This window comes from Fundidesulfovibrio terrae (assembly GCF_022808915.1).
GTDB lineage: Bacteria > Desulfobacterota > Desulfovibrionia > Desulfovibrionales > Desulfovibrionaceae > Fundidesulfovibrio > Fundidesulfovibrio terrae.
The window spans coordinates 1,040,649-1,267,038 of record NZ_JAKZFS010000001.1 but is presented as its reverse complement, the minus strand read 5'-3'; the positions used below and the strand labels follow the sequence as shown (position 1 = coordinate 1,267,038).

Annotated in this window: 223 protein-coding genes and 8 tRNA genes (2 of these 231 only partly in view); 101 read left to right on the top strand and 130 right to left on the bottom strand. The window is 65.1% G+C overall.

The window, feature by feature from the left end; genetic code table 11:
- The 3 genes in view from ML540_RS05920 to ML540_RS05910 are tightly spaced (at most 55 nt apart) and all read left to right on the top strand, a layout consistent with a single transcriptional unit that may run on beyond the window.
- Positions 1–665 carry the 3' portion of a sensor histidine kinase gene (locus ML540_RS05920; RefSeq protein WP_243359264.1) on the top strand. It extends 232 nt beyond the left edge of the window, so the window shows 665 of its 897 coding nt (coding positions 233–897); the start codon falls outside the window, past its left edge; its stop codon occupies positions 663–665.
- Entirely contained in the window at positions 662–1,051 is a 390-nt protein-coding gene (locus ML540_RS05915; protein ID WP_243359261.1) for a response regulator, read from the top strand. The genes ML540_RS05920 and ML540_RS05915 overlap by 4 nt, the downstream gene beginning before the upstream one ends.
- Positions 1,052–1,106: 55 nt before the next feature.
- Positions 1,107–2,225, top strand: coding sequence for a CapA family protein (locus ML540_RS05910; protein ID WP_243359259.1), 1,119 nt, complete (start codon positions 1,107–1,109; stop codon positions 2,223–2,225).
- 66 nt (positions 2,226–2,291) lie between these two features.
- On the opposite strand, the gene ML540_RS05905 is transcribed toward ML540_RS05910, so the two are convergent.
- Together ML540_RS05905 and ML540_RS05900 are read right to left on the bottom strand one after the other, a co-directional pair.
- Positions 2,292–4,946, bottom strand: coding sequence for a PEP/pyruvate-binding domain-containing protein (locus ML540_RS05905; RefSeq protein ID WP_243359257.1), 2,655 nt, complete (start codon positions 4,944–4,946; stop codon positions 2,292–2,294).
- Between the two features lie 51 nt (positions 4,947–4,997).
- Positions 4,998–7,523, bottom strand: a complete 2,526-nt coding sequence (locus ML540_RS05900; protein WP_243359256.1) for a sigma-54-dependent transcriptional regulator — start codon at positions 7,521–7,523, stop codon at positions 4,998–5,000.
- A gap of 198 nt (positions 7,524–7,721) precedes the next feature.
- Here ML540_RS05900 and ML540_RS05895 point away from each other — a divergent pair, with 198 nt between their 5' ends.
- From ML540_RS05895 to ML540_RS05865, 7 genes are all read left to right on the top strand, one after another.
- Positions 7,722–8,138 carry a universal stress protein gene (locus tag ML540_RS05895; protein WP_243359254.1) on the top strand — a complete coding sequence of 139 codons (417 nt, stop codon included), beginning with the start codon at positions 7,722–7,724 and terminating at the stop codon, positions 8,136–8,138.
- Between the two features lie 25 nt (positions 8,139–8,163).
- Positions 8,164–8,454 (top strand): DVU0150 family protein, encoded by a 291-nt coding sequence (locus ML540_RS05890; protein WP_243359252.1) that lies wholly within the window; start codon positions 8,164–8,166, stop codon positions 8,452–8,454.
- Positions 8,455–8,474: 20 nt separating this feature from the next.
- Positions 8,475–9,527, top strand: a complete 1,053-nt coding sequence (locus tag ML540_RS05885) for a sulfite exporter TauE/SafE family protein (protein ID WP_243359251.1) — start codon at positions 8,475–8,477, stop codon at positions 9,525–9,527.
- A 27-nt stretch (positions 9,528–9,554) separates the two neighbouring features.
- Positions 9,555–10,157 carry a DUF4881 domain-containing protein gene (locus ML540_RS05880; protein ID WP_243359250.1) on the top strand — a complete coding sequence of 201 codons (603 nt, stop codon included), beginning with the start codon at positions 9,555–9,557 and terminating at the stop codon, positions 10,155–10,157.
- Between the two features lie 129 nt (positions 10,158–10,286).
- Complete coding sequence (locus tag ML540_RS05875; RefSeq protein WP_243359249.1) at positions 10,287–10,502, top strand: hypothetical protein; 216 nt, start codon at positions 10,287–10,289, stop codon at positions 10,500–10,502.
- A gap of 5 nt (positions 10,503–10,507) precedes the next feature.
- A complete protein-coding gene (locus ML540_RS05870; RefSeq protein ID WP_243359247.1) occupies positions 10,508–11,338 on the top strand; it encodes a hypothetical protein in 831 nt (276 codons plus the stop codon).
- Positions 11,339–11,367: 29 nt separating this feature from the next.
- On the top strand, positions 11,368–11,787 hold the full coding sequence (locus ML540_RS05865) for a universal stress protein (RefSeq protein WP_243359244.1): 420 nt from the start codon (positions 11,368–11,370) through the stop codon (positions 11,785–11,787).
- A gap of 173 nt (positions 11,788–11,960) precedes the next feature.
- Here the strand turns inward: ML540_RS05865 and ML540_RS05860 are convergent, their stop codons facing one another.
- From ML540_RS05860 to ML540_RS05835, 6 genes are all read right to left on the bottom strand, one after another.
- Positions 11,961–12,371 carry a PaaI family thioesterase gene (locus tag ML540_RS05860; protein ID WP_243359242.1) on the bottom strand — a complete coding sequence of 137 codons (411 nt, stop codon included), beginning with the start codon at positions 12,369–12,371 and terminating at the stop codon, positions 11,961–11,963.
- Positions 12,372–12,375: 4 nt separating this feature from the next.
- Entirely contained in the window at positions 12,376–13,803 is a 1,428-nt protein-coding gene (locus tag ML540_RS05855; protein WP_243359240.1) for a sensor histidine kinase, read from the bottom strand.
- Between the two features lie 86 nt (positions 13,804–13,889).
- Positions 13,890–14,603 carry a molybdopterin-guanine dinucleotide biosynthesis protein MobB gene (locus ML540_RS05850; protein ID WP_243359238.1) on the bottom strand — a complete coding sequence of 238 codons (714 nt, stop codon included), beginning with the start codon at positions 14,601–14,603 and terminating at the stop codon, positions 13,890–13,892.
- Positions 14,600–15,274, bottom strand: coding sequence for an energy-coupling factor ABC transporter ATP-binding protein (locus ML540_RS05845; protein WP_243359236.1), 675 nt, complete (start codon positions 15,272–15,274; stop codon positions 14,600–14,602). The genes ML540_RS05850 and ML540_RS05845 overlap by 4 nt, the downstream gene beginning before the upstream one ends.
- Positions 15,274–15,966 carry an ABC transporter permease gene (locus tag ML540_RS05840; RefSeq protein ID WP_243359233.1) on the bottom strand — a complete coding sequence of 231 codons (693 nt, stop codon included), beginning with the start codon at positions 15,964–15,966 and terminating at the stop codon, positions 15,274–15,276. The genes ML540_RS05845 and ML540_RS05840 overlap by 1 nt, the downstream gene beginning before the upstream one ends.
- A complete protein-coding gene (locus ML540_RS05835) occupies positions 15,966–16,790 on the bottom strand; it encodes an ABC transporter substrate-binding protein (protein WP_243359231.1) in 825 nt (274 codons plus the stop codon). The genes ML540_RS05840 and ML540_RS05835 overlap by 1 nt, the downstream gene beginning before the upstream one ends.
- Before the next feature lie 67 nt (positions 16,791–16,857).
- Between ML540_RS05835 and ML540_RS05830 the strand changes: the two genes are divergently transcribed.
- Entirely contained in the window at positions 16,858–17,565 is a 708-nt protein-coding gene (locus ML540_RS05830) for a formate dehydrogenase accessory sulfurtransferase FdhD (RefSeq protein ID WP_243359230.1), read from the top strand.
- Positions 17,546–18,145, top strand: a complete 600-nt coding sequence (mobA, locus tag ML540_RS05825) for a molybdenum cofactor guanylyltransferase (protein ID WP_243359228.1) — start codon at positions 17,546–17,548, stop codon at positions 18,143–18,145. Before ML540_RS05830 ends, mobA begins: the two co-directional genes overlap by 20 nt.
- Here mobA and ML540_RS05820 read toward each other — a convergent pair.
- From ML540_RS05820 to ML540_RS05500, 64 genes are all read right to left on the bottom strand, one after another.
- A complete protein-coding gene (locus tag ML540_RS05820; protein ID WP_243359226.1) occupies positions 18,142–20,169 on the bottom strand; it encodes a methyl-accepting chemotaxis protein in 2,028 nt (675 codons plus the stop codon). The two genes, mobA and ML540_RS05820, sit on opposite strands and share 4 nt — an antisense overlap.
- Positions 20,170–20,347: 178 nt before the next feature.
- Positions 20,348–22,129 carry a serine hydrolase domain-containing protein gene (locus tag ML540_RS05815; protein WP_243359225.1) on the bottom strand — a complete coding sequence of 594 codons (1,782 nt, stop codon included), beginning with the start codon at positions 22,127–22,129 and terminating at the stop codon, positions 20,348–20,350.
- 73 nt (positions 22,130–22,202) lie between these two features.
- Positions 22,203–22,616 (bottom strand): hypothetical protein, encoded by a 414-nt coding sequence (locus ML540_RS05810; protein ID WP_243359224.1) that lies wholly within the window; start codon positions 22,614–22,616, stop codon positions 22,203–22,205.
- Between the two features lie 106 nt (positions 22,617–22,722).
- Complete coding sequence (gene selD / locus ML540_RS05805; RefSeq protein ID WP_243359651.1) at positions 22,723–23,769, bottom strand: selenide, water dikinase SelD; 1,047 nt, start codon at positions 23,767–23,769, stop codon at positions 22,723–22,725.
- A gap of 10 nt (positions 23,770–23,779) precedes the next feature.
- On the bottom strand, positions 23,780–24,691 hold the full coding sequence (locus ML540_RS05800; protein WP_243359223.1) for a selenium metabolism-associated LysR family transcriptional regulator: 912 nt from the start codon (positions 24,689–24,691) through the stop codon (positions 23,780–23,782).
- 95 nt (positions 24,692–24,786) lie between these two features.
- Positions 24,787–25,194: a 50S ribosomal protein L17 gene (gene rplQ, locus ML540_RS05795; protein WP_243359222.1), complete on the bottom strand. Its 408-nt coding sequence runs from the start codon at positions 25,192–25,194 to the stop codon at positions 24,787–24,789.
- The gene (locus ML540_RS05790) at positions 25,184–26,227 is read right to left on the bottom strand and encodes a DNA-directed RNA polymerase subunit alpha (RefSeq protein WP_243359219.1); all 1,044 of its coding nucleotides are present in this window, start codon (positions 26,225–26,227) and stop codon (positions 25,184–25,186) included. Before ML540_RS05790 ends, rplQ begins: the two co-directional genes overlap by 11 nt.
- Before the next feature lie 9 nt (positions 26,228–26,236).
- Positions 26,237–26,863: a 30S ribosomal protein S4 gene (rpsD, locus tag ML540_RS05785; RefSeq protein ID WP_243359216.1), complete on the bottom strand. Its 627-nt coding sequence runs from the start codon at positions 26,861–26,863 to the stop codon at positions 26,237–26,239.
- Between the two features lie 18 nt (positions 26,864–26,881).
- Positions 26,882–27,271 (bottom strand): 30S ribosomal protein S11, encoded by a 390-nt coding sequence (gene rpsK / locus ML540_RS05780; protein WP_027190532.1) that lies wholly within the window; start codon positions 27,269–27,271, stop codon positions 26,882–26,884.
- Between the two features lie 32 nt (positions 27,272–27,303).
- A complete protein-coding gene (gene rpsM / locus ML540_RS05775; RefSeq protein WP_243359213.1) occupies positions 27,304–27,675 on the bottom strand; it encodes a 30S ribosomal protein S13 in 372 nt (123 codons plus the stop codon).
- 15 nt (positions 27,676–27,690) lie between these two features.
- Positions 27,691–27,804 (bottom strand): 50S ribosomal protein L36, encoded by a 114-nt coding sequence (rpmJ, locus tag ML540_RS05770; RefSeq protein ID WP_084502162.1) that lies wholly within the window; start codon positions 27,802–27,804, stop codon positions 27,691–27,693.
- A gap of 27 nt (positions 27,805–27,831) precedes the next feature.
- The gene (gene map, locus ML540_RS05765; RefSeq protein ID WP_243359211.1) at positions 27,832–28,605 is read right to left on the bottom strand and encodes a type I methionyl aminopeptidase; all 774 of its coding nucleotides are present in this window, start codon (positions 28,603–28,605) and stop codon (positions 27,832–27,834) included.
- Positions 28,606–29,919 (bottom strand): preprotein translocase subunit SecY, encoded by a 1,314-nt coding sequence (gene secY / locus ML540_RS05760; RefSeq protein WP_243359210.1) that lies wholly within the window; start codon positions 29,917–29,919, stop codon positions 28,606–28,608.
- Position 29,920: 1 nt separating this feature from the next.
- Positions 29,921–30,388 carry a 50S ribosomal protein L15 gene (gene rplO, locus ML540_RS05755; RefSeq protein WP_243359208.1) on the bottom strand — a complete coding sequence of 156 codons (468 nt, stop codon included), beginning with the start codon at positions 30,386–30,388 and terminating at the stop codon, positions 29,921–29,923.
- Positions 30,388–30,564 carry a 50S ribosomal protein L30 gene (gene rpmD, locus ML540_RS05750; protein WP_243359206.1) on the bottom strand — a complete coding sequence of 59 codons (177 nt, stop codon included), beginning with the start codon at positions 30,562–30,564 and terminating at the stop codon, positions 30,388–30,390. Before rpmD ends, rplO begins: the two co-directional genes overlap by 1 nt.
- A gap of 4 nt (positions 30,565–30,568) precedes the next feature.
- Positions 30,569–31,060 carry a 30S ribosomal protein S5 gene (rpsE, locus tag ML540_RS05745; RefSeq protein WP_243359204.1) on the bottom strand — a complete coding sequence of 164 codons (492 nt, stop codon included), beginning with the start codon at positions 31,058–31,060 and terminating at the stop codon, positions 30,569–30,571.
- Positions 31,061–31,071: 11 nt separating this feature from the next.
- Positions 31,072–31,431, bottom strand: a complete 360-nt coding sequence (gene rplR, locus ML540_RS05740) for a 50S ribosomal protein L18 (protein ID WP_243359203.1) — start codon at positions 31,429–31,431, stop codon at positions 31,072–31,074.
- A gap of 10 nt (positions 31,432–31,441) precedes the next feature.
- Positions 31,442–31,981: a 50S ribosomal protein L6 gene (gene rplF, locus ML540_RS05735; protein ID WP_243359202.1), complete on the bottom strand. Its 540-nt coding sequence runs from the start codon at positions 31,979–31,981 to the stop codon at positions 31,442–31,444.
- A 12-nt stretch (positions 31,982–31,993) separates the two neighbouring features.
- Positions 31,994–32,377: a 30S ribosomal protein S8 gene (gene rpsH / locus ML540_RS05730; RefSeq protein ID WP_243359201.1), complete on the bottom strand. Its 384-nt coding sequence runs from the start codon at positions 32,375–32,377 to the stop codon at positions 31,994–31,996.
- 9 nt (positions 32,378–32,386) lie between these two features.
- Entirely contained in the window at positions 32,387–32,572 is a 186-nt protein-coding gene (locus ML540_RS05725; RefSeq protein WP_243359200.1) for a type Z 30S ribosomal protein S14, read from the bottom strand.
- Between the two features lie 12 nt (positions 32,573–32,584).
- Complete coding sequence (gene rplE, locus ML540_RS05720) at positions 32,585–33,124, bottom strand: 50S ribosomal protein L5 (RefSeq protein WP_243359199.1); 540 nt, start codon at positions 33,122–33,124, stop codon at positions 32,585–32,587.
- Positions 33,125–33,138: 14 nt separating this feature from the next.
- On the bottom strand, positions 33,139–33,462 hold the full coding sequence (gene rplX, locus ML540_RS05715; protein WP_243359198.1) for a 50S ribosomal protein L24: 324 nt from the start codon (positions 33,460–33,462) through the stop codon (positions 33,139–33,141).
- Positions 33,463–33,484: 22 nt separating this feature from the next.
- A complete protein-coding gene (gene rplN, locus ML540_RS05710; RefSeq protein ID WP_173086784.1) occupies positions 33,485–33,853 on the bottom strand; it encodes a 50S ribosomal protein L14 in 369 nt (122 codons plus the stop codon).
- Positions 33,850–34,110 carry a 30S ribosomal protein S17 gene (rpsQ, locus tag ML540_RS05705; protein ID WP_027190519.1) on the bottom strand — a complete coding sequence of 87 codons (261 nt, stop codon included), beginning with the start codon at positions 34,108–34,110 and terminating at the stop codon, positions 33,850–33,852. Before rpsQ ends, rplN begins: the two co-directional genes overlap by 4 nt.
- A 6-nt stretch (positions 34,111–34,116) precedes the next feature.
- Positions 34,117–34,311, bottom strand: coding sequence for a 50S ribosomal protein L29 (gene rpmC, locus ML540_RS05700; protein WP_243359650.1), 195 nt, complete (start codon positions 34,309–34,311; stop codon positions 34,117–34,119).
- A gap of 5 nt (positions 34,312–34,316) precedes the next feature.
- The gene (gene rplP / locus ML540_RS05695) at positions 34,317–34,730 is read right to left on the bottom strand and encodes a 50S ribosomal protein L16 (protein WP_243359197.1); all 414 of its coding nucleotides are present in this window, start codon (positions 34,728–34,730) and stop codon (positions 34,317–34,319) included.
- Positions 34,730–35,371 (bottom strand): 30S ribosomal protein S3, encoded by a 642-nt coding sequence (gene rpsC, locus ML540_RS05690; RefSeq protein ID WP_243359196.1) that lies wholly within the window; start codon positions 35,369–35,371, stop codon positions 34,730–34,732. Before rpsC ends, rplP begins: the two co-directional genes overlap by 1 nt.
- Before the next feature lie 5 nt (positions 35,372–35,376).
- Complete coding sequence (gene rplV, locus ML540_RS05685; RefSeq protein ID WP_243359194.1) at positions 35,377–35,712, bottom strand: 50S ribosomal protein L22; 336 nt, start codon at positions 35,710–35,712, stop codon at positions 35,377–35,379.
- Between the two features lie 13 nt (positions 35,713–35,725).
- Complete coding sequence (gene rpsS / locus ML540_RS05680) at positions 35,726–36,010, bottom strand: 30S ribosomal protein S19 (protein WP_243359190.1); 285 nt, start codon at positions 36,008–36,010, stop codon at positions 35,726–35,728.
- Between the two features lie 10 nt (positions 36,011–36,020).
- The gene (gene rplB / locus ML540_RS05675) at positions 36,021–36,851 is read right to left on the bottom strand and encodes a 50S ribosomal protein L2 (protein ID WP_243359189.1); all 831 of its coding nucleotides are present in this window, start codon (positions 36,849–36,851) and stop codon (positions 36,021–36,023) included.
- A 3-nt stretch (positions 36,852–36,854) separates the two neighbouring features.
- Positions 36,855–37,145 (bottom strand): 50S ribosomal protein L23, encoded by a 291-nt coding sequence (gene rplW / locus ML540_RS05670; RefSeq protein WP_243359188.1) that lies wholly within the window; start codon positions 37,143–37,145, stop codon positions 36,855–36,857.
- A 2-nt stretch (positions 37,146–37,147) separates the two neighbouring features.
- Positions 37,148–37,768, bottom strand: a complete 621-nt coding sequence (gene rplD, locus ML540_RS05665; protein WP_243359186.1) for a 50S ribosomal protein L4 — start codon at positions 37,766–37,768, stop codon at positions 37,148–37,150.
- Positions 37,769–37,772: 4 nt separating this feature from the next.
- Positions 37,773–38,408 carry a 50S ribosomal protein L3 gene (gene rplC / locus ML540_RS05660; protein ID WP_243359185.1) on the bottom strand — a complete coding sequence of 212 codons (636 nt, stop codon included), beginning with the start codon at positions 38,406–38,408 and terminating at the stop codon, positions 37,773–37,775.
- Positions 38,409–38,426: 18 nt separating this feature from the next.
- Entirely contained in the window at positions 38,427–38,735 is a 309-nt protein-coding gene (rpsJ, locus tag ML540_RS05655; protein ID WP_173086773.1) for a 30S ribosomal protein S10, read from the bottom strand.
- 6 nt (positions 38,736–38,741) lie between these two features.
- The gene (gene tuf / locus ML540_RS05650) at positions 38,742–39,935 is read right to left on the bottom strand and encodes an elongation factor Tu (protein WP_243359184.1); all 1,194 of its coding nucleotides are present in this window, start codon (positions 39,933–39,935) and stop codon (positions 38,742–38,744) included.
- Positions 39,936–39,944: 9 nt separating this feature from the next.
- Entirely contained in the window at positions 39,945–42,017 is a 2,073-nt protein-coding gene (gene fusA, locus ML540_RS05645) for an elongation factor G (protein WP_243359183.1), read from the bottom strand.
- A gap of 17 nt (positions 42,018–42,034) precedes the next feature.
- Positions 42,035–42,505: a 30S ribosomal protein S7 gene (rpsG, locus tag ML540_RS05640; RefSeq protein WP_243359182.1), complete on the bottom strand. Its 471-nt coding sequence runs from the start codon at positions 42,503–42,505 to the stop codon at positions 42,035–42,037.
- Positions 42,506–42,528: 23 nt separating this feature from the next.
- Positions 42,529–42,900 carry a 30S ribosomal protein S12 gene (rpsL, locus tag ML540_RS05635; RefSeq protein WP_243359181.1) on the bottom strand — a complete coding sequence of 124 codons (372 nt, stop codon included), beginning with the start codon at positions 42,898–42,900 and terminating at the stop codon, positions 42,529–42,531.
- 257 nt (positions 42,901–43,157) lie between these two features.
- Positions 43,158–43,886 carry a methyltransferase domain-containing protein gene (locus tag ML540_RS05630; RefSeq protein WP_243359180.1) on the bottom strand — a complete coding sequence of 243 codons (729 nt, stop codon included), beginning with the start codon at positions 43,884–43,886 and terminating at the stop codon, positions 43,158–43,160.
- Between the two features lie 283 nt (positions 43,887–44,169).
- On the bottom strand, positions 44,170–48,324 hold the full coding sequence (gene rpoC / locus ML540_RS05625) for a DNA-directed RNA polymerase subunit beta' (protein WP_243359179.1): 4,155 nt from the start codon (positions 48,322–48,324) through the stop codon (positions 44,170–44,172).
- 56 nt (positions 48,325–48,380) lie between these two features.
- Positions 48,381–52,484, bottom strand: coding sequence for a DNA-directed RNA polymerase subunit beta (gene rpoB, locus ML540_RS05620; RefSeq protein ID WP_243359178.1), 4,104 nt, complete (start codon positions 52,482–52,484; stop codon positions 48,381–48,383).
- A gap of 227 nt (positions 52,485–52,711) precedes the next feature.
- Entirely contained in the window at positions 52,712–53,101 is a 390-nt protein-coding gene (gene rplL, locus ML540_RS05615; protein ID WP_243359176.1) for a 50S ribosomal protein L7/L12, read from the bottom strand.
- Positions 53,102–53,129: 28 nt separating this feature from the next.
- The gene (gene rplJ, locus ML540_RS05610) at positions 53,130–53,654 is read right to left on the bottom strand and encodes a 50S ribosomal protein L10 (RefSeq protein ID WP_243359174.1); all 525 of its coding nucleotides are present in this window, start codon (positions 53,652–53,654) and stop codon (positions 53,130–53,132) included.
- Between the two features lie 124 nt (positions 53,655–53,778).
- Positions 53,779–54,486 (bottom strand): 50S ribosomal protein L1, encoded by a 708-nt coding sequence (gene rplA / locus ML540_RS05605; RefSeq protein ID WP_243359169.1) that lies wholly within the window; start codon positions 54,484–54,486, stop codon positions 53,779–53,781.
- Positions 54,487–54,499: 13 nt separating this feature from the next.
- Entirely contained in the window at positions 54,500–54,925 is a 426-nt protein-coding gene (gene rplK, locus ML540_RS05600) for a 50S ribosomal protein L11 (RefSeq protein ID WP_243359167.1), read from the bottom strand.
- 42 nt (positions 54,926–54,967) lie between these two features.
- Positions 54,968–55,537, bottom strand: coding sequence for a transcription termination/antitermination protein NusG (nusG, locus tag ML540_RS05595; RefSeq protein WP_243359165.1), 570 nt, complete (start codon positions 55,535–55,537; stop codon positions 54,968–54,970).
- Positions 55,534–55,791 (bottom strand): preprotein translocase subunit SecE, encoded by a 258-nt coding sequence (gene secE, locus ML540_RS05590; protein WP_243359163.1) that lies wholly within the window; start codon positions 55,789–55,791, stop codon positions 55,534–55,536. The genes nusG and secE overlap by 4 nt, the downstream gene beginning before the upstream one ends.
- Positions 55,792–55,811: 20 nt before the next feature.
- Positions 55,812–55,887 (bottom strand) — tRNA-Trp (locus ML540_RS05585).
- 16 nt (positions 55,888–55,903) lie between these two features.
- On the bottom strand, positions 55,904–56,053 hold the full coding sequence (gene rpmG, locus ML540_RS05580; protein WP_173087255.1) for a 50S ribosomal protein L33: 150 nt from the start codon (positions 56,051–56,053) through the stop codon (positions 55,904–55,906).
- A 3-nt stretch (positions 56,054–56,056) separates the two neighbouring features.
- Entirely contained in the window at positions 56,057–57,250 is a 1,194-nt protein-coding gene (gene tuf / locus ML540_RS05575; RefSeq protein WP_243359159.1) for an elongation factor Tu, read from the bottom strand.
- A 65-nt stretch (positions 57,251–57,315) separates the two neighbouring features.
- Positions 57,316–57,391: transfer RNA gene (locus tag ML540_RS05570), tRNA-Thr, on the bottom strand.
- A gap of 34 nt (positions 57,392–57,425) precedes the next feature.
- A tRNA-Gly gene (locus ML540_RS05565) sits at positions 57,426–57,502 on the bottom strand.
- A gap of 59 nt (positions 57,503–57,561) precedes the next feature.
- Positions 57,562–57,647, bottom strand: a tRNA-Tyr gene (locus ML540_RS05560).
- 10 nt (positions 57,648–57,657) lie between these two features.
- Positions 57,658–57,733, bottom strand: a tRNA-Thr gene (locus tag ML540_RS05555).
- Between the two features lie 146 nt (positions 57,734–57,879).
- Positions 57,880–58,794, bottom strand: coding sequence for a hypothetical protein (locus ML540_RS05550; RefSeq protein ID WP_243359157.1), 915 nt, complete (start codon positions 58,792–58,794; stop codon positions 57,880–57,882).
- A complete protein-coding gene (locus tag ML540_RS05545; RefSeq protein WP_243359156.1) occupies positions 58,791–59,441 on the bottom strand; it encodes a 4Fe-4S dicluster domain-containing protein in 651 nt (216 codons plus the stop codon). Before ML540_RS05545 ends, ML540_RS05550 begins: the two co-directional genes overlap by 4 nt.
- Before the next feature lie 67 nt (positions 59,442–59,508).
- The gene (locus tag ML540_RS17760; protein WP_279343229.1) at positions 59,509–61,824 is read right to left on the bottom strand and encodes a molybdopterin-dependent oxidoreductase; all 2,316 of its coding nucleotides are present in this window, start codon (positions 61,822–61,824) and stop codon (positions 59,509–59,511) included.
- A 4-nt stretch (positions 61,825–61,828) separates the two neighbouring features.
- Positions 61,829–62,368, bottom strand: a complete 540-nt coding sequence (locus ML540_RS05530; RefSeq protein WP_243359151.1) for a cytochrome c3 family protein — start codon at positions 62,366–62,368, stop codon at positions 61,829–61,831.
- Between the two features lie 27 nt (positions 62,369–62,395).
- Complete coding sequence (locus tag ML540_RS05525; RefSeq protein WP_243359149.1) at positions 62,396–63,838, bottom strand: mannose-1-phosphate guanylyltransferase/mannose-6-phosphate isomerase; 1,443 nt, start codon at positions 63,836–63,838, stop codon at positions 62,396–62,398.
- Between the two features lie 21 nt (positions 63,839–63,859).
- On the bottom strand, positions 63,860–64,465 hold the full coding sequence (gene rfbC, locus ML540_RS05520; RefSeq protein ID WP_243359147.1) for a dTDP-4-dehydrorhamnose 3,5-epimerase: 606 nt from the start codon (positions 64,463–64,465) through the stop codon (positions 63,860–63,862).
- Between the two features lie 8 nt (positions 64,466–64,473).
- Positions 64,474–65,412 (bottom strand): lipoyl synthase, encoded by a 939-nt coding sequence (gene lipA / locus ML540_RS05515; protein ID WP_243359146.1) that lies wholly within the window; start codon positions 65,410–65,412, stop codon positions 64,474–64,476.
- Positions 65,372–66,013: a lipoyl(octanoyl) transferase LipB gene (lipB, locus tag ML540_RS05510; protein WP_243359143.1), complete on the bottom strand. Its 642-nt coding sequence runs from the start codon at positions 66,011–66,013 to the stop codon at positions 65,372–65,374. The genes lipA and lipB overlap by 41 nt, the downstream gene beginning before the upstream one ends.
- Positions 66,010–67,182 (bottom strand): small ribosomal subunit Rsm22 family protein, encoded by a 1,173-nt coding sequence (locus ML540_RS05505; protein WP_243359141.1) that lies wholly within the window; start codon positions 67,180–67,182, stop codon positions 66,010–66,012. The genes lipB and ML540_RS05505 overlap by 4 nt, the downstream gene beginning before the upstream one ends.
- A complete protein-coding gene (locus ML540_RS05500; protein WP_243359140.1) occupies positions 67,172–68,800 on the bottom strand; it encodes an ASKHA domain-containing protein in 1,629 nt (542 codons plus the stop codon). The genes ML540_RS05505 and ML540_RS05500 overlap by 11 nt, the downstream gene beginning before the upstream one ends.
- Positions 68,801–69,229: 429 nt before the next feature.
- Between ML540_RS05500 and ML540_RS05495 the strand changes: the two genes are divergently transcribed.
- The 7 genes from ML540_RS05495 to ML540_RS05465 all read left to right on the top strand — a co-directional run bounded on the left by ML540_RS05495 (position 69,230) and on the right by ML540_RS05465 (position 78,480).
- On the top strand, positions 69,230–69,871 hold the full coding sequence (locus ML540_RS05495) for a C40 family peptidase (RefSeq protein WP_243359133.1): 642 nt from the start codon (positions 69,230–69,232) through the stop codon (positions 69,869–69,871).
- A gap of 107 nt (positions 69,872–69,978) precedes the next feature.
- Complete coding sequence (locus ML540_RS05490; protein WP_243359132.1) at positions 69,979–70,986, top strand: hypothetical protein; 1,008 nt, start codon at positions 69,979–69,981, stop codon at positions 70,984–70,986.
- Positions 70,983–72,173, top strand: a complete 1,191-nt coding sequence (locus ML540_RS05485) for a sensor histidine kinase (protein WP_243359131.1) — start codon at positions 70,983–70,985, stop codon at positions 72,171–72,173. Before ML540_RS05490 ends, ML540_RS05485 begins: the two co-directional genes overlap by 4 nt.
- Before the next feature lie 53 nt (positions 72,174–72,226).
- Positions 72,227–73,774: a sialidase family protein gene (locus ML540_RS05480; RefSeq protein WP_243359130.1), complete on the top strand. Its 1,548-nt coding sequence runs from the start codon at positions 72,227–72,229 to the stop codon at positions 73,772–73,774.
- Between the two features lie 6 nt (positions 73,775–73,780).
- Positions 73,781–74,908 (top strand): acyltransferase family protein, encoded by a 1,128-nt coding sequence (locus tag ML540_RS05475; RefSeq protein WP_243359129.1) that lies wholly within the window; start codon positions 73,781–73,783, stop codon positions 74,906–74,908.
- Between the two features lie 573 nt (positions 74,909–75,481).
- On the top strand, positions 75,482–77,662 hold the full coding sequence (locus tag ML540_RS05470; protein WP_243359127.1) for a glutamine synthetase III family protein: 2,181 nt from the start codon (positions 75,482–75,484) through the stop codon (positions 77,660–77,662).
- Positions 77,663–78,063: 401 nt separating this feature from the next.
- Positions 78,064–78,480 (top strand): secondary thiamine-phosphate synthase enzyme YjbQ, encoded by a 417-nt coding sequence (locus ML540_RS05465; protein WP_243359126.1) that lies wholly within the window; start codon positions 78,064–78,066, stop codon positions 78,478–78,480.
- 92 nt (positions 78,481–78,572) lie between these two features.
- Here the strand turns inward: ML540_RS05465 and ML540_RS05460 are convergent, their stop codons facing one another.
- The 3 genes from ML540_RS05460 to ML540_RS05450 form a co-directional block, all read right to left on the bottom strand.
- Positions 78,573–79,133 carry a tetratricopeptide repeat protein gene (locus tag ML540_RS05460; protein WP_243359124.1) on the bottom strand — a complete coding sequence of 187 codons (561 nt, stop codon included), beginning with the start codon at positions 79,131–79,133 and terminating at the stop codon, positions 78,573–78,575.
- Positions 79,134–79,562: 429 nt separating this feature from the next.
- Positions 79,563–80,408 carry a glycosyltransferase family 2 protein gene (locus tag ML540_RS05455; RefSeq protein ID WP_243359121.1) on the bottom strand — a complete coding sequence of 282 codons (846 nt, stop codon included), beginning with the start codon at positions 80,406–80,408 and terminating at the stop codon, positions 79,563–79,565.
- 11 nt (positions 80,409–80,419) lie between these two features.
- Positions 80,420–82,501 carry an ArnT family glycosyltransferase gene (locus tag ML540_RS05450; protein ID WP_243359119.1) on the bottom strand — a complete coding sequence of 694 codons (2,082 nt, stop codon included), beginning with the start codon at positions 82,499–82,501 and terminating at the stop codon, positions 80,420–80,422.
- Between the two features lie 128 nt (positions 82,502–82,629).
- Between ML540_RS05450 and ML540_RS05445 the strand changes: the two genes are divergently transcribed.
- From ML540_RS05445 to ML540_RS05420, 6 genes are all read left to right on the top strand, one after another.
- Complete coding sequence (locus ML540_RS05445; protein WP_243359114.1) at positions 82,630–83,757, top strand: ABC transporter permease; 1,128 nt, start codon at positions 82,630–82,632, stop codon at positions 83,755–83,757.
- Positions 83,757–84,503, top strand: a complete 747-nt coding sequence (locus ML540_RS05440; protein ID WP_243359112.1) for an ABC transporter ATP-binding protein — start codon at positions 83,757–83,759, stop codon at positions 84,501–84,503. The genes ML540_RS05445 and ML540_RS05440 overlap by 1 nt, the downstream gene beginning before the upstream one ends.
- Before the next feature lie 9 nt (positions 84,504–84,512).
- On the top strand, positions 84,513–85,505 hold the full coding sequence (locus ML540_RS05435; RefSeq protein ID WP_243359108.1) for an MlaD family protein: 993 nt from the start codon (positions 84,513–84,515) through the stop codon (positions 85,503–85,505).
- Positions 85,502–86,185 carry an ABC-type transport auxiliary lipoprotein family protein gene (locus tag ML540_RS05430; RefSeq protein ID WP_243359105.1) on the top strand — a complete coding sequence of 228 codons (684 nt, stop codon included), beginning with the start codon at positions 85,502–85,504 and terminating at the stop codon, positions 86,183–86,185. Before ML540_RS05435 ends, ML540_RS05430 begins: the two co-directional genes overlap by 4 nt.
- Entirely contained in the window at positions 86,182–86,937 is a 756-nt protein-coding gene (locus ML540_RS05425) for a substrate-binding periplasmic protein (RefSeq protein WP_243359103.1), read from the top strand. Before ML540_RS05430 ends, ML540_RS05425 begins: the two co-directional genes overlap by 4 nt.
- Positions 86,938–87,115: 178 nt before the next feature.
- On the top strand, positions 87,116–88,090 hold the full coding sequence (locus tag ML540_RS05420) for a chemotaxis protein (RefSeq protein WP_243359102.1): 975 nt from the start codon (positions 87,116–87,118) through the stop codon (positions 88,088–88,090).
- Positions 88,091–88,109: 19 nt separating this feature from the next.
- Here the strand turns inward: ML540_RS05420 and ML540_RS05415 are convergent, their stop codons facing one another.
- The 5 genes from ML540_RS05415 to ML540_RS05395 form a co-directional block, all read right to left on the bottom strand.
- Positions 88,110–90,749 (bottom strand): AMP-binding protein, encoded by a 2,640-nt coding sequence (locus ML540_RS05415; protein ID WP_243359097.1) that lies wholly within the window; start codon positions 90,747–90,749, stop codon positions 88,110–88,112.
- 44 nt (positions 90,750–90,793) lie between these two features.
- On the bottom strand, positions 90,794–92,068 hold the full coding sequence (locus ML540_RS05410) for a type III PLP-dependent enzyme domain-containing protein (RefSeq protein ID WP_243359095.1): 1,275 nt from the start codon (positions 92,066–92,068) through the stop codon (positions 90,794–90,796).
- Between the two features lie 2 nt (positions 92,069–92,070).
- Positions 92,071–93,420, bottom strand: coding sequence for an HD domain-containing phosphohydrolase (locus tag ML540_RS05405; protein ID WP_243359093.1), 1,350 nt, complete (start codon positions 93,418–93,420; stop codon positions 92,071–92,073).
- Positions 93,421–93,513: 93 nt separating this feature from the next.
- On the bottom strand, positions 93,514–94,461 hold the full coding sequence (locus ML540_RS05400) for a TIGR01777 family oxidoreductase (protein ID WP_243359091.1): 948 nt from the start codon (positions 94,459–94,461) through the stop codon (positions 93,514–93,516).
- A gap of 35 nt (positions 94,462–94,496) precedes the next feature.
- On the bottom strand, positions 94,497–95,057 hold the full coding sequence (locus ML540_RS05395) for a DUF4390 domain-containing protein (RefSeq protein ID WP_243359088.1): 561 nt from the start codon (positions 95,055–95,057) through the stop codon (positions 94,497–94,499).
- A gap of 91 nt (positions 95,058–95,148) precedes the next feature.
- Between ML540_RS05395 and ML540_RS05390 the strand changes: the two genes are divergently transcribed.
- The 3 genes from ML540_RS05390 to ML540_RS05380 all read left to right on the top strand — a co-directional run bounded on the left by ML540_RS05390 (position 95,149) and on the right by ML540_RS05380 (position 97,094).
- Positions 95,149–95,619, top strand: a complete 471-nt coding sequence (locus ML540_RS05390; RefSeq protein WP_243359086.1) for a 23S rRNA (pseudouridine(1915)-N(3))-methyltransferase RlmH — start codon at positions 95,149–95,151, stop codon at positions 95,617–95,619.
- 127 nt (positions 95,620–95,746) lie between these two features.
- Positions 95,747–96,838: an NAD(P)H-dependent flavin oxidoreductase gene (locus tag ML540_RS05385; RefSeq protein WP_243359078.1), complete on the top strand. Its 1,092-nt coding sequence runs from the start codon at positions 95,747–95,749 to the stop codon at positions 96,836–96,838.
- 34 nt (positions 96,839–96,872) lie between these two features.
- Positions 96,873–97,094 carry a hypothetical protein gene (locus tag ML540_RS05380; protein ID WP_423747880.1) on the top strand — a complete coding sequence of 74 codons (222 nt, stop codon included), beginning with the start codon at positions 96,873–96,875 and terminating at the stop codon, positions 97,092–97,094.
- Here the strand turns inward: ML540_RS05380 and ML540_RS05375 are convergent.
- Positions 97,064–97,729, bottom strand: a complete 666-nt coding sequence (locus ML540_RS05375) for a 16S rRNA (guanine(527)-N(7))-methyltransferase RsmG (RefSeq protein ID WP_243359075.1) — start codon at positions 97,727–97,729, stop codon at positions 97,064–97,066. The genes ML540_RS05380 and ML540_RS05375 overlap by 31 nt on opposite strands.
- A gap of 99 nt (positions 97,730–97,828) precedes the next feature.
- Here ML540_RS05375 and ML540_RS05370 point away from each other — a divergent pair, with 99 nt between their 5' ends.
- The 9 genes from ML540_RS05370 to ML540_RS05330 all read left to right on the top strand — a co-directional run bounded on the left by ML540_RS05370 (position 97,829) and on the right by ML540_RS05330 (position 106,491).
- Positions 97,829–98,770, top strand: coding sequence for an ACP S-malonyltransferase (locus tag ML540_RS05370; protein ID WP_341482624.1), 942 nt, complete (start codon positions 97,829–97,831; stop codon positions 98,768–98,770).
- Positions 98,771–98,910: 140 nt separating this feature from the next.
- Complete coding sequence (gene argS / locus ML540_RS05365; RefSeq protein ID WP_243359072.1) at positions 98,911–100,566, top strand: arginine--tRNA ligase; 1,656 nt, start codon at positions 98,911–98,913, stop codon at positions 100,564–100,566.
- A 109-nt stretch (positions 100,567–100,675) separates the two neighbouring features.
- Positions 100,676–101,461: an SPOR domain-containing protein gene (locus ML540_RS05360; RefSeq protein WP_243359070.1), complete on the top strand. Its 786-nt coding sequence runs from the start codon at positions 100,676–100,678 to the stop codon at positions 101,459–101,461.
- 47 nt (positions 101,462–101,508) lie between these two features.
- A complete protein-coding gene (locus ML540_RS05355) occupies positions 101,509–102,063 on the top strand; it encodes a pyruvoyl-dependent arginine decarboxylase (protein ID WP_243359068.1) in 555 nt (184 codons plus the stop codon).
- Between the two features lie 66 nt (positions 102,064–102,129).
- Positions 102,130–103,197, top strand: a complete 1,068-nt coding sequence (locus ML540_RS05350) for an MBL fold metallo-hydrolase (protein ID WP_243359067.1) — start codon at positions 102,130–102,132, stop codon at positions 103,195–103,197.
- A gap of 149 nt (positions 103,198–103,346) precedes the next feature.
- Positions 103,347–103,988, top strand: coding sequence for an endonuclease III (gene nth, locus ML540_RS05345; protein ID WP_243359066.1), 642 nt, complete (start codon positions 103,347–103,349; stop codon positions 103,986–103,988).
- Between the two features lie 3 nt (positions 103,989–103,991).
- Positions 103,992–105,119, top strand: a complete 1,128-nt coding sequence (gene tgt, locus ML540_RS05340) for a tRNA guanosine(34) transglycosylase Tgt (RefSeq protein ID WP_243359065.1) — start codon at positions 103,992–103,994, stop codon at positions 105,117–105,119.
- Between the two features lie 3 nt (positions 105,120–105,122).
- Positions 105,123–105,767: a YdcF family protein gene (locus ML540_RS05335; RefSeq protein WP_243359063.1), complete on the top strand. Its 645-nt coding sequence runs from the start codon at positions 105,123–105,125 to the stop codon at positions 105,765–105,767.
- Positions 105,768–105,792: 25 nt separating this feature from the next.
- Positions 105,793–106,491 carry an SDR family NAD(P)-dependent oxidoreductase gene (locus ML540_RS05330; RefSeq protein ID WP_243359061.1) on the top strand — a complete coding sequence of 233 codons (699 nt, stop codon included), beginning with the start codon at positions 105,793–105,795 and terminating at the stop codon, positions 106,489–106,491.
- Positions 106,492–106,551: 60 nt separating this feature from the next.
- Here ML540_RS05330 and ML540_RS05325 read toward each other — a convergent pair whose 3' ends face one another.
- Entirely contained in the window at positions 106,552–108,585 is a 2,034-nt protein-coding gene (locus ML540_RS05325; RefSeq protein ID WP_243359059.1) for a diguanylate cyclase domain-containing protein, read from the bottom strand.
- 122 nt (positions 108,586–108,707) lie between these two features.
- Between ML540_RS05325 and ML540_RS05320 the strand changes: the two genes are divergently transcribed.
- The 10 genes from ML540_RS05320 to panB all read left to right on the top strand — a co-directional run bounded on the left by ML540_RS05320 (position 108,708) and on the right by panB (position 121,644).
- Positions 108,708–110,759 carry a thioredoxin domain-containing protein gene (locus tag ML540_RS05320; RefSeq protein WP_243359056.1) on the top strand — a complete coding sequence of 684 codons (2,052 nt, stop codon included), beginning with the start codon at positions 108,708–108,710 and terminating at the stop codon, positions 110,757–110,759.
- 141 nt (positions 110,760–110,900) lie between these two features.
- Positions 110,901–111,314, top strand: coding sequence for a LexA family protein (locus ML540_RS05315; RefSeq protein ID WP_243359053.1), 414 nt, complete (start codon positions 110,901–110,903; stop codon positions 111,312–111,314).
- Positions 111,315–111,319: 5 nt separating this feature from the next.
- A complete protein-coding gene (locus ML540_RS05310) occupies positions 111,320–112,579 on the top strand; it encodes a Y-family DNA polymerase (RefSeq protein ID WP_243359052.1) in 1,260 nt (419 codons plus the stop codon).
- 352 nt (positions 112,580–112,931) lie between these two features.
- Entirely contained in the window at positions 112,932–114,704 is a 1,773-nt protein-coding gene (ilvB, locus tag ML540_RS05305; protein ID WP_243359051.1) for a biosynthetic-type acetolactate synthase large subunit, read from the top strand.
- 33 nt (positions 114,705–114,737) lie between these two features.
- The gene (locus ML540_RS05300; protein ID WP_243359050.1) at positions 114,738–115,277 is read left to right on the top strand and encodes a type 1 glutamine amidotransferase domain-containing protein; all 540 of its coding nucleotides are present in this window, start codon (positions 114,738–114,740) and stop codon (positions 115,275–115,277) included.
- Between the two features lie 27 nt (positions 115,278–115,304).
- Positions 115,305–116,225: a DUF362 domain-containing protein gene (locus tag ML540_RS05295; protein ID WP_243359046.1), complete on the top strand. Its 921-nt coding sequence runs from the start codon at positions 115,305–115,307 to the stop codon at positions 116,223–116,225.
- A gap of 114 nt (positions 116,226–116,339) precedes the next feature.
- Entirely contained in the window at positions 116,340–118,676 is a 2,337-nt protein-coding gene (gene hypF, locus ML540_RS05290; RefSeq protein ID WP_243359043.1) for a carbamoyltransferase HypF, read from the top strand.
- A gap of 507 nt (positions 118,677–119,183) precedes the next feature.
- Entirely contained in the window at positions 119,184–119,861 is a 678-nt protein-coding gene (locus tag ML540_RS05285; protein ID WP_243359041.1) for a LexA family transcriptional regulator, read from the top strand.
- Between the two features lie 232 nt (positions 119,862–120,093).
- A complete protein-coding gene (locus ML540_RS05280; RefSeq protein ID WP_243359039.1) occupies positions 120,094–120,720 on the top strand; it encodes a helix-turn-helix domain-containing protein in 627 nt (208 codons plus the stop codon).
- 72 nt (positions 120,721–120,792) lie between these two features.
- Positions 120,793–121,644 (top strand): 3-methyl-2-oxobutanoate hydroxymethyltransferase, encoded by an 852-nt coding sequence (gene panB / locus ML540_RS05275; RefSeq protein ID WP_243359037.1) that lies wholly within the window; start codon positions 120,793–120,795, stop codon positions 121,642–121,644.
- On the opposite strand, the gene ML540_RS05270 is transcribed toward panB, so the two are convergent.
- Complete coding sequence (locus tag ML540_RS05270; protein ID WP_243359034.1) at positions 121,624–122,010, bottom strand: TraR/DksA family transcriptional regulator; 387 nt, start codon at positions 122,008–122,010, stop codon at positions 121,624–121,626. The genes panB and ML540_RS05270 overlap by 21 nt on opposite strands.
- A 279-nt stretch (positions 122,011–122,289) precedes the next feature.
- Between ML540_RS05270 and ML540_RS05265 the strand changes: the two genes are divergently transcribed.
- Both ML540_RS05265 and lgt read left to right on the top strand, forming a co-directional pair.
- Positions 122,290–123,618 (top strand): tetratricopeptide repeat protein, encoded by a 1,329-nt coding sequence (locus tag ML540_RS05265; protein ID WP_243359032.1) that lies wholly within the window; start codon positions 122,290–122,292, stop codon positions 123,616–123,618.
- Between the two features lie 99 nt (positions 123,619–123,717).
- Positions 123,718–124,515: a prolipoprotein diacylglyceryl transferase gene (gene lgt / locus ML540_RS05260; RefSeq protein ID WP_243359030.1), complete on the top strand. Its 798-nt coding sequence runs from the start codon at positions 123,718–123,720 to the stop codon at positions 124,513–124,515.
- A 4-nt stretch (positions 124,516–124,519) separates the two neighbouring features.
- On the opposite strand, the gene ML540_RS05255 is transcribed toward lgt, so the two are convergent.
- Entirely contained in the window at positions 124,520–124,762 is a 243-nt protein-coding gene (locus ML540_RS05255; RefSeq protein WP_243359027.1) for a hypothetical protein, read from the bottom strand.
- Complete coding sequence (locus tag ML540_RS05250; protein ID WP_243359026.1) at positions 124,759–125,505, bottom strand: glutaminyl-peptide cyclotransferase; 747 nt, start codon at positions 125,503–125,505, stop codon at positions 124,759–124,761. Before ML540_RS05250 ends, ML540_RS05255 begins: the two co-directional genes overlap by 4 nt.
- Before the next feature lie 430 nt (positions 125,506–125,935).
- Here ML540_RS05250 and ML540_RS05245 point away from each other — a divergent pair, with 430 nt between their 5' ends.
- The 3 genes from ML540_RS05245 (at position 125,936) to ML540_RS05235 (ending at position 129,490) form a co-directional block, all read left to right on the top strand.
- Positions 125,936–126,529, top strand: coding sequence for a porin family protein (locus ML540_RS05245; protein WP_243359024.1), 594 nt, complete (start codon positions 125,936–125,938; stop codon positions 126,527–126,529).
- Between the two features lie 125 nt (positions 126,530–126,654).
- A complete protein-coding gene (locus ML540_RS05240) occupies positions 126,655–128,718 on the top strand; it encodes a DEAD/DEAH box helicase (protein WP_243359022.1) in 2,064 nt (687 codons plus the stop codon).
- 1 nt (position 128,719) lies between these two features.
- Positions 128,720–129,490: a L,D-transpeptidase family protein gene (locus ML540_RS05235; RefSeq protein ID WP_243359019.1), complete on the top strand. Its 771-nt coding sequence runs from the start codon at positions 128,720–128,722 to the stop codon at positions 129,488–129,490.
- A 34-nt stretch (positions 129,491–129,524) separates the two neighbouring features.
- Here ML540_RS05235 and ML540_RS05230 read toward each other — a convergent pair whose 3' ends face one another.
- The 4 genes from ML540_RS05230 to ML540_RS05215 form a co-directional block, all read right to left on the bottom strand.
- Positions 129,525–131,294 carry a methyl-accepting chemotaxis protein gene (locus ML540_RS05230; protein ID WP_243359018.1) on the bottom strand — a complete coding sequence of 590 codons (1,770 nt, stop codon included), beginning with the start codon at positions 131,292–131,294 and terminating at the stop codon, positions 129,525–129,527.
- Positions 131,295–131,377: 83 nt separating this feature from the next.
- Positions 131,378–131,830, bottom strand: a complete 453-nt coding sequence (locus ML540_RS05225; protein WP_243359017.1) for a cache domain-containing protein — start codon at positions 131,828–131,830, stop codon at positions 131,378–131,380.
- A gap of 213 nt (positions 131,831–132,043) precedes the next feature.
- A complete protein-coding gene (locus tag ML540_RS05220; RefSeq protein ID WP_243359016.1) occupies positions 132,044–134,602 on the bottom strand; it encodes a hypothetical protein in 2,559 nt (852 codons plus the stop codon).
- A gap of 3 nt (positions 134,603–134,605) precedes the next feature.
- Complete coding sequence (locus tag ML540_RS05215; protein ID WP_243359013.1) at positions 134,606–135,661, bottom strand: hypothetical protein; 1,056 nt, start codon at positions 135,659–135,661, stop codon at positions 134,606–134,608.
- A 128-nt stretch (positions 135,662–135,789) separates the two neighbouring features.
- Between ML540_RS05215 and ML540_RS05210 the strand changes: the two genes are divergently transcribed.
- From ML540_RS05210 to ML540_RS05180, 7 genes are all read left to right on the top strand, one after another.
- Positions 135,790–136,587 (top strand): type III pantothenate kinase, encoded by a 798-nt coding sequence (locus ML540_RS05210; protein ID WP_243359012.1) that lies wholly within the window; start codon positions 135,790–135,792, stop codon positions 136,585–136,587.
- A 37-nt stretch (positions 136,588–136,624) separates the two neighbouring features.
- The gene (gene eno / locus ML540_RS05205) at positions 136,625–137,920 is read left to right on the top strand and encodes a phosphopyruvate hydratase (protein WP_243359011.1); all 1,296 of its coding nucleotides are present in this window, start codon (positions 136,625–136,627) and stop codon (positions 137,918–137,920) included.
- Positions 137,921–138,125: 205 nt separating this feature from the next.
- A complete protein-coding gene (locus ML540_RS05200; protein ID WP_243359010.1) occupies positions 138,126–139,235 on the top strand; it encodes an HD domain-containing phosphohydrolase in 1,110 nt (369 codons plus the stop codon).
- 22 nt (positions 139,236–139,257) lie between these two features.
- Positions 139,258–139,497 (top strand): hypothetical protein, encoded by a 240-nt coding sequence (locus tag ML540_RS05195; protein ID WP_243359009.1) that lies wholly within the window; start codon positions 139,258–139,260, stop codon positions 139,495–139,497.
- A gap of 53 nt (positions 139,498–139,550) precedes the next feature.
- The gene (locus ML540_RS05190) at positions 139,551–140,819 is read left to right on the top strand and encodes an Nramp family divalent metal transporter (protein WP_243359008.1); all 1,269 of its coding nucleotides are present in this window, start codon (positions 139,551–139,553) and stop codon (positions 140,817–140,819) included.
- 64 nt (positions 140,820–140,883) lie between these two features.
- Positions 140,884–143,637, top strand: coding sequence for an excinuclease ABC subunit UvrA (gene uvrA / locus ML540_RS05185; RefSeq protein WP_243359004.1), 2,754 nt, complete (start codon positions 140,884–140,886; stop codon positions 143,635–143,637).
- 88 nt (positions 143,638–143,725) lie between these two features.
- Complete coding sequence (locus tag ML540_RS05180; protein ID WP_243359001.1) at positions 143,726–144,460, top strand: tetratricopeptide repeat protein; 735 nt, start codon at positions 143,726–143,728, stop codon at positions 144,458–144,460.
- Between the two features lie 160 nt (positions 144,461–144,620).
- Here the strand turns inward: ML540_RS05180 and ML540_RS05175 are convergent, their stop codons facing one another.
- The 6 genes from ML540_RS05175 to ML540_RS05150 all read right to left on the bottom strand — a co-directional run bounded on the left by ML540_RS05175 (position 144,621) and on the right by ML540_RS05150 (position 150,079).
- On the bottom strand, positions 144,621–144,971 hold the full coding sequence (locus ML540_RS05175; RefSeq protein WP_243359000.1) for an iron-sulfur cluster assembly scaffold protein: 351 nt from the start codon (positions 144,969–144,971) through the stop codon (positions 144,621–144,623).
- Positions 144,972–145,250: 279 nt separating this feature from the next.
- Entirely contained in the window at positions 145,251–145,643 is a 393-nt protein-coding gene (locus ML540_RS05170) for a CBS domain-containing protein (RefSeq protein WP_243358999.1), read from the bottom strand.
- Between the two features lie 322 nt (positions 145,644–145,965).
- Positions 145,966–146,814, bottom strand: coding sequence for a glycosyltransferase family 2 protein (locus ML540_RS05165; RefSeq protein WP_243358997.1), 849 nt, complete (start codon positions 146,812–146,814; stop codon positions 145,966–145,968).
- Positions 146,815–146,978: 164 nt separating this feature from the next.
- On the bottom strand, positions 146,979–147,527 hold the full coding sequence (locus ML540_RS05160) for a chemotaxis protein CheW (protein WP_243358996.1): 549 nt from the start codon (positions 147,525–147,527) through the stop codon (positions 146,979–146,981).
- A 30-nt stretch (positions 147,528–147,557) separates the two neighbouring features.
- Positions 147,558–149,606: a methyl-accepting chemotaxis protein gene (locus ML540_RS05155; RefSeq protein WP_243358995.1), complete on the bottom strand. Its 2,049-nt coding sequence runs from the start codon at positions 149,604–149,606 to the stop codon at positions 147,558–147,560.
- Between the two features lie 396 nt (positions 149,607–150,002).
- Positions 150,003–150,079: transfer RNA gene (locus ML540_RS05150), tRNA-Arg, on the bottom strand.
- 252 nt (positions 150,080–150,331) lie between these two features.
- Between ML540_RS05150 and ML540_RS05145 the strand changes: the two genes are divergently transcribed.
- From ML540_RS05145 to ML540_RS05105, 9 genes are all read left to right on the top strand, one after another.
- Positions 150,332–151,759 (top strand): DegQ family serine endoprotease, encoded by a 1,428-nt coding sequence (locus ML540_RS05145; protein WP_243358994.1) that lies wholly within the window; start codon positions 150,332–150,334, stop codon positions 151,757–151,759.
- Entirely contained in the window at positions 151,759–152,631 is an 873-nt protein-coding gene (gene ispE / locus ML540_RS05140) for a 4-(cytidine 5'-diphospho)-2-C-methyl-D-erythritol kinase (protein ID WP_243358988.1), read from the top strand. The genes ML540_RS05145 and ispE overlap by 1 nt, the downstream gene beginning before the upstream one ends.
- Positions 152,632–152,644: 13 nt before the next feature.
- Positions 152,645–152,719 (top strand) — tRNA-Gln (locus ML540_RS05135).
- Between the two features lie 21 nt (positions 152,720–152,740).
- Positions 152,741–153,697, top strand: a complete 957-nt coding sequence (locus tag ML540_RS05130; protein ID WP_243358978.1) for a ribose-phosphate diphosphokinase — start codon at positions 152,741–152,743, stop codon at positions 153,695–153,697.
- A gap of 32 nt (positions 153,698–153,729) precedes the next feature.
- Positions 153,730–154,323 (top strand): 50S ribosomal protein L25/general stress protein Ctc, encoded by a 594-nt coding sequence (locus tag ML540_RS05125; RefSeq protein ID WP_243358976.1) that lies wholly within the window; start codon positions 153,730–153,732, stop codon positions 154,321–154,323.
- Positions 154,324–154,396: 73 nt separating this feature from the next.
- Entirely contained in the window at positions 154,397–155,005 is a 609-nt protein-coding gene (gene pth, locus ML540_RS05120; RefSeq protein ID WP_243358975.1) for an aminoacyl-tRNA hydrolase, read from the top strand.
- Between the two features lie 164 nt (positions 155,006–155,169).
- A complete protein-coding gene (locus tag ML540_RS05115; RefSeq protein WP_243358970.1) occupies positions 155,170–155,682 on the top strand; it encodes a CarD family transcriptional regulator in 513 nt (170 codons plus the stop codon).
- A gap of 434 nt (positions 155,683–156,116) precedes the next feature.
- Complete coding sequence (gene rho / locus ML540_RS05110) at positions 156,117–157,364, top strand: transcription termination factor Rho (protein WP_243358969.1); 1,248 nt, start codon at positions 156,117–156,119, stop codon at positions 157,362–157,364.
- Positions 157,365–157,519: 155 nt separating this feature from the next.
- Complete coding sequence (locus ML540_RS05105) at positions 157,520–158,983, top strand: beta-barrel assembly-enhancing protease (protein WP_243358967.1); 1,464 nt, start codon at positions 157,520–157,522, stop codon at positions 158,981–158,983.
- 50 nt (positions 158,984–159,033) lie between these two features.
- On the opposite strand, the gene ML540_RS05100 is transcribed toward ML540_RS05105, so the two are convergent.
- Genes ML540_RS05100 through ML540_RS05090 form a run of 3 tightly spaced genes read right to left on the bottom strand, consistent with a single transcriptional unit; the run spans position 159,034 to position 161,624 of the window.
- Complete coding sequence (locus tag ML540_RS05100) at positions 159,034–159,537, bottom strand: DUF4279 domain-containing protein (RefSeq protein WP_243358964.1); 504 nt, start codon at positions 159,535–159,537, stop codon at positions 159,034–159,036.
- A gap of 19 nt (positions 159,538–159,556) precedes the next feature.
- Positions 159,557–160,969 carry a sensor histidine kinase gene (locus ML540_RS05095; RefSeq protein WP_243358962.1) on the bottom strand — a complete coding sequence of 471 codons (1,413 nt, stop codon included), beginning with the start codon at positions 160,967–160,969 and terminating at the stop codon, positions 159,557–159,559.
- A complete protein-coding gene (locus ML540_RS05090) occupies positions 160,941–161,624 on the bottom strand; it encodes a response regulator (protein WP_243358961.1) in 684 nt (227 codons plus the stop codon). Before ML540_RS05090 ends, ML540_RS05095 begins: the two co-directional genes overlap by 29 nt.
- A gap of 196 nt (positions 161,625–161,820) precedes the next feature.
- On the opposite strand from ML540_RS05090, the gene ML540_RS05085 reads away from it, so the two are divergent.
- A complete protein-coding gene (locus tag ML540_RS05085; RefSeq protein WP_243358960.1) occupies positions 161,821–161,979 on the top strand; it encodes a hypothetical protein in 159 nt (52 codons plus the stop codon).
- A gap of 82 nt (positions 161,980–162,061) precedes the next feature.
- Here the strand turns inward: ML540_RS05085 and ML540_RS05080 are convergent, their stop codons facing one another.
- From ML540_RS05080 to ML540_RS05065, 4 genes are all read right to left on the bottom strand, one after another.
- Entirely contained in the window at positions 162,062–163,246 is a 1,185-nt protein-coding gene (locus tag ML540_RS05080; protein WP_279343228.1) for a cobalamin-independent methionine synthase II family protein, read from the bottom strand.
- A 64-nt stretch (positions 163,247–163,310) separates the two neighbouring features.
- Positions 163,311–164,078 (bottom strand): sulfurtransferase TusA family protein, encoded by a 768-nt coding sequence (locus ML540_RS05075; RefSeq protein ID WP_243358958.1) that lies wholly within the window; start codon positions 164,076–164,078, stop codon positions 163,311–163,313.
- Positions 164,079–164,088: 10 nt separating this feature from the next.
- A complete protein-coding gene (locus ML540_RS05070) occupies positions 164,089–164,454 on the bottom strand; it encodes a DsrE family protein (RefSeq protein WP_243358956.1) in 366 nt (121 codons plus the stop codon).
- Entirely contained in the window at positions 164,447–164,713 is a 267-nt protein-coding gene (locus ML540_RS05065) for a sulfurtransferase TusA family protein (RefSeq protein ID WP_243358952.1), read from the bottom strand. Before ML540_RS05065 ends, ML540_RS05070 begins: the two co-directional genes overlap by 8 nt.
- Positions 164,714–164,943: 230 nt before the next feature.
- Here ML540_RS05065 and ML540_RS05060 point away from each other — a divergent pair, with 230 nt between their 5' ends.
- Complete coding sequence (locus tag ML540_RS05060) at positions 164,944–167,487, top strand: PAS domain-containing sensor histidine kinase (RefSeq protein WP_243358949.1); 2,544 nt, start codon at positions 164,944–164,946, stop codon at positions 167,485–167,487.
- Between the two features lie 36 nt (positions 167,488–167,523).
- Here ML540_RS05060 and ML540_RS05055 read toward each other — a convergent pair whose 3' ends face one another.
- The 6 genes from ML540_RS05055 to ML540_RS05030 form a co-directional block, all read right to left on the bottom strand.
- Complete coding sequence (locus ML540_RS05055) at positions 167,524–169,044, bottom strand: sensor domain-containing diguanylate cyclase (RefSeq protein WP_243358947.1); 1,521 nt, start codon at positions 169,042–169,044, stop codon at positions 167,524–167,526.
- Between the two features lie 324 nt (positions 169,045–169,368).
- Positions 169,369–169,710 carry a DHCW motif cupin fold protein gene (locus tag ML540_RS05050; protein ID WP_243358944.1) on the bottom strand — a complete coding sequence of 114 codons (342 nt, stop codon included), beginning with the start codon at positions 169,708–169,710 and terminating at the stop codon, positions 169,369–169,371.
- A gap of 71 nt (positions 169,711–169,781) precedes the next feature.
- A complete protein-coding gene (locus ML540_RS05045; protein ID WP_243358943.1) occupies positions 169,782–170,330 on the bottom strand; it encodes a hypothetical protein in 549 nt (182 codons plus the stop codon).
- 148 nt (positions 170,331–170,478) lie between these two features.
- Positions 170,479–171,198 (bottom strand): hypothetical protein, encoded by a 720-nt coding sequence (locus tag ML540_RS05040; protein ID WP_243358942.1) that lies wholly within the window; start codon positions 171,196–171,198, stop codon positions 170,479–170,481.
- A 3-nt stretch (positions 171,199–171,201) separates the two neighbouring features.
- Entirely contained in the window at positions 171,202–171,489 is a 288-nt protein-coding gene (locus tag ML540_RS05035) for a hypothetical protein (protein WP_243358941.1), read from the bottom strand.
- Positions 171,490–171,499: 10 nt separating this feature from the next.
- Positions 171,500–171,949 (bottom strand): hypothetical protein, encoded by a 450-nt coding sequence (locus ML540_RS05030; RefSeq protein ID WP_243358939.1) that lies wholly within the window; start codon positions 171,947–171,949, stop codon positions 171,500–171,502.
- Between the two features lie 158 nt (positions 171,950–172,107).
- Between ML540_RS05030 and ML540_RS05025 the strand changes: the two genes are divergently transcribed.
- The gene (locus ML540_RS05025) at positions 172,108–172,521 is read left to right on the top strand and encodes a carboxymuconolactone decarboxylase family protein (RefSeq protein WP_243358937.1); all 414 of its coding nucleotides are present in this window, start codon (positions 172,108–172,110) and stop codon (positions 172,519–172,521) included.
- A 124-nt stretch (positions 172,522–172,645) separates the two neighbouring features.
- Here ML540_RS05025 and typA read toward each other — a convergent pair whose 3' ends face one another.
- From typA to ML540_RS04995, 6 genes are all read right to left on the bottom strand, one after another.
- Positions 172,646–174,478, bottom strand: coding sequence for a translational GTPase TypA (gene typA / locus ML540_RS05020; RefSeq protein ID WP_243359647.1), 1,833 nt, complete (start codon positions 174,476–174,478; stop codon positions 172,646–172,648).
- A 323-nt stretch (positions 174,479–174,801) separates the two neighbouring features.
- Positions 174,802–175,278 carry a phospholipase A2 family protein gene (locus ML540_RS05015; protein ID WP_243358935.1) on the bottom strand — a complete coding sequence of 159 codons (477 nt, stop codon included), beginning with the start codon at positions 175,276–175,278 and terminating at the stop codon, positions 174,802–174,804.
- A gap of 108 nt (positions 175,279–175,386) precedes the next feature.
- Complete coding sequence (locus ML540_RS05010; protein WP_243358933.1) at positions 175,387–176,346, bottom strand: PEP-CTERM sorting domain-containing protein; 960 nt, start codon at positions 176,344–176,346, stop codon at positions 175,387–175,389.
- 211 nt (positions 176,347–176,557) lie between these two features.
- Positions 176,558–177,568, bottom strand: a complete 1,011-nt coding sequence (locus ML540_RS05005) for an SPFH domain-containing protein (protein ID WP_243358930.1) — start codon at positions 177,566–177,568, stop codon at positions 176,558–176,560.
- A gap of 186 nt (positions 177,569–177,754) precedes the next feature.
- On the bottom strand, positions 177,755–178,483 hold the full coding sequence (locus ML540_RS05000; protein WP_243358927.1) for a purine nucleoside phosphorylase YfiH/LACC1 family protein: 729 nt from the start codon (positions 178,481–178,483) through the stop codon (positions 177,755–177,757).
- 15 nt (positions 178,484–178,498) lie between these two features.
- Entirely contained in the window at positions 178,499–179,122 is a 624-nt protein-coding gene (locus ML540_RS04995; RefSeq protein ID WP_243358925.1) for a 5-formyltetrahydrofolate cyclo-ligase, read from the bottom strand.
- A gap of 57 nt (positions 179,123–179,179) precedes the next feature.
- Between ML540_RS04995 and ML540_RS04990 the strand changes: the two genes are divergently transcribed.
- The 6 genes from ML540_RS04990 to ML540_RS04965 all read left to right on the top strand — a co-directional run bounded on the left by ML540_RS04990 (position 179,180) and on the right by ML540_RS04965 (position 184,522).
- Positions 179,180–179,851 carry a metallophosphoesterase family protein gene (locus tag ML540_RS04990; protein ID WP_243358924.1) on the top strand — a complete coding sequence of 224 codons (672 nt, stop codon included), beginning with the start codon at positions 179,180–179,182 and terminating at the stop codon, positions 179,849–179,851.
- 9 nt (positions 179,852–179,860) lie between these two features.
- Positions 179,861–180,622 carry an exodeoxyribonuclease III gene (locus tag ML540_RS04985; RefSeq protein WP_243358922.1) on the top strand — a complete coding sequence of 254 codons (762 nt, stop codon included), beginning with the start codon at positions 179,861–179,863 and terminating at the stop codon, positions 180,620–180,622.
- A 37-nt stretch (positions 180,623–180,659) separates the two neighbouring features.
- A complete protein-coding gene (locus ML540_RS04980) occupies positions 180,660–181,643 on the top strand; it encodes a C40 family peptidase (RefSeq protein WP_243358917.1) in 984 nt (327 codons plus the stop codon).
- Between the two features lie 151 nt (positions 181,644–181,794).
- Entirely contained in the window at positions 181,795–182,970 is a 1,176-nt protein-coding gene (locus ML540_RS04975) for a BaiN/RdsA family NAD(P)/FAD-dependent oxidoreductase (protein WP_243358916.1), read from the top strand.
- A 52-nt stretch (positions 182,971–183,022) separates the two neighbouring features.
- Entirely contained in the window at positions 183,023–184,207 is a 1,185-nt protein-coding gene (locus tag ML540_RS04970; protein WP_243358911.1) for an ATP-binding protein, read from the top strand.
- A 63-nt stretch (positions 184,208–184,270) separates the two neighbouring features.
- Positions 184,271–184,522, top strand: coding sequence for a hypothetical protein (locus ML540_RS04965; RefSeq protein WP_243358908.1), 252 nt, complete (start codon positions 184,271–184,273; stop codon positions 184,520–184,522).
- Positions 184,523–184,591: 69 nt separating this feature from the next.
- Here the strand turns inward: ML540_RS04965 and ML540_RS04960 are convergent, their stop codons facing one another.
- Positions 184,592–185,761, bottom strand: coding sequence for a two-component system sensor histidine kinase NtrB (locus ML540_RS04960; RefSeq protein ID WP_243358906.1), 1,170 nt, complete (start codon positions 185,759–185,761; stop codon positions 184,592–184,594).
- Between the two features lie 147 nt (positions 185,762–185,908).
- On the opposite strand from ML540_RS04960, the gene ML540_RS04955 reads away from it, so the two are divergent.
- From ML540_RS04955 to ML540_RS04940, 4 genes are all read left to right on the top strand, one after another.
- A complete protein-coding gene (locus ML540_RS04955) occupies positions 185,909–187,000 on the top strand; it encodes a BMP family ABC transporter substrate-binding protein (RefSeq protein ID WP_243358904.1) in 1,092 nt (363 codons plus the stop codon).
- 65 nt (positions 187,001–187,065) lie between these two features.
- Positions 187,066–187,716 (top strand): type I phosphoribosyltransferase, encoded by a 651-nt coding sequence (locus ML540_RS04950; protein WP_243358903.1) that lies wholly within the window; start codon positions 187,066–187,068, stop codon positions 187,714–187,716.
- Entirely contained in the window at positions 187,713–189,212 is a 1,500-nt protein-coding gene (locus tag ML540_RS04945; protein WP_243358902.1) for an ABC transporter ATP-binding protein, read from the top strand. The genes ML540_RS04950 and ML540_RS04945 overlap by 4 nt, the downstream gene beginning before the upstream one ends.
- A gap of 43 nt (positions 189,213–189,255) precedes the next feature.
- Complete coding sequence (locus tag ML540_RS04940) at positions 189,256–190,272, top strand: ABC transporter permease (RefSeq protein WP_243358901.1); 1,017 nt, start codon at positions 189,256–189,258, stop codon at positions 190,270–190,272.
- 6 nt (positions 190,273–190,278) lie between these two features.
- Here the strand turns inward: ML540_RS04940 and ML540_RS04935 are convergent, their stop codons facing one another.
- Positions 190,279–190,512 (bottom strand): hypothetical protein, encoded by a 234-nt coding sequence (locus tag ML540_RS04935; protein WP_243358900.1) that lies wholly within the window; start codon positions 190,510–190,512, stop codon positions 190,279–190,281.
- 144 nt (positions 190,513–190,656) lie between these two features.
- Between ML540_RS04935 and ML540_RS04930 the strand changes: the two genes are divergently transcribed.
- The 8 genes from ML540_RS04930 (at position 190,657) to ML540_RS04895 (ending at position 198,749) form a co-directional block, all read left to right on the top strand.
- Complete coding sequence (locus ML540_RS04930) at positions 190,657–191,529, top strand: class I SAM-dependent methyltransferase (RefSeq protein WP_243358899.1); 873 nt, start codon at positions 190,657–190,659, stop codon at positions 191,527–191,529.
- A gap of 67 nt (positions 191,530–191,596) precedes the next feature.
- On the top strand, positions 191,597–192,517 hold the full coding sequence (locus ML540_RS04925) for an ABC transporter permease (RefSeq protein WP_243358898.1): 921 nt from the start codon (positions 191,597–191,599) through the stop codon (positions 192,515–192,517).
- On the top strand, positions 192,514–193,782 hold the full coding sequence (locus tag ML540_RS04920) for a M16 family metallopeptidase (protein WP_243358896.1): 1,269 nt from the start codon (positions 192,514–192,516) through the stop codon (positions 193,780–193,782). The genes ML540_RS04925 and ML540_RS04920 overlap by 4 nt, the downstream gene beginning before the upstream one ends.
- Positions 193,779–194,321, top strand: coding sequence for a macro domain-containing protein (locus ML540_RS04915; protein ID WP_243358894.1), 543 nt, complete (start codon positions 193,779–193,781; stop codon positions 194,319–194,321). The genes ML540_RS04920 and ML540_RS04915 overlap by 4 nt, the downstream gene beginning before the upstream one ends.
- A 9-nt stretch (positions 194,322–194,330) precedes the next feature.
- On the top strand, positions 194,331–194,873 hold the full coding sequence (hslV, locus tag ML540_RS04910; protein WP_243358892.1) for an ATP-dependent protease subunit HslV: 543 nt from the start codon (positions 194,331–194,333) through the stop codon (positions 194,871–194,873).
- Positions 194,870–196,237 carry an ATP-dependent protease ATPase subunit HslU gene (gene hslU, locus ML540_RS04905; RefSeq protein WP_243358891.1) on the top strand — a complete coding sequence of 456 codons (1,368 nt, stop codon included), beginning with the start codon at positions 194,870–194,872 and terminating at the stop codon, positions 196,235–196,237. The genes hslV and hslU overlap by 4 nt, the downstream gene beginning before the upstream one ends.
- Positions 196,238–196,248: 11 nt before the next feature.
- Positions 196,249–197,136, top strand: a complete 888-nt coding sequence (argB, locus tag ML540_RS04900) for an acetylglutamate kinase (RefSeq protein WP_243358890.1) — start codon at positions 196,249–196,251, stop codon at positions 197,134–197,136.
- Between the two features lie 14 nt (positions 197,137–197,150).
- Complete coding sequence (locus ML540_RS04895; RefSeq protein WP_243358889.1) at positions 197,151–198,749, top strand: tetratricopeptide repeat protein; 1,599 nt, start codon at positions 197,151–197,153, stop codon at positions 198,747–198,749.
- 61 nt (positions 198,750–198,810) lie between these two features.
- Here ML540_RS04895 and ML540_RS04890 read toward each other — a convergent pair whose 3' ends face one another.
- Both ML540_RS04890 and pyrR read right to left on the bottom strand, forming a co-directional pair.
- Positions 198,811–199,167, bottom strand: coding sequence for a hypothetical protein (locus ML540_RS04890; protein ID WP_243358888.1), 357 nt, complete (start codon positions 199,165–199,167; stop codon positions 198,811–198,813).
- The gene (gene pyrR / locus ML540_RS04885; RefSeq protein ID WP_243358887.1) at positions 199,164–199,712 is read right to left on the bottom strand and encodes a bifunctional pyr operon transcriptional regulator/uracil phosphoribosyltransferase PyrR; all 549 of its coding nucleotides are present in this window, start codon (positions 199,710–199,712) and stop codon (positions 199,164–199,166) included. The genes ML540_RS04890 and pyrR overlap by 4 nt, the downstream gene beginning before the upstream one ends.
- A gap of 144 nt (positions 199,713–199,856) precedes the next feature.
- Here pyrR and ML540_RS04880 point away from each other — a divergent pair, with 144 nt between their 5' ends.
- From ML540_RS04880 to ML540_RS04860, 5 genes are all read left to right on the top strand, one after another.
- The gene (locus ML540_RS04880) at positions 199,857–200,174 is read left to right on the top strand and encodes an IscA/HesB family protein (RefSeq protein ID WP_243358886.1); all 318 of its coding nucleotides are present in this window, start codon (positions 199,857–199,859) and stop codon (positions 200,172–200,174) included.
- A gap of 213 nt (positions 200,175–200,387) precedes the next feature.
- Positions 200,388–200,708, top strand: coding sequence for an IscA/HesB family protein (locus tag ML540_RS04875; RefSeq protein WP_243358884.1), 321 nt, complete (start codon positions 200,388–200,390; stop codon positions 200,706–200,708).
- A 133-nt stretch (positions 200,709–200,841) separates the two neighbouring features.
- Entirely contained in the window at positions 200,842–201,231 is a 390-nt protein-coding gene (locus ML540_RS04870) for a response regulator transcription factor (RefSeq protein WP_243358882.1), read from the top strand.
- A 29-nt stretch (positions 201,232–201,260) separates the two neighbouring features.
- Positions 201,261–203,003, top strand: a complete 1,743-nt coding sequence (locus tag ML540_RS04865) for an HD-GYP domain-containing protein (RefSeq protein WP_243358880.1) — start codon at positions 201,261–201,263, stop codon at positions 203,001–203,003.
- 100 nt (positions 203,004–203,103) lie between these two features.
- Entirely contained in the window at positions 203,104–204,135 is a 1,032-nt protein-coding gene (locus ML540_RS04860; RefSeq protein ID WP_243358879.1) for a threonine aldolase family protein, read from the top strand.
- A gap of 166 nt (positions 204,136–204,301) precedes the next feature.
- On the opposite strand, the gene fabZ is transcribed toward ML540_RS04860, so the two are convergent.
- The 6 genes from fabZ to lysS form a co-directional block, all read right to left on the bottom strand.
- On the bottom strand, positions 204,302–204,754 hold the full coding sequence (gene fabZ / locus ML540_RS04855; protein WP_243358877.1) for a 3-hydroxyacyl-ACP dehydratase FabZ: 453 nt from the start codon (positions 204,752–204,754) through the stop codon (positions 204,302–204,304).
- Between the two features lie 69 nt (positions 204,755–204,823).
- Entirely contained in the window at positions 204,824–205,345 is a 522-nt protein-coding gene (locus ML540_RS04850) for an OmpH/Skp family outer membrane protein (protein WP_243358876.1), read from the bottom strand.
- Between the two features lie 109 nt (positions 205,346–205,454).
- Positions 205,455–208,136, bottom strand: coding sequence for an outer membrane protein assembly factor BamA (bamA, locus tag ML540_RS04845; RefSeq protein ID WP_243358873.1), 2,682 nt, complete (start codon positions 208,134–208,136; stop codon positions 205,455–205,457).
- Complete coding sequence (locus ML540_RS04840; protein ID WP_243358871.1) at positions 208,123–208,806, bottom strand: ABC transporter ATP-binding protein; 684 nt, start codon at positions 208,804–208,806, stop codon at positions 208,123–208,125. Before ML540_RS04840 ends, bamA begins: the two co-directional genes overlap by 14 nt.
- Positions 208,799–210,028 carry an ABC transporter permease gene (locus ML540_RS04835; RefSeq protein WP_243358870.1) on the bottom strand — a complete coding sequence of 410 codons (1,230 nt, stop codon included), beginning with the start codon at positions 210,026–210,028 and terminating at the stop codon, positions 208,799–208,801. Before ML540_RS04835 ends, ML540_RS04840 begins: the two co-directional genes overlap by 8 nt.
- Entirely contained in the window at positions 210,025–211,620 is a 1,596-nt protein-coding gene (gene lysS, locus ML540_RS04830) for a lysine--tRNA ligase (RefSeq protein WP_243358868.1), read from the bottom strand. Before lysS ends, ML540_RS04835 begins: the two co-directional genes overlap by 4 nt.
- Before the next feature lie 171 nt (positions 211,621–211,791).
- Between lysS and ML540_RS04825 the strand changes: the two genes are divergently transcribed.
- A tRNA-Asn gene (locus ML540_RS04825) sits at positions 211,792–211,867 on the top strand.
- A 94-nt stretch (positions 211,868–211,961) separates the two neighbouring features.
- Here ML540_RS04825 and ML540_RS04820 read toward each other — a convergent pair.
- The 3 genes from ML540_RS04820 to ML540_RS04810 form a co-directional block, all read right to left on the bottom strand.
- Complete coding sequence (locus tag ML540_RS04820) at positions 211,962–212,177, bottom strand: hypothetical protein (RefSeq protein ID WP_243358866.1); 216 nt, start codon at positions 212,175–212,177, stop codon at positions 211,962–211,964.
- A 189-nt stretch (positions 212,178–212,366) separates the two neighbouring features.
- Positions 212,367–212,921: a YkgJ family cysteine cluster protein gene (locus tag ML540_RS04815; protein ID WP_243358864.1), complete on the bottom strand. Its 555-nt coding sequence runs from the start codon at positions 212,919–212,921 to the stop codon at positions 212,367–212,369.
- Between the two features lie 278 nt (positions 212,922–213,199).
- Entirely contained in the window at positions 213,200–214,369 is a 1,170-nt protein-coding gene (locus tag ML540_RS04810; protein WP_243358862.1) for an ABC transporter substrate-binding protein, read from the bottom strand.
- 149 nt (positions 214,370–214,518) lie between these two features.
- On the opposite strand from ML540_RS04810, the gene ML540_RS04805 reads away from it, so the two are divergent.
- From ML540_RS04805 to ML540_RS04785, 5 genes are all read left to right on the top strand, one after another.
- Positions 214,519–215,202 carry a cobalamin B12-binding domain-containing protein gene (locus tag ML540_RS04805; protein WP_243358861.1) on the top strand — a complete coding sequence of 228 codons (684 nt, stop codon included), beginning with the start codon at positions 214,519–214,521 and terminating at the stop codon, positions 215,200–215,202.
- The gene (locus ML540_RS04800; protein WP_243358860.1) at positions 215,199–216,221 is read left to right on the top strand and encodes a uroporphyrinogen decarboxylase family protein; all 1,023 of its coding nucleotides are present in this window, start codon (positions 215,199–215,201) and stop codon (positions 216,219–216,221) included. The genes ML540_RS04805 and ML540_RS04800 overlap by 4 nt, the downstream gene beginning before the upstream one ends.
- Positions 216,218–216,820: a DUF1638 domain-containing protein gene (locus ML540_RS04795; RefSeq protein WP_243358858.1), complete on the top strand. Its 603-nt coding sequence runs from the start codon at positions 216,218–216,220 to the stop codon at positions 216,818–216,820. The genes ML540_RS04800 and ML540_RS04795 overlap by 4 nt, the downstream gene beginning before the upstream one ends.
- Complete coding sequence (locus ML540_RS04790) at positions 216,817–218,610, top strand: two-component system sensor histidine kinase NtrB (RefSeq protein ID WP_243358857.1); 1,794 nt, start codon at positions 216,817–216,819, stop codon at positions 218,608–218,610. The genes ML540_RS04795 and ML540_RS04790 overlap by 4 nt, the downstream gene beginning before the upstream one ends.
- A 75-nt stretch (positions 218,611–218,685) precedes the next feature.
- Positions 218,686–219,054: a molybdenum cofactor biosynthesis protein MoaE gene (locus ML540_RS04785; RefSeq protein WP_243358856.1), complete on the top strand. Its 369-nt coding sequence runs from the start codon at positions 218,686–218,688 to the stop codon at positions 219,052–219,054.
- A gap of 41 nt (positions 219,055–219,095) precedes the next feature.
- Here ML540_RS04785 and ML540_RS04780 read toward each other — a convergent pair whose 3' ends face one another.
- Positions 219,096–219,758, bottom strand: coding sequence for a LysE family translocator (locus ML540_RS04780; RefSeq protein ID WP_243358855.1), 663 nt, complete (start codon positions 219,756–219,758; stop codon positions 219,096–219,098).
- 168 nt (positions 219,759–219,926) lie between these two features.
- On the opposite strand from ML540_RS04780, the gene ML540_RS04775 reads away from it, so the two are divergent.
- Positions 219,927–223,028 carry a hypothetical protein gene (locus tag ML540_RS04775; protein ID WP_243358854.1) on the top strand — a complete coding sequence of 1,034 codons (3,102 nt, stop codon included), beginning with the start codon at positions 219,927–219,929 and terminating at the stop codon, positions 223,026–223,028.
- 75 nt (positions 223,029–223,103) lie between these two features.
- Here the strand turns inward: ML540_RS04775 and ML540_RS04770 are convergent, their stop codons facing one another.
- Complete coding sequence (locus ML540_RS04770; RefSeq protein ID WP_243358853.1) at positions 223,104–224,531, bottom strand: sigma-54-dependent transcriptional regulator; 1,428 nt, start codon at positions 224,529–224,531, stop codon at positions 223,104–223,106.
- Positions 224,524–226,390, bottom strand: partial view of a c-type heme family protein gene (locus ML540_RS04765; protein ID WP_243358852.1) — the 3' portion only. It continues 548 nt past the right edge of the window; 1,867 of the gene's 2,415 nt are visible here — the last part of the coding sequence; the start codon falls outside the window, past its right edge; its stop codon occupies positions 224,524–224,526. The genes ML540_RS04770 and ML540_RS04765 overlap by 8 nt, the downstream gene beginning before the upstream one ends.

Below are 226,390 nucleotides of genomic sequence, written 5' to 3'. Positions count from 1 at the left end.
TCGCCCACGAGATCAACAACCCCCTGGCGGTCATCACCCAGGAATCCGAATGGCTGGCCCACCTGCTCGACCAGCCCGGGCCTCCCGTGAACGAGGCGCGCGAAAGCCTGGCCACCATCCGCTCCCAGGTGAACCGCTGCGCGGACATCACCCACAACCTGCTGAACCTGGCCCGCACCTGGAAACCCATCCGCCAGCCAGCCGACCTGAACCGTTGCGTGGAGGACATGGCCCGGCTGGCCGAGCGCGACGCCAAACCCCGGAACATCGCCCTGGTCCGCAACTACGACGAGGGCCTGCCCAAGGTGCCGCTGGACCCGCCGCTCATGCGCCAGGCGGTCCTCAACCTGCTGGTCAATGCCGTGCAGGCCGTGGGCAAGGATGGCATGGTCACGGTGTCCACGGGCAGGGCTCCGGAGGGCAGGGTCTTCGTGCGCGTGGCCGACAACGGGCCGGGCATCCCGCACGAGCACCTGGGCCGCGTGTTCGACCCCTTCTTCACCACCAAGGCCCCCGGAAAGGGCACCGGGCTCGGCCTGTCCATCACCCAGCGCATCGTGGACCGGCTGGGCGGATTCATCAGCGCCGCCAACCAGCCTCCAGCAGGCGCAGCGTTCACCATCACCCTGCCCCTTCGCAACGACAAACCGGAGGACGCATCATGACCGCCCCCGTGAAGCTGCTCTGCGTGGACGACGAAGAACGCTTCGTGACCACCCTGGCCCGGCTGCTTTCGCTTAAGAACATGGCCGTGACCACGGCGCTCTCGGGTGAAGAGGCCCTGGAGGGCTTCTCGCCCGGCAAGTTCGACGTGGCCCTGGTGGACGTGAAGATGCCCGGGATATCCGGGGTGGACCTGCTCACGGAACTCAAGAAGCGCGACCCCCAGCTTGAGGTGATCATCCTCACCGGGCACGCCTCGGTGGACATCGCGGCGGAGATCATGAGCAGGGGCGGCGCGGACTACCTGCTCAAGCCCTGCCCCACCAGTGAAGTCGAGGCGAAGATTCTCTCGGCCATGGAGCGCCGGGCGGCCCGATCGGGGGGCTGAGCGGCAATCCGGGAAAGGCGCTCCGGCACCCGCGCATGCGGGAAGGAGGCGGCGCATGGACCACAGGGCAACGCTTCGCCTGTTTCTGTGCGGCGACGTCATGACCGGCAGGGGCATCGACCAGATCCTGCCCCATCCGGGCGATCCCACCCTGTACGAAGACTACGTCAAGGACGCCCGGGAATACGTGCGCCTGGCCGAACTGGCCAACGGGCGCATCGAGCGGCCTGTGGATTTTTCCTCCATATGGGGCGACGCCCTGGCCGAACTGGAAACGGCCACGCCGGACTTCAGGATCATCAACCTGGAGACCAGCATCACGACCAGCGGCCGGTATTGGCCCGGGAAGGCCGTCCACTACCGCATGCATCCCCGCAACATAGGCTCCCTGAGCGCGGCGCGCATCGATTGCTGCTGCCTGGCCAACAACCACGTGCTTGACTGGGGTCGCGAGGGCCTGCGGGAGACGCTTGAAACACTCGACGCAGCAGGATTAGGCCATGCCGGTGCAGGCCTGGACGATGCCGGAGCATCCGCGCCAGCGGTGCTGGACGGCGGCCCCAAGGGGCGCGTGCTGGTCTACGCGCTGGGATCCGCCACCAGCGGCATTCCGGACGGCTGGGCGGCCACGCCGCGCGCCTCCGGAGTGAACCTGCTGCCGGACATCTCCGAAAAAACCGCCCACGCGTTCACTGAGCGCATCGGGCGGGACAGGCGTCCCGGCGATGCGGTGGTGGCATCCATCCATTGGGGCGGAAACTGGGGCTTTGCCATCGCCCCCGCGCAGGTCCGCTTTGCCCGGGCCTTGGTGGACGGCGGCGTGGACGTGGTACACGGCCACTCCTCGCACCATGCGCGGGGGCTGGAACTCTACCGGGGCCGGCTCGTCATCTACGGTTGCGGGGATTTCCTGACCGACTACGAAGGCATCGGGGGCTACGAGGAATTCCGGGCGGACCTTGCGCTCATGTACTTCGCCGATGTCACCCTCGGAGGCTCTGAACCGGTCCGGACGCGGCTGATCCCCATGCGCATGCGGCAGCTGCGCCTGGAGCGAGCGAGCGCCGACGAGGCGCGCTGGCTGAGCATGATCCTCAACCGTGCGGGAGAGCCCTTCGGGACCGCCGTCACGCTGCACGACGACGGCGCCATGACCGTCGGTTCGGGAGGCTAGCGTTGCGCCCATGAACGCGAAGCCCACTGAAAGTTTTTGAAAGAGAGTCCAGAGAGGAAACTTTTTTCAAAAAATTTCCTCTCTGGCCGCCGGAGGCTCTTCCTGCATTCCTCCGCCTGTTCCAAAGACCGTCTCCCCTCGCATGAAACTCTCCGCCATGGCCGTGACAGCCTCCTCGCTGGTCATGAGCATGTCGGTCTGGCGGGTGTACTGCAGAAGCCTGCCCAGTTGCACGAGCCGGGCCTCGATCAGCTCGGCCGGGTATTTCTGGAAGCGCCCCTCCACCCGGTCCGCGCTCACGGCCACCGTGAAGCCGAGCCGCTCCAGAATGAGCGCGATGGCCCGGGCGCGCCGCTCGCGGCGATCCTCCCCCGCGGCCCCGCCCTTGAAGGCAAAAGTGATGTAGTTCTTGTTCACGGTGTTGCCGCAATAGCTGTCCAGCACCCCGTAATGATAGCCCACGCGGGAGCTGAAATTCAGGTACTTGTCCGAGACGATGGCGTAGCTCTTGTCCCCGAAGCGCTCGGCGCTCATGCTGGCCCCGTCAACCATCTGCCGGCCCATAACCGACAGGAATCCGCGCAGGTGCACCGGCCGGGGGCCCTTGGCAACGAACGCCTCGTCCGCCAGGCCGCGCATGAGGGCCTGGAGCGGCCTGGAGGCCACCTGGGCCAGGCAGGCCGAGCCCGCGCAGGGCTCATTGCCCGAAAGCCCCCCGCCCAGGTCGATCACGTGCAGGTCGAGGCCAATGCCCGCATCCAGGCGCACGGCCATGCCCCCTTCGCCCGAGGCATTGTCCCCGAGCGTGAACATGGCGGAGTAGGACTTCTCATGCAGGTAGCGGGTGATGTCGTGCAAGGTCCGGCAGTGACGGGGGGAGAACTCGGGCGCCTTTGGGTCGATCAGGTTGAGCGGCCCCACCAGGGAATGCACCGCGCGCAGAAGCCCGTGCACCGGAGTGCCCAGCATGGGCGCGCGGGCTTCCTCCCTGGCCGACAGCACCTCCTCGACCCGGCCGGAGTAGACTCGGCGGTTGTCAGCGTCCACAGTGACCACTTCCCCCTTCTTAAGCGTCCCGGATGCCCCCTCCAGTCCGAGGATGGCCGGAACGCCGAACTCCCTGGCCAAGGAGGCCATGTGCCCGGTGACGCTGCCGTGGTCGGTGATGATGGCCCGGGCCCGGGCCATGACCACCATGAACTTCGGGGAGGAATGCGCGGCCACCAGCACCGCGCCGTCGGGGAATTCCGCCAGGTCGTCGTCACGGAGGACATGGAAGACCTCTCCGCATCCGGCTCCGGGCGAGGCGGCCTCTCCTCCTTCCAGAAGGACCTCGCGGCCCGGCACCGGCGCCGACGCCTTGCGCTTCGCCTTAGCGTCCAAGGGCGGGGCCAGGGGCCGGGACTGCAAGAGGATCAGCCTGTCCGCGTGGTCCAGGGCCCATTCCACGTCCTGGGGGGCGCCGTAGTGGGCTTCCAGCCGGACGCCCCATCCGGCCAGCTCCCGTATCAGCGCGGGGTTCAGGCAGGGCTGCGCGGCCAGGGGAGCCTCCACCTCGGAGCGGACGACGCCTCCGCCGGGGCTGCACGCGAGCTGGACTGGCTTGCGGGCCACGTCCACGGCGAGGATTTCCAGCCCGGGCTTGGCGACCACGTAGCGGTCAGGCGAGACCACCCCGTCCACGGCGTAGGGCCCCAGGCCCCAGACCGCGTTGATGAGGATGTTCGCGTCTTCCGGATCGAAGGGATGGCGCGTGTACATCACCCCGCTGGCCTTGGATTGCACCATGGCCAGACAGGCCACGCCCATGGCCGCTGCCTCGTCGGGAACGCCTTTCTGTAGCCGGTAAGCCATGGCCCGGGGCGTATAGAGGCTGGCCGCCACGTAGCGGTAGCTCTCGCTCAGCTTGGTTGACGCCACGCCCAGCACCGAGAGGTATTGCCCGGCGAAGGAGAGGTCGCCGTCCTCCCCCAAGGCGCTTGAGCGCATGGCCACCTTGATCTCTTCGGAAGGAACGCCGAGCCTTTCGGCCAGGGTGGCGTGGCGGTGGTGGAGTTCGTCCTCGAACCCCGTCGGGAAGGGCGCAAGGAGCATGAGGCGCTGGATGTCCTCGCTGGCCTCCTGAATGGAGGCGGCATCGGAGGGGTCCAGGGACATGGTCCTCTTGGCGATCTCGGAGGCCAGGTCCGACTCGCGTAAAAACGCGCGGAACGCGGCCGTGGTTATCGCGAACCCCTCGGGAACGGGAAGACTTGCGCGATTGCGCGATTCACCGAGACGCGAACATTTCCCGCCGACAAGATCGTCGTCAGCCAGGCTGATTTCACTGAAATCCTTGAACCATGGACCGTTGTCGCTCGCACCCACCGACAGGGCAGCCTTGATCTCCTCCCGGATCGCCTCGACTTTCTCACGCAAAACCGGTTGGGGGGTTTCGGAAAGATTTTCATACCCGCGAATCATGCGCAGGCAGTGGAACACCCCCTGGCTGGCTGCGGCGTGGAGAAAGGCCATGCCGAAGACGTCCCTGCCCGGCAGCTTCTCCTCCATGGAGGCGATCACGCGCAGGAGCTCCGCGTTGGACTCGAGCAGTTCCTGGAAATTGACGTACTTGAAGCGGAAAAGGGCTTGGGTGTCCTTACGCCCGGCCGGGGACTTCCCGAAAAGCGGCCTGAAGAATCGCTTCAGGTTTTCCAGGATGGGACTCTCCAGGTTGGCCATGGCTGCTCCCGTTTTCCAGCGCCCGAAGGCACGGATGTTCCGGCACGTCCGCTATCGGGCGTGAGAATGCCCTCCGGCCAGCACGTACTTCGTGGCCGGGCCCTTGCCCTTCACGGTGAGCAAACCTCGTTCCACCAGATCGCGCAAGTCGTATTGCGCGGTCCGGGGAGGCACGTTCTCCCCGACGATGGCCTGGTATTTCGCCCGGGACATGCTCCCATGCTCCTGGAGATACGCGATCCCCGTCCGTTGGCGTTCGCTCAGTCCGTCGAGGGAAGGCGGCTCCGCCCGCTGGGCCGGCTGCGGCTGGGCGCGCGGGATTTCGTCCGAGGACGCTGCGTCCTCCCGGCCCGGCTCGCTCGGCGCCTTCCACTGGGTGATCGGAGTCTGGGCATCGAACCGCAGGTCCTCCACGAGGATGGTGTCCGAATCGGCCATGGCCACGGCCCGCATGAGGCAGTGCTTGAGCTCGCGCACGTTGCCGGGCCAGTTGTGGGCGGTCATGCGTTCCCAGGCCCCCCGGGACAGGGTCATGGATGGCTTGTTCATGACCCTGGCGGATTCCTTCAGGAACGCGTCCACCAGCAGGGGGATGTCCTCCATCCTCTCGCGCAGGGGCGGGACGTTCAGGGTGATGACCTTCAGCCGGTAATAAAGGTCCTCCCTGAATGTGCCCTCCTTGACGCACTCCAGCAGGTCCACGTTGGTGGCGGCCATGACCCGAGCGTCGAAGGGAATTTCCTCGTCGCTGCCCAGGGGGATGATGGTCCTGGCGGCCAGGGCGCGCAACAGCGCCTGCTGCACCTTCGGGGAGGCGTTGCCGATCTCGTCGAGAAGGATCGTGCCGCCCTGCGCTGCCAGGAACGCGCCCTTGCGCTCCCCCTTGGCTTCGGAAAAGGCCCCCTTCACATGCCCGAACAGGGCGTCCAGGAGGAGGTTTTCGTCCAAGGCGCCGCAGTTGATGGAGATGAACGGCCCCTTGGCCCTGTGGGAAAGCTTGTGGATGGCCTGGGCGGACACCTCCTTGCCGGTGCCGGTCTCGCCGATGATGAGCACGTCCGGATCCACCGAGGCGGCCTTGCGGATGAGCCACTTGAGGCCGCGCATGGCCTGGCTGGTCCCGATGATGCCTTCGATGGGATCCGGGTCCGGGGACGCGGAGAGCTTTTCGCCCAGGTCCAGCGGCTGGCGCAGGAAGTTGTCCTTGATGTGGGCGTCCTTGAGCCGCAGTTCCTCCCTTTGGAAGAGCAGGGCCTCCAGAAGATGGTTCACCGAATCCTTGACCGAGGTGGTCTCGCGGTCGCGATCGGGCAGCTTGATGGGTTCGAGCACCCCGTCCTGGGACATCGCCCGCACGGCACTGGACAAATCCAGCATGGGCCGGGTGATGACGCGCGATACCACACAGATCATGCCCACCGTCAGGGCCAGGGCCACGATGAATATCACCAGCAGCACGTCGTAGATGCGGTAGTCCGCCGCAAGGAGCAGGCGCGACTTGTCCATGAAGGCAACCCCGCCAAGGACTTCCGGAGCCTTGTCCGGATAGGTCTTGAACAGCACCGGGGCGAAGCCCAGGGAATAGCTGTCGTGTCCGCCGGCGTTCAGGTCCAGGACCGGACTGACGTTTTCAATGTCCGTGCGCCCGGCCTGCACGTCCACCACCATGCGCCAGTACGCCTCGTTGGCGGCGGTGGGCCTGAACGCCCCCGGGAAACCGGGCATTCCGTGGTCGCCGGTGAGTCCGGACCGGGCCAAGTCGGTGGAGAGGGGCTGTTCGCGCTCCTCGATGTTGCCGGACTGGAAGAGAATCCATCCGTTGCGGTCGAAAAAGAAGCTGTAGCGTTTCTCTGCGGTGCGGGGAAAGGCGGCCAGGGGGGATTTCGGAGAGTTGTAGAGCGAGAGTATGTCCCTGGTGGCCCTGCCGTCCACCGAGAGGACCCAGAAACCGGCGATCTTGCCCTGCTGGTCGGCCACGGGCGTCACCAGCCGGAAGACGGAGAAGGTGGCCCCCGCCCCCGCGTCGGGGAGTACCCCTGGCGGATAGATCACCTCTGCCATGTCCAGGAGCGCCACCACTCCCAGCCGGGGTTCCGCCATCCTGGACGGGGCGAGCACGGCGGAATTGATCACCCTCCCAACGTAATCCTTGCCCACCCGGCATATTTCGCGGCCGCCGTCCACGAAGTATTCCTGGGTTTCCCCGCCCACGGAGATGTAGGACACCTCGCGGTAGATTCCGGACTTGATGTGCGACTGGACGGAGAGGAAGCGATGCCCGGCCTCGCCGGTCCTCTCGCCCCGGGCCAGCAGGAGGATGTCCTGCCGGGCCTGTTCGAAGAGATCCCCCACGGCGTCGGCCTGCCCCATGGTGAGCACCTTGGTGGTGCGCTCCAGGGCCATGCTCAGATAGCGGCCCGCCACCCATTTGGTGGCGTAGCCCACGCTCAGGAGGATGAGGGTGATGAGCGGCAGGATGGCGGCCAGGAGCCTCCTGCGGATGCTCCAGCCCGACGGGCTCCCCAAGCTCGACACGAGGCTGCCCCGGATGGGGCGCTGTGGAACGAAAAACCCCATGATTCCGCTCCTTTTTTGCGCGATGGCCGCGCAAAAACGCGCAACACGATCAAGCAAACGCCTACAGCTAGCCAGCACTCTCTTGCGCGGTAATAGGTTTCGCCAATCATTCCGTCAAGTTCAATCTACTGGCACAGCGGTTGCTCTTTTCTGAACAAAACCGCGCACAATCGCAACATCGCGAAGGAGGAAGGCAACATGAACATTCTGGCGGCACTGGATCTCTCGGAAGCGGCGAAAAACGTTCTCGCGACAGCCGTGGCCACGGCCAAGGAAAAAGGGGCGCAACTGACCCTCTTCAGCGTGGCCGAGGATTTCAAGGACATTGGGGATTTCATGGATTCGGCCAGCGTGAGCGAAAAATTCCTGGCCGCAGCCCGAAAGGCGCAAGAAGAGGCCCTGAAGGCGGCGAAGGATCAAGGCGTGGACGCCAAGGCCGTGACCGAACAGGGAGTGTCCCCAGCAGACATCATCGTACGCTACGCCGCCGACAACGCCATGGACCTGATCATCATGGGCAGCAAGAGCAAGAGCGCTCTCGACCGGTTCCTGATCGGCAGCGTGACATCCAAGGTCGTGGCCCACGCCCCATGCTCCGTGCTGGTGCTGCGCTAAACCGGAATTCCCAAGGAGAGAGACCATGAAAAGGATCAAGCAACTGTTCATCTCCCTGTTCCTGGCCCTGACCGTCCCGGGCCTGGCCCTGGCGGCGGGCGGCGGCGGCGCGCCCATCGTCCTGGTGGCGGACACCCGCAAGCTCGACGGCATCATGGGTTGGTGGGCCAGCCTCTACAACGAGAGCCACCTGTACTTCACGCTCCTGACAGTGGCCCTGATTCCGACCATCGGCATGATCTTCGGCGTCCTGGCGGACATCATCATGCACTGGATCGGGCTGGACCTGAAGAACCGCGACCTCGCTGAACACTAAGCCGGGGGAGGAGAAACACCATGGAATGGCTCTATATCCTGATGCCCATTGCGGGCGTGAAAATCTTCTGGCCCGGCCTGGTCATCCTGGGCGTGGGCGTCGGCATCATCGGCGGCTTCTTCGGCATGGGCGGCGCGTGGATGGTCACGCCCGGCCTGAACATCCTGGGCTTCCCCATGGCCTTCGCCATCGGCACGGACATCGCCCACATGGCGGGCAAGTCCCTCATCGCCACCCTGCGCCACGGCAAGTTCGGCAACGTGGACTACAAGCTGGGCTTCATCATGATCGTGGGCACGGTGGGCGGCTTCGAGGTCGGCGCGCAAATGGTCATGTGGCTTGAACGCATCGGCAGCGTGGAAAAGGTCGTGCGCTACATTTATCTGGTGCTGCTGTTCCTCATCGCCTGGATGGTCTTCCACGACGTCAACAAGCGCCTGCAGAAGGAAAAGGCCGCCAGGGCCGCCGGGCAGGAAGTGGACAAGCTGGCCACCGGCATCGAGTGGCACAAGACCCTGCACAAGATCAAGATTCCCCCCATGGTGCACCTGCAGGCCGCAGGCATCACCTGTTCCGCCTGGCTGCCCATCGGCGTGAGCTTCCTCACCGGTTGGCTGGCCGGCATCCTGGGCATCGGCGGCGGCCTCATCCGCATGCCCGCCCTGATCTACCTGGTGGGCTGTCCCACCCACGTGGCCGTGGGCACCGACCTGTTCGAGGTCATGATTTCCGGCTTATACGGCGCGGCTTCCTACACCTTCAAGGGCCGCACCGAGCTGGTGGCCGCCATCGTCATGCTCTGCGGAGCGTCCATCGGCGCCCAGGTCGGCACCGTGGCTACCAAGTACATCAAGGGCTACGGCATCCGCGTGGCCTTCGGCCTGGCCGTCGTCGGCTGCGCCGTGTCCATCGCCATGAAGATGCTCGGCTCCGCCTACAAGGAACTCTACAAGGCCATGGACGTAGCCTCAACGGTGCTCATCCTGGGTCTGGTGTTCGGCATGAGCGCCTACATCTTCGTGAAGATGATCCAGGGAGCCAAGCAGGAACTGGCCAACAAGAAGGCCGCTTAACCCGCACAGAGCCTAGGAGAATACGAAATGAAGCGCATATCCCTTCTCGTGGCCGCCCTGGCGCTGGCATTCCTCTTCGGGTGCAGCGACTTCGGCAAGGTGGACCAGGGCCGCGTGGTGGCCTACGACAAGCAGTCCGGCAAGGTGACGTTCATCCGGGACAAGAAGGCCGAGCCCTTGACCCCCGACTACTCGGGCCTGCCTCCCGTGACCTACACCCTCCCGGCCAACCCCGAAGAGATGGGTCCCGCCCCCAAAGCCGGGCTCAGGATGAAGCTCGACACCCAGAAGAGCCAGGTCGTGATCTACGATCCCCAGGCCCAGGCCTTCAAGACCATCGCCTTCAAGATCCACGACATCCAGGAGAACGTGGACAAGGACCACCCCCTGGTCTTCGACAAGGATTCCGGCAAGGCCAAGGTGTTCCCCATGGTGGACAAGGCCAAGAAGACCATCACCGTCTACTCGGGACGCCAGAAGCTGCTGGTGACCTTCAGCGTGCCCGACGAGTACATGTCCTGGCCCGACTCCACATGGGACGCCGGGGACGAGGTCCGGGTGTACTACAAGGAAGAGGGCAAGGCCCTGCGGTTCATGAACATCAGCAAGACCGACATCTTCAAGAAGTAACGGCGCGCCCTGGGCCGGGGCTTTCGCCCCGGCCCGGTTTGCCATACCGTCCGCGAGGCGGAGGGCCACGGCATCCGGCCCCCCACCACCAGGGCCCTCCCCTCCGGACGCGAGACAGGAGACGGATTCATGAACTCACGGCAAATACTGACGGTCATTGCGGTGGACGTCTGCATCCTGGCCGAGTTGTGCATAGGCATGCACGCCGCATCGCTTGATCCCGAAAACTTCTCGGCCGCGTTCTGCAAGAGCTTCTTCACCCTGCTCCTGCCCACCCTGGCCGCCGGACTGATCCTGTCGCGCCTTGTGCGCGACAAGAACCGCCCCCAGGGCGAAACGGCCTGATCTTCATGAACTTTTCCCAAGCCAGGAAGGCGCAGACCGCTTTCGGATGGATCGCTGCGGCCCTGCTGCTCGCATCGCTGGCCTGCCTGGCCGATGGCTTGGCTGCCGGTTTCAAGGACCAGGGACGGAGCTTCCAGGCCGTGCCGGGCGACCAGGTGCCGGTCACGGCCGTCCTGCCGCCCGGGGCCTCCACGCTTGCCGAGATGCGCGTGCTGGGAGGGGACGCCTCCGTGGTGCTCGTCCCGGAGGAGCTCTACACGGGCTTTTGGCTGGGCGGGACCATGTGGAGGGGCTCCATCTCCGTGGACGTCTCCGCCGCCCCCGGCTCCCGGACCTTCACCCTGGAAGGCCCTCCCCTGCCCCCCGGCACCCGGGAAATCCCACCCCAGACGTACACCGTCACCGTGTACGCCGACCCCCTGGCCATGCGGAGGGCGTCACCCTCCTTCCTCACCCGCTTCACGGGCCTGAATCCCTTCACGTCCAGCCTCTGCCTGTTCTTGCTCGCGCTCCCGGCCGGAGCGGCCGGATTTCTCGCCAGCAGGCGCATGGAACAGCTGTTGACACTTGAAGGGAAGGGGGTAGTTTACAGGACGAAGGAAACCGAAGACGGCCTGGTGATCGCCTTTTCACTCGGCTCCCGCCAGGGACTCGCGCCGGGGATGGCCGTGCGCATCCTCGATTCCGCCGGCCGCGCCACGGGTGAAGCCTCGGTGACGGCCAGTATGCCCGAAGACGCCACCGCCAGGCTTCTCTCCGGCTCCTGTGACGTTGGGGACATGGTCGTTCTCTCTTCCGGCGCGACGGCTCAAGACGAGGCCGCCGCCAAACCGTGAGCCGGTCAACTACCGGCAGGAGGCTCGTCATGAAAATCCTAGCCTGTCTCGATCTCTCGTCCCAAGCCCGCCCCGTCCTGGAAAAGACCTTGGAAATCGCCTCGCTGCAGAAACAGAAGGCCGAGGTGCTGCTCTACTCCGTGGCCGAGGACATGATCGATTTCGGCGAGGGCATCGCCCTAAACCTCTCCGACCAGATCAGGCAACAAGCCCAGAAGAACCTCTCCGAAGCGGCGCGCGAAGCCGAGAAGCGCGGCATTGCCGCCCGGACGGTGCTGGACTCGGGCTCCTCTCCGGCGGACTCCATCCTGACGTTCGCGGAAAATGAGGGCGTGGACCTCATCGTGGTGGGAAGCAGGGCCAAGACCGGCCTGGACCGCTTCCTCATCGGCAGCGTGGCCAGCAAGGTGGTGGCCCATTCCAAGTGTTCGGTGCTGGTGCTGCGCTGAGTTGAGCTGATTTGGCGAGTGAGGGAAGAAACAAGCCCCCGAAGCAGTATGCTTTGGGGGCTGAGTGCATTCGGGGGAAGTGGTGAGGGGATTGGGGATTGCGGGGTGAGAAGCCTCCGGCGGCCAAAGGGCTACGCCCTCTGGACTCCCAGTCGGCTTCGCGTTCAAGGCGGTTATTCCAGGACGAAAAATGATCCCCCGGCCTTGGCCACCTGCCGGTTCTTGGCGTCCGTGACCAGGGCCTCGGCTGAGATGATGCGCCGCCCCTTGTTCACCAGCACGGCCACGGCCGTGAGCCCGCTTTCCAGCACCGGGCGGAAGTAACGCACAGTCATCTCCACCGTGGCCGTCTTCTGGCCCGCCGCGAGGTTGGCCAGCACCACGTGGGCCATGGCCTCGTCCGCCAGGGCGGCCACGACGCCCCCGGCCACCGCACCCGCCCCCTGGATGAATTCGGGCCTGAAGGGCAGTTCCAGCACGGCCCGGTCCGGGCCTGCCTCCTTGAGCTCCACCCCCAGAAAGGCGAACAGGGGATTCACGGTCTGCCCCGGCTGGCGGACGGCATCCAGATATTTCAAGGGCATGTTCTCAAGCCTCCGGGTCGTCCTGACGCTCCTGGGATTCGTAGGGCAGGATGATAAAGAAGTTGTTGCCAAGCTGCGTAGGCTCGTAGCCGACCTCCCCGCCGTGGAGCAGCACCACCTCGCGGATGAAGTACAGCCCGTGCCCCGTGCCGTATTCGCCCTGGGAGTTCTCGGCCCGGTAGCCCTCGCTGAACAGGCGCGAGCGCTGCTCCGCGCCGAGGGCCGGGCCGGAGCTGAAGACGTTCAGCTTGATGCCGTCCAGGCCCGGACCGAAATATCCCTCGAGAATGTCCCATCCGTAGGACATGAACTTGCGCTTGTGCCCGCCCCCCTCGTCCACCTCGCGGGTGTACTTCACCGCGTTGGAGAACAGGTTCGAGTACACCTGGGAGATGAGTCCCACGTCCACCACCACCTCGATTTCCCTGTCGGGCACGCCGCCCATGGACGTGTCGATCTCGATGCCCCTGTCCGCGAAACGGGAGCGGTAGCGCTCCACCTGCGGGTCGATGACCTGGCTCTTGAAGTTGCACTTGCGCTTTTCAAGGACGTAGCGGCCTTCCTCGAAATGGCTGGTGCGCAGGAGCGTCTCCAGGAACAGGCTCGTGTTCTGGTAGTGGCTGAATATTTCCTTGTACTGATCATTTATCGCATTATAGAAATAGTCGACATCCTGATCCAGCTTCCTCCACTCGCCCTCTGAATCCGGATTGCACTTCGCGCACTCCTGCATCATCCGGTTGAATTTGGAATGGAACATCTTGATGAGGCCGATGCGGGCCTCGAGACGTTTGTAGAAAAGCTTGAAGTACATGTTCGGCACAATGACGTTGTGGCCGATGTCCTTGACGAGATTACGGATGAACTGGACGTGTTCCTTGTTCTTGAGGCTGATGAACCGGTTGTGCAGCTGATAGCCGATACGGTTGGCGTAGCGGCCCCAGAAGAGCTTGTCGTGTTCGGTGAGACTGTCGGCGGGAAAGAGTTCCAGCATGCCTATGAGGTCCCCATGGGGAGTGAACGGCAGCTGCGAGATGAGCTCCCGGTTGCCCTTGATGGGGATGAGCAGGTGCCCGTCCTTGACCACCGGTTCGTCCTCGAAACGGACCGCCGTTTCGGACCTGGGGCAGTGCGAGGCGCAGCAACTGAGGATGTCGCGCTGGCCGTCGATGACGTAGAGGGTGCAATCAAGGTTGAAGAGCGAGCGGGGAATCATGACGCACACGGCGTACACATCCTCGACGGCGGTGAATTCCTGGGCCAGGTCGAAGAATATGTTCAGCGCCACGCTCTGCAACTGCGTGAAATTGTAGGATCGATAGTTGCCGAGCTTATCCTGGATGCGTTTGGTGACCAGCTCCAGACGGGCCTGGTGCTCGTCGTGGGAGACTGGCCCGACGGCATGGAACAGGGCGCTGTCTGGGGTATCCATGTCCGGCTCCTTGGTATCCGCCTGGAAAAGCGATACTTCAGTCCACTACACGCAAGCCGCGGCGAAGACAAGACGAACCGGAAAAACTATCGTTTCAGCCGGATGACCGTATCCCCGGGCGCGTACCCCTTGAGCTCGCCCAGCATGGCCGCGATCCCCGCCTGGAGGATGCGCGCCACGAAGGGGTTAAGGCCCAGGGGCGCGCCGTTCACCGTGACCGAAATCTCCCCGCCCATGGCCACGCAGGCGTCCGGCCGCGCCTGCCCGGCCACGATCTCCACGGCCAGGGCGCGGCAGTCCTCCCGGCCGCAGCCGCCGCAGTCGAGGCCAGGCAGCAGGAAGGCGCGTTCGGAGGCCAGGCGCGCCAGCGCCGTGATGTCCGTTACCGCAGGGACGCCGTCCACGCCCTCGGGCCCGTACACGGCCATGGCCAGCCCGCCCTCGCCCGCGCCCAGCTCGCGCGCTTCGGCGGCGGTGCGGGCGATGACGATTCGCGGCATCACCGTAAGCGGCTTGCCGCCTTCCACCACCAGCATGTCCCCCCCCAGCATGGGCAGCATGCCGAGGAGCGTCCGCTTGCCCTTCCAGAACATGGCGGACTCGGCTTCGCCCACGGCCCCCACCGTGTCGCAGACCGTAAGCAGCTTGGCCGTGTCCGTCCCCGGCTTGTCCAGGCCAGCCTGGTGGGTGAACTTGAGCGCCGAGCAGGCTGTCCCCATGGCCGACAGCTCCCTCAGGAGCTCCACGCACAGGGTGGTCTTGCCGGTGTCCTTGAATCCGACGATGTTCACGGCCTTCATGATTCGTTCTCCCCGGTCCGCTGCGCGCTGTCGACGCAGGGCTCCAGGCTATGGGTTTCGTCGCAGGCCAGGTCCAGCCACTCCCGGTCGTGGCTGACCACCACCGATGTCAGGCCGTCCCGGTCCCTGGCCGCGGCCAGCGCCTTGAGCACCATTTCGGCGCTGGCAGGATCCAGGCTGGCCGTGGGTTCGTCCAGGAGGAGCACCTGGGGCTTGAGGGCCAGACGGGCGGCCAGGGCCACGCGGCGCGCCTCGCCGCCGGAGAGCTCGTTCCACCAGCGTTTGAGGTAACCGGCGGGTTCGAGCCCCACCAGTTCCAGGGCCCTGTGCGCCGCGCCGTCGGCGGGCAGGCCCCGGACCTTGAGCCCGTAGAGCACGTTGGCTTCCACGCTGCGGCGCAGTAGCGCCGGGTCCTGGGGCATGAGCACCGCGCGCCTGCGAAGCGAGACGTCGCCGTAGCGGGCGGGCTCGCCCATGAAAAGCACCTCGCCCCCAGTGGGGGCCAGCAGGAAGGACATGATCTGAAGCAGCGTGCTCTTGCCCGCGCCGTTGGGCCCCCGGATGCCCGCTATGCGCCCGGGTTCGATGATGAGCGACGGGCAGCGCATGGCCAGGCGCCGCCCGTAACGGTGCTCGAGGTCCTTGATCCGGTACACCGGGGGCACGCCCATCAGCCCTCCCTGCGCCTGAGCACGGCCAGGACGGTGTTCACCACCATGGAAATGCCCATGAGCACCAGCCCCAGGGCGATGCCCTGGGCGAACTCGCCCTTGCCGGTCTCCAGAGCGATGGCCGTGGTGATGGTGCGGGTGTGCCATTTGATGTTGCCGCCCACCATCATGGCGATACCCACCTCGGACACCACCCGGCCGAACGTGGCCACGCCACCCGCCAGAACGCCGTAACGGGCCTCCCAGAGCACGCCCAGGAGCTGCTGGCGGGAGTCGGCCCCCAGGGTGAGCAGGGTCAGGCGCAGGCGCAGATCCATCTGCTCCACGGCCGAAGCCGTAAGGCTCACGATCATGGGCAGCGCCAGAAGCGCCAGGCCGATGGACATGCCGGGCACGGTGAACAGAAGCCCAAGCTCGCCCAGGGGCCCCCGGCGCGAGAGCATGGCGTACACCAGCAGGCCGATGACCACCGTGGGAAAGGCCATAAGGGCGTCCGAGAGGGTGCGCAGGGCGCGCTTGCCCGGAAAGGAGAAGTAACCCAGGCAGAACCCGGCGGGCAGCCCCAGGGCCAGGCCGACGGCCATGGAAAGGGCCGTGGCCTGGAGCGTGGCGGAGACGGCCGAGAAGGTCTCGGCGTCTCCGCTCGCCAGAAGGTCCACGGCCCGCTGCAGGCCGTCCAGCAGGTAATCCATTACTTCCCGGCGTTGGGGAAAAAGAGCGGCTTGTTCATGACCTTGAATCCGGCGATCACGTCCTGCCCTTCGGGGGAGGCGATCCACTTGGCGAAGGCGTCGGCGGCCTCGAGCTTGACCTTGGAGCACTTCTCGGGGTTCAGGGTGATGACGCTGTACTGGTTGCGCAGGGAGGCGTCACCCTCCACCAGGATGGCCATGCTCCCCGCCTCGGGGGTGTCCTCGAACTTGATCCAGGTGCCCCGGTCGGCCAGCACGTAGCCGCCCTTCTCCGCGGCCATGCGCATACACTGGAGCATGCCCTGGCCGCTGGAGATGTACCAGGATTCCTTGTCCGGGGTTTCCATGCCCGCGCCCTTCCACAGGGCCAGTTCGGCCATGTGGGTGCCGGACTTGTCTCCGCGGCTCACGAACACCGCCTTGGACGTGGACAAGGCCTTGAGGGCCTCGGCCGTGCTCTTGCCCTTCACCTTGGCCGGATCGGCCTTGGGACCGACCAGGACGAAGTCGTTGTACATGATCTGGGTCCTGGCCTTGCCGGCGCCCTCGTCCATGAACTTCTTCTCGGCCGAGGGGGCGTGCACCATGAGGACGTCCGCATCGCAGTTTTTGCCGATCTCAAGGGCCTTGCCCGTGCCCACGGCCACCCAGCGCAGCTCGATGCCGGACTTCTTCTTGAACGCCTCGGCCAGGACGGGTAGAAGACCCGTGTCCTCGGTGCTTGTCGTTGTGGCCATCATCAACACCTGCCCCTGGGCCAACGCGGCTGTGGAAAATCCTGCAAGCAGCACGAGCGCTGCAGCGAGCACCAAACCCTTTCTCATGGCGGCCTCCACGGTCATTATTTCCGGCAACTTGCCAGCCGGGGGGGAGTCATGTCAATTCTGGCAGATGAAACAACACACCGATTTGGCGCACCTGCCCTGCAGGCAGTTCAAGGATGGGGCCTGGCGGGACTTCGAAGACGAAGCCGCTCCTGAAATTCCCGTCACCCTCCATGTGGAGGGAATGGGGACCAAACAGCTTTGGGCCTTTCCCGACGGCCTTGGCGAGCTGGCCCTGGGCCACGCCCTCCTGGACCTGCGTCCGGACGCGTCGCTGATTCCCTCGATGGAAGAGCTCGGCCCCCGGGAATTTCGGGTGCGCTTCGTAGCGGGAGCGCTGCCCGCGCCCTCCCCCTGGCCCGGTCCTCTCGGCCCGGAGGAAATCCTCAGGGGGGCAGCCCTGTTCATGGACATGGCCGGACGCTGGGACGCCACGGGCTGTTTCCACCGCGCGGCGGTGTACGATCCCGCGTCCAAGGGCTTCATCCACCACGTGGAGGATATCGGCCGCCACAACTGCCTGGACCGCGTGGCCGGATGGGCCCTCTCCAGGGGGTTGCCCCTGGGCGGGAAGGTGCTCTTCGTCACGGCTCGGGCTACCGCGACCTTGGCGGGCAAGGCGGCCCGGTCCGGCTACTTCGCCATGATCAGCCGGTCCGCCGTGACCACGGCCGGAGTGGAAGTCGCCCGCGAGGCGGGCATGACCCTCGCCGGATTCTCACGCGAGAACCGTTTCAGCGTCTTCACGGACCAGCATGGCCGCATCGCCCGGTAATTTGCCCGTTCCCGGGGTCGCCGTGGTGCTGGCCGGCGGCAAGAGCAGCCGCCTGGGCCGGGACAAGGCCGCTCTCCGCGTGGATGGCAAGCCCATGCTCTCCCGGATGATCGAGCTGGCGGGCCGGTTCTGCCCCGTGGTGGCGGTTTCCGGCCGCGACCCCTCCGCCATCGCCCCGGGCATCCCCTGGTTCCTGGACGAAGACCCCGGGCACGGCCCCATCGGCGGCATCCTCACCGCGCTTACGCGGTTCCGCGTCTCCTGCCTGGTGCTTTCCTGCGATCTGCCGCGCCTGGACGAGGCCACCCTGGAGACCTTGCTTTCGGCCTGGCGCGCCCGCCCGCTCCATGCGGTCATGACCACCTTCGAGCAGGCCGAGACCGGCTTCATCGAGGCCCTGGTGGCGGTGTACGAGCCCGAAGCCGCACCGCTTCTGCGCGCGGCCAAAGAAGAAGGCTGCCGGAAGCTCTCGCGAGCGATCCCGGCAGCCTTGCGTCACTGCGTGGTCTATTCGGTGGACGACGGCCAGGCGTTCTTCAACGTCAACACCCCAGCCGAGCTGGCGCAGATTCTTCCTTAACCGTTCCTGAACGAGCCTATGAGGGACTCCAGCTCCTTGGAGCGCCCGGCCAACTCGGCCACGCCCTCGGCCGAACCGCGCATGCCCGTAGCCGTGGACGAGGTGATCCGGCTGACCTCCTCGACGATGCGGTTGATCTCTTCGCTGGAGGCGGACTGCTCCTCCGAGGCGGCGGCGATGGACTGCACCTGGGCCGTGGTCTCGTCCACCAGGGAGACGATCTCCTGCAGGGCATGCCCCGATTCCTCGGCCAGCCCGGAGGCGTTCTTGGCCGCCTCGGCCGCCGACTTCACCCGGTCCACGTTGCGGGTTGTCCCGTCCTGGATGGAGCGGATGGAATCGCCCACTTCCTTTGTGGCGGTCATGGTCTTTTCCGCGAGCTTGCGCACCTCGTCGGCGACCACCGCGAACCCACGCCCGGCTTCGCCCGCACGGGCAGCCTCGATGGCGGCGTTCAGGGCCAGTAGGTTCGTCTGGTCCGCGATGTCGGAGATGACGCCCATGATGCCGCTGATGGCCCGGGCCTGCTCGCCCAGGGTGGTCATGTCCTGTTCCAGCTCATTGGCCATGCGGTTCACCTGGCCGATGGCCGAAACGGAACGGCTCACCACGCCCTGGCCGTCCTGGGCCTTGCTCCTGGCCTGGGCGGCCTGCTGGGCGGCGTTGGAGGCGCTGCGCGCCACTTCGAGCACCGTGGCGTTCATCTGCTCCATGGCCGTGGCCGCTTCGGCGGTACGGCGCTCCTGCAGGGACATGTCCTCGGTGGTCAGGTCGATCTGGCGGGAAAGCTGGGTGCTGACCACGCTTATGCCCTGCACCACCCCCTCGAGTTGCACGGCGGCCGAGAGCATGCCGTCGCAACGGGCGGCCTCGGCCCTGTTGTGGGCCTCCTCGGCCTTGCACTTGGCCAGCTCGGCCAATTCGGCCTGCCGGCCGGCTTCCTGGCTTTTATCCTCGGCTTCGGCGATCTTGGACTTGATGGCCCGCACCATGGAACGAAGCGCTTCGGCCAGGTCGCCGATTTCGTCCTTGCGCGTCACGACGAGCTCTTCATCGAGCCTTCCGGCAGCCACGGCCTTGGCGAAGTCGATGGTGGTGGAGATGGGCTTGGTCATGCGTCTGGCCAGGAACAGGCCCAACCCGAGCATGATCAGGCCGACCACTCCGGCCGACCCCATGACGCTGAGCGCGATGCCGCGCTGGGTGGTGTCGATGCTCTGGCGGTCTTTGCCGATGAAGAACATGCCGCCGATCTTCCCGTCGGCGGTGGTCATGGGCCAGTAGACCGTGTCATAGGCCAGGCCCAGGATCGTGTTGCGGGCCTTGAAGACGCCTCCCTTCTGCAACACCGTCTCAAGCACCTTGGGGTTGTCCATCTTGGTGCCCACGGCGCGCTTGCCCTCGCGCATGAGTGAGGTGCTCACGCGGGTTTCAGCGTTGAAGATGGTGCACTCCACGCCCATGTCGCGCTTGACCTGATCCACGAATTCGTGGGTGCCCAGGTTCTCGCCCACGGAAACCGCGCCCACGACCTTGCCGTCGAGCTTCACCGGGGCTCCGCCGCGCACCGAAAGCTTGACCACCGTTCCCTCTTCCAGGCCCACGCTCTCGATGCCCTTGAGGCCCTTCTGGATGGCCAGCTGGCTCAGGGCCGAGTCGCCCGCCTGGTCGGAGTGGCCGCGCGCCAGGACCTTGCCGGTGGCGTCGGTGATGGTCAGAAAGTCGATCTTGGTCCGGTCGAGAATTTCCTTGGCGTGCTTTTTCAGGAAGCCGGCGTCGCCATTCTCGATGGCCTGGGCCACCGCGAGATCCGCGGCGATGAGATAGGTCTCGGCCAGCGTGCTTTCCTTGAGGGCGTCCAACTTGGATTGCACGGCTTTCTGCCGGGCCTCAAGCTCGTTCACTGCCTGGGTGTCGAAACCGTCGGAGATGAAGTAGTACGTTGTGACAAAAATTCCCGCACTCACCACCAGGATGCACACCACGAGGAGTATCGCGATCCTCAAGGAAAACGAAATACGCATATAAGCCCCTTGGTAGATTCATTCCCTCCTACCCTTCTGGGGCAATATGACAACGTCATCAAATTGTAAACCATCTTGAGCCCATGGACAGGTTCCTTGCCAAAAATGCAAACAGGGGGACGCAAGCCGCAGCCTGCATCCCCCCTTCGCGTTCATCCGGGAACCTGACGCCCAGGCGTCAGCCCTGCTTCTTCTTGAAGACGTAGCCCGCGTAATGCAGACGCTCCCCGTCGGGAGTCTGGTCGAAGTAGAACTCGTCGCCCATGGCCTGGCTGAAGCTGCCCATTCCGGCAAGCTTGCCCGAATTCTCGCCAAGCGGCATCACCGGCAGGCACTGCTTGAAGTCCATGATGGTGGGGAGCCTCGATTCGTAGAGGATCAGGCCGTCTTCCAGGCGCAGGGACAATTCCTTCACCAGCGGCAGGTCTTCGCCCTGGTTGTCCAGGACCCACTTGCCCAGTCGGGCTTGCCAGACCGGGGTCAGCTCGTAGGGGGCGACCTTCACCCCGAAGAGCTCGCGCTCCCCCGCCTGGTGCAACACCAGGAGCGTCTTGCCCTGGGCCTCGTCGAAGGAGAACTTGAGGCCGCTCTGGTTCTTGGTCACGTCGTAGAGGGTGATGCCGAGCATCTGGTACTTCACGCCGTAAACCCCTTCCGCGCACGGATCGAGGTCCAGGTTCTTGCCGTCCAGGCGCACCACCGGCTTGCCGTTTTCCACCGTGACCCGCACCACCCCGATGATGGTGGCGTACTGCCCCGCCACCTGGTCCAGCGGCAGGAAGCGGCAGGAGGAAGGAGCGGCGGGCTTCGCCGGAGGGACGCCCTTGGCGGCCATGGCCTGGCGCAGGGTTTCCTCGGCGGTGCGGTCGAGCATGCAGTTGCGTGGCTCCTCGGCCGAGCTGGAGTTGGCCAGCACCACCACGCCGAGCTTGGACCCGGGCGCGGCCATGACCAGCGAACGGAAGCCGCCGCTACGCCCGAAGTTCCAGGCCACTGTTCCGGCCGGACCGAAGGCGGGGCGGTTCAGGTTCCAGCCCAGGCCCACGCGCATGTCCATGTCCAAGGGGATGTCGGCGTTGTGCGGGTCCATCATGTCCGAAAGGGTCTTGGGCGTGACTCCGGGGGGAAGCGCCCCCTGGTCAGCCCCGAAGAGCACATTCAGGAAACGGGCCTGGTCAAGGGCGGTGGTGAACAGGGACACGGCCTGGGGCTGGTTGGATCCGAGCGGAGGATACGCCCCGGTATTCCCGTAGCTCACCGACATGCGTCCCTCCCACTGGGGCTTCGCCTCGTAGGAGGTGTCCGCCATGCCAAGCGGCGCGAACACGGCCTTGTCCATCCAGGGGGAGAACGGCTCACCTGCGGCCTTCTCCACCATCATGCCCAGCACAGCCGTGCCCAGGTTGGAATGGGAGAAGACCGTCCCGGGGGCGAAGGCCATGTGGATATCGGACAATTTGTCCAGGGTGAGCGGCTCGGGGTGCTGCTTCTTGGACTGGAGCCCCTTGAGGTAGTTGGCCGGGAAACCCGCGTGGTGGGTCATGATGCGCCGGGCGGTGACGCCGGGATCACCGGAGCCCGCGAGCTTGAGCCCGGGGAGCATCCCGGAGACGGGCGCGTCCAGCGCAAGCTTGCCCTGCCCGGCCAGGGCCATGGCCCCAAGGCTGGTGAACAGCTTGGCCCCGGAACCCAGGTTGACGATGGTGCCCGGTTCCATGGGGATGTTGCGGGCTTCGTCCGCCAGGCCGAAGCCCTTGGCCCAGACGATTTTTCCACCGTCCACCACGGCCACGGCCATGCCCTTCACCTTATGCTTGGCCATCTCCTTTTCATAGAACTTGGAGAGTGATTCGGCCATCTGGGCGTATGCCGGGTCTGGGGCGGCAGGCGGCTCGAGCGCGAAAGAATTGCCGGGAGCGGCTAGCAGCAGCGACAGGAGAATAATGAAGCGAGGCAGCAAGAGGTTCCTCCAAAACAAAGGCCCAGCGCCGCGTTCTGCGGCGCTGGGCTCATCGGATTCTCAATGAGAACAGTTATTCAGGCTTGGCCTGCTGCAGAAGCTCCATGGCTTGCAGAAGCTTGGCGGCCTGTTCGGGGTCGTCGACCTGGGTGGACAGATAGGAAGCCTTCTGGGCCATTTCCATGATCATGGTGCCCATGACCATGCGCTTGGACTTGGCAGGCAGGTTCTCGAGTTCAGCCATGCGGGCGTCCATGGTGCCCACCTTGGCGTTGATACCGGAAACGTCCTTGGACAGGACGTTGAGATTCTGATTGGCCTTGAAGAAGAGCACCCCGGCAAGAAGAACGGCCAAAAGGGCCAGCAGCAGGGCCATACGGCTGATATCCTGGGACGTTTTGGCATTGAGCTCGTTCATCGAGGGCACGTCACTCTCCTTGGGTTTGCGGTATTCATCCATGGAAACGACCTTCTCCTCAGGCTTCATATCGATCCTCCTTGGGCTTAATGCACGGATTCCGGACGGCCATAAACAGGCCGGAAAAGTTTTTCTGGCACTTTTCAGGGCGACTGTCCAGACGGTCTGGAGACCGTCAACGGATGCGCAGCAGGCCGCCGGGGGCGGGATCGGACAGCACGCGCCCGACCACGGCGGCAAGGTCGCCGGCGTCCTCGAGCCTGCGCACAACCCCAGGGAGGTCTTTCCCCGGCACGGCCAGAAGCAGTCCGCCCGAGGTCTGAGCATCAAAGATAAGATCGAGCGCCACCGTGTCAACGCCGGGAGCGACGTCCACCCGCCCGGCGAAATAGCGCCGGTTGGCATGGCTGCCGCCCGGAACGTATCCCTGCCGCACGAGATTCGGGGCTTCGGGGATCAAAGGCACTGCCCGGGCCTCGATCTCGATGGCCAGCCGGGACGCCTGGGACATTTCCAGGGCGTGCCCGCCCAGGCCGAAGCCGGTGACGTCCGTGGCCGCCCTGAGGCCGAACTCGCGGATGAGAGCGCCGGGGACGGCATTCAGCCGTGACGCGATCCGCCAGACAGTCTCCTCCAGAAGCGACGCGCCAGGCGCGTTGGCCTTCACCGCCGTGGCCAGGACGCCCGTGCCCAGCGGCTTGGTCAACACCAGCGCGTCACCCGGGGCGAGCCCCCTGTTGGAGGCGAAGCGGCCCGGTTCGACAAACCCGGAGACTGAGAGGCCGTACTTGATCTCGGCGTCCTCCACGCTGTGTCCGCCGGCCATGGCCGCCCCTGCTTCGAGAATCTTGGAGAGGCCGCCGCGCAGGACCTCCTTGAGGATGCCAAGGGGCATCCCTTTGGCGGGGAAGCAGACGATGTTCATGGCCGAAAACGGCTCTCCGCCCATGGCGTAAACGTCGGAAAGGGCGTTGGCGGCCGCGATCTGGCCGAAGCGAAAGGGATCGTTCACCACGGGGGTGAAGAAATCCACCGTCTGGATGAGGGCCTTCCCCTGGGGAAAGGTCAAAACGGCCGCGTCCTCGTTGTCACCGGTTCCGGTGAGCAGCCGGGGATCATCTGGCACGGAAAGTTCCTGCAAGACCGCCGCCAGGTCCCCTGGGGCCAGCTTTGCGGCTCAACCGGCGGATCTGACGGTATCGACAAGTCTCAGGCTGTTCAACATGGGTGGGTCATTCCTGGGGGTTTTTAAGAAATTCGATGAAGAAACGCATGGCCGGAAAGATGTGACGTTTGGCATGCCAGACGATCTGGAAAGCGCGCTGCATCCGGAGCCCAGGCACCTCGACAGGGACCAGATCGCCCTTGGACAAGCATGTCCCCACCGCCAGCCGGGAGGTGACGCACAACCCCAGGCCGTGCAGGGCGCACTGCACCACAGCCTCGTGGCTGCGCGCCTCGATGGCCGGATTCAGCATGCGTATGTCGCGCCCAATGGCAGCCAGGGCGCTCTCCAGGGCCTTGCGCGTGCCGGAGCCTTGTTCACGCAACACCCAGGGCCACGCCTGCAGTTGGTCCGGGGGGATGATCAGGCCGCCGCTGTCGAGCATGGAGGCGATACCCGGAAGCTTCCGGGAAGCCACGATCACAAGTTCGTCGTCCAGCAGCCGGGAAAAAACGAGATCCGGGTCGTTGACCGTTGCGCCAACCACCCCCAGGGAGAGCCGGCCGTCCTGCACGGCGGAAATGATGTCCTGCGAGTCGCCCACGGTGAGGCGCACCTTGACCTCGGGGTAGCGCCGGGTGAACTCGGCCAGGCGCTGCGGCAGGAGGTAGGTGGCCGGAATGGTGCTGCCGCCGATGGTGATCTCTCCGGCCACGCGCTGCTGCAGGAGGCTTATTTCGGCGGTGGCGCTCTCCAGGGCGGCGAAGACGCCGAGCACGTGCCGGTAGAGGATCTCCCCGGCCTGGGTGGGCAGGATGGTGCGCCCGAGCCTGTCGAAGAGCTGCGTACCGAGCTCCTGCTCCAGGGACAGGACATGGGCGCTGATGGTGGGCTGGGAGAGGAAGAGCTCCTGCCCTGCCTTGGAGAAGCTGCCCAGTTCGTACACCTTCCGAAAGGCTTCGAGACGTCTGATATCCATGGGTGAAATCCCTACAATCAAGATCGTCTATGGTAAAGCACAAAAAAGGCGGAGCAGCACGCTGCTCCGCCTCGAAGGGACAGTATTCGCCGAAACTAGGCCTTGGCGGCCTCTTCGGCAGGGGCGGAAGCCTGGACGGCTTCCTCGCGGCGGGTCAGCTCGATGACCGCCATGGGAGCGCAGTCGCCCACGCGGGGCAGGCCGAGCTTGTAGACGCGGGTGTAGCCGCCGTTCACGCCGGCAAAACGCGGGGCGATCTCGTCGAACAGCTTCTGCACCAGCTGGTGGTTTTCCAGAACCTTGTAAGCCAGGCGGCGGGCATGCAGATCGTTGCGAAGCCCCAGGGTCACGAGGTTGTCGGCGTCCTTGCGGAGCACCATGGCCTTGGTCTCGGTGGTCTTGATCTGACCATAGGTGAGAAGCGACCGCACCATGTTGCGGAACATGGCCTTGCGGTGGGAGTGGGTTCTCCCGAGCTTCTTCCCGGCTTTGCTATGCCTCATTGGTCTGCTTCCTCTTCAGCCATTCCTGGTATTTCAGTTCGAAGTTATCGATGCGCATGCCGAAATCGAGGCCCAGGTCCTCAAGAACACGGCGGATTTCCTCGAGGGACTTCTTGCCAAAGTTCTTGGTCTTGAGCATCTCGTTCTCGGACTTCTGCATGAGCTCGCCCACAAGGGAGATGTTGGCGCTCTTCAGGCAGTTGGTGGCGCGCACCGAAAGCTCCAATTCATCGATGGATTTGAACAGATTGGGGTTCAAATCGTGGTCGTCGCCGCTACGGGAGCCCTCGGTCTCGGATTCCTTCTCGTCGAAGTTGATGAACACCGAGAGCTGATCCTTGAGGATCTTGGCGCTGTAGGCGATGGCGTCCTCGGGCGTCACGGACCCGTCGGTCCAGACGTCGATGATGAGCTTGTCGTAGTTGGTCATCTGGCCGACGCGGGCCTGGTCGATGGTGTAAGCCACCTTCTTCACCGGAGTGAAGCTGGAGTCCAGGGTGATGAGCCCGATCTCCTGGCTGAGGCCATCGTGCATGTCGGCGGGCACGTACCCCTTGCCCATGCGGATCTCGAACTCCATCTTGAGGTCACGCGCCTCGGACAGAGTGCAGATGTGCTGGGTGGGGTCGAGCACGGTGACGTGCTGGTTGACGCTGATGTCCCCGGCAGTGACGGCTCCCTGCTTGTTCACCGAGAGGGTGAGGCGCTGCGGTTCGTCGGTGGTCATGGCCAGACGGATCAGCTTGAGGTTCAAGACGATGTCCGTCACGTCCTCGATGACCCCGGGGATGGTGGTGAACTCGTGCTGAATGCCCTCGATGTTCACCGACACGATGGCCGCGCCTTGCAGCGAGGACAGCAGCACGCGCCGCAGGGCGTTGCCCAGGGTGGTGCCGAAGCCGCGCTCCAGGGGCTCGCAGGTGAACCGTCCGTAGGTGTTGGTGGACTTGGAGTCGCGCGCCAACTTCTCGGGACGGACCAGCTCCGACCAATTGCGGGTGTTGATGAGCCTGTCGCCTGTACGGATGAGCATTGTGTCCTCTTACTTGGAGTACAGTTCGACGATGAGCTGCTCGTTCACTGCCAGCTGGATGTCTTCACGGGTGGGCACGGCGTTGACCTTGCCCTTGAAGGCCGCGGCGTCGACTTCGAGCCAGGTGGGGCAGCCGCGGCGGGCGATAACCTGCTGGGCTTCCTGGATCACGGGGGACTGGCGGTTCTTCTCGCGCACTTCGACCACGTCGCCCACACGCACCTGGATGGAGGGGATGGTGACGCGACGGCCGTTCAGGATGAACAGGCCGTGGCGGACCAGCTGGCGGGCCTGGTCGCGCGAATTGGCGAAGCCCATGCGGTAGACCACGTTGTCCAGCCTGCGCTCGAGGTTGATGAGCAGGTTGGCGCCGGTGACGCCCTTCTGGCGGTCGGCCTCGGCGAAATAGCTGCGGAACTGCTCCTCGAGGATGCCGTACACGCGGCGGGCCTTCTGCTTCTCACGAAGCTGCACGGCGTAGTCGCTCATCTTCTTGCGGATGCGGCCGTGCTGGCCGGGGGCGTAGGGACGGCGCTCGTAGGCGCACTTGTCGGTAAAGCAACGGTCGCCCTTGAGGAACAGCTTGGCGCCCTCACGACGACAGAGACGGCATTTGGGTCCGGTATAGCGAGCCACTGTAATGATCCTCCTGAACTAGACCCGGCGCCGCTTAGGCGGACGGCAGCCGTTGTGGGGGATGGGGGTGACATCGCGGATGAAGCTCACCTTGAAGCCGGCGGCGTTGATGGCGCGCATGGCGGCCTCGCGCCCCGAACCGGGACCCTTCACGAAGATGCCGACGGTGCGCATGCCGTTGTCCTGGGCCTTGCGGGCGGCGGTTTCGGCGGCCACCTGGGCGGCGAAGGGGGTGGACTTGCGCGAACCCTTGAAACCGGCGCCGCCGGAGGTCGCCCAGCTCACCACGTTGCCCCTGGGGTCGGTGAAGGTGATGATGGTGTTGTTGAAGGTCGCCTGAATATGGGCAACCCCCACCGGGATGTTCTTCTTCTCTTTCTTGCCGGTACGGCGCGGTCTAGCAGCCATGGTAATCCTCTAATGAATAACGCGCGAAGCGGTTATTTCTTTTTCTTCGCCATCACGGCGCGACGCGGACCCTTGCGGGTACGGGCGTTGGTGTGGGTGCGCTGTCCGTGGACGGGCAGACCCTTGCGGTGCCTGAGACCCCGGTAGCAGCCGATTTCCATCAGCCGCTTGATGTTGGCCGTGACCTCGCGCCGAAGATCGCCTTCAACCTTGTGGTTGGCTTCGATCTCCTTGCGGATGGTGTTCACTTCCTCGGAGGAGAGGTCGTCGGTCTTCTTGGTCCAGTTCACGCCGGTGGCGTCCAGGATCTGCAAAGCGGTGGTGCGCCCGATACCAAAGATGTAGGTCAGGGCGATATCCATGCGCTTGTTCCTGGGCAGGTCAACTCCAGCAATACGTGCCACGTTTCGTTACCTCACTTATCCCTGGCGCTGTTTATGCCGGGGATTTTCACAGACCACCCGCAGGACGCCGTGGCGACGGATGATCTTGCATTTCGGACAAAGCTTCTTCACCGAGGGCCGCACTTTCATTTTCTCTCTCCCATAAATGGGTATGGCCTACGCCTCAAGGCGCTGGCTCAGAATTTTTGGTCCGTCGCTGGTGATCACCACCGAATGCTCAAAGTGTGCGGCCAGGCTGCGGTCTTTCGTGACCGCCGTCCATTTGTCCGAGAGTATCTCGACCTCGGGACCGCCTACGGTGACCATCGGCTCTATCGCCAGGGTCATCCCCGGCTTGAGCACCACGGGAGCTGCCCCCTTGGGGACAAAATTAGGCACCTCCGGCTTTTCATGGAGATGCCGTCCAATCCCGTGGCCAACGAACCGTCTTACAACAGAGTACCCCTGGTCTTCAACATGTTTTTGAACAGCCAGGGAAATATCATACAAATTCGCCTCTGCCTTGGCCTGCTCGATACCGGCGTACAATGATTCCTCGGTCACCCGCAGAAGTTTTTTCACTTCCTCGGAGACTTCGCCCACAGGCACGGTCCTTGCGGAATCACCAAAGAATCCGCGGTGGATGACGCCCATGTCGAAGCTCACAATGTCCCCGTCCTCAAGCAGCCGCTGGGAGGGAAACCCGTGCACCACTTCCTCATTCACCGAACAGCACAGCGCGAAGGGATATCCGAGATAGCCCTTGAAAGCGGGCTTCACGTCGAATTCCCTGCACAACTGCAAGGCCATCTCTTCAAAGAGCATGGTTGTGACGCCGGGGCGAACAGCCTTTTCCAGCTCGTCCAGGATGGCGGCTACAATGCCGCCAGCCTGGCGCATGATGTTCACTTCGGCGTCGTTCTTGATGAAAATGCCGCGATACTTCTTCAACTAAGCCCTGCCCTTGATGCGGCCCTTGGCGAGCAGGCCCTCGTACTGACGGCTGATCATGTAGGACTCGATCTGGCCCATGAAGTCCATGGCCACGCCAACCACGATCAGGATGCTCGTACCGCCGAAGTAGAACGGCACGTTGAACTGCGCAATCAGGACCATGGGCAGCACGCACACTGCGGAGATGTACATCGATCCCCACAGGGTAAGACGCGCCAGCACGCGGTCAAGGTATTCCTTGGTCTTCTGGCCGGGCCGGATGCCCGGCACGAAACCGCCCTGCTTCCGGATGTTCTCGGCTATCTGTTTGGGATCGAAGATGATCGCCGTGTAGAAGTAGCAGAAGAACACGATCATGCTGATGAACAGGACGTTGTAGACGATGGAGCTGGGGCTGAACCAGTGCGAGATGGTCTGAACCCAGTCGTTATGGTAGAAGTTGGCGATGGTCGCGGGAAAAAGCAAGATCGACGAGGCGAAGATCGGAGGGATCACGCCTGCGGTGTTGATCTTGAGAGGCAGATGGGTGGTCTGCCCGCCGTACATCTTCCTGCCGACCATGCGCTTAGCGTACTGGATGGGGATGCGCCGCTGGCCGCGTTCCATGAACACGATGGCGGCAATGACCCCGGCCATGACGGCCAGGAGCAGAAGCAGCACCAGAAGGCTCATTTCCCCCTGGCCCACCAGCTTGAAGGTGTTGATGAGCGCACGGGGAAGACCGGCCACGATGCCCGCGAAGATGATCAGCGAGATACCGTTGCCGATGCCCTTTTCCGTGATCTGCTCGCCCAGCCACATGAGGAACACGGTGCCGGCGGTGAGCGTCATCACGGTCATGAACTTGAAGCCGATGCCCGGGTGCAGCACCAGGGGCGCGCCCGTGGGGCTGGTCATGTTCTCCAGACCCACGGCGATGCCCAGACCCTGAATAAGGGTGATGAGCACCGTCCCGTAGCGGGTGTACTGGGTGATCTTCTTGCGTCCCTGGGCGCCCTCCTCCTTCTGCAACCGGGCCAGCTCGGGGCTGACCACAGTGAGCAGCTGCATCACGATGGAGGCGGAGATGTAGGGCATGATGCCCAGGGTGAAGATGGAGAGCTTGTTCAGGCCGCCGCCGGAGAACATGTCGAAGAGCCCGAACAGGGTGTTCTTCGCGCTGTGGAAGAAGTCCTGCAAGGCGAGGGTGTCCACGCCCGGAACAGGAACATGTATGCCCACCCGGTAGACGGCCAGAAGCACGAAGGTCCAGATGATCTTCTTCTTCAGTTCCGGCAGACGAGCCAGATTCTCCACGCCTTGCAGTGCCACGCTAGCCTTCCGTCACTTCCGGAGCGGTTTCCAGGGACTTGGCGGTGCCGCCGGCCTTGGAGATCTTCTCCAGGGCGGAAGCGCTGAACTTGTGCGCCTCGATGGTGACTGCCTTGGCGAGTTCGCCGTTGCCGAGCACCTTCACCAGGGAACCGCGAGAGACCAGGCCGCGCTCGTAGATGGCGTCCAGGGTGATCTCGGTGGTCTCGGGGAAGGCCTCCACCAGACGGTCCAGGTTCACCGGAGCGTAGGAAACCTTGAAGGGGTTCTTGAACCCGCGCTTGGGCAGACGGCGGGCCAGAGGCATCTGGCCGCCTTCGAACCAAGGCCTGGAGCTCACTCCAGAGCGCGCGTTCTGGCCCTTGTTGCCCTTGCCGGCGGTGCAACCCTGACCCGATCCGCGGCCGCGGCCGATGCGCTTGCGGTCCTTCTGATCTTCGGGGAAGGGATAAAGCTCATGCAGTAACATTATTTCACCTCGATCAGGTGAGAAACCTTGAAAATCATGCCCCTCACAGCGGGAGTGTCCGGCAGGGTCTTCTCCTGACGGATCCTCTTGAGGCCGAGGGCCTCAAGAGTCGCGCGCTGCCTGGGGTTGCAGCCGATCTTGCTCTTGACGAGCTTGACGGTGACCTGAGCGCTCATGGTCTTACTTCCTCGGGGTTTCCAGGGTCTTGCCGCGAAGATCGGAGACCTGGTCCGCGCTACGCAGAGAGGCCAGACCGGCGACGGCGGCCCTCAGCACGTTGTGCGGGTTGTTGGTGCCGATGGCCTTGGTCAGGATGTCGTGCACCCCGGCGGCTTCCATGACGGCGCGAACGGGGCCGCCCGCGATGATGCCCGTGCCCTTGGAGGCAGGGATCAGCACCACGCGTCCGGCTCCGAAGCGGCCCATGACCTGGTACGGCAGGGTGCCGTCCAGCAGGGGCACCTTGATCATGGACTTCTTGGCCTGGTCGGTGGCCTTGCGGATAGCCTCGGGGACCTCGTTGGCCTTACCCAGGCCGAAGCCCACCGAGCCCTTGCCGTCGCCCACCACTACCAGGGCGCTGAAGCTGAACCGGCGGCCGCCCTTGACGACTTTGGCCACGCGGTTGAGCGAGACGATCTTTTCGATTTGTGTCAGTTCAGACTGTTCCATGATGAGCCCCGTTAGAATTGCAGTCCGCCCTCACGAGCGCCGTCGGCCAAAGCCTTGACGCAACCGTGATAGAGGTAGCCGTTGCGGTCGAAGACCACGCTTTCGATGGCCTTTTCCTTGGCCTTGGCGGCCACATCCCGGCCCACCTTGGCGGCGGTATCCTTGTTGGGCTTGAGCGCCTCCCCGGCCTTGGAAAGAACCAGGGAGGAGGAAGCAACCAGGGTCTGGCCGGTCTCGTCATTCACGATCTGGGCGTACACGTGCAGGTTGGAGCGGTACACCACCAGCCTGGGACGCGAAGCCGTGCCGCTGATTTTCTTCCGGATGCGGACCTTGCGGCTCATCCTTGCGGCTTGTTTGGTCTTTTTCATGGCCAGCCCCTTACTTCTTGCCGCCAGACTTGCCGGCTTTGCGGCGAATCTGCTCGTTTTCGTACTTGATGCCCTTGCCCTTGAACGGTTCGGGCGGACGCACGCGGCGGATGGTGGCCGCGACTTCTCCCACGAGCTGCTTGTCGATACCCGACAGAGTCAGCTTGCTTCCCTCGGCCTTGGCTTCGACGCCGGCGGGCAGGGGGAACTCCACGGGGTGCGAGAACCCGACCGTGAGGACCACGGCCTTACCGGCCACCTGGACCTTGTAGCCCACGCCCACGACCTCCAGGGTCTTGGAGAAGCCCTTGGTCACGCCGTCGATGCAGTTGGCCAGCAGCGTGCGGCGCAGACCATGCTGGGCCCTGGCGATGCGGCTGTCGTCGGCGCGGGTGACGCGCAGGATGTTGCCCTCGACCTCGTAGGAGATCTTGGGATGGGTGGGCGTGGAAAGGGCGCCCTTGGGACCCTTGACGTTCACCTCGTCAGCGGAGACCTTGACTTCCACTCCGGACGGGATGGCGATTTCTTTCTTGCCGATGCGGGACATGGCTTGATCCTCTTACCAGACTTCGCAGAGCAGCTCGCCGCCCACATTGGCGCTCCGGGCGGCGATGCCGTCCATGATGCCATGGGAGGTGGAGAGGATGCAGATGCCAAGTCCGTTCTGCACGCGGGGGATGTCGTGGGCCCCAACGTAGATGCGGCGTCCGGGTTTGCTCACACGCTTCAGGCCCGCGATAAGGGGGCGGCCCTTGGCGTATTTGAGCGTGAGCACCAGGTCGCGCCCGTCAACGGCGAATTCCTCAATATAGCCCTGATCCCTAAGAATCCCGGCCATGGACTCCTTCATCTTGGAGTGGGGCATGGCCACCTTCTTGTGCAGCGCGTGATACGCGTTGCGGATGCGGGCCAGCATATCGGCGATTGGATCGGTCACGGACATGTCGGCCTCCTACCAGCTCGATTTCCTGACACCGGGCAATTCGCCGGCCAGGGCCATGTTGCGGAAACAGATTCGGCAGATGCCATATCTGCGCAAGAACGCCCGGGCGCGGCCGCATATGGGGCAGCGATTGTAGGCCCGGGACGAGAATTTGGCGTTGCGCCGGGCTTTCACCCTAAGAGCAGTGCGTGCCACGGTCGTATCCTCCTACTTTCTGAAGGGCATGCCGAGAAGATCGAGAAGGACCTTGCCTTCCTTGTCCGTCTGGGCCGTCGTCACAATGGTGATGTTCATCCCAGTCACACGCTCGACCCGGTCGATGTTGATCTCGGGAAAAATGGTGTGCTCCTTGATGCCCAGGGTGAAATTACCCCGGCCATCGAAGCCCCTGTCCGGAACGCCGCGGAAGTCGCGGACGCGGGGCAGGGCGAAATTGACCAGCTTGTCGTAGAAGTCCCACATGCGGTCATGGCGAAGCGTCACCCGGCAGCCGACAGGCTGATTCTCACGCAGCTTGAAGGCCGCGATGGACTTTTTGGCACGGGTGATGACGCACTTCTGGCCGGCGATGGCGGTCAGCTCGGCCGCTGCAACGTCGATAAGTTTTGAGTTCTGCGAGGCTTCGCCAAGTCCGATGTTCAGGGAAATGAACTTGAACTTGGGAATCTGCATGGGCGACTTGTACCCGAACTCCTTCTGCAAGGCCGGGACGACCTTCTCGGAGTACATTTGTTCGAGGCGAGTCATTGTCTTGATTCCCTTTAGCTGATGACTTCGTTGCACTTCTTGCAGAAGCGGAGCTTCTTGCCGTCCTCGGTGTACTTGTAACCCACGCGAGTGGGTTTGGCGCAAGCGTCGCACACCAGGGCAACGTTGGAGATGGCCAGGGCAGCCTCCTTCTCCTCGATACCTCCGGCCTGGCCCGCATAGGGATTGCCCTTGCGGTGGCGCTTCACCATGTTCACCTTTTCCACCAGGATACGCTCGCTCTTGGGAAGGATCTTCAAGACCTTGCCGATCTTGCCCTTGTCCTTGCCCGCGATGACCATAACCTTGTCGTCCTTGCGGATGCGATACGTTTTCATAATATCCTCGGGCCCGACCGCTCTACAGGACCTCAGGGGCCAGCGAGACGATCTTCATGAAGTTCTTCAGGCGAAGCTCGCGGGCAACGGGGCCGAAGATACGGGTTCCCACCGGCTCGAGCTGAGCGGAGAGAAGAACGGCCGAGTTGTTGTCGAACTTGATGTAGGTGCCGTCGGGGCGTCCGACTTCCTTCTTGGTGCGCACGATGACGGCCTTCATAACCTGCCCCTTCTTCACCTTGGAATGGGGCATGGCTTCCTTGACCGAGACCACGATGATGTCGCCCACGGAGGCGTAGCGGCGGCGCGAACCACCCAGCACCTTGATGCAGGCCACCTTCTTGGCGCCGGAGTTGTCGGCGACATCGAGAACGGATTCAACCTGGATCATTTCGCCTTCTCCATGATCTTAACCAGATGCCAGCGCTTGCGGGCCGACAGCGGGCGGTGCTCAATGATCTGCACCTTGTCGCCCATACCGCACTCGTTCATCGGGTCGTGGGCCATGAACTTCTTGCGGCGGCGGATGTACTTCTTCACCAGGGGGTGCTTGACCAGGGTCTCGACACGCACGACGATGGTCTTGTCGCCCTTGTCGGAGACCACGATGCCGGTCAGCACCCGACGGTTGCTCTTGTGCTCTTCCATGGTTTCCTACCTGCCGCTTTTCTTTTGGGTCATCACCGTTTTGACGCGGGCGATGTCTTTCTTCAGCTCGCGCAGACGGTGGGTCTTTTCCAGTTGCGCGGTGGCGTGCTGAAAGCGCAGCTTGAAGAGCTCTTCCTCGGACTGGGAGAGCTTCTCGCTGAGCTTGGCCTCATCCAGTTCGCGCAGTTCCTTGGAGGTCAACATGGCTAGGCGATCTCCTTGGTCACGATCTTGGTCTTGATCGGCAGCTTGTGCTGAGCGCGCTTCAGGGCCTCGATCATCACTTCCATCTCAACACCCTTGACCTCGTAGAGCACGCGGCCCGGCTTCACCGGAGCGCACCAGCCCACCGGGGAGCCCTTGCCGGAACCCATGCGGACTTCGGCGGGCTTGGCGGTGACGGGGAAGTCCGGGAAGATGCGGATCCAGACTTTGCCGCCGCGCTTGATGTGGCGCATGATGGCGACACGAGCGGCCTCGATCTGCTGGCTGGTCAGCTTTCCGTGCTCCATGGCCTTGATGCCGACTTCGCCGAAGGACACCTCGGCTCCGCCGGTGGCGGGACCGCGCAGGCGGCCCTTCTGACGCTTGCGGAATTTGGTTCTGTTGGGGGCTAGCATTACTGTTCGACCTCGCTATCCAAAATCTCGCCCTTGAAGATCCACACCTTGACGCCGATGACGCCGTAGGTGGTCTTGGCGGTGGCCAAGCCGTAATCGATGTCCGCGCGCAGGGTATGCAGGGGCACGCGGCCGTCGCGGTACCACTCCGAGCGGGCGATTTCGGCTCCGGCCAGGCGGCCGGCGCAGAACACCTTGATGCCCTCGGCGCCGAACTTGCGGGCCAGGCCCACGGTGCGCTTCATGGCGCGGCGGAAGGCCACGCGGCGCTCCAGCTGCAGGGCGATGTTCTCGGCGACCAGCTGGGCGTCGGTCTCGGGGCGGCGGATCTCATTGACCTCGACAGCGAACTCGCGGCCGAAGCGCTTCTTGAGGTCGGCGCGGACCTTCTCGATCTCGGTGCCCTTGCGGCCGATGACGATACCCGGACGCGCGGTGTGGATGATCAGCTTGATCTTTCCGCCGGCGCGCTCGATCTCGATCCGGGAGATTCCCGCGTGGAACAGCGAGGACTTCACGAACTTGCGGATCTTGTTGTCCTCGTAGACGAAGGCAGGATAATCCTTCTTCGCGAACCAGCGAGAGGTCCAGTTCTTGTTGTAGCCCAGGCGGAAGCCGTACGGGTGAACTTTCTGACCCATGGCCCCTACTCCTTCTCTTCCTCGACCACCACGGTGATGTGGCTGGTGCGCTTGAGGATGCGGTTGGCCCGGCCCATGGAGCGCGGCATGATCCGCTTCCAGGTGGGGCCTTGGTTGACGATGACGTCTTTCACCTTGAGCGTGTCCACGTCGGCGGACAGCTGTTCGGCGTTGGACAGGGCCGAGTGAAGCACCTTGCCGATGATCACGGCTGCTTTCTTGGGGGTGAACTTGAGGATGTTCATGGCTTCCTCGACCCCCCGGCCCTTGATGATATCAGCCACCAGGCGGGCCTTTTGCGGCGACACCCGGATATACTTGGCTATAGCTTTGGCTTCCATGGGTCAGGCTCCCTTACTTCTTGCCCTTGGCGGACTTTTTGTCCGCGGCGTGGCCGTGGAAGGTGCGGGTGGGCGAGAACTCACCCAGCTTGTGTCCGACCATGTTTTCGGAAACGAAGACCGGGATGAACTTGCGTCCGTTGTGCACGGCGAAGGTGAGACCCACCATCTCGGGGAGAATGGTGGAGCGGCGCGACCAGGTCTTGATCACCCGGCGGTCCTGGGTCTCGTTGGCCTTCTCCACCTTGGCGACAAGGTGGCCGTCCAGGAAGGGGCCTTTTTTGAGCGAACGGGGCATGTTCTAGCTCCTACTTCTCGTTGCGGCGTTTGACGATGAGCCGCGACGAGGCCTTCTTGCGATTTCTGGTCTTCTGACCCTTGGCCGGCTTGCCCCACGGGGACACGGGATGGCGACCGCCGGAGCTCTTGCCTTCGCCGCCGCCCAACGGGTGGTCGACCGGGTTCATGGCCACGCCGCGCACCTTGGGGCGCTTGCCCAACCAGCGGTTGCGGCCGGCCTTGCCGATGGAGACTTTCTCGTGGGTGACGTTGCCCACCTGGCCCACCGTGGCGATGCAGGCGGCCAGCACGTTGCGCACTTCGCCGGAGGGCAGACGCAGCAGGGCGTACTTGCCTTCCTTGGCCACGAGCTGAGCGTAGGTGCCGGCGGCGCGGCACATCTGGCCGCCGCGGCCCGGGGTCATCTCGATGTTGTGCAGCAGGGTGCCCACGGGCATCTTGGCCATGGGAAGGGCGTTGCCGGGCTTGATGTCCACGGCTTCACCGGCAAAGAGGGTGTCACCGACATTTATGCCAACCGGCGCGAGAATGTAACGCTTTTCGCCATCGGCATAGTGCAGAAGAGCGATACGGGCGGAACGGTTGGGATCGTACTCGATAGTGGCGACCTTGGCCGGGATGTCGAACTTGTCGCGGCGGAAGTCGATGAGACGGTAGCGGTGCTTGTTGCCAGCGCCGCGGCGGCGAGAGGTGATCCGGCCGTTGTTGTTGCGTCCCGACTTCTTGTTCAGGCCTTCGGTCAGCGACTTCTCCGGGGTGGCCGTGGTGATCTCCGCGAAATCGGAGACGGTCTGGAAACGGCGGCCAGCCGAAGTGGGTTTCAGAGTGCGGACAGCCATGGCTTAGACTCCCTCGAAGAATTCGATCTTGTCGCCCTCGGCCAAGGTCACGTAGGCTTTCTTGAAGCCGGGGACATGGCTGGTGGGGCGGCCGTGGCGGGCCCGCTTCAGCGGACGGCGGCGAACCACGTTCACCTCGGTGACCTTCACCTTGAAGGCTTCCTCGACAGCGGCCTTGATCTCGATCTTGTTGGCCATGGGGGCCACGTAGAAGATCACCTGATTGGAGTCTTCCTTGGCCTTGGTGGCCTTTTCGGAGACCAGGGGCTTTAAAAGAATTTTCGCGTAGCTCATGGCTATTTCAACCTTTCCTGAACGGCCTGGGCCGCGCCTTGCACCATCACCAGCTGAGGATGCTTCAGCAAATCGTAAACGTTCAGCATGTCCTGCCGAACGACCTTGATTCCGGGGAGATTCCGGGCGGAGAGCTCGATATTGTTATTCGAATCGTTCAGGACAATCAAGGCTTTTTTCAGGCCGAAGCTGCCCGCCACACCGGCGAAGAGCTTGGTCTTGATCTCGGGCAGCTCGAGCTTGTCCACGACGATGAGCGATTCCTCGGCCACCTTGGAAGACAGGGCCATCTTGAGCGCCAGGGTCTTGATCTTCTTGTTCACCTTGAAGGCATAGCTGCGCGGCTGCGGTCCGTGCGCGATGGCGCCGCCCTTCCAGATGGGAGAGCGCTTGGCGCCGGAGCGGGCGCGGCCGGTGCCCTTCTGCCGCCAGGGCTTGGAGCCCGAGCCGGACACGAAGGAACGGGTCTTGACCTTGTGGGTGCCGGTGCGCTTGGCAGCCAGCTGAGACCTGATGACCAGGTGCATGAGCTCGGGGCGGATAGCCACCTCGAACACCTCGGGGGCCAGGTCGATATTGCCCACTTCCTTGTTCGTCTGATCAAAAACTTTCACGGTGGCCATGGCCCTACCCCTGCTTGCGGATCATCACCAGGCCGTTGCGGTGGCCGGGGACCTGGCCTTTGACCAGGATGATGTTGTTTTCGGGCCGGATGTCGTAGACTTCCAGGTTGATGCAGGTCACGGTGCGAGCACCCATGTGACCAGCCATCTTCTTGCCCTTCATGACCTTGCCGGGTTCGGTGTTGTGACCGATGGAGCCGCCGGAACGGTGGGCCTTCTCGGTGCCGTGGGTCGCTCGCAGGCCGCCGAAGCCGTGACGCTTCATGGGGCCCTGGAAACCCTTACCGATGGAGGTGCCGGTCACCTTGATCTTGTCGCCGGGGGCGAAGATGCCCACGGTGATCTCCTGTCCGGCTTCGTAGCCGTCCACGGAGTCAAGGCGAATCTCGCGCAGCTCCTTATAGAAGCCCTTCCCGGTCTTGGCCTGGTGGCCGCGTTCGGGCTTGTTGAGCTCCTTTTCCTCGCGGGAGTCGAAGCCCAGCTGCAGGGCGGTGTAACCGTCCTTTTCCTGGGTCCTGATCTGCATCACCGGACAGGGGCCGGCGGCGATAACCGTCACCGGAACAACCGAGCCGTCATCGCTGAACACACGGGTCATGCCCAGCTTGCGGCCGATGATGCCAAGGGTTTTCTTGGCCATGATACTGTACCCCTTCCTTTAAAGCTTGATTTCAACATCAACGCCGGCGGGCAGGCTGAGCTTGCCCAGGGCGTCGACGGTCTGCTGAGTCGGCTCGAGAATATCGAGCAGACGCTTATGGACGCGCATCTCGAACTGCTCGCGGGACTTCTTGTCCACGTGGACCGAACGGTTGACCGTGGTCTTGTGGATGTTCGTGGGCAGCGGAATAGGCCCGGCAATGCCCGCGCCGGTGTTGCGGGCGGTATCAACGATCTCGGCCACGGCCTTGTCCAGAATACGGTAGTCGTAGGCCTTGAGCTTGATCCGGATGCGATCGCTGTTCATGTCTCGTTACTCCACAATTTCGGTCACGACGCCCGCGCCGACGGTGCGGCCACCTTCGCGGATGGCGAAGCGCAGACCGATCTCCATGGCGATGGGGGCGATGAGCTCGACGTTGAAGGTGGCGTTGTCGCCGGGCATGACCATCTCAACGCCTTCGTTGAGGGTCACCACGCCGGTGACGTCGGTGGTGCGGAAGTAAAACTGCGGGCGGTACCCGGAGAAGAACGGGGTGTGGCGGCCGCCCTCTTCCTTGTTCAGGACGTACACCTCGGCCTTGTACTTCTTGTGCGGGGTGATGGAACCGGGCTTGGCCAGAACCTGGCCGCGCTCCACGTCCTCGCGCTTGATGCCGCGCAGCAGAACGCCCACGTTGTCGCCGGCCTGACCCTGGTCCAGAAGCTTGCGGAACATTTCGACGCCGGTGCAGGTGGTCTTGGTGGACGCCTTGATGCCCACGATTTCCACTTCCTCGCCGACCTTGATCACGCCGCGCTCCACACGACCGGTCACCACGGTGCCGCGGCCGGAGATGGAGAACACGTCCTCGATGGGCATCAGGAACGGCTTGTCGATGTCGCGCTGCGGCTCGGGGAAGTAGGAGTCGCAGGCGTCGAGCAGGGCGTAAATGGGGGCGGCGTCGGCGCTCTTGGGATCGTCGGACTCCAGGCCCTTCAGAGCGGAACCCTGGATCACCGGGATGTCGTCGCCGGGGTAGCCGTACTTGGTCAGCAGCTCGCGCACTTCAAGCTCCACCAGCTCCAGGAGCTCGGGGTCGTCCACCAGATCGCACTTGTTCATGAACACCACCAGGTGGGGCACGCCGACCTGACGGGCGAGCAGGATGTGCTCACGGGTCTGGGGCATGGGGCCGTCGGTGGCCGCGACCACCAGGATGGCGCCGTCCATCTGCGCAGCGCCGGTGATCATGTTCTTGATGTAGTCGGCGTGGCCGGGGCAGTCCACGTGCGCGTAGTGGCGCGTGGCGGTCTGGTATTCCACGTGAGCGGTGGAGATGGTGATGCCGCGCTCTTTTTCCTCGGGAGCCTTGTCGATCTGGTCGAAGGCCACGTACTCGCCGAAGCCGCGCAGGTGCGACAGCTTGGTGATGGCGGCGGTCAGCGTGGTCTTGCCATGGTCGATGTGACCGATGGTGCCGATGTTGACGTGCGGCTTGGTGCGCTCGAATTTGGCCTTACCCATGGTGTCCCTCTATTTCTTCTTGATGATTTCTTCGGCCAGGCTCGCGGGAACCTGCTCGTAGTGGTCGAACTGCATGGTGAAGGTGGCGCGGCCCTGAGTGCGCGAGCGCAGGTCGGTGGCGTAGCCGAACATGTTCGACAGAGGCACGTGGCACTTGATGACCTGGGAACCGGCCCGGGCCTCCAGGTTGGAGACGCGGCCGCGGCGGCCGTTCAGGTCGCCCATGACGTCGCCCAGGTACTCCTCGGGAGTGACCACTTCGACGCTCATGATGGGCTCGAGCAGCACCGGACCGGCAGCGCGGCAGGCTTCCTTGAAGGCCTGCGAACCACAGATGTAGAATGCCTGCTCGGAGGAGTCCACCTCGTGGTAGGAGCCGAAGGTCAGGTCGACCTTAACGTCCACCACGGGGAACCCGGCCAGCACGCCGGACTTCATGGCGTTCTGGATGCCCTTGTCCACGGCGGGGATGTATTCCTTGGGAATGACGCCGCCCACGATGGAGTTGACGAATTCGTACCCGCCGTCAGACTTGGGACCGACAGTGATGACCACGTGCGCGTACTGGCCGCGGCCGCCGGTCTGCTTGACGTAGCGGTTCTCGTGCTTGATTTCCTTGGTGATGGTCTCGCGGTAGGCCACCTGGGGAGCGCCGACGTTGGCGTTCACGTTGAACTCGCGCATGAGGCGGTCGACGATGATCTCCAGGTGCAGCTCGCCCATGCCGGCGATGAGGGTCTGGTTGGTCTCTTCGTCGGTCTTGACGCGGAAGGACGGGTCTTCCTTGGCGAGCTTCACCAGGGCCTGGGACAGAGTGTCGCGGTCAGCCTTGGTCTTGGGCTCGATGGCCACCTCGATGACCGGCTCGGGGATGTTGAGCGATTCGAGAACCACGGGGTTCTTCTCTTCGCACACGGTCTCGCCGGTGGAGGTGAGCTTCAGGCCCACGGCGGCCACGATGTCGCCGGCCAGGGCTTCCTTGATGTCCTCACGCTTGTTGGCGTGCATCTTGAGCAGGCGGCCGATGCGTTCCTTCTTGCCCGTGGCCGCGTTGTACACGGTCATGCCGGACTCGATCTTGCCGGAGTACAGGCGAAGGAAGGTCAAGTGGCCGATGAACGGGTCGCTCATGAGCTTGAAGGCCAGGGCGGCCAGCGGCTTGCTGGGATCGCAGGGGCACTCGATCTGCTCTTCCTCGTTGTCGGGGTTCATGCCCACGATGGCAGGAACGTCGATGGGGGAAGGCAGGAAGTCGACCACCGCGTCGAGCAGGGGCTGCACGCCCTTGTTCTTGAAGGCGGAGCCGCACAGCACGGGCACGAAGGAGAGGTTGATGACAGCCTTGCGGATGCCGGAGCGGAGCTCCTCCGGGGTCAGCTCTTCGCCGCCCAGGTACTTCTCCATCAGGGCCTCGTCCTCTTCCGCGATGGCTTCGAGCATCTCGAGACGCAGGGTGTCGTAGATGTCCTGAAGATCGGCGGGGATGTCGACCTCGTTGTATTCCTTGCCCTTGGTGGAGTCGTCGAAGATAAAGGCCTTGCCGGTGATCAGGTCAACGACGCCCTTGAATTCGTCCTCGGCTCCAATGGGAATCTGCAGGGGCACGGCCTTGGCGCCGAGGCGATCCCGGACCATGTCCACGCAGCGGAAGAAGTTCGCGCCCACGCGGTCCATCTTGTTGACGAAGCACATGCGGGGGACGCGGTAACGTTCGGCCTGACGCCAGACGGTCTCGGTCTGGGGTTCGACGCCGGCGACGGCGTCGAACACGGCGACGGCCCCGTCGAGCACACGCAGGGAGCGCTCCACTTCGATGGTGAAGTCAACGTGACCGGGAGTGTCGATGATGTTGATGCGGTGATCGCGCCAGAAGCAGGTGGTGGCGGCGGAGGTGATGGTGATGCCGCGCTCCTGCTCCTGGACCATCCAGTCCATGGTGGCCTGGCCGTCATGGACTTCGCCGATCTTGTGCGAGACGCCGGTGTAGTAAAGGATGCGCTCGGTGGTCGTGGTCTTGCCGGCGTCAATATGGGCCATGATGCCGATATTGCGCTGGCGCTCGATGGGGACTATCTTGGACACGTCTGGCTTCCTCTATACTACCAACGGTAATGAGCGAACGCCTTGTTGGCGTCGGCCATGCGATGGGTGTCTTCGCGCTTCTTCACGGCGCCGCCGCGGTTGTTGAAGGCGTCCATGAGCTCGCCGGAGAGCTTGGCGATCATGCCTTTCTCGCCACGAGAGCGGGCGTTGTTGATCAGCCAGCGGATGGCCAGGGTGGTCTGGCGCTCGGGGCGCACTTCCATGGGAACCTGGTAGGTCGCACCACCCACGCGGCGGGGCTTGACTTCCATGTGGGGCTTGACGTTGGCCAGAGCCTTCTCGAAAGCCTTCAGCGGCTCTTCCTGGGTCTTCTCGGCCAGCACGTCCACGGCCTTATAGAAAACGCCCTCGGCGGTGGACTTCTTGCCGTCGAGCATAAGGCGATTGATGAACTTCTTCACGAGCACGCTGCCGAAAACGGGATCCGGCAGAATCGAGCGCTTGGGAACAGGACCTTTGCGGGGCATGGGTCGTACCTCTTGCTAAAACCTTATTTGGGGCGCTTGGCGCCGTACTTGGAGCGGCTCTGACGGCGGTCGGAGACGCCGGCGGTATCCAGGGTGCCGCGGACGATGTGGTAGCGGACGCCGGGAAGGTCCTTCACACGGCCGCCGCGGATCATGACCACAGAGTGTTCCTGCAGGTTGTGGCCCTCGCCGGGAATATAGCTGGTGACCTCGATGCCGTTGGTCAGGCGCACGCGCGCGACCTTGCGCAAGGCCGAGTTGGGCTTCTTGGGGGTGGTGGTGTACACGCGGGTGCACACGCCGCGGCGCTGCGGGCAGGCTTGCAGAGCCGGGGTCTTCTTGCGCTTGGTCTGCTTCACCCGCTCTTTGTTGATGAGCTGGTTAATCGTGGGCATGATTCGCTCCGTTCGCTAAATCTCGTTTAAATTGGCAAAGGCGCACGGCAGTAGACAAAAAACCCGGTCCTGTCAAGCAAGCTCCGGGAAGAATACGCCGATACGGGACCGCGCGGAGAGACCTGCCCTCCCGTTCAGTCACTGATCGCGGAAAACCGTGCGACTCGCTGAAAGCAGGTCTTGATAGCAACACGCAGGATGGTTGGCAAGCTGTAATTTCGAAAAAGCCCCCTTGTCGGGACAATTCCCTCTCCCCTTCAGCTGCTTCCGCCCTGCTCCTCCCATGTTTCCGCGACGTTGGAAGAAAAAACCAACACGGACTTCAGGACGTACCCGTCAACCCTGCCCTCGTGGATGGTGCGCCCCTTCCAGGCATGTCCGAGCGCATGCGCCGCGTAGCGGGCCGCGTGGAATTTTCCGTCGGAAATATGTTTCGCGTATCTTTCGCGCAGCCCGGGCTCCAGGGGCGGGAGGCCTTCAAGCGGATACACCGCACGCATGGTGAGCACGATTTCCCGCCGGGCGAGCCTGGCTACGGTCGCAAGCACTTGGTCGAGGCGTCCCTTGGCTACCACCGCGCGCCCGATGAAGTCGATGGCCAGGACCATGTCCGCCTTGATCGAAGGAGGGGTTTTGAGGAAATCGCACACCTCGAAATCCACGCCGCCCATACCGTGCAGGGCTGCCAGCATGCGCGCCCCAAGCACCGCGTCAGCATCGATGTCCAGGCCAAGCACACGCCGCGCGCCGCGCCGGGCGGCCAGGAAGGAATAGAAGCCCAGGTTCGATCCCAGGTCCACCACGCTTTTCCCCGCGAAGTCGACCCCGGAGATGTACTCCTCCAGGTTATCCGGTAGCGGCCCCCCCCCTTCGGCCAGAACCGTTCCGTCTCGGTCGACCACCGGCCGCCAGACCCGCCCCGGACCCATTCGCTCCAGATGGTCCACCAGTCTTTCGGTTTGTTGTCTGCGCAGGGCGTCCTCCATCCTCACCTCCTTATGTCTTGCACACGGCCGCACGGGCAGGAGACAGCTCCCAGGGAGACGCCGTGCCGGCTGCACGGCGCGGCCTTGCCCGACGTTTCGGCGCCGACTCAGACGGATACCATGAGAAGCAATCTTCTGCCACCGGCGCGTCGCGAATCCGGCCAGGACGTGGCGGTTTCCCACCGACGGCCGGGCCAATGAAAAGCCCCTTCCGGCCGGGCCGGAAGGGGCTTGGATGCGCTACCGCGGTCCGGCTTTGCTGAGAAAGCCGGGCCTCGCAAGGCTACTGGTCCATGTAGGACGAGGTCTCTTCCATGTCCTCCAGGAACCGGTCGGGGCGCTCGGGCTGATCGGGCACGTCGATGTCCGCCTCCATATAGCGGCGGTAGCCGGTGCCGGCCGGGATGAGGCGTCCCACGATGACGTTCTCCTTGAGGCCGCGCAGGTGGTCTTCCTTGCCCATGAGGGAGGCTTCGGTGAGCACCTTGGTGGTCTCCTGGAAGGACGCCGCCGAGATGAAGGAGTCCGTAGAGAGGCTGGACTGGGTGATGCCCAGGACCAGGGGCTCGGCCACTGCGGGCTTCAGGCCCTCGCGGATGACCCGGGCGTTCTCTTCCATGAACTTGGACTTGTCCGCCTGCTCGCCGATGAGGAAGGTGGTATCGCCCGAATCGATGATGGCCACCTTCTTGAGCATCTGGCGAACGATGATCTCGATGTGCTTGTCGTTGATGTTAACGCCCTGGAAGCGGTACACGTCCTGGATTTCTTCCACCAGGTAGCGCGCCAGCACCTTCTCGCCCTTGATCTTGAGGATGTCGTGCAGCTCGGGGTTGCCCTCGGTGAGGGATTCGCCCGCCTCCACGAAGTCGCCCTCCTGGGCGGTGATGTGCTTGCCGCGCGGCACCAGGTATTCCTTGGGGTCGCCGGTCTCGGGGGTGACGATGACCTTGCGCTTGCCCTTGGTCTCGGGGCCGAAGGACACGATGCCGTCGATCTCGGAGACCACGGCCAGGTCCTTGGGCTTGCGCACCTCGAAGAGCTCGGCCACGCGGGGAAGACCGCCCACGATGTCCTTGGTCTTGGAGGATTCGCGGGGCTTACGCGCGATGACGTCGCCCGCTCGCACAGCCTCGCCGTCGCGGATCATGATGATGGCGCCCACGGGCAGCTGGAATATGGCCGCGCTGTTGGTGCCAGGGCGGATCTTGGCCTGCCCGTCGTCGCCCACCACGGTGATGGTGGGGCGATACGGGGTGGTACGGTATTCGATGATGGTCTGGGTGGCCCGCTTGGTGGTGTCGTCCACCTTCTCCTGGTAGGTCTTGCCTTCGATGATGTCGGTGAATTTCACCACGCCTTCGACGTCGGTGACGAAGGGCTCGTTGAAGGGGTCCCATTCGGCCAGGATATGGTCCTTCTTGACCATCTGGCCGTCGGTGACGGCCAGGCGTGCGCCCGAGGGCAGCGAGTACTTCTCGCGCTCACGGCCCTGCTCGTCCACGATGGACACCTGGCCGGACTTGCCGAGAACCAGGAACTGTCCTTCCTGGTTCTTCACCAGCTTGATGCGGTGCAGCACCACGCGGCCGGGGTGCTGGGCCGGAATCGAGGATTTCTCGATTTCGCGCGCCGCGGTGCCGCCGATGTGGAAGGTACGCATGGTCAACTGGGTGCCGGGCTCGCCGATGGACTGGGCGGCGATGATGCCGACCGTCTCGCCGGTGTTGACCAGATGCCCGCGCGCCAGGTCGCGACCGTAGCACATGGCGCACACGCCGTGGCCGGACTGGCAGGTCAGGGTGGAGCGGATGGTCAGGTTGGGCAGGCCCAGCTCCTCGATCTTCATGGCCCAGGTCTCGTCCACCATGGTGTTGGCCGGGATGAGCACCTCGTAGGTCTCGGGGTCGAACACGTCGAACATGGTCACGCGTCCCAGCGCCCGCTCGGCCAGGCGCTGCTTGATCTCGCCCGACTTCTCGAAGTGCTTGATCTCCAGGCCGTCCACGGTGCCGCAGTCGTACTCGGTGATGATCACGTCCTGCACCACGTCGACGAGGCGGCGGGTCAGGTAGCCGGAGTTGGCCGTCTTGAGCGCCGTATCCGCCAGGCCCTTACGAGCGCCGTGGGTGGAGTTGAAGTACTGCGCCACCGAGAGGCCCTCGCGGAAGTTCGAGGTGATGGGCGTCTCGATGATCTCGCCGGAAGGCTTGGCCATAAGGCCGCGCATGCCGGCGAGCTGGCGCATCTGGTCGGGGTTACCGCGCGATCCGGAGTGGGTCATCATGAAGATGGCGTTGAAGGAGGTGTTGCGCTCCTGCTTGCCGGTCACAGGATCAACAACGAGGTCGGTGGAGATGTCGCGCATCATTTCCGAGGCCACGTCGTTGGTGGCCTTGGTCCACACGTCGACGACCTTGTTGTACTTCTCCGTGCGGGTGATGATGCCCTCGGCGTACTGGTGCTCGATCTCCTCCACCTCATTCGAGGAGTTGGTGAGGATCTCGGCTTTCTTGGCCGGGATGGTCAAATCCTGCACGCCGATGGAGATGCCCGCGCGGGTGGCGTATTCGAAGCCCAGGTCCTTCAGGTGGTCGCACAGAAGGACCGTGGCCTTGGTTCCAGCCACGCGGTAGACCTCGCTCACAAGACGGCCGATGGACTTCTTGTTGAGCACGCAGTTGACCAGTTCGTAGGGCACGCCCTCGGGCAGGAGCTCGCCCACCATGATGCGGCCGGGGCTCGTGAGAACGAGCTCGCCGTTCATGCGCACCTTGACCCGGGCGTGCAGGTGCACGGCGCCGGCGTGGTGGGCGGTGATGCACTCCATGGGGTTGGCGAACACCTTGCCCTCGCCGGGCTGGAAGGAACGCTCAACCGTCAGGTAGTACAGGCCCAGGACGATGTCCTGGGAAGGCACGATGATGGGGTTGCCGTTGGCCGGGGACAGGATGTTGTTGGTGCTCATCATGAGCACGCGGCATTCGATCTGGGCCTCGACGGAAAGGGGCACGTGCACGGCCATCTGGTCACCGTCGAAGTCCGCGTTGTACGCGGCGCAGACCAGCGGGTGCAGCTGGATGGCCTTGCCTTCCACCAACTGGGGCTCGAAGGACTGGATGCCCAGGCGGTGCAGCGTGGGAGCGCGGTTGAGCATGATGGGATACTCGCGCACCACGTCTTCCAGGATGTCCCAGACCACCAGCTCTTCGCGTTCCACCATCTTCTTGGCGGTCTTGATGGTGGTGGCCAGGCCCTTCTCTTCGAGTTTCGCGTAGATGAAGGGCTTGAAGAGCTCCAGGGCCATCTTCTTGGGCAGGCCGCACTGGTGCAGCTTGAGCCTCGGGCCCACCACGATGACCGAACGGCCCGAGTAGTCAACGCGCTTGCCCAACAGGTTCTGGCGGAAACGGCCCTGCTTGCCCTTGATCATGTCCGAGAGGGACTTCAGGGGGCGGCCGTTGGTGCCGGTGATGGCCCGGCCGCGCCGTCCGTTGTCGAACAGGGCGTCCACGGCCTCCTGGAGCATGCGCTTTTCGTTGCGGATGATGATGTCCGGCGCGCCCAGCTCAAGAAGCCTCTTCAGGCGGTTGTTGCGGTTGATCACCCGGCGGTACAGGTCGTTCAGGTCCGAGGTGGCGAAACGACCGCCGTCCAGGGGAACCAGGGGGCGAAGCTCCGGCGGGATGACCGGAACGACTTCCATGACCATCCACTCGGGCTTGTTGCCGCTCTCCAGGAACGCCTCGACGATCTTCAGGCGCTTGATGATCTTCTTCTTCTTTGTCTGGGACCGGGTGGTCAGCGACTCCTCGCGCAGCTCGGCCCGCAGCCTGGGCAGGTCCAGCTCCTCGAGGAAGGCGCGCACGGACTCGGCGCCCATGCCCACGGTCACGGCGTCCTCGCCATAATGGTCGATGATCTGCAGGTACTGGTCTTCGGAGATCACCTGAAGCCTGGTCAGGTTGGTCTCCTTGGGGTCGATGACCACATAGGAGTCGAAGTACAGAACCTTTTCAAGATCCACCATGGTCATGTCGAGCAGGGTGCCGATCTTGGAAGGCAGGGTCTTCAGAAACCAGATGTGGGCCACCGGCGCGGCCAGTTCGATATGGCCCATGCGCTCGCGGCGGACCTTGGAGGCGATGACCTCCACGCCGCACTTCTCGCACACGATGCCGCGGTGCTTCATGCGCTTGTACTTGCCGCAGTTGCACTCGTAGTCCTTCACGGGGCCGAAGATCTTGGCGCAGAACAGGCCGTCGCGCTCCGGCTTGAAGGTCCGGTAGTTGATGGTCTCGGGCTTCTTCACCTCGCCGAAGCTCCATTCGCGGATCTTCTCGGGCGAAGCGATCGATATCTTTATGGCCTTCAGCGTGCGGCTGGAAAGCTGCGTGGCCGCCGTGCCTCTCATGCTGAACAGGTCGTCCAAGGACATGGTTACCCTCGTTACGGTTGTGGGTCGTCCGTTTTCTCGTCTTTATGTCGAACCGGCTAGCGCCGGGTGGTGGCTTTGACCTTCTTCTCTTCCTGGATCAGGTCCACGTCCAGGCCGAGGCTCATGAGCTCCTTGACCAGAACGTTGAAGGACTCGGGGAGCCCGGCTTCCAGGAAGTTGTCGCCCTTGACGATCTTCTCGTACATCTTCACGCGTCCGCCCACGTCGTCGGACTTGACCGTGAGGAACTCCTGCAGGAGGTACGAAGCGCCGTAGGCTTCCAGCGCCCACACTTCCATCTCGCCCAGACGCTGGCCGCCGAACTGGGCCTTGCCGCCCAGGGGCTGCTGCGTCACCAGCGAGTAGGGGCCGGTGGAACGGGCGTGTATCTTCTCGTCCACCAGGTGGTGCAGCTTCAGCATGTACATGATGCCCACGGTGACGGTGCGGTGGAAACGCTCGCCGGTGCGGCCGTCGTAGAGCTTGGCCTTGCCGTCCTCGGGGAGTCCGGCCTTGGTGAGCCATCCCCAGATTTCCTCTTCGCTGGCGCCGTCGAACACCGGGGTCTTGCACACGATGCCGCTGCGCAGCTTCTTGACGGCGGTGACGAACTCGTCGTCATCCAACTCGTCCACCAGCTTGTCGGTAAGCGGGGACTCGAAGGTGAGTTTCACCTGCTCGCGCAGGTCCTTGGTGTGCAGGCCCTGGTCCACCATGTTCGACAGCTGCGTGCCGAGCTCCTTGGCGGCCCAGCCCAGGTGGGTCTCCATGATCTGGCCGATGTTCATACGCGAAGGCACGCCCAGGGGGTTCAGCACGATGTCCATGGGGGTGCCGTCCTCGAAGAACGGCATGTCCTCGGCGGGCAGGATGCACGACACGACGCCCTTGTTGCCGTGGCGGCCGGCCATCTTGTCGCCGACCTGGAGCTTGCGCTTCACGGCCACGTACACCTTGACCATCTTGATCACGCCCGGGGGCAGATCGTCGCCTTCCACGGCCTTGCCGCGCTTGGACTCGTAGATGCCGCGCACGAACACCAGCTGGCGCTCGTAGGCTTCCAGGATGTCGGCCACCTTGTCGTTGACGTCCTTGGACGCGAACAAGTTGGCCAGCTTCTTCACCGGCACGGTCTCGAAGATCTCGGCCGTAATGGGGTGCCCGGCCTCGACCAGCACCTCGCCCTTCTTCTTGCCCATGAGCGACTGCCCGATGGACTTGCCCTGGGCGAACTCCCAGATCTTGGCCCGGGTCTGCTCGGCGATGCCGGCAATGTGCAGGGTTTCCTTGACGTCGATCTTGTTGAGCTCGGCGTCCTCGATCTGCTTGGTGCGGTCGTCCTTCTCGCCGGAGCGGCGGTTGAACACCCGCACGTCGATGACCGTGCCCTCGATGCCCGGCGGCACCTTGAGGGACGTGTTTTTCACGTCGCGGGCCTTGTCGCCGAAGATGGCCCTGAGGAGCTTTTCCTCGGGGGTCAGCTGCGTCTCGCCCTTGGGAGTGATCTTGCCGACGAGGATGTCCTCGGGCTTCACCTTGGCGCCGATGCGGATGATACCGCACTCGTCGAGGTTCTTGAGCATCTCCTCGCCGACGTTGGGGATGTCCCGGGTGATTTCCTCGGGTCCGAGCTTGGTGTCCCGGGCCACGACTTCGAACTCCTCGATATGCATGGAGGTGAAGACGTCTTCCTTCACCACGCGCTCGGAGATGAGGATGGAGTCCTCGAAGTTGAAGCCGCACCAGGGCATGAAGGCGACCAGCAGGTTCTTGCCCAGGGCAAGCTCGCCGTCGCGGATGCCCGGGCCGTCGGCCAGGACGTCGCCCTTCTTCACCTTCTGGTTGACCAGCACGCGGGGCTGCTGGCCGAAGCAGGTGTTCTGGTTGGACTTGTGGAACTTGAGCAGTTCGTACGCCTTGACTCCGCCGGACTCGGGCGACACGCCGTTTTCGTAGCGCACGATGATGCGCTCGCCGTCGGCGTAGTGGACCACGCCGTTTTCCTCGGCCAGCAGGCACGAGCCGGAGTCCTGGGCCACCGCGCCTTCCATGCCGGTGCCCACCAGGGGCTGGTCGCAACGGATGAGGGGCACGGCCTGGCGCTGCATGTTGGAGCCCATGAGCGCGCGGTTGGCGTCGTCGTGTTCCAGGAAGGGGATCAGCGCCGCGGACACGGACACGATCTGGCCCGGGGACACGTCCATGAGGGTGACCTGCTCGATGGGAACCGAAAGCTGGTCGCCGCGGATGCGTCCGGACACGAACGGGGTCTTGAAGTTGTTGTTTTCGTCAAGCTCGGTGCTTGCGGCGGCGACAACTTCATCGATCTCGCGCGAGGCGTCCATGTAGACCACTTCGTCGGTGACGTGGTTCCCCTTGACCACCCGGTAGGGCGTCTCGATGAAACCGAAATCGTTCACCTTGGAGTAGGTGGTCAGGGAGACGATGAGGCCGATGTTCGGGCCTTCAGGCGTCTCGATGGGGCAGATGCGGCCGTAGTGCGAGGTGTGCACGTCGCGCACCTCGAAGCCGGCGCGCTCGCGGGTCAGGCCGCCGGGGCCAAGGGCCGAGAGGCGGCGCTTGTGGGTGACTTCCGAGAGCGGGTTGGTCTGGTCCATGAACTGCGACAGCTGGGAGGTTCCGAAGAACTCCTTGAGGACCGCGGCCACGGGCTTGGGGTTGATCAGGTCGTGGGGCATGAGCGTGGCCACTTCCTGCAGGCTCATGCGCTCCTTGATGGCCCGCTCCATGCGCACCAAGCCGATGCGGTACTGGTTCTCCACCAGCTCGCCCACGGGGCGCACGCGGCGGTTGCCCAGGTGGTCGATGTCGTCGGCCGGGCCGTGGGAGTCCTTCAGGAACAGTAGATGCTTCATGGCCTTCAGGATGTCCTCGTTGGAGAGGGTCCTGAAGTCCAGGGGTTCGCTCACGCGAAGGCGCGCGTTCAGCTTGTAGCGTCCCACGGGGGAGAGGTCGTAGTAGTCGGCGCTGCGGAACAGGTTCTCGAAGAAGTTGGCGGCGATCTCCGGGGTCGGAGGGGAGCTCGGGCGCAGGCGACGGTAAATCTCCACCTGAGCGGCGGACTGGTCCAGGGTCTTGTCGAGCATCAGGGTGTCGCGCAGCGAGCTGGACACGTCCATGCCCCGGGTGAACAGGGTGGCGATGGACTCGACGCCCTGCTCGCGCAGGCGTTCCAGAAGCTCCACGGTCAGCTCGTCGCCGGCCTCGGCGATGAGTTCCCCGGTCTCCTTGTCGGCGTAGTCTTGGGAAATGAAGAGTCCGGCCAGGGACGCGGGGTCCACTTCGATCTTGGAGATGCCCGCTTCCTGCATGAGACGCCAGGCGCGCTTGGTGATGGGCTTGTCCACGCCCACGATGAGCTTGCCGTCGGAGCCGGACACGTCGGCCCAGGCCTTTTCCTTGCGGTAGAACTCGGGCTTGATCTCGCGCAGGACCTTGGAGCCTTCCAGGCTGTAGTGCTCGATGTCGTAGAAATAGGAAAGGATATCAGTCTTGGACATCCCCATGGCCTTGAGCAGGATCGTGGCGGGCATTTTCCTGCGGCGGTCGATGCGGACGTAGAGGATGTCCTTGTGGTCGAAGTCGAAGTCGAGCCAGGAGCCGCGCATGGGAATGATGCGGCAGGAGTACAGCACTTTGCGCGAAGTGTGGGTCTTTCCGGAATCGTGCTCGAAGATGATGCCGGGGGAGCGCTGGAGCTGGTTGACGATGACCCGCTCGGTGCCGTTGATGATGAAGGTGCCCTTCTCGGTCATCAGGGGGACGGTGCCGAAATAGATCACCTGTTCCTTGATGTCGCGGATGGTGCGGTTCTCGGTCTCCTCGTCCACGTCGTAGACCACGAGGCGGACCTTGATGCGCAGCGGGGCCTCGAAGGTCAGGCCCTTGGAGATGCATTCGGGAACGTCGTACTTGGGCTCGCCGATCTCGTAGTTGACGTATTCGAGGCTGGCGGTCTTGTTGAAGTCCTCGATGGGAAAGACGGAACGGAACACGCCCTCGAGGCCGGCGTCGGCGCGCGAGGCGGGAGCAATGTCGCGCTGCAGGAAGAGCTCAAAGGAGTCTACCTGCAGGTTGAGAAGATGGGGGATGGTGACGGAATCGTCGACCTTGCCGAAACTCTTGATCAACTGGGCCATTTTTTCCTCGAAGAGAAGAAGTGGTGTTGACCCGCCGGGTGATGCCGGCGGCCTTCACGTTGGTGTCCCGGGGTGGTGCCGGGCTGGCCTGGGCCTCGCCGCCCTATATGTCAACCCGCTGAAATGATTGGATTTCTACGGGATTATAAATGAAAGCACGAAAGAGCGCACTCCCCCCTTGGCGGGGGGTGCGCTCTTTCGGCGTCGATGAAGTACCTTGCAACAAGTTACTTAATTTCGCAAGTGGCGCCGGCTTCCTCGAGCTGCTTCTTGGCATCCTCGGCATCAGCCTTGGCCACGCCTTCCTTGATGACGGAGGGCAGGGCGTCGACCTTGTCCTTGGCTTCCTTGAGGCCCAGGCCGGTGAGAGCGCGCACGACTTTGATCACGTTGATCTTGTTGCCGCCGGCGCCGGTGAGGACCACGTCGAACTCGGTCTTCTCCTCGACTTCGGCAGCGGCTTCGCCAGCGCCGGGCATGGCCATCATGGGCATGGCGGCCATGGGGGCGGCGGCGGAGACGCCGAACTTCTCTTCGAGTTCCTTGATGAACTCTGAGAGCTCAAGCACGGTCATATTGGAAATGAAATCGACAACTTGCTCTTTGGTGATGGACATGTGGTCTTCTCCTTGAGTACGCTTTGGCTTAAGCGGCTTCTTTTTTGTCTTTCAGGGCCGTCAGCACGTTGAGCACGCCACGCATGACGTTGGCCAGGACGGACACGAAGTTGGTGGGAACTGCGTTCATGGTTCCGAGCACCTGGGCCAGCAGCTGAGGCTTGCTGGGCATGGTGGACAGGGCCTTGACGCCGTTCTCGTCGATCACCTTGCCCTGCAGGCTGGCAAAGCGAATGACGAACTTCTTGTTCACCTTGGCGTAGTCCACCAAGGCTTTTGCGGCCGCAACCGGGTCTTCATACCCGAAGGCAACGGCGCATTGCTCTTTGAACTTGTCCTTGATTGAGTCGTGCGGGCCGTCAGTCAACGCGATCCGGGCCAGGGTGTTCTTGACCACCTGGTAATCCACTCCGCTTTCGCGCAGCTTCACACGCAGGCCGGTCACTTCTTCCACCGTCAAGCCCTTGAAATCGGTGACCACGGCAATGCTCGCACGTCCGGCCCGATCTTTGATTCTCTCAATGATCTCGGCTTTCTCTTCGCGAGTTTGCAAGGTCTGCCTCCTCCAACGGTTATAAGGTGGAAGCAAGCCAAAGCGTCATGCCTCGGCGGGAAATTAAGGGCAACATGCCCACCCGCTTTCTTTGACTTACTTCCGGAAAAACGATTTCTAAAAACTAGCCTTCCAGGAACTTCTTCACTTCAGCCGGGTCGATCTTGAAGCCGGGGCCCATGGTGGTGGCCACGGCCAGGGACTTCAGATAGGTCCCCTTGGCGGCGCTGGGCTTAAGCCTGATCACGGCGTCCAGAAGAGCCTTGAAGTTGTCCAGGATCTTCTCGGGACCGAAGCTCTTCTTGCCCAGGGGGGCGTGGAGCACGCCGGCCTTGTCGACCTTGAACTCCACGCGGCCGGCCTTGAGTTCCTTGACCGCGTCGGTGACGTTCATGGTCACGGTGCCGGTCTTGGCGTTGGGCATGAGGCCGCGGGGGCCGAGAACGCGCCCGATCTTGCCGACCAGGGCCATCATGTCCGGGGTGGCCACGGCCTTGTCGAAGTTGAGCATGCCGCCCTGGATCTGTTCGACCAGGTCCTCGGCGCCCACGATGTCGGCACCGGCGGCTGTGGCTTCGGCGGCTTTGTCGCCCTTGCAGAAGACGGCCACGCGGATGGTCTTGCCCAGGCCGTGAGGCAGGGTGACGGCGCCGCGCACCATCTGGTCGGAGTATTTGGGATCGACACCCAGGCACATGGCCACGTCCACGGTCTCGTCGAACTTGGCGGGGCCGGCCTGGATGGCCATCTTCACGGCGTCGGCCAGTTCGAGCTTGGCGGCCTGGTCGATTCCTTCAACAGCGTTGCGGTATTTCTTTCCGTGCTTGGGCATGGTGTGTTTCCTTCTAGCTCACCACGTCCAGACCCATGCTGCGAGCAGTCCCCATGATGGTATTCATGGCGGCGTCCAGGTCTTTGGCGGTCATATCCTGCATCTTGAGCTTGGCGATCTCTTCGATCTGGGCCTTGGTCACCTTGCCCACCTTGTTCTTGTTGGGCTCTCCGGAGCCCTTCTCGACCTTGGCGGCCTTGACGAGCAGCACCGAGGCGGGCGGGGTCTTGGTGATGAAGCTGAAGGAGCGGTCGGCGTACACGGTGATGACCACGGGGATGGTCATTCCGATCTGGTCCTGCGTCTTGGCGTTGTACGCCTTGCAGAACTCCATGATGTTCACGCCGTGCTGGCCCAGGGCCGGGCCCACCGGAGGCGAGGGGTTGGCCTTGCCGGCGGGGAGCTGCAGCTTGATTTTGGCGACTTCCTTCTTAGCCATGGTAGTGTCGTCCTTTCATCGATCAACGGACTTGTCGGTCCGCTAGTTTTTTGTCACCTGAACGAAATCGAGCTCGACGGGGGTCTGGCGGCCGAAGATGGACACGGAGACCTTGAGCTTGCCCTTGTCGTAGTTCACGTCCTCGACCAGGGCGTTGAACCCGCCGAACGGGCCGTCGATGACCCGCACCTCGTCCCCGCGGTCGAAATGGAACTTGGGACGGGGCTGTTCCTGGCGGCTTTCCATCATGGAGAGCACGCGCTCGGCTTCGGAATCGCGCATGGGGGTCGGGCGGTTCTTGCCGCCGACGAACCCCGTGACCCGGGGAATCTCCTGCACCAGGTGCCAGGAGGCGTCGTTCATGACCATCTTGATCATGACGTACCCGGGGTAGAACTTTCTGGTGGAGGTCCTTTTCTCGCCCTTGACCAGTTCGATGACCTTTTCCGTGGGCACGACCACTTCCTCGATGGCTCCGTCGTCCTGACCGGTACGCATCATCTCGCGTATGGTCTGCTCCACCCGGTTCTCGAAACCGGAATAGGTGTGGACGATGAACCAACGGGACTTGGTCTGGCTGTCCGGAAGAGTGTCGTTCGTGTTTTCGGTCATGACAGGACGAACTCGATCAGTTTGGAAAGCCCAAGGTCCACGACGCCCAGGAATATGGTCATCACGACCACCAGGACGACCACGGCCACCGAGGTTACCATGGTCTCCTTGCGGGTGGGCCAGGTGACCTTCTTGATCTCCACCTTGGACAGTTCGAAGAACTCTTTGAGTTCCTCGACCTTGCCCTTGACCGAGGAGGCGGCGGAGACTTCAATCTCCGCCGCTTCGCCGGATTTTCCCTTCTTCGTGGCCATGTGTGTGCCTACCAGAAATATGGCAGGGCAGGAGGGATTCGAACCCACAACCCTCGGATTTGGAGTCCGATGCTCTGCCGTTGGAGCTACTGCCCTGCGTTATACAACCCGGTTATTTCGCTTCGCGGTGAACGGTGTGCTTCTTGTCCCAGGGACAATACTTCTTCACTTCGAGGCGGCCGGTCGTATTCTTCTTGTTCTTCTCGGTCGCGTAGTTCTTGCGCTTGCACTCGGTGCACTGCAAGATGATGTTCAAGCGCATATGTTACTCCACGATTTCGGTCACGACGCCCGCGCCGACGGTGCGGCCGCCTTCGCGGATGGCGAAGCGCAGACCGATTTCCATGGCGATGGGGGCGATGAGCTCGACGTTGAAGGTGGCGTTGTCGCCGGGCATGACCATCTCAACGCCTTCGTTGAGGGTCACCACGCCGGTGACGTCGGTGGTGCGGAAGTAAAACTGCGGGCGGTACCCGGAGAAGAACGGGGTGTGGCGGCCGCCCTCTTCCTTGGTCAGGACGTACACCTCGGCCTTGTACTTCTTGTGCGGGGTGATGGAACCGGGCTTGGCCAGAACCTGGCCGCGCTCCACGTCCTCGCGCTTGATGCCGCGCAGCAGCACGCCCACGTTGTCGCCGGCCTGGCCCTGGTCCAGAAGCTTGCGGAACATTTCGACGCCGGTGCAGGTGGTCTTGGTGGACGCCTTGATGCCCACGATTTCCACTTCCTCGCCGACCTTGATCACGCCGCGCTCCACACGACCGGTCACCACGGTGCCGCGGCCGGAGATGGAGAACACGTCCTCGATGGGCATCAGGAACGGCTTGTCGATGTCGCGCTGCGGCTCGGGGAAGTAGGAGTCGCAGGCGTCGAGCAGCGCGTAGATGGGAGCGGCATCGGCGCTCTTGGGATCGTCGGACTCCAGGCCCTTCAGGGCGGAACCCTGAATCACCGGGATGTCGTCGCCGGGGTAGCCGTACTTGGTCAGCAGCTCGCGCACTTCCAGCTCGACCAGTTCCAGCAGCTCGGGATCGTCCACCAGGTCGACCTTGTTCAAGAACACCACCAGGTGGGGCACGCCGACCTGACGGGCGAGCAGGATGTGCTCACGGGTCTGGGGCATGGGGCCGTCGGTGGCCGCGACCACCAGGATCGCGCCGTCCATCTGGGCAGCGCCGGTGATCATGTTCTTGATGTAGTCGGCGTGGCCGGGGCAGTCCACGTGCGCGTAGTGGCGCGTGGCGGTCTGGTATTCCACGTGAGCGGTGGCGATGGTGATGCCGCGCTCTTTTTCCTCGGGAGCCTTGTCGATCTGGTCGAAGGCCACGTACTCGCCGAAGCCGCGCAGGTGCGACAGCTTGGTGATGGCGGCGGTCAGCGTGGTCTTGCCATGGTCGATGTGACCGATGGTGCCGATGTTGACGTGCGGCTTGGTGCGCTCGAATTTGGCCTTACCCATGGTAATCCCCCTCAAATGGTCGTTCAGTGTGTGGCTGCCGCCAGTTGTTTTATAAGAAAAATTTATGGAGCCCACGACCGGATTCGAACCGGTGACCTCTTCCTTACCAAGGAAGTGCTCTACCTACTGAGCTACGTGGGCCTTCTTCAAGAAGCGAGGCCGGTGGGATGCGACGTGGAGCGGGAAACGGGACTCGAACCCGCAACCCTCAGCTTGGAAGGCTGATGCTCTAGCCAATTGAGCTATTCCCGCGTCTTATCCGCAGTCCGAACGACGGTCTCCCATCTCCTGCGCTTCATTCTCGTATCAAGTGGTGGTGGGGGGTGGATTTGAACCACCGAAGGCTGACGCCGACAGATTTACAGTCTGTTCCCTTTGGCCACTCGGGAACCCCACCAAATTTTCCCTGGAGCTGGCGAAGGGACTTGAACCCGCAACCTGCTGATTACAAATCAGCTGCTCTACCAGTTGAGCTACGCCAGCCGCCAAGACGGGGAGGATTAGCCCAAACTGCAGGGTAACGCAAGGACTTTTTGCCCTTTCGGAAAGTCCCTTCCAAACTCAAAGAGCGACGGGCTAACTGACAGAGGAATGCGTCCTTGTCAAGCGCCGGAAATGAATTCGTCGAATTATTTCGGGTCGTCCGGCGCGGCCTGAGGCGAGCATTTCACGCAACACCTGATCATGGCTGCGAAAAATCCGCATCCCAGGGCGAAGGCCAGGACCAGCCAATCCTGCGCGGTGGGGGCCATAAGGCGTTCGTTGGCCACGGGGAGGTTGATCGCCACCACTCCCAGGCAACAAGCGGCCTCGGCCCAGGGCACGAACCGGGGCTTGTGCTTCCACCCAAGCGCAACAAGAAGCACCACTCCCAAAACTCCCGCACAGACAGCTTTCTGCACCTGGGAGCCTGAGGACATCAAAACCACCAGCGCACCAAGATAGCCCGCCGACCGCAGGAGCTTCCACCTGGCCGCCAGGGGAATAACGCCCCGGCTTGTCAACGCATGGAAGGACACCCCGCCCAGAACAGCCGCCATTGAACCCAGGCCGCCAAGCTGCGACGCCAGAAGCAGAAACGCCAAGCACCCTATTGCGGCCGCCGTGCGGCGAAGGAAGCCTCTCGCCCCGCCCCCCGTAAGAAGAGTCGCAAGACATGCCACGAAAGAGCAACCGATCCATACCAGCGGGTGCGTTGGATTATTTCGGCTCAACTCCAGAAGAAACCAGGATCTGAGCGGCTGACCTGCCATGGCCAGCGCTAGGATCAGGGCTGCCACGTACAACCCCATCCCGAAAGCATGGCTGCGCGGCAAGGCGGACGTGAAAACCGAGTCCTTGTCCAGCGCGACAAGCCCCCTGAGGATGAAGAAGCCTCCCCCTAGTGCCAACGCCATCTTGGCCGCCGCCAGCCACAGGCCGGGCTGTCCGTCGCCGTCCAGGGCGCACAGCCCGAGCCCCTGGGTCCAGACCGGCATCATGGCGAACCAGCCCAGCACGCCAAGGGCCAGGGCGGCCATCCAAGGCAGACCACGGCGGATCATTCCGGCTTCTCCCGCATCCAGGCCCGCCTGGTCACGTAGAACACCTGTGGCGCTGTCGTCTCCCTGGGCAGCAGAACGAACGCGTCCAGCCCCTGGCGCAGCTTCTCCACGTCCCCGAACCTGATGGCCCCCGTGGGGCAGGCCTCGGCGCAGGCCGTCGTATAGCCCTGCGCCCCGAAGAGCAGCAGCCGGTGCGAGCACAAGGTGCACTTCTCCACTACGCCCTTGGGCCGCACCGAGGCATACGGCGTAAGCGCCTCCTCCAGTCCGCGCGGCCAGGACGGATCCGTCCAGGTGAAGCGGCGCACGCCGTAGGGGCAGGCCTTCATGCAGGCCCGGCAGCCGATGCAGCGGGCGTAGTTCTGGCTCACGATGCCCCCCTGCCCGCTCTTCACCGTGGCTCCCACGGGGCAGGCTTTCACGCAAGGCGGCTTGCCGCAGTGCATGCAGGGCTTGGGCAGAAAGACCGCTTCGGATTCCGGAAATGCCCTGGCGTTGTCGCGGGGCTCGACCGTGATCCAGTCGGATGGTCGGCCCTGCGCTGCGGCGGGAGGAATATTGTTCTCCAGACGGCAGGCGCTGACGCAGACCCCGCAGCCGGTGCAGCGGTCCAGGTCGACGACCATGCCCCAGGTCACGGCGTTCATGTCCGCCCTCCCCTGATGCGCAGGCTTGGAAAATACTGGAGGCGGCAGGCGCCCGCCATGGCGGCTCTCATAGGCGCTCCACCGTGACCCGGCATCCCGCCCAAGCCTGCAGGCCGGTCCCCGGCTCGGGCAGCGTGGACAGGGCGCTCCGGACGTTGCCGCCGATTCCCTCACCAAGGCCCAAAAGCATGGCGGCGTGGCCGTCCATGACCGATTCGTCCAGAGCCACCACGGCCTCCAGGTGGCCGAAGGCCCCTGCGAGCTTCACCCTGTCGCCCGGCTTCACCCGCGCCTTGAGGGCGGTTGCGGCGTTGATCCGCGCCACGGAAACTCCCGGCCGGACCGCATTGCCGGAGGCTCCAGCGGGCGCTCCGCCATGTCCGGGGGGGAGCGAGTCCAATATTCCCGTGATCCAGCGCGGAGCGAGGGCGGTCAAGGATTGCACGAGCACCCCGTCCCCCCCACCCGTGGTCCGCTGGCTGGCCTGGGGCGCGAGAACAAGCGGCGCGCCCAGGTCCACGGCCTCAGGGGCCAGGACCTCGGCCAGGAATTTCGCTCCACAGGCGAGCTCGGCCTTTTCGTGCCCGGCGGCCACCCACAGCTGGCCGTCCAGGAGCCCCCGCCACAGGTCGGCCTCGGGCGCGGGGCGCGGCTCCCCTGCCAGGACCTTCCACGGCGGCACCGAGCGCGCCACGTATCCCTTGCCCGCCTCCAGGCGGGCCGAACGCTCGCGCAAGGCTTGACGGAAAGAGGATATCCCGAGCGGCCGCCCCAGACGCTCCGCGATGTCCAGGAGGACGTCCCCGGGATGGCGCGCGTCGGCCAGGGACCGCGCGATGGGCCGGGCCAATCCGTAGCAGGCGAAGGCCAGCCCGTAGGGAGTTGAGACGTCGTCCCAGCGCTCCAGCGGCATGGGTGCGGGCAGAATGAGGTCGCACAGGCGCGCCGAGGCGTTCATGCGCGCGGTGAAAGCGGCCTTGAACCTGGCCTGCCCCACGGCCCGCGCGGCCAGTTGCGCCTCGGGGAGACAGGCAGCCGGATCGGATTCCACCAGCAGGAGCACATCCGGAGCGGAACGCAGCCCCAGGGCGACGTCCTTGAACCGGCCGGAAAGGTCCAGGCTCCGGATCATCGCAGGCGTGAGCCGGGACAGCCAGGGGCCGGGATGGTCCCAGGCGCTCCCGCTCCCGGCGGCCACGGCTTCGGACGGCGACGCCTTGGCCGGGGCGGCTTTCTGAGACGCAACGGTCGGGGCGTCGTGCGGGACCGTCACCTCAAGCGCGGGCGACCACCCTTCCCCGCCGGACTTGTTCAGGTATATGCCGCCGGGCCTGTTCACCCGCCCGGTCATCACCGAGAGGGCCAGCCCGGCCACCATCGGGGCCAGCCCCAGCCCTTCGCCGCAGGGCGAGCCGGGCACGGGCAGCGCTCCCGAGGCGACCTCCGAGGCCGCGCGGCGCATGGTCTCGGGAGCCAGACCGGTCAGGCGGCGGATCTCCTCCGGCCCGAATCGGGCTCGCGCCAGGGCGATGAAATCGACCAGGTCCGGAGCCTTGCCGGTGATACGCCCCAAGTCGGCCAGGTGCCAGGCCAGCCCCATGGCCAGGGCGGCCTCCTGGCCTGCGGGCAGGGGATGCCACTGGCGGCACAGGGACGCCGAGGCGCCGCGCACCGGGCCGAAAAAGGCCGAATAGGCGCCCTCCCGGCCGGACCAGGCTTTGCGGAAGCGGGGGGAGGCGGGCATGGATTCGAAGGCGTCCGCGCCCAGAAGCACCAACCCTGGAGCGTTGTCCAGGTCGTATCCCGGCTGCCCCGATCCGCCCATCAGGGCCACAGCCGCCCGGGCAGCGGCCGCCTCGCTCGGCATGGTGAAATGCCCGTCCGGCCCGAAGCGCTCCATGAAGACGGCCAGCAGGTCCGTGAGCGTGCCTTCCCGGGCCGGTCCCACGGCCAGCACGCTCCCCTGGGCCTGCGAAATCCTCTCGGCCAGCGTGTCCAGGGCTTGGGCCCAGGACACGGGCTCGAACTCCCCCGAAGCGTTTTTCAGAAGCGGTCCCCGGATGCGGGAGGGATCGTGCAGGCGGTAGGCTTCGGCCTGGGCGGGGGGGGTGATCGCGCCCTGACTCAGGGGATGGCCGGGATTGCCCCGCACGAGCATCGGCTTGCCGTCCACGGTGAGCACCGAGACGCCCATGCCTGATGGGCAGGCAAGGCTGACGGTGGTCGTCTGGCGGACCACGGAACGTGAAAGCCCAGGCAGCCCGGGCATGTCCTGGCTCATGCGGGAGAGGTCGCGCGCGGCCTCCCAGGCGGCGGGGCCCGCCGCCGCGCCCACGGCTACGCCCGCCGCCAGCCCGAGGAACTCCCTGCGCTTGAATCCCATGGAGCTACCTGTGGCAGACGACACAGTCGTCCGCGGCCCGGCTCGATTGGTGGCAGGCCCGGCAGCGGGCCATGGGCATGGTCCGGCTCAGGTAGCCGGATATCCTGTTGCGCTTGAGTTCGGGATAGTCCTCGCGGGCCATGTCCGGATGGCAGGAAGCGCACCCGGCCGGTTTCCCCGAGAGGTGCGGGGCGTGGGGGAAATACACGTGGTCGGGCTCGCGGACCATGGACAGCCAGGGCACGTCCTTGTGCTTCTTGACGTACTCGCTCACCAGCTTGTCCGCTTCCTTCTCGTCCTCGCTTCGCCCGCCAGTGGGATCGGGATGGCACCCGGCGCAGACCTCGATCGAAGGAAATCCGTTGAACGCGCCGCCGGGCGCGTTCGCGTGGCAGGCGGTGCAGGCCACGTCCTGCCTGGCGTGGACCGAATGGCTGAAGCGGATGGGTTGGGTGAGCGCCACCCAGGCCAGCCTGGGGTAGCCGAGCCAAGCCGCCGCGAGCCCGGCCGCAAGGCCGGGGAGAACCCACTTCCAAAGCCTCACGGCGACCGTAATCCGACGGAGGCGGCGCTAGACGGCGCAGCCGGGCTTGGCGTTACGGCCGTAGACGTCCTCGAAGCGGACGATATCGTCCTCCTCCAGGTACGGGCCGGTCTGGATCTCGATGATCTCCACGGGCACCTTGCCAGGGTTGGACAGGCGGTGGGTGGAGGTCTTGGGGATGTCCACGGACTGGTTTTCCGTGAGCAGCATCTCCTTGTCGTCGATCTGCACCAGGGCCGTGCCCGCCACGACCACCCAGTGCTCGGAGCGGTGATGGTGCATCTGGAGCGAGAGCTTGCCCCCGGCCGGAACCTCGATGCGCTTGATCTTGTAGTGCGGGCCTTCCTCCAGCACCGTGTAGCTGCCCCAGGGCCGGCGCACGGTGACGTGGGCGTTGACCAGCTGGCTGCCCTGCTCCTTGAGTTCCATGACCACGTCCTTGACGCGCTGGGACTCGCTGCGCGGGCAGACCAGGGTGGCGTCGCGGGTCTGGACCACGATCATGTTCTCGACGCCCACGCAGGCGAGCTTGCCGCCGTGGGAGATGAGCAGGTTGTCCGAACAGCCCTGGGCCATGACGTCGCCCTGCACGGCGTTCCCGCCTGCGTCCTTCTGGCCCATGCGGTAAATGGCTTCCCAATTGCCCAGGTCGTCCCACACGAAGCGGGCCTCCACCACGGCCAGGCGGTCCATTTTCTCCACCACCGCGTAGTCCACGGAGATGTCCGGGATGGTGCCGTAGCCGCAGCCCAGAGGGGATTCCTTGCGCCTTTCCCACCACTCCCAGAACACGGGCTGGAAGCGGCGCACGGCGTCCAGGAAGGCACTCGCCGAGAACACGAACATGCCGCTGTTCCAGTAGTACTCGCCGCTCTTCAGATAGCTTTCCGCCGTGGCCGAGTCGGGCTTCTCCACGAAGGAGCGTACGGCAAAGGCGTTGCCGCCCAGGGCGTCACCCTTGCGGATGTAGCCGTAGCCGGTCTCGGGCTTGGCGGGCTTGATGCCGAAGGTGGCCAGGTAGCCGTCGCGGGCCAGGGGCAGGGCCTCGGCCAGGGTGTCCAGCCAGTCCCCGTTGGACTCGATCATGTGGTCCGAGGGGAAGACGGCCACCAACGCCTCGGGGTCCTGGTCCACGATCTTGTCCAGGGCCAGCATGATGGCGGGCAGGGTGTTGCGCCCCTGGGGTTCGGCCAGGGCGCCCTTCTCCAGGGTGGGGTCGAGCTCGCGCAACTGGCCGCGCACCTCGAAGACGTGCTCCTCGTTGGTGACCACCCATACCTGCTCGGGGGAAAAGGCCTCCAGGGCGCGCGACACGGTGCGCTTGAGAAGCGTCTGGCCGCCGTCCAGGGAGAGCAGCTGCTTGGGCAGGAGCGTGCGCGACAGGGGCCAGAGCCTGGTGCCGGAGCCTCCGGCCAGGATGACGGCGTGGCAGGAGGAGAACTGTTTTTTATGAGCGTCGGGAGCGGTCATGGTGCGTGGCCTCGCGGGAGGTTAGCCTTCGTAGACGAAGGGGGATTTGAAATCCTTGAAGCGGCCAAGCTGGGCGTCCTTGGGCGAGAGGATGGGGTCGTGCGCGCCCCACTCGATGCCCAGGTCCGGATCGTTCCAGATGATTCCGGAGTCGCAGTCCGGGGCGTAGACGTCGTCCACCTTATAGAGGAACTCCACGTCCGGGGTCAGCGTCAGGTAGCCGTGGGCGAATCCCTTGGGCACCAGCAGTTGCAGGAAGTTCTCGCCCGTGAGCACGAAGGACTTCCACTGCCCGTACGTGGGCGAGCCCGCGCGCAGGTCCACCACCACGTCCAGCACCTCGCCGCGCGTCACGCGCACCAGCTTGGTCTGGGCCCTGGGGGGGAACTGGAAATGCAGCCCGCGCAGCACGCCCTTGTTGCGGGAGTATGCGTGGTTGTCCTGCACGAAACGTATGTCGATGCCCCGGGCCTCGAACGCGGCCTGGTTGTAGCTCTCCATGAAAAAGCCCCGTTCGTCCTTGAAGACCTTGGGGGCGTAAAGCCAGAGTCCTGGAATGCCTGTGGCCTGAAAGCCCACGTCGTCACCTCCCTTGGGCGCGGATGAATCCCGCGATGTGTATATCATACGGCCCCTCACGGCAACCGGCCCTCGGCCAGCAGGCTCGAAGCGTCGTGGCTGGAGCGCACCAGGGGGCCACAGTACATCACCGGGATGCCGAGCGTCCGGCCGAGTTCGGCCACCTCGTCGAACTCCTCGGGCGGCACGTAGCGGACCACCGGCAGGTTGCGCCGCGACGGACGCAGGTACTGCCCCACCGTCACCATGTCGCAGCCGATCCCGGCCAGGTCCGACAGCACGCGCGCCAGCTGCTCGCGGGTTTCTCCAAGCCCCAGCATCAGTCCGCTCTTGACCCGCGCCCGGCCCGAAGCCTTGGCCCGGGCCAGCAGTTCCAGGCTGCGGGCGTACACGGCCTGGGGGCGCACCGTGGAATACAGTTCCGGCACGGTCTCCAAGTTGTGGTTGAGCACGGAAGGATTCGCGTCCAGCACCACGGCCAGGGCCTCTGCGCTGCCCTGGAAATCGGGGATGAGCACTTCTACCCCCACTCCCGGCCCGGCTCCCGAAGCCGCTTCGGGTCCGGCAGCGGCTGCGGAAAGCTCACGCCGCACGGCCCGGATGGTGGCCGCGAAATGGGCGGCCCCGCCGTCTGGAAGATCATCGCGGGTCACGGAGGTGATGACCGCGTACCTGAGCCCGAGCTTGTTGGCGGCCAGGGCCACGCGATCGGGCTCTCCGGGATCCACGGGGGAGGGCGAGCCCGGTGTGATGTTGCAGAAGCCGCAGGCGCGCGAACACACTCCGCCCAAAATAAGGAATGTGGCCACTCCCTTGCCGAAGCATTCAGCCATGTTGGGGCAGCGGGCCTGGCGGCAGACGGTGTGCAGCTCCTGCCCGGCCACCACCGAGGCCGTCCCGGCGAAAGCCTGCCCCATGGGGGGCTTCACCTTGAGCCAGGAGGGCAGGCGCGGGCTAGCGGGCCGTGACGGACAGGAAGGCTTGGACGAGGGCATTCTTGACTCTCCCGACGTCCGCCTCATCGGGGGAACGTCCCAGGTGCTCGAGTTCTCGGGCCACGGAGGTCATCTCCACCCCCGGCAGCCCGCAGGCTGTCACCAGCGAAAAAAGCGACAGGTCCGGCCCGGCGTTCAGGGCCAGGCCGTGGTAGCTCACCCAGCGGCGCACGCCCACACCCACGCTCGCGATCTTGCGCGGCCCGGTCCAGACGCCGGGCCGCCCGGGATAGCGCCCCGCCGGAACGCCGAGCATGGCCAGGGCGTCGATCCCGGCCTGCTCCAGGTCGCTAAAGTAGCCCTTGAGTCCGCCGGGCCTGCGCGACAGGCGCATCACCGGATAGATCACCGCCTGTCCCGGGAAGTGACAGGTGACGTTGCCGCCCCGGCTGGCCTGCTCCACGTCGATGCCCGCGGCGCGAAGCTCCTCGGCCGGACGGCTCAGGAAGGCCTCGCCGCCGTGGCGGCCCAGGGTGATCACCGGATGGTGCTCCAGCACGAACAGCCGCTCCTCGCCTCCGGCCAGCACGTCCTCCACGGCGGCCACCTGCAGGGCCAGGGCCTCGGCGTAGGAGATCAGTCCAAGATCGACGACCTTCACCGGCCTTGCCCCTCGGGCTCGGGCGCAACCGGGGTCAGCCACGCGCCGCTCTTGGAGTCGCGCTTGTCCGGCGCGGGGAACTTCGCATCCAGGAGCGCCCCGGGCACCAGCCCGCGAGGAGCCCTGGGGAAGCTCATCAGGCGAAGGCCCTCGGCCCCGCAGGCGTAGGCCCCAAGCCCCGTGGGCAGGGCGAAGCGGTGCGACACTGTGCGGTAGCGGGCCGGATCGTAGACGGGCTCGCCCGCGCTCATGTGCAGAAAGCTCAGGCTGGCCCGGTCCTTGTCCAGCTCGGCCTGCTTGGTGATGCTCGCCAGCCAGTCCGGCACGCCCTCGGCCGGAAACACGAAATGGCACCAGGAGCGCCAGCGCGGGGCCAGCATGGGGCAGGGCTCGGCGTGGGTGCAGGGGGCCAGGGGAGACACCCCCTCCTCGATGATGAGGTCGCGCAGCCGGGAAAGAAGCTTGCCGCCCAGGCGGGTGCCGGGTTCCACCAGCATGAGCCTGCCCTCGCGATCCAGACGCGACAAGAGCATTTCGCAGATGCGCTCCAGGGCCTCGTGGCCCTCCTCGCCCCTGCCCCTGGACAGCTCGTTCAAAGCGTTGGCGGCCATGACCACGTCGCAGGGCTCCTGGGGGGCCTTGTGGGCCGGGGCCTGGATCAGCTCAATGGTCCAGGCCCTGCCCTCCTCGCCTGTAAGGGCTTCGAAGAGGTCGCGGCCGGCACGCAGGGCCTGTCCGGTCTGGTCCACGCAGAGAAAACGCAGCTTGCGGGTGCGCAGCCGGGGGCGGGAAATCCACAGGGCCTGGGCCAGGGTGAGGGGGCCTGAGCCCAGGTCCAGCACGGTGGCCCCGTCCGGGATATCGAAGTCCAGCCCGGTGAACAGGCGCGAGAGGCGGTAGAGGTTCCAGGGCAGGAAGTAATAAAGGTATGCGGACAGGTTGGCCGGGCTCGCCAGGTAGTTGGCCTGGGGGCCGGGGCCGCGCTCGGCCGTGAGCGCAAGCGACAGGCGCTTCACATCGCCCGGCAGGCCCGCACGGTGCTTGGGCTTCAAAGGGTGCACGGCCTCGAGGGCCTTGCGGTATCCTGCCAGGGCCGCGACAAGGGGCCCGGAGGGCCTGGGGAAGAGCGGCGCGGCGCGGAGAATCTGCCCGGCTTGATCACCTGACATGGGAGAACCTCATGGAATCCATATAGATCTGTTGAAAATCCGGCCGGGACACGACGTCCACCAGCCGCGTCCGTCCGGGCAATTCCGCCAGCCAGCGCCGGACGTCCTCGCGCGCGGCCGCCAGGCAGGCCCCCTCCAGGGAGGTGTTGCCCACGGCCCGGACCCTGGCCGCTCCGCCCGGCGGGAAGAAGCCAAGGGCCTCCAGATCGGCCGCCTGGACGTGCTCTCCCAGGGCTCCAGCCAGGAGCACCCCGGTGAGCGAGGAAAAATCAAGCCCGGCCTCGTCCAGCAGGATGGCCACGGCCGAGGCGTAGGCCGCCTTCACCTTGAGCAGGGCCTCCACGTCCGTGGCGTAGAGCCTGAGGCCGCCTCCCAAATCCAGCGACGGTTGGCCCTGGCCGCGCGCAAGCCCGGAGAGCACCCGCGCCGCGAGCGGCGATGCGGCCTCGGGCGCAAACCGACCGGACGCGTCCACCACGCCGAGCGCCAGAAGCCTGGCCAGCAGGCTCACGTAGCCCGTGCCGCACACGCCCCGTATGGGCGCGCGGGGCGAGGAGCCCAGGACGGCCGCGTCGAGCCCGCCCTGGCCGCCCTTGCCAAGGGCGCGCGGCGGCTCCCCATCCTTATATGCACCTACGTACGGCACCGGGGCAAGCCCGGCCGGAGACACCCCGTAGGCCACCGTAGCGCCGGGACCGGCCATCATGCCGTTCGCCATGCCCACGCCTTCCAAGGCCGGGCCCATGGGGACGCTGGCCACCAGCACCCGTCCGTCCGGGAGCGCCAGGGCGAATTCGCCGTTGGTGCCCAGGTCCGCCAGCAGGTAAGGGGGCACGGGGGGCCGGGCGGAAAATTCCAGGGCAGCAATCCCGGCGCTCACGTCCCCGCCCACGAAAGGCGCGAGGAGCGGCGGGATGTAGACCTCGGGGAGCCCCCCGTCAAGGCGGGCCTTGCCGCCTCCGGGCCAGTCCAGCCGGTAGGGAGCGCGGGCAAGCCCCGAGACGTCAAGCCCCAAGGCCAGATAGGTCATGCAGGTGTTGCCCGCCAGACAGATTGAACCCGGGACGGCCCCGGTTTCGGCCAGCACCCCGCGCACCATCCGAACCACGGCCTCGCGCAGCCGCGCCGCGCCGAGGGGAACCCGCGCCAGGGCCAGGCGCGACATGACCTCGGACCCGGCCCCCAGCTGCTCATTGAGGAACGAGCCCGAAAGCCGCCCGGTCCGGCTCAGGCAGCGCCAGTGCACGGACGTGGTGCCCAGGTCTATCCCGAGGAAGGTCCCGGCAGGGGCGTCCGGGAGCGCCCCCGGTTGGTCCGGCGTTCCCGGTCCGCGGGAGACTTCCACCTTTGAGCCCGGTTGCGGGGGCCGCCTGCAGGACAGACGCCCTCCCTCGTCCAGGCGTGCGGAGGAAAGGATCTCCCGCTCCTCGGGGAGCGGCTCCGGAGCCTGGGCGAGGAACCGGACCCGGCACAACCCGCAGCGCCCGGCGCCAGAACAGAGCGGCCGTCCCTGGAAGGCCCCGGCCATGTACAGATGCTGGGCCAGGGTGAGTCCGGGTTCGATAGATGCTTCGGTCTCGGCTCCGCTGTTTTTCCAAGTGATTCTGAACGTGTTCATCGTATTGCGCGAGGATGCTTTCGGGTGTTTAAAATCGCAAGCCCTTTTCCCGACGAGGCAAAAGACAAACATTAAAAGATACACTTTTAGTTTTATTTCGCAACAATCATTTATCCTTTCATTTACGCATGTTATGTTTTTTTGTCCACAATCCCTGGAAAAACCCTGGACAATTTATTTTCAGCCGACTAGAGACGACCTCAAGGCAAGATCACTAAGCGAGGCTCCCGGCTGGGGTTTTTCCCGAACGACGCCGCCCCCGCACGACCGCCCAATCGAAGCGGACACAGATTCCGCAGGGCGTTACCACCGAGAATCTTGCCCATAGTCCCGAGTCCAAGACCTGCTCAAAACGACGCCTCACGGCGCTGTCTGGACTCGCTACCAGCAACCTCAGCAACTGACTGAACATAAGGAGACGAGGAAGAGATGCTACGCACCACACCCCTTGCCCCCTGGATGACCATGCGTGTCCTGATCGTATGTGCTCTCCTGATGGCCACGACCGCATGCGGATCCAAACAGTATTCCTCTCGCCAAAACATCGCCGACAGCCAACAGCCTTCCGAAAATCTCGCCGCCTCCTTCGAACCTGCCTCCCCCTTCCTGCACTTCAGCGGCAATAATTACTGCGCGCTGCCCGTGCCCGGAGTGGTGGCCGGCTCCAAGAACCCCTTCGAGCTCTCCGGCCTGACCGGAACCGCCACACACCAGCGCCTGGTGGCCCTGGCCTTCAGCCAGATCGGCACGCTGTACCGCGCCGGCGGAACCGAACCCGGCACCGGCTTCGACTGCTCCGGATTCACCACATGGGTCTACAGCAAGCTCGGCGTCAACCTGCCCCGCAGTTCCCGTGAGCAGTTCATGGAGGGCAAGGTCATCGCCAAAAGCCAGCTCAAGAAAGGCGACCTGGTCTTCTTCGGCAGCAAGAAACGCATCACCCACGTCGGCATCTATCTCGAAGACAACAAGTTCATCCACAGCTCCAGTTCCGGAGACACCGTCAAGATATCAAGCCTGGACGAGCCCACCTGGGAACGCAAGTTCACTGGCGCGCGTCGGGTCTTCTAGCATTCTTCCGGCATAAGCTGAAAAGGGCGGTGGCGTGATGCTTCCGCCCTTTCCTTTTGCGGGGCCTTGAGCTAAATGAGATCAAATCCCATGCATTGGTAAGCGGCATGGCCAGCTCGAAAAAGAAAAAGAAATCATCCTATCCCCGCAACATCCTGGCTTTTTTGGCAGGAATCGCCCTTCCGGCGTGCCTCGCCCTCGGGTGGCACTCGGCATACGGCCAGCAGGACTCCTCACGTCCCCCGGTCAGGCATGCCTCCCTTGACCAGAAGACCTCCGCTCCCGTCCAGCAGGCGGCCGAATCTCCCGGCGAGGAGGCGGCCGAGATGCGCCACGTGTTCGCCACGGCGGTCCACAAGCCCACCCTGGACAGGCTCGACCAGCTCAAGAAGATGTGGCGCAATTCGCCCAAGGTCTCGCAGATCATCGACGAGCGCCGCCAGCGCCTGCTCTCCCTGGATCAAGCCTACAGCGATTTCATCCGCAAGGACGTCCTCGCCCAGATGTCCCGGGCGGGCGTTTCCTTCGAGGATTCGCAATACTTCGTCTACGCCGACCGCAACCCTTCGGCCCAATTCATCTCGGTGGGATTCTACGACGCCGGAAGCGGCCGGATAGAAATCCTGGGCGTGGACCTCATCTCCTCGGGCAACATCGAGAAGGGCGGAGACTATTTTGAAACGCCCATCGGCGTGTTCGAGAACATGGTGGAGAACTTCTCCTACCGGGCCCTGGGCACGCCCAACCAGGACGGCTGGCGCGGGCTCGGCGCCAAGGACAGCCGCGTATGGGACTTCGGGGACCAGAAAGGCATCAAGAAATACAAGAACGGCAACACGGTCAGCCAGATGCGCCTGCTCATGCACTCCACCGACCCTGACAAGGGCGAGGCGAGGCTTGGCCGCACCGACTCCAAGGGATGCGTGCGCATTTCCCAGGGGCTCAACCGCTTCCTGGACACCTACGCCATCCTTGACCGCAACTACGAGGAATGGGCCAGAACCAGGCCGGACTCCTGGTTGCTCAAGAAAGACCGCAAGCCCGTTGCCTATCCGGGGAAGTTCCTCATCATCGGCGACTCCTCACGCGGCGCGCAGGCCCAGGCCGCGCCATGAGCCTCCTTCCGGGATCGATGGTCAAACTCGACTCGGACGGCTGCCCCGCGCACCCCATGCGCATTCTTTGCGTCGATGACGAACCGGCCTTGCGCCTGACGGTTCAGGCTTTCCTGCAGGACATGGGGCATAGCGTCGCCACGGCCCAGGACGGCATGCAGGGGCTCGAACTGATCCAGGCCGAGACTTTCGACGCCGTGCTCCTGGACCTGGCCATGCCCGGGATGTCCGGCCTTGCGGTGCTCGAGAGGGCCGCCGCCCTCAAGCCCAACCTGCCAGTGGTGGTTGTCTCCGGCACCGGCAACATCCACGACGTCATCGCGGCACTTCGCCTGGGCGCCTGGGATTTCCTCACCAAGCCCATCGAGGACATGGCCATCCTGGTCTATTCACTGGAGAAGGTCATCGAGCGGGCCAGCCTGATCCGGGAGAACCAGCTCCACCGCGAGCGCCTGGAAGTGCTGGTGCGCAAGCGCACCCAGAAACTCCGAAAGGAGATCGCCGAGCGCAGATCCGTGGAGAAAGCCCTGCGGATTTCCCTGGCCGAGAAGGAAGTGCTCCTCAAGGAAGTGCACCACCGGGTCAAGAACAACCTCCAGATCGTTTCAAGCCTGCTCTCGCTTCAGTCCCTCAAATATGACGAGAGCCTCGCCGCGGCCTTTCTCGACAGCCAGGCCCGGGTGCGGGCCATGGCCCTGGTCCACGAGAAGCTCTACCGCTCGGGCGACCTGAGCCGCATCGATTTTCCCGACTACCTGCGCCAGCTCTCGACCTTTCTGCTGCAGGCGTACCGCCCCAAGGACAAGTCTGTCACCTCGGACATCGAGTGCCGCGACCTATGCCTGCCGGTGGACTTTGCCATCCCTTGTGGGCTCATTGTCAACGAGCTGTTCACCAACAGCCTCAAGCACGCCTTCACCGGACGAACGAGCGGCGTCATCCGTCTGCGCGCCTCGCAGGAAGGGTCCGAAGCCCGGCTCGTGGTTGAGGACAACGGCGTCGGCTTTCCGCCTGATATCTCCGTGGACGCGGCCGACTCCCTCGGCTTGCAGCTGGTGACCAACCTCACCCATCAACTCCGGGGAACGATGGATGTGGTCTCGGACGCTTCGGGTTCACGGTTCACCTTGCGCTTTCCCATCCCTGCGCCCCGCTCGGTTTTGTCCACCACCCGCGAAACGCCCTGAATTTTGACATTGCCGGTGATTGCGGGCACATGCACTCACTGGAGGGATTTTCCATGCCAAGCTTAAGCGGCGACCGGTCCCGGCACGTGGCCATCGACGCCCGCCCCGGGCACTACCTGTGCTTTCCGGATGTCCGTACGGTAGGCGGCGGGCGCCTGCTCTGCGTCTACCGCCAGTCGGACAAGCACGTGGCCGACCGGGCCGACCTGCTCTTCACGGTGAGCGACGACCTGGGGCGCACCTGGTCCTCCCCGCAGTACCTGAACGCCGCCGTGGGGCACTGCCCGAGGGTCACCCACCTGGAGGATGGCCGGATACTGGTCATCGATGACCACTCCCAATGCCAGTTCTGGAGCATCGACAACGCGCGCTCCTTCCACCGCGCCCCCTACACCGGTGCGTACATGCCCCTGCCGGACCGTGTGGTCCCCCTCTCCCCAGGGCACTTCATCACCACGGCCCACACCCATCGGGGCGAGCAGGCCATGCCCAAGATCCGCCAGGCCCCCTCGGAACAGCTGGTCTACGCTTCGAGCAACCAGGGTGCCTCCTGGCGGCCGTATTCCGTCCTGGCCTACGACCCCAACCTGGTGCTGTGCGAGGCGTCCATGACCCGGCTGCCCGACGGGCGATTGCTGGCGCTCCTGCGCGAGAACTCCTTCGTGTTCGAGCCCATGTACTTCTGTATAAGCCATGACCAGGGCGCGACTTGGACCGACCCCAAACCTACGCCCGTGGCCGGCCACAGGCCCACGGTGGGAGTCACCCCGTCGGGCAGGCTCCTGGTCACCTACCGCAACGTGGGCCCGGACGGCGGCACGGCCGCCTGGATGGGCACCCTCGACGAACTGGACCACGACTATGAGGTTCACGGCCTGCACCCGTCGCCGGGCAATCCTCTCCTCACCCCGGAGGGCCTGCTCATCGAGAACGATCCCGGCCTCTCTCATGCCGTGCGCTATGCCCTGCGCCCCATGAGCGACCCCGAGCGCGCCCGGGCCGAACTCACCGCCGAGCTTCTGGTGGCCGAGGCCCAGGAGAAAGCCTGCGCCATCCATTTCGCGGGCTGGTGGCGCTTCTTCCCTGACCGCATCATGCCCCCGGGCAAGGATACCCCGCCCATCCCCGTGGAGCCGGGCCAGCCCGTGCGCATCACCCTGCGCTACGCCCCCGGGCAGGTGGAAGCCTCGGTGAACGGCCACGCCGCCGGGACCTACCCGGCCGATGCCCGCGCCGCCGAAACCCGGGCCGTCATCTTCGGCAACGCCGCGACCCAGGAGCAAAACGGCGGGAGGCACCTGTGGAAGAGCGTCTCGCTGTCCATCAGCGAGCCCCGCTACGACCGGGAATACTCCTGGCGCTGGGCCCCCTCCCAGGGGCTCCCCGACGCCTACGTCCTGGCCCGCGTGCTGGAACTGGCCAACGACCGCCAGGCCAACCCCGGGGACTACGGCTACTCGGGCTGGGACGTTCTTCCCGACGGACGTTACTTCTGCGCCTTCCACCACGGCGGAGGCGACCTGCCCGGCTACGAGCCCGGCCGGTCCAGCCACGTTCGCGGAGCATGGTTCGAGGATTCCGACTTCACCCCAACCCCGTGAGGCCACATGAGCAGCCAAGCCCCCGCCAAGCGAAAAACCCTGGGACAGATCGAGGTCATGCGCGTCGTGGCCGTGACCGGCATCTTCCTCTACCATCTCTGGTCCGACGTGCCCCTGGCAGGAACGCAGAACCCCATGGGACCAGCCTTCGGAGCCATCCTGGCCCAGGGCTGGATGGGCGTCATCCTCTTCAACATCGTCACCGGGTTCGTGCTGACCCTGCCCTTCGCCGGTCCCGGCGGCAGGCCCATGCCCGGCTACTTCACCTTCCTCAGGCACCGCTTCCTGCGCATCTGTCCCAACTACTACATCGGGCTCGTCTTCTGGACGCTGGTGGCCATAGCCGCAGGCAAGGCCGGGGCCAACCTGCTCGGCTCGTTCACCCAGCACCTCTTGTTCGTGCACACCCTCAACCCGTCGGTGTTCTTCGACATCGTCCCGGCCTACTGGTGGATGGGGCTTCTGGCCCAGTTCTACTTGGCCTATCCTCTGCTCTGGGGAGTGTTCGAGAAGCTCGGCACGCGCAAGGCGGGCATGGTGCTGGTGGGCGGCTGCTTCGGGCTGTGGGCTCTGCTTGAGGTGCTGGCCAAGCTCTTCCCGGGTTCGGCTTTCGCCATGTGCAACTACCTCTTCTACTTCAACCTGCCCTACCGCCTGGGCGAGTTCGCCCTGGGCATGTACCTGGCCAGGCTCTGGCGCGATCCGGCTGCCAACCCGGTGCTGGGCCAGGGGCTTTCCCTGGGCCAGGCCTTCGGCGGCAAACGCCTGGCGGCCTGGATCGTCCTGGCCGTCCTCACTGCCTGGGGCCTGGCGTTCGGGGTGCCGTCCTTCGTGCTCCTGGCCACGCACCTGTACTGGCTGGCCTGCGTGACCTGCGTGGGGCTTCTGTTCTTCTTCTCCGACACCATGGACTCCCTCGGCACCTGGGGGCCCATCTCCAAGTTCGCGGCCGCGTCCTACAGCATCTACCTCATGCACCAGCCCATCCTGGACTACGCCTCGCGCCTGGTGGCCCCGGCCATGGACCCCTTTCCTGCCTTCATCTTCCTGACCGGCGCGTGCGGGCTCCTCTCGATCCTGGCGGCCAGGATCACGGACTCTCTGGTGGCCAAAATCAACGAAAAGATCGGCTGAGGTCCTCCTTCCGCGTTTGAAGGCGGCCGCCCTCCGGGGCGGCCGTTTTTATTGGATCCCCCCTCAGGCGGGCCTGTCCGGCGCGGCGCGCCTTGGGGTCTGTTCGCCCCGGATGGTTTCTTTTTCGAAAAACAGGTAAAATCGCCGGTTTTGGCATCCTGTGTAAAAAATGCGTAAAAAGGGTGGAACAGGGCCTGAATTCGGGCTATTACCACCCCGGTGAGCCGTCGCGGAAGCCCCGCAAAGGGGTCCGGAGGGGATAATTCAGCCGGAAAATCAATTTTAGGTTTTTTACTCCCTTTACATTGCCCGGCGACTAATTTACATTATTGAAAATGACGACGGAAAGAAGCGGGAAGAAAATATCGACAGGTCCTGCTTGGCGGAGCAATCCACAATTTTGCACCTGTCGCAGCGAACCTTCCCGCGATGCGGCCCTCTCCCGCTGTCGAGCGCCCCTTGCGTCCCATCCGGTCGCCTGGCCAAGCCTCGCGCGCCCGGGAACGCGCTCTTTCCGGCAGGCCATCTCATTCGGAGCATTTCGTACCACTTAACCCCCATGGAGAGCATCCTATGAGTGGAATCCAGGCTCGTTTGAACGCCATCTCGGCTATCATCAATTACAAACCGGGGCACGCCCCCCTCAACTTCCACGACACCAAGCCCACCGACGTGTTCGGCTGCAACGTCTTCAACGACAAGGTCATGGCCGAGCGCCTGCCCAAGGCCGTCTACAAGTCGGTCAAGAAGACCATCAAGCTGGGCGAGAAGCTCGACCCCTCCGTCGCCGACGTCGTGGCCAACGCCATGAAGGACTGGGCCATCGAGAAGGGCGCCACCCACTTCACCCACGTCTTCTACCCCCTGACCGGCCTCACCGCCGAGAAGCATGACGCCTTCCTGGTGCCCGACGGCGAGGGCGGCGCCATGGCCGAGTTCTCCGGCAAGATGCTCATCCAGGGCGAGCCCGACGCCTCCAGCTTCCCCTCCGGCGGCCTGCGCGCCACCTTCGAAGCCCGCGGCTACACCGCCTGGGACGTCACCAGCCCGGCCTATATCCTGGAGAACCCCAACGGCACCTTCCTGTGCATCCCCACCGCGTTCGTCTCCTGGACCGGCGAGGCCCTGGACAAGAAGACCCCTCTGCTGCGCTCGCTGCAGTCGCTCAACAAGCAGGCCAAGCGCGTGCTGAAGCTGTTCGGCGTCAACACCAAGCTGCCCGTCACCAGCTTCGCCGGCCCCGAGCAGGAATACTTCCTCATCGACCGCAACTTCGTGTTCTCCCGCCCCGACCTGCTCATCGCGGGCCGTTCGCTCTTCGGCGCTCCGTCCGCCAAGGGCCAGGAGTTCGAGGACCAGTACTTCGGCGTGATCCCGCGGCGCGTGCTGTCCTTCATGATGGAAGTGGAGCGCGAGCTCTTCAAGCTGGGCGTGCCGGTCAAGACCCGCCACAACGAAGTGGCCCCCAGCCAGTTCGAAATCGCCCCCATCTATGAGCAGGGCAACCTGGCCACCGACCACAACCAGCTGGTCATGACCACCCTGCGCACCGTGGCCAAGCGCTACGGCATGATCTGCCTGCTGCACGAGAAGCCCTTCGCGGGCATCAACGGCTCGGGCAAGCACCTCAACTACTCCCTGGGCAACGCCGAGCTCGGCAGCCTCTTCGATCCGGGCGACACCCCCCACTCCAACGCCCAGTTCCTGGTGTTCTGCGCCGCCGCCATCCGCGCCCTGCACAAGTACGGCGCCCTGCTGCGCGCAACCGTGGCGAGCGCCTCCAACGACCACCGCCTGGGCGCCAACGAGGCTCCCCCGGCCATCATGAGCGCCTACCTGGGCGAGCAGCTGGCCGACGTGTTCGAGCAGATCAAGAAGGGCGAAGTGAAGGGCTCCAAGCAGAAGGGCACCATGCACATCGGCGTGGACACCCTGCCCCCGCTGCCCATGGATCCGGGCGACCGCAACCGCACCAGCCCCTTCGCCTTCACCGGCAACCGCTTCGAGTTCCGCGCCGTGGGCTCCTCCCACTCCATCGCCGGAGCCCAGGTGGCCCTGAACGCCATGATGACCGAGTCCCTGGACTACATCGCCACGGAGCTTGAGAAGCTGGGCAAGGTCAACAAGACCCAGTTCAACGAGGGCGTGCAGAAGCTGCTGCAGAAGATCATGAAGGAGCACGACGCAGTCATCTTCAACGGCGACGGCTACTCCGACGCCTGGCACAAGGAAGCGGCCAAGCGCGGCCTGCCCAACCTGAAGACCACCCCCGAGGCCCTGCCGGTGCTCACCAGCAAGGAAGTCATCGAGCTCTTCACCAAGTACGGCATTTTCTCCGAGGCCGAGGTCAAGAGCCGCCAGGAGATCTACCTGGAGCAGTACGTCAAGACCATCCTCACCGAGGCCAACCTGGTGATCCGCATGGCCCGCACCGTGATCTTCCCGGCCGCCATGCGCTATCAGGGACAGCTCGCCGACACCTGCGCCAGCCTGAAGGCCATCGGACACGACTTCAAGATGGCCTCCCTGGAGGATGTCACCGCCAAGCTGCGCTCCATGCAGGGCGAGGTGGACAAGCTGGAGAAGCTCGTGGCCCACGAGGGCGGCGACACCCTGGCCCACGCCAAGTTCATGTGCGAGAAGGTGCTGCCCGCGATGCTTGCCGTGCGCGGCTACGCCGACTCCCTGGAGGCCGTGGTTGCCGACGACCTGTGGCCCCTGCCCTCCTACCAGGAGATGCTGTTCATCCGCTAACCCGGAGAACGGTCCAACGCGAAATGAAGGCCGCTCCCGCAAGGGGGCGGCCTTTTCGTTTCACGCCCTTCCCCGGGCTGCCCCTCCGGCGCGGGAAGAGCTGGGGCCGTGCGCGGCTTCGTCCAGCGCGTGCGTGCACGCCGCCAGGAGTCACGCCAGATCCTGCCAGTGTAAAGATTTCCGGCATCACGTCTGGCGTCCCTTACACGCCCCTCCTCACATCGCCACGTAACAATCTGTAATTTAACCAATAATCTAAAGGCGCGATCCTTGCTCGCCTCTTCGCCAAACACGGCGGAGGGCCCTGGTGAACCATTCTATCGCCTTTCTCATCATTGTGGCGATCATCCTCGTGATCTGGAAACTGGACGGATTCATCCCGTGACGATAAGCGCCAGGGCATGAAAAGCTACCGCAAGGAACTCTGGTTCAACGTCCCGGGCAGGCGCGGCTTCGTGAACATCACCTCCCAGGTGCGCGAGGCCCTGCGCGAATCGGGCGTGCGCGAAGGCCTCGTGCTGGTCAACGCCATGCACATCACGGCCAGCGTCTTCATCAACGACGACGAATCCGGCCTGCACCACGACTACGAGGTGTGGCTGGAAAAGCTGGCCCCCCATGACCCCGTCTCCGGCTACCGGCACAACGTGGGCGAGGACAACGCCGACGCCCACATGAAGCGCCAGATCATGGGCCGCGAGGTGGTGGTGGCCATAACCGAGGGCGAACTGGACCTGGGGACCTGGGAACGCATCTTCTATGGGGAGTTCGACGGCGGCCGCAGGAAGCGCGTGCTGGTGAAGATCCTCGGGGAGTAGAGGCCGGAGCGGGATCGCCGCCTCATCCGACAGAAAAGCCCCCGTCCGGACATCCGGACGGGGGCTTCTCGATACGTCAGATGTACGATGTTCTACAAATCCTTGTACTTGACAGGAATCTTCAGCTTGGGATTGAGCTTCTTGGCCATGGCGAAGTCCGACTTGGCCTGCTCGGGGTTGGGCGGAGACATGTTCATGCTGCTGATGCCGCGGTTGTAATAATAACCGGCGGTAACGAGGCTCGGCTGCGAGCCTTCGATAGCCTTGGAGAAATCCTGCACGGCTTCGGCGTGCTTGCCCTTCATGGCCAGGGCCCGGCCGCGCTCGTAATAGGTCCCCTTCAGGTCGGGCTTGATTTCCAGGGCCTTGTTGAAGTCCATGATGGCCTCGTCGGTCATCTTCTTGTTGGCGTAGCACGACCCGCGGTCGGCGTACGCGTTGGCCAGGATGTCCTTGGAGGTCTTCGGGTTGTCGATGACCTTGGTCATGGCTTCGATGCCCGCGTTCCACTGATGGTGGTTCACGTACTCGACAGCCTTGGCGTAGGTCATGTCCATTTCCTGCATCTCTTTCTTGGTGGCCTTCTTGGCGGCCTCGGCGGGAGCGACGCTCAGCGAAAGCGCCGCAACGAGAGCCAGTACGAGAATACGCATGCCCATGGTTCCTCCTGATCGTATGTTATACGTGGAAAGATACTTAACCATATGACCGACAAACAGAAATTGGGCAAGAAAAAAGCGAAACGAACCCTGGCCTGATTCACATATTGGAAAATTACTTCATGATAGCAGTATGTTGCCCTGAAAACAGCCGCCGCTCGAATGAATCTGCACGGAATATCAAGTCGCCCGAACGCGAAGAACAACACTCCCCCCAAAGATGAAATGAATAATTCCAGAATGTTATCAGTGGGGAACGTTTATTTGAACGCCGAGACGAAACGCTGAGGGGGAGAAACAAAGGGGCGCACGGACACGCGGGGCCGGACGGGAATTTCCTGGGCCGCTCCGGAATGCGGCATTCCCAGCCGCGCGAACACGCAGGAAGGACGACGGCCCGTACCGCCGGGCGCAAAGGGAGGGCTAGCCGCCCTGGCGTTCCAGGGCTTCGACCCTCTCCTCGAGGCGGTCGATCCTGCCCTCCAGTCCGCCGCCTCCGACCTGCTGCCTGTGGGCCAGGGTTTCGGCGATGAGGTCGTCACGGATGAGGATCTTCTCGAAGTAGATCTTGATGAGCGTGGAGAGATAGCGCCTGCCCATCTCCTGGAGGTGGAGGTTGGAGCTGCCCCAGGTGCGTCCCTGCCAGCTGATGGGCACCTGCAGGATGTTGTAGTTGCGGATGAGCGCGGACAGGGACAGCTCGATGGTGATGTTGAAATGGCTGGCGCGGTAAGGCCCGCACTCGCGCAGCACGTGCGACCGGAACGCCTTGAAGGAGTTGGTCAGGTCGTTGAAGCGCGTCCAGAACAGCAGGCGCATCATGGTGTTCACCAGGCGGTTCACCATGAGCTTGAACCAGGGATAGTTGCTGGTCCTGGAGCCCTTCATGAAGCGCGAGCCGAAGACGCAGTCGTAGCCGTTGCAGATCTCGTTGTAATACATGACCACGTCGCCGGGATCGTCGGAGGCGTCGGCCATATAGATGACCACCACATCACCGGAGGCGGCGTCCAGTCCGGCCCGGATGGCTCGTCCGAATCCCCTGGGCGGGGTGCGGTCCACCCGGCGGACGCGGGGGTTCTCTTCGGCCAGGGCGTCCAGCACGGCTCCGGTGCCGTCGGCGCTGTTGTCGTTGACCACGACCAGCTCGTAGTCGATTCCAGCCTCGTCGAGCCTGACCCATAGCGGGCGCAGGCTGCCGGGGATGTTCTTTTCCTCGTTGTGGGCGGGGATGACGACGGACAAGGTCAGGCGGGCAGCGCGGTTCATTGCTTTCAGGATTAGTTCAGCCCGGCCGGCCCTGTCAAACCGGCACGGCGCAGATACGCCAGCAGCGGCCTGCGGGGATTCATCCACAGCTGGGCCGCCCCCTCCAGCTCGAACCGGATGCGCACCACTCGTCCGGGCGCGTCGGCCGAGGCTTCCCACGGCGTTTCGAAGCCTGTCCCGGACACGCTGCCCTCGAACGTCCTGGACCCGAGCGGCGTCCAGGCCGCCCCGTCCACGGAATACGAAAGGCGAACGGACTGCCCGGCCCCGGTGAGTCGGGGAAAGGCCAGCACGGTGAAGCCTGCGGCGGCCTGCCCGGCGTCGACCTTCAGAACGAGCTCCCCCCGTTCCGCTTCGGGCTGGAGGTAGTTGCCCCAGTTCTTGAGTCCCCGCACGTCCTCCGCCTCCAGGCACGCCCCGGCGCAGGGCTTGCCCGGGCCCGCGAACCCGGCGATGTCCAGATCCGTCCTTGGGACGAACACCGTGTAGCGGCCGGTCCGGAAATCCTCGCGGTAGTAAGCCCGCACGAGCCAGGCCAGGTCAGCGGACATGAACACCCGGCTGTCCACGAAGGCGGCCGCGCGCCGCTCGCGGATGTCGCGCGCCAGGGGGGAATCGGCCAGGCTCCACAGGCCGGTCTGGTCGAAAATGTCCGTCTCGAAGGCGTCGTAGAGCCTGAGCCGGGAAAAGACCGGATGCCCCAGGAAGACGTACGCCCCTTCGGCGTCCATGATCACGGGCCCGGACAGGGCCCCGAGACGCTCCTCGAGCCCCCCGGCGTCCCGGACCTCCTGGTCCGTGCCGCACGGATCGGCGCCCTCCGGATACGTGACGCCGAACGCCGGGGGCGCGAGCAGGCCCAGGCACAGCACAGCCCACCCCACCCGCCCCTCCCGCGAAAGGCGCGCGAGGAAAACGCCGCAGGCGGCGATCATGAACATGGCAAGCCCCAGAAAATGGTTCACCGAGGCTCCCCACCAACGCATGACCATCACCATGGAGGCAAGCCCGGCCAGGAACATCACGTCCATGACCTCGAGCCGTTCCCGGCGGCGCATGGCCCAGGACGCGACGAACACCGCCGTAAGCCCCCAGTGCTCCCGCAGGAACTCCCAGAAGCGCTCGCCCGCGCTGAGGAAGCTGTTGTAGCTGGAGAGTTTGGCCATCCGGCTGGGGAACGACAGCGTCTGGCGCAGGAATTCGCCCTCGGTGCCCCACTGGGCCGCCCCCAGGCACGCCCCCGCGCCCACGGACACGGCCAGGGCCAGCCGCAGCCCGAACGTCCGGTATTCGCGCCGCCAGAGGCAAAATCCCAGGGCCGCCAGGATGAACACCCAGGTCTGTTGCTTGGAGAACGCGGCCAGCACGAAGAAAAAGGCCGTTCCCCAGAAGGACGCGCCCATGCGCCCTGGAGAGCGCAGCGCTTCCTGAAGGAGGCAGACTCCGGTGAACAAGGTCAGCCAGACCAGCACGTCCGGCCGCGCGTGGGCCGCGTAGGCCATGGTGGGCGTGAGCAGGGCCAGGCCCAGCGTCGCAAGCGACGCCCAGGCGCTGCCCGTGCGCCGCAGCACCAGCATGGCCACCACGCCGCCCAGGAGCGCTCCGGCGGCAACGCTCACCAGCCTGGCGGCGAAGACACCCGGGCCGAACCAGGCGGTGGAGGCCGCGCCCAGCAGGTAATACAGGGGGCCGTAGAGGGTGATGAACAGCGGGTAGTCCTGGAGGCGGGTGTAAATGCCCTGATGCTGGGTGAGCATCCAGGCCTTCACGATCTCCCGGCCCTCCATGATCTCGCTGATGACCGGCGAATGCAGGCCGCAGACGTACACGTGCAAGGACTTGTCCGCCACGCGGGCGGCCAGGCCGGCCGCGAGAAGCGCCACGCAGAACGGCGTGAGCAGCCCCGCCGCCGTTCGTCCGGCGGAGGCGATCCCGGACCGCGGAGCGAGGGCGGCCAGACAGGCCAGGGCCAGACCGGCGTAGAGCGCCCGGAAAACAAGCACGCCGTCCAACCCCGCGACGGGCCGCAACGTGGACGCAGCCAAGGCGGCGGCCGCCAGCCAAAGAATGATCTTCAATGCGTTCCGTGCCATGTGGGCGGTGGGTATCCTCTTGCGCACGGCCCGGTCAACATCCTCATCCGCTCCCCGGCCTCGATTGACCGCACTTCGGGGGTGGCGTACAAGCGGCCGATATCCAATCGTTCCGCACGGGCCTGCCAATGAGTTCCCCCGACCAACCCGCAGCATTGACCCACAAGACCGTCCCGGCGGGACTGGCCCTGGGCGTGTCCGGACGCCTCGACGCCGCCGGGGTGGCCGCGATCTGGGACCGCGCCGTGCGCCTGGCCGTTAGCCCCGGCCCCACGCTCACCGTGGACGCGTCGGGCGTGGGCTACTGCGACGTGGCCGGGCTGGCCCTTCTGCTGGAGCTGCGCCGCCGCGCCGAATCCGCCGGGGCCGGGTTCGCCCTCACGGGATTGAACGAACGCTTCCGCTCCCTCTACGAGCAGTTCACCCCCCAGGACCTGTCCCCGCCCGCCTCCGAGCTCGTGAAGCCGAGCCTGCCCGAGGAGGTGGGGCGCAAGGCGTCCATCCTCATCGAGGACATCATCGCCCTGGTGGGGTTCGTGGGCGAATTCTCCATGGCCCTCGCCCGCGCGGCGGCCAACCCGCGCCGGGTGCGCTGGGCCGACGCCGTGCATGTGGCCGAGACCGCCGGGGCCAACGCATTTCCCATCATCGTGCTCATCGGCTTCCTCATGGGCCTGATCATGGCCTTCCAGTCGGCCATGCCCCTCAAGCAGTTCGGCGCGGAGATATTCGTGGCCAACCTGCTGGGACTCTCCATGCTGCGCGAGCTCGGCCCGCTGGTCACGGCCATCATCCTGGCCGGACGCTCCGGATCGGCTTTCGCCGCCGAGATCGGCACCATGACGGTCAATGAGGAGATCAACGCCCTGGTGACCATGGGCCTGGACCCGGTGCGCTTCCTGGTGGTGACGCGGGTGCTGGCGGCCATGGCCATGACCCCGCTTCTGACCATCTTCTTCAACCTGGCCGGGCTCGTTGGCGGGGCCCTGGTGATGCTCTCGCTGGGCTACCCGCTGGTGGCCTACGTCAACCAGGTGCACATGTCGGTGACCCTGGGGGATTTCATGGGCGGGCTTTTCAAGGCCATGGTCTTCAGCCTGCTGGTGTGCGCCATCGGATGCCAGCGCGGCCTGCGCACGCGTGGCGGGGCCAGTTCCGTGGGCCAGTCCACCACCAGCGCGGTGGTGTCCGGCATCATCCTCATCGCCGTGGCCGACGGGGTGTTCGCGGTGGTCTTCTACGTGATGGGGTGGTGATGGGCGCGCCTGTCATCGAGGTCTCCGGCCTGACCATGGGCTACGGCGAGAAGGTGGTGCTCAGGGACCTCACTTTTTCCGTGCAGCCGGGCGAGGTGTTCGTGATCCTGGGCGGATCGGGATGCGGCAAGTCCACGCTCCTGAAGCACATGATCGGCCTGTACCCGCCCATGTCCGGCCATGTGGTCATCCAGGGGCGCGACCTGGTGGCGGCCCGTGGACGCAGGCGCCGCGAGATACTGCGCTCCTTCGGGGTGATGTACCAGTCCGGGGCGCTGTTCGGGTCGCTGACGCTCCTGGAGAACGTATGCCTGCCCCTGGAGGAGTTCACGAGCCTCCCCCAGGACGCCCGCGAGGCCGTGGCCCGCATGAAGCTCAAACTGGTGGGCCTGGCCGGAGCGGAGCAGAAGCTGCCCTCGGAGCTCTCGGGCGGCATGCAGAAGCGCGCGGCCATTGCCCGGGCCATGGCCCTGGACCCGGCCATCCTCTTTCTCGACGAGCCCCAGGCCGGCCTGGACCCGGTCACCTCGGCCGGGCTCGACGAGCTCATCCTGACCCTGGCCGGGAGCCTTGGCATCACCTTCGTCATCGTGAGCCACGAGCTGGCCAGCATCTACGCCATCGCCCACCGGGTCATCATGCTCGATCCCCAGACCAAGGGCATCATCGCCCAAGGTCCGCCCAGGATGCTGCGCGACGGCAGCACCGACCCGAGGGTCCGCAAATTCTTCAACCGAGAGGCGTAAAGTCCCGCCATGAGCATGCACACCAACTATTTCAAGCTCGGCCTCTTCATCATCTGCGCCACCACGCTGGTGCTGCTGGCCCTGGTCTTCTTCGGCCTGGGGTCGCTGCGCAAGGACAAGGTCATGATCGAGACCTACTTCAACGAGTCCGTGCAGGGCCTGGACGTCGGCTCGCCGCTCAAGTTCAAGGGCGTGAAGATCGGCTCCGTGGAGCGCATCCGCTTCGTGTTCAACAAATACCACGACATCAAGGACATCCCCTTCCGCTACGTGCTGGTGGAGATGGCCCTGGACCCCGAATCCGCCCTGTCCGTCAAGTCCAACGAGGGGCTCAAGGAGGCCATCACCCAGGAGGTGGAGGACGGCCTGCGCGTGCGCATCGCCCCCCAGGGCCTCACGGGCACCGGCTACCTGGAGATGGACTACGTCAACCCCAGGACCAACAAGCCCCTGCCCATCAGCTGGACTCCGGAATATTTCTACGTGCCCTCGGCTCCCAGCACCATCGCCCGCCTGGAGGAGACCTTCGAGACATTCTCCAAGCTTCTCAAGAAGATTGACGAGTCCGGCGTGGACAACGCCATCCAGAACATCAATTCGCTCCTGGTGGTGATCCGCGAGGCGGTGAAGGACGCCAACGTGCCCGGGCTCTCCGACAACGTGAACTCCCTCATCGTGGACCTGCGCAAGACCAACGACCACCTGAACTCCATGCTCGCCAGCAAGGAGTCGCGCGAAGCCCTCAAAAACCTGGGCGAAACCCTGGCCAACCTGAAGACCTCCACCGAGAACCTGCCCCAGACGATTGCCGACATGCGCAAGCTCCTGCGCGAGGTCAACGCCCTGGTGGCCACCCAGCGCGACGAGGTGCAGGGCATCCTGCAGCAGGGCAAGCAGGCCTTCGAAAACCTGAACGACCTAACCGGCGAAGCCAAGCGCAACCCCTCGCGGCTGTTCTTCGGCGCCCCCCCGGCCAAGGCCACCCCGGAGAAGAAGAAATGAAACGCCCCGCATCCTTCCCGGCCAGACTGACGGGCCCGCGAAACGGCTGGCGCCGCGAGGGCACCCCGGTCCTCACCGTTCTGGCGGCCCTGGCCGTCCTGGGCATTCTCGCGGCCTGCTCCGCGCCCCTCAACCGCCCGGCCCCGGAGCGCCGCTACTACAACATCACGGCCGTCAGGCCCGAAGCGGCCACGCCCGCGTCGGACAAGTCCGCGCTCAAGGTGCGCCCCCTGCAGATAAGCCCGGCCTACCAAGGCAAGGAGATGGTCTACCGTCTGGGCGAGACGGAGTTCGAATCCGACTACTACAACACCTTCTTCGTCCAGCCCGCCAACAACCTGTCCCAGCAGGCCGAACAGTGGCTGGGCAGGGCCGGAATCTTCGGGCATGTGGTGGATTCCACCAGCCAGGTGGCCGACACGCACCTGCTGGAAGGACTGGTGAACGCCCTCTACGGCGACTTCCGGGACAAGGCCAATCCCAAGGCCGTGCTGGAGATGCAGTTCTTCCTGCTGCGCAACAAGAACGACACCTATTCGGTGGCGTTCTCCAAGAGCTACCGCAAGGAAGTCCCCTTCCAGGCCGGATTCAAGGACGCGTCGGGGCTTGCGGCGGCCTACAACACGGCTCTCGCCGAGATTCTGGGCGAACTCGAAAAGGACCTGCGCGGGGCGAGATGAACTCCCGGGCGCTGGCGGCGGCCGTCCTCATGGCCTTTCTGGGCACCGTGGCCACAGCGCCCTCCGTGCGCGCCCTGTCCGTTTTCACCGAACTGTCCCCCCCGTCCGCGCAGATGGAAAACGGCGCGCTCACGGGCTTGGGCGTGGATATCGTGCGCGAGATCCAGAAGCGCACGGGCGACGCCACTCCCATCGAGCTCTTGCCCTGGGCCAGGGCCTACGCCATGGCCGTGGCGCGGCCGGACATCGTTCTCTTCGCCACCACCCGCACCCCCGAGCGCGCCCCCCTGTTCCACTGGATCGGCCCCATCATGCGCCTCAAGTGGGCTTTTTACGCCCCGGCAGGAAAAATGAAGCCCCTGGCCAGCCTGGACGAGGCCAAGACGGTGGGCTCCATCGGCACGTACAACGGAGATGCCAGGGAGCGGTTCCTGCTGGACCACGGGTTCACCAACCTCGACAGCGCCAACACCCCCGTCGCCAACGTGAAGAAACTGCTGGCGGGCAGGCTTGATCTCATTGCCTCCACGGACATGGGCATCCGGTTCGGCACGCAAAGGGCCTGCCTGAAGCCCGGACAGCTGGAGAACGTCTACACCTTCCAGGCCGTGGATTTGTATATCGCTTTTTCCAAGGGGAGCGACGAGGCCGTGGTGACGGCCTGGAACGAGGCCCTGGCGGACATGAAGGCCGACGGAACCTTCCAGGCCATCTACTCCAGGTGGCTTCCGGGAGAGGCCGTCCCGGAATAGGGACGCCTCCCAGGACCTCGCCGCCCTCGGGCTTCACCCGGCGCTGGCGTTTGCGGGAGGACTGTTCTATTCTTCGGACGTCCGGCCGGAGCCGGGCGTTTCCCGCCTTCCTTTCCCGCCGGGCAGACACACGGATATCCCCGTCCTCCCGGTTCCCGCGATCCGCAAGAGGTTGTTCATGAGCAACGGTCAGCATCTGGCTCTCACGGAAGTAGGCACCAATGAAGTGGAAATCATGTGTTTCTACATCGATATCCAGGCGGGCGAGAACGTCTACCGGGCCTACTACGGCATCAACGTCGCCAAGGTACTCAAGATCACGCGCCTTCCGGATCAGGTCATGCGGCCGCCGTCGTGTTCGCACTCGAGCGTGTGGGGGGCCTTCCACTTCAAGGACCGCGACAAGGTCGTGCCCATCGTAGCCCTGGCCAAATACCTGGAGCAGGACCAGACGGACAGCGCCGACCACAAGATGATCATCACCGAGTTCAACCAGGTGATGACCGCGTTCATGGTCTCGGGCATCACCAGGATCTACCGCCTGAGCTGGTCGGACGTGGAAAAGCCGGACAAGCACATCAGCGAGTATTCCCTGAACGCCTTCACTGGCATCGTGAACCTGGAAGGCCGCATCGTGTTCATCCTGGACCTGGAAAAAATCGTCATCGAGCTGAATCCCCGGTCGGGAGAGGACTTTTTCGGCGTCTCCTCGGCCATCAAGGCCGACCGCAACATAAGCGTGCTGCACGTGGACGACCAGATGCTGGTGCGGCGCATGGTGAAAAAGGCCCTGGAGCAAGACGAGGCCTTCAGCGTGGAATCGGCGGACAGCGGCCAGGAAGCCTTGCAAATTCTCAAGGCCAAGGCCGAGGAGGCCCGGTCGCGCGGACTTGCGGTCAGCGATCTGGTCGATGTGGTGATCTCCGACGTGGAGATGCCGGTGATGGACGGCTACACCCTGTGCAAATCCATCAAGGACGACCCGGAACTCAAGTCCATCCCCGTCTACCTGTTCTCCTCGCTCATCACCGAGGAGACGCAGCACAAGGGGGAGTCGGTGGGGGCCAACGGCCAGTTCCCCAAGCCCCAGACGGAAGTCATGGCCCGTGAGATCATGGCGGACCTGGCGCGCGCGGTCATCACCCGGGCGTAAGGCCGCCGCGCAACCGCCCTCACGGCTGGCGGAGCAATTCCCCCACCGCGAGCCGCACCTCTTCCGGGTTTCCGGGCATGAACGGCTTGCCGAAGCGCACGGTCACCTTGCCGAGCTTGAGTTTCCCCCGTACGGGCCAGGCCTCGAAGGTGCCGGCGATGGCGACCGGAACCACGGGCACGCTGCACGCTCCGGAGAGGACCACCGGGCCCTGCCGGAACTCCTGGAGTTCTCCGGACACCGTGCGCGCCCCCTCCGGGAAAACGCACAAAAGCCCTCCGCCCCGCAGGGCCCGGGCGCTCAGACGCATGGTTTCGGACATCCTGCCCGCGTCCACCGGGATCAGCCTGAACACCGCCGCCAGCCGCCGCACCAGCCAGGCGTCCAGGTAGCGGGCCAGTCCCAGGAAATAGAGGCGCATGCGCAGCCTGGGCGGGGTCGCGGCGAAAACCATGAACGCGTCCAGGTAGCTTGCGTGGTTGGGGCAGATGAGGGCCGCGCCCTCGGGGATGTTTTCCGCCCCCCGGACCGTAAGCGAAAACCCAAGGCGCGCGGCCGCGTCCACCAGAGAGCCCACGGCCGACGTGGCCAGCCGCGCGGCCGGGCCGAAGCGGGTGCGCACCCTGGCCGCAAGCTCCGGCGGCAGCGGCGCGTCCAGGTTAAGCCCGGAAGCATCTCCCGGCGCACGCCAGTCCTCCCGGACGCCGCTCCGAACGTCCGGGGACCGGGAACCGTTTCCGGCCGCCCCTCCTGCCGAATCCGGGGCAACATCCAGGGGCGTTTCCCCGGCAAGCTCCCGCGCCAGCGCCACCACCTCCCCGGCCGTGGCCAGGCGCTGGAAGCGCTCTTCCGCAATTGTCCGGCCCAGCACGTCTTCCAGAAGCGTCAGCAGCTCCAGCTTCCGGAGCGAATCCAGGCCAAGGTCCAGCTCCAGGTGCGACGAGGCCGCCACCGAAGCCATCCCCGACACCTCGCGGATGGCCGCCAGGGCCTTTTCCCCAGACGGGCCGAGTCCGGTCCACGCTTCGGCCTGCACCGGCCCCGCCGTGGCCGCCTCGGAGAGCATCTTCTCCACCAGATGGCGCTTCAACTTGCCCAGGCGCGTCTTGGGCAGCTCTCCCGGCACCACCGTGAACGCGCCCACGCGCTTGTAGGGCGGCAGGGTCTTGGAAACCATCTCCATGTCCCAGCGGATGTTGTGGCGCACGTCGGGCGCATCCGTGGCCCGGAAGAACTCCCTGTCGGGGGTGACCACGGCCGTGAGCGCCCCGCCCTCGCCCTGGAGCACGCAGATCTCCCCCACGCTCGGGGCTTGCAGGTAGTGGGCCTCCACTTCCTCGGCGGGGAACTTCTTGCCGCTGGGCAACACGATGATGTCGCGCTCCCGGCCGCGCACGTACAGCGCGCCGTCCGGGTCCATGCGCCCCTGGTCGCCGGTGTGGAACCAGCCGTCCCGGAGGGCCAGGGCCGTGGCCTCGGGGTCCTCGAAGTAGCCCAGCATGACGTTGGCGCCGCGCACCAGGATATCCCCGTAGCCCTCGGCGTCCGGGAGGTCGATGCGTGCCTCCACGCCCTTAAGCGGCGTGCCCACGCTGCCGGGCTTGCCCGAGTCGGGGCGGTTCAGGCTGACCACCGGCGCGGTCTCGGACAGGCCGTACCCCTCGATCACCGGCAGCCCCAGCGCGGCCATGCCCTCGATGACCTCCGGATCGCACTTGGCCCCGCCGGTGAGGAAGAAGCGGAAGTCCGGCCCCACCGCGCGCAAGACCCCACGGCGCACGAAGCCCAGCGGGTCCGGACGCATGCCCGCCGTCATGGCCAGCAGCCGGGCGAGGCCGCGCCCGAGCCCGAGAGGCAGGCCCTCGAAGCGTTTGAGGATGCGCCGCAGGAAGATGCCCACGTACTGCGGGGTGAGCACCAGGAGGCTTATGCGGGCGCTTTTCAGCACGGAGAGGATGGCCTCGGGCTTGAGGGTCTCCAGGAACGTGGAGCGCGCCCCGGCCAAAAGCGGCACCAGCAGGTTCACCATGCACGGGTAGGCATGGTGCAGGGGGAGCACGGCAAGGAAGTTGTCGGTGGGCAGCAGAAGCCCGGTGGCCTTGATGGACTCCACGTTGGCCAGCAGGTTGGCGTGGGTGAGCGTCACCGCCTTGGGCCTGCCCGTGGTGCCGGAGGTGAAGAGCAGCGCGGCCGGGTCGCCGGGAGCGCCCCGATAGATGGCCCCCTCGGCCAGGGGTTCGTGAGCCAGGGCCTCATCCAGGCTCCGGGCCAGAATACAGTCGTCGGCACGGCAGGAGGCGAAGAGGTCCTCCCGGGAGGCGAACACCAGGCGGGCGCGGGTTTTTTCCAGGAAATAGGCCGCGTCCTCCGGCGTGGACTGCGCATCGACGGGCACCACGACCCCTCCGGCCAGGAGGATGCCGAAGTAGGCCGCTCCCCAGGCCGGGGAGTTCTCCAGGCACAGGACGGCCCGGCCGCCCGGGGCGAGCCCCTTTTCCCGGCACCAGCCCGCCACGCGCAGGGCCATGTCCAGAAAGGCGCGGCGGTCCAGGTCCTTGAAGGAGCCGTCCTCCAGGACCAGGCGCAGGGCGAAGCCCTCCGCGTGGCGGCTCACGGCCTCCAGCAGGGAGTCGACAAGGGTTGCGTCCGGGGAAGGCATGGCCGGGCTCCCGGCGTTTCAAGCCGTTTTTTCGCAGTGGCGGTTCAGCGCCAGAAGGCCACCACGTCCTCCACGCGCTCGCGCTCCTTAAGCGTGACGAAGCGCCCGCCGGACACGCCAAGGACCTTGGGCATCTGGCGGCTGTTGTAGCGCGACCACATGGCGAACGTGTACGCCCCGGCGTCCAGGATCAGGATGAAATCGCCCGGCGCGACGTCCGGCAGCGGCCTGGACCGGGCCAGGAAATCCCCTGAAAAACAGAGCGGACCGGCCACGTGCCAGGGATTCTCCGCCCCGGCCTTGAGCGCCCCGTCCGGCCCGGCGGCGGCCAAGTCGTGGTGCCAGGTGCCCGGCACGTAGCAGGTGCGCAGGAACATGTCCGCGCCAAGGTGGATCACGGCCGTGCGGTGGCCGGGCTGCTCCTTGACGTATTCCACTCGGCTGGCCGCGAAGCCCTGTCCCGCGAACATCCAGCGCCCGAACTCCGTGAACACGGCGAGGCTCCCGTCGAAAAGCTCCGGGCAGTCCCGGGCCAGGGCGGCGCCATACTCCCGCATGGTCGGCTCGGATTCTCCCTCGCGGTAGGAAACGGGAAGCCCGCCCCCGATGTCCACCCGGGTGATCCTCGCGCCCCCGCAGGCGGCGTCGATGTCGCGGCGCAGGTCCAGCAGGATGCGCGCCCCGCGCGTGAACAGCGCAAGCGGGCACCCCTGGGAGCCAACGTGCATGTGCAGTCCCGTGAGCCAGGGGCGCGCCACGTACGCCTCGATGATCTCCCGGCGCTTTTCCACGGGCTCGCCGAATTTGGAGAACTCCCCGGCCACGCTGGTGTCGGCGATCTGGCCCAGGCCCACCTGGGGGTTGACCCGAAGCCCGATGGTGGCGGCGGAGGAAGGGGCGTCCACCAGGGCATCCAGACGGGCCAGTTCCTGAAAGTTGTCCGCGTTCAGGTGGACGCCCAGCGACAGGGCCTGGCGCAGCTCGGGCACGGTCTTGGCGGGCGAGTCGAACACGATGCGCGAGGGCTCGCACCCGGCGGCCAGGGCCAGGTGCAGCTCCGGCAGGGAGGCGGCCTCCAGGCCCGCGCCGCGCGCCACCAGGCGCGAGAGCACGGCGGGCATGGGCATGGCCTTGACGGCCACGGCATGCAGCGTTCCCGGGACGAACGCGGCGCGCGCAGCCTCAAGCCGGGCGTCCAGGCCGTCCAGGTCGTAGATGAGCGCGGCGGTGTCGTCCTCATCCAGGGCTTTGCAGGCCAGGGCAGCGGCGAGAATCCTGGAGGCGGGAGCGGCCCGGCGGGCCACGGCGGAGTACTCCATGCTCAGGCCCTCTCCTCCATCTCGAAGCTGAAGCGCCCGGATTCGAACAGGCCCAGGCAGGCGTCCACGGCATCGGGGAAATAGAGCACGCCCCGGTTGCGCTTCACCTCGCCCAGGGCCCGGTCCAGGCCCAGGGCGGCCCGGTAGGGCCGGTGGGAGCTCATGGCCTCCACCACGTCGGCCACGGAGAGTATCTTGGCCTCCTCGCTGATCTGGCCGTCGGAGAGCCCCGCCGGATACCCCGAGCCGTTCAGCCGCTCGTGGTGCTGCAGCACGCACTGGGCCACGGGCCAGGGAAAGGGGATGTTCTTGAGAATGTCGAAGCCCACCTCGGAATGGGTCTTGATGAGCCCCATCTCGATGTTGGTGAGCGTGGACGGTTTCGCCAGTATTTCCGCTGGGATGTATATCTTTCCGATGTCGTGCAGGAGCCCGGCCACGCGCAGGCCCTCCAGGCGGTCGCCATCGAGGCCAAGCTCGGCTGCTATGGCCGTGGCCAGGGCGGCCACTCGCTGCTGATGCCCGGCCGTGTAGGGATCGCGCTTCTCGGCGGTGACGGCCAGGGCCTCCACGGTGGCCTCCAGCGATTCGCGCAGGCTGGCCACGTATTCCCTGAGGTTCCGCTCGCTCTTGACCCGCTCGGAGATGTCCCGGAACACCAGCACGGAGCCCACCGTCCCGCCCCAGTCGTCGAGAATGGGGGAGACGTTGGTCTCGATGGGCACGGACTCCCCGCTCGAGCGCGTGAATCTGCAGGTGTGGCTGCCGAATCCTGCCATGCAGGAGTCATCGTGGCGCAGGAGCTCGGGCAGGGTCCTGCCCTGGGCCTCCTCCAGCTTGACTCCCAGGAACTGCTCGGCCACGGGGTTGAGGAATCTGACCAGCCCGTCGGCCCCCGTGGTGACCACGGCTTCGCCCAGGCTCTTGAGGGTGGTGGCCAGGAGCCTCTCGGAGAGCACCAGCTTGCGGTCCGTCTCGTACTTGTAGACGGCCATCTCGATGGTGGTCTGGAGTTCACGGTCCTCGAAGGGCTTGATGATGTAGCCGAAGGGATTGGTGATCTTGGCGCGTTCCAGGGTCTGCTTGTCCGCGTAGGCGGTCAGGTAGACCACCGGGATGCCGAAATTCTCTTTGATCAGGCCCGCGGCCTCGATGCCGTCCATCCCGCCCTCGAGCATGATGTCCATGAGGATCAGGTTGGGCTTGAGCTTCCCGGCCTTGTCCACGGCGTCCTCGCCGGTGCTGGCCACCCCGGCGACATCATAGCCCATGTATCTGAGCCTGCTCTGGATATCCAAGGCGACTATGGCCTCGTCCTCGACCACGAGTATCCTGCTCTTCTGACTCGGCATGTCCGTTTCCAGTGCCCGCATTGCCGGGCTGTTGCGCGACCGGCGTCCCGCACGCCGGTTTCCGGGACACGGTCTCCCACGGGGCCGTGCGCCTTAAGCCATGAGTTCCTTGAGGGCTTCGGCCAGCCTGGGGTGCCTGAATTCGAAGCCCAGCTCCACGAGGCGCTTGGGGAAGGCGCGGCATCCCGAGAGAAGCAGCTCGTCCGCCAACTCCCCCATGGCCAGCCTGAGTGCAGCGGCCGGCACGGCCAGGCCGCACGGCCTGGACATCGCCCGCCCCAGATACCGGCAGAAATCGAGATTGGAGACGGCTTCGGGGGCCGTCAGGTTATAGGGTCCGGCCGCGGCTTCGTTCTCCAGCAGGAACACGATGGCCCGGACGGCGTCCTCCATGTGTATCCAGGGGATTCCCTGGTTCCCCTCGCCCAGGGGGCCGCCCACGAACAGCCTGAAGGGGGTGAGCATCTTTTGCAGCACGCCCCCGCCTCGCCCCATGACCAGCCCCATGCGCAGCACCACCCAGCGCACGCCCAGGTCCTCCACCGCGCGCGTGGAGGCTTCCCACTCCAGGCAGACGTCCGTGAGGAAGCCTGATCCCGGCGGGGACGACTCGTCCACGGCCTCGTCCCCGGTGTCGCCGTAGTAGCCCACGCCCGATCCCTGGATGAACACCCTGGGTTTCACGGCGGCCTGGGCTACGGCCGCGAGCATGGCCTGGCCCGCATGGACCCGGCTCTGAAGGATCCGGCTCTTGCGCTCGGGCGTCCAGCGCCCCTCGGCGATGCCCTCCCCGGCCAGGTTCACCAGGGCGTGGGCGCCGTCGGCCAGATGGCCCCAACCCGCGCCGGAGTGTCCGTCCCAGGTGACGTATTCGGGCAGGGCTCCCTCCGGATCCGCCGAAAGGGGCCGCGACGCGCCGCGCGTCAGCACCGTCACCCGGTAGCCCCCGGCCATGAGCGCACGGCACAGGGGCTTGCCGATGAAGCCGCTCCCGCCTGAGACGATGACGGATTTCGGATTATCGTGCGAAGGTTCCTTCATACCATAAGGTACGTAGGGGAAAAGGCTTCAGGTGGTCAATAGGAGAAGTCGAGCTGATATTTGACAGGAGGGATCGCGTCGAAATTCCAGAAGAATAGCGCGCCCTTGAGCCAGGAGGAAACGTCCTGCCGCACCAGGCGGATTTCGAGGGTCAGGGAATAGGCGTTGCCCCGGGCCAGGCTGTCCCAGGCCCCCAGGTCCATGGACATGTTGCCCCACGCCTCCTTCATGACCAGCCCCAGGTCGCGGCCCCGGAAGTGCTCCTGGCGCCCGCCCGGCAGGACGATCTCGAAGGGTCCCCCGTCGTGCAGCCTGAGGCTCGAGAGCGTCTGGGCGCGCGAGACCTCTGCGTTCCAGGAGTAGTCACGCTTGCGGGTGAGCCAGGCCCGGCATTCCAGGGCCAGGACCTGCCCGCTCACCAGGGCGTCGTTCACCGCATCCACCGCCTTGACGTCCACCCCGAAGCGCACCTTGACCCGCCCCTCCTGGTTGTCCACGACCAGGTTGGTCAGGCCCATGCGCTGGGCGTGCGCGTCCGTGCGGGAGACCGCCGAGAACGCAAGCAGGAGGAGTACGAGATACAATGCCCGACGCATGAAGAACCCTTGCCCTTTAAACCCTTTCGGCCCCTACCTGAAGCCCGTGGCTTTGACAACAGCCAAAGCCGGGAGTACCCTTTTTGAAGCGATGAACCGCATCCGATTCGTCTTTTTCGGGGAGCTCAAGTCCCCCTGGGCGGCCCAGGCATGCCGCCACTACCTTGATGGGCTTTCGCGCTATATCCGTTACGATACCGCGGTGCTGCGCGACGCCAAGGAAGCCAAGGACCACACCGCCCGCAAACGCAAGGAGGGACAGGCGCTCCTTGCGGCGCTTGGCCCACGCGACCGCGTGATCGGCCTGGACGAGCGGGGCAAGGCCCACGGATCCAAGGGACTGGCGTCGAAACTCTCCGAATGGATCGAGGACCCGGGCCGCGCCCCCTGCTTCGTCATCGGCGGCCCGTACGGATACAGCCCCGAGGCCGAAGCCCGCTTCGACGAGCGATTGAGCCTCGGGCCTTACACATTGCCACATGAACTGGCCCGAGTCATCCTCCTGGAGCAACTGTACAGGGGCATGAGCATCCTGGCCGGGCATCCGTACCACCATGATTGACCGTTTCCGGCCCCATTCTCCCCTCGACTTTTTCGCCGGAACATGTTTTCAAGCGATTTCGGCCGGGCGCACTCTAAACGCGCCGGAACTCGGCCTTTCCAGTCTTTTTTGAACTCCTGGAGCTGACATGTCCTTTCCGTCCCTTTCAATCGGCGACCTGTGCGTCCGCATCCCCATCATCCAGGGAGGCATGGGAGTCGGCATATCCCTTTCCGGCTTGGCGGCGGCGGTAGCCGAGGCGGGAGGCATCGGGGTCATCGCGGCCGCCGGCATCGGCATGAGCAGGCCCGGCTACGCCTCGAACTTCATCGAGACCAACAACGCCGCCCTGAGCGACGAGATCCGCGCCGCCCGGGAGAAAACCTCGGGAGCCATCGGCGTCAACATCATGGTGGCCCTCACCAACTACGCCGAGCTGGTCTCCACCGCCGTCAAGGAAGGCATCGACGCCATCTTCTCGGGAGCGGGCCTGCCCCTGGACCTGCCCGCCCACCTGCCCGAGGGCTGCAAGACCAAGCTGATCCCCATCGTCTCCTCGGCCCGGGCCGCGGTCATCCTGTGCAAGAAATGGCTGGCCAAATTCGGACGCGTACCCGACGCCTTCGTGGTGGAAGGCCCCATGGCGGGCGGGCACCTGGGCTTCAAGCCCGGCCAGTTGGGCGAGGCCGCCCACTCTCTGGAGACGGTGGTCCCGGAAGTGATCGAGGGCGTCAAGCCCTACACCGCTCCCGACGGCAGGCCCATCCCGGTCATCGCGGCCGGAGGCGTGTACACCGGGGCGGACATCCGCAAATACATCCGCATGGGCGCGGCCGGGGTCCAGATGGGCACCCGCTTCGTGGCCACCGACGAATGCGACGCCGACATGGCCTTCAAGCAGGCGTACGTGAACGCGTCCGAAGAGGACATCGTCATCATCCAGAGCCCCGTGGGCCTGCCCGGACGCGCCATCCGCAACACCTTCTTGGAGGAAGCCTCCAAGGGCAACCGCCGCCCCAAGGTGTGCCCCTTCAACTGCGTCCACTCCTGCGACCACACCACCACGCCCTACTGCATCATGATGGCCCTCATGAACGCCAAGAAGGGCAACCTGGATCACGGCTTCGCCTTCGCCGGGCAGAACGCCTGGCGCGTGACCGAGATCGTGCCGGTCCGTGAGCTCATCGCCAGCCTGGAAGCCGAGTACGACCAGGCCGTGGCCCAGGAGGCCGGAGCCTAGCGCGCGGGTGCATCCGGCCCCGGGGGACACCGCCATGCCCATGTTCGACACCGCCTATCTGGAGAAGCTGGAGGCCTACTTCGCCTCGGGCGATCTGGAGATGGATTTCGAGTACGCCGACGAGGAAAAGCGCGGGCGCATCCTGGACTTCCTGGAGAAGCTCATGGACGTGGCCGACCAGGCGGACCAGCAGGCCACCAAGCTCATCTTCAAGGATGGGCTTGATCAACTGCTGGGAGCGAACACCCAGAAATAGCCCATCTGCCCCCGGCTGGGATACGCGGCGGTCCGCTCGAGGGCGAAGCCCTCGGGCACGGCTCCGTCCGGGGCCGCATCACTCGCGAACACGACCACCACGGGGAAGCGACGTTCCCCGTTCCCGGATTCTCTTTCCAACTTGTAGCGCGACGCGGTCTTCAAAAATTCCCGCCACGGCTGGAAGGCCCGAGACAGGCAGACCTGCGCCGTTCCGGCCACGGCTTCGGCCCGGCCCTCGAACACCTCGGTGCGTTTGAGGCGCATCATGGCCGCGCACTGGCGCAAAAACGCCGCCCGCTTGGCCCTGGGCTCGATCAGCACGTAACGGCCCGCATCCCAGAAGAGCCTGAGGGGCACGCCCGGAATCCCGGCCCCGGCCCCGAAGTCGAGCGTCAGCGGCTCATCCGGGAGATCCAGTTCGCAGAGCAGGTCCGCCAGGTGCCAGCTGTCCGCCACCAGCTCCGAGAGCATGAGCGGCCACTGGCGCGGCCCCACCAGGTTGGTCCGGTGGTTCCATGTCTGCAAGAGGCCGAGATAGACGCCAAGGCCCTCGGCCTGCTCCGGGGTCAGTTCGCGCCCGAGCGAGCGGGCTTGTTCGGCCACCAGGGCCGGGGTGGGATCGCTTGAAGCCATGGGCCGGGGTATGGCCCAAGAATTGACGCCCGTCAAAGGATGCTCTACCAAAACCGGCGGACGAGAACCGTCCCATTTTTTCCCGCAAGGAGCCCACTCGTGACCACCACCGCTAACGCCGCCGTGCTCTTCCCCGGACAGGGATCCCAGGAAAAAGGCATGGGCCGCGACCTGGCCGAATCCCGCCAGGACGCCATGGACCTCTGGAAGCTGGCCGAAAAGACCTCCGGCCTTGCGCTTCGTGAAATATACTGGGACGGCGACGACGCCTCCATGGCCGACACCCGCAATCTCCAGCCCGCCATGACCGTCACCACGCTCAACCTCTGGCTGGCCGTGAAGGACAAGCTCGCCCCCATGGGCTTCGCCGGGCACAGCCTGGGCGAATACGCCGCCCTGGCCGCCTCGGGCGCGTTGCCCATCCAGCAGGTTCTTGAACTTACGAGCCTGCGCGGCAAGCTCATGGCCGAGGCCGGCGGCACGGACGGGGCCATGGCCGCCATCCTCAAGGTGTCGCTGGAAAACGTGGAGCAGATCGTGGCCAAGGCCGCCGAGGTCACCAAGGGCGTGCTCCTGGTGGCCAACTACAACACCCCGGGCCAGTACGTGATCTCAGGCCGCAAGGACGCCGTGGACCAGGCCGCCGGGCTGTGCAAGGAAGTCAAGGGCCGGGCCATCCCCCTGGCCGTGAGCGGCGCGTTCCACTCCCCCATGATGGCCGAGGCCGCCGCCGAGCTTGAAAAGATCCTGTCCAAGGCCGACTGGCGCGCCCCCAGCGCCCCGGTGTTCGCCAACGTGACCGGCGCGGGCGAGTCCGACCCGGAGAAGCTCAAGGGCCTGCTGGCCCGCCAGATGACCTCCTCGGTGCGCTGGATCGACACCATGGGCGCACTCTACGAGGCCGGAGCCCGGACCTTCGTGGAGATCGGCCCCAAGGGCGTCTTGACCAAGATGGTCAAGCCCAACCTGGAGGGCAAGGACGACGCGACCGCCGTCAACGTGGGCTCCATGCAGGCCGCTGCGGAGTTCACGCTGCCGTAGGGGAAAGGCGAAGAGTCAGGATGCCTCCGGCGGCCAAAGGGACTCCGTCCCTTTGGAATCCCGTACAGGGGGTTGGTTCGTAAGCGATACGACGACGCCGGGCGCTGGCCTGGGCGTTCAATGAGAATCAAGGCGGAAAAATGCGCGCGCTGACCCATTTGAGGGGCCTTCTGGGCTCCATCCTGGAGAAGAAAGGGGCCGAGTGGCCCGAAAAGGCCACCATCGAGCCCCCCAAGGACAAGAAATTCGGGGACATGGCCTGCAACATCGCCATGCTCACGGCGGGAAAGTTGGGCAGGAAGCCCAGGGAACTGGCTGAAGAGCTGGCCAGGGAGCTTCTGGAGGCCGATCCGGGCCTGTCCAAGGTCGAGGTGGCCGGTCCCGGCTTTCTGAACGTCACCTTCGCGCCGTCCTTCTGGCAGCAGACCGTGGAAGAGGTGCTGGAAGCCAGGCAGTGCTTCGGCAAGTTCAACCTGGGCCGGGGCGCCAAGGTGCAGGTGGAGTTCGTCTCCGCCAACCCCACCGGCCCCCTGCACATCGGTCACGGGCGCGGCGCGGCCGTGGGCGACTCCATGGCCCGCATCCTGCGCGCCATGGATTACGAGGTCTCCACCGAATACTATATCAACGACGCCGGACGCCAGATGCGCCTGCTCGGCGAATCCATCTGGGTGCGCCTGCTGGAGCTTCTTGAGAAGCCCGTCGCCTACCCCGAGGACTGGTACAAGGGCGAGTACATCATCGACCTGGCCCGCGAGCTCGTCACCCTCAAGGGCAAGGCCCTGGCCGACCTCCCCCCGGCCGAAGCCCAGGACATCTGCTACGAGTACGGCATGAAGTCCATCCTGGACGGCATCAAGAAGGACCTGGCCGACTTCCGCGTGGAGCACCAGGTGTGGTTCTCGGAGAAGTCCCTGGTGGCCGCGGGCGCCGTGGAGCGGACCCTGGCCGACCTCAAGGCGCGCGGCCTGGCCTACGACAAGGACGGCGCGGCCTGGATGGGCACCACCCAGTTCGGCGACGACAAGGACCGCGTGCTGCGCAAGTCCACCGGCGAGCTGACCTACTTCGCCTCGGACATCGCCTATCACGCCGACAAGTACGCGCGCGGCTTCAATACGGTCGTGGACATCTGGGGAGCCGACCACCACGGCTACATCCCCCGCATGAAGGCCGCCGTTCAGGCCCTGGGCCGCGCCCCCGAGGACCTCAAGGTCATCCTGGTGCAGCTGGTGAACCTCATGCGCGGCGGCGAGCAGATCGCCATGTCCACCCGGGCCGGGCAGTTCGAGACCCTGGCCGACGTGTGCGCCGAGGTGGGCGTGGACGCGGCCCGGTTCATGTTCCTCTCGCGCAAGTCCGACAGCCACCTGGACTTCGACCTGGAACTGGTCAAGCAGCAGTCCATGGACAACCCGGTGTACTACGTGCAGTACGCCTTCGCCCGCATCTGTTCGCTGTTCGCCAAGGCGGCCGAGCGCGGCGTCGCCAAGCCCGCGCCCTCCAGAGAGCTGCTGGCAAGGCTGGACACCCCCGAGGACCTTGACCTCATGCGGTTCATGGAGCAGTATCCCGACATCCTGGCCAGTGCCGCCCTGACCCTGAGCCCCCATGTGGTGAGCTTCTACCTGCGCGACCTGGCCGGCCTTCTGCACCGCTACTACACCATGCATCCGGTGCTGGCCGCCCCGGACGAGGCTCTCATGCGCGCACGCATGCTCCTGCTCGAAGCGGTTTCCGTGGTGGTGGCCAGCGGGCTTGAGCTCCTGGGCGTGAACGCTCCGGAGAAGATGTAACCTGCGCGCGGTGGAAAACAGTTTTTCCACCGCCTTGCGTATAAACTTCGGTTCGCCGCGGCCCCCCCGGGAGCGGCGGACCTTTTGACGGCAGACGCCGGAGAACCGCATGAAGGTCGTGGACCGTTTCAACGTCTCCAAACAGCCTGACGGACCAAGGAAATTCACTTTCGAATTCACCGGCCCCGGGCTTGTTTCCGTGGTGGTGGTGGCGGTGCTGGGCATCGTGTGGGTCTTCATCCTGGGCGTCCTGGTGGGCCGGGGCTACAAGCCCGAGAACGCCGTGCCCCAGGTGGCCCAGATTATGCCTTCCGCCCCGGCTCCGGCCCAGCCCGAGAACACCGAGACGCCCACGGTCCTCAAGCCCGAGGAACTCCACTTCCAGGACACCCTCCAGGGACGAAAGCCCGTCGACACCGTCACTGTGGACTCCGCCAAGAAGCCCGGCGAGGACAAGGCTCCCGCCGCGCAGGCCGCTCCGCCCCAAGGCGGGGCCGCTCCCCTGACCCCGGCCGCGGCTCCCGTGCAGACCACCGCGTTGGAAAAGACCCCCTCCGCCCTGCCCAAGGGCAAGGTGGCCACCGCCCCGGCCCAGCCCGACAAGAAAACCGTCCAGGCCGACGCCTCCAGGCCCAAAGACGCCAAGGACTCCAAGGGACAGAAGTTCTCCTGTTCCTACCAGCTTGCCGCCCTGGACAAGAAGTCCCAGGCCGATTCCGAGGTGGACCGGCTCAAGAAAAAGGGTATCAAAGCATCCGTGGAGGAGGTAAAGATAGACGGCAAGACCCTTTACAGGGTCGTGGCGCAGGTAAAAGGGACCGAAGCGGAGATCAAGCAAACCCTTGATAACGCTGGGGCAAAAAAGCCTATACTTCGCGACAAAAAATCCTTATGAGTCTGTTCCCCCGCGAAACGGGGAGGCTCTCCCACGGAGGACTTCGAATGTTCGGACAAACGTTCGTCCCGACCAAAGCCTTCTTCACCAGAGGCATTGGCCGTCACAAGAATAAGCTGCAATCCTTTGAGCTGGCTCTGCGCGACGCCGGGATTGAAAAACTCAACCTGGTGTACGTCTCCAGCATCTATCCGCCCAACTGCACTCTTCTGACCGTGGAAGAAGGCCAGGCGCTGCTCAATCCCGGGCAGATCACCTTCTGCGTCATGGCCCGCAACGCCACCGACGAGAAGGGCCGCCTTGTGGGCTCGGCTGTGGGCATGGCCTTCCCCGCCAGCAAGGACAACTACGGATACATCTCCGAGCACACCTCCTTCGGCAAGGATCAGAAGGAAATCGGCGATTTCGCCGAGGACCTGGCCTCCACCATGCTGGCCACCACCTTGGGCATCGACTTCGATCCCGAAACCGCCTACGACGAGCGCCGCGAGATCTACATGATGTCCGGCAAGATCATCGAGTCCAAGTCCCTCCCGAGCGTCACCACCGGCGTCTCCGGAATGTGGACCACCACCATCTCCGCCGTGGTGTTCCTGCCGTAGGACCCATTGCACGATGCATGAAAGCGCCCCGCCCACGCGGGGCGTTTTCGTTTGGGGGACAGACACATGCGATGCCGCCCGCCCAGCCTCTCCGACCACTTCGACGGCAAGCGCTTCCGCAATCCCTGGGGCGACGCTGACAGGAGCTTCGCCGACCTGCTGCGCTGGAAGTTCACCTCGCGGTCCGTCCCCTGGCCCGCCAAGGTCCACAACACCCGCAGGGACCTGCCGCCCGAGCGCGTCCACGGCGAGGCCGTGCGTATCACCTGCATCGGGCACTCCACGGTGCTCATCCAGACCGCCGGGGTGAACATCCTCACCGACCCGGTCTTCTCCGAGAGAACCGGTCCGGTCATGATCGGCCCCAGGCGCGTGCGCGAGCCGGGATTATCCCTGGCCGCCCTGCCGCCCATCGACGTGGTTCTGGTCACCCACAACCACTACGACCATCTGGACCTGCCCTCGCTTGCCGCGCTGTGGCGAGGCCACCGGCCGCGCCTCATCGCGCCGCTTGGGGACGCCCGCCTCGTTGAGCGTGCCGCCAAGGGCGCCACCTGCGAGGAGCTGGACTGGTGGGAGTGCGTGGATGTGGCGCATTCATCCGGCGGATGCGGGCCCATCCGGCCGGAGCGGGCCTCGGCCGCGTGCGCACGCGGCCGGGACGTGCCTGGGCCGCGCTCAGCGACAGGTTCGATCCGCATCCATGCCGCGCCCGCCCACCACTGGTCCGCCCGGGGTCTCTTCGACCGGCGCGAGGCCTTGTGGTGCTCGTTCGTGCTTGAGACGCCCGCGGGGCTCATCTCGTTTTTCGGCGACACGGGCTACGGCTCGGGCGAGCCCTTCCGGCGCATCCGGGAGCGCTTCGGCCCCTCCCGCGTGGCGCTTCTGCCCATCGGGGCCTACGAGCCGCGCTGGTTCATGGCCCAGGCGCACATGAACCCCGAGGAGGCGGTCCGGGCCTTCCGGAGCCTTGACGCTGACCACGCCCTGGCCCTGCACCACGGGGTGTTCAAGCTCACAGACGAGGGGATCGGCCAGCCCCTCGCGGACCTCGCCGAGGCGCTTGAGAAGCACTGCGTCCCGCCGGAGGCGTTCCGCGCTCCGGACGTGGGCGAGGCCTGGACGCTGCCCTGACCGGGCGGGGTCTCGAACGCCCTCGCGCAAGCCACGGACGCCCGGGGTGGCCCGAAACCGTTTCCTGCCACTCCGGCGAGCCGCCCCCGGCAAAAGCCTCGCACGCCACACGATTGCCCCCGCCCGCGCTTTCGGCTATCCCCCAGCCCATGACCGCAACCGAACGCGCCCCCATCATCTTCGAGCGCCTGCGCGCCAGATATCCGAAAACCGTCCCCGCCCTCGACCACCACAACGCCTGGGAGCTCCTGGTGGCCACGGTGCTGGCCGCCCAGTGCACCGACGCCCGGGTGAACATGGTCACCCCCAAGCTCTTCGCCCGCTGGCCCGGCCCCGCCGAACTGGCCCTGGCCTCCCAAGAGGACCTGGAAGAGGTGGTCCGCTCCACGGGCTTCTTCCGCAACAAGGCCAAGAACCTGATCGGCGCGGCGAAACGCGTCATGGACGCCTTCGGCGGCCAGGTCCCCCGCACCCTGGCCGAGCTGGTCACGCTTCCCGGCGTTGCCCGCAAGACGGCCAACATCGTGCTCTCCAACAGCTTCGGCGTGAACGAGGGCATCGCCGTGGACACCCACGTCACCCGCCTGGCCTACCGCCTGGCGCTCACCGACTCCGACGACCCGGTGAAGATCGAGCGCGACCTCATGCCGCTCTTTCCCCAGGACCAATGGGGCGAGATCAACCACCTGCTGGTCTATTTCGGGCGTGACATCTGCGACGCCCGCAAGCCCAAGTGCCCCGAGTGCGAGCTTTCCGACATCTGCCCCAAGCGCGGCGTAGGGAAGAAGTAGGCCATGCACGCTCCCGGAACCTTCACCATACAGGCCACCGACGGACCTTCCCGCTTGGGCGAACTGCACACTGCCCACGGTGTGGTGCGCACCCCGGCCTTCATGCCCGTGGGCACGCTCGGCACCGTCAAGTCCCTCTGCCCGCAGGACCTCAAGGACGCGAGCGCCCAAATCATCCTGGGCAACACCTACCACCTCTACCTGCGCCCCGGCGACGACCTGGTGGCAAGGCGCGGGGGGCTGCACGCCTTCATGGGCTGGGACCGCCCCATCCTGACCGACTCCGGCGGGTTCCAGGTGTTCTCGCTCTCCGGGCTGCGCAAGCTCACCCCGGACGGCGTGGAGTTCCGCTCCCACCTGGACGGCTCCAAGCATTTCTTCACCCCGGAGAAGGTCCTGGACATCCAGCGCAACCTGGGCTCGGACATCATGATGGTGCTGGACGAGTGCGTGCCCTACGGCGCGGACCACGCCTACACCGAAAAATCACTCGTCCTGACCCACGACTGGGCCCTGCGCTCCCGCGAGAACCACGCCCCGGGCCGCAACGGCCAGCTGGTCTTCGGCATCGTGCAGGGCGGCTTCTTCAAGGACCTGCGCGAGCAGTCCGCCGAGGCCATCTGCTCCATGGGCTTCGACGGCCACGCCATCGGCGGGCTTTCGGTGGGCGAGTCCACGGCTGAAATGTACGAGCTCATGGCCCACACCGCGCCGCTTCTGCCGGCGGACAAGCCGCGCTACCTCATGGGCGTGGGCAAGCCCATGGACATTCTGGAGGGCATCGGCAACGGCATCGACATGTTCGACTGCGTGCTGCCCACCAGGAACGCCCGCAACGGCACCCTCTACACCAGCCGGGGCCAGGTGAACATCAAGCGCGCCGAGTTCAAGGAGGACGACTCCCCCCTGGACCCTGAATGCACCTGCTACACCTGCCGGACCTTCTCCAAGGCATACCTGCGCCACCTCTACGTGGCCAAGGAGCTTCTGTCCTACCGTCTCAACACCATCCACAACGTGCATTTCTTCCTGGAGTTGGCCAGGGGCGCTCGCGAGGCCATCGCGGCCGGGCAGTTCGCCGCCTACAAGGCCCGTTTCCAGGCGGTGTACCCAAGCGCGCCGCAGGAGTGATCCGTGAAGCGACCCGGTTTCAAGGCCGCTTTTCATGTCCTTGAGCACCTGATGCTGGCCGCCGCCGTGACGGGGATCGGCCTTCTGCTCACGGCCGGGTTCTGGCTGCAGAACAGCGATCCTCCCACGGCCTCGGACGCCATGGTGGTGCTGTGCGGCGACTTCGGACGGGCCGCCTACGCGGCGGACCTCTACAAGCTGGGCCTGGCCCGGAAGGTCTACGTGGGCAGGGCCTACAGGCTGCGGGGCGAGCGCGTCCTGGACCAGAACATGCTCACCTTCCCCCGGCACGAGGAAGTCTACAAGGCGCTCCTGCGCAAGAAGGGCGTCCCGGCCGACGCCATCGAATACTACGGCGACGAGCTTCTGAGCACCGCCCAGGAGGCCGAGGCCCTGGCCGCGCACCTGGGCGCGGGGCCGGGCTCGCTCATGGTGGTGACCTCTTCGTACCACGTGCGCCGGGCGCGCATGATCTTCAAGGACGCCCTGCCGGGCTGGGACGTGCGCGTGGTGGACGTCCCCGCCGAAAGGATGCCCGCCGCGTGGTGGACCGACCAGGAGTCGGCCCGCACCGTGCTCCTGGAGATACCCAAAACCTTCTATTACCTGCTGGGCGGCAGGTTCCGGTCGGCTCCGGCCGGAAACTGAGCCCGGCGGACATCAGGAGCACAGCATGGCCAAGACAGCCATCGTGACCGGAGGCAACAAGGGCATCGGGCTCGAAGTGACCAGGATGCTCCTCGCACGCGGCTGCGTGGTGTACGTGGTGGCCCGCGATTTTGCGGACTTCCCGCTGGCCTCGGAGAAGAACGTCCGGACCGTGCCCTTCGACCTGGCCGAGGTTGAGAAGATACCCGCCCTGGTGGAGCAGATCGGCGACGTGGACATCCTGGTGAACAACGCCGGGGTGATGTTCAGCATCCCCCACGACCGGTACACCCGCGAGCGCGTGGGCCGGATGCTGCGCATCAACCTTGAGGCCCCGGTGGCGCTGACCACGGCTGTGAGCGCGTCCATGCTCCGGAAGGGAGGAGGCAGGGTCGTGAACAACGCCTCCCTGGCCGGTCAGACCGGGCACCCCGACGTGTGGTACGGCATCACCAAGGCGGGGCTCATCAACATGACCAAGAGCTTCGCCAGGATCTTCGGCGGCAAGGTGGTGGTGAACGCGGTGGCCCCGGGACCGGCGGAGACGGACATGCTCGCCTCCATCCCCGAAGCCCGCCGGGAGGGCGTCTTGCGCTCGGTCTATTCCGGACGCTTCGCCCGCGCGGACGAAGTGGCCGAAACCATCGTCTGGCTGGCCACGGACAGCCCCGAATACATCAACGGAACCTGCATCGACATAAACAACGGATCGTTCCCCAGGTAGGAGGGGTCCGGGCGGCACGGCACGGAGCGGCACGGGCGAGAGCCAGGCGAACCGGCGGGATCACTGCGTAGGCAGGCGTTCCCCGTCCGCCACTGCGGGCTGTTCCACGAAGCGGAAGCTGTTCTTGCCGCGCCCCTTGGCCCGGTACATGGCCGTGTCGGCGTGGCTTATGAGCTGTTGCGGCGACACGCCGTCGCCGGGATAGACGGCGATGCCGATGCTCGCGCCGATCCGTGCCTGCCCTCCGGGCAGGTCGAACGGCTCGGAAACGCTCTCAAGCATGCGAGAGGCCACCCTGGCCGCCTCGTCGATGTTCTTGAGGTCCATGAGCACGGCCACGAACTCGTCGCCCGCGTAGCGGGCCAGGGTGTCGTTAGAGCGCAGGCACTCCCCCAGGCGCCGGGCCACCTGCTTGAGCAGCCTGTCCCCGGTCTCGTGGCCGTAGGTGTCGTTGACCCGCTTGAAGTCGTCCAGGTCCAGGAACATCACCCCCACCTTGGAGGCGTTGCGGTCCGCCGTGGCCATGGCCTGCTCCAGCCGGTCGGTGAGCAGCATGCGGTTGGGCAGCGCGGTGAGCACGTCGTGGAAGGCCAATTCGCGGATGCGTTCCTCGGCCTCCATCTTTTCGGACACGTCCGTCACCACCAGCAGGAACCCCTTGGCGGCCTGCCCCCGGCGGCCCTGGATGGCCGAGAACGAGAACTCGAACACTCCCGGGGTCTCCGGCAGGCGAGTGGTCAGTTTCAGGCGTCCCGTCTCCCGGAGGTTCTCCATGGTGGGCCAGCCCTCGGGCACGGGCAGGCCCATGGACAGGACGGCCCGCCAGTCCCGGGCGACCATGGCGCTGCGCACCATGCGCAGACGGTCCTCGGCCACGCGGTTGACGCGCAGCACCTTGCCCTCGGCGTCCAGCACGAAAAGCGCCTCCTGCACCGAGGAGAACGTCCGCTCCCAGTCCTCCGCGGCGGTGCGAAGCGAGGTGAGGGTCTGCTTCAGGCGCACGGAGAGTTGGAAGAAGGCCCGGGCCAGCTTGCCGATCTCGTCGCCGGAGCGCATCTTGCGAAGCGCGTCCATGGCGCTGGAGGCGAACGGCCTGGTGAGCGCGCCGTCGGCCTTGCGCAGGTCCTGCGAGATGATCTGGGCGGCTGTTTCCAGGCCTTCCAAGGGCTTCGCGATGCGGCGCATGGCCCAGAATCCCGCGGGCAGCACCAGGGCCATGGCGGCGCAGAAGAACAGGCCCAGGGCCACCACGGACTCGCGTATGGACTTGAACGCCTCGACCTCGGGAACCTGGGCCAACACGGCCCAGCCCAGCGAGGATATCTGGCGCGAGGCGATGATCATGGGCACGCCCTGGCTGTTCACCGTCTCTCCGGCTCCTTCGTAGCCCTCCACGGTCCGGTCGAGGAAAACATTTTTGCCCGGCTCGTTGCGCGTGAGTATCCGCGAGGCGTCCGGGTGGATGATGAATCGGCCGGCCCGGTCCACCACGTAGACGTACCCGGTCTCGCCGATCTTGCGCTGTTGCTGTTCCCACAGGCCCGAACGCGAAAGCAGGTTCAGCGAGCCGCATACCAGGGCTATTATCTCCCCCGTGTCCGACTTGATGGGGGCGGTCACGGTCAGCACCGGCAGGCCGGTACGGGCGGATACGTACGGATCGCCCAAGCCTCCGGCACCATGGGACACGGCGCGCGCGAAGTAGTCCCGGTGGGCGAAGGACTGGCCGCGCAGTTCGGGATGGGGAGGGAAATCCTCGACGAATATCCCGTTGCGGTCCAGGATGAAGATGCCGCTCTCCAGCCTGGGGAAATACGACAGCTGCCGGCTCAGATATTCGCGGATGGCCTCCCGGTCGTTTCTGCGCAGGGCGTCCTTGGGGAAATTGCCCGCCACGGCCATCAGGTCGCGTACGTTTTCCTCCACGAAGCCCTGGATTTCCAGGGCGAGGATGCCCGTGTCGGAAACGAGCTGGTGCCGGACCAGGCCCTTGATGGCCTTCTGCTGGTAGGCGAAGAGAAAAAGGCTCGTAGCCGCAATGACGGCAAGTACGAGCCCTGACAGCAGTAACGATGCTTTGGCGCTGAGCTTCATGGTAAGCGACCTGTGAAGGGCCTATACAAGTTCGTCGCTGATTCAAATGGGTAAAACACGAATTTTGTGGTTGCCCCCGAAAAAATAGATATATTCGGGACGAACCCAGTCCAGGAGGCAGCATGAACCGCCATCCCAACAGACTCGCCGCCGAAAAGAGTCCCTACCTTCTCCAGCACGCCCACAACCCCGTGGACTGGCTGCCCTGGGGCGAGGAAGCCTTCCGGAAGGCCCGCGCCGACAACAAGCCCCTGTTCCTCTCCATCGGCTACTCCACCTGCCACTGGTGCCACGTCATGGAGCGCGAATGCTTCGAGGACGAGGAAACGGCCGCCCTGCTCAACTCCGTGACCGTGCCCGTGAAGATAGACCGTGAGGAGCGCCCGGACCTGGACGGCGTTTACATGACTGCCTGCCAGCTCATGACCGGCTCCGGCGGCTGGCCTCTCTCCATCTTCGCCGACCACCAGGGTCGGCCCTTTTTCGCCGCCACCTACATTCCCAAGCACACCCGTTTCGGGCGCATGGGGCTCATGGACCTGCTTCCCAGGATCAGCGAGGTCTGGAACAGGCGCGCGGGCGACGTGGAGCAGACCGCGGGCAGCGTGACCGCCGCCCTCAAGGATCAGCAGCACCCCGCCCCCCTGGACACGGCCCCCGGCCCTGATGTCCTGGACACGGCCTACCGCCAGCTGGCCCAGCGTTTCGACGCCGAACACGGCGGATTCGGCCAGGCCCCCAAGTTCCCCTCGCCCCATCAGCTGCTCTTCCTGTTGCGCCACCACAAGCGCACCAATGATCGCCTGCCCCTGGACATGGTCGCGCAAACCCTCACCGCCATGCGCCTGGGCGGCATCTTCGACCACGTGGGCCTGGGCTTCCACCGCTACTCCACCGGCGCGGACTGGCTGCTGCCGCACTTCGAGAAGATGCTCTACGACCAGGCCATGCTTCTCATGGCCTACACGGAAGGCCACCAGGCCACCGGCGACCCCCTCTTCAAGCGCGCCGCAATGGAGACAGCCGCCTACGTGACGCACGCCCTGGTCGGCGCGGAAGGCGGCTTCCATAGCGCCGAGGACGCCGACAGCGAGGGCGAGGAAGGCAAGTTCTACGTCTGGACCGAGGCCGAGCTGGCCGACACCCTGTCCCCCCAAGACGCCGCGTTCTACGCTGGCCTGTACGGGTTCAAGCCCGGCGGAAATTTCGCCGAGGAGGCCAGCGGACAGGAAACCGGGTCCAACATCCCCCACCTGTCCGCTCCTCCCCGGGACGCCGACGAGGCGCGGCTGGAGTCCATTCGCCAGAAACTCTTCGAGGCCCGCGAGAAACGCGTCCATCCCCACAAGGACGACAAGATCCTCACCGACTGGAACGGCCTCATGGTCGCGGCCCTGGCCCAGGCCGGGCGCATCCTGGACGCCCCGAAGCTGGTCCGGGCGGCCTCCCGGGCGGCCGATTTCGTCCTGGCCCGGCTGCGGGGCGCGGACGGACGCCTGCTGCACCGCTACCGCGACGGCGAGGCCAAGGTGCCCGGCAACCTGGACGACCACGCCTTCCTGGCCTGGGGGTTCGTCGAACTCTACCAGGCCACGTTCGACCTGGGTTGGCTCCAGGCCGCGCTGGACACGGCCGAACAGATGCTCGCCCACTTCAAGGACCCGGAGCGCGGAGGGTTCTTCTTCACCGCCGACGACGCCGAAACCGTGCTCACACGCCGCAAGGACGCCTTCGACGCGGCCATGCCCTCGGGCAACTCGGTGGCCATGCTGGTTCTTCTGAAGCTCTCGCGCCTGGCTGCCCGGTACGACCTGGCCGAGGAGGCCCACCGCCTCGTCCTCTCCCTGGGCGAGAACGTGACCCACTTCCCTTCGGGGTTCACCATGCTTCTGTGCGGGCTGGACTTCGCCCTGGGGCCCGGGGCGGACGTGGTGCTCTCTGGCCCCGACGACGCTTCGCTCGAGCCGTTCCTTGCGGCCCTGCGCGGGCGCTATCTGCCGAATACGCTGGTGCTCAAGCGGGACGAAGCGGGCGAACTGGCGTCGCTGGCCTCCTATACGGCGGGCATGTGCCCCGTGGACGGCAAGGCCACGGCCTACGTCTGCCGCGACGGCCTGTGCGAGCCGCCGACAACGGACGTGGTGAAGATGATGGAGCTTCTGGAAAAGAAGTAGGAGAAGAGGCCTCCGGCGGCCAGAGGGAGTTCCTCCCTTTGGAATCCCGTATAGCTTCGCGTCCAGGCGGCGGGGGTGGGGGCTGGCGCGGCAGACAAATTTTCCTTGCCAGCATCGTCATACAAAACTATACACTTCGTCATGCCCGCCACAACAACGTTCTCCCTCCCGCTGATCGACGCCACGGCCGGATTCCCCTCCCCGGCCGAGGACTATCTCGACGCCCGGCTGGACCTGAACGAGCACCTCGTCAGAAACCCCGCCTCCACCTATTTCATCCGGGTGCAGGGGGAATCCATGCGCGGGGCGGGCATCGCCACCGGGGACCTGCTGGTGGTGGACCGTTCCGTCACGCCCAGGCCCGGCCACGTGGTGGTGGCCGCCGTGGACGGCGACCTCACGGTCAAGCGCCTCAAGCGCCTTGGACGCACCCTGGCCCTGGCCGCGGAAAACCCCGATTTCGCTCCCATCCCCATCACAGATGAGCGCGCCGTGGAAATCTGGGGCGTGGCCACCCACGTCATCCGCAAGCTGACGCCGCGCGGCGTCTTCTGACGCCCATGCCCATCGCCCTGATGGACTGCAACAACTTCTACGCCTCCTGCGAGCGCGCCTTCGATCCGTCCCTGGCCGGACGGCCCGTGGTGGTGCTCTCCAACAACGACGGCTGCATCATCGCCCGTTCGGCCGAGGCCAAAGCCCTGGACATCCCCATGGGCGCGCCGGAGTTCAAATGCCGCCAGCTGTTCGCCAGGCACGGAGTGGCGGTGTTCTCCTCCAACTACGCCCTGTACGGCGACATGTCCTCGCGGGTGATGGCAACGGCCGAGACGCTGGTGCCGCGCATGGAGGTCTATTCCATCGACGAGGCCTTCCTGGACCTGTCGGGCATGCCCGGCACGCCGGAGGAGACCGCCCGGACCGTTCGCCGGGCCGTGAAGCGGGCCACCGGCATCGAGGTGTCCATCGGCATCGGCGTGACCAAGACCCTGGCCAAGGCCGCCAACAGGCTGGCCAAGAAGGACCCGGCCGGAGACGGGGTGCTGCGCCTGCCGCAGGGTCCGGAGCTGGAAGAGATTCTCGCCCTCCTCCCCGTGGGGAGCGTCTGGGGCATCGGGCGGCGCCACGCGGAGCGTCTCATGGCGCGCGGGGTGCGCACGGCCCTGGACTTCACCCGCATGAGCCAGGGTAGCGTCAAGGCGTTGATGACCATCACGGGCCTGCAGACCTGGCTGGAGCTTCGCGGAAGGCCCTGCATCTCGCTTGCGACGGCCCCGCAGCCCAGGAAATCCGTGATATTCTCGCGCTCCTTCGGCGTTCCGGTCACCCGCATCGAGGACATGCGCGAGGCCGTGAGCCATTACGCCGGAACCGCAGCCGCCAAGCTGAGAGCTAGGCAGGAGCAGGCCTCGGCCATCACGGTCTGGGTGCAGGCGTACGCATCGTTTCCAGGAGAAACGCCCTACAGCGCGAGCCTGGCTCGGGCGCTCGGCCAAGCCACGTCGGACTCCGTACGCATCGCACGCCTTGGGACCGACGTTCTCGCGCGCATCTTCCGTCCGGGCCTGCGCTACAAGAAGGCCGGAGTGATGCTGACGGGCATCGAGGGCGAGGGCACGGCCCAGCTGCCGCTTCTGCGTGAGCCGGACCCGCGCCCAGACAGGCTCATGGCCGTGCTGGACCGGGTGAACGCCAAATGGGGTCGCGAGACGGTCTTCCCCGCGTCCTGGGGGGTGGAGCGGCCCTGGCGGATGCGCCAGGCCATGCGCTCGCCCCGCTACACCACCTCCTGGGCCGAACTGCCCGTCGCGCTGGCCTGACCCCTATATGGGATTCCAAAGGGGCTTGCCCCTTTGGCCGCCGGCGGCTCCCCCGCACCTCCTGCCTCCGTAATTTTCCGTCCCAAGCCGCCCCTCCCGTGTTGACAGAATTTCCGGCCGGGCGTAGGCGGACCCCATGCAAACCAGCATGACCCGCACCGCCACCTCCATGTTCAGCGTCCTAGTCGTAGTACGCCAGGGAGTTCTTGCGGCCGCTTAACGCGGGTTGTGACCAGTACGTGACATCGTAACCTCAACCCCCCCGGCGGTCAGCCGGCGGGGGTTTTTCGTTTCTCAGGCAAGCGCCAGACCTCCAGCCGGACCGCCCGGACAGACACTGAGGAGGTCGATCATGAGCATCACCGGCGCGCGCTACACAGTGAAATTCCTTGCAGAACAGGGTGTGCGCACCGTCGCGGGCATCCCCGGCGGCTCCATCCTGCCCCTCTACGACGCCCTGGCCCAGCAGAGCGCCGTCCGCCATGTGCTGGCCCGCCACGAGCAAGGCGCGGCCTTCATGGCCCAGGGCATGGCCCGCCTCACCGGCCGCCCCGGCGTCTGCCTGGCCACCTCCGGCCCTGGCGCCACCAACCTGGTCACGGCCATCGCCGACGCCAGGCGCGACAGCGTGCCCCTGGTCTGCATCACCGGACAGGTGCCGCTTTCCATGATCGGCACCGAGGCATTCCAAGAGGTGGACATCGTGGAGGTGACCCGTCCCGTAGCCAAGGCCGGGCGCATGGTGCGCCACGCCTCCGAGCTGCCCGAGGCCCTGGCCTGGGCCTTCCGCGTCGCCGCCGAGGGCAGGCCTGGCCCAGTGGTGCTGGACATCCCCAAGGACGTGCAGGCCCAGGATTTCAAGGAAGAGGAGCACCCCGAGGAGACTCCCGCCGCGCCGCGAGTGATCAGCAACTGGGACGCCTCCCGCGCGGCGGCCATGATCAACGCGGCCTCCCGCCCGGTGTTGCTCCTGGGAGGCGGGGCCGCCAAGGGCAACGCCCCGGAGCTGGCCCGCCGCCTGGCCGAGAAGGCCAACATCCCCGTGACCATGACGCTCATGGGCCTGGGCGCGCTCCCGGCCGCGCACCGCCTGAGCCTGGGCATGCACGGCATGCACGGCCATCCCTGGGCCAACGCCGCCCTGGCCGAGTGCGACCTGCTCGTCGCCGTGGGCAGCCGCTTCGACGACCGGGCCACCGGCAGGCCCGAGACCTTCTGCCCCAAGGCCAAAATCGTCCACATCAACCTGGACCCCTCGGAGCTCGGGCGCATCCTGCGCGCCGACCTGGGGATCGCCTGCGAGGCCGCCCAGGCCCTGGCGGCCATCCTGCCCCTGGCCGAACGGCGCGAACGCCGCGACTGGCTCTCGCGCATCACCCGGTTCAAGGCCGAAGCTCCCATGGCCGGGGCCGCCAACTGCGCCGGCTGCGCCCGCAGCGTCATCACCCGGTTCAAGGCCGAAGCTCCCATGGCCGGGGCCGCCAACTGCGCCGGCTGCGCCCGCAGCGTCATCACGGACGTGGCCGCAAGGCTCCGCCCGGATGCGGTCATCGTCACCGACGTGGGCCAGCACCAGATGTTCGTGGCCCAGAGCTTCCCGTACCGCACGCCGGGCCGCTGGCTCACCTCCGGCGGTCTCGGGGTGATGGGATTCGGGCTCCCCGCGGCCATCGGAGCGGCCCTGGCCGATCCCCAGGCCCAGGTGGTCTGCTTCTCCGGCGACGGCAGCCTCAAGATGAACATCCAGGAACTGGCCACCCTGGCCGAAACCGGGGCCAACGTGAAGATCGTGGTGCTGGACAACCAGAGCCTGGGCCTGGTGGCGCAGCAGCAGAAGCTCTTTTTCGCGCGCAAGAGCGCGTCTCGCTACTCCCGGGGGACCGACTTCGCCGCCCTGGCCGAAGCCTTCGGCGTCACCGGGCTGAACCTGGACGCCTGCGACGATCCCGCCGCCGCCCTGGAAGACGCCCTCAACGCCCCGGTGCCGGTGCTCATCCACGCCCGCGTGGATCCAGGCGCCATGGTCTTCCCCATGGTGCCTCCCGGCGCGGCCAATTCCGAGATGCTGCACGGCCATCCGGCTGCGCGCGGAGAAGCGTTGCCCGAAGCCGCGAACATGAGGTAGGCTCCATGAAAACTGTCCCCGCGAGGCCACCTCATGAAACCACGGGCGCTCATCTTGACGGCGAACGGATTCGAGGATTCGGAACTGCTCTATCCCTACTACCGGCTCCAGGAAGCCGGTTTCCAGGTGGACATTTCCGCGCCCAAGGCCGGAGCGGTCACGGGCAAGCACGGATACACCGTGCAGGCCGAGCTCTCCCTGAACGACTTGGCGCGGCCGGCCTCCCAGGATTACGCCCTGCTGGTCCTGCCGGGGGGGATGGCCCCGTCGCACCTGCGCGATATCCCCGAGGCGCTGGACATAACCAGGGATTTCGCGGCAGCCGGCCTTCCCATCGCGGCCATCTGCCATGGGCCGCAGGTGCTCGCTTCGGCCGGGCTGCTGGCCGGGCGCAGGGCCACCTGCTCCGCATCCGTGGCCGGGGAACTCAAGACGGCGGGAGCCCTGTACGAGGATTCCGAGGTCGTCGTGGACGGGAAGCTGGTCACGTCGCGCAAACCCTCGGACCTGCCCGCCTTCATGCGGGCGATCATGCATCTGCTTGGGCAGTTGCCTGGGCGCCTGCTTGGCTAGACCAGGGCTTGTGTGTAGTCTGGCTCCATGCCCACGGACGTTTTTCTGCAACGGCTGGACTCCTACGACGTACCAGGATTGGACGCCGCGGCGGCACGGCTGCTTGAACTCTCGGGCTGCCGTCCAGCCCGGGGCGACCGCGTGCTGGTCAAGCCCAACCTCGTCGCGCCCTCCAACACGTCCCTCTCCTGCACCCGCCCCGAGGTGGTGCGCGCGGTCTGCCGCTACCTGGCCGACTGCGGCGCGCACGCCCTGGTGGGCGACTCCCCGGCCTTCGGCACGGGACGCATCGTGGCCCGCGCCTGCGGTATGGACAAGGCCCTCGCCGGCCTGCCCGCCACCCTCGTCAACTTCACCCGTCCGCGCCAGCTGCGCCTGACCCAGGGCGGCTCCATCGGCGTAGCCTCCCAGGCCCTGGACGCGCGTTTCATCATCAACGTCCCGCGCTTCAAGGTGCATGACCAGATGCTCCTCACCCTGGCCGTGAAGAACTTCTTCGGCTGCGTGGCCGGATTCCGCAAATCCTGGGCGCATCAGGTGCACGGCGAGAAAGGCACCCGCTTTGAGAGCATGATCATGGACGTCTGCCGGGCCATGCCGCGCTCGGTGAGCCTGGTGGACGGGATCCTGGCCATGCACGTGAGCGGTCCGGCCAAGGGCAGGCCGTATGAACTGGGGCTTCTTGGAGCGGCCGCCGACCCCGTGGCCCTGGATACGGCCCTTGCCGCCGTGCTGGGCCTGGCCCCGGACGCCACGCCCCTTGGGTGTGAAGCCGGACGGCGAGGGCTCCTACGCGAGGTGGCGTACCCCCTGGCGTCACCGGATGCGTTCAAGACCGGGGGATTCGTCCTGCCGGGAAAGCTCGCGCCCATCGCCTTCCAGCCCGCGCGTTTCGTGAAGGGGCGGATCAGGAGCCTGTGCGTCAGGCTGTGCGGGGGGAAGAACTGAAGAACGCCTCCGGCGGCCAGGGGGATGATCCCCCTGGACCCTCAATAGACTTCGCGGGGAGCGTCCTCCTACCTAGCTTTCCTCTTCCTCCGCCTTGATGTAGCCTGCGCCATCATGTCCGCACTCCATCGTGATCGCCATGTCGTCATCGGCCGGGTCCAGGGCGTTGGTTTCCGCCCGTTCGTCTTCCGCCTCGCAACGCAGCATGCTCTCTCGGGATTCGTCCTGAACGCCCCCGAAGGCGTGGTCATCGAGGTGCAGGCGAAAGAGCGTTCTCCACTCGACGCTTTCGCCGCAGACCTTATCGACACCCTGCCGCCCCTGGCCATGATCGTGGAGCACTCCCGCGAGAGCGTCCCCCCCGTCCCCGAAGAAACCGGGTTCGCCATACGCGCGACCGTGGCGGGCCAGGGCCACCACGTGCTGGTCAGCCCCGACGTGGCCACCTGCCCCGACTGCCTCGCGGACATGGCCGATCCCACCAACCGCCGTTTCCGCTACCCGTTCACCAACTGCACCAACTGCGGTCCGCGCTACACCATCACCAAACGCCTGCCCTACGACCGCGCCACTACGTCCATGGCCTGCTTCCCCCTCTGCCCCGACTGCGAGCGCGAGTACGAAGACCCCATGGACCGCCGCTTCCACGCCCAGCCCAACGCCTGCCCGGTCTGCGGCCCCAAGGTCTGGCTCGCCGGCCGCAAGGGCAAAACCCTGGCGGAAGGGCCCAAGGCCGTGGAACGCGCCGCCAAGGCCCTGGCCTCTGGCAAGATCCTGGCTCTGAAAGGCCTGGGAGGGTTCCACCTCGCCGCCGACGCCCTGAATCATGCCGCCGTGGCCGAACTGCGCCGCCGCAAGAAGCGCCCCTCCAAGCCTCTTGCGGTCATGGTCCCGGACCTGGAGACGCTCTCGCTTTTGGCGGACGTTCCCCCGGAAGAGGCCGCCATGCTCTCTGGGCGCGAACGCCCCATCGTGCTTGTGGACTTACGGCCCGGCTCCCCGCTCTCGCCCGACGTCTCGCCCGACACGGTCCAGTTGGGGGCCATGCTGCCCTACACCCCTTTGCACCACGTCCTCCTGCGGGAAATGTGTAACCTTTCCGGCGGCCCGGCTGTCTTGGTCATGACCAGCGGCAACCTGAGCTCGGAGCCCATCTCCCTCGGCAACCGCGAGGCATTCGGGAGGCTCGGGAGCATCGCGGACCTGTTCCTGTTCCACAACCGGGACATCCTGGTGCGCACCGATGATTCCGTGGTGCGCTTCCTGCGCCCGGAACCGGGCGAAGCGAACCTGCAGTTCCTGCGCAGGGCCAGGGGGTTCACGCCGGCGCCGGTTTTTCTGCCCTCGAAGGGTCCGAGCGTGCTGGGGGTGGGACCGGAACTCAAGAACACCGTCTGCCTGACCAAGGGCGACCAGGCATTCTTGAGCCAACACATCGGCGACATGCAGAACATGGAGACCGCCGCTTTCCACAAGGAGGTGATCGCCCATCTGGAATGCATCCTCCAGGTGAAGCCGGAGCTGGTCGTGGCGGACCTGCACCCCGACTACCTCTCCACCCGTTACGCCCTGGAGGAGAGCGGGCTGCCGGTCAAGCGCCTGCAGCACCATTTCGCCCACGTCTTCGCCGCGTTGGCGGACAACCGGCTCATGGAGCCGGTGCTGGGCCTGACCCTGGACGGATCCGGCTACGGCGAGGACGGGACCATCTGGGGCGGAGAATTCCTGTACGTGGACCCGGCAAGGCTGGTCATGCGCCGGGTGGGGCATTTCTCTCAGGTGCGCCTGCCCGGTGGCGAGGCGGCCATTCGCCAGCCGTGGAGGATGGCCCTGGCCTACCTGCGCGCCATGGGGCGCGACCCGCTGTCGGAAGGCTGGGACTGGCTTAAGGGCCACGAACAGGAGGCGGGGCTCGTGGCGGCCATGCTGGACAAGGGCGTCAACAGCCCGCGCACCACCAGTTGCGGCAGGCTCTTCGATGCGGTGAGCGCGGTGCTGGGTGTGTGCACCCGCATAAGCTACGAGGGGCAGGCGGCCATCATGCTCGAGCATGTACGGGACGCGGCAGCCCAGGATGGGTATCGCTGCGGCGCGCGCGAATCCGGCGGCATGCTCGAGCTGGACACCCTGGACCTCTTCGGCCAGGCGGCAGACGACGCCCTGCGGGGCGTACCCGCCTCCGTGGCCAGCGGCCGTTTCCATAAAGGCTTGTCTACGGGCTTGGCCCAGGCCGCCGGAACATTGTGCAACCGTTTTGGCACAAAGCATGTCGTTCTCAGCGGAGGCGTTTTCTTGAATAAAATCCTGTGTTCAAATATGGTGTCGATGCTGAACAGACTAGGAATTACTATCATTATGCATAAATATGAACCTCCTGGGGATGGATGCATATCCCTTGGGCAGGCCTTTTTTGGGCAATTATCCATTCTCGCGGAAGCCAATGCAGATTAATGCGAATATACGTATACGAGTATCCATATTAATATAGAACAAATAAACATTCTGGCAACATGTATCGTATCGTTTGCCTATTCGCCTCAGCAGTGCCAACCCTCGCTCCCACCTGGGATTATTTTCACCGTTCAGTGGATGTTACGTGATTCTCTCCAGCTAACTGGGGGAAACCCTACTTTTTTTACTTGCGCTCCCACGAATAGTATATATAGCTGCTTGTAGGGCAGGGTGCGCCCTGGTTTTTTCGGCACTTCGCGCCAGAAAACCCCCTACGACTGAGTCCGCGGCCAGCCTCCGGCCGCGTCAGCCAAGCATCCGGACGGACACCGCGACCCCAGCGCTCGAGAATTACACCTCGAGCGGCATTGAAACCGATGTATATGTTTGACTCGTTTCTTCGCATGGACTATTTTCAAATGTATGGTGTCAGGAGTCAGGGGTTCGCGCCATTTGGTAAAACGGAGCGCTCCAGGACGTTGCCGGGAGCCAAAGAGGTGAGAAAACATGTACAATGCATTCGATGAATCACTGGAACGCATCAAGCGTGCCACCGGCGCTCGCACCCAGGTCGATCTCGCGGCCATCCTGGGAATCCGTCAGTCGAGCATTTCCGACGCCAAGCGTCGCCAATCCATACCCGCCGACTGGCTGTTGAAACTCTATCGCAGCCACGGGCTCAACCCCGACTGGGTGACTGGCGGAGACCAGCCCCAGGTTCTGCGCGAAGGCATGGCCCTGCCCGTGGGACTCATGGAACCCGGGGCGGGCTACTCCAGCGACAAGCCCAAATCCCGCACCGTGACGGTCAGCTCCATGACCGGCGTCATCGCCGAGGACGGCGCCTTCCAGGAAAGGCCCGTCGAGATGCTGGCCATCCCCGAGCCGTTCGCCTGTTCCTCCCTGACGGTTTTCAAGATGGAGCACCAGAACATGGAGCCCATCATCCGCCGCGGGGCCTACTTCGGAGTCAACAAGGAGCAGAAGCAGCTGCGTTCCGGGGAAATCTTCGCCGTCGCCGTCCCCAACGAGGGCATGGTCGTGCGCCGGCTCTTCAACGACTTTGAGAACAACCGGGTGATCCTGCGCAGCGAGAACACCGCCTACAAGGAGGAGTCCCTGGGCTCCACCACCATCATCGGCAACATCATCGGCCGGGTCTGGTGGGTGCTGCAGGAACTCTAGGATCCTTTAAGGACTGAGAGCAAAGGCCGCTCCCCTTCCCAGGGGAGCGGCCTTTCTTTTTGATGTCGGAAACATGTACGTATAATTCTATACGGCAATCCGTCCCAACCTCCCCAACTTACCGGCATACCAGGACGCATTCTTTTCCCTTGTGGGTATTGCGCTTCCAATTCTTCGATGGTAAATATCTTTATAGGTTTAGTCTATATAGTAAAGTGCAAGGAGGCGGCAGATGTGCCCACGTTCGCCCACTCAAAGCCCCCCCCCCGCGCGCGTAAAGAACGGCGCAAGCGAATTCGCCACGGGGTTCGAGCGCATCGCCCAGGCACTCGCCATCGAAACGCAGCTTGAACTGGCGGACATCCTCAGCATCAGGCAGTCGAGCATTTCCGACGCGAAACGGCGGGGAGTCATTCCGGGCGAATGGGCCTTGAAGCTCTACCAGAAGTATCGCCTTAACCCGAGATGGGTCTACGACGGGCTCCCGCCGGTATTCCTTGCCCGCCCGGAGGAGGCCGGAGGGTCCGGAGTGAAAAACCCCGATTCGTCCTTCCTGCTCAAATACCCCGAGGGGACTCTCGTGGCGGTGCGCATGGCCGACGCGTCCATGGAGCCGTCCATCCGCAGGGACGCCTTCGTGGGCATCAACCTCGCGGAGAAGGCCATCCACCCCGGAGGGTTGCACGGGGTCGACCTTCCTTTCGAGGGGGTCACCGTGCGTCGCATCCATCTCGAGGAGGAAGCGGGCCTGGCCGTGCTGAGCGCCGACGCCCCCGCCGTCCCGCCGCAACGGCTCCCCCTGGAGCAGGCCCGGACAGTGATCCTGGGCCGCGTGGTCTGGCTCCTCGCTCCCGCCTGACCTCTCCCGGCCCCGAGACAAACGGACGCCATTGCGCTAAACTGCTGCTCCGCGACGCGACACGGAGGACTCATGCAGCAGCGCAAAATCACGGCGCCGGATGTGGCGGCAGCCAAAAACGCCCGCAAACTCACCGTCATCACCGCCTACGACGCGGGGCAGGCCGCCCTGGCTGAAGCGGCCGGAGCGGACATCCTGCTCGTGGGCGATTCCCTGGGCATGGTCGTGCTCGGCCAGCCCGACACCCTCGGCGTCACCATGGGGCAGATGCTCCACCACGTGTCGGCCGTGTCGGCCGGGGCGTCGCGCGCCCTGGTCCTGGCGGACATGCCGTTCATGTCCTATCAGGCCGACGTGGCCGAGGCCGTGCGCAACGCAGGACGGTTGGTGAAAGAGGGACGCGCCCAGGCGGTCAAGCTCGAGGGCGGCCGCGAGATCGTTCCCCAGGTGCGGGCCATCGTCTCGGCGGGGATACCGGTCGTGGGACATCTGGGCCTCACCCCGCAGCACGTCGCCGCCCTGGGCGGATACAAGGTGCAGGCCAGGACGGCCGAGGCCGCACGGCGGCTCGTCGAGGACGCGCGGGCGCTGTGCGAGGCGGGATGCTTCGCCATTGTGCTCGAGTGCGTCCCCACGCAGGTGGCCGCCCTGGTCACGCAGGACGTGCCGGTTCCCACCATCGGCATCGGAGCGGGGCCCGGGTGCGACGGGCAGGTGCTGGTCTTCCACGACCTGCTGGGACTCTACGAGGGTTTCAAGCCCCGCTTCGTCAAGCGCTACGCGGAACTTGCCGCGCTCATCCGGGAAGCGCTCGGGGAGTTCGCCCGCGAGGTGCGTTCCGGAGAGTTCCCCACTGGGGAGCATTCTTTCGAAATGGACCCCGAGGAATACGCCAAGCTGGTCTCAGGCTTGAAAAAATCCTGACGCGGCGGCCGGGCGCAGCCGTTCTTCGTCCTCGCGCAGACTTTTGCAGTGGACGCACAGGGTGGCCATGGGCTGGGCCCTGAGCCGGGCCTCGGCGATGTCCTCCCCACACTCCTCGCAGAGGCCGTATTCACCTGCCTCCAGGCGTGAAAGGGCCTCCCGGATTCCGGACAGGGCCAGGCGGTCGCGGTCGCGCATGAGCAGGGCGAAATTGCGGCCGGACTCCATTGTGGCCCGGTCGGCGATGTCCGGGGGCAGGAACTCTTCACCGGCCAGGTCCCCGGCGCTGTCGCGCATCTTGGCGAGGGTCTGTTCCATCATGCCGGTGAGGGTCGCGGTAAACGTCTGAAGCATTTGCGGTGTCATGGCTGGCTCCTGGCGTTGTATTGGGCGGACGTGCGCCGCTTGCGCCCTTCCCGCCTGCTTTGCCTGATGCCGTATGCCCCGGCGGCGCCACGAAGTCGTTTCGGGCCAGTGACATTCGTGTTTCGCGAATAAATACGGACCGTGCTTTTTTCATCACAGCCTTGCTTTTTTCCCCTCAGACAGTAGGGTGGGACATCGGCCGGTGTTTGACCGGACAATTCGAGGGAGCGAACCGACGGCGTCCTGCCGTTTTTCCACTTTCCACGGAGGAATTTCGGAATGAAGGTGAAGTTGTACGACGAGGACGTCAGGGAATTCATCCTGCAGTACCGGGGAGTGTTCCTCGTTCTCTCCCATGACCCTCTATTCAATAAGAATCTGCGCAGCACCCTGCTTCGGCACCTGCTCATAAAGGACGACTGCGTCTTCAACGTAGTGAACCAGGAGCAGCTCCACAAGGAGCTGCGCCAGCTCACGAGCCAGGGGCACAAGGTAGTCTTCTTCGTCGAACGCGAGATCAACGGGAAATACTCCCACGAACTCGTCCAGTTCATAAAAAACCAGTACGCCGAGGTGATGGTGGTCATCCTCACCGGCGAAGTGGCCAGGGAAATACTCATCTACCTGCACGAGATCGGCGCCAACAACGTCATCACCAAGCCCATTTCCCCGGACATGCTCATCGAGAAGATCGCCTTCACTGTGAAGCCGCGCGGCCAGTTGGGAGAACTCATCGAGGCAGGCAAGAAACTAAACGAAAACAAACAGTTCGACGAGGCAGCCTCCATCGCCAGGAAGATTCTCGAGATCAAGCCCGGCAGCCCGGCGGCCCTCCTGCTCCTGGGAGACAGCTTCGTGGGCCAGGGCAAGATGGACGAGGCCCTGAACGCCTACACGGAAGCCTCGCGCAACGGCAAACTGTTCCTGGACCCCATCAAGAAGATCGCCGAGCTGCACAAGCTGACGGGCAACATCGAGGAAGAGACCAAATACCTGGAGCGCCTGGACAGGCTGAGTCCGCTCAACGTGGACCGCAAGATCAACATCGGCGACAACTACATGTCCATGGGCGACAAGGACAAGGCCGTGGAGATCTTCGACGACGCCATCAAGCTGGCCACCAAGGAGGCCCTCGCACAGGTCAACAGGGTGACCCGGACCATCGCCGAGCATTGCATCGCCGGCGCCCCGGAGCTCTCGGAAAAATACCTCCGCCAGTCCCTGGATTCGAAGAAGGGGCAATTGGACAAGTCCGACATCGAGACGTTCAACCGCCTGGGCATCACTCTGCGCAAGCAGGGCAAGTGGGAGCAGGCCATCGAGGAATACCGCAGGGCGCTCAAGATCGCGCCCAGCGACCCGGGCATCCACTACAACATAGCCATGGCGTACAGCGAAGGCCACCAGTTCCAGGACGCCTTCAACTTCCTGGACAAGGCCCTGCGCCTGGAGCCGGAGCTCTGGAACTCGAGCGAGACCGTGTGCTTCAACATCGCCATGGTCTACTATCGGGCGGCCCGCAAGGAGCAGGCTGCAGACTTCCTGCAGAAGGCTCTGGGCATCAATCCCAGCTTCGAACGCGCCAAGGCCATGCTGCGCGAGCTGTAACCGTCAGCCCCCAACCAGCGACACGTTCCTAAACCTGACATTCCGGACAAGCCGGGTGACCCGGCACGCCCGCGGTCCAGACCGGACAAAAAGACATCCATGATCATCCATCCCGATTTCGATCCCGTGGCCATCTATCTCGGCCCGTTCCAGGTGCGCTGGTACGGCCTCATGTACCTGCTGGGCTTCACCGCCGGCTGGGCGCTGGGCAGGCATCGCGCCGCCCGCCCCGGCTCCGGCTGGACCCCGGCCATGGTGGACGACTTCATCACCTGGTGCGTTCTGGGGCTGGTGCTGGGCGCGCGCCTGGGCTATGTGCTCTTCTACGATCTGCCCTCCTACCTGCACGACCCCATCTCCATCTTCCAGGTGTGGCACGGCGGCATGAGCTTCCACGGCGGACTCATCGGGTTGTGCGTGGTGGTCTGGCTGTTCGGGCGCAAGTACGGCAAGACGTTCCTGGAGATCGGCGATTTCCTGAGCCCGCTGGCCCCTCCGGGACTTCTGGCCGGGCGCATCGGAAACTTCATCAACGGCGAGCTGTGGGGCGCGCCCACCAGCGTGCCCTGGGGGGTGCTCTTTCCCGACCCGAGGGCGGAGGGCGTGCCGCGCCATCCCTCCCAGCTGTACGAGGGGGGGCTGGAAGGGCTGGTGCTGTTCACGGTGTTATGGATCTTCTCGTCGAAAAAACGTCCCGCCGGATCGGTCATGGGACTGTTCCTGGCGCTCTACGGGCTCTTCCGGTTCGGCCTGGAATTCATCCGCGAGCCGGACCCGCAACTGGGCTACCTGGCCTTCGGCTGGCTGACCATGGGGCAGCTTCTGTCCCTGCCCATGGTGCTGGCCGGGGCGTGGTTCATCTGGCGCGGATACGCCGCAAAGGCCCGCGCTTCCTAGCGGCCTACTCCTTCTGCAGCGGGATGAGCGCGAACTCGCCGCACACGTCCTGGGCCATGGTTTCGGGCCACACGGCCACCAGGGTCTTGCCGCGCACCGCCTCGATGTTCTCCGTGAGGGGGCGCGGGGCGCTACGCTTGCAGTACCCCCATTCGCCCTTGAGCATCTCCTCGGGGGGACAGTACCGGTTCTCGTAGGGGATGGGCCCCTTCCAGTAACGGCAGTTCTTGCATCTGGCTTTTTTCATGGTCTGGGCAGCCCCTCCAGGGCGAGTTCGAAAATTGCGGGCCAGAGTTTCCCCGTGACGTAGAGCTTCTTCCGGGTCGGATCCCAGGCGATCCCGTTCAGGTCCGACTCGGCGGGCAGGCCCTGAAGCCGCGCCCGAAGAGGGGCGCAATCGATCCAGGCCGCCACCTTGCCCGTGGCCGGGGAAATGATCGCTATGCGATCCTCGTGCCACACGTTGGCCAGGATGAACCCCTCAACCCACTCCAGTTCGTTCAGGCGTATGACCGGCCGCCCGTTGTCGGTGACGGCCAGGGTGCGCACGGGCTTGAAGCTGGCCGCATCACGCCAGGTGAGCACGTTCGAGCCGTCGCTTACGACCAGGCCGAAAGGCGTGGCGGCAATCCCCCAGCCCTCCCCTTCCAGGGGAAGCGACCCTTGCGGGGCGAGCGTGGCGGCATCGTAGACCAGCACCTTCCCCGAAAGCCAGGTGAGCTGGTAGAAGCGCCCGCCCGCCAGGGCCAGGCCCTCACCGAAGTCCGATTTGTCCAGCTCCCGCGAGTCCAGAACCTTCCCGCTGGATGGCTCCACCTTGCGCAGGCTCGAGCGCCCGTAGAGGCCCGTGCTCTCGTAGAAAGAGCCCTCGTGGAGCAGAAGCCCCTGGGTGAACGCCTTCGGGTCGTGCGGCAGGACCGCCGTCACCGTATAGCCCACCCTGACCGATTGGGCCTGGACCGGAAACGCGGCCAATAAAATGACGGCCATCGCGACGGCCCAGGCACGGCCGCATTTCGCAGACGCGGTCCGGTCGGCAGGGCACGCGTGGATAATCCGGAACGTATTCAGAAAACGCCTCCTCTCGAGGGTTGAACGAATGCCCAGAACTACCCCATCACCCGCGTGCCTTCAAGAATGCCTTTCGATCCGGTCGGCGCTCCAGGCCCGCCGGATGTCGCATGCTCCTCGCCATGCCACCCCAGGCTCTTGCGGCTATGGGTCTCTTCTCTTGCAACCAAGCAATACGCTTGGTTATTTCTCTTGATCCGGCAGCCGCCGGACACAAGAGCGTCTCAATTGCCCACGGCGGAAAATGAACATCTTGTAATGTTCTTTTTGGCTTCGGCAGTTTGACAATGGATGATTGCCGCGAGTAGATTTACTAATAGCTGGAAATTCCGGCTAAAGGAGGAAGATCATGAACGGACTTACGAAAAAGGCTCTCATTCTCGGTGTGCTTCTGGCCTTCGGTCTTACCGCCGGCTTGGCTCAAGCCAAAACCCTGGATGCCGGCACCTTCTACGTGGAGCCGAAAGTCGGCTTTTACGGAAACTCCAACAAGAACATCGGCTCCATGTTCTCCTTCGGCGGCGAGGCGGGGTACTTCATCATTCCCGGCCTCTCCATCAGCGGCGAGTTCCTGGGCTACGCGGTCTACCAGAAGAAGATTCCCGCGAACTGGGCCAACAACTACGAAACCGTGGGGGCCTTCAGCCCCATCGCCATCGTCCGGTACCACTTCGTCAACGAAACGAACTACTCCGTCTTCGCGGGCATCGGCCTTGGCGGCTTCTTCTCCTCGGTGAAGGTTCCCCGCAACGGCTATACCTCCAACTTGACGGAAATGGCGGAGGTGGGATTCAACTACTTCATCTCGGACATGGTCAGCATACAGCTGGCCGGCCGCTGGCAGCACATCGGCGAATACGGCCGCCACGGCAGCGGGTTTGACAGCGCCCCCAGAGGATCGGACAACTGGGGCGGCAACCTCGCGGTCAAGTTCGTATTCTAACCCGCCGGAACACGCAAAGGCCCCTGCCTGCGGGGGGCCTTTTTCTTTTCCCGGAAAGTCTGTACACCTCTGTGCGCCGCCCAATCGGCGCGGCCCGCAAGGATACAATTCCGATCAAGGTACACATGGACAACACCACCGAGAATCCCAACGCCACCGAAGAGTTCCAGACCCTCATCGAACCCGAGGAGTCCCTGCCCGAACTCTCCCTCGACGATCTGCCCGATCCCCTGCGCCAGGCCATGGCCCGCGCCGGATGGCAGTCGCTCATGCCCGTGCAGGCCAAGTCCCTGCCCTACCTGCTCACCGGCCAGGACCTCATGGTCCAGTCGCGCACCGGCAGCGGCAAGACCGGGGCCTTCCTCATGCCCATCTTCCACCTGCTCGACGTGGACAAGCCCCAGACCCAGGCCCTGGTGCTCTGCCCCACCCGCGAACTGGCCAAGCAGGTGGCCATGGACGCCGAGACCCTCTTCACGGACACCGGCCTCAAGGTATGCACCGTCTACGGCGGCGTGGGATACGGCGAGCAGACCGACGCCCTGCGCGCCGGAGCGCACCTCGTGGTGGGCACCCCCGGGCGCATCCTGGACCACCTGCTGCGCCGCAACCTCACCCTGGACAACATCCGCGTGCTGGTCTTCGACGAGGCCGACCGCATGCTCTCCATCGGCTTCTACCCGGACATGAAGGAGATCAAGCGCTACATGCCGAAGCGCCGGACCTCCACCTTCCTCTTCTCGGCCACCTACCCGCCCTACGTGCTGCGCCTGGCCGAAGAGTTCATGGACCACCCGAATTTCCTGTCGCTGTCCTCCAAGCAGGTCCACGTGGCGGACATCCTGCACCTCTACCACGAGGTGCCCGGCATGGATAAGGACCGCTGCCTCGTGCGCCTGCTGGAGATCGAAAACCCCACCTCGGCCATCATTTTCTCCAACACCAAGGCCAATGTGCACTACATCACCGAGGTGCTCAAAGGCTTCGGGTACGACGCCGAGGAACTCTCGGCCGACCTCTCCCAGTCCAAGCGCGAAGAGGTTCTCATGCGCCTGCGCAAGAAGAACCTGCGCTTCCTGGTGGCCACCGACGTGGCCGCGCGCGGCATCGACATCCCCGAGCTCTCCCACGTCTTCCAGTACGAGCCCCCCGAGGACCCCGAGTCCTACGTGCATCGCGCCGGGCGCACCGGGCGCGCCGGGGCCTCCGGCACGGCCATCACCCTGGTGAACATCATGGAGGAACTGGCCATCAAGCGCATCGGCCAGCGTTTCACCATCGACTTCGTCAAGAAACCCGCCCCCACCGACGAGGAAGTTTCCGCCGTGGTGGCCGAGCGGCTCACCGCGCTTCTCGAAGCCGAACTGCGCGCCATGCCGCCCCTCAAGAAGGTCCGGCTGCAGCGCTTCCTTCCCCTGGCCAAGGAGCTGGCCGCGTCCGAAGACGTCTCCACCCTGGCCATGCTCCTGGACGAGCGCTACCAGTCCACCCTTCACGCCCTGCCTCCCCAGCCCGAAGGCGCGCCCGCCGAGCCCCGCCGCGAACAGCGCCGGGATCGTGACCGGGATCGCGACAGGGACAGGGATAGGGACCGCGAGCCCAGGCGCGCACGCGAACCTCGCCAGGAGCGCGAGCGGGAACCTCGTCGCGAACGCGAACCCATGGCCGCTCCCGCCGCCGAAGCCGCGCCCGGAGAAGAGACCGGAACCGTCGCCGCCGAAGGCGAGGCCCCGGCCGAATCCAAGCCGCGCCGCAAGCGCCCCTCGCGCAAACGGCGCGGGGACCGCGACAAGCCCGCTGCCGAAGCCGGGACGCTCACCGGGGAAAGCCCTGACGTCGCGGTCGAAGCGGGTGACCACGGTGATTCCGGCGAATTCGACGAGGCCGAGACCGTGCACGCCGAAGAGGGAGGCGAAGGCGAGGCCAAGAAGCGCAAGCGCCGTCGCCGCCGCAAGAAGAAGCCCGCCTCGGGCGAGGGCGCTCAGGCCGCCGAGGCTCCCGTGACCGGGGCTGCGCCCTCCGATGCTTCGGAGCCCAAGGCCAGGACGCCCCGGAAGCAGGAGCCCAAGCAGGAGGCGTCCGAAATTCTCGGCAAGCCCTTGCGAGAGCCTTCCGGAGAAGACACCCCCGTCAAGACGGTGGAGTTTGAATACAAGCCTGATGAAATGAAGGGCATCGAGTGGGATTAAGATGAACCCGCGGGGCCTGGCCCTGACGCCTTCCGTCCTTCTGCTCGCGTGCCTGCTGACGCTGCTTGCGGCCTGCCCCGTTTCCGCGCAACCCGACATGGTTGCGCAAAGCGGGCAGGCCGCGCTCGTTCTGGCCGACAGCTGGAACTCCCGAGCCGGGGTCATGCGCCTGTACGAGCGCTCGCCCGGCGGGCCGTGGAGGCAGGTCGGCGCGCCCATTCGGGTTATCCTGGGCAAGAACGGACTGGGCTGGGGGCGCGGCCTGCACGACACTCCTGGCGGCGACTCCGGCGGCATCCCGGTGAAGCGGGAGGGCGACGGCAGAGCTCCAGCTGGGATATTCCGGCTGGGCCCGGCGTTCGGCTACGCCCAGGCCGAAAGCCGCAGGCTCAAGATCGCCTACATGCAGATGACCGCCGCGTTCGAGTGCGTGGATGATCCGGCATCGCCCCGATACAACCAGGTGCTGGACGCATCGGCCCTGCCGGCGCGCGGCTGGAACAGCTCCGAGCGCATGCGCCGGGACGACGGCCTGTACGAGATCGGGGTCGTCGTCGCCCACAACGCGCCTCCATCAGTGGCCGGAGCTGGGTCCTGCATCTTCCTGCACGTCTGGCCCAAGCCAGACGGGTACACCTCAGGCTGCACGGCCATGGCGCTTGGCGACATGGAGCGCGTGGCCGCATGGCTGGACCCGGCCAAGTCGCCGGTGCTGGTGCAGCTGCCCGCGAGCGAACACGCCTCGTTTTCCGAACTCTACGGCGCCCCCTGACTCACGCGTCCTACGAACGAGCTTGGAGCCACACTCACCTGCCCTGCAAATGCCGCATGAGGCCGCGCAATTCGTCCACGAGGAATCCGAGATTCTCGAGCGCGTCCCTGGCCTGGGACATGGCCTCGGCCGTCTCCTCGGCGTAATGGGATATCTCCTGTATCGAACCGGATACTCCGCGACTGGATTCGGTCTGTTGCTCCACGGCCTCGTCGATCAGACGTATTTTCCGTGTGACCTCCTGGCTGAGCTCCACGATCATGCCTAGAGCGCTGCCGCCGGTGTCGACCTGGCTTGCGACATGGGTGATGGCTTCAACCGCCTGATCGACTCCCTGGCCGCTTGTCTGCGTTCCGTCCTGGATTCCCTTGATGGACGCATCCACTTCGCGGGTGGCGTTCATGGTTTTTTCCGCGAGCTTGCGCACCTCGTCGGCCACCACCGCGAAACCTCTCCCTGCATCACCGGCCCGCGCCGCTTCTATGGCGGCGTTAAGAGCCAGGAGGTTGGTCTGGTCGGCTATGTCGGATATCACAGTCATGATGCGCCCGATCCCCTCGGCCCGGGCGGAGAGGTCCGTCATGTTGGCCTTGAGCGAGGAAGCCTTTGTCTCCACGGCATGGATGGAATCCACGACCTCGCGTATGACCTGGGCTCCCTCCTGGGCCTGGCCCCTGGCCTCGGCGGCGGTTGAGGCCGCTTCGCTCGCTCCCCTGGAGACCTGCTGGGTGGTGAAGTCCAGGTGTCCCAGATCGGCAAGGCTTCCTTCAAGCCTCTGCTTCTGCACCTGGGCATCCTTTGACGCCTGGGCCACCTGGCTTTCCAGCTTCTGGGACGCAGCGAAAATCTTTTCCACGATGGCCGCGAGCTCTTCCGCGGCATCGGTCATGCCCTGCTGGCGGGCGGTCTCAGCCGCTTCCTGGGCCTTTTTGGCTTCGCGGCTGGCGTTCTCGGCGATGGCGGCCTGCTCGGCCGTTTCGCGCGACCTCGCCTCGGCTATGCGGATCTCCTCCTTGAGCTTATCCACCATGGCTCCCAGGCTCATCTTCAACAGGTCAAGTTCGGCGATGAAGCGCCCTTCGGCCTTCACGTCCAGATTTCCCGACGCCACGTCGCCCGCGTATTTGACCAGGACCGACAAGGGATGGCGGATGTTTCGGGTGATGAGCCAGCCCACCACTGCCGCCACTCCGCCGGCCATGCACAGCGCCATCAGCGCGTAGAACTGGCCCGTGCTGATCGCGGACTTGGCGTCCCGGTTGTCCTCGGCGATCATTTCGTCGTTGCGGACGATCACCCGGTCCAGGACGGACAAGAGGACATCGCTCTGTTTCTGCAAGTCCACGGCGGCGAGCGCCAGCACTTCCATGGAGAGAAGGACATCTGAGGTATCCTTGCTCCACTCGTCGAGCGCTGCTTCAACTTTCTCCACGAGAAGGAGGAACCGCTGCTGCTCCTTGAGGAGCGTATTCCAGTCCTCGCCGGCTTTGGCCGCCCCCGTGAGCCCTTCCAGTTGGGCCATGGAGTTCTTGAGCTGATCGGTGTTCTCGGAATAGAGTTTCTTCTGGGCTGCCCGGAACTCCGGCGTGATCGCCGGAATGAGCTGGGAGCGCAGGGCAGCAATGGTTTCGCGCACGGAAAACTTGACGTCCTTGAGCGCCGCCAGGGCCTTCATGTTCACGTCAGTGATGTTGGCAAGCTCAAACCCCATCCGGGCGGAGTTCGAATAGCCGACAAACCATATGAACACAGACAATGCGAGGATCACCGAATAGCCGGTGTAGATCCGCAAGCTGATACTCATCCTGGCCATTCTACCCTGCCCTTTTCTCAAGAATGACGAATACATCCGCCTCGCTCTCGCGGGGAAGGCTCACCGGATGGAACTTATTTGTTATATGCCCCGCATCCGAACAGCAGGCCGTCGATCTTTTCCATGTACATGCTCTTGTTTTCGATCTGCTTGGATACAGGGTTGATGAATTTGTAGTTCTGCCAGAAAGAGTCCTTGGTCTTCCCCAGCTCGACGCGCTCCTTGACGAAGTAGTTGCCGTCGGGATCCCTGAGCTCCATCAGGTTTTTCCCGATCTGCTTGGCGTTGGCGCCGTGAGCCAGGCAATTGCCGTTCATATCGTAGACGACGATGTAGAGGTCCCGGTCCACGAACGGGCCGTTCTTGTCGTTGAAATCGGCGAACGCCTTTTCTTTTCCAACACTCTTGTAATGGGCAACGGCCTTTTTGACCAAGGCTACGGCTTCATCCTTCGTGCCGGACTGCTGGGCAAAGGCGATACTCGCCAGCAACGCAAACATCAGCAGCGCAACGAACGCTTTTTTCATGATGCTCCTCCCTGGGAATTTCGACCATTTTGGTCATGATACAAGGGATTATGATCTCTTATGCAGAACACCTTTTTTCTGAAAAAGAGTCAAGGAAACAACCTGGCGCGCGCGTCGGCAACCAGTCTGGCCGATTCCAGGCCCGGACAAAAGCAAAGCCCCGGCTGTAAACAGCCGGGGCTTTGCTTGTCAGCCTTGGCGCGCCACACCCCCTTACTGCACCCCCATGCCCGGATGGTGCACGGGCATGTCCATGTCCACGGTATGGCAGGCCTTGCAGTTCTTCGCCCCGCCCAAGGTCTTGGCCGCGCGCTGGTACTGCAGCGGCTGGAGGTTGTCCCGGTTCTTTCCGTAAGGGTTGTCGGCCGGGTAGACCGAGTGTGGCGTGCCATGGCAGGCGGCGCAGGTGAGCGCGTCCATGTCGTCGCGCTTGGCCACGAACAGGTCCTCCGCCCCCTCGGTCCATTTGCCGTAGGCCTGCATGCCCTCGGGCGGACCGAAATTCGTGTGGCAAGTGACGCACTTGGGCTCGTTCACCCAGGGAGCGCGGGGCACGGGCGCGTTGTCGCGCTGCTTGATGAGCGCAAGCAGCGGCTTAGCCGCGGCCACTCCCTGGGCGTCCTCGCGGGTGAGCAGGGACAGGGCATGGTCCTCCAGAGGACCGTGGCAGCTGGTACAGTCGAGGCCGGAGGCGGCGTGGGGGTCACGGAAGGCGCGGGTGGCCCCCTTGGGATTGGTGGGATGGCACAGGTCGCAGGCGTCGGAGCCGCGTCCGGCCAAGTAAACCGCGTGCAGCCCGTGCACGGCGGCGGAGAGGTTCAGGGACCGTTTCCCACCCTTTGCGGCATCGTCATGGCAGGAGCGGCATTCCACCTTGGGGGCCTGGCCTTGAAGACCGGTGCGGCTCAGGCGGTCATGGGCCGTGAGCACGTCGCGGGCCGTGGCGTCGGCCAGCCCCGCCACGCCGTGGGTCCATGCGCCACCGTGGCAGTTCTTGCAGGCGAGTTCGGTGGACACGGGCAGCACCACCTTGGTCTCGGCCAGGATCTTGCCCGAAGGGTCCGCGGCTTGGACCACGGCCACCGGATAGGGATTGAAGCCCGCGGAGACCGCGCCGACCGCCGGCTCCGTAGACTGGCCGGTTGTGCCCGCCGTTGCGGCTGGCTGGCCGGGCGACTGGCCATACGGCGAGACCTGAATCCCCTCGGCCCGGAAGGCCCGGCCGGAGACGTTGAAATTCCCGGCCGCCTGCCCTTCCACGGCGTAGGTGAGGGTCACATCCTTGGTGACCAGCTCAGGCGTTGGGCCTCGCTTGACAAGCTGCGCGGTGAGCGCCTGCGCGCCGATGGAAAGCGTCCACTGTCCCTTGGCGTCGAAGAGCATGTTGACGCCCTTGTCCGCCGAGACCGTGAGCAGGTACTGCGCGTCGTCGTTGAAGGGCGGGACGGCCTCGTCTTTCCCGGTGATGGGAACATCCGGAGCGGGCTTAGCCCCGTGCAACCCCTCGGTGAGGTAGGCGGCCAGGGCCTTCTTCTCGGCCTGGGTGCCTATGAAGGCAGGCATGTAAGTGCCGATCCTGCCCAGGCCCGTAAGCAGCGCCTCCATGCCTGTGGTGGAATACTTGGCCGAGCGCGGCAGCATGTCGAGCATGGGCCCGCCCTGGCTGTGGCAGCTGGAGCATTCCAGGAAGAAGAGCTCCTTGCCTGCCTCCAGCCGGTTCTCGGCGGTGACGGACTTCACCCGGCTCCATTTGGCCGAGGCCAGCACGCCCGCCTGGTTGAGCTCCGCCGCACGGGAAACCAGAATGCCGTTGGAATAGATGTATCCGGTGATGAGATAGGGCCGGCGGGCGGCCTCTCGCATGTATTCGAAGCTGGCTATGAACAGAAACGACGCGGCCAGGGTCAGGACGGCAACGGCCCGGGCGGCCCTGCGGGGAAGCCCCCCGGCCAGCAGCGCTCCTCCGGCCACGATGGCCGGGGCGGCCCACCAGAAGGCACGCATGCCGTCCGCCACCTCGGGCGAGAGCCCGCGCGCCAGCACCTGCTGTTCGGGAGACAGGACACTGATGTGCCACCATCCGGCCAGGGCCACCAGGGGCACGGGCAGGGCCGCCCATACGGCGCAGAAGCGCGACAGGCTCTTGCGCTGGCCCTCGTCGGCCACGCCCTGGGCGGTCATGAGCCCGAAAGTCCCGGCCAGGGTGGCGCAGATGCCCGAGCGCAGGACAAGGCCGGGCCAGTAAGTGGGGTTGAAGAAGCCGTCCCAGAAGCGCTGGGTGGTGACCCACTCGCCCGGCGTGAGCATGAACGAGATGAACCCCTGCACGATGACTAGAGAGCCAAAAGCGAAGAAAAAATAGAGCCAGGCCAGGATGAGCCGCCGGGTGGAGCGCTGCCCCTCGAAGGAGCGCATGTAGGTGATGAGCACCACGATCTCGGCCAGGAAGAAGGTCCACTCCGTGGCCCAGCCCAGCACGAAGGCGTGGATGAGCTTGGAGGCCGCGCCCGGGGCCGTGATGGACACGGCGAACCAGATGCCCACGCCCGTGAGCCCGCCCACCACCATGGTCAAGAGCAGGAAGAAGTTGGCGTAGCGGCGCAGGTAGTCGCGCATGCTGGTAAGTCCCAGGCGCTGGGTCCGGGTCTCCATGACGGCGATAAAGAGGCCACCGCCCACGGCGAAGTGGGATACGAACACGTGGATGGTGGCCACCAGGGCGATGAGCAGCCCGCCTCCCCAGGAGGTCCAGTGCAGAACGGGATAGTCCATGGCTTACGCCCCCTTGGGATCGGTCTTGGGGTGCCTGGCGGCCCAGGCCACAACCGCGATGCTCACCGCGAAGAAGCCCAGGAACATGGCCGTGGTGGAGGGCTCGGAGACCACCGGCAGTCCGGACGGGTCGAAGAACGGCGTCAGGTAGAGCTGACGCAGCACGCCGCGCATGGCGGTCATCACCGCCACGGTGAAGACGGCCGCCGCCGCCGCCGGCATGAGCCTGCCCTTGAAGGCGAAGGCCACCGCGAGGCCCGTGCCCGCGAGCCCGGCCATGAGAAGCATGGAGGCCGCGTGGTCGCCGCCCATGAAGGCCAGCATGAGGGGCCTGGGCAGGCTCACGAGCCACCAGACCCCGTCCAGGGCCTGAATGAGGGTGGCCCAGCCGAACCAAGAAAGCCCCTCGGCCTTGAGGGCCTCGCCGCTTGGATCATGGCGTTTGGCCCGGCCGTGCCCGATCATGGCCAGGCACAGTCCGCCCAGGGCCACAGCGGCGGTCACGTAGTGCAGCCAGCGGGGGGTGAAGGTGGGATCGCCCCAGGCGGTGAGGGTTCCGCCCGGATCACCCAAATAGCCGCTCCAGAGGTCGGGGCGCACGAGGAGGATGGCGTTGGTGGTCTGGGTGAGCGATGCGTAGAGGAAAAGCGCGCTCATGATTCCCCACAGAAGCGTGCCGCGCCGGTCGTTTTTGTGCAGGGCGTATTTCTGGCGGTAGGCCAGGCCGTAGGCGGCCATGACCGCCAGCACCAGGGCGAACCAGTACACGGCCATGAGCGTGGAGCTCACATAGAGGAACTGGCCGTAGAGCACCTGCAGAAACAGCAGCGGAGCCACCCCGATGTTCACGGCCAGGGCCGTGGCGGTGGGCACCATCGTAGCCTGTTGCCCGAGCGCCCGGGCCGGGCGCAGGGAGCGGACGAATCCCAAGAGCGTTAGCCCCAGCATGGCGTTCATGAACAGCAGGTGGACCGTGAAGGTCGTATCGAGCAGGGCCCGAAAAAGCCACGGCGCGGCGGGAATCGCGTCCGCCGGAGGAATCAGCGTACTAGGATCCATGAGTGCCCCTTAGTGCGGAATGTAACACCCCGCATGGAGGGGTATCATCTTTTCAACCCCCGGAAAATAGTCTATCTTCGGTCGTCTTTGCGTCCATCGAATACTTCCCGGCGTGCCCGGAGAACCCCATGGCCCTTCTGCTCTTCGACATCGGAAACACCAACATAAAGATTGGCCTGCACCGCCGGGAGTCCGGACTCTCGTCCTACGTGCTGCCCACGCCGCGTTCCAGCACGGCCGACCAGCTGGGCCTGGACCTGGCCGCCATGATGGCCCGCGAGGGCATCGACCAGTCGCAGCTGGAGGCCATCCTCATCGTGAGCGTGGTGCCGCCGGTGAACCCCATGCTGCGACAGGCCTGCAACCGCTTTCTCGGCCGCGTGCCCCGCTTCGTGCCCGAGGACATCCCCGTGCCCCTGGAGAACCGCTACGAGCGTCCCGAGCAGGTGGGCGCGGACCGGCTGGTGGCCGCCTACGCGGCCAGGCGCGCGGCCACGTCCCACTGCGTGGTGAGCGTGGATTTCGGCACGGCCACCACCTTCGACGTGGTGCGCGGCACGAGCTACCTGGGCGGGCTCATTTGTCCGGGGGTGCTCTCCTCGGCCCGGGCCCTGGCCCAGGACACGGCCAAGCTGCCCCAGATCGACCTGGAGCCGGAATCGCTCAAGCTCTCCATCGGGCGCTCCACCGTGGAAAGCCTGAACCAGGGCCTGCTCTTCGGATTCGCCTCCCTGGTGGAGGGCATCCTGGACCGCCTGGAAGACCACCTGGGCGAGCCCGTCACCGTGGTGGCCACGGGCGGATTCGCCCCGCAATTGGCGCGCGTCTGTCCCGCGATTGCAAACGTCAGGCCCGAACTTCTTCTCGACGGCCTGCGTCTCGTGTATGAAGAGGCCCAGGCGGGCAAATCCCGTCGCAAGCCGTAATTACGAACCGAACATCCTAAGTGAAGGAGAATCGATCATGAGCACCATCGCTGCTGTCTGGGCTAGGGAAATCCTCGACTCGCGCGGCAACCCCACCATCGAAGTGGAAGTCACCCTGGATTCCGGAGCCGTGGGCCGCGCCGCCGTGCCCTCGGGCGCGTCCACCGGATCGCGCGAGGCGCTCGAACTGCGCGACGGCGAGGCCGACCGCTACTCCGGCAAGGGCGTCAGCCGCGCCGTGGAGAACGTGCAGGGCGAGATCGCCGAAGCCGTGGTGGGCATGGAAGCCCTGCGCCAGACCGCCCTGGACAACCTCCTGATCGAACTCGACGGCACCGAGAACAAGGGCCGCCTGGGCGCCAACGCCATCCTGGGCGTGTCCCTGGCCACCGCCCGCGCCGCCGCCAACTTCCTGGGCATGCCGCTCTACAACTACCTGGGCGGCGTCAACGCCAAGGTGCTGCCCGTGCCGCTCATGAACATCATCAACGGCGGCGCCCACGCCCCCAACAACCTGGACATCCAGGAATTCATGATCGTGCCCATCGGCGCGGACACCTTCGCCGACGCCCTGCGCATGGGCTCCGAGACCTTCCATGCCCTGAAGAAGCTCCTGGCCAAGGACGGACACGTCACCTCAGTGGGCGACGAGGGCGGCTTCGCGCCGAACCTGAAGTCCCATGAGGAAGCCTTCGATTACATCATCAAGGCCATCGAGGCCGCCGGATACAAGCCCGGACCCGAGATCGCCCTGGCCATCGACGCCGCCGCCTCCGAGTTCTACAAGGACGGCAAGTACGTCTTCGCCGGCGAGAACCGCACCTTCACCTCCAGCGAACTGGTCTCCTACTACGAGGAGCTGACCAAGAAGTACCCGCTCATCTCCATCGAGGACGGCCTGGCCGAGGGCGACTGGGACGGCTGGAAGGAACTCACCGACAAGCTGGGCGACACCATCCAGCTGGTGGGCGACGACGTGTTCGTCACCAACCCGGACATCCTGGCCGACGGCATCAACGAAGGCATCGCCAACTCCATCCTCATCAAGCTGAACCAGATCGGCACCGTCACCGAGACCCTGGACTGCATCGAGATGGCCAAGCAGGCCGCCTACACCACGGTGATCTCCCACCGCTCCGGCGAGACCGAGGACTCCTTCATCGCCGACCTGGCCGTGGCCGTGAACTCCGGCCAGATCAAGACCGGCTCGCTGTGCCGTTCGGACCGCCTGGCCAAGTACAACCAGCTGCTGCGCATCGAGGAGGAGCTGGAGGACGAGGCCCTGTACTACGGCCCAGTCATGGCCGCCCAGTGGTTCGAGGAAGAGGAATAAATCCCGGACGAACGCGCCCTGCCGCCAGGCGGAGCGCCCGGGGATATCCGGCAACACGAGGGGGAGCTCAGGCTCCCCCTTATTTCGTCCGCCTTTCGATGCCATGGATGCTTCTCTTCTGTCCGGGAAATGCGGAAAATAGGCTTCGCAAAGTACACTCCGGCATTGCCCAGACCGTTATTCCCTGGTAGATTTTCATCAACCCATGAATACCCCGAAGGGCCGCGCGCCGACGCCTCCGCGCCGCATCCTCGTCGCCGACGACGAAGCCGTGAACCTCAAGGTTCTCGCGGCCTTCCTGCGCGACATGGGTCACGTGGCGGTGCTTGCCGACTGCGGCGCGGCCGTGCTCCAGAAGCTCAAGCCCGACATCGACCTGGTCCTCCTGGACGTGCTCATGCCCGGCATCGACGGCTTCGAGACCGTTCGCCGCATGCGCCGCGACCCGGCCTACCGCGACATCCCCGTCATCATGGTCACGGCCCTCACCGGCAAGCAGGACCGCCTGGCCGCCGTGGCCGCCGGAGCCAACGACTTCATCGCCAAGCCCATCGACCGCACCGAACTCAAGGTGCGCATGGACTCGCTTCTGCGCATGAAGGCGTCCCAGGACGAGGTCAAGCGCTACCAGGCGTCCCTGGAGGAGATGGTCACCCAGCGCACCGAAGCGCTGAGCCTGGCCCTGGACAACCTCCAGGGGATGCAGCTCTCCATCGAGGCGTCGCAACGCGAGACCATCATGCGCCTGTCGGCCGCCGCCGAATACAAGGACGACAACACCGCCAGCCACATCAAGCGCATGAGCGCCTACAGCGCCCTGCTGGCCCGGCAGCTCGGCCTGCCCGACCACGACGTGGACGTGGTGCGCCAGGCCAGCCCCATGCATGACGTAGGCAAGATGGGCATCCCGGACGCGATTCTCCTCAAGCCGGGCAAGCTCGATCCCGACGAATGGGAACTCATGAAGACCCATACGGTCATCGGCAAAAGCATTCTGGCCGAGTCCGATTCGGAGCTGCTGCAGGCGGCCGAGCTGATCGCATACTCCCACCACGAGCGCTACGACGGCACGGGCTACCCCAAGGGCCTTTCCGGGGAGGACATCCCCCTCTTCGGGCGCATCTGCGCTGTGGCGGACGTCTTCGACGCCCTGACCACGGCTCGGCCCTACAAGGAAGCGTACCCGAACGAGAAGGCCCTGGCCGTCATGCGCTCGGAGCAGGAGAAAGGCCCTCACTTCGATCCCAAAATCTTTTCTCTTTTCCTGGACAATCTGGACGAGTTCCTGAATATACAGAAGAAATGCCACGACTAGGACCATTGCAAGGAGGAACTCCATGGCCAAGGAAAACGTCCGCAAGGTATTGGGAGTGACGGCCGCCGTGTTCGCCCAGATGGGCCAGATCTCCAAAGAGGAAGCCCTGGAGATGAGCGGGCTCGACGCGCAGGCCTTCGAGGAGGCCGCCCACAAGGCCCAACTGGCCGAGCAGGAACTCAAGGCCGGCAAGAAGGAAGCCAGTTTTTACGACATCGTGTCCAAGGCTACGGCCGAGTACATGGGGCTCATGAATAAATAACCGAAACATTGGAAAGCGCCCCCAGGGGCGCTTTCCTCTTCCAATATCTTCCCATGAATCTGTTCAAGAGCCTCTCCGGGCTGGCGGAGCGCCACAAACCGCGCTTCATGGCGCTGGAGATATTCAAATACATCGGCCCGGGCCTCCTGGTCACGGTGGGCTTCATCGATCCCGGCAACTGGGCGGCCAACGTGGCCGCGGGCGCGGGCTTCGGCTACACCCTGCTGTGGATGGTCACCCTCTCGACCATCATGCTCATCGTCCTGCAGCACAACGCCGCGCACCTGGGCATCGCCACCGGCCTGTGCCTGTCGGAAGGCGCGGCCCACCACCTGCCCCGCACCGCCTCCAACGCCGTACTGGGCTCGGCCGTGCTGGCTTCCGTCTCCACCGCCCTGGCGGAACTGCTCGGAGGGGCCATCGCCCTGCGCATGCTCTTCGGCCTGCCCCTGTGGCTGGGGGCGCTTCTCACCATGGCCGTGGTCGGCTGGATGCTCTTCGCCAACTCCTACCGGCGCATCGAGAAGTACATCATCGGCTTCGTCTCGCTCATCGGCATCTCCTTCGTGTTCGAGCTGTCCATGGTCAACGTGGACTGGGGCCAGGCCGTGGCGGGCTGGGTGATCCCGGCCTTCCCCGACGGATCGATCCCCATCGTCATGAGCGTGCTGGGCGCGGTGGTCATGCCCCACAACCTCTTCCTGCACTCCGAGATCATCCAAAGCCGCCAGTGGAACCTGGACAACGACGAGATCATCCACCATCAGCTCAAGTACGAGTTCACCGACACCCTGGTGTCCATGATCGTGGGCTGGGCCATCAACTCGGCCATGATCCTCCTGGCGGCTTCGGCCTTCCACACGGCCGGGACCCAGGTGACGGAACTGGAGCAGGCCCAGAGCCTGCTCACCCCCCTGGTGGGCAATGCGGCGGCCGTGGTCTTCGCCTTGGCGCTCCTTTTCGCGGGGGTGGCTTCGTCGGTGACGGCGGGCATGGCCGGAGGGGCCATCTTCGCGGGCATCTTCAAGGAACCCTACAACATCCACGACATCCACACCAAGTGGGGCGTGGGGATAACCCTGTTCGCGGCCTACCTGATCATCCTGGCCATCCCCGACCCCTTCCAGGGGCTCATCTACTCGCAGATCGCGCTGTCCATACAGCTGCCGTTCACTATTTTGCTGCAGCTGTATCTGACCTCCTCGCGCAAAGTGATGGGCAAGTGGGTCAACCGAAAATCCACGGTGGCCGTGCTCGCCGTGATCGCGGCGGTGGTGATCGCGCTCAACGTGATGCTCCTGATCGACATGCTGGGGGGCTGATTCCTCCTTGCCTTTTTCGGCACAGAGATTATCTGCCCTTGTTCAGAACGATTCCGGAGTTTTCATGAGCGACAAGCGAGTCATCCGCATCGAAGGCGCACGCCAGCACAACCTCAAGAACCTCACCCTGGACATCCCCCGCGACGAGCTGGTGGTGGTCTGCGGCCCCTCGGGCTCGGGCAAGTCCACCCTGGCCTTCGACATCGTCTACGCGGAAGGCCAGCGCCGCTACGTGGAGTCCCTGTCCGCCTACGCCCGCCAGTTCCTGCCACAGATGGACAAGCCCCAGGTGGACAAGATCGAGGGACTCTCCCCGGCCATATCCCTGGAGCAGCAGTCGGCCACGCGCAACCCGCGCTCCACCGTGGGCACCGTGACCGAAATCTACGATTTTCTGCGCGTGTTCTTCGCCCGCCTGGGCAAGCCCCACTGCCCCCAGTGCAATCTTCCCATCGCGGCCCAGACCACGGACCAGATCGTGGACGACATCCTGGGCCTGCCCGAAGGATCGAAGTTCATGGTGCTGGCCCCGCTGGTCGAGCACCAGAAAGGCACCCACGCCGACAAGCTCAAGAAGCTCAAGTCCCAGGGATTCGCCCGCGTGCGCGTGGGCGGCGAGGTGTTGCCCCTGGAGCCCCTGCCGGAGCTGGACAAGAACAAGCGCCACACCCTGGAGCTGGTCATCGACCGCCTGGTGGCCCGGCCGGACATCCGCAAGCGCCTGGCCGACTCCGTGGAACTGGCCCTCTCCCAGGGGGCCGACCGGCTCATCGTCCACGACGTGGACAAGAAGCTCGACCGCTACTTCTCCACCTCCTCGGTGTGCCCCACCTGCAAGATAAGCGTCCCCCCGCCCACCCCGCAGCTCTTCTCCTTCAACAGCCCCCAGGGCGCCTGCCCGGTGTGCGCGGGCCTGGGCAGCGTGGAGTACTTCGAGCCGGACCTGCTGGCCCCCAACAAGGGCCTGTCGATTCTCACCGGGGCCATCCTGCCCTGGAAGAACGAACGCGTGTACGCCCGCTTCCGCGACCAGCTGGAGGGCGTGGGCAAGCGACACGGCTTCGCGCTGAACACCCCGCTCAAGGAGTTTTCCCCCACGGCCTGGAAGGCCCTTTTCGAGGGCGACCCGGACATCGGCTGGAAGGGAGTCACCGCGCTCATGGACATGGGCCAGGCCATGGGCTCCATCTGGCGCGACGAGCTGGCGCGCTTCCGCCAGAACCGCCCCTGCCCGGCCTGCAACGGGGCGCGCCTCAAGCCGGAATCCCTGGCCGTGCGCGTGGACGACCTGAACATCTTCGAGTTCTGCTCCCTGCCCATCGAGCGCTCGCTCAAGTGGCTTGGCGAGCGGGCCTTCACCGGAGCGAGCGCCGTCATCGCCGATCCCCTGGTCAAGGAACTCGACCACCGGCTGCGCTTTCTTTCCAACGTGGGCCTGGACTACCTGAGCCTGGGCCGGAACATGTCCACGCTCTCGGGCGGCGAGGCCCAGCGCATCCGGCTGGCCGGGCAGCTGGGATCGGGGCTGGTGGGCGTGACCTATGTGCTGGATGAGCCCAGCATCGGACTGCACCCGCGCGACAACGAGCGCCTGCTGGGCACGCTGCGCATGCTCCAGAAGCGCGGCAACACCGTGCTGGTGGTGGAGCACGACGAGGCCACCATCGAGAGCGCGGACCACGTCATCGAGCTGGGCCCCGGCTCGGGCCTGCTCGGCGGGGAGATCGTGCACCAGGGCGACGTGCGAAGCCTCCTGGAGTCCGACACCCTCACCGGCAAGTACCTGCGCGGGGACCTGTCCATCCCCCGCCCCGAGAAACGCCGCACGGCCAAGGGGCACCTCACCCTCAAGGGGGCGCGCACCAACAACCTGAAGAACCTGGACGTGTCCATCCCGCTGGGCTGCCTGACCTGCGTCACGGGACCTTCCGGATCGGGCAAGAGTTCCCTGGTGGTGGACACCCTGTACAAGCACCTGGCCCTGTCCCAGGGCATCAAGGTGGACCTGCCCGGCGTCATCGACGGGTTCGAGGGCGCGCGGCAGATCGAGAAGATCGTTTCCATCGACCAGACCCCCATCGGGCGCACGCCGCGCTCCAACCCGGCCACCTACACCAAGATATTCGACGAGATCCGGAACATCTACGCCGCAACCGCCGACGCCAAGAAGCGCGGCTACAAGCCGGGGCGTTTCAGCTTCAACGTGCGCGGCGGGCGTTGCGAGGCCTGCCAGGGCGACGGCGTCATCACCGTGGAGATGCACTTTTTGCCGGACATCCACGTCACCTGCGAGGTCTGCGGCGGCAAGCGCTACAACCGCGAGACCCTGGAGGTGCGCTACAAGGGGCTGAACATCGCCGAGGTGCTGGACCTGCCCGTGCTGGACGCGAGGCGGCTCTTCGAGAACTACCCGGCCCTGGCGCGCCGCCTGGAGATCCTGGAGCAGGTGGGACTGGAATACGTACGCCTGGGGCAGCCCGCCACCACACTTTCCGGCGGCGAGGCCCAGCGCATCAAGATCTCGCGGGAACTGGGCAAGCGCAGCCTGCCCGGCACGTTGTACATCCTCGACGAGCCCACCACGGGCCTGCACATGCACGAGGTGGGCAAGCTGATCCAGGTGCTGCACCAACTGGTGGAGCGCGGGGCCTCGGTGCTGGTCATCGAGCACAACACCGAGGTGATCCTGTCCTCGGACTACGTCATCGACCTCGGCCCCGGAGGTGGGGAATACGGCGGGCGCATCGTGTCCCAGGGCACGCCCGAACAGATCATGGCCGATCCCGAATCGGTCACGGGAAGGTTCCTGACGCCATGACCCCCATGACTATATAAAACATCACTGACAAATTTTTTCCTGTTTCCCCAACTTGTCTTGCTAGTAAAAACTTCGTATTCCACTGCACATGAGCGATTATCCATCAGTTCTCGGGGTCTTCTCCCTGCGCAAGTCCGACGAGGTCGGCACGGGCGCGACCCAGGCCAGGCATGCCCAGCTGACCTACTGGTATGCCCGGCAGCTGGACCAGACCGCCGTGGAGGTACAGCCGCTCAACGTCTACCATGTGCCCTCCGGCATACGGAAACAGGCCGGCCTGAACGACTTCCTGCGCTCTTACACCCCTGAGCCGCGCTATTACGAGGCCAACACGGTGCCCGCGCTCAGGTCCCTGACATCCAAGATCGAACAGGGGGAGAAGTTCTTCTCCATGGGGCTTCTGGACGACGCGGAAAAGGCATTCCTCAAGGCGCTCATGATCGACGAGGTCAGCGTCCCGGCCAACTACGGCCTCGGCGACGTATATACGGAGCAGAAGGAATACCTGAAGCTGCGCAAGGTGCTCAACGTGCTCATGGGCCTGGACGACGCGTTCTCGCTGGAATACCGCCAGAAGCTCAACACCTTCGGCATCAACCTGCGCAAGCAGGGCTACCTGGAGGAATCCATCGCCTTTTTCAACAAGGCGCTGGAGATACAGAAGAACGACGAGAACATCTATTTCAACCTGGCCCGCGTGCACTTCGACAAGGGCGAGATCGACAAGTGCATCGGCATCCTGAACATCGCCACCACGCTCAATCCGGAATTCATCGAAGCCCGGAAGTTCATCACCTACTGCGAACGGATGACCGTGCAGTAGCCGGACATCCCTGCCCGCAGCCTTCTAGTATATTCGTCGCCGCCGCATCCGCCCTGAAAACGGGCGTAGCATCTCCGAAACGGCAAGGGCCGGAGCTGTCGCCCCGGCCCTCGTCATCAGGCGGCCCGCCGGGAGTCCCCATCCGGGCTTCGGCGGCGCCTCACACCCCCTTCTCGAAGTTGCGCAGCGCCAGGCGAAACGCGGCCACCACATAGGTGTCGCAGTCGGACTGGGGATCGACGTATTCCAGGTTGCCCTTAAGGTCCTCTCCGGAAAATTCCCAGGCCGAGTCCACGTCCATTCCCTTAACCATGGATATCAGTGTGCCCAGGCACTGGCGGCTGTAGGAGCACTGCACCTCGCCGCCGATCTCCCGGAGCACGTTGTCATCAACGAGAATCTGCACGGCGATGGGACGCTTGCAGAACGTGCTGCCGTAAACCGCCTTGGCGGAAAACGCCTCCAGCGGCTTCACCAGCCCGTCGTTCTTGTATGTTCTCTTCGTGGCCATAATGTCTCCAATGGCTGAGCGGTGCTGCGGCGCGCGCCTGCGCACCGTCAGGTTGAAGGAGAGGCAGCCTGCCCCTGAAATGGACCAAGGAGTCCCACGAGAACCTTGACCCCGCCAACAAGTTGCAAGCACGTCTTAGTTGCCGCGATCCGGGCGGCATCTGGCCCATCCCCTTCCGGATCGCGCTCTCTCGAATCATCCTGCGCCGAACCGTCCCCGCCGCGCGCTTAAGCCCAAAGCGCCCGTGGAGTGCCCAACGGCCCGGCTCTCAGGCCCGGTCTACGAAACCTTGCAGTGCACGCCCTTGGCGATGAGGATGTCCCACATGGTGATGACGCCCACCAGCTTGCCGTCGTCGATCACGGGCAGGCCCGCCACGTTCTTCTCGTCCATGATCTTGGCCACGGCCAGCAGGTCGTCCGTGGACTTCACCGCGAACAGGGAGGAGTTCATGACATCGGCGACCTTGACCGAACCGGGATCGCGGCCCGCGGAGATCACCTTCTGGATCATGTCGCGCACCGTCACTGCGCCGTACGTGCCGTCGGGGCCGTCCTTGTCCACCATCAGGCGGCGCATATTGTTCTCGGCCATGAGCCTCATGGCCTGACCTGCCGTGGCGTCCTTCTTCACGTACATCACCCTGGTGGACATCGCGTCTTTGACTTTCACCGCTGCCTCCTTGTTAAAAATTTCACAGGTGACTATTCTTTATGCCTGGCCGGAAAAGCTGTCAACACGAGGATTTGAAGAAGAGTCGAAGGGGAGGATTTGCAAGGGGTAGCGTCAAAGCGGACACCGGTCTAACGACACCGGCGAAGCGAGACACGGTCCAGCCCGGGAGAGGCCGGAGCGAAAGATCGAAGGCTGGTGAATAGGCTGTACAGGGGGAAGCCACCAGCGGCCCAAGGGCCTTCGTCACCTTGGATTCCCATATAGTTTCGCATTGTTAAGTGATTCCGAGGTTCGCGCATGGCGGATGCGGCGGGGGGCGTCACGTGTTGGTCGGAGGATTCCCGAGGGCCCGGACGGCCTCCAACAGCGCGTCGAAACGCGGGGGATCGAAGCTCCTGGCCGCCCCGACCACCTCGGTCCGGACGCTCTGGAAATCGAAATCCGGGCGCATGAAGACCTGCGCGGTATGGCTTGCATGGTGGAACCGGTAGACGGCGAGCTCATCCGGAATGGACCGGAACTCGGCGAGCATGCTGAGCTTGAGCCACAGGAGCCAGTCCTCGCATTGGCAGCGCAGGCCATCCAGGAAGCCGCCCGCCCGCTTGAAGGCGTCCCGGCGCACGGCCACCGTGGAGAGGCAAATGTTGTTGGCCGTGAGCAGCCACCGGAAGTAGTCGATCCGGCCGAAGCCCTCGGCCTCCCGGCAGAAGGCGGCGAAGCTCCCGGCCCAGGCGGCGAAGACGGCGGCGGACATGCCCCGGTTCTCGCCCAGCCAAAGGCGGCTCGCCTCGTCGCACTCCACGGCCGCGCAGCAGTGGCACAGCCCGAGCCCCGGGTCCTCCCGGAAGGCGCGCACCTGCCTTTCGAGCTTTTCCGGAAGCCAGTAATCGTCCGCGTCCAGGAAGGCCAGGATGGGGCCGGTGGACTTGTAGACACCGAAGTTCCTGGTGCGGCTCACCCCCAGGTTCCTGGCGTTGGAGTACACCTTCACCCGCCCCGGGGCCTGGCGCTCGAGGGCGCGCGCCAGTTCCAGTCCCCCGTCCGTGGAGGCGTCGTCCACGATGATCGCCTCCAGATCGGAAAAGGTCTGCTCAAGCACGCTGGCAACGCACTGGGCGAGATAGCGTTCATGGTTGTAGAGCGAGATGACGACGCTCACTTCGGGCATGGCTGACTCCCTGCATCCGGGCCTGCGCCGGCCCGGAACGGATTCCCGGAAAGGGGTTGCGGCGCACGCCGCAACCCCTTCATCTTCCTGGTGGTGGACCCGGCAGCCCGTTCGACAAGGCATTGCTACGAAGCAAACACGCGCGGCCTAGCCCTCTTGCTGCGCTATTGCGCCGGGATCGTCGTTGCGGCGGCAGCCTGCCCCTCTATGACGCTTACGTCGTTGAGAGAGCGGCTCACCTCGTCGAGCATGAAGATCTCGTCGGAATGAAGCACCTTTCCGATATCAAGCAGCAGGATGAATCTGCCGTTGCACTTGCCTATGCCGCGCAGAAACGCGGTGTTCACGGCCACGCCCATGGCGGGAACCGGCGCGATGTTTGCGGCGTCCAGCTCCAACACCTCCTTGACCGAGTCGGCAACGGCCCCGAGGGTGATCGTGTCGTCGCCGGTGCTGATCTCGACGATGATAATCCGGGTGTTCACGGTTCGCTCGGCCGCTTCCAGGCCGAAGCGCAAGCGCAAGTCGATCACCGGAACGGCAGCGCCCCGCACGTTCACCACGCCCCGCATTGCCGGGGGCATTTGAGGGATCCGGGTTATTTCCGCCATATCCAGGATCTCCCGCACCGAGGTGATGGCGATGGCGAACAGCTCCCCGGCCAGGGTGAAGGTCAGAAACCGTTCGGTGTCTATACTGGCGGCATCGGCCATTGGTTGCTCCTTGACGCTGAGAAGGGGCCGTTAAAAATGCTCAAAGGACGAATCTATTTCGTCCGCTGCGTTTTCGGTTTGCAAGCTGATGCGCACCCCCTTGTTTCGTTGCTGGCCGGAAGCCGCCAGCGCCGTGGGCTCCTTGGCCGGAGCCAGAGGCTTCGAAACGCCCGGGGCGCGTCGTGGTTGCGTTCTACGGGTGCCCCCCACCCTGAAGAAGGTGATGACGGACTGCAGCAGCTCCGACTGGGCCGAAAGCTCTTCGGCCGTGGACGCCAGTTCTTCCGATGCGCTGGCGTTTTGCTGGATGGTCTGGTCGAGCTGTTGCAAGGCCTTGTTCACCTGGGCCGCTCCGGAGCTCTGCTCCTGGGTGGAAGCGCTGATCTCCTGCACCAGTTCCGCCGTTTTCTGGATATTGGGCACCAGTTGGGTCAGCATCATGCCCGCTTTTTCGGCGACGCTCGTGCTTTCATTGGCCAGCCTGGTGATCTCCGCCGCAGCCTCCTGGCTGCGTTCGGCCAGCTTGCGCACCTCCGAGGCCACCACGGCGAACCCCTTGCCGTGCTCGCCTGCCCTGGCCGCTTCAATGGCGGCATTGAGCGCCAAAAGGTCTGTCTGGCGGGCGATCTCCTCGATGATGGTGATCTTTCCGGCGATCTCCTTCATGGCGTGCACCGTCTGCCCCACCGCGTCGCCGGATTCCTTGGCATCACTTGCGGCCTTGACCGCAATGGCTTCGGTCTGCCGGGCGTTTTCGGCGTTTTGCTGGATGCCGGAGCTCATCTCTTCCATGGAGGACGAGGACTCTTCCACTGCAGCTGCCTGCTCAGACGCGCCCTGAGAAAGGGTTCCCGCCGAGGATGAGAGCTGCTGACTGCCGGCGGCCACGTTTTCCGTGCCGGCCTGCACTTCCGCGACGACATTGGTCAGCGTCTCCACCATCTTGCCCAACGATTCGAGCATGGCGTCATTATCCGAGCGTTTGGAAACCTTCACCCGCAGGTCGCCGTTGGCGAGCGTTTGCGTTATCTCTGTCGCTTGAGTTTCAGCTTCGATCAGAGCGGTCATGGAGGCCATCAGGACGTCCTTGTCGGAGCGTTTCCTGACCTCGACATTCAGGTCGCCCAGGGACATTTTCTCCGCAACAGCGGCGATTTCCTTTTCAGCAGCCAGGAGCTTGCCCATGGAGATGAGCAGAATATCCTGCGAGGAGCGAGGAGAAACCTGCACATCCAGATTCCCCAGGGCGATTTGTTCCGAAACGTTTGCAATCCGCTGTTCCTCCTCGGCCACCAGGCGCATGGAGTCCGCCAGAACGCCGACTTCATCCGTTCCAACCACGGCCAGGCGGGCGCCGAGATCACCTTTGGCGATGGCTTCCGCGAAAACGACGCTCTGTCGCAACGGGACTGTGATCGTCCGTATGATCACCAGAGAAAGAATCATGAGCACAACCAATGCGACAACTATTGCTATTATGAACATCATCCGAACATTGGCGTAAAGCGTGGCGGCCTCATTCAGGCTGGCCTGTTGTATTTTATCACCCGATGCGGATATCGCATCGACAATGCCGTCAATCATCCTGGTCGGCTCCTGGTCAATACCGGCAACCATTTTATCCAGTTTCTTTCCCGTATCATCGTCACTGGTGTCGAACGACTTCAAGCTGTTGAGATATTTTTCGAAGAGAGCAACATGTATGGAGATTGCCCTGTCAACCTCATCGACCGGCAATCCAAGATGCTGCAGCGTGACTTTCAAATCCCTCAAGTTCTTGAGGACTGACGCATGTGATTCCTTGAATAAATCGGTGTACTTTTTCAGACTATCAGGGTTGTTTCCCCTGATGAGGATATCTTTCCATTCCTGCACTTGTTTCTTGAATTCGACCTGAGCAGTGCGCGCCTGATTGACGGCATTTTTAACATTTTCTGCATTCTTTAATTGCACACCAACCGAGTCGTTCAAGACTGAGACGCTATGAATACCATAATATCCTAGGCATATCAGGAATAACAAAGAAACACCCACCAGAAAAAATAGCCTAGACCCAATCTTGAAGTTATTCAGAGACATCGGATTCCCCTTGCGTTGCCGGGTTCATACAACCACCCCACATACATCCAGAAAACACAAAGACAAATCGGACCACTCTTTCGTTTCACAGCGTCAAGCGATGAGCAGTTTTTCATCAGCCTGTCTGCGAGTGATGCCTGCTCCCTTGAGCCAGGCGCTGAACGTTCCCTCGATTCGATATAATAATGGGATGTAGCGGTCTAGGCTTTCTTGGACTCTTTTCCAGCCACGTATTCGTTTCCCTTCTTCACGGAGCACCAAGCGACACTCTGTCGACTTTCCACCTGATTTTCACCTTGGACAATCTGAATATGGGGAGGGCTGACTTAGGAAGGACAAGGTCGTCCTCCAAAGAAAAAGGGCCTACAGCTCATCGCTGTAAACCCTTGATTTCCATGGTGGTCCCGACAAGATTCGAACTTGTGGCCTGCCGCTTAGGAGGCGGCCGCTCTATCCACCTGAGCTACGGGACCACGGGGAAGAGATAGATAGTCAAAGCCCCTTCCCTGGTCAACACATTCCACAGGCATCAGGCGGTGAAGACCATCCGCGCCAGGAGGGTCTCGCCTGCGGCGCACGCCCGGGACTGCCGGTCCGCTGTTAAAGAAGCCGTCTCCAAGTGGCCGCGAGGAGCAAGTCTATTCGGTTTACATTCCTCCCAAGAGGGATATAGTGATACACCTCAACGCCACCCGGCTTTTTTTGCGAGCCCCCAGGAGTCTCCCATGCCCCGGTTGATCCCGGCCGTCCTTGCCGTTCTGTCCCTGTTCCTGGCCCTCCCCGCCCAGGCCCGCGTGAATCTTCCCGATTTCTCCGAACTGGCCGAAAAGGCCGGGGCGGCTGTGGTGAACCTGAGCACCACCCGCACCGTGAAGAACCAGGACAAGATGCGCGAGTTCTTCAAGAATCACCCCAAGGGCGGCCCCTTCGACGAATTCTTCGAGCAGTTCGAGCGCCGCTTCAAGGACGAGACCCCCACTCCGCAGCGTTCCATGGGCTCGGGCTTCATCATCTCCAAGGACGGCTTCATCGTCACCAACAACCACGTGGTCGAGGAAGCCGACGAGATCAAGGTGCAGTTGCGCGGACAGGACAAGCCCCTCAAGGCCAAGGTCGTGGGGCGCGACCCCGAACTGGACCTGGCCGTGGTCAAGATCGACAATGGCGGCGACCTGCCCTTCCTGGAATTCGGCGACTCCGACGCCATGAAGGTGGGGGCCTGGGTGATGGCCATCGGCAATCCCTTCGGTCTGCAGAACACCGTCACGGCGGGCATCGTCAGCGCCAAGGGCCGGGTCATCGGGGCCGGCCCCTTCGACAACTTCATCCAGACCGACGCCTCCATCAATCCCGGCAACTCCGGCGGACCGCTCCTGGACCTGGACGGCAAGGTCATCGGCATCAACACCGCCATCATCGCCTCGGGCCAGGGCATCGGCTTCGCCATCCCCTCCAACATGGCCAAGGCGGTCATCACCGACCTGCGCGAGCAGAAGGAAGTCAAGCGCGGCTGGCTGGGCGTCTCCATCCAGGACGTCGACGAGAACACCGCCAAGGCCCTGGGCCTGCCCGAGCCCGAAGGCGCGCTCATCACCGCCGTCATGGAGGGCGACCCGGCGGCCAAGGCCGGGGTGCAGGTGGGCGACGTGGTCACCGCGGTGGGCGGGCAGCCGGTGAAGGACGCCGGGGCGCTCCTGCGGGCCATCGCGGGCATCCGGCCCGGCGGCAAAGCCGAGCTCACCGTGTGGCGCAAGGGCAAGACCATGAAGCTCACGGCCGTGCTCGGCCAGCGCGACAGCGCCAAGATCACCAAGACTCAGCCCGGCGGATCCGGAGGCAAGGACGAGGACGAGGCCGCGACCAACGACCTGGGCCTCTCCCTTCGCCCCCTCAAGCCCGAGGAGTCCCGCGCCCTGAACGTGCCCCCCGGCAAGGGGCTGGGCGTGGTGGGCGTTGTTCCGGGCTCGCCCGCCGAGGAGGCCGAGATCAAGGCCGGGGATGTGATCCTGGAGGCCAACCAGACCCCGGTGAACTCCGTGGCCGATTTGAGCAAGGTGCTGGCGGAGGACGCCTCCAAGAAGGGAGTGGTGCTGCTGCTCATCAAGCGCAACAAGCAGAACCTGTTCCGCACCGTGCCCCTGCCCGGAAAATGATGCCGGAAGTCGTCACCGTCGGCTGCAAGGTCAACCTGTACCTGGACATCACCGGGGTGCGGGACAACGGCTATCACGAGCTGGAGACCCTCTTTTTCCCTGTGGCCGAGCCGAGCGACACCTTGGAGCTCACGCCGGGGGGGCCCGAGTCCGCGGGCCTCACCCTGACCTGTTCGGACAAGGCCCTGGAGGGCCGATCCAACCTGGTGGCCAAGGCGTACGAGGCATTCGCGGCCCTCACGGGCTTTCGCCCCGCTCTCGCGGCGCGCCTGGTCAAGCGCACACCCTCCGGAGCGGGCCTGGGGGGGGGCAGCGCGGACGCGGCGGCGCTGCTGGCCTGGCTGAACGCCCGCGCCGGAGACAAGGCCCTGTCGCCCGACGAACTCGCCGCCCTGGCCGTACGCCTGGGGGCCGACGTGCCTTTTTTTCTCACCGGCGCCCCGGCCTGGGCCACGGGCGTAGGCGACCAACTCACGCCCGCCGCCTGCGATCTGTCGGGTCTGACCATGCTGGTGTGCATGCCGGAAGAGCGGGTGGACACGGCCTGGGCCTACCGGGCCTGGGACGAGTCTCACGGGATCACGGGACGGCAAGGATCCAAACCGGCCTTGACAAGCCTCTGCCCTGCGAGTATGCGGCCTTTTTGCGTTTCCGGGACGTTCATGGCGAACTGCTTTGAGGCGGTGGTCTTCAAGCGCCACCCGGCCGTGCGGCTCCTTAAGGAGCGGCTTCTGGCTCTGGGCGCGGCGGCGGCCTGCATGAGCGGATCCGGATCGGCGGTGTTCGGTCTTTTCCGTGACCCCGCCAGGGCGATTGCTGCCGTCTCGGCTCTTTCGGGGCCGCAGACGTCTGTCTTTTGCGCCCTTTTGTGACGGCATCATCTGTTGGGGAGTCGCCAAGCGGTAAGGCACGGGGTTTTGGTCCCCGCATCCGAGGGTTCGAATCCTTCCTCCCCAGCCACTTTTTTCACACGGGACTCATATGGCAACCCACGGGGATTTGAAGATACTCACCGGCAACGCCAACCCCGAGTTGGCCAGGGCCATCTGCGACCATCTGGGCTGCACCTTGCTGCCCTCCATGGTCAGCCAGTTCTCCGACGGCGAGATCAGGGTGGAGATCGGGGCCAACGTCCGCGGTTCGGACGTGTTCGTCATCCAGCCCACCTGCAAGCCGGTGAACTACCACCTGATGGAGCTGTGCCTGATCCTGGACGCCCTCAAGCGGGCCAGCGCCTCCCGGGTGACGGCAGTGGTGCCCTATTACGGCTACTCCCGCCAGGACCGGAAGGTGGTGCCGCGCGCACCCATCAGCGCCAAGCTGGTGGCCGACTTCCTCCAGGTGGCGGGCATGCACCGCCTGCTCACCGTGGACCTGCACGCCGGGCAGATCCAGGGCTTCTTCAATGTGCCCGTGGACAACCTCTTCGCCATGGGCATCCTGGCCGAGTACGTGGGCGACACCGTGCAGGGCGACCTCACCGTGGTCTCCCCCGACGCGGGCGGCGTGGAGCGGGCCAGAAGCTTCGCCAAGCGCCTGGGATGCGGGCTGGCCATCGTGGACAAGCGCCGCGACGCCCCCAACCAGGCCAAGGCCATGCACGTCATCGGCAACGTGGAAGGCAAGACCTGCGTGCTGGTGGACGACATGATCGATACCGCCGGGACCATGGTCCAGGCGGCGCACGTACTGCTGGAACATGGCGCCAAGGACGTGATGGCCTGCGTCACCCACCCGGTGCTCTCGGGCCCGGCCATCGAGCGCCTGTGCGGTTCGCCGTTCTCGCAGGTGGCGGTGACCAACACCATCCCGCTCACCCCCGAGGCCCAGGCCTGCGGCAAGATCAAGGTGCTGTCCGTGGCCGGACTTCTGGCCAAGGCCATCCACAACATCCACACCGAATCCTCGGTGAGCGTCCTTTTCAACAAGACTAGCTAGCATCGCCTCCAGGCGGAACAAGGAGATATCCCATGAAGGAACAACTGAGCCTCACCGTGCAGAGCCGCGCCGAGAAAGGCAAAGGCCCCAACCGCCGCCTGCGCGCGGAGAAGATGGTGCCCGGCATTTTCTACGACGACAAGGGAACCAACATCCCCGTGGTGGTGGCCGACCTGCCCTTCCGCAAGCTCTACCAGAAGGTGGGCTCCTCCCACGTGTTCGACCTGGTCATCGAAAAGGACGGCGTGACCCAGACCCATCCCAGCCTGATCTGGGTGGTCCAGGCCCACCCCTGGAAGAACCAGGTGGACCATGTGGACTTCTACGGCATCGATCCCAACAAGCCGGTGCACATCCACGTCGCGGTGAAGTTCACCGGCAAAGCCAAGGGCGTGACCGTCGGCGGCAAGCTGGAGATCTACCGCGAGTCCCTGGAAGTGGTCTGCCTGCCCGCGGCCATCCCCGACGAGATCGTCATCGACGTGACCGAGCTGAACATCAACCAGCACATCAGCGTGAAGGACCTGGCCCTGCCCGAGGGCGTCAAGGCCGTGTTCGACCAGAACTTCGCCGTGGTGGGCGTCATCAACCCCGCCGCCGAAGCCGAGGCCGAAGCCGCGAAATAACCGCGCTACTCCGTTTTGTTCCATGGCCGGGGCAGCCTGCGGGCAGCTCCGGCCATGATTTTTGAGGAAAGCCATGCCCCCGCACACCCTTATCGCGGGCCTGGGAAATCCCGGCCCCAAATACGAGCGCACCCGCCACAACTTCGGGTTCATGGCCGTGGACGCCCTGCTGGAATCGGGCACGGCCCGCCAGCTCTCCATGGGCAAGGACGGCGAGTTGCACGCCCTTCGCCTGACCGGCATCGAGGGCGAGATCCTCGTGCTCAAGCCCATGACCTTCATGAACCTCTCGGGCCGGGCCGTGGCCCACGTGCTGCGCTACTACAAGCTCACCATGGACGACCTGGTGGTGGTCCACGACGAGTTGGACCTGCCGCTTGGGCGCATGCGCATGAAGAAGGGCGGCGGGCTGGCCGGACACAACGGACTCAAGTCCATCGCCTCCGAGACCGGCTCGCAGGATTTCGTGCGCCTTCGCCTGGGCATCGGGCGCCCCGAGGGGAAAATGGACGTATCGAACTGGGTGCTGGCTGATTTCCGCCCGGACGAGCGCCAAACGGTCGAAAAAGTGCTTCCGGCGGCCGCTGCGGCCCTGCGTCTGTATCTCAAGGAGGGCCTGGAGGCGGCCATGCGCGAATCCGGGCAGTTCTCGGCCGCCCCCCAGCCGGGGGGACAAGGGTAGACTCTTTATTTCACTTGAGGTAAGAATACAAGCGTGTCGTATTGCGTCCTCGCCAGCGCGCGGCCCATCGCCCTGCGGAGCCAGGTTTTCCTGCCCTCCGCCCCGGGCGGGGCACATCCACCGCGTTTTCCCTGGCCGCCGTCACCGTAAGGAGTATCGCCCAAGTGTTTTCTCTGGACGAGTTGGTCGTATATCCTGCCCAGGGTGTGGGCAAAGTCGAGCGCATCGAGTCCCAGACGGTCGGCGGACAGTCGGTCGATTTTTATATCGTGCGCATCCTGACCAACAATGTGACGCTCATGGTGCCGGTCAAGAACGCCTCCAACGTGGGGCTGCGCCACGTCTGCCCCGCCCAGGAAGCCAGGGACATCATGGAGTCCCTCAAGGACCGTTCCACCTTCACCGGCTACACCGGGCAGAACTGGAACCGTCGCTACCGCGAATATTCCGAGAAGCTCAAAAGCGGCAACCTGGCCGATGTGGCCTACGTGCTCAAGGAACTGCTGCTCATCGGCGGCGGCAAGGAGCTTTCCTTCGGCGAACGCAGGCTGCTGGAGCAGGCCATGGGCCTGTTGACCCTCGAGGTGGCCTACGCCCTGGACACCCCCCAGGACGCCGTCAAGGAAGAGATCAACGCCCTCTTCGAGGACGTCATGAAGCCCAAGCAGCCTGAATAGCGCCCCGAAGCGGCCCATTTTTTTCCTCCCGCCGGGTGCGCCCTTGACACCACGTCAAAATGATATATGGAGCCTTTGGGCAAGCCGTTGATTTTATCACGCCATACTTCGCAACAAACTACCAGCAAAGCGTAGAGGACCTAACATCTTCCGGACGTATTTGCCGCATGTCGTTCAACCCGGCATTGTTGCGCTGATTTTGTGATCTGCGGGATGTATTTCGTTTAAACGGTACGCCCACAGGCTCGTCCAGGTTGTCGCGGTTACGAGCCAATCCCTCAACAATTGAATCTTCGCCCTGTGGCGAACAGCCATGTCCCAAACAGTCGATTTGCACCACCGCGCCGAGATTACTGGCGCACCATCATCCCCCGCCGGTCCGGCCGCCGGAGCGTAACGCCCCCGGTCCCCGGCAACATCCTCTGGAGTCCTCGATGAATCTCTCCGATCTCAAGCTCAAAAGCATGCCAGAGCTCATGGAATTGGCCGTCCAATTCAACGTGGAAAACCCGAGCGGCATGCGCAAGCAGGAACTCATCTTCGGCATCCTGCAGAACTGCGCCTCCCAGAACGGCTCCATCTTCGGCGAAGGCGTCCTGGAGATCCTGCCCGACGGGTTCGGTTTCCTGCGCTCCCCCATGTACAGCTACATGCCCGGTCCGGACGACATCTACGTCTCTCCCTCGCAGATCCGCCGCTTCGGCCTGCGCAAGGGCGACGTGATCTCCGGCCAGATCCGCCCCCCCAAGGAGGGCGAGCGCTACTTCGCGCTGCTTCGAGTCTCCGAGATCGGCTTCCAGCCCCCCGAGGCCTCCAAGAACATCGTCCTCTTCGACAACCTCACCCCGCTCTACCCCAACCGCCGCCTCATGATGGAGAACGGCGACAAGAACTATTCCTCGCGGGTCATCGACCTGCTTGCCCCCATCGGCCACGGGCAGCGCGGCCTCATCGTGGCCCCGCCCCGCACCGGCAAGACCATGCTGCTGCAGACCATCGCCAACTCCATCAACGCCAACAACCCCGACGTCTACCTCATCGTGCTGCTCATCGACGAGCGCCCCGAGGAAGTCACGGACATGGAGCGCACGGTGAAGGCCGAGGTGGTCAGCTCCACCTTCGACGAGCCGCCCCAGCGCCACGTCCAGGTGGCCGAGATGGTCATGGAGAAAGCCAAACGCCTGGTGGAGCGCAAGCGCGACGTGGTGGTGCTGCTCGACTCCATCACCCGCCTCGGCCGCGCCTACAACGCCGTGACCCCGTCTTCCGGCCGCGTGCTTTCCGGCGGCCTGGACGCCAACGCCCTGCAGCGCCCCAAGCGCTTCTTCGGCGCCGCCCGCAACATCGAGGAAGGCGGCTCGCTGACCATCATGGCCACGGCGCTGATCGACACCGGATCGCGCATGGACGAGGTCATCTTCGAAGAATTCAAGGGCACCGGCAACATGGAGCTCTACCTGGACCGCCATCTGGCCGAGAAGCGCGTCTACCCGGCCATCGACATCAACCGCTCCGGCACCCGCAAGGAAGAACTGCTCCTGCCCGAGGAACAGCTCAACCGGATCTGGATTCTTCGCAAGTTCCTGGCCCCCATGAGCTCCATCGACTCCATGGAGTTCCTCCTGGACAAGATGCGTGGCACCAAGGATAATAAAGAATTCCTGAACATGATGAACCGCTAGTTCAGGTGGCTCGCACAGCGCCCCCGAAGGCGGACGATCTTTCGTCCGCCTTCTTTTTTGGTCCAGCGTGTAACCATCCGCTCCGCCGGGACGGCTAGATTGACAACACCCTCATCCGGGTTGCCAACTCCCCCGAAGGGTTTATAGACACTCTCATGCAGCGACGCTCACACCGCTCAAGCGGCATTTTCCCGCGCGCCCTGGCCCTGGTCCTGGCGCTGGCCCTGGCGCTTCCCTCCCCGCTGGCCGTGGCCCCGGCCAAGGCCAGCATCTTCAACTTCGGCATCAAGGAGGAGAAGGAGCTCGGCGACAAGTTCAACGTGCTCATCCGCTCCAAGCTGCCCATGGTGGAAGACTCCGAGGTGGTGGACTACGTGCGCGACATCGTGGACCGCCTCGCCCGCCAGATGCCGCCCCAGGCGTTCAAGTTCAACGTGGCCGTGGTGCAGGACAACGCCATCAACGCCTTCGCTGCTCCGGCCGGATACGTGTTCGTGTTCACCGGCCTGGTCCTGAACATGGAGCACGAATCCGAGGTGGCGGGCGTGCTCGGCCACGAGTTGGCCCACGTCACTCAGCGCCACATCGCCAAGCGCGTGGAACAGGGCAGCATCGTGAGCATCGCCGCCATCCTGGGGGCCATCGCCGGGTTCGCCCTGGGCGCGGCCACCGGCCAGCGCGACGCCGGGGCAGCCGTCATGGTGGGTTCCCAAGCCGCCGCCCAGCAGACCATGCTCAACTACTCCCGCGACGACGAGCGCGAGGCCGACGAGGTGGGCATGAACTACCTCACCGCCGCCGGATACCCGCCGCGCGGTCTGCCCCAGGCCTTCGACATCATGCAGCGCATGAAGATCTTCAAGGGTTACGGCTCCATCCCGGCCTACCTCTCCACCCACCCGGACATCACCGAGCGCATCGGCTACCTCACAGAGCGCGTCAGCCGCATGCCCAAGGACGTGGCCACCCGCCCGGACCGCGACGAGCGCTTCCTGCGCGTGCAGACCATCATCCGGGCCCGCTACGTGGACCCGGCCACGGTCATCGGCTATTATGGCAAGAAGGGCACGGCCATGACCAAGCTCGACCGCCTGGGGCTGGCCATGGCGCTGGGACGCACCAACGACAACGCCAAGGCCAAGCAGGCTTTCGACGAGGCGCTCAAGGAGGGCGGAAACGACGCCCTGTGGCTGCGCGAGGCAGGGAAGTTCTACCTCAAGCTGCGCGAGTTCGACCGGGCGGACCAGCTCCTGCGCGCGGCCGTCACCGCCAACCCCAGGGACATGGTGGCTTCCGCCGCCTACGCCCAAATCCTGGCCCAGGAGCGCCACTACATCGAGTCCCTGAACCTCATGCGCAAGGTGACCACCTTCTCGCCGGAATCCCCCGAAGTGCGCCAGCAGCTGGGACGCATCTACGGCGAGGCGGGGGACCTGTTCCACGCCTACCTGAATCTGTCCTACGCGGCGGTGTACGCCAACGATCCGAAGCAAAGCCGCATGCAGATGGAGAAGACCAGGAACCTGGCCAAGTCGGAAGAGGAGAGGAGGGAATACGCCAGGCTGGAGCAGGTGTTCAAGGAGAGGAGCGAGCATTGGCCCAGGGGGCCGATGTTCTGAGCACTTGAGGGTATGTTAAATGGTGCTCTTAATCGGACCGGCACTGATCACTATTCACTCCTAGAGTTCTCCAACTTTGGAACACAGCATTCACCATATGTTTGACCGCTCCCACAAGGACAAGGGCAACATATGTTAATGTTTTGAGTCGGCCCGTAGATATCAAGATCAAGCTCAATCCCGCGTTGCCCCAGAGCCAACAGCGTTTCTATCGAAATCACGACACCCTCATTGGATTCGTTCATAAAAAAACCACAAGTCAAATCCATTCTAAACTGTTTGGAAATTTGTGCCCATACGCCTGGATCGTTAGGGAGCTTGCCGAGTATTTCGGCAACCTGCTTGTTCAAATCTTCCGGTTCGCAGTCTGTTGCCTCAAGCCGCCACATCCCGCTCTTCCTGACTATCTCCTTGCCCGTGCTGGTTGTTCCAACAACTTGGCCTTTTGTGTGACTGGATGTCGGTTCACAACCAAGGAGCTTGGTGATGCTTTGTGGAATCAACTCGTCGCCCATTATCCGAAGCGTCGCCGCTGATCTGTGCAGCTGAGCCATCCAATGCTCCTTGCTCTGCCTAGCCTGCCGGTTGTCCGACACCCGGCAGGGAAAACACGAACTCGCTGCCCTTCCCCACTTCGCTGGTCACCTGAATGTCCCCGCCGTGGGCCTTGAGCACGGCCTTCACCAGCGACAGCCCAAGCCCAAGCCCCCGGTGGGAGCGGCTCTTGTCGCCTCGGTACAAGCGCTCGAAGATGCGCGGGATGTCCTCTCCCGGAATCCCCTCGCCCTCGTCGCGCACCAGCACCCGCACCTGCCCGTCCTCGTTCCAGCCCGTGACGAACACCTGCCCGCCGGGCTTGGAATACTTGAGCGCGTTGTCCAGCAGGTTGGCCAGCACCTGGCGCACCCGCCCTGCGTCGGCCACGGCGTAAAGCCCCGGCGAGGAGTCCGGCACCAGGATGATGCCCTTTTCCTGAGCCAGATACTCGTAGATTTCCGCGCTCTCCTCGATGAGCCCGGCCACGTCCACCCGTTCCAGCGACAGGTGCATGGTGCCGGTCTCGGCCTCGGAGATGTCCATGAGCGTGTTCAGGGTGGTGCGGATGCGCTCGTTCTCCTCGGCGATGTCCATGAGGGCCTCGCGCAGCCCCTGCTTGCTCAGGTTGGACTGCAGCGCCGTCTCCACCACGGCCTTGGCCCGGGTCAGCGGCGTGCGCAGGTCGTGGGCCACGTTGTCCAGGGCGTCGCGCATGCCCTGGATGAGCAGCGAGATGCGCTCGAGCATGGAGTTGAACAGGCTGGCCAGTTCGTCCAGCTCGTCGTCCGTCCCCCGGGTGGGCACGCGCGCGGCCATGCTGCCGCGCCCGATGGAGTTCACCGTGGAGATGAGGTCGCGGATGGGGGCCAGGGTCCTGTTGGCCAGCACCGCGCCCACGCCCACGCCGATCACCACCACGGTGATGGTGATGCCCAGGAAGATGCGCTGGAATTCGGCCAGCAGTTCCTCGCGCTGCTTGACGTCTCCGCCAACGATGAGGAACGCCCCGCTGGCCAGCTTGCGCGAGGAGAACTCGTACACCCCGCCGCCCAAGCCCGGCTGCTCCCAGAGATACCATTTGACGCCCTCTGCGGCCTGGGTGTCCAGCTCCTCCTTGGGCACGGCCGACCATCCCGGCGGAGCGATGGTCAGGAGCTCGCGCCGGGCCGGGTCAAGGATGCGCACGAAATAGTCGGGCTCGGTATCCTCCTCGTTGTCGCGGCGGATGAACTCGATGAGCGCGCCGACTCCTTTTGTCCGCTCGATATATCCGTATTCGTTGAGTTTTTCTGTCAGAAGCTTCTGGTCCTGGGCGCGCACCACGTTGGCCAGAAGCATGTAGGCGATGACGAAAAGAAACAGCGAACTCGCGATGTAGAGAAAACCGTAGCTGGCGGTGAGCTTGGAGGCGGTGCTGTGCCTAATCCTGTCGAGGAGGCTTGAGGACATAGCCTACCCCCCGCAGAGTCGAGAGCATCTTGGGTTCGAAATCCCGGTCGATCTTGTTGCGCAGGCGGCAGACGAGCACGTCCACCACATTGGTCTGCGGATCGAAGTTGTAGTTCCAGACGTGCTCCATGATCATGGTCTTGGAGAGCACCTTGCCCGGGTTTCGCATGAAGAACTCCAGCAGGGCGAACTCCCGGGGCTGGAGCCCGATGGTCGCGCCGTCGCGCGTGACCTCGCGGGTCAGGAGGTTCATGGACAGCCCGGACACGCTCAGGTGGGTGGCGTCGGCGGAACTGGTGGACCGCCGAATGAGCGCCTGGAGCCTGGCCAGCAGTTCGGCGAAGGAGAAGGGCTTGGCCAGGTAGTCGTCGCCGCCGGTCTCGAGGCCCTTGACCCGGTCGTCCACGGAGCGCTTGGCCGAGAGGATGATCACCGGGGTGTTGATGCGGCTCTTGCGCATCTCCTCGATGAGCTTGAGCCCGTCAATGCCCGGGAGCATCACGTCCACCACGGCGGCGGAGTAGGACTCGGTCAGGGCCATGTGCAGGCCGTCCTGGCCATCGGCGCACTGGTCCACCGCGAAACCGTTCTGCTTGAGCCCCTGGGCGATGAACGCCGATATCTTGGGATCGTCTTCGACAAGGAGTATGCGCATGGTTGGGAGCAAATTAGTCCCGGTGCGAGGCAGTGTCAACGCGGGACGGTTCGCATGCCTTTCATTTCTGTAATCGCCTTGAAAGGAACCGGTAATAGACGCCCGGGTAGCTCTCTCTCACGCGATTGCCGTAACCCGGCGGTCCGAATCGTTCTCGACGCTACGCAACATGGTTGACAACCCAAGGAGATTGAAAATGAAAAAGGCCGTTATCCTCGCCGTGGCTTCCTGCTTGCTGATGAGCTCCGTCGCTTTCGCTTTCGAAGGCAAGTCCTCTTCCTCCGACAAGAGCTCCTACACCGAGATGATGAAGAAGAAAAAGAAGTCCAAGAAGGCCACCGCTCCCCAGAGCTAAGCCAATCTTTCTTCGCTGAAAGCTAAGGGCCCCTCGGGGCCCTTTTGTTTTGGTGCTCACTCCACTGGATGACGCCCGAACGTCAGCCGCCGTGCTTGTCTCGCAGCATGCGCGCCGCCCGGGCGATGCTGGCGATCTTGGCCGCCGCGACATCCTCGACGTTGACGCAGCGGCTGGCGAAACAGCCGAACCCGCAGTCGGTGTTGAGGAAGAGCTGCTCCGGCCGATAGAAGCGCAGGGCCGATTCGGCCCGGGCCACGATCTCCTCCGGGGTCTCCACGTCCGTAGTGCGCGGGTTGATCACGCCAAGGCCCAACTCGCGCGGCCTGGGCGATCCCGGCACCGCCCCGGAAAGCTCCCTCCCCACCACCTCGATCTCGCCCGCCCTGGGCGTGGCGTACTCCAGCACGAACTGGTGCACGCGCATCTTGGTGAGCGCTGGCAGAAGCGGACGGTAGTCCCCCGTGAGCAGGACCTCCTCCCTGGTGCTCCAGTTGCCCCGGCAGATGTGCAGGCCGATGCGGGGGCCTTCCACTCCCTCTATGACGGTATTTATCAGTTCGGCCGCGTAATCCAGTTCTTCACCCACGTCCCGGCGGGTGGCGAGCGTCGCTCACATGAACGTTCGCCGGCCGCACTCCCCACTCATGACCACCTCGGTGAGCACCGGCTCGTCGAACTGCACGAACTCGCACCCGGCGGCGGCCAGGTCCTGAAGCTCCTCGCGCAGCACGCGCACCACGTCGTCGCCCATTTCACGCTGTGAGGCGTAGGCTTTCTTGGTGTAGGCGCTCACCCACATGGACCGGGTGAGCAGGTACGGGCCGGGCAAGGTGATTTTCACCGGCCTGTCCGTGAGCGACTTGACGAAACGGAAGTCCTCAAGGGCCAGGGGCTCGCGCCGCGACAACCTGCCCGTGCAGGTGGGGTTGCGGATGGCCGAGGCGGGCACGTCCAGGGTGGTGAGCATCTCCTCGAAGCCGGACTTGTCCTCCATCTCGCCCAGCATCTCTGCCAGGCTCATGAGCTTCGTTCCCTCGAGCTTGTCCGTGACGAAGGAGTAGAAGTTGTCACGGCGGTGCTCGCCGTCAACCACCACGTCCAGCCCGGCCTCTTCCTGGATGCGCACCGTGCGGCGCACTTCCTCGTCGGCCACGGCGTCGAAGGCGGCGCGGGTCATATTGCCCGTGCGCCGGTCGCGCAAGGCGCGCAGCATCTTCTTGGAGCGGGGCCAGCTGCCCACCTGGGTGGTGGTGAAGGAGCTCATGGGGTGCCTGCCGTTCTGTTAGGGAGTTGGCCCGGACAGCCGCAGCCGCGGGCGGAGAGCATGCTCATGCGATGGTGAAGGAGGCTTTGAGGTCCACGGCCCTGGCCAGGGTGGCCGCCACGGGAGACCGGGCTACGGCCCGCTCCCAGGCCGCCCGGGCCTTGCCCTCGTCGTCCAGGGTGGAGGCGAAGCAGCGCACCTCGATGGCGGCGAACGACGGGTCGCCCTCCTCCATGCCCAGGTGGGCCAGGATGTTCGTGAGCCGCCCCTTCACGGTGAGCTCGATGTCGTCGATCTCCAGGGCGTCGCGCGCGCACTCTGTGGCGTAGCCCGTGGCCAGGGCCGCGCCCAGGGCTCCGAGCAGGGCCTCCACGGCGCTGGGGTTTCGGTCCCGCTCCTCGAAGGAGGCGGGCTGGCCCAGGGTCCAGGAGAAGTTGCGGCAATAGACCGTGCTGGATTGGCCCTCGCCCGCGCGCACCCGCAGCCGCCATTCGTACTGCCTGGCGCGGCGCTTGTCCTCTTCCAGGGCCAGGCGCTCGGCCTCGGCAGCCTCGCCGCGCGAGACCGCCACGCCCCGGCGCAGGAAGAAGCGCGTCCCGCCCTGGCCCGGCAGGGAGCCCAAAAGCTCGTGCCCGGAGAGCCTGCACCAGGGGGGCAGCTCATCTGCCACGGTGGGTTCGCGGCTTATCATCTCAAGCACCCCGCCGGGGCTCACGCAGAGCATGTTCTCCCGGATGAGCAGGGCAAGGCCGGAGCCGCAGTCCAGGTCGCCCCCGTCGAAAACCCTGTCGGGAGACAGCGCAAGCAGATCGTCGGCTGAAAGGGTGGTCATGGAAGGCTGATCAGTAGGCCACGCAGGGGGAGCCGGAGCTGAGCCATTCCACCAACACCGCCCCGCCCGCCGGGACCGCGCCCTCGATGAGGTCGGACTCGGCGATGCCGCGCTTTTTCAGGCAGGGGGTGCACACGCAGATCTTGCCCCCGGCATTCACGAACTTGGTGATGAGTTCCTTCAAGGGGGCGAAGGGAGCGCCTTCGTCGATCTTCTCGGCCTCGCCCTTCACCGCGCAGTACACGCCGTCGGTGGAGAGAAACACCATGGTGTCCTTTTCGCTGCCCAGAGCGGCGTTGGCCACCACGAAGCCCACAGTGGCCTTGTCGCCGTCGGTGCGGCAATGGGTGATGGTGACGCAGAACTTCTCAGCCATGGAGGTTCTCCTTCAGTTCGGGTTTGAGTTCGATGAGGTAGTACGGGTGGGCCGCGTCCAGAAGCGCGTTTCTGGTCATGCGGCACCAGGCGGGGAACTCCGCCGGGGCGGCCGGATCGCGGGAGATCAGCAGCAGCCGTGTCCCGGGCGCAAGCTCCTTCACGTAGGAATGGAGATTGATGATCACCCGGCCGCAGGACTCCTCGCCGCTGTCGAATTCATCGTCGAAAGACCAGTGATCCGGATACGTTTCTGGCACGCAAGCTCCGATACCCGGGCGTTCCCGGTATCAAAGCAATGGAACCCATTGGAACGAAAAGGACAAATCGTTAGTTGCGATGGCGCGCCACGCTGCATATCAGCCGCATCTATCCGCCCGCTCCTGCCGGCCCTGCTTGACCCTCCCTTTCCCCGGAAGTATTCAGCATCCAGGCGTATCGGCATCGTGCCCGGCAGTACCCCGGACTTTGACCCCCCTGCGGTTTTGACATGAACAGTTGGATCACTCCGGCGGTGTCGGCGAGCATCGCCAGCGGCCTCGCGCTTCTGCTGGCCTACTTCTACATCCATTCCCGACACAAAGAGCGCTTCTTCGCCTGGTGGACATGGTCCTGGGCCTTCTACACCCTGCGCAACGCATTCCATCTCTCGGACGTGCTCCTGGGTCCGACATCCTGGCTGCCCGTGCTGGGACACCTCTGCCTCGTCGCCCAGGCCATGTCCCTGCTCCAGGGGGCGCTTGTCATGACCGGCCGGAGCTGGCCGAAGCATCTGACCTGGACCGGTTGCGCAGTCGCTGCGTGGGTCATTTTCGCTTCCGTGGCCGGCCAGTCCCGCTACGCGGCGGGCGTGCCGGTGTACGTCTACGCCGGATTCCTGCAGATCTGGACAGGGGTCTTTTTCCTGAAGCTGTCCAGGCCCCGCGGTTTCGGCGACAGCCTGGCCGGCTGGTCGTTCATCGCCTGGGGAGCGCACAAGCTCGACTTCCCGCTGCTCACCACGGTGCCCTGGTTCGCCCCCTGGGGATTCATCATCGGAGCGTGCCTGGGCATGCTCGCGGCACTCGGGCAGCTGCTCTGGTACTTCGAGCGCATCCACCAGCGGCTCATCGTCAGCGAGGGCCGCTACCGCGAACTCTTCGAACTGGCCCCCCTGGGTATATTCCTGGTAAGCATGCGCGCGGGCGTTCTGTCAGCCAACCGCAAGGCGTCGGCCATCCTCGGCTACGAGCCCCACGAATTCCTCGGCCTGAACGCCCAGGATTTCATCCACCCGGAGGACCTGGCCGCCCAGCCGGTCTCCAGCACCACGGGGAGGCTCGCCCCCGGGCAAACCGTCCGGGTCGAGCGGCGCTACCGCCGCAAAGACGGGGAGTACATCCTGGCGGAGATCGACCTGGTGAAACTGCACGAGGAAGACAGGCTGCTGGTCATCGTCCAGGATGTCAGCGAGCTGCATGCGGCCATGGAGCGGGTGGAGGAAAGCGAAAGCCGCTTCAGGCAGATGGCCGAGCACATCGACCAGATATTCTTCCTGGCCGCGCCGGACTACTCGGAGTTCTTCTACGTCAGCCCCGCCTACGAGCGCATCTGGGACAACTCGCCCCAGAGCCTGTACGACAATCCCGCCTCGTGGCTGGACAACGTGCATCCCGATGACGTGCAGCGCATCAAGGACCTGCTCAGCTCCGCCCTGGGGTCCGGGCAGTACGAATCCCACTACCGGGTGGTGCACCCCGACGGCACGGTGCGCACCGTCCTGGCCCGGGCCTTCGAACTCCGGGGACCGGACGGGAAGCCCTACCGGGTGGCCGGTTCCGTAACGGACGTCACGGAACGCGAACGGGCCGAAAACGACCTGCGCAAGAGCCTGGCCATCAACCAGATGATCCTGCGCCACGCCCCCATGGGCGTCTGCGTCCACGACGGCGAGACCAGGCAATGCCTGGTGGCCAACGACCTGCTGGAGTCCCTGCTCGAAGAACGGATGGAGCAGCATCGGATCGACGACTTCAGGAACATCCCCTCCTGGCGAAAATCGGGCATGGCCGCCCTGGCCGAGGAGGCCCTGGCCGGGTCTGGGCCGCGCCGCAAGGAATTCAGGATACGCACGCCCTCGGGAAAGGAGCTGGTGCTGGACTGCATGTTCGCCCGCTTCGATGTGGACTCCAAGCCCTATCTGCTGCTCGTGGTCAACGACGTCACCGAACGGGTCAGGATGTCGGAACTCATGATCCAGTCGGAAAAGATGATGAGCGTGGGCGGCCTGGCCGCCGGCATGGCCCATGAGATCAACAACCCCCTGAGCGGCATCCTCCAGGGCGCCCAGGTGGTGCAGAAGCGCCTCGATCCGGACACCCCCTTGACCGCCCAGGCCCTGCGGGAAGCGGATCTGGACTCTGACGCATTCAGGCGTTTCATCGACAAGCGCGACATCATGGGGCTGCTGTCAGGCATGAGGCAGTCGGCGTCCCGGGCGGCGAAGATCGTGGCCGACATGCTCGAATTCAGCCGCAAGGGCGACTCCCACCACGAACTCTCCCACCTCGAGGACATCCTGGACACGGCCGTGGAGCTGTGCTCCAACGACTACGACCTGAAGAAAAACTACGATTTCAGGCACATCCTCATAGAGCGGGAATACGACCCGACCCTGGGGCCCGTGGAGTGTTCCCCCACCCAGATCGAACAGGTGGTCATGAACCTCCTGCGCAACGCTTCGCAGGCGTTGCGGGAACATTTCGAGGACGGGCGGCAGCCGAAGATAGTGTTGCGCACGAAAAAGGACGGAGACCAGGCGCGCATCGAGGTGGAGGACAACGGCCCCGGCATGCCCCAGGCCGTGAGAAGGCGCGTCTTCGAGCCCTTCTTCACCACCAAGCAGCCCGGCCAGGGCACCGGGCTCGGCCTGTCGGTGTCCTATTTCATCATCACGTCCAATCACCGGGGCAGCATCGAGGTGGACTCAGAGCCGGGGGTGGGGGCGAAATTCATCATCCGGCTGCCCATGCCCGGCGAGGCGGACACGGCCTAGCGTCGCGTCCCTGAACAACACGAAGAGGACGCCACACTAGAGCAGGCAGGCCGTGGATTTCTCCACCCGGTTGCGCCCGCTCTTCTTGGCCATGTAGAGGGCCTGGTCGGCAGCCGTGTAGAGCGACGAATAGTTCTGGATGGACGGGCACACGTCGGCCACGCCGATGCTCACCGTCAACGAGGCCGGCCCGGACGTGGTCTGCGCAAGCACGGCCGACTCCACTTCCGCGCGGATGCGTTCGGCGGTGTCGGCCGCGTCCTCGAGCCCGGTCTCCGGCATGAGCACGGCGAACTCCTCCCCTCCGATCCGGGCCGCGAAATCGGTCTTCCTGACGAGGGACGCGATCAGCCCGGCCACGGCGATAAGCACCGAATCCCCCACGGGGTGCCCGAACCTGTCGTTGATGGACTTGAAATGGTCCAGGTCCAAAAGGATCATGGCCAGGGGCCTCTTGTATCGCAGGGCCCGGACGATCTCCCGCTCCACTATCTCGTTGAAGCGCTTGCGGTTGCGCAGCCCCGTGAGGATGTCGGTGTTGGCCTGCACGGTCAGCTCGGCCTCGGCCTGGCGCAGCTTGTCCATGGCCAGGTGCAGACGCTTGTTGAAGCTTCTGAAATAGGCCACGGAAGCCGTCAAGCTCATGAGAAGCAGCACGACCAGGAGCACCAGGGGCAGGTGCTGGCCGATGAAATCCCTCACGGACACCCTGCCGAACTCCTCATAGGGCGGAACCCGCAGTTCGCGCATGATCGCGTGGATGGACTCGTAGGGCAGCGGCACGGTCCACTCGCACCCCTCATGCCCGACCGCGTGCCCCTGCCCGGGGCGCATGGTGAGCAGCGCCGCCGCCATCCGGCGGGCCAGCTCGTCGGACGTGTGGCTGAGCTTGGCGAAGGGCCATTCAGGCACTAGGTCCGTGCTGTAGAGGAAGGGGAACGTCGGATCCGGCCTGAAGCCCGGGGGGGTGATGACCTTTATGTCATCCAGACGGAGCAGACCCTCGGCCGCCATGCGCTCCAGGGTGTCGGTGCGCACCACGCCCGCGTCGGCCTGGCCGCCCAGGACGGCATCCACGGCGTCGTTGTGGGTGCTGGCGAACCAGAGCGAAGCCAGCTCCGTGTCGGGGTCGACGCCGTGCTGGCGCAGCGTGTGCCAGCCCATGAGCCAGCCGCCCAGCGAATAGCGCGCCGTGGCCACCAGCTTCTTGCCCCGGAGATCGCCCAGGGTGTCGATGCCCTTTCTGTCCGCCCGGGTGAAGAAGACCCCGCCGAACCGGTCCGAGGCCCGACCCGCGGCATGGTTGATGAGCGTGGCGATACGGATGACGTCGTGGCGCACCTCGAGATTGACGTATATGGCCGGGTTGGCCACCACGAAGTCGATGGAGCCCGCCACCACGGCGTCATCCACGGATTCGAACGGAAGGGGCACCAGCGTGAAGTCGTATTCCGGCAGGGCCTTGGCCACGGAGCGGATCATGCCGCCCCAATCCTCAAGGCAGTTCGCGATGCCCCGGTTGGCCAGGATGCCGATGCGGATGTTCTTCTGGATCAAAGGCTCATCGCAGCGGCCCCATGTGGGGGAAAACAGGCAGAACAGAACGCCGGCGAGAAACAGCCGGATGGCTGATCGATTTTCGCCCAGGACAAGCACGAAAAAGCGGTGGAATATCCTGACTAAAGCGAAAACCGACATGGGAAGGGTTTGTATCAGTGTGCAAGGATTCAGCAAGGAGCAATCGCAACTGGGTAGAATTGTCCCGTTTTTCGCCCTTTGACCGGTAGGGTTTCCCTACTCTTCCCGCGAGAGCGTCCTCCGGCCGGACATCCGGACAAAAAAAGCGCGCCCGAAGGCGCGCCGCGATAGCCGAGGGAGCCGTCAATCGACGATGAACAGTCTTGCTCCGGTGGCGGTGTAGGATTGGTGGGCTTCGGCGTTGTCCGCCACCTGGTAGCTCATGCCGGGGGTCAGGATGAATTTCCTGCCGTCCTCGAGGGTGGTCTCGAGCTCGCCCTCCAGACAGTACAGGACGTGCCCCTTGCTGCACCAGTGGTCCGCGCGGTAGCCGGGTGAATACTCCACGACCCGGACGCGGATGGGATTGGACGAATCGCCGAACGTGCGGGTCCTCCACTGCGCCGTGCCTGGGTCGCCGGGATGCTCCGTTTTCTCCACCGAATTCCAATCCGTCGTGCAGAACGCGATGCCTTCCATCTTCATGGCGCCCTCCGGCGACGATACGATGCGGTTCTGATCCCTGGCCCAGGCCGTCGCCGCCCCGTGATGGGGGGCTATTCCTCCATGCGCCCGATCTCGCGCATCTGGCTCGACGGGCAGGTGTCGCAAGAGGCGCAGGTCTCGCAGCCGCCCTTGTAGGGATAGGGGGTGAGCACGACGTAGGTGCGGTTCATGGAGGAGCCGCTCTCGTTCCATTCCAGGCCGAGCTTCTTGAACTTCTTGCGGGCCTCGCGGGTAGGGGCGGGCAGGGGCATGCAGCCGCCGATGAGTTCGGGCATCACGCTCTGGGCCGCGCACATCACCAGGGTGATGGCCAGATGGTGATAGGCGAAACCGTGGTGATTGTTCTCTTCGAAGGCCCGCTGCACGTCGGCCTCGGTGTCCTCGTCCAGGTAGACCAGCAGGAAACCGTCGTCCGCATCCTTCTTGGTGGGCTCCATCTTGTAGGCATGAAGCTCCTTCTCCCACTTGAACCAGTACTTCTCCAGAAGCTCTGCCAGGCCCTGCTCGATGCGCATGAGCCCGCTGATCTCCATGTAGTATTCCATGTCGAACTCGGGCTGAGTCGTGATCTTTTCCAGGGTCATGTTTTCCTTGCCCACGTGCTGCTCCTTGGCGGTGTCTTCGGGTGGGCCAGGGGTGTAGCCTGTTTGCGCCCGGGGGGCAACTTCGGGCCGGGCAGCGCCCGCGCCACCGGCAACGGGCAGGACCGAACGCCCGCCGGGCACGCGCCAAGCGAGGCCGATCGCCTCAGCGCCCCGGTGGCAGGGTCACGGCCAGCAGGAGCGCCCTCTTGTCCCCGCCGGAGAAGAAGCTCAGGAACCGCGCCATGCCCGACGGGTCGGCCAGGTTCACCTTGTGCGCCCCGGACTTGGGCGTGGCCTGATACAGCCAGCGCCCGCCCGAGGCGTCCGGCAGGATCACTCCCACGTGGTAGTGCTGGAGGGTGTAGCCCATGCGCCGCCCGGTTTGGCTGAAGCTGACCAGCACGGCCTGGTCAGGGCGGACCTGGGCCAGGGCCTTTTTCCAGGCGCCCTGGTCGGAAGTGGCGAACCCAAGCATGTCCCGGCCGCTCTCCCGTCCGGTGGCGGGGCGTGGTTCGGGCAGGAGCCACGTCCTGGTCATCCCCTCGGAGAGGTTCAGGATCAGGTCGAAACCGAAGTCCCAGTCCTGGCCCATGGGCGCGCCCGGCCCGGAGTCGCCCTGCCGGTCGCGGGCGGCCTGGCGGGTGGTCACGGTTCCGGGCGCGAGGAGGCGCATGAGGGCGTAATCCAATCCCGAGCAATTGAGCCCGGGAGTGTCGAAGCTCTGCTCCGGGTGCTCGAACAGCGTCCAGCGCCCGGATTCATCGAGCACTCCGTCGGGACGGTAGGCGATGCCCAGGAGCCGGTCGGCCCGGGACGTGAGGTCCGCCCCTGAGACAGGGCAGGCGGCCAGCAGCACGGCGAAAATCACGAATGCCTGTATCATGGTCTAGTAGAAGAAGTTGATCACCGACATGGGGATGGTGAAGGTTTCAAAAAAGCTCGAGTTATTCACCGGGCCGGCGGGTTGGGCGACCGATTGCAGGTTGCCCGGCCCTACGGACACGGACATGCCCTGGGCCGTGTTGGCAAGGTTCATGAGCGCGGTGAGCCGATACGCGAAGGAATCCACGTTGACGCTCAAGGTCGTGGACTGGGAGGTCTGGGTCCCCAGGGGGGCGGCCAGGGCCGGGCAGGACAGAGCCGCCAAGGCGAGCACGAGGGCGAGGGTCTTCATGACGGGCCTCCTAGAAGAACAGTTGCTTGATGAAGAAGTCGGGGATCTCCAGGGTCAGCCCCTCCGTATGCCCGGCCAGCGACCCTGATCCCTTGAGAGCTGCCGGAGTGAGCACCACTAAGAGCCCCGTGGCGGTCTTGGAGTAGGTCACGGTGTTTGTCACCTGGTAGGGCGAGCCCGCGATGGTGGGCGAGGCGGCCACCGTGGCCGGAAGCGAGGCCGCCCCCGTCTGGGATTGGGCCTGGGTCTGGGACTGGGCAATGCCGGACAGGGACTGGGCCTGAGACTGGGGAAGGGGCTGGGCCTGGGAGATGTCGAACAGGGACTGGGCCAATGCCTGGGGGAAGGACTGGGCCAGGCTTATGTCGGAAAACGACAGGGCCTGGGGCAGCAACTGGGCCTGGGCGATGCCGGACAGGGCCAGAAGCGACGCGACGAGCACGGACGCGAAAAGGCGCATGGCGGGACCTCCTTATGCCGGATCGTCTCTCCATGCGCCTGAACGGATATGGCGTCAATGCCCTCTGGCTCTTTGCCCCCCAGTTGGATTTCCGGTGTACGCGGCGAGTCCGGTGTGTCATATGAGAGGGTGGAGTTAATAAGCTTCGGGAGGTCGCCATGACCAGAGCCGAGATCTTCAAGGAAATGGAAGAGATGTTTGGCCTTGTGCCGTCCATGTTCAAATCAATTCCGGACGCGACCCTGGAACTCGAATGGAGCCTGTTCAAGCAGGTGCAGCTTGCGCCCGGAGAAATCCCCGCCAAGTACCGGGAGCTGATGGGGGTGGCTATCTCCGCCATCACGAAATGCCGGTACTGCGCCTTTTTCCACACCGAGATGGCCAAGCTGAACGGAGCCACCCCGGCCGAAATCGAGGAGGCGGTGCACTACGCCAAATCCAGTGCCGGGTGGAGCGCCTACGTGAATGGCATGCAGATTGATTTCGAGCAGTTCAAGCGCGAGATCACCCAGGTCTGCCAGCATGTGCGCCTGGCGCGTGAGTCCATGGGACCGGGCGACATGTCCGAGTAGCGCGGCGCGAAAAAACGCCGGGACGGACGCCAAGCGTCCGCCCCGGCGGGGGGTTCGTCTCTCTTGTTAACGGCCGGAAGCGTCAGCAGATTCCGCGTTCGCTTCCCGAAAGGTCCCGCTGGGACTACGCCTTCTCTTTCTTCCTCTGCCCGTAGAGGATGTGGCGCTTTCCGGCGTTCAGCTCGGCCTTGCGCAGGCGGATGGACAGGGGCGTCACCTCCACCAGTTCGTCGTCGCGCACGAAGTGGATGGCCCGCTCCAGGGTCATGGGGCGGATGGGGGTGAGCACGCAGTTCTCGTCCTTGCCCGAAGCGCGCATGTTGGTGAGCTTCTTTTCCTTGCAGGGGTTGATGTCCAGGTCATTGTCGCGGTTGTGCTCGCCCACGATCATGCCCTCGTACACCGGGTCGCCCGCGGTGATGAACATCTCGCCGCGCGGCTCCAGGTGGAACAGGCCGTAGGCCACGCCCACGCCCATGCGGTCGGCCACCAGGGAGCCGGTGAACCGGGTGGGGAAGTCGCCCCGGTAGGGCTCGTAGCCCTCCAGGAGCGAGTTCATGATGCCCGTGCCCTTGGTGTCGGTGAGGAACTCGTCTCGGTAGCCGATGAGCCCGCGCGAGGGCACCGAGAACTCCATGCGCACCCGGCCCTTGCCGTGGTTCACCAGGTTCACCATGCGGCCCTTGCGGATGGCGAGCTTTTCCGTGACCACGCCGAGGAAGGTCTCCTCGCAATCCACGAACACGCTCTCGATGGGCTCCAGACGCTTGCCCTTCTCTTCCTTGTAGATGACCTCGGGACGGCTGACGGAAAGCTCGAAGCCCTCGCGGCGCATGGTCTCGATCAGGATGGCCATCTGGAACTCGCCGCGGCCCTTGACGATGAAGCTGTCCTTGTCCTCGCTCTGCTCCACCTTGATGGCCACGTTGGACAGGCACTCGCGCTCCAGGCGTTCCAGAATCTTGCGAGACTGCACGAGCTTGCCCTCGCGCCCGGCCAGGGGAGAGGTGTTGATGGCGAACTTCATGGACACGGTGGGCTCGTCCACGGTGATGCGCGGCAGGGCCTTGGGGGCGGAGGCGGTGCAGATGGTGTCGCCGATCTTCACGTCCTCGATGCCCGAGAGCACGATGGTGTCGCCGGGGGTGGCCTCGGTGGCGTCCACCAGGCTCGGGCCCTTGTAGGTCTGCAGGCGGGTGACGCGAAGCTGCTTCACCTCGCCGTTCTCGCCCATGCACACCAGGGTCTCGTTCTGGTGGGCCACGCCGTTCATGACCCGGCCGATGGCCAGGCGTCCCAGGAAGTCGGAATAGCCCAAGTCCGCCACCAGCATCTGGAAGGGGGCGGTGGAGTCGTAGCGCGGGGCGGGGATGTGCTCCAGGATGGCGTCGAAGAGCGGGGTCAGGTCGGTGCCCTCGCCCTCCAGGCTGGTCTTGGCCATGCCTTCACGGCCGATGGCGTAGAGCACGGGGAAGTCCAGCTGCTCCTCGCTGGCGTCCAGGTCGATGAACAGGTCGTAGACCTCGTCCAGCACTTCCTGGGGGCGGGCGTCCTTGCGGTCGATCTTGTTGACCACCACCATGATGGACAGACCGCGCTCCAGGGCTTTTTTCAACACGAAGCGGGTCTGGGGCAGCGGCCCCTCGGAGGAGTCCACCAGCAGGATCGCGCCGTCGGCCATGACCATGGAGCGTTCGACCTCGCCGCCGAAGTCGGCGTGGCCGGGGGTGTCGATGATGTTGATCTTCACGCCCTTCCAGGACACGGCGCAGTTCTTGGCGGCGATGGTGATGCCGCGCTCGCGCTCCAGGTCCATGGAGTCCATGACGCGGTCGTCCACTTCCTGGTTTTCGCGGAAGGTGCCGCTTTGCCGGAACAGGGCGTCCACCAGGGTGGTCTTGCCGTGGTCGACGTGGGCGATGATGGCAATATTTCTAATGCTGTCGTTGGAAGACATGTTCATAGGGATTGATCTCCAGTATTTTGGGAGGCCCCTCCATACGGCCCGGGGGACCCGCTGGCAAGCGAAAGTACCGTGACAACGGCGCTGCCCGCGCCGATTTTTTACGCGGCGCCGCAGGTGCCTGCCGCCAGCGCACCGCTCCGGCGGCGCACGCAGCCTTTGTCGGGAGGCAGAACAACCGGTGCTGTCCGGTTGTTCAAGAAATAAGAGGTTTTTGAAAAATATCTAGGGCAACGCCCCGGCGCTCGCAGGGCACGGCACAGAAATCGCGTCGGGATGGGTGTCGACCGCTCCGGCGGAAACTGACCGCCAAGCCCTCAGCGCGTGTTCAGGCAGTCCGCGCAGGGGGTGATCAGGGTCACGGAGTTGGCCTGCTCGTACGTGGTCTTGGCCTCGAAGAGCTGGATGGCCGCGTTGCGGTAGAGTTCACCGTAGGGCGTGGACGCCTGGGTGAAGCTCAGGTTGGCGATGAACTGCTGGTCGGCGGCTACCACCTGCGCCAGGGTGGGATTCGACGAGGAATAGCCGGGCGAGGCGTCGTGCTGGAAACAGGCCCCATCCACGCAGTCGATGGGGATGGCGCCGGCGGCCGTGGCCTGCAGGCCGCAGTAGTTTCCGTACTGGGGCACGAAGGACTTGATGTCGGCCACGAGGGACGAGGGATCGGCCTTGACGGCGGTCAGGAGCTGGTCCCAGATGGCCTCCTGCTGCTCCAGGGTTGTGACCTGGGCATGGGCGGCGGAGGCGGACAGGGCCAGGAACGCGGACAGGATAAAAACACGGGCGGTCATCATCAGGTAATTATGCCCGTTTCGGGGCCACGGGGCAAGGCCATTGGGCGAACAAAAGAAGGACGCCGGAGGCATCGCACGGCGTCCTTTCAGTCACACCCGCCAGCCCCCTCAGGAGTGAGGGCCGCGCGAACCGCGTTTCTTCCTCAGCGCAGCGAGGCCGGTCAGGCCCGCGCCGAGCAGGAGGACCGTGCCCGGCTCGGGAACGGGTGATCCCGAAAGCGAGAAAGCGGCGTTGAAAGAGGTTCCGCCAACGATGTCCGTGCCCACGCGCAGCCAGTCGGGGGCCAGGTTCGCGTTACGTATCCAGCTTTGCAGGTCGGGCAAGAAGGGAGTGCCTGGGGCAACGATGGGTTTCGGCGCGGAAAGCCACAAAAAATCGCCCGAGGACAAGTCCACCTGGGGCACGAAGAAATAGTGGTCCGGCGGCAGGTTAAGGGCAGTGATGAAATCCACATCGAATTGCACCTCCTCTCCCGTCACCGAGCCTTCGCCCAGTGTGTTCTGGTTTGGGATCTTGTTGATGCCGTTGACCACCGAATTCGCCGCCGTGAAGGAACCGAGGGCCGTGACCGAAAAGGACAGCGAGCCCGCCACGCTGTCGCGGCTGTCGAGCGCCACGTCGGAAGGGGAATTCGCCCGGGTGGGAACATTTCCCGAAGGTGGATCGGTGGAATCCTTGGGAAAGACGCGGTAGACTTCCACGGTCACGGAGTCGATGTCCACGAGGGAAGCCCCGGATGTCAGGAGCCCCGTGAACGTTGCCCCGGTTATCCGCGTGGGGGTAGACAACAGAAAATCGTCCGCAGATTCCGTTTCCAGCTTGCCGCCCGCGCTCGTGCGCGAAAGCGTGGCGATTTTTCCGTCCGGATCGCCGGTGCTGAAGAACACGACGTCGGCCGCGGCCGGTGTCGCCGTGGCCAGGCCAGCTGCCAGAAGCATGGTTGTGAACAGGAACAGAAGAACCGGGACCGACTTTTGCCTTCGAGCGGTATTGGTCATGACCGCCTCCCCTGCTGGAATAACGGCATGGTACGGAATACGACCGGGATCGAAGGAATGAACAAACAAGATTCGTGCCGCGCGTCATCCTCAATCTTTCCGCGCAGCTATCACTTGACGAGGTGATTCGATCTGTAAACTATTCTTACATCTGATAGCAGGGCCGACACCGCCCGGCCCGAAAATACATTCCGCGTTCAGCGCCTTCCTCCGTTTTTCATCTCCCTATCCAAACCGCGCCGCGCCTGGAGGCGTTGTCGAAAGATACCGCCGGTATGGCCTATTTCCCGGGCTGCACGTTGAAAAACGGCACGAAATTCTGGCCGCTGCCCATGACCGTCGACGGGACATGGCCGCTCCAACGCTCAGCCCAGGTCTGCGCGGTGACCTGCGGATTGGCGGCGATGACCTTGGCCTTGAGCGACAGGGCGTCGGCCTCGGCCGTCCCCTTGAGGCGGATGGCGTTGGATTCGGCCAGAGCGGTCTTTTCGATTTTCGTGGCCTCGGCAGCCGCGATCCTTTCGATCCGGGTGGCCTCGCCCTCGGCCGCGAAAATCTTGGCGTCAGCGTCACCCTTGGCCTTCTTGCGCAGGGCTTCGGCTTCACCGTCGGCCTTGGCCTTGGCCTGTTCCGCCTGGGCCTGGACCTTGGCCAGCTCGTTTTGGGCGGCTATGGCGTCGTTCTTGGCCTGCACGGCCGCCTCGTTGCTCTTCTTGAAACTGGCGGCCAAGTCGAACTCCACAATCTGGACGTCCACGACGCTGATCCAGTCCGCGGTGGCCAGGGCGATAGAGTTCTTGATCTCCTGGGTGATGTCCCCCATGCCCATGTTGAAGCTCGTGAGGTTCTTGCGGGCCACCACCTCGCGGATGCGCTGGATGATGATGGGGCGCATGTTCTCGGCCACGTCTACGTTGCCGACCCGGCCGACCTGATAAAGGAGCTTCTCCACCGACGTTTCGGGCACCCGGTAGGAAACCGACAGCCCGAGTTCCACGGTCTGGTTGTCGGAGGTGAAGAAGACGGTCTTGGGGAAGGGGAAGCGCATGAGCGACACGGCCAGGAAGTCTACCGTGTCAAGGAAGGGCACCTTGAAGTGGATTCCGGGCTTCATAAGCCCCGGCTGGACCTCGCCCAACCGGCGCACCATGGCCACTTCCGTGGGGTCAACGATGTAGAACGATTTGGACAGGACCAGGAGAATCCCCCCCAGAACCAAGGCGTAGCCGAGCTTCCGGAAGGACAGGTTGGGCATTCTGGACAGGGGCGAGAGGTTCGAGAGGCTCTCCATATGCCGGACTCCCATGGCGTGCATGTTCGCGAACAGCGGAATGGCGGCCGCAATCGCCTCCGCGCAGGGACAGCGCACGGAATATGCGCAGCCAAACCAAACTCGGGCGCGAATCTATTCAACACGAGTATGCGTGGCAAGAAAAAAAGCAAAATACATATAGGGCTATGCCAAAATATATTCCAGCTACCTGATCCAGATCAGGCTGGCCTGCCTGCCCGAATCGGCCTTGTCCCTTCTGTAGGAATGGAACCCCGAAAGGCTGTGGGTGCACAGGTCCAGCCCGAAGATGCGGTCGGGCCTGAGCCCCGCCTCGAGAAGCTGGGCCACGGTGAGCCGCCACAGGTTCACGGTCTGGGTGGCCGGGTCGAAGAAATCCCGGAACCTCTCCCCGAACTCCATCTCGAAATTCTTGAACTCGCTGGCCCCGGGACCCAGGCTCGGGCCGCGCACGGCCAGGAGCTCCCCCGGCTCGATTCCGTAGCGCTCGCAGAACGCGGCCACGCCCTTCTGGGGGAACTCCAGCACGTTGCCGCGCCAGCCCACGTGCAGCCCGGCCACGTATTTGCCGCTCTCGTGAGCGATGAGGATGGGCTGGCAGTCGGCGGTCTTGACCACCAGGGCGCGGCCCGGCTCGGATGTGGTCGAGCCGTCGGCCTCGGCCTGTGACGCCTCGTGCGGGGCCACGGCCCCGGGCTCGAAGGCCATGTCCGTGCCGTGCACCTGCTTGAGCGAGCACCAGGAATCAAAACCCAGGCGCAGGCGCAGGGATTCCCGGTTGGCCCGCACCGCTTTCGGGTCCTTGGCCACGTTATAGGAAATATTGCCGCGCTCCGGGCCGCACTCGGCCGTGGTGAACGCGGCGCGCACCCCGGGAACGCCGGGGAAGGAAAACTCGATGACGCTTACGGACATGCTCTCTCCTCTCGCTCACTCTCCAGGATGAACCCGGATAACCTCTTCGCTCGTGACCACGGCGTGAACCGGCCTGTCCCAGGGCTCCAGCGGCAGGCGCTCCACCACCTGGAACGGATGCGCCAGCCCGATGAGAAACGTCTTCTCGAACCCCGGCCCGGCCAGCAGCCGGTCGTAGTATCCCTGGCCGAAGCCCAGCCTGCCGCCCCGGCGGTCGAAGGCCACGGCCGGGATGAGGGCCACGTCCGGGGCGAAGCCGGACAGGGCCGGGCAGCTTTCGGGATGGGGCTCCAGGATGCCGTAGGCTCCTGGGGCCAGCTCCTCGAAGCAGGTGACGCAGGCCACGTCGAGCACTCCGGCCTCTCCGGGGCGGCAGCGCGGGGCCAGCACGCGCACGCCCCGCCGCCACAGGCCCTCCAGGAGCGCCGAGGTCTCCACCTCGCCCTTGAAGGCGAAATAGACCATAACCTCGCGCGCCGAGCGCCAGCGGTCGAGCCCGTCCACCAGGATCGAAGCGGCGAGGCTGGCCCTGCGCACCTCATCCGGCGAGAGCCCGGCGCGCCGGGCCAGCACGGCCCTGCGCAGCGCGGCCTTGTCCGGCCCCGGGGCGTTTCCCGTGTTCGCGTTGAGCGGCTTCATGACTTATGCTAACATGCCGCACTTCGGCGGCAAAGAACCTTTCCCAGGGAGTCCTGCATGAGCGGCGCGGCATACTGGATCGGCATGGGCGACATCCACGGCCACACGGCAAGCCTTACGCGCATCCCGGAGCTTCCGGGCGCGGCCGGGGTCATCATAAGCGGCGACCTGACCATCAAGGGCGGCGTGGCCGAGGCCGGCCGGGTGATCGAGGCCGTGGCGGCCGTAAATCCCCGCATCCTGGCCCAGATCGGCAACATGGACCACGAGCCGGTGCAGTCCTGGCTGGACGGCAAGGGCATGGGCATCCACGCGCGATGCGTGGAGCTGGCTCCGGGCCTGGCGCTCATGGGCGTGGGCTGGTCCGGCCCCACGCCGTTCCACACGCCGAGCGAAGTGCCCGACTCGCAGCTGGGAGAATGGCTGGAGCAGGCCTGGGAGCAGGCCAAGGCCTTCGACCACGTGATCCTGGTTTCGCACACGCCGCCCCATGGCACCACCACCGACGTGGTGGGCCCCGGAGCCCACGTGGGCTCGGCGGCGGTGCGCGGCTTCATCGAGCGCGCCCAGCCCGACGTGTGCCTGACCGGCCACATCCACGAGGCCCGCAGCACGGACACCCTGGGCAGGACGGTCGTCATCAATCCCGGCGACCTGTCCTCGGGCGGCTACGCCATCATCGGCTACGACGGAAGCGCCGTCACGGCCAGGCTCATGACCATATCATAAGGAAGCGCCATGATACTCTATTCCTGGAACGTGAACGGGCTGCGCGCCGCGGCGGGCAAGGGTTTCCACGAGTGGCTCGAAACCTGCGGCGCGGACGTGGTGGGCATCCAGGAGACCAAGCTCCAGAAGGACCACGAAAACGGCTTTCCCGAGGTGCACGGCTACAAGACCGTGTTCGCATCGAGCAGCGTGAAGAAGGGTTATTCTGGCGTGGGCGTGTACTACCGCGCCGAGCCCCTGGCCGTGAACGCCGAGCTGCCCGACCCGAAATTCGGCGGCGAGGGAAGGCTCCTGCACCTGGAATATCCGGACTTCCACTTCTTCACCGTCTATTTCCCCAACGGCCAGATGGGCCCGGACCGGCTGGAATACAAGCTGGGCTACTACGACGCCTTCCTGGCCCACGCCCAGGAGCTTCGCGCGAAAAAGCCCATCGTGGTCTGCGGCGACGTCAACACCGCCCACACCGAGCTGGACCTGAAGAACGCCAAATCCAACGAGAAAACCTCGGGGTTCCTGCCCGTGGAGCGGGCCTGGCTGGATACGTTCGTGGCGGCGGGCTACGTGGACACCTTCCGCATGTTCGAGAAGGACGGCGGCCACTACTCCTGGTGGGACTACCGCTTCCAGGCCAGGGCGCGCAACGTGGGTTGGCGCATCGACTACTTCTTCGTGTCCGAGGAGCTGCGCCCCAGGGTGAAGCGCGCCTGGATCGAAAGCGACGTCATGGGCTCCGACCACTGCCCCGTGGGCCTGGAACTGGACCTCTAGGCACGGCGTTTGCTGGGCATTCCGTGGAGGATGCCCCATGGCCGTCGAACAGGTCCCGCCCATATTCCAGCCCAGGCTGCAACCGAAGCCCGCGCTGCCCACCCTGTCACCAAGGGACGAAGGCTTCGCCGAGGCCCTGGACTCGGCCCGGGCCGCTCCGCTGTCCGGGCACGGAAGCGGCGAAGTGCACGGCGAGGTGCAGAGGCCCGGGGAAAACGCCCCCGGCGCATCCGGCAGGACGTTGACGGGGCAGCACGCCGCCACGCATCTTTCCGCGCCCTCCACCGCTCCCCCGGGAGTCGTCTGGGGCGCGGTGGAATGGCCCCGCCAGCCCGTGCCCCCGGAGAAGGCCGCCACGCAGGACAACGCCGCCGCGGCTGGCGCCGCCAGCGCCGCCTCCGGAGCCTCATCCAGCGTTCCCTCATCCGCCCAGGCCAGCCCGGCCGGGCAATCGCGGGACCAGGCGGCGGCAGGCGCCCCCGCCCGTTTCTCCGCCGAGGACGAGGCCGCCCTTCGCGCCTGGGCCTCGGCCGTCAAACCGCCGCCGCGCGCGCCCCGCGCCGCCAAGCCTTTGCCGCTTGATCTTCCGCCGTCCCTGGCCGCCGCCGACCCGAGCGCCCTGGCCCTCACCGCCAAGGCCCAGCTCGGCAGGCGCTACACCGTCGGGGGCGAAACCCCGCGTCAGGGATTCGACTGCTCCGGGCTTACCAGCTACGTCTACGCCAGAAGCGGCGTGGAGCTGTCGCGCAACTCACGCGAGCAGTTCCGCCAGGGCCAGCCTGTGAAGCGCGAGGACCTGCGCCCGGGCGATCTGGTGTTCTTCGGCAAGAAAGGCGTACACCACGTGGGCATCTACATGGGGGAAGGCACCTTCGTGCACGCCGCCAGCTCCGGGGGAGCGGTGAAGACCGGCTCCCTGGACGACCCGGTGTGGAGTTCCTCCTACGCCGGGGGCAGGCGGATCCTCCGCGACGACGCGGGCATGGGCCCCAAAGGCGCGGGCCTCTCAGCCACGGGCTGACCGCAGGCTGCCAGCGGACTACCGGATCTGCCCGGCGAACCCGCCTCCGGCCTTCACGGCGCGCCGCCCGGAACACCCTTTTTCGCCGGGGATGCCCCTGCCGCCGCCGACACGTCTTGCCCCTTCTTACGCTATGCCGTATCATTGACGGATGCTCGGATACGATGTCGTCATCATAGGCGCCGGGGCCTCCGGCCTGTTTTGCGCCCTCACAGCGGCCAGGCGGGGCCTCAGCGTCGCCGTGTTCGACCACAACACCCAGACCGGCAAGAAGCTCAAGGTCACCGGCGGCGGACGTTGCAACTTCGGCAACACAAGGGTCACGCCGGAGAACTTTCTCTCCTCCAATCCGCACTTCAGCGTCTCGGCGCTGTCGCGCTTCGCGCCGCTGGCCTTCAAGGAATTCCTGGAGCAGAATGGACTGTCCAGCGTGGAGGAAGGGCACGGCCAGCTCTTCTGCCGCCAGGGCGCGGTGGCCGTGGCCGACCTGCTGGAGCGGCTCTGCCAGGAGGCGGGCGTTCACTTCTACATGAACGCGCGCATCAAGAACATCGAGCGCCGCGAGGATTTCCGCGTCACCTACCCGGGCGGCACCGTGCCCGGAAAAAACCTGGTGGTGGCGGCCGGCGGCCTGGCCTGGCCCCAGACCGGCTCTTCCTGCTTCGGCTACGGCGTGGCCGAGACCTTCGGGCTGGACCTCATCGAGCCCCGCCCCGCCCTCACCCCCCTGAACATGGGACAGGGCTGGCAGATGGCGGCGCTGTCGGGCATCTCGCTTCCGGTGCGCATCCAGTTCGGCAAGACGTCCTTCGAGGACGCCCTGCTCTTCACCCACAAGGGCCTGAGCGGTCCGGCCGTTCTGCAGATCTCCTCCTACTGGCAGCAGGGCAAGCCCGTGGTGGTGAACCTGACCCCGGACCAGTCCCCCGAGGACATCCTGGCCAAGGCGCGCGGCACCAAGTCCCAGGTGAAGACGGTGCTGGGCAAGCTCCTGCCCTCGCGCCTGGCGGCCATGATCGCGCCGCCGGAACTGGGGGCCAAGCCCGTGGCCCAGCTGCGCAAGGAGGAACTGGCCTGGCTGGTCAAGCGCCTTACGGCCTGGGAAATCACCCCCAAGGAGCTGGCCGGGTACAAGAAGGCCGAGGTGACCGCCGGAGGAGTGGACACCAAGGCCATCTCGTCCAAGACCATGGAGAGCCTGGGCGTTCCCGGCCTGTACTTCATCGGCGAAATCCTGGACGTAACCGGACACCTGGGCGGCTACAACCTGCACTGGGCCTGGGCCTCGGGCTTCGTAGCGGCCCAGTCGCTCAAGGAGTCGCAGTAGCGGGAGGCGCCTGGCGCGAGGCCGCCCCAACACGTTCCACGGCGAGGCAGGCATGAACGCAGACGTTCCCGTCGCCCGGCTGGAGTTCTTCCGCAAGGAGATCGGCCTCGACGAATCCAAGCTCGCCGTGATCCGCCCCTTCGCGGACAAGCTCGCCGCCCGCGCCCGCAAGGCCGGGGCCTACATCGACGCCCTGGTGCGCAAGACCGCTCCGCGCGTGCGCCTGGAAATGACCCTGGAATTTTTCGACGGGGCCCTCAAGGATTTCTGGGCCGACTGGTACTCCACCCTCTGGACCAGGGCCTGGGACGAAAAATTCCTGCGCGAACTCTGGCAGCAGGGGGTCACGGCGGCAAGGCTGGGCATCGACCTGCAATACGTGATGCTGGGCGAGGTCAAGTGCCGCCAATTGTTCATCAAGGCCGTGCGCGAGGACGTGCCCCCGGATTTTCGCGGCAAAGTGGCCTCGGCCGTCAACGACCTCCTGGACCTGTGCCTGATGATTCGCGCCAAGGGCCACTCCTCCTATCACTCGGAGATCGCGGAGCCGCTCCTGCAGGGGCTCTTCCACCAGACCCGCAACCCGCTCACCATCATCGGCGGCACGGCCACGCGCCTCATGCGCTCGGGCGGCCCGGAAGTCTCCGCCATGGCCCAGGTGATCCTGGACGAGGCCCTGCGCCTGGAGCGCATGACCCGCGACATCTCCACCTGCAACTCCATCGAACTGGCCGAACCGACCTTCGCCGCCGTGGCCGTGGAGCCCTTCCTGCGCCAGACCCTGGACGGCCTGCGCTCCGGGCCGAACTGGCCGCAGGGGCTCGAGCCCGAGGTCTCGCTCGATCCGGACCACCCCGAAGTGGACGCGGACCCGAACCTGCTCAGGGAAATCTTCAAGGAGGTGCTGGTAAACGCCCTGGAAGCCATGCCCGAGGGCGACCGCAGGCTTGTGCTGACCTCGTCCGTGGACCAGGCCACGCCCAGCCATCTGAGCGTGACGGTGTCGAACAGCGGCGAACTCCCCAAGGACCAGGACGTGGAACAGCTCTACCTGCCGTTTCACTCCACCAAGTCCCAGGGCACCGGCTTCGGCCTGCCCATCGCCCGGGCCGCCGCGCACAAGTGCTTCGGCAAGGTGTCCCTGGCCCGGACCGAGGGCGGCGTGGCCTGCGCGGTGAAGCTGCCCCTCAAGGGGCAGATCGACGAATTGGGGTTTCTGGCCTGGAAGGATTTCTGATCCAGCGGACAAACGCCCGGCCGCGCGCCGGCAAGCGACGCATCAAGCGACTCACCGGACATCATGCAAGACAAGCAGTGCGAGCTCTATTCACGGCAATACGCCCAGTTCGTTTCCAAGGAAGTGGTCAAGGAGGCCGCCGCCCGTATCTTCGACGACCTGCGCGGCACGCTCTCGCAATATCTGAAGGATAACGCCGTGCCCGGCTGCGAGGCCCAGGCCGAGCGGATCATGGAGCTCCTCTCCGACGTGGAGGTGCGCCACTACAACGAGTTCAAGCTCCAGGACGTGTTCGAGGAAGTGATTGAGCGCTGACCCTCCGGTGCGGAAGATCACGGAGGACTGCCATCCGGCAGGGTTCGCTCGCCGTGGACGGAGTCGCGGTTACTCCTGTCCCGACCCCTCGGGCAGGCGGACCACAATGTGCGTCCCCTCGGGTTCGTCCGAGGTGAAGGTGATGTCGCCCGCATGGGCCTTGGCGATGAGCAGCGCGCTGTGCGCGCCGAGCCCCGTGCCGCCCTTCTTGCCGCTGGTGACGTAGGGCTCGAAGAACTTCTCCCGGATGTGCTCCGGGATCACTCCACGGTTGTGGATGTCGATGACCACGTGCCCGGCCTCGTGGACCACGTTCACCACCACCGGCTCGTTTTCGGGCGAGGCTTCCACGGCGTTCTTGATGAGGTTGGAGAGCATGTCGTCCAGGAACGCCTCTTCGCCCATGACCCCGCAGTCCTTGTCAGGATCGGCGACCGGGTCGATCTCGCAGGCGAAGGAGACGCCCTTTTCCCGCATGGCCGGTTCGAAGCGCTTGCCCAGGTCGGCCAGCAGCCTGACCAGGTTCACCGGCCGGGGGGTGACGCGGTAGCTCCCCTGGTGGATGCGCAGCATGGCCTGGGAGTTGGCCAGCAGGTGGTTCATCTGCATGCCCGAGTCGTGGATGAGGCGCGCCCACTCGCGCTGCTTCTCGGGCAGGCCATGGTCCTCCATGAGGAGCTTGGCGAAACCCACGATGCCCAGCAGCGGGGACTTGAGGTCGTGGCGGATGATGCGTTCCACGTCCTCGCGCAACTTTTCGTAGTGCTTGCGCTCGGAGATATCGCGGATGAAGGCCGCGAAATAGATGTCGCCCGCGCGGCTCCAGCTGGAATGGGTGATCTCGATGGGGAACTCGGTCCCGTCCTTGCGGATGGCGGCGCATTCCGAGGGCAGATGGGGCCGCAGGGCGTGGCCGGCCTCGAGGGCGCGGGCGAAGCCCCGCTCGTGCAGGGCGTGGTAGCGCTCGGGCATAAGGAAGCCGAGCCCCTGTCCCATGACCTCGCCCGGCTCGTAGCCGAAAAGGTTTTGGGAAGCCTGGTTCCAGAACACGATGCGCCCCTTGGCGTCGGAGGCGATGATTGCGTCCGGGGCGGACTGGGCCAGGGAAAGGTACTCCTCGCGCAGGTCGTCCAGCATGCGCCTGAGCATCTGACAGTGGCGTTCGCGCCGGGTCAGGTCGGCCACCTGGCCCTTGAGGCCGGAAATCTCGTCTTCCAGTGTGCGCTGATAGTCCGCCATGGGCCAGAGCCTACACCCCGTCACGCCTTGATTACAAGGATTTCCGCGCGCGATTCCCGCTGGCGCCAAACGATTTACATCCCCGTGCAAATACGGCATCTGACGGGGGCGTTACGACACGAAACAAAACGCTCTCAAGGAGGCTCCATGCGCAGGCGTTCGCTCATCGTCATCTGCTGTCTGGCCGTGCTCGCAGCACTGCCGGGCCTGGCCCAGGCCGAAAAACTCAAGGTTGCATTCGCCCTGATCGGCACCGTCAACGACCAGGGATGGAACCACGCCCACGCCGTGGGCATCGAGGCCCTCAAGAAGAAGTTCGGCGACCAGATCGAGGTGAGCTACACCGAGAACGTCGGCGCGGCCGACGCCGAGCGCGTCTTCCGCCAGTACGCCCAGGACGGCTACAAGATGATCTTCGGCACCACCTTCGAGCACATGGACCCCATGCTCCAGGTGGCCAAGGACTTCCCCGACGTGGCCTTCGAGCACTGCTCCGGCTACAAGACCGCCCCCAACATGGGCACCTACATGGCCCGCATCGAGCAGGGCGAGTACCTGGTGGGCTACATGGCCGGGCTCATGGGCTACAGCAACGTGGGCACCGTCTCCACCAACCCCATCCCCGAGCCCATCCGCGGCATCAACGGCTTCACCCACGGCCTGCTGCGCGGCCTCAAGGAATCCGGCGCCAAGTTCAACCCCGACGCAGTGAACACCGTGGTCTGGCTCAAGAGCTGGCGCGACCCCATCGGCGAAACCACCATGAGCGAGGCCCTGGTGCAGCGCGGCTGCACCCTGATCCGCCAGATGGCCGACACCCCCGACGCCTCGCTGGCCGCCTGCGCCAAGAACGTCCCGGCCATCGGCTACGGCGCGGACGCCTCCGCTTTCGGAGCCAAGTGCGTTCTGGTCTCCACCATCTGGAACTGGGGCGAATTTTATACTAGGCTCGTGAAGGCCAAGCTGGAAGGTTCCTGGAAGCCCGAGGAACTCTACTGGGGCTTCGAGAAGGACGCCATCCAACTCTCCGCCTTCAATGAGAAGGTGCCCGCCCCAGTGCGCGAAAAGGTCACGGCCGAGCTCGACCTCATGAAGAAGGGCACCGACAACTCCTTCCTGGGACCCATGGTCGACCAGGACGGCAAGGTGATGATCCCCGAAGGCAAGCGCGCCACGGTGCAGGAGCTCTACACCATGCGCTGGCTCCTGAAGGGCGTCAGCGGCAAGCTGCCCGAGTAAGAGCCCACCACGCGGGGGACGGCTCTTACCCGGGGCCGTCCCCCTTTTTTTATTGCGAGGCCCACATGGCATACGAACGCCCCGTGCGCGAGTCCGGCGAGAAGTACACCCTCGGTTTCGAGGGCCTGGACTACACCGTCCAGATCCCCTGGGTCTGGATACCCTCCGACGGAGGGGAGGTGCGCATCGCCTCCCTGGACCTGGTGGGCCAGACCCGCCTGAACCGCGACCTGGGCCGCCTGCTGGCCGCGCGCCTGAAGCCCTTCATCGAGGGCAAGAAACGCGTCACCATGCTCACCGCCGTGGAAAAGGCCCTGCAGCTGGCCCAGGTGACGGCCTTCGAGCTTAACCTGGACGAGATCGCCGTGGCCCACAACCGGGTCAAGCCCCACATGGAGCCCGGACGCCGCCCGCTTCTGCAGGTGGGCGCGGACTCCATCACCAGCGGCGACAAGTTCCTGGCCCTGTACGAACGCTCGCTCGCCATCGTGGCCGAGGCCACCGACGGCATCATCCTTTTCGACGACGTGGTCTCAACCGGCTCCACCATGCTGGCCATGCAGGCCCTGGTGGAGCAGGCCGCGCGCTTCGCCCGCCTGAGCTGCCCCCCGCCCATCCTGGCCGTGGCCTGCGCCGCCATCGAGGGCGACCCGGCGCTTGAGCCTCTGGTGTACCTGGCCAAGCTTCCCGCGCCGCAGTTCCGCGAGGCCCAATGAGCGCTGCACTGGAACTTTCCGGCATCACCAAGCGCTTCGGCGAAAACACCGCCAACGACCGCGTGAGCCTCACCGCCCACGCGGGCGAGATCCACGCGCTTCTGGGCGAGAACGGCGCGGGCAAGTCCACGCTCATGTCCATCCTGTCCGGGCGCTACAGCCCCGACGAAGGCGAGATCAAACTCGACGGCAAGGCCGTGCGCTTCAAGTCCCCGGCCGACGCCCTGGCCCAGGGCGTCGGCATGGTGCACCAGCGCTTCATGTTGGTGGAGGCCTTCACCGTGGCCGAGAACGTGGCCCTGGCCGCCGGCGGCGGAACAATGCTCGATCTCAAGGCCGAATCCGCGCGCATCCGCGAACTCTCCGACCGCTTCGGCCTTCAGGCCCGCCCCGAGAGCCGGGTGCGCGACCTGTCCATGGGCGAGCGCCAGCGCGTGGAGATCCTCAAGCTTTTGCGCCTGGGCGCGCGCGTGCTCATCTTCGACGAGCCCACCTCCGTGCTCACCCCCACCGAGATCGAGAGCTTCTGCGAGGTGCTGCGCACCCTGCGCCGCGAAGGGCGCACCATCGTGTTCATCACCCACAAGCTGGAAGAGGCCCTGGAGCTCTCGGACCGCATTTCCATCCTGCGCAAGGGCCGCCTGGTGGCCCGCACCACCCCGGCCGAGGCCGGGGGCAAGCGCAACCTGGCCCGCATGATGGTGGGCCGCGAGGTGATCTTCGCCATCGACAAGCCCGAGGTGCGCATGGGGGCCGAAGTTCTGCGCCTGGACGGGTTCACCGGCGGAGGCGAGCCGGACCGCCCGGCGTTCCGCGACGTGAGCTTCAGCCTGCGCAAAGGCGAGGTGCTGGCGGTGGTGGGCGTGGCCGGAAACGGCCAGACCGAGCTGACCGAGGCCCTGGCCGGGCTCGCCCCCAGCTTCTCGGGGAGCGTGGAGTACTCCGGGGGCGCCTTTGATGCCCCTGCCTGGGCCGCCGCCCCCAAGGACACCCTGGCCTACGTGCCGGAGGATCGCCACCACGAGGGCAGCATCCCGAGCTTGTCCCTCACCCACAATTTCCTGCTGACAAGGCTCGCGGCCTTCACCCGGGGCATGCTCCTGGACTGGGCCGGGGGGGCCGCCGCCACCCGCGAGGCCATCGGCCGCTTCGCCATCCGGGCCCAGGGACCGGAGCAGGCTTCCGGGGAACTCTCCGGCGGCAACCTCCAGAAGCTCCTGCTGGCCCGCGAGCTCTCGCGCCTGCCCGAAGCGCTCATCGTGCACCAGCCCACGCAAGGGTTGGACGTGGGTGCGTCCGAGGACGTGTGGAAGAGTCTTTTGGCCGCGCGCGAGCACGCCGGGGTGCTCATCGTCACCGGCGACCTCACCGAGGCCCTGACCCTGGCCGACCGGGTGGCCGTGATGTTCGGCGGAAGGATACTGGGCGTGGTGGACGCATCCGACCCGGACCAGGTGGCCCGCATAAGCCCCATGATGGCGGGAGTGCAGCAATGACCGCGACCGGATGGAACCCGCCCGGGGCGCAAGGGGTACGTTCATGACCTTCCTGAAGAGCAAGGCCGCGCTGTGGAGCCTGGCCCTCGTCATCCCCCTGCTGGCCGGGGCGGCCATCTTCGCCTTTCTGGGGGCCAACCCCCTGGAAGCCTATTCGGTGATGTTCGCGGGCGCGTTCGGCTCCTTCGCGCGCTTCTCCGAGGTGCTGGTGAAGGCATCAGCGCTCACCCTCACGGGGCTGGCCGTGATCCTGGCCGCGCGCATGAACCTGTGGAACATCGGCTGCGAGGGCCAGCTGGTCATGGGCGGCGTGTTCGCCACGGCCGTGGCCCTGTGGTACGGCACGGTGCTGCCGGCCCCGGTCCTGGTCCCCCTGCTCTTCCTGGCCGGGGCGCTGGGCGGGGCGGCGTGGGCCTCGGGTCCGGCCTGGCTCAGGTCGCGCCTGGGGGTCAGCGAGATCATCACCACGCTTTTGCTCAACTACGTGGCCATCGCCCTCATGGAGCACCTGTACTTCGGCCCCTGGCGCGATCCGGCCGGATTCGGCTTCCCCGGCACGGCCATGTTCGCCGACGCCGCCACCCTGCCCCGCTTCCCCGGCACGCGCGTGCATCCGGGGCTTCTGGCGGGGCTTTTCGGCGCGGGCCTTCTGGCCTGGGTGCTGGCCAAGACCCGCTGGGGCTATGAGCTGACCGTGATGGGCCTTGGCCCCAAGGCGGCGGAATACGCGGGCATGAACGCGGCCCGGCGCGGCCTGTGGGTGCTCATCCTGAGCGGGGCCATCGCGGGCATCGCGGGCATGGCCGAAGTCACGGCCATCCACCACAGGCTCCAGCAGGGCCTGTCCGTGGGGTATGGCTACGACGGGGTCATCGTGGCCTGTCTGGCCAGGCTCAAGCCCGGTTTCGCGCCGATCGGGGCCGTTGCGCTGGCCGCCGTCCTGGTGGGCGGAGAATACCTTCAGACCAGGATGCGACTGCCCTCGGCGGCCAGCCTGGTCATCGAGGCGGCGCTGCTCTTAAGCCTTTTGTGGCTGCAGACCCGCTCGGAGAAACGCTAGACCCGGCTAGTAGTAGCGCCACTCTCCGGAGGCTTCGCGGAACTCCTCGTCCATCTCCTCGGAGATGCCCACGCGGATCTCCTTCTCGCCCTCGGCGGTGGTGACGTTCTTGGCCGGGTCCAGGCCCTGGTCCAGGGCGGACTCCTCCCAGTGCTTGCGTATGGCTTGTGCGGCGGATTTCACCTCTGCCTCGTTTCCCGGCTTCTTGAGCCAGCGCGCTACCCAGATCCAGGTGGTCATGGCTTTTCTCCTGCTGACGGGTTCATGGGGTTAGCCTCCAGCATGAGCCATACGGCGGCCGCCGTGTCAATCGTTTCCCGCTTTGAAATCCCACTCCCCTGGGGTAGCCTGCCCAGGCCACGCACGGGCCGCGCAGGAGGGCACATGGTCAGCAAGCAGGACGTCATCGATCTCATCATCGCCAACACCACCTTCCGGCGCAACGTCTTCAACATGATCCCCGAAGGGGCCAGCCGCATCATGGATTTCGGCAGCGGCGAGGGCGGGCTGATCCTTCGGCTCAAGCGCGACAAGGGCTGCACCGACCTGCACGCCCTGGAAGTGGACCCTCGTAGCGCCGGCCTGCTCGAGGGGCTGGTGGACCGCGTCTGGCGCGAGGACTACGAGAAAGGCCAGAGCCTGCCCCCGGAATTCGCTGGCTATTTCAGCCATGTGATCCTGCACGACGTGGTGGAGCACCTCTTCGACCCCTGGGTCACGCTCTCCAAGGTACGCGAGCTGGTGGCGGACGACGGGCGCATGATCATCTCCACGCCCAACATCCACTACTGGATTCTCCAGTACGAAATCCTGCGCGGCAAGTTCCACTACGGCCCCGGATTCTGGCACACCGGGCACCTGCGCTGGTACACTCCGGCCAGCTTCGTGGAGCTTCTGGCCATCGCGGGCCTCAAGATCGAAACACTCTACCTGGACATCCCGGACAAGGTCTCCTTCCTGCGCATGGCCCAGGCCAGCGAGGTGCGCGAGGTGAGCTTCCCGCCGCGCGAGCTGGCCCACCTCCACCCCGACAAGCCCCCCGTCACCGTGACCTACCCCGGCGACATCCGAAAATACTACCCGGTGTTTTTCGCGGGCAAACTCATCGCCGTCTGCTCCAAGGCCCCGTTGCCCTTCGAATTGACCAAAGTGACCTACAACTGCGGCTACCTGGAGGGCATGCGCAAGAAATTGCGCCTGGACCACGACGTTTTCAACCCGCCCAAGATGATCCCGCTCATCGGCACCTCCCACTGATGAAACCGGGCGCGCGCCGCCGGGACTCTTGGAAAGTGTGCGAGCGCGTGCTAGAGAGCCGAGAGCCATGAACGATTTCGCATTCCTGCTCACCCTGACGCTCAAGTCCTCCATGGCGGTGCTCCTGGCCGCCCAGGGAGAAGTGCTGGCCGAACGGGCCGGGGTGATCAACCTCGGCCAGGAGGGCCTCATGCTCATGGGAGCCCTCACGGGCTTCTACGTGGGCTTCGTGACAGGCAGCCCGGTGCTGGCCTTCGCCGCGGCCGGGGCCGTGGGGACGCTGCTGTCCTGCCTGCACGGATTCTTCGCCATCCGCCTGGGGGCCAACCAGCTGCTCTCGGGCATCGCCCTGACCATCCTGGGCACGGGCCTATCCAATTACCTGGGCCGGGGGCTCATCGGCAAGATCGGCCTCCGCGTGCAGGAGACGCCCGTCCCCTTCCTTCAGGACATCCCCTTCGTCGGCCCCGTGCTGTTCAAGCAGAACGCCCTGGTCTACGTGGGCATCGGCGTGGCCCTGGTGCTGTGGTTCCTGCTGACCCGCACCCGCCTGGGGCTCATGGTACGCGCCTGCGGCGAGAACCCGGCCGCCGCCGACGCCATGGGCACTCCTGTGGGCCGCACCCGCCTGCTGGCCCTTTCCGCGGGAGGGTTTCTCTCGGGCATGGCCGGGGCCTACCTCTCCCTGGTGTTCACCCCCGGCTGGAAGGAAGGCATCAGTGGTGGCCAGGGCTGGATCGCCGTGGCCATCGTCATCTTTGCCGGATGGCGGCCCATGGGGGCGCTGTTCGGCGCGCTCTTTTTCGGATTCCTGTCGGCGCTCCAGTTCTTCTTCCAGGCCACTGGCGCCCATTTCGTGCCCCTTTACGTGCTGCGCATCCTCCCGTACATCCTCACCATCCTCACCCTGAGCCTGGCCGCAGCCCTGGGACGCCGGGGCAACGCCCCCGCAGGGCTCGGCAAGCCGTACTTCCGCGAGCGTGCATGACCCACCTCTACGACCATCGCCTCGATGTGCTGGACAACGGCCTGCGCATCGCCACCGAACGTTTGGACGGCGCGCGCAGCGTAAGCTTCGGCATCTGGATCGAAGCCGGATCGCTCCACGAGTCCCCTGGCCAGGAGGGCACCGCCCACCTCTGGGAACACCTGGCCTACAAGGGCACCGCCCGGCGCTCCGCCCTGGACATCGCCAAGTCCCTGGACCTCCTGGGCGGATACTCCAACGCCTACACCAGCCGCGAGCACACCTGCTTCCACGCCCGGGTGGTGGACACCCACCTGGAGGACGCCCTGGACATCCTGGCGGACATCGCCCTGTCGCCGCGCCCGTCCCTTGACGACTTGGCGCGAGAGAAGGACGTAGTGCTCCAGGAGATCGCCATGGTGGAGGACGACCCGGAAGACTGCCTCATGGAGGCCTTCTGGCGCGAGATGTGGCCCGGCTCGCCGGTTGGGCACTCCATCCTGGGCATGCCCGAGACGGTGCGCTCCTTCGGACTTTCCGACCTCGAGACCTGGCGCTCGGCCAACTACCGCCCCGGGCGCATGCTGGTTTCCGCCGCCGGAAGCCTGGACCACGACCGCGTGCGCGACATGGTGGCCCGGCGTTTCGGCGCGCTGGAACCGGCCGCCGCGGGCGCTCGCCCCTCTCCCGGCCGCTACGCCCCCCCGGCGTTTCTCAGGGAACGCGACACCGAGCAGAGCCACGTCACCCTGTCCTTTCCGGGAATGGGCGCGTCCGACGAGCGCCGCTTCTCCATGGGAATCCTGAACGCCATCCTGGGCGGCAACATGTCCTCGCGCCTTTTCCAGGAAGTGCGGGAGCGCCGGGGACTGGCCTACACGGTCTATTCCTTCGCCAACTCCCTCACCCGCCAGGGCGTGGTGCAGGTCTACGCCGCCGTGGACCCCGAGCGCACCGGCGAGCTGCTCTCCTGCCTGCGCGAGGAAATCGGCAAGCTGGCCGGGGGCGGCGTCACCGCCGAAGAGCTGGAGCACGCCCGCGACCACCTGCTGTCCGTGCTGTACCTCACCCTGGAGTCCAGCGAGGACCGCATGTCCCGGCTGGCCCGCAACCAGCTGATCCTCGGCCGCTTCGTGCCCCCCGAGGAGACCGCCGCCCGCTTCGAGGCCGTCACCCTGGACGAGGTGCGCGCCCTGGCCGCCGAAATCCTCGATCCGGCCGGAGCCGGGCTCGCGGTCATGGGCCCCGAGATCGACGAGTCCTGGGCCGGAACCTTCAGGCCGTGACCAGCTTCGAGTTCCCGACCGGGGTGCTGCACCTGGCCCTGGGCGACATCGCCTCATGGCCGGCCCGGGCCGTGGTCAACGCGGCCAACTCCCGCCTGGCCGGGGGCGGCGGCGTGGACGGGGCCATCCACCGGGCCGCCGGGCCGAGGCTCCCCGAAGCCTGCCGGGAGATCATCGCCGCGCGCGGCGAACTGAAGGCCGGGGAGGCCGCCATCACCCCGGGCTTCGATATGAGCGCATCCTTCATCATCCACGCGGTGGGGCCCATCTGGCACGGCGGGAATTCCGGCGAGCCCGAGGCATTGGCCCGCGCGTACCGCTCGTGCTTCGCCCTGTGCCGGGAACACGGCATCGACACCGTGGCCTTTCCGGCCATCAGTTGCGGAGCCTACGGCTATCCCGTGGAGCTGGCCGCGCCCATCGCCCTCACCGAACTCAAGCGGGGCGTCACGCAAGGGGACACTCGCGAAGCATGGATGGTGCTCTATTTCCCCCAAGCATTCGAAACCTGGCTGGGCATGGCCCGCCAAATCCTGTAGGGTATCCTAATGGACATTCACGGCACCACCATACTGGCCGTGCGCGACGCTTCGGGCGTGGCCATGGCCGGCGACGGACAAGTGACCTTCGGACAGGCCGTGGCCATGAAGCACACGGCCCGCAAGGTGCGCCGCCTGTACAAGGACCGGGTCCTGGCCGGGTTCGCGGGCTCCACCGCCGACGCCTTCACCCTCTTCGAGCGCTTCGAGGCCAAGCTGGAGGAGTTCTCCGGCAACCTCACCCGCGCCGCCGTGGAGCTGGCCAAGGATTGGCGCAAGGACAAGTTCCTGCGCAAGCTCGAAGCCATGCTGCTGGTGGCCGACGCCGCAACCATCCTGATCCTCACAGGCGCAGGCGACGTCATCGAGCCCGACGACGGCCTGGCGGCCATCGGCTCCGGCGGGACCTACGCCCTGGCCGCGGCCCGGGCCCTGGCGCGAAACACGGACATCGGCGCGGCGGACATCGCCCGCAAGGCCATGGACATCGCCGCCGAACTGTGCGTCTTCACCAATTCCAACATCGTCCTGGAGACCGTGGACAGACAATGAACACGCTCACCCCTCGCGAGACCGTCTCGGAGCTCGACAAATACATCGTGGGCCAGAATCCGGCCAAGCGCATGGTGGCCATAGCCATGCGCAACCGCTGGCGCCGCCAGCAGATCGATCCGGCCCTGCGCGACGAGATCGCGCCCAAGAACATCCTCATGATCGGCCCCACCGGCGTGGGCAAGACCGAGATCGCCCGCCGCCTGGCCAAGCTCGCCGGTTCGCCTTTCCACAAGGTGGAGGCCACCAAGTTCACCGAGGTGGGCTACGTGGGCCGCGACGTGGAGTCCATGGTGCGCGACCTCATGGAACTCGGCGTGCAGCTGGTGCGCCAGGAAGAGGCCGAGAAGGTGCGCGTCAAGGCCGAGAAGTCCGCCGAGGAACGCCTGCTGGACCTGCTCCTCCCGGCCTCGCGGCAGAGCGAGGCCGCCTTCTACGGCGGAGCCCAGCCCGCCGTGCCCGCGTCCGCCGCCGAGGAGGCCCAATCCACCCGCGAGAAGCTCAGGCAGCTCTGGCGAAAAGGGGCGCTCGACGACAAGCAGGTGGAGATGGACGTCACCGTGCCCTCCCCCAGCGTGGAGATCATGGCCATGCCGGGCATGGAAGAGTTGGGGAGCCAGTTCAAGGACATGTTCTCCAAGGTGTTCCCCCAGAAGAAGAAGGCCCGCAAGCTCAAGGTGCGCGAGGCCTACGACATCCTCATCGCCGAGGAATCCGAGAAGCTGGTGGACATGGACAAGGTGGCCGAATCCGCCCGGGAACGCGTGGAGCAGACCGGCATCCTGTTCATCGACGAGATAGACAAGATCTGCGGCCGCTCCTCCCAGGGCGGGTCGGGGCCGGACGTGTCCCGCGAAGGCGTGCAGCGGGACCTTTTGCCCGTGGTGGAAGGCTGCGTGGTCAACACCAAGTACGGCATGGTCAAGACCGACCACATCCTGTTCATCGCGGCCGGGGCCTTCCACTTTTCCAAGCCCTCGGACCTGGTGCCCGAGCTGCAGGGGCGCTTCCCGCTGCGCGTGGAGCTCTCGGCCCTGGGCAAGGACGAATTCCTGCGCATCCTCACCGAGCCGCAGAACTCGCTCACCGTGCAGTACAAGGCCCTCCTGGCCACGGAGAACGTGAACATCGAGTTCCCCCTGGAGGGGCTGGACGAGATGGCCTCCTTCGCCCAGAAGGTCAACGACGAGACCGAGAACATCGGCGCGCGCAGGCTCTATACCATCATGGAGAAGATCGTGCAGGACCTGTCCTTCGAAGCCCCGGACCGGGGCGGGGAGACGGTTGTCATCGACCGCGCCTACGTCAGGGACAAGCTCAAGGACGTGGCCGAGGACCGCGACCTGACCCGCTACATTCTCTAAAGGATACCGCCATGGAAAATCTCGCCCACACCCAGGCCCGGGTGCTTTTGGAGTCGCTGCCCTACATCCGCAAGTTCCACGGCCAGACCGTGGTCATCAAGTACGGCGGTCACGCCATGAAGGACGAGGCCCTGAAGAAGAGCTTCGCCCTGAACGTGGTGCTGCTCAAGTACATCGGGGTGAACCCGGTGATCGTGCACGGCGGCGGCCCGCAGATCGGCAAGATGCTGACTCAGCTTGGCATCGAGTCCCAGTTCCGCGAGGGGCTGCGCGTCACCGACGACGCCACCATGGACGTGGTGGAGATGGTGCTGGTGGGGCGCGTGAACAAGGAAATCGTCAACCTGATCAACCTGCACGGCGGCACCTGCGTGGGGCTCTCCGGAAAAGACGGCTGGCTCATCAAGGTGAAAAAGCTGGAGATGGTGCTCACCCGCGAGGACGCCCCGCCCGAGATCATCGACCTGGGCAACGTGGGCGAGCCGGTGCACGTCAACGCCTCGCTCATCCGCTCGCTGACCGACTCCGGCGTGATCCCGGTGATCGCTCCCGTGGGCGTGGACGACCAGGGCCGCACTTACAACATCAACGCCGACACCGCAGCCGGGGCCGTGGCCCAGGCGCTCGGCGCGCGCCGTCTGATCCTCCTGACCGACGTGGCCGGCGTGCTGGACGTAAGCGGCAAGCTGATCGAATCCATGGACCTGCGCCAGGCCAGCCAGGCCATCGAGGATGGCGTGGCAAAGGGCGGCATGATCCCCAAGCTCAAGTGCTGCATGGAGGCCGTGCAGTCGGGCGTGGAGAAGGCCCATGTCGTTGACGGCCGTGTGGAAAACTCGATCATCCTGGAACTCTTCACCAAGCAGGGGGTCGGAACGGAAGTGCGCATGAAGCGCTGACCGTCCGCCGCGCCATGCCGAGCCTGAAAGCCGCCGCGCTCTGCGCCCTTGTGCTCCTTTGCGCCACCCAGGCCGGCGCGGCCGACCGCGCCCTGGTGCTGCCCCTGCAGCCCGCCGAGGGCACGGATTACGACGGCCTCGGCCCGGCGATGCAGAACGTCATCGAGAACCTCCTGGCCCTGCACCCGGCCGTGGAGGAGACCTATCTCCTGCGCCACATGGGCGGGCCTTTCCCCACCGCCGGGGACTTGCAGTCCTACATGCTGGGCAAGCGCCCCTGGCGGGAGCCCTTGGCCGGGGCCGCCCGCGAAGGGGCGCGCTACGTGCTCGGTGGGCGCATCCTGCCCGGGCTCCAGGCGCAGGTCTGGCTCCTGGACATCAAGCGGGGCAAGACCTTCACCGCCACGCTCCCCATCGACGCCCAGATGGGCCTGGTGGCCTGCCGCCGCGCCCTCATTGACTTCCTGGGGAGCGACGCGGGCCTCGCCTTCCCGCCGGAGCAGGCGGCCAAGGCCCTTACCCCCATCACCGGCACCTCCGGCGCGCTACGCGCCTTCGGGCTCTCCTACGGGTCCTACATGGTGTTCTCGCACCTGGGCAGACGGTCCTACCTGGACCTGGAACTCTCGCGGCGTTCGGCGGACAAGGCGCCTAGGTCCTATCTTGCGCTCAACATGCACGCCTGGCTGCTGTACGTCTCCCGCCAGTACACCGACGCCGAGGAGTATTTCAAAAAGGCCCTCGCCACGGACCCGAACGGCATGGACTCCCTGGACGGCATGGCCCAGTGCGCCATGCTCACGGGCGGGATCGAGGCGGCGACGCCGTGGGTGCTGCGCAAGGCCCGGACGCGAGGAGCCGGCACGGGACCGGGCCTGAGCGGGATGCACATGCTCCTGGGCGCCCAGTTGGAGGGCGACAGGAATCCGGTCGCGGCGGCAAGGCATTACCGGACGGCCGCCGCCCTGGACCCCGACGCGGAGCTGCCCCCCATGCGCCTGGCGCTGGTCCTGTACCGGCTGGGCCAGGGCGAGAAATCCCTCGCGCCCGTGGACGCTCGCCTGTCGCGTCCGGCCGTCCCGGCGGTCAGGGCGACGCTTCTGAATTTCAAGGCCCGGATCCACCGATGGAACGCCCAGGAATTCATGAAGAAAAACAGGACGGATGACGAAAAAGCCAGCCTGGCCAAGGCCGTGGAATGCCTCAAGGCCAGCCCCATTCCTGACTTGCACGAGTATTCCTTGGACGTGCTGCGCTTGTCGCGGCTGGAAGCCACCGAAGGACACTTCGTCGAGGCGGGCAAGCTGCTGGCTCTGATCCAGCCCGAACCGGAAACTGACCCCCTGTTGGTGGAGTCCATGTCGGCCTTCTTCACGGTGCTGGGCGGCGGCGAGCCGGAAGAGGGATCAAGAGAGGTGGCGGGAGAGAAGCAGGCGCGGGCCTGCCTGGGCAAGCTCGCGGAACGGATGCGCGCGTGCGAGCCCGCGTCCCGCGAGGTGTTCGACGTTCTGGCCCAGGCGTTCTCCATGCTTGGATACAAGGATCTGGCCGGGTCCATCCTCCGTCTGGGCGAGGCCCGCACGAGCCCCTCAAGCGGAGACCGGCCCAGCTGACGAAACCCGCTCGCTGAGAAGAACGCGGGCAAGGGCGCGAAGATACGCCGCCGCCCGGAAATCAGGGCTTGGCCTGTCCCAGAATCTCCGCTTGGCACTGGGCCACGATCTCGAACATCTTGCGCACCGGGGCGGAATCGGCGGAGGGCTGGTCCAGGCTCTTGGAGTTCAGTTTCTTGAAATCCTTGTAGCTGATGACCTTCTGGACCTTCTCGGCGGCGCAGGCGCAGTACTGCCGGGCCTTGGCGCGAGTGGCCTCCTCGGAACCGCCCTGGTCCTTGAGCTTGTCCACGGCGGCCTCCTCGCAGCCCCGCAGGAACTCGTCCACCTCCTGCGGGGGGTACTCCTCCACGCGTGAACAGCCCCAGGCGGCGAGCACGGAGGCAAGCAGCAGTGCGCCCCAGGCGGCCCGCCTCACGAGGCCGGGTCCTCGCCGGCCAGGCGGACCTTGTCCTCGCCGTCGAGCTCCTTCACGTACACGTCCACCCGCTCGTCGCGGGAGGTGGGCAGGAGCTTGCCCATGTAGTCGGCCTGCACCGGCAGCTCGCGGTGCCCCCGATCCACCAGGACCAGGAGCTCCACCTTGCGGGGGCGGCCGAAATCCAGAATGGCCTCCAGGGCTGCGCGCACGGTTCGCCCGGAATAGAGCACGTCGTCCACCAGGATGAGCTTGCGTCCGTCCAGGCTGAAGGGGATGTCGGTCTGGTTGATCTGGGGCTGGTGGGCCAGGTTGGTCCAGTCGTCGCGGTAGAGGTTGATGTCGAGCTTGCCCAGGGGCAGCTCGCAGCCCAGGCGCGACTCCAGGATCCGCTTGAGGCGCTGGGCCAGCTCCACTCCCCGGCGCTGCACGCCGAGCAGGGCCAGTTCCGTGCACTCGCCGTGGCGCTCCAGGATTTCAAAGGCCAGGCGCTCCAGGGTGCGTGACATTTCCTTGCCGTTCATCACTATTTTCTGACGCTTCATGACCCTTCCAAGCATTGCTGTTTTTTATAGTTTCTATCCGAATTCACCGGCCAAGGCAAACCGGCGCATCACGGATTCGTATTTGACCAACCCCCTCCCCGGACCTACTACATTAGCCAGAGAATCGCATTCACGGAGGATTGCATGGTCACTGTCACCCAGCCCGCCAAGACCCAACTCGACGCCTACTTCGCGGAAAACGAAAAAGCGCCCATCCGCGTGTTCCTCTCCAGCGGCGGCTGTTCCGGCCCCAGGCTCACCCTGGCCCTGGACGAGCCCAAGGATTCCGACGATGTGTTCCAGGTCGACGGATACTCCATCGTCGTGGACAAGGAGCTGCTCGAAAAGGCCAAGCCCCTCACCATCGACTTCGCCTGCTCCGGTTTCAGCGTTGATTCCAGCCTGGAACTCGGTGGCGGCGGTTGCGGCGGCTGCTCCTGCTCCGGCGGCAGCTGCTCCTAGACGTACGGACCCGCTCCCGGAGTGCTTTCGCCCATTGCAAAGCGCTCCGGGAGTCTTCTTATCTGCCTCCCAAGCCCCGCCAGGCGCCAGCCTGGCGGGGCTTGGCCATTTTAGCCGCGATCACCAATACAACTCATAGATAATCCCAACATTTGACAAACACCCACACGGAGCTTACCTATCACGACGATGCAAACTTCCCAGGAGGCTCCCATGTTTACCCTCACCGAAGCTGCAAAGAAGCAGCTTGATTCGTACTTCGCGGACAAGGAGAAATCCCCCATCCGCGTGTACCTTTCCTCAGGTGGCTGAGCTGGCCCCCGGCTGGCATTGGCTCTGGACGAGTCAAAAGATACTGACGACGTGTTCGATGCCGACGGCTATACGTTCATTGTTGACAAGGAACTGATGAGCAAGGCTCAACCCATCACGGTTGACCTCTCCTACATGGGCTTCCAGATCAACTCGAGTCTGGAACTCGGCGGCGGCGGATGCGGCAGTTCCTGCTCCACCGGCTCCTGCTCCGGCCACTAGATCGTTGCATGAAGGGCGGCGGGGTCACCGCCGCCCTTTCCCCTCCGTACCCCGTTTCAGGGCTCTTCACCTTCGCCGTCATTTGGCGTATGCTGGCTTCACAAAGCGCGCACGCCCATCGGAAGGAGCCTTGATGCCCGGCAAGATTCTCATCGTCGACGACGAAATACATATCCGGATGCTCCTTGAACAAACCCTCGAGGATCTTGAGGAAGAGCACGGCGTGAGCATCGTCACGGCGTCCAACGGTGAGGAAGGGCTCGCGCTCATCCGCCGGGAAAAGCCAGACCTCGTATTCCTCGACATCATGATGCCCAAGCTGAGCGGCTACGAAGTGTGCCGCAAACTCAACGAAGATCCGGCGTTGGGAAAAGCCCTGAACATCGTCCTGCTCACGGCCAAGGGCCAGGAGGTGGACCGTCGCCAGGGGCTCGAACTTGGCGCGAAGCTCTACATGACCAAACCCTTCGATCCCGACGAGGTCCTGGACACCGCCAGATCCCTGCTGGGCATACCAAGGTAGCGCCGCGGCTCCGTGAGACGTTCATCCACATGGTTTTGCGCAGATTCCTCAGAAACCACGACCTGATCCCCCTGCTGGAAAAGGCCAAGGCCCTGCTCGAACCGGGCTGGGGCCTGGGTGTGGTCCAGGGGCGCGCGCTGCTCGCCTCCCTGGGGCTCACCGAGGACCACCTGGACCGCCCCGGCGCGGTACGCTTCAGTTCCTCTTTCTCCTCCAACGGCTCCCCGGTGGGGCACGTGGTCGTGGCGCCGCTGGAGCCGTCCGGCTCCCATTTCCAGACCGGAAACGTCCAGCAGGTCGCGGATTTCCTGGCTCAGAGCCTGGAGCTGCTTCTCAGGCAGGACGAGGCCCGGCGCGCCCTGGCCTGCGACACGCTCCAGAAATACCGTGAGCTCTCCCTGCTGCACCGGGCCACCGTGGGGCTCAACACCTCGCTTCGGCTGCGCGACGTGGGCCGGGCGCTTCTGGCCGAGTGCCAGTCCGGCACGCTCCCCACCGAAATGGGCGTGATCTTCCTGCGCGAGAACGGCTCGGAATACACCATGCCCTTCGCCTCCTTCGGCCCGGCCAAGGAGCACCACTTGGAGCGCATCGCCTCCGGCACGCTGTTCGCCGACATCATGCGCGGCGGCAAGGGCGAAATCATAAGCGACCTGGACGCCGACGCCCGCTGGCATGGCGAGGTCCCGGGCATCAAGGCCCTGCTGGCCGCCCCCATCGTAGCCGCCGAGTCCCGCGTGGGCGCACTGGTGCTGGCCACGGCCCGGGACGTGCACATCGAGGCCAAGCACCTCCAGTACGTCACCACCCTGGCTTCCGTGGCGGGCACGGCCATGGGCAACGCCGTCCACTTCGAGGACATCCAGAAGCTGCTCCAGGCCCTGCTCCAGGCCCTGGCCACGGCCATCGACGCCCGCGACCCCTTCACCGCCGGCCACTCCCACCGCGTCGCCCGGCTGGCCGCCGCACTCGCCCAGGTGGTGCACCGGGATGAGGAATTCTTCCCCGACGTCACCTTCGACGACGCCAACCTGACCGAAATCTACTACGCGGGGCTGTTGCACGACGTGGGCAAGATCGGCGTGCGCGAAGAGGTGCTCACCAAGGGCTCCCGGCTGCCCGACAGCCACATGACCATCATCGGCATGCGCATGGCCCTGCTCTCCGAGCTTTCCGGCTCGCAATGGCAGGAGGACTTCGAACAGCTGCGGCGCATCAACCGCTCCGACACCATCAGCCGCGACGACGCCTCGCTGGTAGTGGAGCTCTCCGGACAGGAGATCACCGCCTACGGAAAATCCGTTCCCGTGCTCTCCGAAGAGGAATCGCTGGCGCTTTTGGTGCCCCGGGGGAACCTGCTCCCTGCCGAACGCCGGGAGATCGAACGCCACCCCACCGAAAGCTACCGCATCCTCCAGCACATCCCCTTCCCCAAGCACATGCGCAACCTGCTCTGCGCCATCAGCCAGCACCACGAACGTCTGGACGGATCGGGATACCCCTCCGGTCTCAAGAGCGGCGAAATATCGCTCATTGCCCGCGTCCTCATGATCGTGGACATCTACGACGCCATCACCATGGAACGGCACTACAAGCCCGCGCTTCCCAAGGAAAAAGCCCTGCTCGTGCTTGAAGACGAAGCGGGACAGGGCAAGCTCGACGACCGGCTCGTGCGCCTCATGGTCCGCCATATCGACGATATCGAGGCCCAGTCCCTGCGCATGGCCATGCACGAGGATTTTGTCCTCTCCAGCGGCAACCCACAGACCTAGCGCGCCTACGGCTTGCCGCCACAAAGGCCCGCCGCGCAGAACCACGCGCCAAGCATCTTTCCCCGAACCGCATCCACCGTCACAGACCAAGGACATTCCCATGCGCAGCTTCGCCAGCGACAACAACTCAGGCGTCCATCCCCGGATCCTCAAAGCCATCACCGACGCCAACACCGGACACGCCGTGGGCTACGGCGACGATCCCTGGACCCGCGACGCCCAGTCCGCCTTCCGCCGTGAATTCGGCGAGGACGCCCGCGTTTATTTCGTCTTTCTGGGCACCGCCGCCAACGTCCTCTCCCTGAACACCCTGGCCCGGTCCTTCAATTCGGTCATCTGCGCCCGCTCGGCCCACATCAACGTGGACGAATGCGGCGCGCCCGAACGCATGGTCGGCTGCAAGCTCGTCGCCGTGCCCACGCCCGACGGCAAGCTGCGGCCGGACGACCTGCGCCACGCCCTGCACGACGTGGGCAACGAGCACCACAACCAGCCGCGCGTGGTCTCCATCGCCCAATGCACGGAACTCGGAACCGTCTACACCCCGGACGAGGTCCGGGCCTTGGCCGACGCCGCCCACGCCAACAACATGTTCCTGCATATGGACGGCGCGCGCATCGCCAACGCCGCATCCGCACTCGGCCTGACCCTGCGCCAGGTCTCCCGCGACTGCGGCGTGGACGTGCTCAGCTTCGGCGGCACCAAGAACGGCATGATGTACGGCGAGGCCGTGGTCTTCTTCCGCCCCGAGCTCGCCCGCGAATTCAAGTTCATCCGCAAACAAGGCATGCAGCTGGCCTCCAAGATGCGTTATATCTCGGCCCAGTTTTCAGCCATGCTCACGGACGGCCTCTGGCGCGACAATGCCGGGAGCGCCAACGCCATGGCGCGTCTGCTGGCAGATCTGTGCAAAGAGGTCCCCGGCGTGACCATCACCCGCAAGGTGGAGACCAACGCCGTTTTCGCCAGCATCCCAGCCAGGGCCGTGGCCGCACTGCAGGAGCAGTACTTCTTCTACGTATGGAACCCTGAACCGGCCGACGCGCCCGAAGTGCGCTGGATGTGCTCGTTCGACACCACCGAGGAGGACGTGCGGGCGTTCGCCGCTGCCCTGCGCGAGGCTTTGAGGTAAGAAGCCTCCGGCGGCCAAAGGGACCAGTCCCTTTGGAATCCCCTTTCGCTTCGCGTCGATCGATGCGAGTTTTGCCAAGAAAGAAGGCAGGGAGCGCGCAATGCCGCGCTCCCTGCCTTTGCTTTTTGAATATCGCCGTCCTTAGACCAGCGAACGCCTCATTTCCCTACAGCTTGGCCCGATCGACTATTGCGGCGGTCAGTTCGGCTTCGCAGGCCAGCTCGCCGTTCACCGTAGCGCGTCCCTGCATGCGCCAGAGGGAGAGCTTCTGCTTCACGTTGGAGCAGGTCAGGGTGAGCTGGTCGCCGGGGGTGACGGGCTTGCGGAATTTGGCGTTGTTGATGCCGGTGAACATGAAGAGCTTGTCGCCGAGCCCTTCTCGCGACAAGGCCAGGAGCAGCCCTCCGGCCTGGGCCATGGCTTCCAGGAGCAGCACGCCGGGCATGACCGGCTTATCCGGGAAGTGGCCCTGGAAGAAGGGCTCATTGAAGGTCACGTTCTTGATGGCGGTGAGGGACGTCTCCTTCTCGTAGGAGATGACCCGGTCCACCAGGAGGAACGGGTAGCGGTGCGGCAGCAGTTCAAGAATCTTGGTGAAGGGGATGGGCAGCTGGTCCATGTCGCCTCCTTTGGGGTAAAAAAAAGGCGGCTCCCCTGTCCGGGAAGCCGCCTGACTCACAATCGGTCGTTATTTTCCGCGCTTGGCGGCGGCTTCGAAGTCCTTGGTGATGTCGGCGGTCACGTCGAGGCCGCTGCCCACGAAGAGGACGGCGCGGCGCTCCACGATCATGCTGAAGCCGTTCTTCTTGGCGTACTCGGCAACGACCTGGTCGAAGACCTTCATCAGGGGCTCGAGCACCTTGGTCTGCTCCTGGCCCATCTGCTGGTTGAAGGTGTTCTGGTCGTCCATCATCTTCTTGAACTTGGTTTCCATCTCGCTCTGCATCTTGGCCTTGGCCTCGGCGGAGAGGGTCACGCTCTGCTTGCGGAAGTTCTCGTCCATCTTCTTGAGCTCGTCGCTCTGACGGGTGAGTTCCTGCTGCTTGGCGTTAGCCTTGTTCTGGAGCTCCTGCATGGCGCGCTTGCCGGCCTCGGAATTCATCACGACGTCCTGGGAGTTGACCACGCCGATTTTATCGGCGGCCTGGGCCAGGACGGGCATGGCCATGATCACGGCCGAGAGAACCAAATATTTCAGCAGGTTACGCATTTCTCATATTCTCCTTTGATCTCCAAGCGGTTGCTGTCCATCGCCTTGGGGCCACCCCGACCCCGAGGCGATGCTCACATACCCTTTTGCGTCGAATGTCAAGCGGTTCTTAGAACGTCTGCCCCATGGTGAAACCAACCTGGAAACGCTGCTGGCTGTGCTGGATTTCATCCAGTCCGTAACCGGCCTCGACACGGATCAGGCCCATGGGGGAGAACCAGCGGACGCCGGCGCCCACCGACTTGACGAACGAGAGGTTGAACCCGTCGCGCATGCGGTAGATGCTGTTGCCCGCGTCGAAGAAGCCCAGGCCGTAGACGCCGTACTGCTTGCTGACGGGGAAGATGTACTCGAGGTTGGCGAAGTACATGGTGTCGCCGCCGATGCGTTCGTTGGTGACATGGTCCTTGGGGGAGATCTTGTCGGTCTCGTAGCCGCGGATGTTGCCGATGCCGCCCAGATAGAAGCGCTCGAAGACGGGGACGTCGCCGAAGCCGTTCTGGAACAGGAAGCCGGTCTGGGCGCGAACGTGGAACACGGTCTCCCAGAACAGGGGGCGATAGTAGTTGAAGCTGTAGAATTCCTTGATGAAGCCGCGGTCGCCGCCCAGGCCGGCGTACTCCGTGGAGAAGTCGTTGACCGTGCCCTTGGTGGGCTTGGTGCGGCTGTCGGTGGTGTCGCGGGTGATGCCGACCAGCACGGAACTGGTCCAGTGGATGCCCTTGGACTCCCGGATGATGGACGCGGAGTAGTAGTTGGTGTGGTACACGTCGTCGCGGGTGAGGCGGTAGTCCCAACGCAGGGTGGTGAATTCGCCCAGCGGGTAGGCGAAGCGGACGATGGTTCCCTGGGACTGCTTGTAGTAGTCGGAGTAGCGCCGGAAGGTGCTGAAGGCGTCCACGCCCGCCGAGAGGTTGGAGTCGTACACGGCCGGGTTGGTGAAGGAGGCCATGAACCGGTTGGTGACGCCGGAGAACATGCCCTGGAACTGGGCGTGGTAGCCCTTGCCGAAGAGGTTGCGTTCCTCCACTGAGCCGCCCACGAACACGGAGTCGTAGGTGGAGTAGCCGATACCGGCGGAGATGGAGCCGGTGTTCTTGTCCTTGACCTTGACGCGGATGTCCACTTCGTTGGGGTTCTCGGTGGGGACGGTCTCGACGTCGACCTTCTCGAAGTAGTCAAGCTTGTTCAGGCGCTCGTTGGAGCGCTTGAGCTTGGTGCCGGAGAACTGGTCGCCGTCGGAGAGGCGCAGTTCGCGGCGGATGACGTTCTCGCGGGTGCGGTCGTTGCCTTCCACGGTGACGCGGCGCACGTAGACCTTCTGTCCCTTCTTGAGGATGTAGGTCAGGTCCACGATCTTTTCGTCGCCGCGCTTCTGCATGTCGACATCGGTCTCGGCGAAGGCGTAGCCCATGTCGGAGTAGGCTTCGTTGAGCTTGGTGATGTCTTCGCGCACCACGGAGCGGTCGAAGAACTCCTTTTTCTTGGAGAGCTCGGACAGCTTGATGATTTCGTTCAGCTTCTTCTCGTCGAGCAGCAGGTCGCCCTTGAAGCCGACGTTGCCCATCTTGTAGCGGTCACCCTCTTCCACCTGGACGGTGATGTAGATGCCGTCGTCCTTGATATCCACCTGGGGCTGGCCCACGCGGGCGTCGATGAAGCCGTGGTTGGTGTAGTAGTTCTCGATGGCGGCCGAGTCGCGCTCGAGCAGTTCTTCCTTGAGCACGCCGGTCTGCAGGATCCAGGAGAGGAAGTTCTTCTCCTTGAGGCCCATCTGGTCCTTGAGGTCGGAGGGATCGACCTGCTTGGCGCCGTTGATGGTGATCTTCTTGATGTAGAGCTTCTGGGCTTCCTTGACCACGATGTTCAGCCGGGCCATGCGCGGGTCGGTCTGCTCCAGCTTGTACTCGACGGTGGTCTGGTAGTAGCCCTTCTTGCGGTAGAGCTCGCGGACCTTTTCCAGGTCGTCGGCCAGCACCTGCATGTTGAGCACGGACCCGGCCTTGGTGCCCATGGCCTCGAGGATGTCGTCCTTCTTGATCTCGGAGTTGCCCACCACGCTCACGGCCTGGATGCGGGGCTTTTCCTTGACCACGAACACCACGCGCTTGCCGCCGCGGGCGTCTTCCATGCGGATCTGCACATCGTCGAAGTAGCCCAGCTCGAAGAGGCGCTTCAGGTCGTCGTTGACGGTCTTGGAGTCGAAGGGTTCACCCGCCTGGGTCTTGACCTTGAGCAGGATCACGTCCTTTTCCAGGGCGTTGTTGCCCTCGACGTCGACCTCGGCGACCTTCTCGCCGGAGACGGCACCGGCCGCCGAAGAGGCGGAGGGAGCGGAATCGATCTTGATCTTCTGGGCCAGCTCGTCCACGGCGGAAGACAGTTCCATCATGCCGGGGCGGGTCACGTAGACGGCGGCGGGCTCGGAGGAGCCGGTCGCGGCCACGGAAGCGGCGTCGATGGAGATGGTGTCGCCCACCTGGTTCAGGGTGCCGTAGACGGCGGTGACCGCTCCGGCGGCCTTGGCGGCCTGGCGGGCCTCGGCGGCCGAGGTGACGGTCTTCTTGCCCTTGGAGGCGCCGTCAACAACGGTGACGCCCTGCTGCTTCAGGCGCTCGGCCAGGAGCTTGCTCACGCTCTTGCGCAGGGCGTCTTTGTCGCCCGGGGCGTTGATCGTGAAGGGAAGCACCAGCACCTTGGCTGAGGACTGGGCCAGGGCCTGTCCCGAGAAGCCAAGCAGCGCAAGAGCGAGGAAAGCCAGTGTCAGACCGTTCAGCTTAAGGCCGCGCATTGAGTTCTCCGCCATGCAATTCCATCCGTCGGCCCATGAGTTGGGCCAGGTTATGGTTGTGAGTGACCACGACGAGGGTCATGCCGAGTTCGGCGTTCAGGCGGGCCAGAAGCTCGCCTACGCGTTGGCCTGTGGATTCGTCGAGATTGCCCGTGGGCTCGTCGGCCAGAAGCGCCTTGGGTCCGAGCAGCACGGCCCTGGCGATAGCGGCTCGCTGCCGCTCTCCGCCGGACAGGGTTGTTACCCTGTGATGCAGCCTTTGTTCAAGCCCTAAAAGCCCTAAAGCATGGCGAGCCTTGTCAAATGCCTCGGCCTGGGGCATGCCGCCGATGAGGCCGGGCATGGCCGCGTTTTCCAGGGCCGTGAATTCCGGCAACAGGTGGTGGAACTGGAACACGAAGCCGATGTCCCGGTTGCGAAGCGCGGCCGCTTCGGCCGGGCGCAGGGTCGAGATGTCGCGCCCGTCGAAGTGCACCGTCCCCCGGCTGGGGGTGTCCAGGGCGCCCAGCATGTGCAGGAGCGTGGACTTGCCCGACCCCGAGGCGCCGATGATGGCCACGGACTCCCCGGCCTCGATGTCCAAGTCGATTTCGCCCAGCACCCGCACGGGCTCCTCCGGACCGGGATAGTCCTTGCCCAGGCCGCGCAGGCGATACAGGACGTTAGTCATGGCGCAGGGCCTCCACGGGCTTGAGCGAGGCGGCCTTGCTGGCCGGATACAGCGTGGAGACGAAGCACAGAAGAAACGCGGTGATCCCGATAGCGGTGAGGTCCACCCACTCCAGGCGCACCGGAATGGTGTCCATGGGGTAGACGTCGGGCGGCAGCTTGATGAACTGGAATTCCCGGATGGCCAGCGCCGCCCCGAGTCCCAAGACGTATCCCATGATCGTTCCCACACCGCCTATGATGCAGCCCTGGAGCAAAAAGATACGCCGGATGGAATCGGCCGTGGCCCCCATGGACATAAGTATCGCGATATCACGGGTTTTTTCCATCACCAGGAGCACGAGCGAAGTGATGATGGAGAACGAGCCCACCAGCACAATCATGATGAGCACCACGAACATCCCGGCCTTCTCCAGCTTGAGCGCCGCGAAGATGTTGCCGTTCATGTCGATCCAGGTGCGCACGTAATAGGGCATGCCGCCGAGCTTCTTGAGTATTTCCGAGGAGATGGCCGGAGCCTCGTCCGGGTCGTGCAGGCGCACGTCCAGGTACATGGCGGCGTCCGACTTGAACCCGAGCATTTCCTGCGCGGCCGTGAGCGACACGAAAGCCGAGGAGGAGTCGTACTCGTACATGTGCGTCTTGAAGAGGCCCACAACCTGGAAGATTTTCACCTTGGGGGTGAATCCCACGGCCGAGCCGCGAAGCGACGGCGTGAGCACGTTCACCGTGGAGCCCACGTTGACCCCCAGGCGCGAGGCCAGCTCGTAGCCCAGCAGAATGCCGGGCACGGCGGAATCCGCGCCGAGATCCTCCAGGCGCCCGTCGACCATGTCCTTGTGGATGGTCAGCACGCCCCGCGCCGAATCCAGGTCGATGCCGCGCAGGATCACGCCCTTGGGCGCGCCCGCCTTGGAGAGCATCACTTCCGAATAGATGATTGGAGTCACGGCCGAGACGCCCTCGATGGAGGCCACCTTCTCCATCTGGGCGGGGAAGTTGCGCAGCGGCGCGCCCGACACCCCGGCGATGACGTGCGAGGAAAGACCCAGGAGCTTGTCGCGGAACTCCGTGGAAAAGCCGCTCATCACGGACATGGTCACGATCAGAGCGGCTACGCCAAGTCCCACCCCCAGCACCGACATGAGCGAGATCACCGATATGAACGAGTGTTCCCGCTTGGTCAGCAGGTATCTGAGGGCGATGAAGAGTTCGAATTTCATTCGGCTGGCGCGCCCTCCGGCTTGAGCAGCGGAAACAGGATGACCTCGCGGATGGAGGCGGAATCGGTCAGCAGCATCACCAGGCGGTCGATGCCGATGCCCTGGCCCGCGGCCGGGGGCATGCCGTACTCCAGGGCGCGGACGTAGTCCTCGTCCATGTAGTGGGCCTCGTCGTCGCCGGCGGCCTTCTCGGCCACCTGCTCCTCGAAGCGCAGGCGCTGGTCCACGGGGTCGTTGAGTTCGGAGAAGGCGTTGGCCATCTCCCGGCCCGAAATGAAGAGCTCGAAGCGGTCGGTGACCTCGGGGTTGGCCTCGTTGCGCCGCGACAGGGGCGAAATGTCCGTGGGGTAGCCGTAGATGAAGTGCGGCTGGATGAGCTTGGGCTCCACGAACAGATCGAAGAGCTTGGCCTGGAGCTTGCCCAGCTTCTCGCCCTTGAGCACCTTCTCGCCGTTTTTGAGCACGTGGGCCTTGCAGGCCTCGTAGTCGCGGAAGATCTCAGGGGACACTCCGCCGATCTTCTCCAGGGACTCGTAGAAGTCCACGCGCTGCCAGGTTCCGGCGGTGAGGTCGATCTCGTGGCCCTGGTAGGTGATCTTGGTGGTGCCGCACACGTCCTGGGCCAGGGTGGCGTACATCTGTTCGGTCAGGTCCATGAGGTCGTCGAACCGGGCGTAGGCCCAGTAAAACTCGCACATGGTGAATTCCGGGTTGTGCCGGGTGGAGATGCCCTCGTTCCTGAAGTTGCGGCCCACCTCGTAGACTTTCTCGAAGCCGCCCACCAGCAGGCGCTTGAGGTAGAGCTCCGGCGCGATGCGCATGTAGAGCTGCAGGTCCAGCGCGTTGTGGTGGGTCAGGAACGGCTTGGCCGCCGCACCGCCGGGGATGGACTGCATCATGGGCGTCTCCACCTCGACGAAGCCGCGCTCATCCAGGAAGCGGCGCAGGCCGGAGACGATCCGGGTGCGTATCTTGAAGATCTCGGCCGTGCGCGGGGTGACGATGAGGTCCACGTAGCGCTGGCGGTAGCGGATCTCCATGTCCTTCAGGCCGTGGTACTTCTCGGGCAGGGGGCGCATGGACTTGGACAGCAGCTTGGCCGTCTTGCAGCTAAGCGTCAGTTCGCCGGTCTTGGTGCGGAAGAGCCTGCCGGTGACGCCCACGATGTCGCCGATGTCGAACTTCTTGAACACCGCGTAGACGGCCTCGCCCATGTCCTCGCGGGAGGCGTAGCACTGCAGGCGGCCCGAAGCGTCCTGCATGTGGAAGAAGGCCACCTTGCCGAAGGAACGCAGGGCCACGATGCGCCCGGCCAGGGAGAACTCGGCCGTAAGGGCCTGAAGGGCCTCCTCGTCCAGGGCGTCGTGCTCGGCCATGGTGCGGCCGATGTCGTCGGCCTTGACGAAATCGTTGGGATAAAGAGGAATGTCCCCGTCGAGAAGCTGGACGGCCTTGGCCACCCGGTTCTTGAGGACTTCGTTCAACTCGTCACGGTTGGCGAGGGCTTCGAGCAGGGGATAGAACCGCTCTGCCTTGTCCGATTTCACCGGGAGCTTGAAATCGCGGCGGCGGGGCTTGTCTTGGGATGCCAAAGGAACACTCCGTGGTCGAAAAAGAAGGTCGAATCGAATCGGCCCTGACCTAAGTCAAAACCCCTGGAGCGTCAAGAAACGGTGACGGAATGAAAAAAACTGGTTGACTGGGGGGCATGTTTCACATAAACGGTCCTTCCGCCGCAAGGGGCACCCCTAACGGCGCAGAGTTCCTCGGTAGCTCAATCGGCAGAGCGGGTGGCTGTTAACCACTAGGTTGGGTGTTCGAGTCACCCCCGAGGAGCCAGCAAGAACAAGGGTTCCGGATGAAAGTCCGGAACCCTTTTTCGTTGGCGGGTGGATGTGTCACGCCCCTGTCCCGCCTTCTTACGCCTGGAAAGTCAGGATTTGGGCTTGTACCCGGGCCTGCTCCTGAAAGTATACCGCTCAAATATCTTCCCCGACGAGTCGGGAGGATAGGTCGTGATGTCGAACAACTCCCAGCCGTCGGCCACCTTGGAATTGAATAGCTTTGCCGACTCCATGGCGTGCCGCGGCGTGTCGAATTCGACGACCACGCACGAATAAACCGGCTCGTATTCCTGCTGCTCTTCCACGTCTCCTCCTTCTGGTTCGGTTTAAGATCAGGCAGGCACCCGATACCAGGGATGGGGTGAAGATGAAAAGCCCCGCCGGAGCGGGGCTTTCGCCGGGCTTGAACATGCGTCTCGATCGCAGACCCGCTGTTGGTGTTCTGCGGTCTCCCTCAAGAGCGCATCCCCGCGCTCCGGGCGGCCCGGGCCAGGTCAGGACCCGGCGCGGCGATAATGCAAACGCCTTTCCTCTACATCGGCGATGATGGCTCCGGGCTGGCTCATGTTCCACAGATGCAGCGGAGCAGAAACATCTCTTATGAAGTGTTCGAGGAAATGCGCGTCGGCCGCCTCCCTGGACTCGACACCGTAAATCGCGGCCAGCAAGGCAAGCGCCTTCTGCTTTATGGGATAGTCGGGATGGGGGATATCGTCGTGCCTGGTCTCCCAGACGTTCTCGTCCGCGGTGCAGGCCTTCCCGAACATGAAGAATTGACGGCAGGCGAAAAACCTCGCCGGATATATCGCGCATCGCTCATCGAGCACGAACGGGCACTCTCCCTGGTCCCGAAGGTGCAGGCGATGGTCGATCCTGACGCGGTCCCCACCGGAACAATGCTGCGCCGAAAACCGGAATGCCCCCGCAAGCTCCGGAGCGCTGACCGGAATGACTCCACGGCAGCAGCGGGCGCACCCGGAACGACAGGCGAGCTTCGAGTCGTGCCTGAGCGCCATCCGCTCAAGGCCAACGCGGGTGGCCTGGTCCATGACGGCGTATGCCTTCTCGAGAAGAGGGAGCCACCAGTACGTCAGTCGTCCCTGTGGTGAACGGATCGGCAAAAGGCACCTCCCGCCAGCGGCGATACCGCCTTCAAGCAAGTTACGCACCAACTGCGCCAGTCGGTTCGCCCGGCCTGGCTCTCCCCTGCCCGCGCCCAGTCAAGGAACCTCGTCGCGGCGCACTGCGCGCGGTTATCCCTCGGAAGGGGCTCCCGCCTGTTCCTTCGCCCCCACCGGACGCCGCAGGGCGGGCGCGATGCGCTTCGTCAGCGGGCCGCCCCGCTTTCAGGGGAACTTCCAGGGGAAGACGAGACGACCTCCGCGGCGACCAACAGGCCCGCCGGAGGGTCGAAGCCGATGGCCTTGGCCGTGTCCAAATTGAGCCCGAAGTGCGACGTGTCCTCGAACACCTGGGGGAGGTCCCCCGCCGGGACGCCGTGCAGCACCTGGGAGAGCGTCCTGGCGTAGAACATCCCGGTGCTCCTGGGGTCCCCCTGGGAGATGCTCAAGAGAGCCCCCCAGCGGACGGCGTCGAACCCCGTCTGGGCGAAGGTGGGCACCTTGGCGGCCTTGAACGGCTCAAGTAGCCCCGGAAGGGTTTCGGCCTTCACCACGATGGAATTGGTGATGTACATGGCGTCCACCTGGCCGGCGAGACGCTCGTGGCAGGCCCGGTAACTCTCCACTGCCTGGGAGAGGTCGGTGGTGTTGGTGACGGTGTGGCATTCCACCACCTCCACGCCGAGTTGGCGGCAGACATCCCGAACGTCATCGACGGCGGCGTACACGCGCCCGTGCGGCGTATCCTCGAAGGCCACGCCCAGCTTCTTGAAGCCGACCAGGTTGTGGAAGAGCCGCACCTGGCGCTTGTAGCGGTCAGGATCGCAGTGGGCGAAGACATGCGGCGAGCCCGAGTACGCCGCGCCCTTGACGATGCCCGACTGCACGGCGTTGCCCGACTGCAGCACCAGCACCGGGACGGTGTGGAGGTCGTTGGCCAGGTCCTGCCCGGCCCAGGTGCCCATGGCCACCACCGCGTCCAGATCCCTGTCCCGGTTGAAGCGGACGATGGCCTCTTCCTTGTTGACCGCGCGGCGCTCCTTGTCCCAGCCGGCGGACCAGAAGGCGTCCTGGACGAACTCGAGGTAGCGGCTCGCGGCGTTCGCGCCGAGCCATTCCCATAGCTCCTTCTCGTCCCGGAAGTGCATCCGTTCGAACTCCGCGGGCGTCTCGATCCATCCCAGCTTCCTAAGGCCCAGCGCCAGCGCTCTGAGATTCCACAAATAATTGCCGTAGACCCCGCCTTCCATGTATCCGATGCGCCATTTCGCGCCGTTCTTGGTGAGAGGAGCGGTCAGATCCGTCTTGGAGGCCCGGGCTCCGCACGACAACACCAGCGCCAACGCCGTTGCAAGAACGATCAGCCCCCTGCGCATGAGTTCCTCCCCTCATTTCAGGTCGAGTATATCCCGCCAGCCGCATTAATCAAGGAGTGAGAAATGCGCCCGGGCATTGCTTCGCCCGCAGTTATTGCCTATCGTTCCAATCAGCCTTTTTCCGTCAAAAGTCGGCTCGGGAGAATCGCATGGCCCATCCTCTTTCCGATCCAGCCCAGGAGCTCTACGACCTGATCATCACCGCCAGGCGCGCGGAGGCCGTGGATGTCCTGCTCGCCACGGCCGGACGCACGGGGTTCAAGAACATGGTTTCAGGCCTGCTGGAACCGGTGCTGACCCGCATCGGCGAGAACTGGATGGCGGAACGGATATCCCTGGCCCAGGGATACGTGGCCGGGAAGGTGGCGGAGGACGTCCTCATGACCGCCGCCCGCAGCGGGGAGCAGTGGTCCGGGGAGCGCAAGGGCCCCGCGGTGCTCTGCTGCATCGAGGACGACTTCCACGCCCTGGGCCGCAAGCTGGTGGGCGTGTTCCTGCGCTCCGCAGGCTGGGACGTGATCGACATGGGCGACGACGTCTGCGCGGCCGACCTGGTGGACCGGGCCGTATCGGCCGGGGCCAGGGTGGTGGGGGCTTCGGCCATGATGCTCTCCACGGCCATGAACATCCGGTCGGTCCGCGAAGAGCTTGCCCGCAGGGGGCTCGAGGGACGCATCCAGTTGGCGGTGGGAGGAGCGATCTTCAGGTTGCGCCCGGAACTGGTCCAGGAGGTGGGCGGCGACGGCACGGCCGAGAGCGCCCTCCAGGCCCCGGCGCTGTTCGACTCCCTGCTGGCCCGGTCGCTGGCGCTGGCACCGGAGGTCGCGCCGTGAACTCCACCCAGCGCGTTTTCGCGGCCGTCACCGGCGAACCCGCCGACCGGCGGGCCTTCACCCTCACCCTGAGCCTGTACGGAGCCGCCCTGACGGGCTGCCCCCTGGACCTCTACCACAGCGTCCCCGAACGCTATCTGGAAGGCCAGCGGGCGGTATTGGATTCCATCGGCCCCGACATCCTCTTCAGTCCCTTCGTCCTACCCCTGGAGGGCCGGGCCTTCGGCTGCGAGCTGGCCCCCCAGAAGAACGGTCCCCCCAACGTCAAAAAGCCCGCCATCCGGGACGACGCAGGGCTGCGCGCCCTCAAGGCCGTGGACGTGGAGTCCGACCCGGGACTGGCCTATCTGGTGGAGTCGGTGCGCCTGATGTCCCGGGAGTTCGGGCCGGGGGTTCCCCTGGCGGGCATCCTGACCGCGCCCACGGACCTGGCGGCCATGATCCTGGGCATCGAGCGCTGGCTCGAGATTCTGCTGTTCGAGCCGGAAGCGGCCAGGGACGTCCTCCACGTCGCCGTGAGCCATTTCCACGCCATGGGTTCGGCCCTGCTGGCCGCCGGCGCCACGTGCATCGTCACCCCGGTCATGTTCTGCAACCCCCAGATCATGAACCCCGAGCTGGCCGGGACCACGGTGATGCCGGTTCTGCGCGAGGCCTTCGGGAACGCGCCCGGGCCGGTGATCTTCCACCACGGCGGCATCCCGCTTTCGCGGCACCTGGATCTTTTCAAGGACGTCCCCAACCTCCTGGGCTTCGTGCTGGACGAGCGCGACAGCTTCGCCCAGGCCAGGCAGTCCCTCGGGCCGGATCCCGTGCTCCTGGGCGGGCTCAGCGGGCCGCACATGCCGGGGCGGACTCCGGAGGCCATCCGCCGCCGGGTTCTGGACGTTCTTCAGGACAGGCAGGACGATCCCCGGTTCATACTGGCCACGACCAGCGCCGACGTCCCCATGGGCACGCCGCTTGAAAACATCCTGGCCGTGCGGAACGCGGTGTTTTCGGACGGGAGCCCCTCGTGAGCCACGCATCCGCTCCGGCCGTGGTCGCGTGCGGCATCTTCAAAAAGGAGCTGGAAGCCCTCGGATACGGCGCGCGGGGCGTGAAGACCGTCACCCTGGACTCCATGCTGCACATGCGCCCGGACGCCCTGGACGGCGCGCTTGACGGCATGCTGTCACGCGGCCGCCCGGGCGGATTGGCGCTGGTCTACGGGGACTGCAGCCCCCACATGCTGGATTTTGCGCGCCGGGAGGGCGTGCGCAAGGTCCAGGGGCTCAACTGCTGCGAAATCGTGCTCGGGCGGGAACGCTACCGGAGCCTGCGCCGGGAAGGGGCGTTCTTCTTCATGCCGGAATGGGCCGGGCGCTGGGAGGATGTCTTCAAGCACGAAATGGGCTTCTCGCAGCAGTCCCTGGCCAGGGAGTTCATGCACGACATGATGAAGCGCGCCGTCTACCTGGACACGGGCGTGCATGCGGTGCCGCACCGCACCCTGGACGATATCGCCTCATTCCTGGGCATGCCCGTGGAGGTGCTCCCCACGGGTCTGACGCACCTGCAAGCCGCCGTGGACGCAGCCCTGGCCGCCCTGGCCGTGGACGGGGAGAAACTCGCATGAACAAGGAGCAGGCGGCGTTCTCCGAACTCTTTTCCGATCTGGTCATCAACATCATGGCCCTGGCCAGCAATCCGGGCAAGTGCGGCGAGTACATCGCCACCCAGGTGCGCGGGCTCATCGGCGTGCGCACGGTGTTCATCCTGGAATGTTCCGAGCATTCCGGGCTGGACCATCACCGCATGGTCGCCTCGGTGCCCCTGCGGCGACGCGCCCTGGGTGAGACGCCCGAGATCGACCGCCTGGCCCGCTTGAGCCACGGCCTGGACAGGGCCACGGTCTTCCGCCCGGACGGCTTCGGGGAGATCGGGGACATCCTGCGTGAACTGGGCCTGGGCGAGTCGGTGGTCATCCCCCTAGAGTATACCGGAAACCGCGTGGGCGTCATGCTCCTTCTGGACCTCATGGACACCGGGAGCATCGGGAGCATCCTGGAGACCCTGGACAAGCTGGGCCCGGTGCTGGCGCTGATACTGCGCAACGCCGCCCTGTACTCGGGCCTGGAGAAGCAGGTGGACCGGCGCACGCGGGAACTGTCCGACGCCTACGAAGCGCTCCGGGAAAGCCAGGAGCGTTACGTCCTGGCCATGCAGGGGACCAACGACGGCATCTGGGACTGGAGCCTGCGCACGGGCGAGGTGTACTTCTCCCCGCGCTGGAAGGAGATCATCGGCTTCGGCCCGGACGAACTGGAAAACAACGCCGAGGCGTGGAAAAGCCGCATCCACCCTGACGACCTCGACCGCGCCATGCGGGCGAACATGCGTTGCGCGGACGGCGAGACGCCGTCGTTCGAGATTGAATACCGGATGCGCCACAAGGACGGGAGCTACCGCTGGGTTCTCGGCCGGGGGGCGTCGCTGAAGAACGAACAGGGCGAGGTGGTGCGCATGGCCGGGGCGCACACCGACATCACCGAGCGAAAGCGCATGATGGAGGCCATGCTCCAGACGGAAAAGATGATGAGCGTGGGCGGGCTGGCGGCGGGCATGGCCCACGAGATCAACAACCCCCTGAGCGGCATCCTGCAGAGCGCCCAGGTGCTTTCCATGCGCCTCTCCAACGACACGCCCGCCAACCGGGCGGCCGCCGCCGAGAGCGGCTGCGGCCTGGGCTCGATCCAGGAATACTGCCGCTCCAGGCAGGTGTTCGAGCTGATCGCATCCGTGCGCGACTCGGCGGGGCGCGCCGCAAGGATCGTGCAGGACATGCTGGCCTTCTGCCGTCAGGGAGGCTCCGGCAACTGCCCCGGCGACGTGGCCGCCATCCTGGACAAGGCCCTGGCCCTGTGCGCCAGCGACTACGACCTCAAGAAGCGCTACGACTTCCGCCACATCCGGATCGTGCGGGACTTTGCGCCAGGCATCCCTTCCGTGCCGTGCGTGGAAGGCCAGCTGGAGCAGGTGTTCATGAACATCATGCGCAACGCGGCCCAGGCCATGGCCGAACGCCTGGAGGACGCCCCCGCGCCCACCATCGTCCTGCGGACCAGGCTCGAACCGAACAACATACGCGTCGAGATCGAGGACAACGGCCCGGGCATGGACGAAAAGACCCGCCGCAAGGCGTTCGAGCCGTTCTTCACCACCAAGCCCCCGGGCGTTGGCACGGGCCTTGGCCTGTCCGTGTCGTATTTCATCATCACCAGCAACCACAACGGGACCATCGAACTGGAGTCGTCGCCCGGCCGGGGAGCACGGTTCGTGATCCGGCTTCCGCTTACGCACAGGCCGCGCGGGGCAAGCGCCCCGGGAAGGACTTTCAGCCTGGACGATCCCCCCAAGGCCCCGTAAGACGTCAAGGCCGTCCACGCGGGAATCGCCGGACGCAGCAACGCCCCAACGACCAAGCCCTCAAGGAGGCCCGACATGGATATTTCCCGCGAAATCGCCGAACTGAAGAAAAAGCCCGGCTTCACCGAAAAGGTGGGCATGGTGCTGGTGCACAACGGCGTGGTCCGCGCCCGTTCGCGCCAGGGCGGCCACGCCGTGGAGCGCCTGGAGGTCCATCCGGACCAGGCCAAGATCGAGGCCATCTGCAAGGAACTCTCGCAAAAGCCCGGCATCTTCACGGTCATGGCCGAGGCCAAGTCCGGCGTGTTCACGCCCGGCGACGACCTGCTCTTCATCATCGTGGCGGGCGACATCCGCGAGAACGTCTCCCCCATCCTCCTGGAAGCCCTGAACCGCATCAAGGCCGAGGCCATCGGCAAGACCGAACACCTGAGCGTTTCCTGAACCGCGTCCGGGCCGGGAGCCCCGGCTGGACGCGGACGTTCTCAGCCGTTGTCCGCCAGGGCCAGGCGTACGCCCAGGGCCACGAACAGCCCGCCGGCGATGCGCGAAAACCAGGCCGAAGCGCGCCCGCCCACGGCCACTCCCCGGGCCACCCGGGCCGACATCCAGGCCAGGGCGAGCATCCAGGCCGCGCCCGTGAAATCAACCACGCAGCCCAGGATGAAGAAGGCCACGCCCTTTTCTGGCGCGGCCGGGTCGATGAACTGGGGCAAAAAGGCCAGGAAGAACAGGGCCACCTTGGGGTTCAAGGCGTTGGTGAGAAAGCCCTGGGCGTACACCCGGCGCAGGGCCGCCGGAGCGGCGGCCGAACCGGCAGCCTGGGCGGCCCCGGGGACTTGGGCATCCTGGCCGCCCCGCTTCCTGGCGAGCAGCATGGACAGGCCGGTGTAGAGCAGGTAAGCCGCTCCGGCCAGCTTGACCACGGTGAAGGCAGCCGCCGAAGTGGCCAGCACCGCCGAGAGCCCGAGCGACGCAGCCAGGATGTGCACGAAGCAGCCCGTGGTGATGCCCAGCACAGCCACGGCCCCGCCCTTGAACCCGTGGGACGCGCCGCGCGCGGCCACGTAGAGGGTGTCCGGGCCGGGAGTCAGGTTGAGCAGAATCCCCGAGACGACGAAAAGCGCGAAATCATGAATGCCGAACATGGCCAGCCTGTCTGTGGAGGTTTACGCCAAGGCTTCGGCCTAGAACCATCCCGCCGCGCGGTCAAGAAGCACTCCGGACGGCCCTCGCCGCTTGACATCCCGCGCGATCAAAGGGAATGATTTTTATATCGGCACGTTAGAACCCACGAGAACACGCCCGGCGCGAACATGGAACCACGCACCCACGCACTGCCTGAAAAACTGCTCTTCGACCGCAAGGACTACGAGCTCCTGGGCATCGTGGGCGACGTTCTCGGCCGCGAAGACCTCTCCGGCTTCAAGCATCTGCTCGCCCCCTACCTGCACCCGCGCGGGGTGAAGGAGCTGGCCGCCTCCCAGGGCCTGCGCATCGCCTACGCCGCGGCCAACATGCTCGGATCCCTGGAGATCGGAAAGGCCCACGACCGCATCAACGCCCTGCGGGCGCTACGCGACGAGGCCATGAACGCCTCCGTCACCTATCTTCGGCGCAACACCGCCCGCGTGCTCATGCAGATCATGAAGGAGTTGGTGCGCACCACCGGCGACCGCCGCCGCCAGTTGGAGCTGGCCCACGACTTCCGCATGGCCGCCACGGGCAAGCCGCGGGTCATCGCCCGCCAGCTCAGGCTCTACCGCCTGCTGCCCATGCCCGAGGACTGGGTGCAGATCTGCTTCGACAACCACGTCCACGACGCCAACACCAAGGGGCGCAAGTCCGCCACGCACCTGATCATGGACGCCTGGATCAAGGGCATCCGCCACCTCACGGTGATCTACTACCACTTCGTGCCGCCCGGGGCTGCCGAGGAACTGCTCCAGGCAGCCGAGATCATGGGCATCTCGGTGCGCATCGGCATCGAGTTCATTACCCGCTTCGACTTAAAGCAGGTGAAGGTCATCTGGGTGCCCAAGGGATTTCGCGGCCCGGCCGACTTCCTGGGGTTCCTGCGCGAACCGGCCATGGCCCGGTTCATGGAGCAAGGGCGCGGCCTGGCCAGGCTGCACGAGGAGCAACTGCTGCACGTGCTGGACGGGTTCAACGCCAACGTCCTGCCCGACTTCAACTCCTACTTCGGCATGGACATCCCGCCCGCGTCCCGGGAGCGCTTCCTGGAATACATCGGCTCCGGGCAGGCGTCGCTTCTGCACCTGGGCAAGTACCTGCACGCCCACATCCATCCCCACCTGCTCGCGCGCTTCACCGAACTGCAGCAGGAATACTTCGGCGCGGACAGCCGTGAAGACAAGGCGCGCATCGAGGGCCTGGTCGAGGAAATGAACATCCTGGACGCCGAGGCCATCGTGGACGACTATCTGGACGCCCTGGTCTCGCCCGAGACCCCGGCTCCCCCGGACACCTCCAGCTCCGCAAACGCCGAAGAGGCCTCGGACACCGCCCCGCTCTACTGCGCGGCCCAACCCCCGGCCAGGCTCATCGACGAGATAACCTCCCTGCGCGTGGGCAGCCGGTTCATCCTGAACCAGCAGGACCTGGAATGCGACGACGTGCTGGAGGTCCTGCACGACTGCGCGGGCCGCATCACCCACCTGGAGGTGGTGAACCTCAAGAACTCAGCCCTGGGCGCGGCCCGGGACTCCGCCCGGGTGGCCCTGCTGCAGCAGATCATCAACGCCAAGAGCGTCATGCCGCTCAAACGCTGGGTCATGAACCGCATGGCCGAGCTCGAGGCCGATCCCTCCCCCGGGAGCGCCGACCGCCTGGAGCGCATGGCCCGCATCCTGGAAAACGTACCCGCCCTGCACGGCCACTACCGGGAAACCCCGCTGCGCACCTCCATCGGCTCGGACTCCACGGGCCAGTCCTGCAGGGGACACGGCATGGGCCTGGTGGCCCGCGAGACTCTGCCCCCGGCCGCCCTGCGAGAGGTGCGGGGCAAAGGCCGGGACAGGAACCCGGCCATGGTGGTGGGCATGACCGTTGAGCCGCGCGTGGTCTACGAGCCGCGCGAGAGCACCAACCCCATCATTGACGAGGCCTTCAAGTTCGCCCGCAGCCGCCAGTGCCTCAGGCGCCTGGGCTACAAGCCCCGCAGGGATTTCCGCTGCAAGGATTTCTTTCCCACGCCGGACGGCGACAGCAACATCCTCATCATGGGGGGAGTGAAGAAGGGCTGCGGCAACAACTTCGAGCTCCAAAGCGAGCCCCGGTCCCACAAGAGGACGCTCGAATCCTGGCCCTACTGCAACAACCATTTCAAGAACATCCTGAAGGTGGTGGCGGGGTTCATCCCGGCCTTCCTGACCTTCTTCTTCACCAAGGACTGGTGGGTGCTCAGCTGGCTGGGGGGCTTCATCTGGTTCGGCATCACCGGGCTTCGCAACATCATCCAGTCGGTGCTGGGCGCGGGGGGACTGGCACGCACGCCGCTTCTGCGCTGGAACGACTACGTGAGCTGGAGCAGGCTGGCGGATTCGCTGCTGTACACCGGCTTCTCGGTGCCGCTCCTGGACTACTTCGTGAAGACCCTCCTGCTGGACAGGGGCCTGGGCATAAACGTGGCCACCAACGCCACCGCGCTCTACACCACCATGGCCCTGGTCAACGGGGCCTACATCTGCACGCACAACCTGGTGCGCGGCCTGCCCCGGCAGGCGGCCTTCCTGAACCTTCTGCGCAGCGCGTTCTCCATTCCGCTGGCCATGGCCGTAAGCGCTGCCCTGGCCTGGGCCATCTCGCCGCATGACCCGGCTGCGGCCGGAGCCGTGCTGCAGCAGTGGGCGGCGGTGATCTCCAAGCTGTGCTCGGACACCGTAGCCGCCGTGATCGAGGGCATCACGGACCGCGACAGCAACATGCGCCAGCGGCTTCGCGACTACCAGGAGAAGATCGCCCAGATGCTGTCGGTGCACGAGCGGCTGGAAGTGCTCTTCCCCAAAAGCGACGTGCTGGCCATGCTGGCCGATCCCAAGCAGTTCGTGAACACCATGTCCGGGCAGCAGAGCGACCTGGCCAACGCGGTGATCGTCAACTCGCTGGATTTCCTCTATTTCTGGATGTACCAGCCACGCGGCAGGAGCGCCCTGGGCCGGGTCATGCGGGAGATGGACCCGCAGACGCGCCAGATATTCGTGTCCTCGCAGTACGTGCTTTTGCGCAAGCGCGAGATCAGCCAGCTCTTCCTGGATGGCCTGCTCGGCAAGAACTTCTCCAAGGGGCTGGCCTTCTACCTGGACTACGCCGACGGCTACCTGGATTCGCTGCAGCAGCTGGCGGCCAGGACCGACCCCATGGCGGGCGGCCGGGAGATGCTCCCGTTGCGCCCGTAAGCCTCCCGCCCTCGACGCGAAGTTAAAAAGGATTCCAAAGGAACGCAGTTCCTTTGGCCGCCGGAGGCCTCTCCCTTACTCTTCCCAACTCTCCCCTGCCGGCCTGAACTTAGCCGCATCGATTGCCAATCTCTTGAGTATCTTCTGCAGCGACACCCGCTCCAGCCCGGACATCCGGGCCGCGTGGGTGACGTTGCCCTTGCAGCGTTCCATCAGGCTGAGCGCGTACGAGCGGGTGAAGTCGTCGATGACCCGCTCCTTTGCCGACAGGTAGGGCTCGAACCCCACGGCCCCCGTTCCCGGGGCCTTCACCTGGGCGTCCAGCAGGCGCAGCTGCATCCCGGTGATGAACGAGCCGCTGCAGAACACGGCGGCTCGGCGCACGAAGTTCTGCAGCTCGCGCACGTTGCCGGGCCAGGGCCGCGAGCACAGGTAATCCATGGCCTCAGGGGTCAGCTCCTTGCGGCAGGCATCGAGCTCGGAGCAGGTGCGCGTGAGGAAATGCATGGCCAGGAGCGGGATGTCCTGGGAGCGCTCGCGCAAAGACGGCACGCGCACGGTGAGCACGTTCAGGCGGTAGTAGAGGTCCTCGCGGAACTCGCCCGAGGCCATGCGGGCCTCCAGGCGCTGGTTGGTGGAGGCCAGGATGCGCGCGTCCACCCGGACGGATTCGCTGCCGCCCACGGGGCGCACCTCCTTCTCCTGCAGGGCGCGCAGGAGCTTGGGCTGCACGTGCACGGGCATGTCGCCAATCTCGTCCAGCAAAAGGCTCGATCCGTCGGCGGCCATGAAGAGCCCCTGGCGGGCCTTGACCGCGCCGGTGAAGGCTCCCTTCACGTGGCCGAAGAGTTCGGATTCGAGGATGTGCTCGGGCACGGCGGTGCAGTTGAGGCTGACCATGGGCCGCGCGCCGCGCCTGCTCAGAGAATGGATGGTGCGGGCCACGAGCTCCTTGCCGGAACCGGATTCGCCAAGGATCAGCACGGTGTAGTCGTTCTGGGCCACGGCCAGGGTCTCGGCGCGCAGATGGCGCATGGCCGGGCTCTCGCCGATGAGCGAGGGGCGGTTGCCGGGCTCCTGAGCGGCCTGGCGCAGCAGCCGGTTCTCGCGGGCCAGGGCGGAGCGGTCCAGGGCACGCGACACCGTCCGGTAGAGCACGTCCTGGTCCACGGGCTTGGAGAGGAAATCGTAGGCCCCGCTCTTGAGCGCCTTCACCACGCTCTCCACGCTGCCGTGGCCCGAGAGCATGACCACGGTGAGGGCCGGTTCCAGGGTGATGGCCTGCTCCAGCAGGGCGAAGCCGTCCTGGCCGGGCATGCGCACGTCGGTTACGAGCAGCGCGCAGGGGCGCTCCTGGAGCACCTCAAGGGCCTCGGCCGCGCTTGCCCGCACCAGCACGGGGTGGGCGGGGAACCCCTTCTGGATGAGCCGGGCCAGTCCCTTGGCGAAGTTGGTCTCGTCGTCCACCACGAGGATGGCGTCGCTCGAGAGCTGGTCAGTCATCGGATTCCTCCGGGCTGTCGGCCCAGACGGGCAGGTGGACGGTGAATACCGCCCCGCCGTCGTTTGACGCCTCGATATGGCCGCCCAGGCCGCTCACCAGGCCGTAGACCACCGAGAGCCCCAGGCCCGTGCCCTTGCCCACGCTCTTGGTGGTGAAGAAGGGGTCGAAGAGGCGGCTCAGGTTTTCCGTGGGGATGCCGGGGCCGTTGTCGCGCACGATGAGGAGGACCTCCTCTGAAGATTTGTCCTGGCGGGCCTCGATGCTGACGCGCCCGCCGCCTTGCGCCGCCTGCTCTTCCAGGGCGTCCAGGGCGTTCAGGAGCAGGTTGGTGAGCACCTGTTCCAGGGCCGAGGCGTTGGCCCGCACGGGAGCAAGGCCGTCCGGCACGCCGGTCACGATCTCGATTCCGGTCTTGGCGGCCTTGCCCTTGAACACACGGGCGATGAACCGGGCTGCGGGTTCCAGCTCCACCGGCCCCACGGACTCCGGCTTGGGCCTGGCGAAGCGCATGAGGTCCTCGAGCACCTTCTGGGCCTGGAGGGTGTAGCGGATGATGATGTCCAGGTCCGGGGCGTGGGGGCTTTTGCCGTCGTCCCAGAGCAGGCGGGCGTAGCAGAGAATGACTCCCAGGGGATTGTTGATCTCGTGGGCCAGTCCGGCGGAGAGAAGCCCCAGGGCCAGGGACTTCTCGCTCTGCTGGAGCCTGGCCATCATGGTCTTTTCCACGCTGTTGTCGCGGGCGTAGACGATGGCCCGGCCCAGTCCGCCCGGCCCACCCAGGGCCTCCAGCGGATAGGCCCGCAGGATGAGGGAGCGGTTGCCGGGCAGGAGCACCTCTTGGGAAATGGCCGCATCCGAGGCGCTGCCTGTCTCGGCGGCCAGGGCGGCGAAACCCAGAAGGCCCGCGTCTCCGCCCAGGGCCGCCAGGAGCTGGTTGGCGCTCTCGTTGGCGTGGAGCACCTCGCCTGCGCCCGAGAGCAAAAAGAGGGGGTCTGCGATGCCTTCGAAGATGGATTCCAGCACCGTTTTCTGACGCAGCAGGTTCTCCATGGCCTCCAGGTTTTCCAGGGCGATGCCCAGCTGGTGGCCCACGGCCGCGAGCACCTCGCGCTCCCGCGGCGAAAGTTCCACGTCGCCGTCCCAGCGCAGGGACAAGGCGCCGCGCACGGTGCCCGCCGCGTGAACGCCCACCACGGCAAGCCCCGGCCCGAACACGCCCCGCCCGTCGAACAGGGCCTCGCGGTCCGCACCGGAAAGAGGCGGAACAGGTTTCGAGGCGGGCCAGCAGCGCTGGCTCATGGAGTAGAAGCAGCTGAACCCGGCCGCATCCGCGCCGAAGCGCCCGGCCACGGCCTCCAGGGCCCGGTCCAACAAGGCCGCCCGGTCCGCGCCTTTCACGAAAAGTTCCAGCACGTGGAGGAACAGCCGCACGTCGGCGCTGCGGGCGTCGGCCTCTCGCCGGGCCTCGGCGGTGCGCTCGAGCACCTTGCCCTCCAGGTTGACGGCGTAGTCCTTGAGCTGCTGCCTTGCGTCGCGCAGGTGATCGGCGAAACGCTCCATGTCCGCGATCATGCCCTCTATCTCGCCGCCTCCCCGGCGGGGGGGCCGGGGAGGATTGTCCAGGGTGCGCCCGGCCTCGGCAGGGAAGCGGCTGCGCATGAGCGCGGCCAGCCTGCCGATGTTCACAACGGTCATGCGGTCGAAGAACAGGTGGTTGGTGCCGAGAATGAGCGCGCAGCCGCAGGCGAAGACCACAATGAAGCCCGTGAGCACCCGGCTTATGGCCCGGGCCTCGCTGTCCACGGGCATGATGATGCTGTCCAGGCCGGCGATCTCGCCTTCGTGGCGGCCGAAACCA

Bases quoted from the DNA above. Each gene is read 5' to 3' on its own strand.
- ML540_RS05430 (WP_243359105.1), top strand. From the start codon at position 85,502: ATGAAACGCCCCGCATCCTTCCCGGCCAGACTGACGGGCCCGCGAAAC.
- ML540_RS04975 (WP_243358916.1), top strand. From the start codon at position 181,795: ATGCTCGGATACGATGTCGTCATCATAGGCGCCGGGGCCTCCGGCCTG.
- ML540_RS05085 (WP_243358960.1), top strand. From the start codon at position 161,821: ATGAAAAAGGCCGTTATCCTCGCCGTGGCTTCCTGCTTGCTGATGAGC.
- ML540_RS05405 (WP_243359093.1), bottom strand. From the start codon at position 93,420: ATGCCGAGTCAGAAGAGCAGGATACTCGTGGTCGAGGACGAGGCCATA.
- rplO (WP_243359208.1), bottom strand. From the start codon at position 30,388: ATGTTACTGCATGAGCTTTATCCCTTCCCCGAAGATCAGAAGGACCGC.
- ML540_RS04865 (WP_243358880.1), top strand. From the start codon at position 201,261: ATGGTTTTGCGCAGATTCCTCAGAAACCACGACCTGATCCCCCTGCTG.
- ML540_RS04780 (WP_243358855.1), bottom strand. From the start codon at position 219,758: ATGTTCGGCATTCATGATTTCGCGCTTTTCGTCGTCTCGGGGATTCTG.
- ML540_RS05285 (WP_243359041.1), top strand. From the start codon at position 119,184: ATGTACAATGCATTCGATGAATCACTGGAACGCATCAAGCGTGCCACC.
- ML540_RS05435 (WP_243359108.1), top strand. From the start codon at position 84,513: ATGAGCATGCACACCAACTATTTCAAGCTCGGCCTCTTCATCATCTGC.
- ML540_RS05810 (WP_243359224.1), bottom strand. From the start codon at position 22,616: ATGAAGCCTGAGGAGAAGGTCGTTTCCATGGATGAATACCGCAAACCC.
- ML540_RS05220 (WP_243359016.1), bottom strand. From the start codon at position 134,602: ATGGACTATCCCGTTCTGCACTGGACCTCCTGGGGAGGCGGGCTGCTC.
- ML540_RS05870 (WP_243359247.1), top strand. From the start codon at position 10,508: ATGAACTTTTCCCAAGCCAGGAAGGCGCAGACCGCTTTCGGATGGATC.
- ML540_RS04770 (WP_243358853.1), bottom strand. From the start codon at position 224,531: ATGACTGACCAGCTCTCGAGCGACGCCATCCTCGTGGTGGACGACGAG.
- ML540_RS04850 (WP_243358876.1), bottom strand. From the start codon at position 205,345: ATGCGTAACCTGCTGAAATATTTGGTTCTCTCGGCCGTGATCATGGCC.
- tuf (WP_243359159.1), bottom strand. From the start codon at position 57,250: ATGGGTAAGGCCAAATTCGAGCGCACCAAGCCGCACGTCAACATCGGC.
- ML540_RS05915 (WP_243359261.1), top strand. From the start codon at position 662: ATGACCGCCCCCGTGAAGCTGCTCTGCGTGGACGACGAAGAACGCTTC.
- rplX (WP_243359198.1), bottom strand. From the start codon at position 33,462: ATGAAAACGTATCGCATCCGCAAGGACGACAAGGTTATGGTCATCGCG.
- ML540_RS05905 (WP_243359257.1), bottom strand. From the start codon at position 4,946: ATGGCCAACCTGGAGAGTCCCATCCTGGAAAACCTGAAGCGATTCTTC.
- ML540_RS05545 (WP_243359156.1), bottom strand. From the start codon at position 59,441: ATGAACGCCGTGACCTGGGGCATGGTCGTCGACCTGGACCGCTGCACC.
- rpsG (WP_243359182.1), bottom strand. From the start codon at position 42,505: ATGCCCCGCAAAGGTCCTGTTCCCAAGCGCTCGATTCTGCCGGATCCC.
- ML540_RS05230 (WP_243359018.1), bottom strand. From the start codon at position 131,294: ATGAGTATCAGCTTGCGGATCTACACCGGCTATTCGGTGATCCTCGCA.
- ML540_RS05500 (WP_243359140.1), bottom strand. From the start codon at position 68,800: ATGAACACGTTCAGAATCACTTGGAAAAACAGCGGAGCCGAGACCGAA.
- ML540_RS04785 (WP_243358856.1), top strand. From the start codon at position 218,686: ATGGATATTTCCCGCGAAATCGCCGAACTGAAGAAAAAGCCCGGCTTC.
- ML540_RS04940 (WP_243358901.1), top strand. From the start codon at position 189,256: ATGACCTTCCTGAAGAGCAAGGCCGCGCTGTGGAGCCTGGCCCTCGTC.
- rpoC (WP_243359179.1), bottom strand. From the start codon at position 48,324: ATGTCCTTGGACGACCTGTTCAGCATGAGAGGCACGGCGGCCACGCAG.
- ML540_RS05040 (WP_243358942.1), bottom strand. From the start codon at position 171,198: ATGATACAGGCATTCGTGATTTTCGCCGTGCTGCTGGCCGCCTGCCCT.
- ML540_RS05390 (WP_243359086.1), top strand. From the start codon at position 95,149: ATGAACCGCATCCGATTCGTCTTTTTCGGGGAGCTCAAGTCCCCCTGG.
- ML540_RS05885 (WP_243359251.1), top strand. From the start codon at position 8,475: ATGGAATGGCTCTATATCCTGATGCCCATTGCGGGCGTGAAAATCTTC.
- ML540_RS05840 (WP_243359233.1), bottom strand. From the start codon at position 15,966: ATGGATTACCTGCTGGACGGCCTGCAGCGGGCCGTGGACCTTCTGGCG.
- ML540_RS05420 (WP_243359102.1), top strand. From the start codon at position 87,116: ATGAGCAACGGTCAGCATCTGGCTCTCACGGAAGTAGGCACCAATGAA.
- lgt (WP_243359030.1), top strand. From the start codon at position 123,718: ATGATCATCCATCCCGATTTCGATCCCGTGGCCATCTATCTCGGCCCG.
- rpsL (WP_243359181.1), bottom strand. From the start codon at position 42,900: ATGCCCACGATTAACCAGCTCATCAACAAAGAGCGGGTGAAGCAGACC.
- ML540_RS05160 (WP_243358996.1), bottom strand. From the start codon at position 147,527: ATGGCCGATGCCGCCAGTATAGACACCGAACGGTTTCTGACCTTCACC.
- rho (WP_243358969.1), top strand. From the start codon at position 156,117: ATGAATCTCTCCGATCTCAAGCTCAAAAGCATGCCAGAGCTCATGGAA.
- ML540_RS05875 (WP_243359249.1), top strand. From the start codon at position 10,287: ATGAACTCACGGCAAATACTGACGGTCATTGCGGTGGACGTCTGCATC.
- ML540_RS04955 (WP_243358904.1), top strand. From the start codon at position 185,909: ATGCGCAGGCGTTCGCTCATCGTCATCTGCTGTCTGGCCGTGCTCGCA.
- ML540_RS05295 (WP_243359046.1), top strand. From the start codon at position 115,305: ATGCCCACGGACGTTTTTCTGCAACGGCTGGACTCCTACGACGTACCA.
- ML540_RS05845 (WP_243359236.1), bottom strand. From the start codon at position 15,274: ATGGGCGTGCCCCCGGTGTACCGGATCAAGGACCTCGAGCACCGTTAC.
- ML540_RS04960 (WP_243358906.1), bottom strand. From the start codon at position 185,761: ATGGCGGACTATCAGCGCACACTGGAAGACGAGATTTCCGGCCTCAAG.
- ML540_RS05425 (WP_243359103.1), top strand. From the start codon at position 86,182: ATGAACTCCCGGGCGCTGGCGGCGGCCGTCCTCATGGCCTTTCTGGGC.
- ML540_RS04985 (WP_243358922.1), top strand. From the start codon at position 179,861: ATGATACTCTATTCCTGGAACGTGAACGGGCTGCGCGCCGCGGCGGGC.
- hypF (WP_243359043.1), top strand. From the start codon at position 116,340: ATGTCCGCACTCCATCGTGATCGCCATGTCGTCATCGGCCGGGTCCAG.
- ML540_RS05165 (WP_243358997.1), bottom strand. From the start codon at position 146,814: ATGCCCGAAGTGAGCGTCGTCATCTCGCTCTACAACCATGAACGCTAT.
- argS (WP_243359072.1), top strand. From the start codon at position 98,911: ATGCGCGCGCTGACCCATTTGAGGGGCCTTCTGGGCTCCATCCTGGAG.
- ML540_RS04870 (WP_243358882.1), top strand. From the start codon at position 200,842: ATGCCCGGCAAGATTCTCATCGTCGACGACGAAATACATATCCGGATG.
- ML540_RS05440 (WP_243359112.1), top strand. From the start codon at position 83,757: ATGGGCGCGCCTGTCATCGAGGTCTCCGGCCTGACCATGGGCTACGGC.
- ML540_RS05095 (WP_243358962.1), bottom strand. From the start codon at position 160,969: ATGTCCTCAAGCCTCCTCGACAGGATTAGGCACAGCACCGCCTCCAAG.
- ML540_RS04995 (WP_243358925.1), bottom strand. From the start codon at position 179,122: ATGAAGCCGCTCAACGCGAACACGGGAAACGCCCCGGGGCCGGACAAG.
- tgt (WP_243359065.1), top strand. From the start codon at position 103,992: ATGCACGCTCCCGGAACCTTCACCATACAGGCCACCGACGGACCTTCC.
- rplE (WP_243359199.1), bottom strand. From the start codon at position 33,124: ATGACTCGCCTCGAACAAATGTACTCCGAGAAGGTCGTCCCGGCCTTG.
- ML540_RS05235 (WP_243359019.1), top strand. From the start codon at position 128,720: ATGAACCCGCGGGGCCTGGCCCTGACGCCTTCCGTCCTTCTGCTCGCG.
- rpsC (WP_243359196.1), bottom strand. From the start codon at position 35,371: ATGGGTCAGAAAGTTCACCCGTACGGCTTCCGCCTGGGCTACAACAAG.
- ML540_RS05255 (WP_243359027.1), bottom strand. From the start codon at position 124,762: ATGAAAAAAGCCAGATGCAAGAACTGCCGTTACTGGAAGGGGCCCATC.
- ML540_RS04965 (WP_243358908.1), top strand. From the start codon at position 184,271: ATGCAAGACAAGCAGTGCGAGCTCTATTCACGGCAATACGCCCAGTTC.
- ML540_RS05485 (WP_243359131.1), top strand. From the start codon at position 70,983: ATGAGCCTCCTTCCGGGATCGATGGTCAAACTCGACTCGGACGGCTGC.
- ML540_RS05455 (WP_243359121.1), bottom strand. From the start codon at position 80,408: ATGAACCGCGCTGCCCGCCTGACCTTGTCCGTCGTCATCCCCGCCCAC.
- ML540_RS05350 (WP_243359067.1), top strand. From the start codon at position 102,130: ATGCGATGCCGCCCGCCCAGCCTCTCCGACCACTTCGACGGCAAGCGC.
- ML540_RS05470 (WP_243359127.1), top strand. From the start codon at position 75,482: ATGAGTGGAATCCAGGCTCGTTTGAACGCCATCTCGGCTATCATCAAT.
- ML540_RS05835 (WP_243359231.1), bottom strand. From the start codon at position 16,790: ATGAGAAAGGGTTTGGTGCTCGCTGCAGCGCTCGTGCTGCTTGCAGGA.
- rplQ (WP_243359222.1), bottom strand. From the start codon at position 25,194: ATGAGGCATAGCAAAGCCGGGAAGAAGCTCGGGAGAACCCACTCCCAC.
- ML540_RS05630 (WP_243359180.1), bottom strand. From the start codon at position 43,886: ATGGAGGACGCCCTGCGCAGACAACAAACCGAAAGACTGGTGGACCAT.
- ML540_RS05385 (WP_243359078.1), top strand. From the start codon at position 95,747: ATGTCCTTTCCGTCCCTTTCAATCGGCGACCTGTGCGTCCGCATCCCC.
- ML540_RS05465 (WP_243359126.1), top strand. From the start codon at position 78,064: ATGAAAAGCTACCGCAAGGAACTCTGGTTCAACGTCCCGGGCAGGCGC.
- ML540_RS05830 (WP_243359230.1), top strand. From the start codon at position 16,858: ATGAAACAACACACCGATTTGGCGCACCTGCCCTGCAGGCAGTTCAAG.
- eno (WP_243359011.1), top strand. From the start codon at position 136,625: ATGAGCACCATCGCTGCTGTCTGGGCTAGGGAAATCCTCGACTCGCGC.
- rplD (WP_243359186.1), bottom strand. From the start codon at position 37,768: ATGGCCACCGTGAAAGTTTTTGATCAGACGAACAAGGAAGTGGGCAAT.
- ML540_RS05380 (WP_423747880.1), top strand. From the start codon at position 96,873: ATGCCCATGTTCGACACCGCCTATCTGGAGAAGCTGGAGGCCTACTTC.
- ML540_RS05800 (WP_243359223.1), bottom strand. From the start codon at position 24,691: ATGGATATCAGACGTCTCGAAGCCTTTCGGAAGGTGTACGAACTGGGC.
- ML540_RS04775 (WP_243358854.1), top strand. From the start codon at position 219,927: ATGGAACCACGCACCCACGCACTGCCTGAAAAACTGCTCTTCGACCGC.
- ML540_RS05155 (WP_243358995.1), bottom strand. From the start codon at position 149,606: ATGTCTCTGAATAACTTCAAGATTGGGTCTAGGCTATTTTTTCTGGTG.
- ML540_RS04815 (WP_243358864.1), bottom strand. From the start codon at position 212,921: ATGGACCAGGCCACCCGCGTTGGCCTTGAGCGGATGGCGCTCAGGCAC.
- ML540_RS05400 (WP_243359091.1), bottom strand. From the start codon at position 94,461: ATGAAGGAACCTTCGCACGATAATCCGAAATCCGTCATCGTCTCAGGC.
- rpmD (WP_243359206.1), bottom strand. From the start codon at position 30,564: ATGAGCGCTCAGGTCACCGTCAAGCTCGTCAAGAGCAAGATCGGCTGC.
- ML540_RS05495 (WP_243359133.1), top strand. From the start codon at position 69,230: ATGCTACGCACCACACCCCTTGCCCCCTGGATGACCATGCGTGTCCTG.
- rpsK (WP_027190532.1), bottom strand. From the start codon at position 27,271: ATGGCTGCTAGACCGCGCCGTACCGGCAAGAAAGAGAAGAAGAACATC.
- ML540_RS05850 (WP_243359238.1), bottom strand. From the start codon at position 14,603: ATGAAGGCCGTGAACATCGTCGGATTCAAGGACACCGGCAAGACCACC.
- panB (WP_243359037.1), top strand. From the start codon at position 120,793: ATGCAGCAGCGCAAAATCACGGCGCCGGATGTGGCGGCAGCCAAAAAC.
- ML540_RS05900 (WP_243359256.1), bottom strand. From the start codon at position 7,523: ATGGGGTTTTTCGTTCCACAGCGCCCCATCCGGGGCAGCCTCGTGTCG.
- ML540_RS05910 (WP_243359259.1), top strand. From the start codon at position 1,107: ATGGACCACAGGGCAACGCTTCGCCTGTTTCTGTGCGGCGACGTCATG.
- ML540_RS05265 (WP_243359032.1), top strand. From the start codon at position 122,290: ATGAAGGTGAAGTTGTACGACGAGGACGTCAGGGAATTCATCCTGCAG.
- rplF (WP_243359202.1), bottom strand. From the start codon at position 31,981: ATGTCCCGCATCGGCAAGAAAGAAATCGCCATCCCGTCCGGAGTGGAA.
- ML540_RS05410 (WP_243359095.1), bottom strand. From the start codon at position 92,068: ATGGAGTACTCCGCCGTGGCCCGCCGGGCCGCTCCCGCCTCCAGGATT.
- ML540_RS05790 (WP_243359219.1), bottom strand. From the start codon at position 26,227: ATGCTCATCCGTACAGGCGACAGGCTCATCAACACCCGCAATTGGTCG.
- ML540_RS05895 (WP_243359254.1), top strand. From the start codon at position 7,722: ATGAACATTCTGGCGGCACTGGATCTCTCGGAAGCGGCGAAAAACGTT.
- nusG (WP_243359165.1), bottom strand. From the start codon at position 55,537: ATGACCGAAAACACGAACGACACTCTTCCGGACAGCCAGACCAAGTCC.
- ML540_RS04980 (WP_243358917.1), top strand. From the start codon at position 180,660: ATGGCCGTCGAACAGGTCCCGCCCATATTCCAGCCCAGGCTGCAACCG.
- nth (WP_243359066.1), top strand. From the start codon at position 103,347: ATGACCGCAACCGAACGCGCCCCCATCATCTTCGAGCGCCTGCGCGCC.
- rplW (WP_243359188.1), bottom strand. From the start codon at position 37,145: ATGAGCTACGCGAAAATTCTTTTAAAGCCCCTGGTCTCCGAAAAGGCC.
- ML540_RS05200 (WP_243359010.1), top strand. From the start codon at position 138,126: ATGAATACCCCGAAGGGCCGCGCGCCGACGCCTCCGCGCCGCATCCTC.
- ML540_RS05360 (WP_243359070.1), top strand. From the start codon at position 100,676: ATGAAGGTCGTGGACCGTTTCAACGTCTCCAAACAGCCTGACGGACCA.
- mobA (WP_243359228.1), top strand. From the start codon at position 17,546: ATGGCCGCATCGCCCGGTAATTTGCCCGTTCCCGGGGTCGCCGTGGTG.
- ML540_RS05550 (WP_243359157.1), bottom strand. From the start codon at position 58,794: ATGATCCGCCGTGGTCTGCCTTGGATGGCCGCCCTGGCCCTTGGCGTG.
- rplR (WP_243359203.1), bottom strand. From the start codon at position 31,431: ATGAAAAAGACCAAACAAGCCGCAAGGATGAGCCGCAAGGTCCGCATC.
- ML540_RS05480 (WP_243359130.1), top strand. From the start codon at position 72,227: ATGCCAAGCTTAAGCGGCGACCGGTCCCGGCACGTGGCCATCGACGCC.
- ispE (WP_243358988.1), top strand. From the start codon at position 151,759: ATGCCGGAAGTCGTCACCGTCGGCTGCAAGGTCAACCTGTACCTGGAC.
- rfbC (WP_243359147.1), bottom strand. From the start codon at position 64,465: ATGATATACACATCGCGGGATTCATCCGCGCCCAAGGGAGGTGACGAC.
- ML540_RS04805 (WP_243358861.1), top strand. From the start codon at position 214,519: ATGGCCCATCCTCTTTCCGATCCAGCCCAGGAGCTCTACGACCTGATC.
- secE (WP_243359163.1), bottom strand. From the start codon at position 55,791: ATGGCCACGAAGAAGGGAAAATCCGGCGAAGCGGCGGAGATTGAAGTC.
- ML540_RS05880 (WP_243359250.1), top strand. From the start codon at position 9,555: ATGAAGCGCATATCCCTTCTCGTGGCCGCCCTGGCGCTGGCATTCCTC.
- ML540_RS04930 (WP_243358899.1), top strand. From the start codon at position 190,657: ATGGTCAGCAAGCAGGACGTCATCGATCTCATCATCGCCAACACCACC.
- ML540_RS05890 (WP_243359252.1), top strand. From the start codon at position 8,164: ATGAAAAGGATCAAGCAACTGTTCATCTCCCTGTTCCTGGCCCTGACC.
- ML540_RS05060 (WP_243358949.1), top strand. From the start codon at position 164,944: ATGAACAGTTGGATCACTCCGGCGGTGTCGGCGAGCATCGCCAGCGGC.
- uvrA (WP_243359004.1), top strand. From the start codon at position 140,884: ATGAGCGACAAGCGAGTCATCCGCATCGAAGGCGCACGCCAGCACAAC.
- rpsS (WP_243359190.1), bottom strand. From the start codon at position 36,010: ATGCCCCGTTCGCTCAAAAAAGGCCCCTTCCTGGACGGCCACCTTGTC.
- ML540_RS05180 (WP_243359001.1), top strand. From the start codon at position 143,726: ATGAGCGATTATCCATCAGTTCTCGGGGTCTTCTCCCTGCGCAAGTCC.
- tuf (WP_243359184.1), bottom strand. From the start codon at position 39,935: ATGGGTAAGGCCAAATTCGAGCGCACCAAGCCGCACGTCAACATCGGC.
- ML540_RS05070 (WP_243358956.1), bottom strand. From the start codon at position 164,454: ATGGCTGAGAAGTTCTGCGTCACCATCACCCATTGCCGCACCGACGGC.
- ML540_RS05525 (WP_243359149.1), bottom strand. From the start codon at position 63,838: ATGACCGCTCCCGACGCTCATAAAAAACAGTTCTCCTCCTGCCACGCC.
- ML540_RS05050 (WP_243358944.1), bottom strand. From the start codon at position 169,710: ATGAAGATGGAAGGCATCGCGTTCTGCACGACGGATTGGAATTCGGTG.
- ML540_RS05250 (WP_243359026.1), bottom strand. From the start codon at position 125,505: ATGGCCGTCATTTTATTGGCCGCGTTTCCGGTCCAGGCCCAATCGGTC.
- ML540_RS04835 (WP_243358870.1), bottom strand. From the start codon at position 210,028: ATGAAATTCGAACTCTTCATCGCCCTCAGATACCTGCTGACCAAGCGG.
- rplB (WP_243359189.1), bottom strand. From the start codon at position 36,851: ATGGCTGTCCGCACTCTGAAACCCACTTCGGCTGGCCGCCGTTTCCAG.
- ML540_RS05035 (WP_243358941.1), bottom strand. From the start codon at position 171,489: ATGAAGACCCTCGCCCTCGTGCTCGCCTTGGCGGCTCTGTCCTGCCCG.
- ML540_RS05460 (WP_243359124.1), bottom strand. From the start codon at position 79,133: ATGCGTATTCTCGTACTGGCTCTCGTTGCGGCGCTTTCGCTGAGCGTC.
- ML540_RS04920 (WP_243358896.1), top strand. From the start codon at position 192,514: ATGACCCACCTCTACGACCATCGCCTCGATGTGCTGGACAACGGCCTG.
- rplK (WP_243359167.1), bottom strand. From the start codon at position 54,925: ATGGCTAAGAAGGAAGTCGCCAAAATCAAGCTGCAGCTCCCCGCCGGC.
- ML540_RS04790 (WP_243358857.1), top strand. From the start codon at position 216,817: ATGAACAAGGAGCAGGCGGCGTTCTCCGAACTCTTTTCCGATCTGGTC.
- ML540_RS05330 (WP_243359061.1), top strand. From the start codon at position 105,793: ATGGCCAAGACAGCCATCGTGACCGGAGGCAACAAGGGCATCGGGCTC.
- rplN (WP_173086784.1), bottom strand. From the start codon at position 33,853: ATGATCCAGGTTGAATCCGTTCTCGATGTCGCCGACAACTCCGGCGCC.
- ML540_RS05270 (WP_243359034.1), bottom strand. From the start codon at position 122,010: ATGACACCGCAAATGCTTCAGACGTTTACCGCGACCCTCACCGGCATG.
- ML540_RS05860 (WP_243359242.1), bottom strand. From the start codon at position 12,371: ATGCCCTTGAAATATCTGGATGCCGTCCGCCAGCCGGGGCAGACCGTG.
- ML540_RS05005 (WP_243358930.1), bottom strand. From the start codon at position 177,568: ATGGAGAGCCTCTCGAACCTCTCGCCCCTGTCCAGAATGCCCAACCTG.
- ML540_RS04810 (WP_243358862.1), bottom strand. From the start codon at position 214,369: ATGCGCAGGGGGCTGATCGTTCTTGCAACGGCGTTGGCGCTGGTGTTG.
- ML540_RS04925 (WP_243358898.1), top strand. From the start codon at position 191,597: ATGAACGATTTCGCATTCCTGCTCACCCTGACGCTCAAGTCCTCCATG.
- ML540_RS05015 (WP_243358935.1), bottom strand. From the start codon at position 175,278: ATGATGACCGCCCGTGTTTTTATCCTGTCCGCGTTCCTGGCCCTGTCC.
- ML540_RS05450 (WP_243359119.1), bottom strand. From the start codon at position 82,501: ATGGCACGGAACGCATTGAAGATCATTCTTTGGCTGGCGGCCGCCGCC.
- rpsQ (WP_027190519.1), bottom strand. From the start codon at position 34,110: ATGGAAGAGCACAAGAGCAACCGTCGGGTGCTGACCGGCATCGTGGTC.
- ML540_RS05090 (WP_243358961.1), bottom strand. From the start codon at position 161,624: ATGCGCATACTCCTTGTCGAAGACGATCCCAAGATATCGGCGTTCATC.
- ML540_RS04935 (WP_243358900.1), bottom strand. From the start codon at position 190,512: ATGACCACCTGGATCTGGGTAGCGCGCTGGCTCAAGAAGCCGGGAAAC.
- ML540_RS05000 (WP_243358927.1), bottom strand. From the start codon at position 178,483: ATGTCCGTAAGCGTCATCGAGTTTTCCTTCCCCGGCGTTCCCGGGGTG.
- rplA (WP_243359169.1), bottom strand. From the start codon at position 54,486: ATGCCCAAGCACGGAAAGAAATACCGCAACGCTGTTGAAGGAATCGAC.
- hslV (WP_243358892.1), top strand. From the start codon at position 194,331: ATGGACATTCACGGCACCACCATACTGGCCGTGCGCGACGCTTCGGGC.
- rpsH (WP_243359201.1), bottom strand. From the start codon at position 32,377: ATGTCCGTGACCGATCCAATCGCCGATATGCTGGCCCGCATCCGCAAC.
- ML540_RS05355 (WP_243359068.1), top strand. From the start codon at position 101,509: ATGTTCGGACAAACGTTCGTCCCGACCAAAGCCTTCTTCACCAGAGGC.
- ML540_RS05415 (WP_243359097.1), bottom strand. From the start codon at position 90,749: ATGCCTTCCCCGGACGCAACCCTTGTCGACTCCCTGCTGGAGGCCGTG.
- hslU (WP_243358891.1), top strand. From the start codon at position 194,870: ATGAACACGCTCACCCCTCGCGAGACCGTCTCGGAGCTCGACAAATAC.
- ML540_RS05445 (WP_243359114.1), top strand. From the start codon at position 82,630: ATGAGTTCCCCCGACCAACCCGCAGCATTGACCCACAAGACCGTCCCG.
- ML540_RS05300 (WP_243359050.1), top strand. From the start codon at position 114,738: ATGAAACCACGGGCGCTCATCTTGACGGCGAACGGATTCGAGGATTCG.
- rpsJ (WP_173086773.1), bottom strand. From the start codon at position 38,735: ATGAACAGCGATCGCATCCGGATCAAGCTCAAGGCCTACGACTACCGT.
- ML540_RS04945 (WP_243358902.1), top strand. From the start codon at position 187,713: ATGAGCGCTGCACTGGAACTTTCCGGCATCACCAAGCGCTTCGGCGAA.
- ML540_RS05280 (WP_243359039.1), top strand. From the start codon at position 120,094: ATGTGCCCACGTTCGCCCACTCAAAGCCCCCCCCCCGCGCGCGTAAAG.
- pyrR (WP_243358887.1), bottom strand. From the start codon at position 199,712: ATGAAGCGTCAGAAAATAGTGATGAACGGCAAGGAAATGTCACGCACC.
- ML540_RS04950 (WP_243358903.1), top strand. From the start codon at position 187,066: ATGGCATACGAACGCCCCGTGCGCGAGTCCGGCGAGAAGTACACCCTC.
- ML540_RS05325 (WP_243359059.1), bottom strand. From the start codon at position 108,585: ATGAAGCTCAGCGCCAAAGCATCGTTACTGCTGTCAGGGCTCGTACTT.
- ML540_RS05395 (WP_243359088.1), bottom strand. From the start codon at position 95,057: ATGCGTCGGGCATTGTATCTCGTACTCCTCCTGCTTGCGTTCTCGGCG.
- ML540_RS05865 (WP_243359244.1), top strand. From the start codon at position 11,368: ATGAAAATCCTAGCCTGTCTCGATCTCTCGTCCCAAGCCCGCCCCGTC.
- ML540_RS05855 (WP_243359240.1), bottom strand. From the start codon at position 13,803: ATGGATACCCCAGACAGCGCCCTGTTCCATGCCGTCGGGCCAGTCTCC.
- ML540_RS05245 (WP_243359024.1), top strand. From the start codon at position 125,936: ATGAACGGACTTACGAAAAAGGCTCTCATTCTCGGTGTGCTTCTGGCC.
- fabZ (WP_243358877.1), bottom strand. From the start codon at position 204,754: ATGGACCAGCTGCCCATCCCCTTCACCAAGATTCTTGAACTGCTGCCG.
- ML540_RS04860 (WP_243358879.1), top strand. From the start codon at position 203,104: ATGCGCAGCTTCGCCAGCGACAACAACTCAGGCGTCCATCCCCGGATC.
- ML540_RS05125 (WP_243358976.1), top strand. From the start codon at position 153,730: ATGAAGGAACAACTGAGCCTCACCGTGCAGAGCCGCGCCGAGAAAGGC.
- lipA (WP_243359146.1), bottom strand. From the start codon at position 65,412: ATGCCCTCGTCCAAGCCTTCCTGTCCGTCACGGCCCGCTAGCCCGCGC.
- rplV (WP_243359194.1), bottom strand. From the start codon at position 35,712: ATGGAAGCCAAAGCTATAGCCAAGTATATCCGGGTGTCGCCGCAAAAG.
- rplC (WP_243359185.1), bottom strand. From the start codon at position 38,408: ATGGCCAAGAAAACCCTTGGCATCATCGGCCGCAAGCTGGGCATGACC.
- ML540_RS05025 (WP_243358937.1), top strand. From the start codon at position 172,108: ATGACCAGAGCCGAGATCTTCAAGGAAATGGAAGAGATGTTTGGCCTT.
- rpmG (WP_173087255.1), bottom strand. From the start codon at position 56,053: ATGCGCTTGAACATCATCTTGCAGTGCACCGAGTGCAAGCGCAAGAAC.
- ML540_RS04895 (WP_243358889.1), top strand. From the start codon at position 197,151: ATGCCGAGCCTGAAAGCCGCCGCGCTCTGCGCCCTTGTGCTCCTTTGC.
- argB (WP_243358890.1), top strand. From the start codon at position 196,249: ATGGAAAATCTCGCCCACACCCAGGCCCGGGTGCTTTTGGAGTCGCTG.
- rpoB (WP_243359178.1), bottom strand. From the start codon at position 52,484: ATGGCCCAGTTGATCAAGAGTTTCGGCAAGGTCGACGATTCCGTCACC.
- ML540_RS05240 (WP_243359022.1), top strand. From the start codon at position 126,655: ATGGACAACACCACCGAGAATCCCAACGCCACCGAAGAGTTCCAGACC.
- ML540_RS04840 (WP_243358871.1), bottom strand. From the start codon at position 208,806: ATGACTAACGTCCTGTATCGCCTGCGCGGCCTGGGCAAGGACTATCCC.
- rplP (WP_243359197.1), bottom strand. From the start codon at position 34,730: ATGCTAGCCCCCAACAGAACCAAATTCCGCAAGCGTCAGAAGGGCCGC.
- ML540_RS04970 (WP_243358911.1), top strand. From the start codon at position 183,023: ATGAACGCAGACGTTCCCGTCGCCCGGCTGGAGTTCTTCCGCAAGGAG.
- ML540_RS05075 (WP_243358958.1), bottom strand. From the start codon at position 164,078: ATGACCACCCTTTCAGCCGACGATCTGCTTGCGCTGTCTCCCGACAGG.
- ML540_RS05215 (WP_243359013.1), bottom strand. From the start codon at position 135,661: ATGGATCCTAGTACGCTGATTCCTCCGGCGGACGCGATTCCCGCCGCG.
- ML540_RS05175 (WP_243359000.1), bottom strand. From the start codon at position 144,971: ATGGCCACGAAGAGAACATACAAGAACGACGGGCTGGTGAAGCCGCTG.
- ML540_RS05475 (WP_243359129.1), top strand. From the start codon at position 73,781: ATGAGCAGCCAAGCCCCCGCCAAGCGAAAAACCCTGGGACAGATCGAG.
- ML540_RS05130 (WP_243358978.1), top strand. From the start codon at position 152,741: ATGGCAACCCACGGGGATTTGAAGATACTCACCGGCAACGCCAACCCC.
- ML540_RS05490 (WP_243359132.1), top strand. From the start codon at position 69,979: ATGGCCAGCTCGAAAAAGAAAAAGAAATCATCCTATCCCCGCAACATC.
- ML540_RS05145 (WP_243358994.1), top strand. From the start codon at position 150,332: ATGCCCCGGTTGATCCCGGCCGTCCTTGCCGTTCTGTCCCTGTTCCTG.
- ML540_RS05320 (WP_243359056.1), top strand. From the start codon at position 108,708: ATGAACCGCCATCCCAACAGACTCGCCGCCGAAAAGAGTCCCTACCTT.
- rpmJ (WP_084502162.1), bottom strand. From the start codon at position 27,804: ATGAAAGTGCGGCCCTCGGTGAAGAAGCTTTGTCCGAAATGCAAGATC.
- rpsE (WP_243359204.1), bottom strand. From the start codon at position 31,060: ATGGAACAGTCTGAACTGACACAAATCGAAAAGATCGTCTCGCTCAAC.
- bamA (WP_243358873.1), bottom strand. From the start codon at position 208,136: ATGCGCGGCCTTAAGCTGAACGGTCTGACACTGGCTTTCCTCGCTCTT.
- typA (WP_243359647.1), bottom strand. From the start codon at position 174,478: ATGTCTTCCAACGACAGCATTAGAAATATTGCCATCATCGCCCACGTC.
- ML540_RS05105 (WP_243358967.1), top strand. From the start codon at position 157,520: ATGCAGCGACGCTCACACCGCTCAAGCGGCATTTTCCCGCGCGCCCTG.
- ML540_RS05195 (WP_243359009.1), top strand. From the start codon at position 139,258: ATGGCCAAGGAAAACGTCCGCAAGGTATTGGGAGTGACGGCCGCCGTG.
- ML540_RS05820 (WP_243359226.1), bottom strand. From the start codon at position 20,169: ATGCGTATTTCGTTTTCCTTGAGGATCGCGATACTCCTCGTGGTGTGC.
- ML540_RS05375 (WP_243359075.1), bottom strand. From the start codon at position 97,729: ATGGCTTCAAGCGATCCCACCCCGGCCCTGGTGGCCGAACAAGCCCGC.
- pth (WP_243358975.1), top strand. From the start codon at position 154,397: ATGCCCCCGCACACCCTTATCGCGGGCCTGGGAAATCCCGGCCCCAAA.
- ML540_RS17760 (WP_279343229.1), bottom strand. From the start codon at position 61,824: ATGGGATTCAAGCGCAGGGAGTTCCTCGGGCTGGCGGCGGGCGTAGCC.
- ML540_RS05310 (WP_243359052.1), top strand. From the start codon at position 111,320: ATGCCCATCGCCCTGATGGACTGCAACAACTTCTACGCCTCCTGCGAG.
- rplL (WP_243359176.1), bottom strand. From the start codon at position 53,101: ATGTCCATCACCAAAGAGCAAGTTGTCGATTTCATTTCCAATATGACC.
- ML540_RS05505 (WP_243359141.1), bottom strand. From the start codon at position 67,182: ATGTCAGGTGATCAAGCCGGGCAGATTCTCCGCGCCGCGCCGCTCTTC.
- ML540_RS05210 (WP_243359012.1), top strand. From the start codon at position 135,790: ATGGCCCTTCTGCTCTTCGACATCGGAAACACCAACATAAAGATTGGC.
- ML540_RS04880 (WP_243358886.1), top strand. From the start codon at position 199,857: ATGGTCACTGTCACCCAGCCCGCCAAGACCCAACTCGACGCCTACTTC.
- ML540_RS04990 (WP_243358924.1), top strand. From the start codon at position 179,180: ATGAGCGGCGCGGCATACTGGATCGGCATGGGCGACATCCACGGCCAC.
- ML540_RS05100 (WP_243358964.1), bottom strand. From the start codon at position 159,537: ATGGCTCAGCTGCACAGATCAGCGGCGACGCTTCGGATAATGGGCGAC.
- ML540_RS05190 (WP_243359008.1), top strand. From the start codon at position 139,551: ATGAATCTGTTCAAGAGCCTCTCCGGGCTGGCGGAGCGCCACAAACCG.
- ML540_RS05030 (WP_243358939.1), bottom strand. From the start codon at position 171,949: ATGCGCCTTTTCGCGTCCGTGCTCGTCGCGTCGCTTCTGGCCCTGTCC.
- ilvB (WP_243359051.1), top strand. From the start codon at position 112,932: ATGAGCATCACCGGCGCGCGCTACACAGTGAAATTCCTTGCAGAACAG.
- ML540_RS05225 (WP_243359017.1), bottom strand. From the start codon at position 131,830: ATGAAAAAAGCGTTCGTTGCGCTGCTGATGTTTGCGTTGCTGGCGAGT.
- ML540_RS05315 (WP_243359053.1), top strand. From the start codon at position 110,901: ATGCCCGCCACAACAACGTTCTCCCTCCCGCTGATCGACGCCACGGCC.